Here is a 230,686-nt window from a genome sequence, read left to right as displayed (position 1 = left end):
TCTATATTATAAATATAATCCCCATTATCGCTAATATAATAGCTTCTATGGTTTGTGATAGATGTATCATTAATTGTTTGAGTGGCACTTACTATTATTGTATAAATACCATATCCATGGTAGATCTCATAATCTATGTTTAAGCTTGGTTTTTTAGACTCTTGTTTAATATTTTGAGCAGCACTCTCTAGGTTGTTAACTATTTCATTTGAATAATTTTCAACTTCATCATTGAATGTTTTTATTTTATTGTTTTTTGTTCTGGCATCTATTACTTTGGGTATTCTAATTTTATATTCAAAAAATTCGTTTTCTTCTTCTGCTAGAATTGATTGAATTATTATTTCATCTTTTTCGTTATAGAGTGTGTCAATTTCATTAAAGTTTATTTTCTTTGTTTTTTTTGTACACCCTATAAAAATCATTAGTAATGATGTTAAAATGAATAGTTTTTGAGCTGTTGACACTTTTATCATAAAGACATTTTTCTCCGTATATAAGTTTATTCTACTATTATTATAATTATTATATAATATTTATGATAATAATTGATGTGATTTGTTTTTCATTTTATTTTATTTGACCTCAATTATTTTTAGTTAAATCTATGTGGGAGTTCTGTGATGCTTGACTTGAAGTTTATAAGAGATAATTTAGAGCTTATTCAAAAAAATATTAAAGATAGAGGGCTTGAGTTAGATATCGATCTGTTAATTTCTCTTGATGATGAGCGCAAAAAACTTGTTACTAAGATAGGGGAGTTGAATGCTATAAGGAATGAAAATGCTAACGCTATGAAAGGAAAAATAGATGATTCCCGTAGGCATTCTTTCATAGAGACTGGAAAGGTTTTAAAGTCTGAAATTGCGATATTGGAAGAAAAATTGAGTCATATAACATCTAAACTGTTGATTGAGCACAAGCGGATTCCAAACATTTCTGCTCCTGATGTTCCTGTTGGTGAGGGTGAGGATGGAAATATTGTGTTAAAAGTGTCAGGAAGTATTCCAAATTTTGATTTTAAACCAAAGGATCATTTGGAAATTGGAATTGATTTGGATCTTTTTGATTTTGAAAGGGCACGTGAGGTTAGCGGTAATAAGTTTTATTATCTTAAAAATGAAGCTGTTTTTTTAGAGCTTGCACTTATTAATTTTGCTTTAAATAAACTTAAACCCAAGGGTTTTGATTTATTTATCACACCTGATATTGCAAGGGAATTTATAGTTGATGGAATTGGCTTTAATCCGCGTGGCACTGAAAGTAATATTTATAAAATTGAAGATACAGATAAATATCTTATTGGTACAGCTGAGATTACTCTTGGTGGATATTATTATAATACTATATTAGATCTTAAGTCTCCACTAAAGATGGCAGGACTTTCTCATTGTTTTCGTAAAGAGGCAGGAGCAGCTGGACAATTTTCTAAGGGCCTTTATAGGGTGCATCAATTTAGTAAAGTGGAAATGTTTTGTCTTTGTAAGAGTGAAGATTCTGATCGTATTCATAATGAGTTTTTGGCATTAGAAGAAGAAATTTTTACTGAACTTGAGATCCCGTATAGAGTCTTAAATGTTTGTTCTTTTGATCTTGGTGCATCAGCTTATAAGAAGTACGATATTGAAGCTTGGATGCCGGGTAGGGGAGATAAGGGCGAGTATGGAGAGGTTACTTCAACTTCAAACTGTACAGATTATCAGTCAAGGCGCCTTAAAATTAGATATAAGGATGATGGTCAGAGTAAGTTTGTACATATGATAAATGGTACAGCCTTAGCCTCAACAAGAACAATCATTGCTATACTTGAGAACTTTCAGGATGCAAGAGGCGGTGTACGAATACCTAAGAATTTGGTCAAATATACAGGTTTTGATTATATATCTCCTAAAAATTAGATTTTAAAGTATCTTCTCTTAAGTGTTCAATTGCGCTTAAGAGTATTTCATGATTTTTAAGATTTTTAGGAAAAGGTGCACTTAAGATTTGTCTAAATTTGCGAGCATTGTCTTTTGCAAATACTATTCTCATTATGTGTTTTAGTATGGTATTAATTGAAAGGTGTTCGTTATATTCTTTGATATATTCTACCATTTTTAATAATACTTCTTCTCTTGTTGGAATTTTTTCTTTTTCTTCTAAGAATTCTCTTGAAATTTTGGCAATGAAATAAGGATCTTTTGCCGCAGCTCTTCCAATCATAACAGAATCCACATAAGATAGATGTGTTTTTATGTGGTTACTACTGATAATTCCTCCATTTATTTCAATAAATATATTTTTATGATCTTGCTTCAATTGATATACAAGTTCATGTCTGAGTTTTGGAATATTTTGATTATCTTTAGGAGAATATCCATTTAGTATGGCTACTCTTGCATGAATGGTAAAATTTTTTATTTCATATTCTATAATTTTTTCTACAAATTGTTTGAGTTCTCTATAGTTTGTTTCATGATATTCTCTTTTATTATGTCTTATGCCTATTCTGTGTTTGATTGAGACAGGTTTATTTGTGTTTTTTTTCATGGCTTGCAGGATTTTGCCTACCTGAGTTGGAGTTTGCATTAAACATGCCCCATAGTTTGCATCTTGGACACGAGATGATGGGCAGCCAACGTTAAGATTATATTCATCAAAGTTAAATTTGTTTTCAAGGATTTCTATGGCTTTTGCGGCGTCGTTTTCACAGTCTGTTGCTATTTGAATTGCAATGGGTGAATCAGTGGGAGTTTGTTTTACAATTGTGTTTAACTTGCCCATAATAATTGATTTTGCAGAAATCATTGGGGTATATAGGGTAACTTTTTTTGATAATAATCTTATTATATATCTAAAGTGTTCGTCAGTAATTGCTACCATTGGTGCTATTGCGATTTTTCGGTTTATTAACATGGCATAATATGTTAAAATAAATTGTTTAATTTGACAATATATTTGTTTATGGGTTTATAAAAAATTAGGAGGTGAAAATTATGTTTGCAAAAAAGTTATTATTTTTATTGTCATCTTTAGTTTTTTTGATAGCCTCAGTTATCATGTCTATTGGTATAAAGAATATTGGGATAAAAAATGGAAATTACATTACTGTTAAGGGCTTAAGTGAAAAAGAGGTACTCTCAACTTCTTCAAGTTGGAATTTACGGTATGAATTAGGTGGAAATACTATAGATGAGATTAATAAGTTAAATAATGCAAATTTTTTGGCGATAAGAGATTTTTTTGTTAGCTATGGGTTTCATGAAGATGAGATAAGCATGAAAAATATGGATTTTCATATTGCAAACTATAGTGATGCTCTTTATAAGTACAATGCGTATATATCTTTAGGTATTTATACTAAAGATATTGATAAAATGGAGCAGGTAAGCAAAAATATTATTAAACTTTACAATAAAGGAGTCCTCTTTACTGGTAATGGTGGACCAAGTTATTATTTTGATAAAATCAATGATGTTAAACCTGCAATGTTAGCAGATTCTATTAAAAATGCCTTGGATGCGGCTTTAGAGTTCTCACGTAATTCTGGTGCTGTTTTAGGAAAAATTAAGACCGCAAATCAAGGATACTTTGAATTTCTTCCAGTTGATAGAAGTTCCGAAAATCATGAGCGTTATTCAAAAAAGATATTAAGGGTTGTTACTACAGTTTCTTATTATTTAGATTAAATTTGTTGCAAGGAATGGTGATGGAATTTTTGTGTTCTAATAAAGAGAGTGATTTAAAGGGAAGGTTTTTTGATTTTTTTTTAAAAAATATTAGTCGAGATGATTTTACTAGTATTGGAGTTTGTGGTGGTCGAAATATTATTTCTTTTCTCAATGTCTTTGATGAACAAAATTATCCTATTAAAAAATCTCATTTTTTTTTAGTAGATGAGCGTTGTGTTGATTTAAATAGCGAGTACAGTAATTTTAGGCTTTTAAGTGAAGGATTTTTCTCTAAAATGATGAAGAAAAATTTAATCTGTGGTTCTAATTTTCATCCATTTATTTACAGTGAGTTTGATGAAACATCGTCTATTTATAATTATAATGTTGAATTTAATTCTAGATTTACAAGATTGGATCTTAGCATTTTGTCTGTTGGTGAAGATGGGCATGTTGCTTCTCTTTTTCCTTCAAGGAAACTTTTATTTTCTGAGATGGAAGGATATCAATATGAGTATGATGCACCAAAGTTTCCAAGTAAGCGAATGAGCTTAACACCTAAGTCTTTACTTTTGTCTAAGGCTTCTGTGTTACTCTTTATTGGTCATGAAAAAAAGGGTGCTTTAGAAAATTTTTTAAGTTCAGAAATTTCTCTAAGAGAATGTCCAGCTAAAATTTTCAAGGATCATGCTCGTTTATTGGTTCTTACAAATATTGAGGGAGTCTATGCAGGATCCTAGGATTTCTAAATATCAGGATGCAAAAAATTGGGGAGTAAAAACCTTTAAAGAATCTGAAAAAAAAGAGTTACATAATGATTTGCCTGAAATACAAGGTTCTCTGCTTAAGTCATGGGTCAATCTGATTAAGAGGGGCAAAAGAGAGGATTTCAGCAATTCAAGTTCTCTTAGCAAAGGAGTTGGGAAGCCAGGATTTATTCGTAAAGAGAGTAAAGTATCAAAAATAGCAAAATATTTCTTAGCTATTGGTCTTGAAAAATCATCAAAAATTATGGCTGAACTTGATGATGCTGATATAATTGCAATTACTAGAGAAATTACAAAAATTAAGTACATTACCCCTGATGATAAAAAGCGGATTATTCAAGAATTTGAAGATTTAGTAAAAAGTGAGAGAAAATATTTAAAAATTGATGATAAATTTACTTATGAGTTATTAAATAAATCTTTAAGTAAGGCAAAAGCGAAAGAGATTTATATAAAAGTTACAGGAATTGATCCATTTTTGCCTTTTGATTACTTATCTGGTGTTGAGGATGAACAACTTTGGGCTTTAATTAAAGATGAAAATATTCAAACACTTTTGATAATATATAATTATTTAACCAAAGAACAGAAAAAATATGTTTTTTCTATGTTGGAAAAAGATATTAAGAAACAGTTTGTTAAGGAGCTTGCTAAGCCGAGACAATTAAATATGGATATGATTGAGATTATCTCTGATAGACTTAAGAGTAGATTTGCAATGCAGGGTAAACTTAAGACAGAAAAACTTGATGGTTCTAAGATACTTGTTGATATTTTGAGTTATATGGATTCTGAGGATGAAAAAAATCTTTTGAGTAATATTGATATGAAAGTTTTAAATCCTGTTAAAGATAATGAGATTAAAGAAAGAATATTTGATATTAATGTAATACTTAGAATTACAGATAATGATATGCATAATATTTTAAGAGAATTTACAGATAACGATATTGCAATTATTATTAAAGATAAAAGTGATGAAATTAGAGATAAAATTCTTTTCAATGTTTCAAGAAGACGTAAAACTCTTATTTTAGAAGAAGAGTCTTTTTTGAAAGAGGTAAAAAAGAGAGATATAAAAGCAATGACTACGTCCTTTGTTAATTATATTAAGGAGTTAACTTTAAAGGGTGAATTAATGATATATAGAAAAAATGAGGAGTTTATTTAGTGAAACTTGATGAACTACGTAAAAAGTATATAGAATTTTTTAAGAGTAAGGGACATTGTGAGATTGCAGGCAAGTCTTTAATTCCTGATAATGATTCTACAGTTCTTTTTAATACAGCTGGCATGCAACCGCTTGTACCTTATCTTCTTGGAGAAATACATCCATCTGGAGATATGTTAGTTGACGTTCAGAAATGTTTAAGAACAGGAGACATTGATGAGGTGGGAGATCTGAGTCATTTAACTTTTTTTGAAATGCTTGGAAATTGGTCCCTTGGAGCTTATTTTAAAGAACTTTCAGTAAAGTATAGTTTTGAGTTTTTAACTTCACCTGATTACTTAAATATTTCAAAAGATAGGCTTTATGTTAGTGTTTTTGAAGGTGATGAGAATATTCCACGGGATACAAAGACAGCTAGTGTTTGGGAAAGTCTTGGAATTCCTAAAGATAGGATATTTTATCTCTCAAGAGAGCATAATTTTTGGGGTCCTGTTGGAAATGTAGGGCCTTGTGGGCCGGATACTGAAATCTTTGTAGATACAGGCAAAGAGAAGTGTTCTAATGAATGTGATATTACATGTTCTTGTGGTAAGTATTTTGAGATTTGGAATAATGTTTTTATGCAATATAAAAGGGATGAGAATGGAAATTATGAAGAGTTGAATCGGAAATGTGTGGATACAGGAATGGGTATTGAGAGAACAATTACATTTTTGCAGGGAAAGTCTTCAGTTTATGACACGGATGCATTTAAACCGATAATTGATAAGATCGAAAAAATTTCTGGCAAAATTTATGGGCAGAATTTAGAGGATGATAAATCTATTCGAATAATTGCTGATCATATTAAGGCCAGTTGTTTTATTTTGGCTGATAATTTTGCAGTTCTTCCGTCTAATGTAGGACAGGGATATGTTTTAAGGAGAATCATTAGGAGAGCTATTAGATATGCAAAAAAACTTGGGATGGAATCTCATGTTTTAGCAGATCTTGTTGATCCTGTTGAAGAGATTTATAAATCTTTTTATAAAGAATTAACAGAAAATAAAGATTTTATTAAGGCTGAGTTAAATACAGAGGAAAAAAAATTTTTTAAAACTTTGCGTCATGGTGAACAAGAATTTATTAAATTAATTCAGCATTTATCATCGAAATTAATTCCTGGTGAGATTGCTTTTAAACTTTATGATACTTATGGTTTTCCTTATGAAATAACGGAAGAACTTGCAACTGAATATGGATTTAGTATAGATAAGACAGGTTTTGAAGAGCATTTTAGGAAGCATCGAAAGGTTTCTAAGAAAGGAGGTGATAAAGTCTTTAAAGGGGGACTTGCGGATTGTACATATGAGACTACCAAGCTACATACAGCTACTCATTTGCTTCATAAGGCACTTCAATTAGTCTTAGGTGATCATGTAAGGCAAAAAGGTAGTAATATTACTGCTGAGAGACTAAGGTTTGATTTTAGTCATCCTTATAAAATGACGGATGATGAGATAAAAAGAGTTGAAGATATGGTTAATTTACAGATAAAAAATAAATTATCTGTAAATCGAACTGTAATGAGTCTGGATGATGCTTTGGCTAAGGGTGCTATGGCTCTATTTGGTGAGAAATATGAAGAGATTGTCAGTGTGTATGAAATTGATGGTTTTTCAATTGAAGTTTGTGGTGGACCGCATGTTAAGAACACTAGTGAACTTGGGATTTTTAAGATACAAAAGGAACAGGCTTCATCATCAGGTGTAAGGAGAATAAAAGGCATTTTGATCGATTAATATTGGAGGATACTTTATGTTTAAACATTTAGGCGATTATTTATTAACTTTACATCCTATTTTTTTAGGATTTTTAGGTTCTACTTTTACTTGGTTTACTACAGCCTTTGGAGCGGCTGCTGTTTTTTGTTTCAGAAAAGTAAACAATAAAATAATGGATGCCATGCTTGGCTTTTCAGCAGGAATTATGATTGCTGCTAGTTTTTTTTCACTTATTAAACCAGCAATAGAAATGGCGGAAGAGCTTGGTTATATTGCATGGATGCCAGCAGTTTTTGGTTTTCTCTTAGGAGCATTTTTTATATATATTGTGGATGTATTTGTGCCAGATCTTGATAAACTAGCATTTATTGATGAAGATTTAACGAGACATGGTAAAAAGGATTTTTTGCTTTTTACGGCTGTTACGTTGCATAATTTTCCGGAAGGACTTGCTGTTGGTGTTGCTTTTGGAGCTTTAGCTTCTTCTCCTGACATTCATACTTTAGTTGGGGCTATGATTCTTACATTAGGAATTGGTATTCAAAATATGCCAGAAGGTGCAGCAATTTCTTTGCCTTTAAGACGAGGTAATGTTCCTTTATGGAAGTGTTTTAATTATGGTCAGATGTCAGGTTTGGTAGAAATTGTTGGAGGATTTTTAGGATCTTATGCAGTTTATACTTTTACTAGGATTCTACCCTTTGCTTTATCTTTTTCTGCAGGGGCAATGATTTATGTTTCAATTGAACAATTAATACCTGAAGCTAAGAGAAAAGATATTGACAATAAGATTCCAACCATATTTGGAGTTATTGGATTTGCTTTAATGATGTTCCTTGATGTGTCTTTGGGGTAATTAGCCAAACTTGCCAGTAATATATTCTTCTGTCTTAATATTTTTAGGATTGAAAAATAATTCATCTGTTTGGCTTTCTTCTTCAATGTAGCCATTTAGAAAGAATGCAGTTCGATCAGATATCCGTCCGGCTTGTTGCATATTATGAGTTACTATTATGATCGTGTAGCTTTCTTTTAAATTTATTATTAGCTCTTCAATTTTGCCTGTTGAGATTGGATCAAGAGCAGAAGTAGGCTCGTCCATTAATATTACATTTGGTTCGATTGCAAGAGTTCTTGCGATGCAAAGTCTTTGTTGTTGTCCCCCTGAAAGGCTTAAGGCATTTCTATTAAGTTTATCTTTTACTTCATTCCATAGTGCAGATTTTATTAGGGATTTTTCAACTATCTCATCAAGTTTTTTTTTATCTTTAATTCCATGAATTTTAGGTCCATAACTTATGTTGTCATAAACTGACATTAAAAATGGATTAGGAGTTTGAAAAACCATTCCAATTTTTCTCCTAAGTTCCAGTACATCAAAGTTGTTTGAGTAAATACTTTTACCTTCATACATAACTTTTCCTTCTATTTTAACGCCTTCCACAAGATCATTCATTCTGTTAAGTGTTCTAAGAAATGTTGATTTTCCACAACCTGATGGACCTATTAAGGCTGTGATGCTGTTTCTTAGTATTGATATGTTAATATTATTTAATGCTTTAAAATCTGTATAAAATAAGTTTAGATTTTCTGTTTTAATAATTGCTTTGTCTTGGCTCATTTACTTAATCCTATATAATTTATTGATTAGAAATTTTGATGTTAAATTTATTAAAAGTATCATTATTATAAGTATTGATGCTGTTGCAAAACCTTTGTCTAAATATCCTTCTTGAAATAATAATAGTAGATGTACAGTTAAACTTCTTGAAGGTTCATTTAGAGAACTTGCAAGTCCTAAATTTGTTCCCATTGTAAAAAGGAGTACAGCAGTTTCTCCAAGAGCACGTCCTATTGCAAGCACTATTCCTGTCAATATGCCTGGACTAGAAGCGGGCAGTAAAATTTTGATTATAGTTTCTGTTTTATTGGCACCTAAAGCAACTGAAGCATATTTGTATGATTTAGGAATTGATTTTAGTGCTTCCTCAGTTGTTTTAATAATCATTGGTAATATCATTAAAGAACTTGTTATTGCTCCTGAGAGTATTCCCATGCCAAAGATTGGAACAAAAAAGATAAGTCCAAAGAGTCCAAAAATGATAGCAGGGATGGATGATAAGATATCAACACTCATAGATACTGTTTTGTAAAATATTTTATTTGAAGTATATTCTGCAAGCATTATTCCCGTACCAATTCCTATTGAAATTGATATTATTGCTGTTAATAGTATGACGTAAAATGTGTTGAAGATTAAATAAGAAATACCCCCGTATTTTCCAGAATTTCTTGGAGTAGATAATATGAAATTTAAGTTTAAAGGCATGTCTTTTTTCATATAGTATAATTTGAGAAAAGGAGCATCACTTTTATAGAAAGAATGCCAAGGCACAACCGCAATTGTGCCTTCATGTTCTTCTACTGTTTTTATTGCATTTTGATCATAATCTGAGTATTTTATGATATTTAATTTAATATTTTTAGATATTAAGTTATTCCAGTTTGTCTTTTCTATGAGTAATTTTTTAATCTGATTAAGGCTTAGTATGTTAATAATTTCATTTTCACTTTTTTGTAGTGTTTTTTTGCCTACTAAAATAGACATGGATTTGATTTTCAGGGATTTAATTTCTGAAAATTTTTTAAAATCTAATTTTTCAAGTTCTTCTTTTGTTAAGTAACCAATAGCCCCTGTTGTTTTGTTGACAGTTTCTATTATCTTTTCATTTGATTCTACAAGCTTTATATACCTGTTATTAAATTTATTGTCTTTGGTAAAAGTTTGTAGTACGACTGTACTTGCAAGATTTGACTGTGAACTTGCAATTGGAACTATGTCAATACTTTGATCTGATATGCTTCCCCAATGTGAAATTTTATTATTGTATATATTGTAGATATCTTGCGTAGTAATTTCTTCCGCTTTTATGCTTTTATTAATAATAAATGCAATTTTGATTATTTTGTTTTTCAATGTGAATGGTAAAAAGTGTTTTGTTTCATCTAAAAATAATGTTTGTTTTTTGCTTGTAAAGAATAGTGAATTGTATACTATATACGATATTAGAAAGAATAATAGTGTTATTAAAAAATAAGCAATGAATCTGATTATGCAAAATGAAATTTTATTGAATAATTTATTTGTTTGAATTGTATTCACTTGATTTTTAGCCTTTTAGATGAAGATAAAATAAAGTGTTTAATTGAATTTATTATTATGACTAATAATAGCAAGACCAAAGCTGTAGAAAATAAGGCTTCTTTGTGTGTTCCAGATGCATATCCCATATCTATTGCAATGTTTACCGTTAATGTTCTAATAGGTGAGAATATATTTTGTATAAATAGAGGTGATCCCCCACCAACCATTAAAACCGCTATTGTCTCACCAATAGCTCTTCCAATTGCTAGTATTACTCCTGCTAAAATTCCTTTTCCAGCTGAAGGGATCATCACTTTATATATTGTTTGCCAGTCTGTTGCAGCTAGTGCAAGAGATGCTAGTTTATATGATTTTGGAACAGCTTTAAGTGATGTGTATGAGACACTAATTATTGTTGGGAGTATCATTATGCTTAGAACTATTACTGAGGTTATTAAATTATATCCTAAGTTATCTTCTCTGCTAAAAGTGTTCTTTATAAGGGTGGCTATAAATGTGCTTCCAAAAAATCCATATACTACGCTTGGGATTCCTGCTAAGAGTTCTATTATGGTTTGTAATGTCTTTTGGTAAATACCTTTGGTTTTCTCAGACAGGTAAATTGCAAAACCAAGTCCAATTGGTAGTGCAATTAGGACAGAAAAAAATGTTGTTAAGGCTGAGTTTATAATAAAAGATAAAATTCCGTACGATTTTTGTAATTTGTTAGTAGGATCCCAGTTTGTGCTGAATAGAAAATTAAAAATTTTAATTTTATTGTTAAGCAAGGGTGCTAGTCCATTTTTAATGATGAATAAGACTAGTAATAATATTGTCAAGGTACTAATTATTGCGGATGTAAAAATGAAACAGTTGAAAGCCAATCTAACAATATTTCTTTTTGTCTTTAAAGTTAATTTCATGCTTTAAAAGAGTTCCCCTATAGAAATCGAATTTTGTTAAATTTATATTTAACTTAAATTCTTAAGACAATTTTGTCATGGTTTTAGATATTTTCAGTTGTATGAACCTTTATGAACCCTTGTTCTTCAACAATATCTTGTCCATTTGGACTTAGCATAAAGTTAATAAAATCAAGTATGTTCTGATCCTCAGAAATACTGTTTGTGATCGCTATTAGCCTTCTCTTTATATTATATTTGTCCTTTGTTATTGTTTCTTTTGTAGGATATATGCTGTTTATTGAGAGTGTATGTAGACCTTTTTCTATTGCACCTCTTGCATATCCAAAACTAATGTAACCAATTGAGTGGGGTGTGAGACTTATTTTTTCAATTACTTCACCATTGGATTTGACCATAATACTATCTTGTCTGAATTGAGCTTCTTCAGGATTTTTTAATATCTTATCAAGAACCAGTTCTTTTATAGATGAATGAGAGCCTGATGATGAATCTCGATTTATGAAGTTAATTTTAGCATCATGTCCACCGACTTGTTGCCAGTTTCTAATATTTCCATTAAGTATTTTTACTAAATCTTCTTCTGTAATATTTGTGATTTTGACATCAGGACTTGTAATGAATATTAAAGCGTCATAAGCAATGATTGTGATTTTTGCTCCTTGAGCTATTTCTTCTTCAGTTGCGTCTCTTGAAGAAATTGCCATTTTATAAATACCATCAAATAATCCTTTAATGCCAACACTACTGCCTTGTGCATCATAAGTGACTTTAAGTTGATTATTTATTTTTTGATATCGTAGGATCATTTCATCCATAATAGAGGTTGTCGATGTAGATCCACCAATTGCAATGACATTTTCTTTGTCTTTGTTTGTACAATTGCTAAATAAAAAAGCTATTGAAATAGTAAAGAGCACTTTGATAGCCTGCATTAAATTAACTCCTTTTACAACTATATATAATATCATTAATCTTAGATAAGTCAATGAATAGTAAATATTTTGATTTTTTGATATAAGTTATTATATACATTAAGAATTTGAGGGTAGTAGATGGGTACAATTAAATCGGGAGATATTGAAAAAGGTACTTTTTTGCTTTTTAAAGGCATGCCACATATTGTTCTTGAGAGAGAGTTTTCAAAAATGGGTAGGGGAGGCTCTATTGTAAGATTGAAGCTTAAAAATCTTAAAAACAAGTCTGTTGTTAAGGAAACTTTAAAGGGTGCTGATACAGTAGAAGAAATTGAAGTGTTAGAAGTTGCTTCTCAGTATCTTTATAGAGAGAATGAAAATCTTATTTTTATGGATCTAGAAACTTATGATCAATTTGATGTGAACTTAAGAGAGATTTCAAACATTGAGGACAAGGTTATGTTTTTGCAAGAGGCTGGGATTTATTCTCTTGTTAAATGGGATAACGAAGTTATTGATCTTAGATTGCCCCCAAAGGTTGCATTTGAGGTTGTAGATGCTGAGATTGCTGTGAAAGGGGATACTGTAACTAATGCAATGAAGAATGTTACCCTTCATACGGGATTGGTGGTAAAAGCACCTCTTTTTATTAATGTTGGAGATAAAATTTTAGTTAATTCTGAAACTAAAGAGTATGCTGAGAGAGTTAAAGAGTAACATATTGTTATTATTTTTTATTTTTTTTTGTTCTTGTGAGATGAGCTATCCTGATATAAGGGAAGTTGATTATGTAATTAATTATTATTTCGCTAAAGATAAGTTCGATTATTTTATGACTTTTGATTTTGCCGTTAAAGTTTTAAATTCGAATGATGTGATCAAATTTTTTGTTGAAAACATAGATAGTAAGGAGTTTATTGAAGTAGCTAAGGATAAATATACTTCTTCTTTTATAAATTCTGTTCTTGGGAAAAATGTTCTTTATTGTAAAGATTTAAGGTTTAATCTTTTTGATAAGACTTTTGAAAATTTTATGGCACAAGTTCATCTTATTGATTCTGGAATGAGGGTATATAGTAGAGAGATTGTCATAAATTTAAGCTTGTCAGAAGAAGAATTGACTTTAATTCATTATTATATATATAACTCGAAAGATAAGCTTAAGTTAAATGAAATTAGTGGTAATAATTTATATTTAATTAAGACCCCTAAGGATGAAATTGATTTTTTCTATTCAATTGTTAAGATCGAAGATTTAATGAATATTCAGCTGGATGATGATAACTTGGATGTTTATTTAGGATTTTATTATGTGGGCAAGCATTCTAATTTATTTTTTAGATTAAACTAGTTTGGGCCTACCAGGACTTGAACCTGGGACCACCCGATTATGAGTCGGGTGCTCTAACCAACTGAGCTATAGGCCCCATATAAGTAAAGCCAAGCTAAAAAAGTTCTTAAAAGTGATTAAATACTTTTATGCCAATTAAAGCTTAGAAATACCTTAGACCATTATATTGATTTTTTATTGATTGTCAAGTTCGTTAATTTCATTTTGTATGATTTCTATTTTTGAATTTAATTCGTTTAATTTGACCTCAATTGATTCTTTATTTTTGATGAGTTGTTGCATTTTTGATTTCACTTTTACAATTTCATCTATTTTTATTGCTTTTATTAAATCTGCGTTCAATTTGGATATCTGTTGATTTAGATTTTTTATTGTTTCTAACAATGAATTAATTGTTCCGGTTTTATTTAATCCCTTTTCTGTCTTTGACATCTCAACAAATTCTTCGGCAATTTTTTTTAAAATTAATTCTCTATTTGTTTGAACAGCATTAATAGCACATTCTATTTTATTCTTACTATTAATGTTATCTTTTATACTTTTATGTTTTATTTCATTGTTTATTTTTACGATTTCTGTTTGAATTTCATTCATTAACCTATATTCTTCAACGATTGCTTTGCTTAAGTCTTTATTTTCTACAAATTCATCAATTAAATTTTCTAAATTGTCTGAAAATAAATGTTCTTTTAATATTTTTTTCTCGAATTCTTTTGACATTTTTTCTATGTTTATTTTATTTATGATGTCTTTTAGCATTAGTTTAATGTTTATGATAAGTCTTTTGAAGAAATTAATTTTTTCATTGAGTTTTATTATTTCTGTTGTTTTGTATTTATGTTTTTCAAGTGTTGATTTGATAAAATTCATTTTGTATTCTAAAATTGTTGAAAGATTATTTGGATATTTGTTTATTGTTATTTCAGTAATTTTTTTTAGTTTTTTTTCGTATGCTTTTAGGATATGTTTTTTGCTTTCTTTATAGTCTTTGATCTTTTTATATAATTCTTTTAGTTTACTCTCATTATCTTCTATTTTATTTAGGCTTGCTTTAAGCTGAGATATTTCTTTTTCAATTAATTTTAAAGATGTGTAAGATTTTAATTTTTTAAGCTCTATTACATTACTGTTTTTAAGAGCCTTTCCAAGTTCAACTAATTTTTTATCTCTTTGTGGGCTCAGTTCTTGAATTTTGGATTTAATATCTTTTATCATAAGCGGCTTCCATGTTCATTTTATTTTCTGTTAACACTTTTTTCAAGCTCAAATTTGGAAATTTTATGGTAAATTTTTCTTCCATGTGGGCAGTATTTTAGTTTGAGATTGAAAAATTCATTTATTAAAAATTGACTAAATTCAGAACTTATTGTATCATTGCATTTAACAGCTTGTCTACATGCAATCGTTGCATATAAATCAGTTTCCAGAGAATCAATTGTTTTACTTTTTCTTGTCTTAAAAAATTGGATGATAACATTTTCATATTTGTTGCAGATATTGGGAATTGATTCGAGTTGGTAGGTTTGTTCTTTTATTTTGGTAACTATAATATCTAATTTTTTATATTCTTCCAATTCACTTGCTAATATTTTATCTGTATCTTCACAGTCTACTTGAAATTCAATTGGTATTAAAAGTTTTTGGGTAATTTTTTCTGAATTTATTAAAGTTTGATATATGATTTTTTCATGAAGTGCATGCTGATCTATGAAGAAAACCTCATTATCTTTTTCTACTATTAAAAATTCTGAAAATAGTTGTCCCCTATATTTAAATTCATGTTTTGCTATTGGTTTTTGAAAATCATTTGCTATTGTAGAAGTTTCTAGGAGAATATTTTGGATGTAGCTTTTGAATGATGGTTTATCTTTTTGAATTGGGTTTTGACTTTCAAATTTTACCTTGTCTTCTATTATATTTGTTATTTTATTGTTTTGAGGTTTATCTAGAATCAATGATTCGTTTTGTATGATTTCATAAGTTTGAAAATCTGAATTTGTTGGATCATCTTCAGGGTGTAATAGATGAGCATCATTTGTTATTTGCCTTTTGATTATTATGTTATGGTAGTCTTGTAAAATCTCTTTTCGTTCTCTGTCAAAAAATTCGTTAATATTGCTTGAAACTTGCTTAGGAAGAAATGGTAAGTTAAAAAATCTTACTTCTTTTTTTTGAGGATGTATATTAAAATCGACGTATCTGGGATCTATTTCTAGAAATAAATAACATATTGGGAAATTTCTATTAGTGAGTATTCTGCTATGTCCATCGATTATTGCTTCAGATAGATTGTGCTCTTCAACAGGTCTCCTATTGAGGAATATTTTTATGTTTCGTCTGTCTTTTCTTGAAAAATTGGGAGGAGCAAAAAAGATTTTCATTTGTACATTTTCGTATTCTGTTTCTATTTTTCCAAATTTATTGTTTTCTATTATTTCTCCATATACACTCTGAACTCTATTTATTAGGCTTTCTTTAAAGTAAACTTTTCTTAGTTCATTATTTAGACTTAATTTAAAGTCAATACCAGGATGAGTAACAGCTTTTTCTTCAAAAACTTTTAAACACATTTTTGTTTCGATAGAGTCTTTTTTTAAGAATCTTTTTCTTGCTGGGAAATTGTGGAATAGATTTGTAACATCTACTATTGTTCCATTTATTGCGGATTGTTTTTTAAAATATTTTTCAGTTCCATTTTCAACTTCAATTTGGTAGCTGTCTTCTCCCGTAGTTGAACTTGTGATTGTGAGATTTGAACAGATTGCAATACTTGAGAGAGCTTCCCCTCTAAATCCTAGTGTTTGGATTTTTTCAAGGTCTTTCTCTTCATTTATTTTTGAAGTGGTATGGGGTAGGTAACATATCTTTAAATCTTCTTTGCTTATTCCGCTACCATTGTCTGTTATTAGTATTCTTCGAATCCCACCTTCTTCGAGAAAAACTTCAATTTTATCTGCTCCGGAATCTATTGAATTGTCAAGTAATTCTCTTAAAATTGAACAAGGTCTATCTATTGCTTCTCCTGCTGCTATTTTTTGTACTAGACTTCTATCTAAAAATTTTATTTTATTCATTTGCCTATAATTTTTATTATTGTTTTATTTTGTTTGTAATTGGGAAATTTGTTGATAACTTCTTTAAGTATTTTATCATTTCCATTATCATTATATTCTATTATGCCTAATGCATGTAGAGCTTCTGGGTTGTTTGGATTTATTTTAATGTATTCTTTTAATTTTTCCATAGCCCTTTTATTATCTTTAATAGCAATCAAGGCAGTTGCAAGATTGTATTTTGCTTCAAGACTTGAGTGAGCTTCTGCTTTTTGAAAAATTTCTATTGCTTTTTGATAGTTTCCTTGATTTTTATAAAGTATTCCAAGATTGTTTAGTGCTAATAAATGATTTTTATTGCTAATTTTCTCAAGGATTTCAATTGCTTTTGGTTCATTGCCTGACTTTTCATATGCTCTTGCTAGATTGATATGAGCCGTAATGTTTTCAGGATTTTTTAAAATTACACTATTGTAGAGTGGTATTGCTTCGTTATAATTTTCTTTAGTTAAATAAATAGATGCTTTTAAATATAAATACTCAGATTTTTCTGGATTTATGTCAAGGGCTTTATTGATGCTTATTAATGATTCATTAAGATTATCATTTTCAAATTTTGCTATTGCTAGATTATAAAACATAATATCGTTTTTTTCTTTTATCGAAGTACTTGCTTTGTCTAGATATTTTTCGCTGTTTTTAAAATCTCCGATATAGTTTGCAATAATTCCTGTTTTTAAAGCATAATGAGGATTTTTTGTAATCTCATAAGCTTTTTTGAAACTTAAAAAAGCATTTTGTTTGTCATTGTTTTGTTCTTCTGCTATTCCTTTTTTATAGTAGGCAGTATCATAATTTTGGTCGATTGTAATTGCCTTTTTGAAAGCTTCAATTGCTTGTTTTGGTTTATGTGACAATATTAAGCTTGTTCCTTTATTTGTATATGCTTTTTTGTGCTTTGGATTTAATGATATTGTTTTATCAAATGCTTTTATTGATTCTTCATATTTTTTAAGTTTAAATTTCATTATTCCGACTTTGTAGTGATCTTCTGCTTCGTTTGTAATATTTGCAATTTTTTCATAAATTGCTTCGGCTTTTTTGAAATCTTTTTGTTCTTCATTGATTGATGCTAGCATTTTAAGAGATTGTAAATCTATTGAGGTTTGACTAAGATGATTTGCATGTGTTTTAGGTTTTTCTTGCATTTTTATTTGATTATTTGTTAACTGATCTTTTGTGGGAAAATTTTTTTCTTTGGGTTTTTTTTGCTTTAAAAGCTCCTTTTTGAAAGGAGCTTTTTCTATGCTTATTGAATTTGGCTCTATATCTTGTTTTATTAATCTAATTAAGAGATTGGCTGCTTCTTGGGTTTGTAGTTTATCAATTAAGTCATTAATTTTATTGAATTTGTTACTCAATCCTTTTTTAATGAGTTCATTAAGTCTTTCTTTTGCAAGTGAGGGATTCCCGGTATTAATGTTATCTAATATTTCATAGAGTACTTTTTTTATTACATAACTATAAGGTCTCTCTATTTTTTCGATTATTTGATTTTTATGAGCATCTTTTGTGTTTGGGGTCTCTTTTTTAGTTTTTGGTTTGAGAGAGGGAGAAATTTCGATAACTTTGTCAATTTGTTTTGTTTTATTTTCCCTAGAGTCATCTGTATTCTTTTTTATAAGTTTATCTTCATTTTGTTCGTGTGTTTTGATGACTTGTTTTATAGTGTTGAACTGAGTGGTCTTGGTTTGATTTAATTCTTTGTTAAGATTTTCTTTTAGTTTTTTTAAGTTAAATAGATTTTTTTTATTCTCAATAGATTTATCGTTGTTTGGAGTTGATTCTTGTTGTTTTGCTATTTTATTTATGTTTTTTCTTAAGTTTTCAGGTATTGTGTTTTGATTAAATTCTAAAATGTCTTCGTTTTCAATTCCAGTATCATCTTTTCTATCAGCATAATTTTCTATTTTTGTAGTATCTTTTATATATCTATTGTTAAAAGCAATTTCAGAATTTTCATTGTTGATGGGTATTGATTGTTGTTTTCCTTGTATTTTATCTAATATTTGATTAGCCGTATCTCTTTGTAAATCTTTTGATTCAAAAGGACTGTTATTTGCAAGTTCGGAAAGAGTGTTCTCAAGCATTGCAATATCTGTATTTTGTGGATATTTATCTTTTAGCATTTTTGTTATTGAGTGTGCTTTTTTATAATTTCTATCCATAACGCTGTTTTTTACTTCATTCAGCATGATTGCTTGATTGTTTTTATTTAGGCGTTCTTTATATACGTAATAACCAAGTCCTCCAAATGAAGCAATAAGTAATATTATTAAAATTATTAGTGTGGGTAAATTTTTTCTTTTATTCATCTATGTTCAACTCCTCTTGCCAATTAATTTTGTCTAGTTCAATTAAAGAATCTGTTTTTAAATTATCTTCAAATTTGTCTTTTAACATTGTTTTTTTCTTTTCATGTTCTTGTGTGTTTTTGTTATCTTTTTTGCTCATATGTTTTTGTGTGTTCTCTTTATCTTTTTTGTTCATATGTTCTTGTGTGTTTTTGTTATCTTTTTTGCTCATATGCTCTTGTGTGTTTTTGTTATCTTTTTTGTTCATATGTTCTTGTGTGTTTTCTTTATCTTTTTTGTTCATATGCTCTTGTGTGTTTTTGTTATCTTTTTTGCTCATATGCTCTTGTGTGTTTTTGTTATCTTTTTTGTTCATATGTTCTTGTGTATTTTTGTTATCTTTTTTGCTCATATTTTCTTGTGTGTTTGTGTTATCTTTTTTGCTCATATGTTCTTGTGTGTTCTCTTTATCTTTTTTGTTCATATGTTCTTGTGTGTTTTCTTTATCTTTTTTGTTCATATGTTCTTGTGTTTTTGTGTTATCTTTTTTGCTCATATTTTCTTGTGTGTTCTCTTTATCTTTTTTGTTCATATTTTCTTGTGTGTTTTTGTTATCTTTTTTGCTCATATGTTCTTGTGTGTTCTCTTTATCTTTTTTGCTCATATGCTCTTGTGTGTTCTCTTTATCTTTTTTGTTCATGTGTTCTTGTGTGTTCTCTTTATCTTTTTTGCTCATGTGTTCTTGTGTGTTTTTGTTATCTTTTTTGCTCATATGTTCTTGTGTGTTCTCTTTATCTTTTTTGCTCATATGCTCTTGTGTGTTCTCTTTATCTTTTTTGTTCATGTGTTCTTGTGTTTTTGTGTTATCTTTTTTGCTCATATTTTCTTGTGTGTTCTCTTTATCTTTTTTGTTCATGTGTTCTTGTGTGTTCTCTTTATCTTTTTTGCTCATGTGTTCTTGTGTGTTTTTGTTATCTTTTTTGCTCATATTTTCTTGTGTGTTTTTGTTATCTTTTTTGTTCATATGTTCTTGTGTGTTCTCTTTATCTTTTTGGTGTTCTGTGGCAATGTATTCACTTCTATTTTTAAGACTTTTGTCAAGTTCTTCAAGAGCGGCTTTTTTATTTCTTAACAGAGCTATCATGTGGAGAATAGCATTTTTTTTTTCACTTTCATATCTTAATGTAATAAATTGTGAATAATCATGGATTGCCATAGTGTATGAATCCCATGCATTTTTGTAATTTTTTTCCTTAAAATTAATTTTTCCTTGTTCAACATAAGAATTTGCTCTATTAAGAAGTGCTTTGTCATAATTGGGCATATTTTTAACTGAATTGGAATAATATTTGATTGCTAGGTTATAATAACCCTCGCCTCGTTTAAACATTATGTTACCCAGTTCAAAATATAATTTATAATCAATGTCTCCTCCTATTGCAATTCCATCAAGCAGAGCCCCTTCTGCTTCTGTTAGTTGATTGTTTTCTCTATAGGCTATTGCTAGAAAGTAATAGCCGTTTTGTACTTTTGGGTATTTCTGAATGGCTTCACTTAGGATTTTTATTGCTTGTGAATAATTTTTATTTTTTATCTCTTCTTGTCCAATTCTAATTAATCTTTGAGAGTATGCCAAATTTGAATTAAGTAATAAAATAAGCAAGACAATCAGATTTTTAAGCAATAATAAACATTTATTCATATCTTTTATAAGTACTATTTTATTACTTTAAAGTAAATATTTCTATATTTCATAGTGTCTTAAAATCAAATTTATTTTATTCTTTAGTTAAAAATGTAACAAATTTCATTATTTCTTCTTTTTTTTCGGATGACATTGTTTGTTCTTCTTTTAATGCATTTGGTTTGGAATAACAAGTAATATAGCATATGGCAGGTAGTAATGTTTCAGTTTTAAATTCTTCTATTTTAAATAGCAGTTCTAGTTTAATATTTTTATGTAATATTTTAAACACCCTTGTTCTTAGGATTAATGATTTGACAAAAATGTATGATTTACGATAATTTAATCTGTAAGGACTTATTTCTTGCATTTTTATTATTTCTTGAGGTATTGAAATTTTATCTTTATCTAGGTGTATCATTATTTCTGATATGAATTCAAAATGTTTTTTGTCAATATTTGGATAAAAGGATAAAAAATATACAAATATTTGATTTTGAATTTCAAGGTTTTTGTTTTCAAAAAAGTTTTTTATATCTTTTGAGAATTTTGCCTTATCATTTTTATCTGCATAAATGTAAAATGCAATCCATCCGTATGTATCTATTTTTGTTGAGTTGTCTTTTATATAATTTATTACATTTTGTAAAAATATTCTTTTTATATTTTTATTTTGAAATATTTTTGAACTTTTGTATGGATTGAAATTCATTTTTTCAAAAGATACAAAAAATTCTTCTGCTTTAAATTTTGCTATGATGATATCTTTGATATTGGAACTTAGGTTGAGCAGTTTATGTGTTTCAAGATATTCAATTGCAAAGATGAAATCTTCCCATTCATTTGGTACTTTGTCTTTAAAAAACCATTCTAGGTATTGTTTTATTGCAGTTTTTTCAAGTGAAAATAAATAAGTTTTTAAAGTGTTTTGAAAATCGTTAGGAGTATATTTCATAAATTCACTAAAAAAGTAGTTAAAATTAGAATTTTTATTTGATCCTTTGTAAAAAATTTCATTAAGACTGAAAGTTTTAATTGTTTTTAGGTATTTTAGAATTTCATCATACTTTAGAGTTAAAACTTCATCTATTATGTATCTGTAATTTTTTGTTAAAATTTTGTTGAAAAGTGATTTGGATAAACATCCTACTGGCCAGTAGGTTAAGATGAGTAATTTTTTTAGTTTTATTACTCTACTTTGTTTTTTTCCTAAACTTGATTTAAATAATCTTTGAAATGATTGATTATATTTTAGTATGCGTTTAATTTTTTCCTTATTTCTATGTTTTACAGCTATTAATATATCTATTGTTGGTTCTAGATTTTCTATTTTCAAGTTACTAGAGAAATTTAATATTAATTGTTTATATAATTCTTTTTTTTCTTGTGTGTATTTGCTATTATTTTGTATTTCAATTATTTTTAAAAAGTTGGTGGAATGTAATTTATATGTTATCCCAGATCTTTTGCTGATAAGATTTGTTTCTTTTTTTATTTGTAATGAATTTTTTTCTCTAATTATTTCTAGTATCCAATTTTTTATTTTTTTGTCTTGTATTTTCTCATAATAATATTCTTCAAGTGTGATATTGATTTTGTTTTTTTTAAGTTCGTAATCTTGACTTATCTTTATAAGATTTTGAATTTCTTCTTCATTGAGCTTGTAGAGTTTTGATAAGATGCTATATCTTAAAATTTTTTCTTCTATGTTTATATTTATATATTTTTTTAATATGCTAAGAGAATTATAAAACTCTTGATATTTTGGTGCTATCTTCATTTAGTTCCTTAGTGAATCTTTAATGATTTGTAATAATTTATCATCACGTTTTGCAATTTTGATTATTGCTTCTAAATATCCCCCAATATCACCTATGTCAAGTCTTTCGCCTTCTATTTCTTTGTATAATACTTTGTTCTCAGACATGAGTTTTTTTAAGGCATAAATATGATGATATTCTCCTTTTTGGTGAATTTTAAATCCTTCTTCTAAAAATTTGAAAAATTCATGGGTATATAAGAATCTTCCAATAGATGCTTTATTGCTTGGTTCTTTGCCAACTTCTGGCTTTTCTACTATGTCTTTGACATGAATATTGTCTTTATTTAATTTTATTACTCCATATCTGTTAATGTCTTTAGGATTTTCAATAACAGATAATATGTTTTTTCCAGTTTTTTTATGCAATTCTATTAATTGTGTTGTTAAGGATGGTGATCCAACATGTAAATCGTCAGGGTATGCGACTATTACATTGTCAGTACCTATCCAGGGTTTTGCATGCAGTAGAGCGTGACCTGTGCCCATCATTTCATTTTGCCTTATAAAGCTAATATTAATATCTTTAAGTTTGATTTTTTCTAGCAAGTCTTTTTTACATTCTTTGGTAAATACAGTTTCGAGTTCAATTTCTCTATCAAAATAATTATCCAAAACACCCTTTCTTCTTGAAGTTATTATTAGTATTTCTTTGATTCCAGAACTAGTAAATTCTTCAATAATGTAATCAATTGATGGTTTGTTTAAAATTGGTAGCATTTCCTTTGGAATAGTTTTTGTTATGGGTAAGAACCTTGTTCCGTATCCCGCAGCTAAGATAATACCTTTCATGTTTTGTCTCTCTTAATTAAAATTATATCAAAATTTAAATTATAAATATTTAATTATTTTTGAAAATGATTTAAAATCTATTTTTATGCATGTAAGTGCAGGTAAGTATAAGGGATGGAAGGTTGCTTTTCCTAAAATAGGTGGTGTGCGTCCTGTGATGGCTATTGTTAGAGAAGCATTTTTTTCCATTTTTTTAAATCAGATTTTAGGATCGAATTTTCTTGATGTATTTGCAGGTACGGGAATAATGTCTCTTGAAGCTCTAAGTAGGGGAGCTAATCTTGCTCATCTTGTTGATTGTAATAAATTTTCTAAAAATGTTTTGATTAAGAATTTTGAAGTTGTGAGTGAACCTTACAAATTTTTTTTCAGGAAGGCTGAATTATTTCTTAAAAAGAGTGATCTTTTTTATGACTTTATTTATCTTGATCCGCCTTTTGGATATTCTTTTAAAGAGAATTTACTTAGAATAATATCAGAAAATGAAAGTTTAAATAAAGATGCAAAAATTATTATTCATTATCCTTCGAGAGAAAATTTGGACAACAATATTTTAAGACTCTCTAAATATGATTTTAGAAAGTATGGGGGGTCAAAACTTGATTTTTTTAAAGTTAAGTCTTATGTTTAAGCTTATTAATCTTGCATAGAAGTCAAAAGTTGAAATTCATCACTTTTAAGTTCTTCAATGTTGTGCCTTAATTCAAATTGATCTGTATTTTTGAATGGACTTGTCTTAATTTCTCCATTTTGTCCCTTTATGATGATTTCTCTAGATTCAAGGTTTAGTAGTATATCTCCAATTTTGTAAGATTTGTCCTTGTGTTTGATAATGGACATAATGGGCAAAATACCTATTGTATACTTCAAAACAACTGCTTTAAATAAAGGTTCATTGCAATCTTTTATATATACATCTACTATTGTTCCATGATCGAATGGTGCAAGGACTTTTAGAAAATTTTTTAGCATTTCTACGTCAAATTTTTTGTTTTTTAAGTATTCTTCTGGGTTATCTTTTGTCCAATAGTATTGTTCACTGTTTTCAGTTAAAAATTTAATAGCTTCTAAAGGATTCACAGGTTCTTTGATTATAATTGGATTAACCATTTCATCATAAGTATCTATTATGCAAAAAATTCTAATAAGTTCATGGGTAAATTTTTTTGTTGCTGTTTCTGCACGATTTTTGATGTTAAGATAGCTTTTTTGTCCATTTATTATCATCTTTGTAATGGCAGAAATATCTTCTCTCATTCTGAATAGATTTTTAGAGATATTAATACTTTTTTCTAAAATTTCTATTTTAGACATATATTTTTCTTTTGTGTCTTTGTTTTTAAGACTGATCTTTTCTCTTAATTTTTGTAATATTGTGATATGCATGAGTCCAATAGGGTGTAATAGTACTCCAAGTGCAGCTTGCAGTATAATGTCATTATCGTAGAAAAATTCTGTAAATTCTGTGTAGTGCGATTTGTCGATAAAGAATTTTGATGTTGAGCGTGGAGCATCTTTGGCAGCCCTTTCTTTATTTAATTGTGCAATGGTTGTTAAAAAATAGATCGTAGTATCAATTGCATGTATCAATATGGAGTCGCCTTCTGTTTTTACTTGTTCTCTGCAAAATTCATAATCTCTTCTGATTGAATGTAGATATAATTTTTTTATTGTTTTTGTATTATTAAGATTGTCTTTGTCTATGATTTTTTGGAAATCAAAATAATCATAGATTTTTAGTAATATCTTTTGAATAGATATTATTTTGTGTTTTGGTAAAATTTTAAAACTGCCCTCAATTATTTCCTTAAGGTAAATAGGATCGGGTTCTTTTTCCATTAGTGTATTTAAATTAATTAATGTTTTTCTTCCAGAAATTGTAAACATTTTATCTTTTTCTGAAAATGGTTTATATATGTCTTTTAATGCTTCTATTAGCTCTTCCTTTAAGGAATTTATTTCATTGTTTAGAATTTCTTCATTAATTGTATTTATTAGTTTGTCATGTGGAATATTTTCGTAATTATTGATTACTGGTATGTGTAAAACGTTACCTTTATTTAAAAATGTGATTATTTTTTCATTTACTCTTGTACTTAATTTGGCCATATTTCCAATATTTGAAAAAATTATATCCTTTTCTGTTAAATCTTCTACTTTTTTTATTTCTTTGAAAATCATTGAGAGCCCTCTTAAAAGCTTTAAGTATTGTTGTCTAATACAATTGAATGCACGAGTCAGGAATTTTATCCTATGCTTTATCAATTGAGATGCAGCTATACTTATTATATAATTTTATATAGCCTCTTAATAGCTGAGACCTAAAGTTTATTCTTACTTTTTTTAAGTGGGCTGCATTGTATAGACAAAATCTTTTAACTTATATTGCCACCGAGGAGAATCGAACTCCTGACACAAGGATTTTCAGTCCTCTGCTCTACCAACTGAGCTACAGCGGCTAAATTTTTTTGACATTGTAATTTTTTATTAACAGAAGTAATTTTTTCATAAACAAAGTTTTTTGTCAATAAAAAATTATTTGTAATTTTTTGAGTGAGTAATTTTTTTGTCAATTTTAGTTATTATAAAACATAGTAAATACTATTTTCAGTCTTTGGAACATTATAATGAAGTATATGATAAAGATAATTGTATATTTTTATGGTTATAATTATTGTCTTAACTTTTACAATGTTTTTACTAAAATTTGTTATTTGTGAAATTATCTTTACTTTTTAGTATTTGCTGAAATGGGGCACAATACAATTAAGTATTTGCCCCGCTTATAATTTATTTTTTATTATGCAAGTATCTAAAAAAATCCATATTTGTTGAGAATATTTTTCGTTTGTCTTTGAGTGTTGTTTTGTAACTCTCTAGTGCTTGCCAAAATTTGTAAAATTCAACGTTTTTGCCATAAGCATTTGCATAAATTTTTGCAGCCTCATGATCCCCTTCAGCTTTAATTTTAGCTGCTTCAGCTTTTGCCTCACTTAATAACTTTAGCTTTTCTTTCTCAATGCTACCAAGTATTTCTGTTTGCTCAGCAATTCCTGTACTTCTTTGTTCTTCTGCAATTTGTTGTCTTTCTGAAATCATTCTGTTATGTACAGAGTCAATTAAACTTGGATCATAACCAATTTTTCTAATAAGAACGTCGACAATTTCAATACCAATGTCTTTTGTGTTTTTGTTGGAAACCTCAATTATTTCATTTTCAATTATTTTTCGACCCTTTGTGATTTTGTAAGTTGTGTTATCTGTAATTTCTTGTGGTGTTAAAACTCCATCAGATAGACGTTGAATTGGATCATTTGAACTTCTGATGATTTCAAGCAAAGGATACTTGGCAATAACACCTCTGACCGCAGGTTCAATAGCTGCATTAATTATTGTAGAAGCTCTATTCATTGTTTTAATTGCTGTATAAAATTGATTAATGTCTACAATTTTCCACCTAGCAGTTGTATCTATCCAGATTAATTGTTTTTCTTCTCCTCCTGTTGGAATCCTTTGAGGTTCTCCATCCCATCTAAGTATGTTTTTGGGAAATATTTGTACATTTTCAATAAATGGGATTTTATATTTAAGTCCTGCTGTGTTTTCAGTTCTTTCAATTTTACCAAGTCTTGTGGTGATTGAGATTTCATTTTCTTTTAAAATATAGAGTGGTTGCATTATAGCTAACGATATTAATCCAAATATTAATGTAAAAGCTAAAATCTTAGCAATAGAGAATAAAAATTTTAGTATGTATTTCATTTTATTTAACCTCCTTAAATGGAAGGAAATTATTTAAGTTTTTGTCAATTATTTCAATATTGTCTTTACTCTCAAGGATTTCCTTCATTGCTTCGTTATAGATTCTCTCTCTTGTAATTTCTGGATCTTTGATGTATGCATTTAGTATTGCATTAAAAATGGCGGTCTCAGCTAATGCAGTATTTATTCTGTTTTCCTTATATCCCTTGGCTTCTTCTATCAGTTTAAGGGCTTCTCCTCTAATTTTTGGAATTATTTGATTAAATTTTTTTCTTCCCTCGTTAATGAATTTATTTTTATCCTGGATTGCGATATTAACATCTTCAAATGCCTCATAAACTTTTCCCTTTGGTGGCATAGCATTTCTGATTTGTACTTGAACAATATCAATTCCTAAATCATATGTTTTTATGATTTCATTCATAGAGGCTTTTACTCCTTCTGTAACACCAACTCTATTATCATTAATTATTTCAAAAATAGTATTGTCCCCAATTAATCTGTTCATTGATGATTTTGCAATGTCTGTTATGGTTTTTGCAGGATCTTCTACTTTAAACATAAAAGAATATGGGTCACTGATTTTATATTGTACTAACCATTCAACCTTAATTATATTTAAGTCACCAGTAATAATTATCCCGTCATCTTCGTTCAAGTTAGGACCTGTGTTATTATTTGTATTAAAACCAAATTTAACTTCTTGTACGATCTTTACTGGTACAATTAATTTTTCTTCAATTAATGGAATTTTTATATGTATGCCTGGTTCAAGTATTCTATTTAACTTGCCAAGACGAAGAACTATAGCTTCATCAGATGGTCCTACCACAAAAATATTTGCAATGGTTATTAGTAATATTATTACTAATACAATTAGAATTATCATATATTCATATGTTTTGTTGAAAAATTTTAAGATATCATTTAACATTTTGTCTCCTTTTTGTTATACATTTTTACTCCTTGTCAAGTTTTGTAAATGTTATTTTTTTTATTTTATGATTCTGGATTTCCTCTATTAAGTATTCTCCATGTTCTGTGCTAACCTGTTCTCCGCCCGTGGGTATTTTGTCAAGTAAATCCATTATATATCCTCCAATTGTGTTTATGTAATCTTTGTGTTGAATCTTTATTCCAACTGTTTCTTCAATCTCATCAAATGTGGTCTCGCCTGATATTAAGTAGATATTTTCATCTTTTTTAGTAATGAGTTGTTTTTGTTCTTCAAAATCATATTCATCAAATATTGCACCAAAGATTTTCTCTACTATGTCTTCTATTGTAAGTATTCCTGCAAATCCTCCATACTCGTCGATAACGATGGCCATTATTTTTTGTTTTTGTCTCATGATATCTAGTATATCTTTTATCCTTTTGTTTTGTTGTACAAAAACAGCAGGTTTGACAAATTTAATAATGTTTTGTTCAAGTTTTTTTTTACTTATTTCGATTAGGTCTTTAGTTATTAAAATTCCTATTATTTGTTCTCTATTTTGACCTTTGTATACAGGAATTCTGGAATATCCTTCTTTTTTAATTAGTTTGATCTTATCTTTTAATTGCGATGTGCTTGAGAGTGAGAATACTTCTGTTCGGTGTGTCATAACCTCAGAAGCCCTAACTTCTCCTATGTTTAACATTTTTTGCATGAATATTCTGTCATCATTTTCTAAAATTCCTAATTTTTCGGCCAAAAATAACATGTTTTTAATGCTATCTTTAGTCATTTTTTGACTTGCTTTTATTTTACATAGGCTTAGTAAAATTTTAACTATTCCATTAATTACATATATTGCTGGTGTGAATATGATTGTTAATATTTTGAGTAAGATTGAGGTTGATAAAACTATGCTCTCATTATTTAAAATTGCAATTTGTTTAGGAAATATTTCTGAGCATATAAGCACTATTATTGTTATGATTCCAGTTGATAAAGCAAGTGCATTGTTTCCATATTTGTCGAGGACAAATTTTGTTGTAAGAGCGCTTGCTGTTATGTTAGCAATATTATTCCCGATTAGAATTGTCGTTACAAGCTTTGATGGATTTTGGGCTAAATTGTATACTACTGTTCCTAATTTGCCTTTTTTCTTTATGTCTTGAAGTTGAATTAGGCTTAATGATGTGTAGGCTGTCTCTGATGCTGAAAAAATTGCTGATAGTATTATGAATATTAATATAATTGTTAATTCTAACATAAGTATTATTTTAATTTATCTTTAAAGCATTTTCTTTAGTTTTATTTGTCTTTGTAAAAAAAAATTGCATTGGCTTTTTACTTAAGGATTACAAGGCGCTGACCGGAATCGAACCGGCGAATCAAAGTTTTGCAGACTTCTCCCTTAGCCACTTGGGTACAGCGCCATTCTAAACATTAGTTAGTTTATTAAAAAATATTTAAATTGTAAACAGTATCTTTTATGATTGAATGATTGTGATTGAACTTTTTTAAGTATTTTCTTTATATGTTTTTCTATAAAAATAATTTTTATTTTTGTAATATTTATGAATATGAATAAAAAAATGCTTAATAATGTTTTATCTAAGTTAGATAAGAATTTTGTAAAGGAAATTAAAGGGTCTTGTGAAGTAGAAATCTTGGGACTTACATATGATTCAAGATGTGTTTTATCTCATTTTGTATTTTTTGCTCTTCCAGGACTTCATTTTGATGGTCAAGAATTTATCAATTCGGCAATTGAGCAGGGTAGTAATGTTATTGTTCATACTAATGATATTAATTTTTATGATCCCAATGTGACATATATTAAAATTGATTCTTGTAATATAAAAAAATTTATGTCAAATTTTGCTCATATTTTTTATAATGAGCCTTCAAAAAATCTTAAGATTATTGGCGTTACAGGAACTGATGGTAAAAGTTCTGTTTGTTTTTATATCTATACTCTATTAAAATCTATGGGTGTTAAAGTTGGTTTTATTTCAACGGTATTCTTTGAAGATGGAAGTGGAACGCTAGTTAAGAATCCTTATAGGCAGTCGACTCCAGAGTCAACAGAAATTCATTTAGTTCTTAGTAAAATGGTAGAAAACAATGTTGAATATGCTATTGTTGAATCGACTTCGCATGGCCTTGATATTAGAACATCAAGACTCATTGATATTGCGTACTTTGTTGCTGTTTTAACTAATGTTAGTCATGAACATCTTGAATTTCATGGTACTATGCAGCATTATTTAAATGCTAAGCTTAATCTTTTCTCTTCTGCAGATGCTAATGGTGGTTTTGGTATTATTAATATGGATGATAAAAATTTTTCTACCTTTTTAAATACTATTAATAGGGCTTATACGTATAGTTTAGAGAATAAAAATGCTGATTTTTTTGTAAGTAAGATTAATGAACAAATGGGTTTTACTGAATTTGAGTTTTATCATAAGAATGTTAAATATGATGCTAGAGTTAATTTGACTGGCAGTTTCAATGTCGAAAATGTTATGGCGGCTTTGATTGTTGTTAGTCAAGTTATGAACGTTGATGTTTCAGAACTTATTGATAAGCTTGTAAATATTGAGGGTCTTTTTGGACGAATGCAAGGTGTTGATTTTGGGCAGGATTTTTCTTTAATTATTGATTATGCGCATACACCCGGAGCTTTTCTTAAAATTTTTCCTATCTTTAAAAGACTTTCAAAAAATAGATTGATTTCTGTTTTTGGTTCTGCTGGAGAGAGAGATGTTCTTAAGAGAAAGTTGCAAGGAGAAATTGCAGATAGATATTCAGATATAATAATACTTTGCGATGAAGATCCAAGAGGTGAAGATAGTATGCAAATAATTAGAGATATTGCGGAAGGAATTTCAGGAAAAACTTTAAATAGAGATTTATTTTTCATTCCTGATCGAAAAAGTGCAATTGAAAAGGCAATAAATATTGCACATACTGACGATTTGGTGGTTACTCTTGGAAAGGGGCATGAAAACTCAATAATATATAAAGATCGAAGTATATTTTGGGATGAGCAAGCTGTTGTTAAAGATATAATTTCGAGAAATAGGAGTTGATTTGATGAAAAAAAATCTTATGTTAATATTTGGAGGAGTTTCTTTTGAGCATGAAATTTCTCTTAGATCTGCTTGTGGAATTTATTCAGCTCTTATGAAGCTTGATAAATATAATGTGTTTTCAAGTTTTATTGATAAAATTACTGGGGTTTGGTACCTATTAGATTCTGTTCCTGATGATCCTAAATTAATTAAAAAAGATAGTTCTGCTATTATTAGTTTAATTCCTGGTTATGGAATATTTGTAAATAATAAGGATCTTAAAATTGATGTTGTGTTTCCTATTGTTCATGGGAGAACAGGTGAGGATGGTGCTATTCAGGGATTTTTAAAAATTATGGATATTCCTTGTGTTGGTTCTGGAATTTTAGGAAGTGCTATTTCTATTAATAAGTATTTCTGTAAGCTTTTGCTTAAAAGTTTTAATATTCCTTTAGTACCCTTTATTGGGTTTAAAAAATATGATTATCTTTTAGATAAAGAGGGCATCAAAAAAGACATAAAGCAAAGTTTAGATTATCCTGTCATTGTTAAACCGGCTATGCTAGGTTCTTCAATTGGAATAAGTATTGCATATAATGAGACTCAGATTGAAAAATGTATTGAAGAAGCGTTTGCATATGATTTGACAGTTGTTATAGAGAAATTTATGAGGGCAAGGGAGATTGAATGTGCTGTTATTGGAAATGAGCAGATTAAAATATTTACTCCTGGTGAAATTGTTATACAGGATTTTGTATTTTATGACTATGATGCTAAATATTCCACTGCTCCTGGAAATTCGGTTGTCTTTAATATTCCTGCTCACCTTGATACCAAACATTTGTTAGACATTAAAGAATATGCATTTTTTACTTATAAATGTTTGGAGCTTAGGGGTATGGCAAGGATTGATTTTTTGATCGAAAAAGATACTGACTTAGTTTATATTAATGAAATAAATACAATTCCAGGATTTACAGATATTTCTATGTTTTCTAAGATGTGTGAACATGATGGTCTTGATTATGGATCTTTGGTTGATAAATTGATAGCTTTAGCTTTTCAAAGTTATGCAAAGAGAAAGGAGAGGATTGATTTTCACCGGCTGGAAAACTAATTTAGTTTCAAATTTTTTAAATTTTCAATTTCCTTGTCATTTTGAAGTTTAAAAAAGGGATTTTGATTGTATTTTGCAGATTTTGGAAGTATTCCAGAATATTTTATTGCGTATGAATAGTCTATATTAATGTTTTTAACTTCTTTTTTTGTTTTTTGATCATATATTTTTACGTAGTTTGTATTGATATCAGAGTAAGCAAAAATATCATATTGAATTTTTTCTTGAGATTTAACCGTAAAAGTTATATTTGTTGTATTTGATTTAATATTATTTATTGTAAATATTACATTGTTGGATGCTATTTTATATGGTGTATTGCTTTGATATATGATAAGCTCAGATGCATTTTTTAAAAATAGATTAATTTGTTTTGTAATCTTTTTTGTGGTAATCTTAATGTCATAGATAGTTCTCTCAGCTACATCTATTTTTTGAAAAAATAAATCTATTAAGTTTTCTTGTGTTTGAATTTCCTTTTCTGCGTATTTTTTATTTTTTTCTAAACTTAAATTAAAATCTTTTGTTGAAATTTGAATTGTATTTCTGTTGTCTTGTAGGTATTCTACTCTAATTTTGTTGGTTTTTTCTGGAAAGCTTATTATTTGATCTATTTTTATTGTTGAAATTTTTTCTATGTCATGTGATATTATGGTAATGGCGATTATTAGAAAAAGAATGATAGATTCAATCTTTTCAAATTTTGTAAATTCTTGTCTTATTGTCTCAGTTTTATGTTTTAAATGTTCTACGATGTTTGTAAGTATTGCTGAGAAAAGTGAAATTGATATGAAATAGCTTAGTGCAATCGGTCTTGTCGTCATTAAGGTTGTTTGTATTGACGTTATTAGCATGAGATTTGTTATCCAAATAAGCATTATTACTATCTTTTTTAGAATTTTTGTCTTGTTAGGAATGATTAATATTAGTATATTTTTTAAAATTATGATTAAAATAAATTCTATTTTGATATATAACATTATAATAAGTTCAATTATAGAGATTGATATTGCTAAATATTTAAGTTCTTTAAGGCTCAAATGTATTTTAAAGTTATATGTGAAATAAGATATAATATTGAAGTTAAATAATGTTAGAAAAAAATTTACTAGATATATTGGATTTATAATCTTATAGTCTATGAAATTTTCATATGCTGTTAACATTTTATTTGTGATTAGAGTAGAAATATATGTGCTTAGGAATAATATGAAAAATAGTTTTATGATTTTATGGTAATTTTCTTTTGTTTTTCTAAGTATGATACTAGTTTTTTTAAATTTTGTGATGAACACTAATATAATGAAATTGCAAATAGCATATATTATTATGATAAGTGTATTTTCATTTATTATCCATTTTTTAAATGGCATATTTATAATGATATAGTGTAGTTCATTTTCACTTTGATTATTTTTTTTAGCTTTGACTGTCTCTTCAATTGATTTGTAAATGTCACAAAGATTATTATTTTTTACATGTTTTAAGAGTGAGCATTCTTTATTGTTGCTTATTATTAAAATTGGAATTTCTTCTTTTAAATATAAATTGTATATTCCATTGATATGTTTGTCATTTATTTTTGATACGTTAAAGTTTACTTTATGATTTTCAAATGTTTTTATAAAATTTTCTAAAAAGCCTAAACTTGTTTTTGAATTTATTATGTTTGATTGATTTTTAAACTCTATTAAGTTGTTTTCTTTGTCTTCATTTAGCATTAAATATATTGTATTTATGTTTTTATCAAGTGCATTATTGTTTAATAACAATCTACTGCTTATTGTTGATATTTGTTTATGTGAGTCGTCTTCTATAAAATAAATGTTTAGGTTATTCTTTATCTCTTTGTTCTTGAAATTATTTATTAGTGTTATTACAATGGCAATTGCTAGGTTGTTTTTTAGATCATGTTGTGCTTCTATTGGGACAATGATATTATAATTAGTTTTTTCTGTGCCTTTTATTTTTACGTGAATTGTTTTTTGCGAGTATCCAATAAATCCAATTTCTTGGAGTGAGTGTTCTTTGTGTTGAATCTTATTTTCTAGAAAATATTTTTTTATGTAATCATAAGTATTTTCTATTCGTTTTATCTTTTCTAAAGATCTGTTTAGTTCATTAATTTTTGTGATATGTTTTCTTATTTGTTTGCCACATTGTTCTATTTCGTCTGCTTTTATTATTTTATGTGAAATTAATGTTTGTATTAGGATTAAGAGTAATGTCTTAATTATCATAATTTTTTATGTCTTCTTCTACTTGCATTATTTGGAGTACGTTAGGATTTTCTTTAAGTGAAGTAAAAATCATTGATACGTTTTTTGCATTTGATGAGATAATTATGTTAATTATTCCATGTCCATTTCCGCAGTCTTCTATTTTCTCACTAATAAGTCTTACGTCAAAAGTTGTAAAAAGATTATCTAAATAGTTAAAAAGGCCTTTTAAATTTTTTAAGAATATTATGATATGATATACTTTCCTTGTTGGTGTTGCTTCCCATTCTACTTCTACAAGATGACTTTTTTTCTGATGTGCAATTTCTCTACAATGTTCTTTGTGAACTACTATTGTATCTTTTTGTATTATCCCAATGATATCTTCACCTGTTAATGGATTACAGTCAGGGGCTATTGTAATACTTTTTATTTTGGATTTTGTTAAAGATTTAAACAAACTGAAGAGTCTTTTTTGTTCCTTATTTTCTCCAATAAGATATGCAATTATGTTATTATCTACAAATATTGTATTGTCATTTTTGTTAAGCCAAGATCTAATTTTTGAGCGTGCTTTTTTTGTTCTAACACTATTAAGCCAAATTACATCAGGTTTTGCCTCTGGAGAGGTAAATATTTCAACAATTTGTTCATTTTTCAATGGTTTGGTTAGTGAGCTAATTTTACCATTAATTTTTGCATAAAGTGCTTGATCCCCAATATCTGTATGTATTGTGTATGCGAAGTCAATTGAGTTTGAGCCAAATGGAAGTTCTACTATTTCTCCTTCTGGTGTATAGACATATATAAATGTGTTTAAGAGTTCTTTGTGTATGTCATGCATTGAGTATTGATTTTTGTTAACAGATTCTTGTTGCCATTTTTTGATTCGGTTGATAAATGATATATCATCAGCTTTTAATTCGACTTGTTCTTTGTAAAGCCAGTGAGCAGCAACACCATATTTGGCAATTTTATCCATTTCTTCTGTTCTAATTTGTATTTCTATCAATTGATTATCCTCAGGTATTCTGACAGTGGTATGTAGGGATTGATATTTGTTTTCTTTAGGGATTGCTATGTAATCTTTTAGTCTTCCAGGTATTGGTTTCCAAACTTTATGTACAATTTCTAGTATTTCGTAGCATTCTTTTTGTTGTTTACAAATTATTCTTATTCCCAGGGTATCAAAGATTTGAGAAATATTATTATTTCTTGTTTTCATTTTTCTAAATATTGAGTAAAAGTGTTTTGAACGTACTGTGATTGTGACATCGATGCCAATTTTTTTAAGTTCTTTCTCTATTATCAATTTTCCCTTATATAATTTTTTTTCCCTTTCTATTTTTGTTGCGGATAAAAAATTTTTGATTTCTTTATATTCTTTTGGATAAAGATATTTTAATGATAAATCTTCAAGATATATTTTAAGAGATGAAATACCTAGTCTTTCTGCAATTGGTACATAAGTGGCAAGACAATCTCTTGCAATCCTTTCTCTCCTGTTTTTAGGTAAGTGAGAAAGGGTTGCCATATTATGTAATTTATCTGCAAGCTTGATGATTATTATTCTAATATCATGAGTCATTGCAAAAAACATTTTTGAAATGGTATTTGCTTCTTTTATTGCTCTTGTTTTATTGTGTAGGTCGTGAATTTTGGTTACCCCATCAATTAGACTTAAAATTTCTTGATCAAATTCTTTGATTATTTCTTCCTTTTTGACACTTGTGTCTTCAAGAACATCGTGTAGTAGCCCAGCTATTATTGTTTTAAAGTCTAGTTGAAATTTTATAAGAAATAGTGAAACCATGATTGGATGGATGACATATGGCTCTTTACTTTCTCTATATTGTCCGTAGTGTAATTGTTCTGATATTTCAAGAGCTTTAAATATTAATTTTTTTTGAATATCATCTTGATAAATATTATTGACAGTCTTTCTGAAAATGTTTTTTAGTTTATCGATATCATTTATTTTAAGTAAGTATGCAATTTCATAAACTTGTATCATTCTTTATCCTTAAGACCAATGCTCTTTCTCTGCTTTCAATGTCATATATAGTTTTTAAATAGTCAAACCCTTCCTGGATTGCAAAATCTTTTAAAGATTTTGTTTGCCAAGGAGCCATTTCTATTATTAAAAGTCCATTTTTGGCAAGCTTATGTTTTGCCTGTCTTATTATTTTTTTTGGAATTTCAAGTCCGTCTTTTCCAAACCCTAAAAGAGCTATTCTTGGTTCTTTTATTAATTTTTCCTTTATTTTTAGTTCATCTTTATTTAAATAAGGAGGATTTGTGATTATTAGCTCAAACTCTTTATTTATGTATTTTAACAGATCTGAATATTGTATTTCTATATAATTTTCTAATTTTAGTTTTTGTGTGTTTTTTAATGATACTTTTAAGGCTTTATTTGAAATATCCGATAGTGTTACTTTGCACTTAAGATAATGTGCAATTGTTAAGCCAATGCATCCACTTCCGCAACATAAGTCTAAAATTTTATTTAAATTGTGCTTTTTAATTTGAATTAAAGCTTCTTCTACTAAACATTCTGTATCTTCTCTAGGAATTAGTACATGTTTGTTTATATAGAACTCAATACCCATAAATTCTTTTGTTTTAAGTATATAGTTTATGGGTGTTCCTGATCTTATTCTGTTTATTTGACACGATAATTTATGTTCTTCTTGTTTTGTTAAATTTTTATTTATATTTGCAAGAATTAATTCTTTTCGACTCTTTAAGATTTTTTCAAGTAGTAATAAAATCTCAAGAGTATTTAAATTATGTTGTTTTGACTTTTTTATTGCTTCGTTTATTGTCATTAAAATAAATTATATTGGGTTGTCTTTTAGTGCTTGTTCTTGTAATTTTAGGGCTAGTGTGTCGAGAAGAAGGTCAAGTTCTCCCTGCATAATTTCTTCTAGTTTATAAAGACTAATGTTTGCTCTGTGTTCTGTTACTCTATTTTGTGGAAAATTGTATGTTCTAATTCTTTCAGACCTATCACCTGAACCTACTTGTTGCTTTCTGTCATTTGAGCGTTGTTCTTGTTTTTTGAGGTCTTCAAATTTATAAAGCCTTGCTCTTAATATTTTCATAGCCTGATCTTTGTTTTTGTGCTGACTTCTTTCATTTTGACATTGTACCACAATTCCTGTAGGCAGATGTGTAATTCTAACGGCAGAGTCTGTTGTGTTTACATGTTGGCCCCCAGCACCAGAAGATCTGTAAACATCTATTCTTAAATCTTTTTCGTTGATTTCAATGTCGGTTTCTTCAACTTCAGGCAGTACAGCAACGGTTGCTGCTGAGGTTTGAAGTCTTCCATTGGATTCTGTTATAGGAACTCTTTGAACTCTATGCACCCCGCTTTCATGTTTTAATTTTTTAAATACCTCTTTACCTTTTATTTCAAAGCTTACTTCTTTAAATCCACCAAGTTCCGTTTCATTAAAGTTAATAAGCTCTGTTTTCCATTTTTTTTTCTCAGAATATTTTGTGTACATTTCGTAAAGATTATGTGCAAAAAGTGCAGCTTCTTCTCCCCCTGTTCCAGCTCTAATTTCAATAATTATATTTTTATTGTCATTTTCATCTTGGTGCAAGAGTAATATTTTGATTGTGTGTTCAATTTCATCTTTTTTGAGATTTAAATGAGTTAATTCTTGTTTTATTAATTCTTTCATTTCTAAATTTTCTTCTTCGGACAAAATTTTTTGATTCTCATCGATTTGGCTTATTATGTTTTCATATTCATCTTTTTTTTCTTTGATTTTTTCTAAATAGTTATATTCTTTTATTACTTTTGCATATTCTTTTTGGTTTTTAATTAAATTTGTATCTTGTAATTTTTCTTCAAGTATTTTTATTTTGCTTTCGATGGGACTTAATCTTTCTAAAAACATCTTAATTTTCTCCTAATAAAGTAGTATTATTTTATCCTACTTTTGAATTTTTTTGTTATAATTGGTCATGAATTTTATTTTATAGGCTTTATATACAATTTAAATAAATAAGTTTAAGTTTACGAATTTAAGTATATTTTTTTAATTTTTTATATAATATGTTTATTGAGATTGGATATTAAAGATTTATTAATATCTTGATATGTTTATATATAAATTATGACTTATATGTTTTTTTAAATAGCATATATGAAGTGAATGTTATGTCTTTAATAAACCAGTTAAGAAGGGGTATTTATGTTAGACAAGAAACTTTTAGGTGAGTTTGGGGATATCTCGCAAATTTCTGATAATGAGCTTCTTGATGTTACTGAAAAATCCAAAAGGGGATATCAGTTGATAAAGGAAGAGAGACTTCCTGAAGCAGAAGCATTGTTTAATGATATCTTACAAAAGGATTATGATAATAATTATGCTCTTGTTGGACTTGGAGACATTGAAAGGAAGAAGCGAAATTTTGATAAAGCTATAATTTATTATCAAAAATGCCTTGCTAAACATTCAAATAATAATTATGCACTTTTTGGATTGGGAGATTGTTATAGAAGTTTAGGTGATTATAAGAAGGCTACAGATGTATGGGAAGAATATTTGAAATATGATCCTGAAAATATTACGGTTCTTACAAGAGTTGCTTCTTCTTATAGGAAATTAAAAAATTTTCAAAAATCTAGGCAATCGTACTTAAGAGTATTAGAATTTGTACCTGATAATGATTATGCTCTTGTTGGTATTGGACATTTATATTATGACTTTAAGGAATATAAAGAAGCGTTGAAATATTGGCTTAGAATGTATGAAATAAATCAGGTTAAGATTGATGTTCGTGTTTTAACTTCAATTGGAAATTGTTATAGGAAATTAAAGGAATTTAGTAAGGGAATTTATTTTTTCAAAAGAGCTTTGGAAATTTCTCCGAATAATTTTTATGCTATTTTTGGACTTGCTGATTGCTATAGAGGAAGTAAAGAGTATCATGAAGCCTTAAAATATTGGCTTACAATAATAGATAAGGATCCAAAGAATAATCTGGTTTTAACAAGAGTAGGTGATACTTACCGATACTTGAAAGAGTATGAGAATTCACAGATTTATTATAAAAAAGCTCTTGATGTTGATTTTGACATGTTTGCTATACTTGGTCTTGCACTACTTCAAAAGGAGCAGGGGCAGTATGAAGAGGCATTGTCAGCTATTAAAAATCTGATAAAAACCAATCCTAAGAACTCAATATTGTATGTAAATGCTGCTGAATGTTATGAGGCATTAGGGCAAATTGAAAGTGCTGTAGATATTTTGTCAAGTTTCTTGCAACTTGGAATGAAGAATGTTACCATTATTGACTACATTAATAACCTTAAAAAAAAGATGGATGCATGAATCTTAATTTTGAAAGATCTATTTTTTTAAAAAAGTTAATAGATACCCACGTTCATTTTAATGAACTTAAGAAAAATTCTATTGATATTCATTATCTTATTAATGAATGTTTGAAAAATGGATTTTCTTATTTTCTTGATATTGGATTGCATCCTAGTGATTTTTATGAGAGAAAGCAACTTTTAGATACTTATCCTAATATTTCACTAACAGTTGGCATACATCCTTTAAATAAGGCTTTAAGAGATGATTTTGAATTGATTGAAAGTATTTTAGAAAATGAAAACGTTGTTGCTGTTGGTGAAATTGGACTTGATTACCTTAAGGGAGATAATAAAAGCGAGCAGATTGAAGCTTTAAATATTCAGTTAGATTTAGCTAGTAAATATAAGAAGCCCGTCATTTTGCATGTAAGAGAGGCTTATGATGATATTTACAATATTATTAAATCTTCCAATTTTATAAGTAGAGGCATATTGCATTGTTATTCAGGTAATTATGAGTATGCTAAAAAATTTATTGATTTTGGATTTAAGATATCTTTTGCAGGTAATTTAACTTTTAAAAATTCAGAGCCTTTAAGAGGAGTTTTAAAGAAATTAAATATTGAAGATATTTTAATTGAAACAGACAGTCCATTTTTAGCCCCAGTTCCTTTAAGGGGCAAGATTAATGCTCCATGTTTTTTAGGATATACATGTCTTGAGATTGCAAAAATTAAAAATTGTGATGTGGATAGCGTTATAATTGCGTTGTATGATAATTTTAAGGATTTATTTAATGATTTGATTTAACAATTATTTTCTCTCATTAATAATAGTATTTTTTGTTTGTCAATTATTGCTTATCAATTCAGTTAAATGTATGTTGATTTGTAATTAGATTTATATTGTTTTTTCATAGATGTTGAATTCGTATTGAAAATCTTTATTAATTTTTTTTGTTATTTCAATCAAATCGAGTTCATTCATACTGATTATGTATTTTGTGTTAATTTCTTTTAAATTTTTTTTATTACTTCCAATCAATATGAATTCTATTTTTTTAAAAAAGGATGATTCTGATAATTTTTTTAAAAAAACATGATTATTTCTCATTGAGAATAAGATCACTTTTGTTATTTTTGGAGTAATCAAATTTTTTAAATACAGAATATTTTTGTCATTTATTGTAGTAATGTTTATATTTTGTTCTTTTGCACTTTTTTCCAAGTGTTCTGAATCTGTTTGATTTAGTGTGTTGTCTTTCATTATTAATGAGGTTGTTAAATCTATTGAGGGGTCACTGAATATAAAATCTATCGCTTTTTTTAATGAAAATTTTACTTTGGATAGATAAAAAGTTTTTTTTTTAATTTTATTAATATTAAATATTTCATTATTTGATTTATGTGTTAAAAGTATCTTTTTTACATTATTTAGTTTGTCTTTAATAATTTCGATATCTTTTTCATTGATAAAGAGTGTTTTATCTTGTATGAATGGAGAATTTTTAATTTTGAAAAAATACTCTGTGGTGTCTGAAAAAATTATGATATAACTAAAATTTTTATCTGTGATTTTATTGTTTTTACAACTAAAACATAGAATTAAAATAATTGTAATAATAAAAGTCTTTATTGTATGTATCATTATTTTACAGTTCCAATGGCTTTCTTGTTTACGATTGTGATTCCTAGTAGTATTATTAATGTTATTAGAGCGTAAATTTGTGCATTAGTTAAAATTAATACTTTTAAAAATGTTATAATTGCTTCTAAGATCAAGATAGGAACAAAAATTAATTGATATCCATTTATATTTTGTGTTATATGAAGACGTATTCCTTTTTCGCATATAATTGCTGTGAATATTAGTTCTAATATATGTAAAAGCGGTATTTTAATATATTCATATGTGCCAAAAACTTTACTGTTTGTTATGATGAGTGCTAAATTTTTAGAGAGTATTAATCCAAATGCAAAATATATTAAAAATATTGGATTTTTTTTAAGCAATGAGTTTGGATTGAATGTAAAAAAAAATGTGAATATAAATAATGGAAAAACATAGTAATATATTTGTTCTTTAATAAATATTGAATATGCTAAACTGAATTTTGTTTGGTAATTTATGAGCAAGCTTTTATATAATATGAATTCTTCTATCAGATATAGTAAAGAAAAAATGGTCATTGCGAATAATATTGATGTTGCATGGATATAATTTTGTTTAATTAACTTTAATTGAGGATGGTTTATTATCATGTATATTTTAAAAACTAAAGGTAGGCTTATTAGTAAAAATATGTTCATAATAAGTAAATTTTACTTTTAAATGACTTATTAATCAATTAAATTTTTACTTTTTAGAAGTTTTCAAAATTCTTTTTATTATTGTGTTTAAGAGATATGTGTTCGAATTTACTTTTTAGAGAAGGTATATTAAAATTAGTTATTGATTAATGCTGTTTGAGGAGTGAGTATTTTTAAATGATAAATAGAAGTTCCGGTAAGGATAGGGATAGGTCAAGATCCGGTGATAAAGAATTGAGAATTAATCATAAGATTAAGGCCCGTGAGGTTAGGGTTATTTTTGATAATGGAACTCAATCTGTTTTGCCAATTGAAGATGCTATTAAATGTGCTAGGGATGCTGAGCTTGATTTGGTTGAGATTTCTCCAAATTCAGTGCCTCCTGTTTGCAAGATAATTGATTATGGGAAATATAAATTTCATCAGGAAAAGCGTCAAAAAGAGCAAAAAAGAAATCAAAAAATAATTAAGCTTAAAGAAGTTAGGATGCAGCCAAAGATAGATACTCATGATCTTGATTTTAAGTATAGAAATATTTTAGGATTTCTCAAAGAGGGTAATAAGGTAAAAGTTACTATAAGATTTAGAGGACGTGAACTCGCTCATACTCATTTGGGCTATGGAATTTTAGAGAGTATTCTTGAAAGGGTAGGTGAGTCTAATTATGTTTTAGAGTCTCCAGCTAAGATGGAGGGGAAAACAATGTTTTTAATTATTGCACCTAAATCTAAGAAGTAGTGATAAGGAGATGTAAATGTCAAAAATGAAAACATGTAAAAGTGCAAAAAAAAGATATGCTTTTACTTCAAAAGGTAAAATTAAATATAAGAAGCAAAATTTAAGACATATTTTGACAAAAAAGTCTTCAAAGAGAAGAAGGAAGTTGGGTAAGTCAGGTTTGGTTTCAAGTTTTGAGGTTAAGAGAATCAAAACCTTATTGCCTTATGCTTAAATATTGATTTAAGGAGATTATATGGCTAGAGTTAAGAACGGGATAGTTCACGTTGCAAGACGAAAGAAGATCTTAAAGAAAACTAAGGGTTTTTGGGGTACTAAGAAAAGTAATTATAAGAAAGCCAAAGATACTCTTCGTAAAGGCATGATGTATGCTACAAGAGATAGAAAGACTCGTAAGAGGGATTTTAGAAGTTTATGGATTGTAAGAATTTCTGCTGCTTTAACGGGTATGGGAATTAACTATTCAAAATTTTTTGAAAGTTTGAAAAAGTCTAATATTAAGCTTAATAGAAAAATCTTATCTAATTTAGCAATTGAGGATATTGAAACTTTTAAAAAAATTGTTTATGAAATAAAAAATTAAAAACTTCCTGGGAAGTTTAATTATAGGGATTAGAGTTATTTTTTGCGACATCTCACTAAATTTGGGGATTTAAGTATTTTTTTAACGGATAGTTGCATAGGCGGATTAAAAGTTAAAAATGAAAGTCCCATCTTTGAAAATAGCGCTAAATGAAAATATTCCTATGTTGGCTTCTCGGGATTTTATTTAAAGGAATACTATTTGTGAAATTTATTTCTCTTGATAATATCAGCAAGCAAGATAGTCATATATATTATAGGAGAGTATATTTTGCTGACGCTTTTTATGAATATAAGGGCTCTAGTGAGACTAAGCAAGTGAAGTTTACAATAGAAGTAACTCCTTTAGGTGAGAAACATATCACTATTGATTTTGTAGACCCTTTAAATTACCCTGTTCTTAGTTTAATGGTTGCAATCAAGAGGCATGTTATTGATCTTGATATAAAAGGTGAGCTTCCTTGACATTATCTTTTGAAACAGAAAAGGAAATGATAAACTTTTCTAAATCTTTTTTTAATCCCTTGCCTATTGGTAAGATATTTGGTCTTTGTGGTGATATGGGAACTGGGAAGACAACCTTTTTAAAAGGTTTGGCTTTAAATCTTGGCATTTCTTACTTTACAAGTCCAACTTATAATATTGTTAATTTTTATGAGTTTGTAGATTTTAAATTTTATCATATTGATTTGTATCGTTTAAATATTTTAGATGAGTTTCAACTTATTGGTGGAATGGAGCTTCTCTTAGATATGTCAGCTATAATAGCTATTGAGTGGCCAGAGATAATTATTGATGTTTTGCCAAAGAATAGATTAATGTTTTTAACATTTAAAATAAAAAATACTAGTAGGATTTTAGAATTTAGCGATGAATACCCTTGCAATTGAATATTCACATAAAACTTTATTGATTCATTTTGAAATTAATGGTGAGGTCTTCTCTATAATTAAGAGTAAAGATAATATTAATTATACTCTTAGTATTCCAAAATTATTTAATGATTTTGTATTAGAGTATGGTATTGATCTAAAGAAACTTGATTTACTTATTAATTCTTCTGGTCCTGGTTCTTTTACAGGTTTGAGAATTAGTTTAAGTTTTATTAAGGGGCTTTCTTTAGGTCTTTCAATTCCTTTTGTTAATGTACCTACTTTTGATGTTTTTGCGAAATTGGTTAATACAAGCGCAGATACGCTAACTTTAAGTTTTACAGCGGGTAAATATTTCCTTGGATGTTATAAGAATTCTAAATTCTGCGGGAAAATTTTTTGTTTTTCTGAATCAGAGTTATTTGAATATTTAGATAGTCTTGACTTAAAATTTGTTATTGTGGGTAATGGTATTGAATTTATTTATGAAAAACTAAAAAATAAGTTTGAGATTATCATTGATATGGATTCTTTTGGTTCAGTTTTGACAGAGCTTGGCAAGTTTAAGTATGTAGAAAACAGGCAGGGAGATGATATTTTGTCAGGACCTTTTTATGTAAGACTGAGTGATGCAGAAATTAAATCTTATTTACTAAGATAATCAAATAAATTTTTAATTTTATGTATATTATTCTTGTCTTGTAGGATTGATTTTTTGTTTTCTTCTTTGATGATGTCATAGATTTCAGATCTAAGTATTTTGATATTTGCAGGGGCTTTTATAGCTATTTTAACACTATCTTTTTTTATTTCTAATATTGAAATTTCAATGTTAGAGTCTATTTTTATGCTTTCGTTTGCTTTTCTTGATAATACTAGCATATTTATTCCTTAAAGACTCTATATCTAAGATAATGCTCTTCATTTGTAGATATGGCTTGTTTTCCAATTAATTTCTTTTTGTTTAATATGATTGGGGCTTTTAAATTAGCCGTTATTTCTTTATAGTTTTTTACATGCATGTTAATTATACATAGTATGACTTTTTCGTCTTCATTTTCTGTTTGGATATCTAACCAATCTTCTTCCTCTATATTTGGTAAATATTTTTCTAAAAAATTAAAGGGCGATGTTACTAAAAAATTTATTTCTCCGTTTATCGATTGCATTATAGAGAAAGGTTTGTGTTCAGAATCTTTGATGATAAATTCTTTAATCTCTTCAAATCCCAGTATCCCTTCAGGAAAGTTAAATTTTATACTAATTTCGTTTTTCATTTTATTTTAGAAAATCTAATAATGTTGTTTGCATGATCCTTGCGGAAACCCCTAAAGATACTTGATAAGCTAAACTTGTCATGTTAAGCTCCGTTATTGCTTTTGTGACATCAAGATCGGTATATTTAACCATATCATCTTTCATATCCATTATTTCTTTACTTATCCTTTCATAACTTCGATCAAGCCTATTTTCTTTAGTGCCAAGATCAGCTAATGTTGCAAAAATTTTATTTAAACTTGCATCAATTTCTGCTAAGCCTCTGCTTCCAATGATTTCTTCTCTATTTTCTTCTAGATTATCTCTTAACTCAATTAAGCTATCAAAAATTGTTCTATTTCTAACCTCAGTATTGTTTGCAATATTATAAGGAGGTTCTTTGGTCTCATTATTTTGGGTCAGAATACCTAGCTCTTTTAGTACCGTTGAACCTTCCTCTTCTGTGATCCATATTTGGTGAGGTATTGTTGTTTGTATGACCATTGAATTTAAAATACGATCAAGAGTAGCTTCAACAGGAGCAGATGATTCATTTATTTTGGCAATAATGTCGGCAGCGGTATCCCCTGCTGTTAATGCTATTTCAATGTTATCAATATAAATTTTTGTGTTTTCCTTGACAATAAATCCATTAACATTTTTTGATGATGTTATGTAATGATTGTGAGAAAAAAATATTTCGCTTCCAGGATAGTTAGTTGGGATATAAATTCCATTATATATTTCAGTTGTTTGTTCTGCTTGATTTCCATTGTAGTCTATTCTTACTATTTGAGTTTCTGCTTTGTCTTGAGTTAGTTTGTTTATCCTGTTTTCTCTAATTACTTTGAATGCTTCATTATCAATTTTAGTGCCTGCAAATATGCTGTATCCATCTGCTCCTTTTACATTTGCTATTGCAAGGACATCTTCAAGTATTGCATTTATTTCTTTTGCTATTATCTTTTTATCATCAGTTTTGTATGTACCGCTTGCACCTTGGACAGTTATTTCTTTTGCACGAGTTAGAATATTTGCAAGCGATTGTAAATACCCTTCCATATATCTTAATTTTCCTTTGGCGCTGTTGATATTTTTAACATAGGTATTAAGCTTAAATATATCACTGTCTAATCTTATTGCATGAGTGACACCTGTTGGATCATCTCGCAAATTCGTAATTCTTTTGCCACCTTGGTATAGGCTTCCTAAAAGTTTTGTTATTTTTACTTCTTTGTCTGTTGAAGATGTTTTTAAGTTATCATATGTCAAAGGATGACTTACTCTGTTTATCATATATTATACTCCCATTTTATTTATGATTGTATCTATTAATTCTGCAGAAACGGTGATGAATTTGCTTGCGGCAATAAATGATTGTTGAAATTCTATCATGTTTGCTAATTCTTCATCTTTATTTACACCAGATATTGATAGTCTTAAATCAGTTAAATTTTTAAGTATTTGTTCTTGACTATTTTTTGTAATTTCTGCTGTTTGTCCTTTGATTGCAATATTAGAAGCCGTGTTTGCGAAGTAGTCATTTAGTGTTGCATTCTTTCCAATCATGATTTGTGAGTTTACAAAAGATGCAATACGTAATGCTGCCTTATTATCTCCAATAGGAGCGTTGTTTGTTGGAGTTTTAATTCCCGATGCAATCTTTGATGGATCTTCTGCAATTTCTCTAGATACTTTAAGCCATGCAGCTGGATTTTTGAGAGGAGCTATTGAGTAGCTAACTGTATTTATTAGTTGGTTAGTAGTATTAACGTCTTGATAGTTATAAGCACCCTCAGTTCCCGATGCATTTAAAATGCCTGTGTAAGTTGTTAAAAATAGTCCAGAATCTTCAATATATCTAATTCTAAAAATAGCACTGTCGTTTTCTTCTTCTTTGATTGCCTTAATTTCAAATTTTCCTTCTGCATTAATTCTTGCAGTGACTTGTGAGTTGGAGTTATTTATTTTATTTATTACGTCTTGAACGGTATCTGTTGTATTGTAGGGTATTTCTATAAAATCATTTTTATTGATTGCTTGAAATTTGAGTATTCCTGAAAATCCTAGATTTTCTTCTGGAAAAATTTCATTTGTACTATTTATTTTAAATATATGAACAGAATCAAATTGACCATCTCCATTGCTGTCATATCGTCCACGCTCATCGGTTAGCTTGTATTCTTGGTCGAAGAAAATTCTTCCGTTTTTTTGATCAAGACCGTGTCCTGACACATGAACTTCATTTACAAGCTCTGTGATATTAATTGCCATGTTATCTATTTCATTAATTTCGTTTTTAATTTCGTTATCTCTTACATTAATAAGAGCCCCTAATTTTCCCGTATTAATATTAGCCGGTTCTCCATTATTCCATAAAACATTCCATTTAGTTCCTGTAGGGCCATTGGCTGCTTCCAATATAAATTCATTTGCAATTGCACCTTGAATGAGATGTTTCCCCTCTACATAAATTAAAAATTCATTAGGGTCTCGCTTATTTTCTATGGAGATACTAATTAAATTGCTTAGTTTATCAACTATTAAATCTCGTTCATCCATTAAATCATTTGGCTGATCTTTCATGGCGATTGCTTTTGCAATTTGCCTATTAAGATCACTGATATTCCTAAGGTAGTTATTTATCTCTTCAGTAGTGATTTTTACTTCATCATTTGCCATTGTGTATATTCGCTTAAGAGAATGAAATCTGTTGCTTACTACTTCTGCAAAAGATTGTCCGCGTTCTAGTATAATATTTCTTTCAGCTAGTCCTTGGGGCTGTTTTGATAAATCTTGCCAGCTATCCCAAAAATCATTTAATCTTTTTCTGATTGATTGTTCTTCTGGTTCATTATATACATTCTCAAGCAGAGAGATAAATTTGTCTTTTGAACTCCAATAGCCAAGTCGATGTGATTCTTCAGCTATTTTTATATCAAGCAAGTCGTCTCTTACTCGCTCTATAGATTGAACCATTATTCCTTGACCTAGTTGACCAACTTTGTTTGCTCTATTTAATTGAGGAGCATAAATTGGTATTTCAGTTTTCATTATAACTCTTTGTCTTGAATAACCGGGTTTTGACGTGTTAGTTAGATTATGTCCAATTGTGTTCATAGCATCTTTGTGTGCAAATAAACTTTTCTTCCCAATTTCTATTCCTGAAAATGTTGAATCCATTTAAAACTCCTTAAGTAGTTAAAGTTTTTTGTTTATTAAAACGGATGTTTCATTTAAGCTTCCGCTTTTTGGTCCATAAGGATTTTTATAAGTTATATTGTCTACACTTTCTTGAGCATCTTTAAATATTAGATCTAAAATACCAAGAGATGTTTCTGTGTAGCTTGATATTAAGTAATTTAAGTTTTGGATATTCAATATCCCTATTCTTAATCGATGAAAATAATTATATATCTCTTTTTTATAAACCAAACATAGTTTTTCTATAGCCATGTAAGTTGATTCAAATTTTTCAAGATCTGTAAAATTTTTCCAAAGTTCATCTCTCTTGTGCTCTATATCTTTAAATTTGTGAAGATAAATGTTTGTTTTGTTTATTGCTTCCTTAAACATCTTTTCGTTTTTTTCATCAAGATATCTTTTTATATTTAGGTACATATTATATATATCTTCTACTAAAAGAACTTCTTCTTGTAAAGTATTTTTCAGTTCGGTTTCTAATTTGGTTTTCATCTTTATGAAATAAATTATAAGTGAAATTCATAATATTTACAAATTTAGGTCATTTATCTTATGTATTGTATTTTTGAATTTTTTCTTTTATTTTTGGTCTTTGCCATTTATTCTATGTTATAATTTTTACAGTCTATGAGCAATCTTTTTCAAAGAGAGGATGATATTGTTGCACTTGCTACCCCTTTACTTAGTAGTGCTTTGTGTGTGATTCGTAGTAGTGGGATTTCTTCAATTGAAAAATTTTCCAAAATGTTTTCAGATCCTAAGCGACTGCTTGAGGCGTCTGGCCATACCATTCATTATGGATATTTAATAGATAAAGAAATTTGCGAAAAATTGGACGAAGTTGTTGTTTGTATTTATAGAGCCCCAAAGAGTTTTACAGGTCAAAATTCAATAGAGGTTATGGCCCATGGCTCCCCTATTGGTATAAAGAGAATTATAGGCTGTTTTTTGAAAGTGGGATTTAGAATGGCTGAGCCTGGTGAATTTACTCTTCGTGCTTTTTTGGCTGGAAAACTTGATCTTACTAAAGCAGAGGCAGTAAATGAGTTAATTTCTGCTAAAACTAATAAGACCCATTCTCTTGCTGTTAACAAACTTTCAGGTTCTTTGTTTGCTAAAATAGATTTGATCAAGAAAGATATTTTAAATTTTCTCTCAGCACTTAGTGTTCATCTTGATTATGAAACAAGTGAATATGAGGTTGCCATTCCTTTTGAGATTATTTCAAAAAGCAGAGATGAACTTAAGAGATTGGTTGATTCTTATAATACCGCAAGGAAATTGGATTATGGAATTGCATTGGTTTTGGCCGGTTCTGTTAATGTTGGCAAATCTTCTCTTTTTAATTTGTTACTAAAGGAAGATAGGGCTATAGTTTCCTCTTATGCTGGCACTACAAGAGATTACATTCAAGCAAGTTTTGAATTTGATGGTATTTTATTTAACGTTTTTGATACAGCAGGACTTAGGGAGACTACTGATTTTGTTGAACAGTTGGGTATTGTTAAAAGTAATTCTTTAATTAAGGAAGCATCTTTAGTTCTTTATGTTATTGATTTGAGTGCAAGATTAACAAATGACGATTTAAAATTTATTGATTCTTATAAGGGACATTCTAAAGTGATTTTTGTTTTAAATAAGATGGATTTAGAACCAAATAGACAAACAGTTGAATTTTTTAATTCAGGTAATATAAATTCATCAAATTTAGTAAAGATTAGTACTAAGACTTTATTTGGCATAGATTCTCTTTATGATAAGATAAGGTCATTGACATGCTTTGATTACATTGATATTGATGCTTATGATGTTATCGTATCATCAAGTCGCCAAGCAGAACTTTTAAAAAAAGCTTATACTTTAATTATTGAGTTGTTAAATAAGATAGAAAAAGATATAAGCTATGATATGTTGGCATTTGATGTTTATGAAGTTCTTAATTTTTTAGGCGAAATAACGGGTGAGGTTACTAGTGAAGATGTACTTAACAATATGTTTAAGAATTTTTGTTTAGGAAAATAGATATAGATATGGATTTCGATGCTATTGTAATTGGAGGTGGACATGCTGGTATTGAAGCATCCTTAGCTCTTTCAAGATTAAATTTTAAGACGCTTCTAATTACTCAAAATTTAGATACGATTGGTAAACTTTCTTGTAATCCTGCTATTGGTGGACTTGCTAAGGGAAATATGGTGCGTGAAATTGATGCTCTTGGAGGAGAGATGGGATGCCTTGTTGACTTTAGTATGATTCAATTTAGAATTTTAAATAAAAGTAGAGGGCCTGCTGTTCAGGCCCCACGTGCTCAGGCTGATAAATTAGTGTATCAGGTTAAGGCAAAAGAAACATTGGAAAGGCAAATCAATCTTGATCTTTTTCAAGATACCGTTAGTGACTTTTTGCTTAATTCTATGAGGAATAGAATCGAAGGTGTTGTTACAGAGAGGGGTAATAAATTTACATCTCGTGTTGTTGTTCTTACAACCGGAACTTTTCTTAGAGGTAAAATATTTATTGGTGAATATAGAGCTTGTATGGGGAGGATTTCTGAGCCTGCTGCTTATGGTCTTGAAAAAATTTTACTTGAACTTGGATTTGAGATGGGTAGACTTAAGACAGGTACTCCTGCTAGGGTTCATAGAAAGAGTATAAATTTTGCAAAAACAGAAATTCAATTTGGAGATTCTGATATCATTCCTTTTTCTTTTTCAAATACTAAGATAGATAAGGTTCAACTTTCTTGTTACATTACTTATACAAATAAAAAAACCCATGCAATAATTAGTGACAATATGCATCTCTCTCCGCTTTATTCCGGTGAAATTATTGGGAATGGTCCAAGATATTGTCCTTCAATTGAAGATAAGATAGTAAAATTCAAAGATAAAGATAAACATCAAATATTTATTGAACCTGAAGGCTTAAGTACTGAAGAGATGTATCTTAATGGTCTAAGTTCATCTTTACCCGAGGATGTTCAAAAAAGATTGATCAATAGTATTGATGGACTTGAAAATGCAGTTATTACAAGACCTGGATATGCTGTTGAGTATGATTATATTAATCCTATTGAATTATATGCGAGCCTTGAGACTAAAAGGGTTAAGGGACTTTTTGTTGCAGGACAAACTAATGGATCCTCAGGATATGAGGAAGCCGCGGCTCAAGGATTGATGGCAGGAATTAATGCAGCACTTAAGTTGCAGGGGAAAGATCCAATGATACTGCCAAGAACAAGTTCTTATATTGGGGTGCTTATTGATGATCTTGTTACTAAGGGTACTAAGGAACCTTATAGAATGTTTACCTCAAGGGCTGAACATAGGCTTAATTTAAGACATGATACTAGTGATAAGAGGTTGATTAAATGGGGATATGAAGTTGGGCTGGTTAGTGAGGAAAAATATTCTAGATATTTTTTCAAGGAGAAGCAAGTAGAAGAAATTAAGGAACTTTTGAGGCAGAGGCGTCTTAAGGAAAGGGAAGCTAGTACTTTACAGTTAAAGAAACATATTAGTAAAGATTTTTATCATATTATAAAAGATCCGTATATCAATTTAAGTGATCTTATTGATATAGATCCTAAGTTGAATGCTTCAAAAGTGATTCTTGAACAGGTTGAATTAGATATTAAGTATGAAGGCTACATTAATAGACAAAAAGATTTAATTAGGAAAATGAATAACCTTGAGCTTATTAAATTACCCCTTGATTTCGATTATGAAATTGATGGTTTGTCCAGAGAGGCTAGGGAAAAGTTTGTTAAAATTCAGCCAGCTAATCTTGCTCAGGCAAGTAGGATTTCTGGTGTTAGAAATACGGATATTCAAGTTTTACTTATATATTTTTCAAGTCCTAAAAATAAGGTAGTGCTTAATTTGGCTTTATGATGAATGATTTTGAACTTTCTTTGAAAAGTTTAGGAGTGTCTTTTACTTCAAAAAGCATTGATAAATTAAGATTTTATATAGAAAAAGTTTTGTTATTTGGTACTAGGTTTAACTTGGTGTCAAATAATGATCGAAATTTTGATGCAGTGCTTTTACATGTTCTAGATTCTGTAGCTGGATTACCTATTATCAAAGATAAGAATCCACGGCAAGTACTTGATGTAGGTAGTGGAGCTGGATTTCCAGGGATTGTTTTGGCTCTTTTTGATAACTTTAGAAAGTATATTCTTCTTGAACGTAGCAATAAGAAGGCTACTTTTTTAAGGATGATTAGTTTGGAACTTGGTTTAGATAATATTGAGGTATTAGAACGTGATGTTGATAAAGAGCAAAATAAATACGAATTTATTACAATCAGGGCTTTTAGGGATATAAGAGAATATGCAAGAATTTTGAAATTGATTTTAAAAGATGGAGGTTTGATTGTGGCTTATAAGGGTAAATTAAATAAGATTAAGTTTGAAGTTAGTCATATTGAAAGCTTGTTTAACAAAATAGAAATAAAATCATCAACAATGAATGATGGTAAAGAGAGAAATTTTCTTTTGCTTTATAAGTAGTGATTTTATTTTTTCGTTTTATCGTTTATATTTTATTTTTGATGAAAAATTTTAGTACGATAGGGGTGGTATGAAAAGTAGTTTTCAAATAGATTCTGAAGTAGAGAATGCATTAGGTTTAATAAATAAGTTTAGAAGAGAAGTCGCAAGTAGAATCCTTGGTCAAAGAGAAATGATAGATGCTATTTTGATGGGAATTTTGACTGAAGGACATGTTTTGCTTGAAGGTGTACCAGGACTTGCTAAAACATTGACGATTCAAACAGTTTCAGATGTTCTTGATCTTGGGTTTAAGAGAGTGCAATTTACCCCGGACCTTTTGCCTTCTGATCTTACAGGTAATATGGTATATAAGAGTACGACAGGGACTTTTAAGGTTAGAAAGGGGCCTGTATTTTCAAATATTATTTTAGCAGATGAAATTAATAGAGCACCTGCAAAGGTTCAATCAGCACTTCTTGAGGCAATGAGTGAGCGTCAAGTAACTCTTGGCGATGAGACACATAAGCTGCCCGATCCATTCTTTGTTCTTGCAACACAAAATCCAATTGAACAAGAGGGGACTTATAATTTGCCAGAAGCTCAACTTGATAGATTTTTGTTAAAAGTTAATGTGAAATATCCTTCTATTCAAGATGAAATTAAGCTTCTTAAAATATTCTCAGTTGATGGCGGACTTGAGAATATTAAAGTTGCAAAAATAATGAATGCTTATTCTTTAGCAGATCTTAAGCGTACAATTGGTAAGGTTAAGGTAGATGATAAGATAATGCTTTATATCGTTACTTTAATAGCAGCTTCTCGTGAAAATGATAAAAAAACTTATCCATTTACTAAATATATTGAATTTGGAGCATCTCCTAGGGCATCACTTAGTTTGCTCAAATGTGCTCGTGTGAATGCCCTGTATGAGGGGCGATTGTTTGTTCTTCCTGAAGATGTTAAGGCGGTAGCTTATAATGTGTTAAGACATAGAATTACTCCATCTTATGAGGCAGAGGTTGAGGAGATGAATACTGATGATATTATTAAGATACTTCTCTCAGCTGTGGCGCTTCCTTAAGGGTTTAAATTTCATATGCAATATGATAATGAATCAAATGCTAGCACTAAAAATAAGATAAAAGCTTTAAAATTTTTCTCCAGAAAAATGCTTTTGGAGCTTAATTTTGGTGGATATCGTTCTATTTTTAAGGGTCTTGGTCTTGAATTTCATGAGTTTAGACCTTATGAGGAGACGGATGATGCTAGATTGATTGATTGGAATGTTAGTTCGAAAACAGATAGTATCTTCTCTAAGGTTTTTAGAGAAGATAAGGGAATGAATCTTCATTTGCTTGTTGATAATTCTCTTTCAATGAGTCTGGGAAGCTTGACTAGTAAAAAAGAAATTCAAGATTTATTAGTTTCTATTTTTGCTCATATGGCATTTTTTAATAATGATAAGATAGGTATAACTTTTTTCTCAAGTGAAACGGATAAGTTTATTTCATCTCGAAAGGGGCATTCACATTTAGGACGAATTTTAAATGAGACAATAAATAGGCGGATTAAGAGGGGAAGTAATTTAACTTATGTATTTAAAAATACAGCTGAATATTATAAGAAAAGATCTTTAATTATCATTATTTCAGATTTTAAAGCCAGTGATTATTTTAAATCTTTAACTGTTCTTAGTAAACGTCATAATATTATTGCAATAAGGCTTACAGATTTTTTTGATGAAAATCTTCCTCAATATGGAGTTTTAACTTATGAAGATATTGAAACTTGTGAAGATTTTTTGACTTCTGGATTTAGTAAAACGATATTGAATAGTTATAAAAATTATTGGACATTAGATAAAATCAAATGGAGAAAAGAATGCATAAAAAGAGGTATTAATTTTATAGAAATTAGTACGAAAGATGATGTTTTTAGAAAGCTAAAAGCTCTTTTAAAAAAGGAGAATGATATTTGAAAAACATAATTGTCTTTATCATGTCTTTTTTGTCTTTTTATTTGTTTTCTTATGAGATAAAAAATGAGATATTTATTCCAACTCGTTATTATGTGGGAGATACTGTTGAGCTTAAATTTTCATTAATTCTTGGTGAAAATGAAAAATTTATCCCTGCTGAATTTGAGGAAATTAAAAATGAGTTCGTTGAGGTTAATTCACTTCTTTACAGGCCTGAGAGCGGCGAGGTAATAATATATTTTGTTTCGTTTTATGTCGGAAGCAATACTCTTCCGCGTATTTATGTTGGAGATATTATCAGCAATGATAAATCTTTTAAATTAATTCTCAATAATGTCAAAATAAATACTAGTAAGTTAATTGCAGATGATGATGTTCTTAAAATTCAAGATATAGAGGGAGTGCTTTTTCTTCCAGGAACAAGTACGTATCTTGTTATTTTTATTTTAGCCCTTGTAGTAGTTCCTTACTTTTTTATTAAATTTTTGAAGCTTGTCAAGCATTTATTAGTGTTTTTAATAATGAAGCATAATTTAAGAAAACCTTATAAAGTGTTTCAGAAACAAATGATTATTTTGTCTAATTATATTAAGAGTGACGAAGAACATGTTGTTTTTTATAATTTATTGAATTCATCTTTAAGGGTTTATTTATCTAAAAAAACAGGTTTTGATTTTAATGCAATTACTACGACGGAAATTTCTGAAATTTTGCAAAATTTTAACGTTCCTTATGAAATTCGTTCAACTTTTGTTAATATGCTTAGACTTTCTGATTTTAGTAAATTTAGTGGGATGAATTTATCAGGTGGAAATCTATCACTTGTTTTAGATGATTTAAGGGAAGCAGCTTTTAATTTTGAAGAATTTAATAGAGGTGATAATGTTAACATTTAATGAGCCTTTATATTTATTTTTACTTATAATTCTTCCATTCATAATTTATTTTGGCCATTTTTTTAAGCGTAGAGGAGGAAAAGTTAAATTTCCAATATCTATTTATGGAAACCTTGGTTCTATAAAATTAAGGGATTATGGATTGAATTTGTTATATTTTATAACTTATGCTTTCTTTTATTTAGCAATGACAGTTATGATCTTAACCTTAGCAGGTCCTTCTATTTCGAAGAAGAAAACGACTTATCTTAGTAGTGGAGCTGATATTGTTATTGTTTTGGATATATCTCCTAGCATGGGTGCTATTGAATTTTCATCTAAAAATAGACTTGAATTTGCAAAAGAATTGATTAAATATTTTGTTTATCAGAGAGAAAATGACAATATTGGATTGGTAGCTTTTGCTAAGGAAGCTTCTTTAATAGTTCCACTTACAATTGATAGAGATTTTTTTTCTAAAAAATTAGACGATATTTATATTATGGATCTTGGAAATGGTTCTGCTTTGGGACTTGGTATTTCCATTGCCCTTTCTCATTTAAAGCATTCGGAAGCGCCTAAGAGATCAGTGATTGTTTTAACAGATGGGGTAGTTAATTCAGATGAAGTTTATAAGGATCAGGTAATAAATCTTGCTCAAGGATTAAATGTGAAAATTTACTCTATTGGAATTGGTAGTAGTGAAGAGCTTAGTGTTGGTTTTAAATTGAGATCTGGCAGGTTTTATCAAGGGACTTTAAGAGAGATTTATGATCCCAGTATGCTTTTTGAGATTTCAGGTAAAACAGGAGGACTTTTTTATTCTGTAGGTGATGATTTTTCATTTAAACTTGCAATACAGGATTTTTCGAAAAAGGAAAATGTGGAGAGAAAGGTTAAAATCGCGGTTGATAATGATGATATTTACAATGAATTTTTATTGGTAATATTTTTCTTATTAATCCTTTACTTCATTTTGTCTAAGGTCTTTTTAAAAGAGGTGTTATGAGTATAGGCAATTATTATGCTTTTTACTTGTTTATAATTTTATTTTTAGTTCTTTTTTTATATATCTATAATTTTAGAAAAGCGCTTCCATTGTTTAAGACTTTAAGTCTTATGTATGTTAATAATGCTTACATTAAAAATTATTATATAAAAAAAATTCTTATGATGTTCTTTTTTGTATTGAGTCTGGGTTCTTTAATTGTTTCTATCTTGGATATTTCTTGGGGGCAAAAAGCTACTGAGGATAAAAGATCAAATTTAAGGATATCTTTTGTTGTTGATATTTCTCGTAGTATGTTAACCTTTGATGAAGAAAAATCGATTAACAGACTTGAGAGTGCTAAGAATTTTATTAGTTTGATTTTAAATAATTTTGAGAATGTTGAGTATTCGCTTACTATTTTTAAAGGTAAATCCTTGTTAGTGTTGCCATTTTCTAAGGATAAAGCTAGCTTGCATAAGATATTAAATTATATTGAGCCTAACTTAATAAGTTCTCCTGGTAGTTTTTTAGGTGAAGGAGTTTTTAGTGCCATACAGGGAATAAAAGATGATTCTTATTATAATTTTTTGATAATTTTAACAGATGGAGATGAATGGGGTGAGAATAATTATTATACTTTTCCTAAGTTGATTGATGCACTTAATGTTACAAGCTTTGTAGTTGGTATTGGAAGTGATAAGCCATCGCCTTTGATTGATAATAATTTAAGTGTTAAGGATAAAGATGGCAATGTAGTGAAAGCTGTGCTTGATGAGGATAATTTGTATCTTTTAACGTCTTCTCTTAAGGGTTCTTATTATAATTTATATTTAAAAGGTACTAATTATGTTATTAATGAGATAAGGAATGATATAATGAAAAAAAGTTCAAGTGATATTTTGCTTATTGGTATTCTAAGATATAAGCTTTTTTTAGCTATCTCTTTTTTATTTATAGTATTGTATCTATTTGTTAAGGTCATTAAATGGGACGAAACTTTTTAATTTGTTTTTTAATGAGTTTGATGTTTGCATCCTTTTTATCTTGTTCTAATATTAGAGCTATGTCTCTTATGGCCATTGGTAATTATGAATATATTAGAGGCGACTATCAGGGTGCAATTTCCACTTATTATGATCTTGTAGATGATAAGCAAGGTACGTCTTGGGGTTATTATAATCTTGGGATTGTATATTATTCTTTAGGAGAGTATGAAAGCTCTCTTCGGATGTTTTCTTATGCAAAAAGAGATAATGATTCCTTTTTGAATTTTAATATAAACTATAATGAGGGTATAATATACTATAATCAAGGACTTTACCGAAAAGCAGAGGTGGCATTTAAGGAAGCTTTAAGGATCAATCCTGCAAGTTATAATGCTAAATATAATCTTGAACTTGCAATAATTAAAAAAAGAAGTATTCCAGATGATTTAGATAGTTTAAGTGTTAAGAGAAGTCAAAATTTTATTGAGAACAATGAAAATTTTTTAAGGTATATTGAAAATCTTGAGAGGGTTTTATGGGTAACAAGGTCAGAAGAACAAACTGTGTTTTTACGAGAAGATTGGTGATATCTTTAGTTTTATTTTTTATAAATTTTGAAATTTACTCTTTATCTGGTACCGATTATTTAGTATCAACTAAGGTCCTTCAAGGATCTAAGGTTGTTCATGTGATTAGATTAAATTTATCCCAAGATATTGATGAGTCGTCATTAAAGTTTGAAATAAGTAAAGATATAAAAGATAACACCGAAATTGCTTCGATATCAAAGGTACCAGATGGAAATAATATTGTTACAGAAATAAAAATTGAATATGGTTTTGATAAATTGGGATTTGTTAAGATTCCTTCATTAAAAATTGTTTATCTTGGTGAAGTTTATTTAAGTTCAGAGTTTGAAGTGGTTGTTTTAAAAGAAGATGAGTCCCAGTTTTTTGGTTTGCCAGTTAGATTGTATTGGGATTTTGATAAAGAAGAAATTTATGAGTATCAGAGTATTGGGTTTGTTTTGCGTGTCAATTGGCTTGTGAATAACAATTTGAAGTCTATTGCCAGTTCTTTTAACGCTGTTAAAGATGCAATGATTGATAGAACCCCTATATTTGAAAATATTAAGTATAGGACTTTTAATAGTAAAGAAATATTGGATGTACCCCTTTATAACTTTATCTTAACCCCTCTTAGAGGCTCAAAAGGTATTGTTATTCCTAGTGTTTCTTTTAATATAGGTGAAAATGTTGCCCGTATGAGTCCTGGTATTTCTTTAAAAATAAAACCAATACCTGATGAGGTTAAGTCTTTAGCCGTTGGAACTTTTAAAATTGACTATGAATTTCCTAATTCAACTTTAATTAATCAAGATACTTTTACTGTTTTAATAAAAATTACAGGGCAAGGTAATCTTCCACATATTCGTTTTCCAGAAATTGAAACTTATAACTCTAAAGTTATTTATAATAAAAAAAATTATAATTTTGAACCCTCAAAAGATGGGTATAAGGGCAGTATATCTAAGATATATACTCTTAAACCAGATAATAAGGGTAATTTATTCTTAAATATTGGTGATTTTACTTATTTAAATCCTGATGATGGAAAGGTTTATAAACTTGATGGTAAACGACTAAAATATGAATATTATGGGGAATTTAAAAATAATAATGATTCTGGTCAAGAGTTATTGTCAGATTTTAGTTTGCTTTCATACCATGATATTTTAAAACATAGAAATAAAACTTTTTTATTCTTTGTTCCCGTTTATTACTTAATTTTGATACCAGGAATCTTATTTTCTTTAGCTGTTTTTATTAGATATAAAAAGTTCTTTATTGCATCAGGTTGTGGATTAGTTATTTTAATATTAACTCTTGCTGTTAGTCTTAATGCTATGAACGATGGTTCTTTGTCAGAAGATAATATAAATGATTTAATTGAAGATTATAAATCAAAAAATTATGATAATGCTCTTAATAGAGTTGATAATATTCTTAAAAAGAATCCAAGTTATTCAGGACTGTGGTTAAACAGAGCTCTCATTTTGAATAAAATGGATAGATATTTTGATGCAATTTATTCGGCTTATAAGGCATTTTTTACTTCACCAAGTAATGATACCTTTTACAAGGTGATTGATTTTATTGAGGCTAAGAATGGAGTTAATGAAAATATTCGAAACAATAGTTTTGTTTGGTCTAATATTTTTTTTATTATTAGTTTAATTTTAATAAATAGTTTAATAGTGATTATTTCTTATAAATTTTATGCAAAAAATTTAAAGAGAATTATTTTATTCTTGCTTTTATCTGTAACGTGTTTTACTTTATTTCAAACATATTACTTTTATGTTGACCAGCAGTCTGAGATTGGAATTATTAAAGGTGATCTAGTTTCTCTTTATAAAGTTCCTGATAATTTTTCAAGAAGCTGGCGATTCTTAAACGGGAATATAAGTGTTTATGTACTTAATAGAAAAGATGACTTTGTTCTTATTCAAACAAGTCATGGACTTCAGGGATGGATTTATAAAAACTTTATTGTATCTGTTAAAGATAGTTTAATATAAAGTAAGATCGATCTATTAATTGATTTAAATTATTTTGATATAAGTAGTTATTTTTCTCTATATACTATTCTCCCTTTTGTAAGATCATAAGGTGATAGCTCAACTTTCACTCTATCTCCAGGAACTATTTTTATAAAATGTTTTCTCATCTTTCCAGATAGATGAGCTAAAACTAAATGCCCATTTTTAAGTTCTACCCTAAACATTGTGTTAGGTAGAGATTCTTTAACAATACCTTCAGTTTCAATAGCTTCTTCTTTAGTGTTCAAAATGCCCCCTTGTTATTTATGTAACAGAATAAATTGTACACAATTAGGAATATCATTGCAATTATTTTTTATTAAAAATTAATGTACTAGTTTACATTATATGGGATTGTTTATATAATTACACGGAGTTTTTTAAAAATTGTAATTTATTATAGGGAGGTAATATCATGCAGAAAAGTAATTTTGAGCATGAATTTGTTGAAAAGATGCGAAATTTTCTTTTAGAATCAAAAAAAGAAATATTAAATTCTATAAGATCTGTTGAGGATAGTAAAAGAGAGATCATTAATAATGATATGCATTTAAAGGACATAATTGATATTGCATTTGACAATATGGATGGAAATAATCTTGAAGCTTTAAGTTCAGTTGAGAAAAAAAAACTGCATTTAATAAATCAGGCGCTTTATCGAATTTCCCAAAATACTTATGGTAATTGTTTGGCATGTGATAAGAGTATTACAAGAGAAAGACTTGTGGCTATTCCTTATGCATTTTTATGTATAAGTTGTCAGACTAAAAAAGAAAAAAAGGGCAAGCGATCAATTTAATATTTAATTGTTTAGAATTGTAATTTCTACTCTTCGATTTTTTGATGCTAAAGGAGATGAGTTTGCATACTTAGGTTTTTTGGCACCCCATCCTTTAAAAAATATTTGGTTTTTGTTCTTTACTTTCATTTTTAATAAATAGTTTCCAATTGAATGAGCTCTTTTTTCAGACAATTCTTGCATTTCTTGTTCTGTTCCAAACTTTGCTGTATGTCCTTCTATTAGAATATTGTTGTCTTTAAACTTTTCTAATAAATTGGCTATGTGTTTTAGTTTGTTGTATTCTTTTTTAATGATTTGGAAAGAATCAGGGTAAAATTCAATATCTAAGCTTAATTTGATACCATTTTCGTTTTTCTCTATGTTAATAGAGTCTATCTGTTTTGTGCTAATATATTCTTTAACTTCATGCTCTATTATGTTGTCATTTGGTAGTTCAATAGAGATTATTTTCCCAAATGAGTTTCCAGTCATTTTGATATTATTGTTATCATTTTGCATTTGAAATTCATATGTATCGTTATATTTATATATGTTTCCTAATTTTGAGTCGAAATAAATTATTTGGTTAACCTTTTGAGAGAATAATATGTTTTTTACGTTATATTTAGATTTATAATTTGAGAGAATTATGTCGTAGTATTTACCATCTATTTTTTCTTTGCCTTTGTACACATAATTTACATCAAATTTTGTAACAAAATCTTTTATTTCTTGTGAAATCTCAGATGCTTGAATATATTCTTCTGCTGGATATGTCCAAGTTTCATTTACTTTGATGGGTGTTTTTGGGAATCTTGGGATGCCTCTAACAGAAGGTCTTTTTTGAGCATTATTAATTTTATATTCGCCTTGTTTGTTTATGCTAAAATTTCCTTCAAATTCTTCTTTAAGTAAGTAAACGTCGCTCTCATTATCTCTTTTTAACACTCTAAAGTAAGATTTGATATCTGCAAAATTGTTTTTTACATCTTTTACTTCGCTTGAGACTTGGATATTAGTTTTGGTTTTTGAGTTAAATCTTCCGTTTAGGTAAATTTCTTGATTATCTGTAGTTTCTATTCTGAATTTAGCCCCTTTAGTGTATTTAAATTCTAATATTTCAGATGAAAATGCTAGAGTATTTGCTAAAAATAGTAATATAACAATTTTAATATTCATTTAACGAATTATATCATAATTGAGATTATGTTTTTTGAAAATATTTCATTAAATCTTTTGAATAATGCTTTGTGAGTTTTACATTTTAGTTATAATGATTGTATGTGAACGTTTGTTTTAAGATATTAATTAAATAGTCAATTGTTTTGAGGTATAAAAAATGAAAAGAAAAAGTGGAATTTTGCTAAATATTAGTTCTCTGCCATCTAAATACGGTATTGGTGATTTAGGAAGAGGGGCATATAAATTTATAGATTTTCTTGCCGATTCATCACAAGGTTATTGGCAGATATTGCCTTATTCGCCTCCTAGTTTTTTGGAGTTTCCTTATTCAAGTTATTCTGCATTTGCTGGTAATATCAATTATATTGATTTGAATGCTATTGATAGGTTTATTGATATAGACTTAGGCACTTTTGAATGCTTGGAAGATAGATATGTTGATTATGATAAGTTAAAAGCTAAGGAAGTTATTTTAAGAAATGCTGCTTTGAATTTTTTGCACAGGGCAACAATTGATGAGATTCATGCATTTGAAAAGTTTAAAAAATCAGCTGCTTATTGGCTTTTAGATTTTTCAAGTTTTGTTGCTTTTAAAGAGTACTATTCTAAATTTCAATCTTCACAGGCTTTTAATCTTTTATTTAGTAGAGAAATTTTAAAAAGGGATGCTAAGGCTTTAGCTAAGCTTAGAGAGACACTTGAGGTTGAGATCAATATTCAACAAGTTTTACAATATTTCTTTTTTTCACAATTTAAAGCTTTAAAAAAATATGCTAATAATGCTGGAATTAAAATAGTAAGTGATATTCCTATTTTTGTGTCTTATGATTCTGCTGATGTTTGGGCGCATCAAAAATATTTTAAATTAAGGTTTGATGCAAGTAAAGATAAGGTAACGGGTGTACCTCCTGATTGCTTGTTTAGCAAAAAATATCTTTGGGGTAATGCAGCTTATAATTGGAAAGCTTTAAGAAAAGATGATTATGTATGGTGGATTAATCGTATTGATTTTTTGCGTAAATATGTGGATATTGTTAGAATCGACTATTTTAGAGGATTTGTATCAACTTGGGAGGTTTCTGCAGAAGAATCTTTGTTATTTGGTGGACAATGGGTAAAATGTCCTGGGAAAGATTTTTTTAAACAGATTCTAAATGAGATTAATGACTTAGAAATTTGGGTTGAAGACCTTGTAAAAGATCGTGGAGATACATTTAGGTTAAGAGATTATTTTGGTTTTCCTGGAACTAAAATGATGCAATGTGCATTTGATTTTGATTCCGCAAATATATATCTTCCCCATAATTATATAAGAAATTGTGTTGTTTATACAGGTACTCATGAGAGTAATACTATTCGTGGATTTATTAACTCTGTTGATAATGAGCATAAAAAATATATTTTTGATTATTTCAATACTAGTGAAAATGCTATTGTTTGGGATATGATAAGGGGGGCGATGGCTAGTGTTGCAAATAGTGTAATAATTCCAATGAAAGATTATCTTGATTTGGTAGCTGATTTTAGTATGAATATATCTGATGCAATGCTTAACAATTTTAGAATATTAAGTGGTGATTTGAGTGACGATTTAAGCAAAAAGATAAGTGACATTACAAAACTTTATGGAAGAACTTAATAGGAACTTCAATAATTTGTTAAAATGATATTTGTTTTTTAATATTTATTTTTAAGTTTATTTTAAAAAAGGCTGGATGTTATTTATATGAAACTTAATACATGTATAATGCTTTTGTATATAATTTGCTTGTTGTTTTCTTATTTTTTCTTGTGTTTTCATTTGCATTCATTAGATGAGACCAAATATTTTAAGAATAGTGATTTATTTTTTATTAATAAAGGTGCTTTATATAAAAAACATAATGATGTGATATTTAAGGTTGAACCTAAGGGGCTAGAGACCAGATGGATATATCCGTTTGCAAGACCTGTGTCTAAGAGAATAACTTCTATTTATGAAGATTTTTATTCTTCAAATTCCCTTTTGACAACTAATGACTCTGTTTATGTTTCTCATAATTATTTTAAAAGTTTTATAAAATTAGTTGACAATGAGAAGTTTAATAAAAATTCTTACATTACATCAAGTGCATTATCTCGAGGAGAATATAAGCGTATTGCTGTTGGTACTTCTAATAGTGGAATTTATTTAAGTGTTAATGATAATTTGGATTTTAAGAGCCTAAATTCTTTAATTTCTAAGACATATCTGGGTGCTGGTTATTATGATATGGTTAGTGCAATAGAGTTTTCAAGAAACAATGCAAATGAGTTGTACTTTTCCTGTGGAATTTATGGGGATATTATTTTAATTAATACAACTCTAGGGGTTGTTAGGAAGTTGGACTTTCCTTTTAAAAAACAGATAGTGCGTATTATTGATTTATCGGATGCAAAAATAGAAAAACTTTTAGTTAGAACTTATGATAATCATTTTTATTCCTATGTTGATGGCAAATGGACTTTTGATGGTCAATTTTCTGTGTATGGAGAAAATTCTATTGAAAAATTAGAAAGAATGCATCTTGCTTCTAATAAGGGGTCAATTTATTTAACGGCTTACACTCTTCGAAGCAAAACAGCTATTGATGAGAGATTTGAGTTTATAAAAAGATTAGGCATGAATGCTGTTATTATTGACTTTAAAGATGATAGTGGTATTTTAACTTATGCAAGTAAATTAGCTTTGCCAAACAAGATAAAGGCTGTTAAGAATTTGATAGATGTTCCTTATATTTTAAATAAAGCAAGGGAACTTGGAATATATGTTATTGCACGAGTTGTTGTGTTTAAAGACGCTAAACTTTATTTTTATAATAATTATGAGTATGCTCTTTGGAATAAGAAGACCAATCAGCCTTGGGCAAACCTTGTAAAGGTTGAGCATGGTGATTCTTTTAAATTTGTTCAAAAGGAACATTGGGTAGATCTCTTCTTGCAAGGTACGTGGGATTATAATTTATCTATTGCAAAAGAAATTCAGTCTCTTGGAGTTGATGAGATTCAGTTTGATTATATTAGATTTCCAACAGATGGGCCTGTGTCTCTTATAACTTCAAGATTTAATAAATATAAGATGCGCGCGATTGATGCTCTTGAATCTTTTTTAATTATGGCTAGAAAAAATATTTCTATTCCTATTTCTATTGACATTTACGGAAATAATGGATGGTTTATTACAAATAGTATTGGTCAAAATATTTCTATGATTGCGGATTATGTTGATGTTATTTCTCCAATGTTCTATCCTTCTCATTATACTAATGATTTTTTAAAGAATGAGTTATACTATACTACGAGAGCTTATAAAATTTATAAGGAAGGAAGTAATAGAGCGGCTGTATTTTCTTCGGGTAAGGTTATAATTAGACCTTATGTTCAAGCTTTTTTGCTTGGTTCTGAACGCCGTGTGAGTAAAGAAGTTTATTTAAAATATTTTTTTCATCAATTAAGAGGCGTTAAGGAATCTTTAGGTAATGGCTTTAGTTTATGGAATGCATCTAATATTTACTATATGGTTAAGAGTGATTTAAGCGAATTTTTAAATTTTTCTTAATATGTTTGTGGGAGGAGATTTTTTGGCACATATTCATCTTTTTTGTGTAATATTTGGTATATTTTTGTTGTATCTTGGTGGGAATTATCTTTTAAATAGTTCTGTTAACATTGCTACTTATTTTCAAGTTCCTAATCTTTTAATCGGTGTTGTAATAGTATCCTTATCAACAAGTTCTCCAGAGCTTTTTACAAGTTTAATAGCATCTCTTAAGGGTAAAAATGAAATTATTGTTTCTAATATCATTGGGAGTAATATCATTAATATGTTGCTTGCACTTCCCTTAACAGGGGTTTTTTTAAGGATTAAAACTGATTTTAAGAGACTCAAATTTTCTTTTATAATTTTATTTTTATTAATGTTTCTTCTTTTATTGTTTTCTTTTGATTTTGGTACTTTGTCTTTTTTTAAGGTACCTTATCATAGAACCAGTTCATTGGTGATTTTAATTTTATTTTTATCATATCTATTTTTATTTTACAAAGAAGAGAAAAAATATAATTCTGTTCCAAAAAATTTAGAAAATTTTAATTGTAATTATGGGTTTAATTTTTTATTTTTAAATACTTTGCTCTTATTATTAAGTATATATTTTTTATATTTCGGTTCAAAGTTGTTAATAGATAGTTCAATATACATTGCACACAATGTTTTTAATATTAGTGAGAAAGTAATTGGAATTATTTTTGTAGCTTTTGGGACCAGCATCCCAGAGATCGTCGTTTCTCTTTTTGCAGTAATTAAAAAGGAGTCAGATATTGCCCTTGGTAATATCATTGGAAGTAATATATTTAATATTGGGTTTATTTTGTCTAGTAGTAGTTTTGTAAATCCAGTACTCATGAGTGATATTTATTTGGCTGATTTTAGTATCATGTTTGTTGTATCTTTAATGTTATTATTCATAGTGAGATTTAGAGGAGCTTTTAGCAGAGGACCCGCTATTCTATTTTTATGTTTGTATATTTTATATAATTCATTTTTATTTGGTGTTTTTTAATTCTATTGAATTTGTCAATATGTTATTATATGTTATTATTGTTTTGTATATGAGGAGCTTGGAAATATAAGATGAAAAAATTACCCGAAATTTTCTATCTCAATGATAAAGAAGTGGATATTTTGATTTCTCAAATAGGGATTTCTTCAGATACTCAAAAAATGATTTTAAGGATTATTTTGGAACATAAGCACAATATTATAGATTATGCTAATTTTATCGAAGATTATTCTGTTAAAATTCGTGCTCTTAAAGGAGAATTGGATTTTTTATTTCGCAAGCTTTATGAGGTTAAGAGAGGAATTATTATTAATCAGTCAACGTCCAATGGAGAAATGGTACCTTATAAAATAATAATAACAGATGAAAATAGTTATGATTTTTATTATTATGCTATCGAGGATTTGTTTTTAAAGCATTATGTGGGAATAGAACTCTTTAGTACTTTACTTACAATTAAGAATATAGATAAAAATTTATTGGTTTTCGAAAAAGAGTTTGTCATTCTTTCAAATTCAGACATTAATCTTAAATATTTTCAAGAAAATTCTTCATCAAAAAAGATATTTGTGTTGGATTCTTTAATAATTCCATCAGGAAAAGCCTTATATTTTATTGAATTTATGAAGAGAATTTTATTCGGGATTGCTTCTAACAGAATAGTTAAAGATGTTTTTATGAGAGCTAAAAATGTAAAGCTTAGTGAGTATGATCGAATGTTAGATGAGGGTATTAATGGTGTGGGAGTTGCTTATAATTTGCTTTTAGGAATTTTAGAAAATAAGGAAGAAATTTTAAATAAGAAAGGCGTTAATATTTCTAAACATTACTTTACTTTTTTAGAAGTATTGAATATTTATATTACTAATGAGAAAAACTTAGAAGAACTTAAAAATTTAGAAAGCATTAAGATTGATGAAACTTTGAAATCAATTGAAAAAACAATAGAGTTTAAACCGAGATTTATTAATATAGAAGAATTTAAAAATATTCTTCAAGAGCATGCTGAGGTATTATCTGATTCTGAATATTTTTTAAAGACGGCTAATGAATATTTTTTTGAGTCTAGCATTAAGGGTTCGTTACCTAAAATATTTAGTATTAAATCCGGAATGTATTTATATAAGCCATGTGCCTATTCTATGTTTTTAAAGGAATTCGATCAAATTTTAGTTGATATTAGGGATAAGTTGAGAAATGACTTTGTGAAAGTATTTAATAGTGGGAAGAATTCTTCTACTATTTTAACAGAAGAAGGTCTTGAAAAGACATTGATTGAATTTATTGCTAATTATGATATAAATGATTATTGTTTAAAAAATAAGGTCGCATTTCTTGATTTTATTGTTTCGCATTATAAACGAGTTTCTAAAACACAGAATATTCAGACGCATCTTAAGGATATAATCAAAACCGAAGCTGCTAAATATTTTAAAAATAGTAATACATTTTTACCACTTTATAAGATTTATAAAGTTGACCTATCTAATCTTTTAGATTCTGCTTATAGAGATTTGCCTTTGTTAAAGAGGCTTGTGTTATTCTTAACAGGGAGGCAGCAGAGTTATAAAGAGGCTTTATCTAGATTAAATTCTAAGATTGTGGTTAAAGATCATGCTGAGCTTTTTGATCCAAATGAAAGAGTGAAAAGACAACTGGACAAAAGACGAAAACAAAGGGAAGAGCTAAGAGAGCAAATTAGGAGTTCTTATGTTAGAAAAGGCAAAACCCCTAAGGAAGCAACCTTTAATAGGGCTTATACTAAAAGTGAACAAGATGAAGCTTGGTTGAAATTTGAAGATAAATTGAATAAAAAATAAATTTTAAAATAAATCTTTAGGTCTTCTTGCTGTATTTTTTGAGGTTTGACATTCAGCATAGTGTTTTATTTTACCATTTTCAAATTTAGACTTCATTATAATTTTTCCGCCCCACCTGCTTAACAACTCTTTAGAACCACTTCTTTGAGCATTTTTAGAAATTTTTGCCATTTTAAACTCCTAGTTAAACTAATTTATTGTATAATAAATTTATCAAAATAAGGTTGATTGATCAAGGAATGACTATGTTTTTGGTGATGTTTTTTGTGTCTTGTGTTCTTTTCTCAGAAGAAATTTATTATAGGTTTGCTGATTATGATGTTAATTATAGGATAATCGGGAAATATGAGATTAGTAAAGAAAATGCGGAAGAAGAGTGTGGGTATAAATTTACATATGATGATGGCAGGCTTGTATTTATTGATTATGTTGGCAAACTTAGTATTTTAATTCCTTCTTTTTTTGGTGCAAATCAGATCAAAATAGAATATTCTGATGATATAGAAAGGAGATTATTTTTAAATGGAGGTTTTGCTGCTAAGAATTTGAAAGATGTTTATGTTGAGCAAGTAGAATATTTTCCAAATGGCAGACCGAAGAGTATTTTTAATTATAATAAATCTAATGAGATTATAAGGGATAAGTATGGAATTGCTTATTATCATTTTATTTACAATGATGATAGTAGTTTTTATGTTTATAGGTTTAGTGAGGTTGGTTTTCAAATTAAAGATTTAAATAATGTTTATTATACTAAAATTATTTATGATGATTCTGATCGGAGGAAGACAGTTTTATATTACGATGATAACAATTATAACATTAAGGCTAAGAATGGAATATATGGTTTTAGGTTAACTTATGACAGTTCACATAATATTATAAGGGAAGAATATTTAGATCCGGTAGCTTCTTTGTATGCAAACCCTTTTTCTGTTGCAATAAAGACGTATCGTTATGATTTTGATGGCAAACTCATTGAAATTTTAAATTATGATATTAAAAATAATTTGACTCCCGATGAAAATAATGTGGCAATATATAGATATGAATATAATTTAAAAGAAAAGGACTATTTTTATAAAGAGTATAATTATGATGCTAACAATAATTTAACCGTTAGTCAGAATGGTTATGCTATGAGAAAAACCATTTTTTATATGCAAAATAATGAAAAAAGGGTAATAAATCATAGTAATAGAATAAATAAAAATTATAATAGTGATATTCCCGCTAGTTATGAGGAAAAATATGAGATAATGAATAACTTTAAGGGTATTGCAGTTTATAGTTATAAGTATGATAATAAGTTTTATTTAATTGAAAATCTTTTTTTTGATAAAAATTTTAATTTAATTAGTGATTCCAATGGGGTGATGATTTATAAGTATGCTTATAATGATGATGGCCTTCTTAAATCCCAAGAGCATTATGGAGATTTTGATAATCCTATAGATGATTTTGCAGGTGTTTTTAGATATAAATTTGCATATGATGTTAATGGCAATTTGATCTTGAAGAGTAATTATTCTAAGAGTGGGGTTTTGGTTGCAGATCGGAGTGCTATTTTTGAGTATGCTTATGAATATGATAAACAAAATAGACTTATTAGTCAGAAAAATTTTGGCAATCTAGGCCAGTTACAAGATGATGTTCACGGTGTTAGTGTGTATAAATATGAGTATAATAAATTTGGCAAGATTTCAAAAAAGACAAATCATGGTCCAGATTTAAGGCTAAGAGATGATATTGGTGGGATTTCGGTTTATAAATGGATTTATGATAGTAAAGGAAATTTAGTTGATTTTCAAAAGTTTGATTCTTTAGGGAATTTAATATAAATATTTTTTTTTCTCATGTTTTCCAATAGAGCAAAGTATTTCATATTTACTCATGCCAGATTCTTTGCTAAGTATATCTAAGCTTAATCTTTCAGAAGTAATTTCTACTTTTTCTCCTATGTTAATTTTTAGATCTTTAGGGATTTCTATTATTGAAATATTCATACATATTTTTCCTCTAATGAAGCATTTTTTATCTCTTATTATACAATAAAAATTGTTAGATGTATTTTGTGGAATTCCATCGAAGTATCCAACTGGTAAAAGTCCGATTTGCATATCTTCTTTTGCTGTGAATAGACCAGAGTATGATATTTGTTCATCCTTTTTTATCTTTTTAAGAAATATGATTTTTGAATATAAGCTTAGTACGGGTTTAAGTTGTAAATTATTGTTTAAGCTATTTGAATTTGGATGATATCCATATAAAATAAGTCCTGGTCGTACCATATTAAATTTTTCACTTATTGGATAGTTTGTTATGTGTTCTGAGTTAGAAGCATGAATGAATTTTGGTTTTATATTCTTGGTCTTAAGTTCGTTTATAAAATGAACAAATTTTTCGATTTGTGCTTGAGTAATTTTTCTATTTTCTGTTGTTGGTAAGTGTGTGCAAACTCCTTCAAATTCTACTAATTTTGAATTTTGAATTTGCATTGCTAGATTAAGAGCATTTTCTATTTTGATTCCATATCTATTCATTCCAACATCAACTTTTAAATGAACCTTGATTTTTTTATTTTGTTTTCTACATTCTTGTTCTATTAGTGATAAATATTGAGAGTCAGCAACAAAGGGTGTAATATCAAACTTAACTAGATTTTTTATTGCACTTTTATCTGTGTTGATGTAGAGTAATACATTTGCTCTTTTGTCTATTTTTTTAATCTTTAAGGCCTCATCTATCCAAAAAATACCAAAATAATTTATCCCTTTTTCTTTTAAAAATTTAAATGTCTGAATAAGTCCATGTCCGTATGCATCAGCTTTTAGTGTTGCTACTAATTCTCTTTTTTGAATATGATTTTTAATTGCGGTTAAGTTATATTCTAAATTTTTAAGATTTATTATGATTTCTTTATTTTTAATCATTTTTGTATATTATACTACATTTATATGTAGGTGAGTTTAACAGTAAAATTTTAGTTTTTTTATATTTATCTAAAATATCCTTTTGATTTATTTCATTGTCTTATTTTTTGGAATTGTAATTAAAATTGTATGTCAGAAGCTAATTTTAAAGAAAAGGTACTCTTGGTGCAAAAAAATGGATTATTCCAATAATTAATGCTAAGATTCCTATTACTTTTTTATTGCTTTCAATTAAAGATTTGAATTTTCCATATTCTTTATTATTTTGAAGGCTTGTAGGTATCTTTTGACTTAAGAAGAGAATGAAACCAATAAAAAATAAACTGATAGCAGGAAATAAATTTCCAATTATTGGCAAATCATAAGGTATGATTATTTCAAAGATGCTAGCTATTAAAAATGTTGTGCCAAAAATGCTTCTTACATTTTTGTTATTGTTAATTAAATTTATAAATTCTTCAAAGATGATTAAACATTTAAATCTTTCTCCCAGAATTGGGAATGCTAGTACTATCCCCCCCAAGATATTAAGTAAAACAGATATAAAATATATTTGCAACATCTATTATCCTCCAAGATCTAATCTTTTACTAAAATATGCCTTATCGCCTTTCTGATTTATTAGCACTATGTTTAATAAACCCTCTTTCCTGTATGCAACATTAGTATATAATGTATAGTTAATCTTGTCTATGTAAATCATATTATTTTCAATAAGTTTATTATCTAAGTATACTTCTATATTGGCTTTTCCTAAGTTTTTTATGTTTTGACTTTTAATATTGATTTTGATATATAGGTTTTCATTTTTTATTTTATGTTCTATTGTGATGGTAGGTCTGTATTTGCTTTCCAATTTTTGTAATTTGGGAATGAATACAATTTTGATAATAATTAGCATGATGACAAAGATTATTCCCAGAGTTAGATTTTTTTTTAGTCTTTGTTTATGATTATTTTGTATTTTACTTTTGCAATTCTTATTTCTCATAAATGTTGGCTTTTTAATTATCTCATAGTTTAAGTAAAGTATTTAAATTCCACCAATAGACACTGACTCCACTTTTTTCTCCATAAAGTATACTAAGTATTCCATCCTTAGATAGGCTTTCAGCAAGAAATTTAAGGTTCGGTGGTTCGATTAGGACCATTTGTTCTTTTATTTTGCCCTTATTGTCCAGTTTCCATATTAAAGTATTAGACAGGTTCCTCATGTTAGTGGATGCTATTATTTTATCTTTTTGAATTCCAATGATATTTATAAAACTTTCTTGTTGATCGTCTAATAAGTTTTGGGGTAGTGTAATTTTATTTTTTATTTCAAATTCCTTATTTTTGTTTAAGAGCATTGTATAAAAATATTGATTTTTGATCCTCACTCCAAGGTCGTTAATGTTTTCATTGGTTCTAATGTTTTCATAGTGAGTTGTCTTTACATAAATGATTTTTTTGTTTACTTCAAAAAATACTTTATCTATTGATATGTTATATTTTTTTTTCTCTTCTTCCGGTATTTGTAATATATTTGTATTAACATAAATTTTGTAGAGGGGTGAGAGCTCTTTATCATAGGAGTATATTATATATCCTTCATTAGATATAGTTATTATTGCTATGTTGTTTTTATCGTCAATATTGATATCGTAAACTTGTGGAAATAGTGTTCCATTCCGTCCTTCTTGTCCCAATACTTCTACAGATGAATCTTTATTTAAAATAAATATTCGTGTAGAGTATGCTATATTTTCTTTCTCATCAAATTTAGATTTCTTATTATTTAGCTTATCTGATACTACAATAAAGTCTTTTGATGGATAAATTGCCTTAATATTTTCAAAATCTACTTTTTTGATTTTAAGGTCAGAATTTGTTTTGAATATGTCATTTTGGTAAGTTTGAATTAATTTTCCATAAGAATTAAAAATCATGAGTTTATTTGCTTTTGCCTCTACAATGTATACAAGTCCATTGTATGTTTTGATATCAAAGCTTGAATTGGTAAATTTGTTTACAAGTGGTGTTATTTCTCCAGGTAACGTTCCAAATGGTATTTTAAATTGTTGTTCCCCAAGTTCGTTTAAAGTTTTGATATTACATGATATAATCATAAAAAGTAAATTTAAATGAATTTTATAAAACTTTTTCATGTTTTAGATGTTATTATTTTAAATGGTTGAAAGTCAATTATTTTAGGAGAATTGATACCTGATATGTTAAGAGCGATATTTGAAGCAACTATTGGTTCAAAAAGTAAAAGGGATCTAAAAAGTTATTTTCCTGTTTTGAGAACTATTAATAAGCTTGAGTCTTGGGCATTGTCTTTGTCAGATGAAGATTTTGCTATGGAAACAGAAAAATTTAGAGATGAACTTAAGGAAGGTAAAACTTTAGAAGATATTTTAGAGAGAGCCTTTGCACTTTCTCGAGAAGCTGCCAGAAGGCGACTTAAGGAGAGACCTTATGATGTTCAACTTATTGCTGGACTTGCGCTCCATCAGGGTAAAATAATAGAGATGAAAACGGGGGAAGGTAAGACTTTATCTTCAGTGCAAGCTGCTTACCTTAATAGTTTAACGGGTGATGGTGTTATTATCGTTACAGTTAATGATTATCTTGCGGAGCGTGATTCAAATTGGATGAAACCGGTTTTTGAGCTTTTAGGAGTTAGTGTTGGTGTTGTGTTGTCTAATATGGATTCTGCTAGACGGAAGGTAGAGTACGATAAAGATATTACTTATGTTACAAATAATGAGCTTGGATTTGATTATTTAAGAGATAACATGTGCTTTGATTTGTCTCAAAAATCTTTAAGAAATTTTAATTATTGTATTATCGATGAGATTGATTCTATTTTGATAGATGAGGCTAGAACCCCTTTAATCATTTCAGGTTCTACAGAAGGAGATACTAGTGCTTATCTTGAGGTCAATTCTCTTGTTTCGCTTTTAAAAGAATGCTCTAAAGATCCAAAAACTGGAGATTATCCTTTAGAAATCGATGAGCTTGATGGGGATTATACGATTGATGAAAAGGGTAAGAGAGTATCTTTTACGGCAAATGGTTTAAATAATCTCGAACAAATTTTGGTTTCAAAAGGCATAATTAAGGGATCTATGTATGTTGATTCTAATTTTAATTATGTTCATTATATGACTCAGGCATTAAAAGCCCATTTACTTTTTTTAAAGGACAGAGAATATATTGTTGGGGATTCTGGAGTTGAAATTGTTGATGAGTTTACAGGTCGTATTTTGAAAGGGCGCAGATATTCTGATGGATTGCATCAGGCTATTGAGGCTAAGGAAGGTGTTAAAGTTGCAAGTGAAAATAAAACTATGGCGACGATTACATTTCAAAATTTGTTTAGAATGTTTAAAAAAATTTCTGGCATGACTGGTACGGCTGATACAGAGGCAAAAGAATTTCATAGAATATATAATCTTGATGTTATAGTTGTTCCAACTAATAAATTGGTAGCAAGAATAGATGAGGATGATATTATTTATTACACTGAGGAATTTAAATTTAAAGCAATTACGGATGAAGTTTATGAGGCTTATAAGAAAGGACAACCTGTTCTTGTTGGGACAGTGTCTATTGAAAAATCTGAAATTCTCTCAAATATGTTTAAAAATAAAGGTATTAAACATGAAGTTTTAAATGCAAAAAATCATTTTCGTGAAGCGTTAATTATTGCTGAAGCAGGAGCAAAACATTCTGTTACAATTGCAACTAATATGGCTGGACGTGGTACTGACATTAAGCTTGGGGGTAATCTTGAGCATCGGGTTCGTAAAAAGTTTGGAACGGGCATGAGTCTTGAAGAGTTTCAGAAGGCTATGCAAAGTGAGAGAGAACAGTATCTTGAAGATTATGAAGAAGTAAAAGCTCTTGGTGGGCTTTATGTTATTGGTAGTGAACGCCATGAGTCAAGAAGAATAGATAATCAGCTTAGGGGACGAGGAGGGAGACAGGGAGATCCTGGTCGGTCAAGGTTTTATGTATCTCTTGAAGATGATCTGATGCGGCTTTTTGCGGGCGATAATTTGAGAGCTTTGATGGGAAAACTTGGAATGGCAACAGGTGAGCCTATTGCGCATTCTTTGTTAACGAAATCCTTAGTTAATGCACAAAAGCGTGTGGAAGATAGAAATTTTGAGATTAGAAAGCATCTCTTAGAGTACGATGATGTTATAACAAAGCATAGGGAGTTTATTTATTCTCAAAGAAATTTAATTCTTGTTGATAATAATATTAAGGAACGTGTTCTTCTCTCTTTAAGGGAATATCTTGATTTTTTATTTGATCAAGTTAAGGGAGAAGTAGTTACGAGTTCTGTACTAAATGAGATAAATTCAATTTTTGCTTATATGATGGAAAGTGTTGGTTCTATTGAAACCATGAATATTGTGGATTTGAAAAATAAGTTAATGGAAATTGCAAGGGCTAATTTAGATGCAAAGGAAGAATTAATTGGAGTTGAATTTTTTAATGAATTTTTAAAACATGAATATTTAAGGAATATTGACTCTAAGTTTCAAGATCATCTTGCAAATCTTGATTCTTTAAGAGAATCGGTTTATCTGAGATCTTATGCTAATAAAAATCCAATTACTGAGTATAAGGAAGAAGGTTTTGCGATTTTTAGTGAGCTTGTTAAAGATATTAAGGTTGAAACTTTAAGGCGAACTTTGCAGGTGAGAGTTGATGTTGATTCTAGTGGTTATAAAAATAAAAAGCCTAAAAATGTTCGTGCTACTCATAAGGAATTTTCGGGCATTGCTTCGGCAGACAAAGGTAATACAGTAGGAGTTCAAATAATTAGAAGTACTCCTAAAATTGGGAGGAATGAACCCTGTTATTGTGGCAGTGAAAAGAAATATAAAAATTGTCATGGAAAAAGCTAAAAAGGAGGATTTTATGTTTAAATTACCAGAACTTGGTTATGCTTATGATGTTTTAGAGCCATATATTGATGCTAAGACAATGGAAATTCATCATAGTAAACATCATAATGCATATACAGTAAATTTAAATTCTGTTCTTGAGAAGACAGAAATAAATTATTCTCAGGATATTGAAAGTATATTAAAAAATATTCAGCGATTTCCCAAAGAGTTCCAAGCAGCTATTAGGAATAATGCTGGTGGGTATTCTAATCATACTTTGTATTTTAGGATTTTGAGACCTGGTAACAAAGATAATATTTTAGAAAATTTTGAAGAGCATGTAAATGCTACTTTTGGCAGTCTTGATAATCTTAAGATGGCCTTAAGAGATTCAGCTATTAATGTTTTTGGAAGTGGTTGGGCTTGGCTAGTTCTTCATGCAAGTAAAGAATTGCAAATAATATCAAGACCAAATCAGGACAGTCCTTTGATGGAAGACTATAAACCTATTTTAGGTATTGATGTTTGGGAACATGCTTATTATCTTAAATATCAAAATAGAAGAGTTGAATATATTGATGCGTTCTTTAAGGTTTTAAATTGGGAAGAGGTTTCAAGAGTATATAATGAAATCGTAGAATAATGTTATTTTAAGCGTTTCGTAAACTAAGCTTAAAGAATTTATGTCTTGTGCTTAGTTTATGTTGTATTTACTATCTTTAGAAATTAATAATGTTATATGTCGTTATTAAAATTATCTCTTTCGATATCATTGAAATACTTTACTGTGCCGACTTTTAGTTCATATGTTGCAGCTTCGTCTGATACTATGATTGCGTTTTTATGTAACTGTAGAGCACTAATTGTCCACATATGATTTACTCCTTTTTCAATAGCATGTTTTAATGCTCTTGCTTTGTTATGTCCATTTACTATAATCATAATTTCTTTTGAATCCATAATCGTTCCTACTCCTACTGTTAAGGCACTTTTGGGAACTTTATTAATATCATTTTCAAAAAACCTTGAGTTTGCGATAATTGTGTCTTGAGTCAAAGTTTTAATTCTTGTTCTTGAGCTCAGTGATGATCCGGGTTCATTAAAGGCAATATGACCATCAGGTCCAATTCCTCCTACAAAAAGCATAATACCACCGTAAGATTTAATTTTGTTTTCATATTCTTCACATTCATTTATAAGATTAGTAGCATTACCATTTAACATGTGTATATTTTCTTTTTTGATATCTATATGTGAAAAAAAGTTGCTCCACATAAATGAGTGATAGCTTTCAGGATGATTTTTATCTAATTTTATGTATTCATCCATATTGAATGTGACTACATTTTCAAATGAAATTTTTCCAAGTTTATTCATTTCAATTAAATGTTTATACATTCCAATTGGTGAGCTACCCGTTGGAAGTCCTAAAATGAATGGTTTTTCTTTTGTTGGTGAAAACTTTTTTATTCTCATAGCTACATGATTAGCAGCCCATTTTGAAATGTCATTATAGTTAGATCTAATGATTAATCTCATTTGTTGCTCCTTATATTTATAAATGAATAAAATCAAAGTTTATTGAAAATGATTTTTGATTCTATCATTGTTAATTTTAAATCTAAGTCTTTGTCAAGGACATTTATATTTGCATCATAACCATGACATATTAATCCTTTTTTTTCAAGATTAATTATCCTTATTGGATTGTATGAACTTGCTTGAATGGCATCGCTTAAGCTATATCCAAATTCTACTAAATTTTTAATGCCTTGTATCATTGTGAGAGCCGATCCTGCAATTGTGTCGCTTTCTACAATATGAAATAATCCGTCATCGTTAAGGTATACTTCTTCTCCATTAGCTATTAATTTTCCAGATGGTTGTAGTGTTGGGGTTAATCCATCAGTTACAAGCACTAATTTGCTTATGTCTTTAAGTTTCCTAAGCATTAAAACAAGTTTTGGATGAATATGATGTCCATCAGCAATAATTTCACAAGATACATCCCCGTGGATTAAAGTTGCTCCTATTGCATTTGGATTTCTGTGATCAAGTTTTGACATTGCGTTGAAAAAGTGTGTTGTGTGAAGTATGCCTACTTGAAAGCCCTCAATCATATTTTCATATTTTGCATTAGTATGTCCTGCTTGAAGTGTGATGTTGTTTTCCATGCAAAACATTGCAAGCTCTCTCATGCCTTTAAGTTCAGGTGCAACGGTCATTGTTGCAATATTTGTTCTTTTTCTTCCGAACGAATCCGTAAAGGTACCCCCCGCAGCGTCTATAAATTTTTTCATAACTTCAATGCTTGGTTGTTGAAGATAGGAGGTAGGATGGGCGCCTTTTTTTTCAGGAGAGAAAAATGGTCCTTCAAGATGAAGTCCTAAAATTTTTGCACCCTTTTCTTTGCCTATTGCTGCGGTACATGCTTTGATTGTTTCAATCATTTCTTCAGTTGGACGTGGATATAGTGTTGGTAAAAATCCTACTACTCCATACTCTGCTAAATATTGTGACATTTTAATTATTGAGTTTGTTGAGCATTGGTCGGTTCCGTATCCGTGAAATCCATGTATGTGATTGTCATAAAGACCAGGTGTGATATAGTTTCCCTTAACATCAATCATTTCATAGTTTTGTAGATCAATTTTTTCAAGTCGATCAGCTGTTACGATATCAAAGATTTTACTGTCTTTAATAAGGACTGCTGAATTGTCTATTTTATCATTTCCTGTCAGAACAGATTTTGAATTGAATAAACAAAAATTTGGCATATTTACTCTCCTATAGACTTAAATTTTACTATAAGCAAATATCTTTTTTAAAGATGCTTGTTTTTTTTATTTGTCTTTTAATGGGAGCTCTGTTGTTAGTTTTGAAGTAAGATATGATTTTGTGTGTAAAAATTTATATTTTTTATGTTAAAATTTCTAATTAAGGGGTGTTGTAATGTCTTCTGGATTTTTTGTTCCAGGTGTGGATAATAAATATAATACTAAAGAAATCCGTGAATCGATGCTTAAACCTGATAAGGCCAAGATAGATTCATCTGTAAAAAAGCTTGAAAACTTAGAGCAAGAGAAACGAGCTTGGCAAATGATTAATAAAAAGATTTCTACTTTAAATTCACTTGCAAGGCAAATCACCTCTCTTAATAGTCCTTTTAATTACATGTCAGGTAATTCTAGTAATAATGATGTTCTCTCTTTATCCGCTCGTTATGGAGCTAAAAATGAAACTTATAAAATTGATGTTAATCAAATAGCAAGTTCCGATATTTTTTTATCTGCGAATTTTAAACAAAAGGAGATTAGTATTCCTTCAGGAGACTATATATTTTTAGTTGGTAATAAAGAGATTAAGATTAGGAATAATGGAGATATTGAGTCTCTTGTAAAGGATATTAATAATCGAGGCAAGGGGTTTTTATCTGCTAAAGTTGTGAGAAGTGATAGTGCTGGAAATAGTAGGTTGATTTTGCGGTCTTTAAAGGAAGGTGAAAACAATAAACTTGTCATGAAAGGTGAAGCTTTAAATCTTGCTAAACAGATAGGTATTTTAAGTGAGCTTACAACAAATTTTAGTCCTAATTTAACAGAAATTATTAATAGTCAACAAAGTAGTAGTAATAAAATTTTTCTTGATAAGGATGATATTGTATTAGAGCCTCTCTCAGAGATTTCAATAAGTATTCCAGAAAATATTGAGGTTAGTAGTAGAAGTAAAATTAAATTTGAAATTAAATATTATGATTCAGATGATAAAGGCATTTTAAACGAGATTGTTTTTAATCCTGGCGAGGCTACATTTGAGGATGCTAAGGTTGAGGGTGAAGATAGTATAATTAATCTTGAATCTGATCATAAACTTCCTTTGAAAGAGAGAAAGTATATTCAGATGAATATGATTAAAATTCATAGTGGTACAAATTCCTTGGAATTGCCCCCAATAAATGTTGCAAGTGATTTTGAAAAAGTCGAGGTTGAAATAGGTTCACTTTTGGATTTAAAAGAGATCAATATCGAAAATAAAGTTAATAATAAGGTTTTTGTTATTCGCAATATTGAGATCTTTGATCCAAAGAATAGAGATGGTTTCTTGCCAATAAATGCCAAGAGCTTTGCAGAAAATGCAAAGGTGAAGTTTGATGGAGTTGATGTTGAGCGTGATTCGAATACCGTTAATGATTTAATTCCTAATGTTACATTGAATTTAAAACAAGCATCAGATGATACTATCGTTGTTCGAGTTGAGCCTGATTATGAGGGAATTAAAAAACTTTTATTAGATTTTTTGGTAGCTTATAATCAGGTTCTTGCTGAAATTAATATTGTAAGTTCAAATGAGAGTAATTTGGAAGGTCAAAAATCAGATGTACTTGAAGAATGGTCCTATTTCAGTGATGAAGAGAGGGAAGAAGCTTATAAGAATTTGGGAATCCTTAGGACGGAGTTTGCATTGAAAAATCTTAGATCAAGATTAGAATTAATCATGTTTAATTCTTATAGGACTAATGATCCTAATTTTTCGATTATCAATCAAATAGGGGTGTTTACTAATTCTATGTCTTCATCAGGAGGGCTTTCTCGTTATTTAGGGCTTGACGAGAAAAAATTTAATGAGATAATACAAAGCAATATTAATTCAGTCAAGGAACTTTTTGCAGTTGATTTTAATGATGACCGCATTTATGATGATGGACTTGCTAAGATGCTGGGCGATTATTTATCTCCTTTGATAAGTTCTGGAGGATTTATTTATAATAAGATCAGAAATTATGATCTCAAAATTCCCAATCAGAAAAATGTGGTTGAAGATTATAAAAAGAAGTATGAGGAAAGAGAGCAAAAGGTTGAAGGAGAACTTAATACTTTGGATTTCACTGTGAAGCGTATGAAGGAGCAAGAGGAAATCCTTAAGTCTTTGAATCTTCAGAGGCAAAACAGATAACAAATTTAAATTAATATTGTATTTATTTTTTTCTTGTTTTTGTGATATCCTTTTAAAAAGACGAATGGATTTGTCTAAAATATCAAAAAATTATATTAATTTATCACGGAGGAAATGATATATGATCATAAATCATAATACGTCAGCTATAAATGCTTCAAGGAATAATAGCATTAATGCTGCTAATCTTAGCAAAACTCAAGAAAAACTTTCTAGTGGGCATAGAATTAATCGTGCATCTGATGATGCTGCTGGAATGGGTGTTGCAGGAAAGATTAATGCTCAAATTAGAGGATTATCTCAGGCTTCTAGAAATACTTCAAAGGCTATAAATTTTATTCAAACAACAGAAGGGAATTTAAATGAAGTAGAGAAAGTATTAGTAAGAATGAAAGAACTTGCTGTGCAGTCTGGTAATGGTACATATTCAGATGCAGACAGAGGTTCTATTCAAATTGAAATTGAGCAACTTACAGATGAAATCAACAGAATTGCTGATCAAGCTCAATACAACCAAATGCATATGTTGTCCAACAAGTCAGCTGCTCAAAATATAAAAACAGCTGAAGAGCTTGGAATGCAACCTGCAAAAATTAACACACCAGCATCATTAGCTGGATCACAAGCTTCATGGACATTAAGAGTACATGTGGGTGCAAATCAGGATGAAGCAATTGCTGTTAATATTTATGCAGCTAATGTTGCAAACCTTTTTGCAGGTGAAGGTGCGCAGGTTTCTCCAGCTCAGGAAGGTGCACAACAAGAGGGAGTTCAAGCTGCTCCAGCACCAGCAGCAGCTCCAGCTCAAGGTGGAGTTAATTCTCCAGTTAATGTTACAACTACTATTGATGCTAATATGTCACTTTCAAAGATAGAAAATGCTATTAGAATGGTAAGTGATCAAAGAGCAAATCTTGGTGCTTTCCAAAATAGACTTGAGTCTATTAAGGCTAGCACAGAATATGCTATTGAAAACTTAAAATCATCTTATGCTCAAATTCAAGATGCAACAATGACAGATGAAATTGTGGCATCTACAACTAACAGCATTTTGACACAATCCGCAATGGCTATGATTGCACAAGCAAATCAAGTGCCTCAGTATGTATTATCATTGCTTAGATAAATTTGATTTTTCAATAAGGGTCTCTTAAAAGACCCTTATTTTTATTTGTGTCAATCAAAATTCTGATATTTTAGTATAATTAATATTGATTTATATGGAATTATAATGTTTTTACATTAGGAGTTTGCTTTGTCTAAGGCTAGTGTTAAAGTCAGGAACCTTTATAAAACATTTTCTTATAATAAAAATAAAAAACAAATAGTTAAGGCTATAAAGAGTTATGAGAGTGGTAAAGATAGATCTGACATTTACAAAGAATCTTCTGTTTTTATTGCAAATGCAAATATCAGTCTTGATGTTTATGAGAATGAAATTTTAGTTATTATGGGTATGTCAGGTTGTGGTAAATCTACTTTTGTTAGATGTTTGAATGGTATACACAAAATCGATTCTGGGTCTATTTTGGTGGATAATATTGAAATGAATGATATTAATCAAAAAGCACTATCTGCTTTAAGAAAAGATAAATTTGCCATGGTTTTTCAGAATTTTGGGCTTTTTCCACATATGAATGTTTTAAGGAATGTGACTTATGGACTTGAAGTTAAGAATGTTCCTAAAAAAATTAGGATTCAAAGAGCTCTTGATATTTTAAAACTTGTGGGGCTTGAAGATTCTGAATATAAATATATAAATGAGCTTTCAGGTGGAATGAAACAGAGAGTAGGCATAGCACGAGCTTTAGTGGTTAACCCCGATATACTTTTAATGGATGAGGCTTTTTCAGCTCTTGATCCTTTAATTAGAGGAGAAATGCAATGTGAGCTTTTAAGGTTGGTAGACAAATTAAAAAAGACGGTTGTATTTATTACTCATGATTTGATTGAAGCTTTTAAATTGGGAAATAGAATTGCTTTTATGAAGGATGGTGAGATTGTTCAGGTGGGTAGACCCTTAGAAATATTAAGAGATCCCAAAACCGATTTTATAGCTAATTTTATTAAAAATCTTCCCGTTTTAAATATTTTAAAAATTAAGGATATTATTAAAATGGATTTTACTCTTAATGGTGATACTGATAAATGTAATGTTATTCTTGAAAAAGAGAATAATAATTTTAATTTGTATGATTTGTCTGTTAATAAAAAATGTAATAATCTTGTTTCTTTAAATTTAGGTTTGGATGATGAGATCAAAAGTGTTGTTAAGTATTTAAATAAGTTGGATTATTTGATTATAAAAGGTGAGCAAGATGATATTATTGGATACATTGATTTAGGGGAGATTGCTGGTTTATTGGCGAGATAGTTATGTATGAATAGAGATTTTATAGTTGCTAATATAGATAAGGCTTTTAATTTTTTAGTTGACAATTTTTCGGATTCTAACGGTATAGGGTTTGCGAAAATCGTAATTTTTTTTTATGACAATTTGAAAAAGTTGTTTCTTTTGATTAATCCTGTTTTTTTTATTATTCTAATTTGTGTTTTAAGCTTTTTATTTTTAAAGAAAAGATTAGCTCTTTTGATTATGTTAGGATTTTGCTTTATTTTATATTTTAATCTTTGGGAAGTTTCAATGGATACGATATCAATTATTTTCGTGTCTGTTTTCTTTTCGGTAATTTGGGGAATTTTAATAGGTATTTTAGGTGGATATTATTCAAAATTTTATGTATTTTTAAAACCATTGCTTGATTTAATGCAAGCAATGCCCCCGTTTATTTATTTAATACCAGCTATACCTTTTTTTGGTATGGGTACATCTTCAGCTATTTTTGCTACAATAATTTTTGCAATGCCCCCAGTCATTAGATATACAAGACTAGGGATTATTCAAGTTCCAGGGGAGGTCATTGAGGCCGCAAAGTCTTTTGGAAGTAGTAATATTCGTATTCTTTTTCAGATCCAGTTGCCATTGGCTCTGCAAAGCATAATAGAGGGAATTAATCAGTCAATAATGATGGCAATATCTATGATAGTAATTGCGGCAATGGTTGGTTCATCAGGGCTTGGTAGAAGTGTAATATATTCTGTTGAGAGATTACATTTTGGTGAAGGCTTAATATCTGGATTAGCTGTTGTGGTAATAGCTATTATTTTGGATAGAATTATGCAGGCTATTTTTATCAAGTTTAGTTACTTAAATACTGATAATTATGGGGTGAAAAAAGAAAATAAGTTTAAAAGATTTTTGGAAATGTATAATAAATAATGTTTTATTTTTATGTAGTAGTAGGAGAATTGATCTATGAAAGGTTTATTGATATCTGTTTTTATAAGTTTTATTTTAATTTTGTTTTCTTGTGATAAGAATGATAATTCTAAGGATAATGGCTTTAAAAGTGTAAGATCAGTCAAGATTGCATATGTTAATTGGATAGGAGAAACGGTTGCTACCAATATTATGAAAGTTGTTTTTGAGAAAATAGGATATAATGTGGAGATATTGCCTGTTACAACATCTATAATGTATCAGTATTTAGCATCGGGGCAGGTAGATGGTATGGTATCTGCATGGGTACCTACGGCCGATAAATTTTATTATGAAAAATTTAAAGATAAGTTTGTTGATCTTGGTGCTAATTATGAAGGAACATTACAAGGATTTGTGGTGCCAAGTTATGTTACAATTTCAAGCATTTCTGAACTTAAGGGTAGAGGAGCTGAATTTAAAAATAAAATGATAGGAATAGATGCTGGAGCGGGTACGCAGCTTTCTGTAGAAGAAACCCTCAAGCGTTATGGATTGGATAAAGAATATGAACTCATCTCTTCAAGTGAGAGCGTAATGCTTGCAAGTTTAGAATCTGCCATTAAAAAGCATGAGTGGATTTTAGTTCCTTTATGGAAGCCCCATTGGGCATTTACCAAATATAATATTAAATTTTTAGATGATCCTTTGTTGTCAATGGGAGGCCCTGAGAGTATTCATTCTCTTGTTAGAATTGGACTTGAGGATGCTGATCCCGATGCTTATTATTTGTTTGATAATTTTTATTGGGGTGATGATTTGTTGTTGCCTTTAATAGAGAAAAATTATAAGGAGCCTGGACATGAGTATGGGAATGCTGTTGAATTCGTTGATCTTCATAAAGAATATGTCAAAAATTGGGTTCCAGATAAATACAAAGATTTATTTAATTAATCTTGTTTTAAAAATTTTTAATGAATTTAATATTGGCTTTTCAGTTGGCAATGATTCACTCCCCCCTTTAAATAGAGCATTGCATCTAAGCAGTCTTAATGTAATTAAAATAAGAGCTGTTATGATGTTATATTTTTTGAGACATTCTAGTGCGTAATTTGAACAGCTAGGTTCATATATGCAGTGAAAACCAACGATTTTGGAAAGAGTGTTTTGATATATTTTGATTAATAAAATGAGTATCAAGTTGAATATTATAAAAAGTTTTTTAAAAATATGCATGAATGTAATAATATTACAATATGATACTATTATCATGTTATGTTAAAAATTATTATTATTAGTATTGTTAAATTTTCTTATATTAAGAAATAGATATTTTACTATATTTATTTATGGGAGTAAATATTAAGAGGTTAATATTAATTTTTATTTTATCTTTTTCTTCTTATGCAGAAGTTATTAAAATATCTGTTGAAGATGCTATTCGTATGGCTTTAGAGAATAGTTTGGAATCTAGAGATGCTGAGTATAGAGAAAAGATAAAAAAATTATATAAAGATAATTCTTGGAATCTTTTGATCCCAAATTTGGGGTTTTCTTCAAATTTTTCAAGGCAAAACTCTTTTATGCCTAATGTAGAAGGGAGGGGAGAGTGGAACTTGAATTTTGGTGTTGCTGCTGATCTTTCAGTATCCCCATCTATTGTTAATAACATTAGACTTACTGTTTTTAATTATGAGGCTGCTAAGATAGACAGAGAAAAAGTCATTAAAAATATTAGGTTAAATGTTCTTAAAATGTATAATGAACTTTTAGCTTTCAAAAGTATTTTAGAAGTATTGGAAAGTCAGTTTGAAAATAGCAAACTTAAATTTGAGCAAGTAAAAATTTCTTATCATAATGGGCTTATTTCTGAGATAGATTATCTTGATGCTAAGCTTAAGCATATTAAATTTCAGCCTAGTTTAGATGAACAAATTATTAAGTTTGAAGAAACAAAAGAAAGATTTAAATTATTATTAGGATTGGATGTCTTGCAAGATTTTGAGACTACAGGAGAATTATCAGATGAAATCTTAGACATTTCATTGTTTGATGAAGTCATAAATATTGACGGTTATTTAGAAGTGAGAGAATTAAATAATTTGACTAAAATTATGCAAACTACTCTTGAGAGTCTTTGGCTAGATGCCTTTTTGCCGAGGTTTTCGTTTTCAGTTTCTTATAATCCTGGAAGCATTTCTTTTAGTGATGGTTTAAGTGGTTCATTTAAACAAGGGTTGCATTTTTCTTTGGGATTAACTTATAGCTTTACCGAGGTTTTGCCATTTTCAAAAAGTTTTACAGAGATATGGGAACGAGATTATCGGTTAAAATTCTTAGAGAATCAAATTGAAAATAAGATTCGTGAATTTAAATCTAATATTATTCAAAAACGCAAAAGTGTAAGACTATATAAGTCGATTTTAGATAACTCCAAGATAAATTTGGAAATGTCTAAGAAGAATTATCAAGTAGCTTTTGATTCCTTTAATGTGGGTACTATAGATCTTATTAAATTAAATGACATTGAAGCTTCCTATAAGCAGAGTGATTTACAATTTATACAAGATAAGCTAAATTATGCCAATGCAATACTTGAATATAAAGATTTAATAAATAAGTTGGATTGATAAGGGTATTTTATGAATTCGATTTTTAATATGAGAGGTTGCTTTAAGTATTATTTGTTGCTTTTAGTTTTATTGTTTGTCCTTTCATGTAATGAGGGGACTGAAAGTGAAGTACAAGGAGATATTAATACCAATAATACTACCAGTGATTTTACTAATGAGCCTTATAGATTTCCAGTTGTTGCGATGAGAGTTCGACAGGGTGCTTTGAGTAATTATATTTCTTTAAATGGTGATGTAGATACCAAAGTTAAAGTTGAGGTATTTCCCAATATTACAGGTGAAATAGTGTCTCTTAATATGAAGCTTGGAGCTTATGTAAAAAAGGGACAAATTATCGCGACACTTGATCCTTCAAAACCAGGTTTTCTTTATTTAAAAAGTCCAGTAAGAGCCCCGATTTCTGGATATGTTTTAGCTATTAATTACAAAATTGGAGAAACAGTTGGGACTCAAACAAGTATTGCGTTAATAGGTAGAATGGATTTAATTCAGATTAAAACTTATGTTTCTGAGAAATATATTTTAGATATTAAAGTTGGCAATGATGCAATTATTGAGCTTGAATCTTATCCTAATGAAAAATTTAAAGCTAAGATTTCAGAAGTATCTCCTGTTTTAGATTTTAAAAGTCGTTCTGTTGCAATATATCTTGAACCTATAGGGGATAACGCAAGAAAAATGATTATTGGTATGTTTGCCAAGATTAAACTTATTACTAAGCATTTAGAAAATGTGATCAAAATTCCAAGCCATGCTTTTGTTGAAAGGGAAGGTAAACTTTGTGTATTTAGATTAAATCCAGATACAAAAACAGTTGAAAGGGTGTTTCCTGTAATAGATTTTGAAATAGATAATATTATGTCTATTCGGGATGGTATTAATGAGGGTGATTTAGTTGTGATTGAAGGTATTTCTTCTCTTTCTGATGGAGCTTATGTAGATATAGTGGATATTCGAGATGGGCTTGATGTTGAAGACAATGTTTGATTTTTGAGGTTAATTATGTTAGTAAAAAAAATTGTTGGTAAACCAATAACAATGTTAATATTGTTTTCATTATTGATGATGCTTAGTATTTATACTTTTTCAAGATTAAAGATAGATTTGCTCCCCAACATTGGAGACAGTTATATCACTATTTCTACTCAGTATTCAGGAAGTTCCGCAAAAGAAGTAGAAGAAAAAGTGACAAGTCTTTTAGAAGGTAATCTATCCTTAGTTAAGAACATAAAGACAATAACTAGTAGTTCTTTTAAGGGCCATAGCAGTATTAATCTTCAGTTTTATCATGGAACTAATTTAGACTTGGCTTTGAATGAAATAAGAGATGCGCTTGAGATTTCAAAAAGAATTTTACCAAAAGAAGCAAGCTTACCTAGGATTTATAGAGGAAGTTTAGGCTCTTCGCCAATAATATCGTTTGTTATGTATGCAGATAGACCGGTCTTAGAACTTAAAAGGTATGCAGATAATATTCTTAAGCCTAGGTTGGAGAGACTTAATGGGGTTGGACGTGTGCAAGTTATTGGAGGTGGAGGTAAGCATATTTTAATTGAAGTGTTGCAAAATAGGTTAGAGGCATATGGACTTACTTTATCAGAAATAGTACCGTTTATTTCTTCTCAAAATGTTGAATTTTCGGTTGGTAACATGTTAGATAATGATTTGGAATATCAAGTACAAGTATCTGGAAAATTTAATTCAATTAAGGATTTGGAAAACGTGGTTATTGCTTATAGAAAGCCAAGTATTTATTCTTTAGGTGATAATTCATTTGTTCAGGTCAGACTGAGAGATATTGCAAGTGTTAAGAGTGTTGCTCAAGATGTAGAGGATTATGCATATTATAATGATAAGCCTTCTATTGTGATATCTATACAAAAACAGAGCGATGCAAATTCTGTTTTTGTTTCAGATGCAGTAAATGCAGAGGTTGAAAAAATCAAGCTTGCACTTCCAAAAGATATATTTTTAGACATTTCTTATGATGATGCTGAACATATTAAAAAGGCTATTTCTTCTGTTGCTAATTCAGCTTATTCTGGAGCAGTGCTTGCATTATGTATTATTTTTTTCTTTTTAAGAAGCTTTAGAGCGACAATTATTATTGGTATTACAATACCATTAGCGATTGTTCTTACCTTTTGTTTAATGTATTTTGCAAATATTTCGCTAAATGTTATGAGTCTATCAGGTCTTGCTTTGAGTGTTGGTATGCTTGTAGATTGTTCTATTGTTGTAATAGAAAATATATATAAATATAGGCAGAAGGGTGCCAAGCTTATTTCATCTGCTATTCTTGGAACACAGGAAATGATATTGCCAATTATGACTGCAACCTTGACATCAATTTGTGTATTTGCTCCTATGCTTATTTTTAAGGCTGAGTTGGGTGTTATTGGTGATTTTGTTAGGGATTTTGCTTTTACTATTGTAATATCTTTAGTGGCTTCTTTGTTTGTTGCAGTTTTTTTAGTACCTGTGCTTTCAAGTTATTATGTTGGGCTTTATACTACTTCTCAAAAACCTATTAAAAATAAATTGATTAAAAGGATTGATGATTTTTTGTATGGTATTTATTTTGTTGGAGAGAGATTTTATGTTAAATTGCTAAACTATGTTTTAACTTGGAAATTAGCTTGTTCATTGATTATTCTCTTTATTTTTATTTTAAGTTTAGTTTTATTTCCTCTTTTAAATGTATCTTTTCTTCCCTATGAACGTTCTTCTTTAATTCGTTTTGATTTTAAATTTCCCCATAAGACAAGTTTGAAAATTGCGAAGTTTTATTCAGATAAAATTTTAGAGATTGTAAAAAATGAAATTAAGGTTTATAAGAGTATCGTTTCTGAAATAAATTCAAATGGTTTTATCTTTAACGTTACATTACCTTTAAAGGAGGAAGCCGATGGAGAATTCGTTGAGGATGAAGAGGATATTAGATATAGAGTTTATAAACGTGTTGAGAAACTTTATCCTGATTTTAATTCCAATGCTTCTTCACGAGGAGGTTTTTTTGGTGCTTCTCCTATTGAGATTAAAATTATTGCTTCGGATTTTGGGTATGCAAGAGAATATGGAGAATTTTTAGTTAGTCTTTTAAAGAAAAAATTTCCCAGTCTTGTCAATCCTAGACTTAATATACGAGAAGAGATGCAAATTGATATAGAAATAGATAGAGAAAAGGCCTATTTTTATGGAATTAATATGGAAACTCTCTCAAGAGAGATTAGGGCTAATATTGGTGGAATTTCAGCAGGAAATTACATTGAAGATGGAGTGAGTTATGATATTTTGCTTAGGCTTGATAGAGACAATATTGCTAGCTTTAAAGATTTAGATAAAATATCTATTTTAAGTGCATCTGGTGTGCAAGTGCCCTTTTCTTCAATTGTTAGGCTTAAAAAGACAAAAGGAATTGGTGAAATTTCTAGAGAAGATCAGTCTTTAGTAGTGAAGCTTACAGCAGGTATTGCTCCAGGTGAAAATTTAGCTTTAATTACAGCTAATGTAGTAGATTTTGTAACTAATAAGGTACCTCAGAGAGATGGAGTGTTGGTTAAGTTTGAAGGAGAATACAGTGAGTTTACAAGTAGTATGCAGCAATTTGGGGTGATAATGTTTATGGCTGTCTTGCTTGTGTTTGGAGTAATGGCAGCACAATTTGAATCTTTCTTAAAGCCATTTGTTATTCTCTTTACAATACCATTAACCTTAATAGGTGTTGTACCGTTTTATTTTATATCGGGAGAAAAGGTTTCTGTTTTTACTGCTATTGGCATGCTTATGCTTATTGGTGTTGTTGTTAATACGGGTATTGTATTGGTAGATTATATTAATTTGTTGCTTAAGAGGGGCTTTAATCTTAAAGATGCAGTGCTTGAGGCAGGTCGCTCCAGGTTTAGGCCAATTTTGATGTCTGCTTTAACATCAATAATAGGACTCTTTCCCCTTGCATTTTCAAGTTCAAGTGAAAGTAATCTTGTAAAGCCAATTGCTTTTACCTTTATTGGTGGAATGGTTGCTAGTACATTTCTGACTTTGCTTTTTATTCCTATGATTTTTGAAATTTTTTATAAACTTTCTATAAACGCTTTTATTTCTTTTAAGTCAAGGGGTCCTGTTGACAAAATTGATCTTCAGGGAGGAAGTAGGGGTTTTTCAGATAAAATATAAATGCAAATAGTATCGATATTTTTAAAAGTAATACTAGGGGAATGTTAAGATTGATGGTAGTTCGGATGATGTTTTTATTGATGAGGATTAAGATTGGGAGGGTATGTGTATAGAGCAGAAATAATTTCTAATCTGTCTTTAGAGCTTGATCTTCATGAGCATATGCATAGGATAGAAAAAGATTTAGGTGAATGTATATATTATTCTAAGATATATAATGTTCAAGGAAAAGGGAGAACGGGTGAGAAGCAAGGTAATGAAATTTGGCCTGAAGAAAATTTTATTCTTGTGGTTTATACTGATAATTTATTTATTATAGAAAAATTAAGAAATGCTGTTGAGATGTTAGATCAAGAGTATCCTACTGAAGGAATTAGATTTTTTGTTATAGGCAACTAAATCTTTATTGATTTTTGGTAATGCATGTTTTATTTTTATAAAACTTTTTATCTATTGACGAATTTAAGCTAATGAAAATTGGATTATGATTTTGTTATTGAAGGTGTTATAATTTATTTATAATAGTTGTTATTATGAGTGTGTAGTAGGTTCATATGTCAATAGTAAAAAACTTTTTTGAAATTGCTAAAAAACGTGGCAATGGAGTTGCACAAATATATAGAAGTAACAAAGATTATTTCAATGTTACTTATGAGGATTTAAAAAATAATGTGTTAAAATTTGCAGCATTTTTAAAAAAGATGGGTTTGGGATATCAGGATAAAGTGTTTATTTGTTCTGAGAATAGAATTGAATGGAGTGTTATAGATTTTGCGATTTTGGCTTTAGGTGCTGTAGACGTTCCAAAAGGAGCTGATGTTACTCTTTTTGAAGCCGAAGTAATTATTAATAATGTGCTTCCCAATATAATAATAGTGGAAAATTTAAATCTTCTTGATTCGGTTGTTCAGATTAACTTTAAAGTTGACCCTATAATTGTTATTATTGATGACTTAGATGAAAAGGATAAAATACAGTTTGGTAATTTTAAGATTTATACTTATAAAGAGTGCATTTCAATTGGAGATAAGTCAAGGCGAGATGAAGAGATTATTGAAATTTTAAGTAATATTAATCCTGATGATATGGCAACAATAATATATACTTCTGGTACTACAGGGAATCCTAAAGGAGTAATGCTTTCTCATGCTAATTTTCTTTATCAGGTGTCTAGTTTTAGTCGAATGATTAATACTAGTGAGGGACAAATATTTATGTGTATTTTGCCAATTTGGCATTCATTTCAAAGGTCATTTTCTTATAATATTTTTCTTAAAGGTATGACTTGTTTATTTTCAAGTATTGTTCCAAGAAACATGCTTGATGATATGAAAAATGTTAATCCTCATTATATTGCAGCTGTGCCTAGGCTTTGGATTGCAATAAAGCAAAATATCTTTAAAGAGGTTGCCAAGAAACCATTTTTTTCAAAATTGTTATTTAAGATTTTTGTTAAATCAGCATGTTTAAATGATATCTGCTATAGAATAATTTTAGGATTATATCCCGATAATGGATTTGATTTGTTATTTCCTATGAAAAAACTCTTAGGGATTTTGGGTCTGATTTTTTTCTTTCCTCTTAGAGTTTTGGGAGATTTAATTGTCTTTAAAAAGATAAAGAAAGTTTTAGGCAATAATTTTGTTGTTGGGATCACTGGTGGGGGTAGTATGTCTTTATCTGTTGTTAGGTTTTTTAACTCAATTGGAATTGAGCTTGCGAATGCTTATGGATTAACAGAAGCATCTCCTGGTGTTGCATCTAATGAACATGAAAAGATAATGATTGGTACTTGTGGTAGGATATTGCCTGAAACTGTTGCTGAGATTAGGGATGAGAATGGCAATAAGCTTAAGACACCAGGCAAGGGAATTTTATTTATTAAAGGTCCTCAAGTTATGATTGGATATTATCAAGATGAAGATGCTACAAGGCAGGTTATTGGATCTGATGGATTTTTGAATACTGGTGATATTGTTAAGTTATCAAAGGATAATGTTGTTCAGATCATAGGACGAGAAAAAGATACTATTGTTTTAAATAATGGAGAGAATATTGAGCCTGCTCCAATTGAAATTAAGCTTGAAGAATCTTTACTCATTGAAAAGGCTGTTGTTGTGGGTCAAGATCAAAAATTTCTAGGTGCATTGATTCTTCCTAATTTTGAAGAGATAAATAAATATTTAGAAAGCATGGGGCAAAAAATTCTTGATGCTCACAATAGGCGGCAGATTATTGCAAATAATATTGTTCTTAAAGCTATTAATGATGAGATAAAAAAGCTTATTAATAGAGCCAATGGATTTAAGCCTTTTGAGCAAATATTGAGATTTGTTCTTTTAGAAAAACCATTTGAAGTAGGTAAAGAAATGTCTATTAAGATGGATGTTAAGCGTAATTATATTTTAAGTTTTTATAAAAATGAGATAAAGAATTTATTTTCTTAAATTATTTTAAGATTATTTCAAGTTCGTCTATATGTTTTAATTTTGTGTTAGGTGGTTTAGATTGTTTGTATACAAAACCATTTCCTTTTATCTTGATTTTTATGTTTGTATAGTTTTTTAAGATTTTCATTAAATCTCTTTTTGAGATTCCTGTAAGGTTTGGCAGGGTTTCTGTTTTTTCATATTTTATTATAGGTTTTGGTATGCTAATTTTTGAAGAAATTTTAATTTCATTGTATTCATTTTTATTATTGCGATGTTCAATCAATTCTATTATTTCTTTTGCCATTGGTGCAGCAATTCTTGTTCCATATATTATTTTTTTAGGATATCTGTATACAATATATATAATGTATTGCGGATCTTCTGTAGGATATATTACTAGTATTGAAGACGTGTAATCTTCATCTGAATATTTACCTGTGTTTTTATCAATTACTTGTGAAGTTCCACTTTTTGCTGAAATGCTTAAGTTTTTCATCTTGAGTTTTGGGATTCCTCCTTTATTTACGACTTCTCTCATCATTTTTAGAACTTCTTTTGCTGTATGCTTAGATATTACTTTTTTAATTTCTTCTTTTTGAAATTCTTGAATTGTATTTTCCATTTCATTGCTTATTCTTTTTATGATTTTGGGTTTTAACATAATTCCTTCATTACTTAATGCACTAGCAGCCTGTAATATTTGAATGGCAGATACTCCTATTTCTTGTCCAAATCCAATTGTGGCTTTGCTTCGTCCGGACCATTTTGAGTGGTGGGTTAATAGACCTTTTGTTTCTCCGGGCAAGGGGAATCCTACTCTTTTTCCAAAACCAAAGTCTATTAGTTTATTATGGAAATATTCGTTACTTACTTTGTCTGTAATGTGTGCTATTCCTACATTTGATGAGTAAATTAGAATTCCACTGGGATCAATATAGCCATAAGGAGGATTTAGAGTTTTAATTGTAACTACTTCTCCCGATTTAAATTTTTTTTGGTATATACCGTTATCTAAGAATTTTTCATTTGATTTTAATAATCCACTGTCTAATAGAATGGCTACTGTAAAAATTTTATTAATACTTCCAGGTTCATAGGTTAGGGATGTGGCAAAATTGTTCCATATTTCTTTAGGATATTTTGCATAATAATTAGCATCATATTGTGGAAATTGAAGCATTGATAAAATTTCTCCATTCTTAGCATTCATTACTATGGCAATCATATTTTCAGGTTTGTTTTCTTTAAAGTGTTTTTGAGCTATTTGGTTTATGCTCTTTTGAAGATCTATGTCTATTGTCAAATATATGTTATTTGTACTTAATTTTTCATTTATAGATTTTTGTTTTGTGAGATCCTCATTCAATATGGTGTTTAGAGAAAGTTCAATGCCTGTAAGTCCAATATTATCAGTTCCTACAAATCCTGTAATATTGCTAGTTAATTCTTTAAATGGATAAATTCTTGTGTAGTCTGGATAAAGTATGATGTCTTTTAATCTTCCTTCTGACTGAATTCTTTTAATTAGTTCAGATTCTTCTCTTGTTATTTTTCTTTTTATATATATGAATCCTTTTTTTAAAGACAGTTTTTTTTTAAGTATTTGAGGATCAATTTTCAATATTGCACCAAGAGTTTCTGATGTATTTACAATATTTTTTATTTTGTTTGGATCCGTTCCGACCGAATGTGATTTTGAAGAGAAGGCTATGATTTTACCATTTCTATCATAGATGTTGCCTCTTCTTGAGATGTGGTTTATATTTTGAGAAAAATATTGTATGTCTTTTGAGGACATTAGCACAAAATATTTATAAATGGTTAACAGAGTTATTATTAGGAAAATTATGAGGATGATATTTAATCTTAAGCTGCTAGCAAATTTTTTATGCATTAAATATTTAGATGCTCCTTATATTATATTAAATATTTGACAGTTGATGATTTTAGTATTAGTGTTTGATTAATTTTTTTTCATATTTATAATATTATATTATGAAAAGATTAAATTTGAAATTAATAGAGGTTTAAATATAGTGGATGTTAGAACTTTAAAGGGGTTTAGAGATTACTTGCCAAAAGAAGCGTTAATTCGTACTCATATTATAAAACAAATATATAGTGTTCTTGTTTCGTATAATTTTGATTTAATAGATACTCCTATTCTTGAGTATTCTGAATTTCTTTTAAGAAAAAGCGGGGATGAGGTAGAAAAACAAACTTATCGGTTTAAAGATAACGGAGATAGAGATGTTTCTATGCGTTTTGATTTAACGGTTCCTTTTGCAAGATTTATGGCTTCTAATAGATCTAAGCTTAAATTCCCTTTCAGGAGATCTCAGATAGGCAAGGTATTTAGAGGTGAGAATACTCAGAGGGGTAGGTATAGAGAATTTATGCAATTTGATTTTGATATAGTAGGTGAGGATACTTTTCGTAGTGATGCTGAAATTTTATCTATTGTTTATTGTGGGCTTGAAGAGATTTTTTTAAATTTCATAGAAGGTATTAATAGAAAGTTTGTTATTCATTTTTCTCATATTGGTATATTGAATGCTTATATTGATAAGTTGGGATTAAAGGATAAAGCCACTTTTATTTTAAGGAATATAGATAAATTAGATAAAATGGGGATTGAAAGTGTTAGAGAAAATTTGCTTGTACAGATAAACGAAGAGCATGTTGATTTGATATTGGAGTTTATAAATTTAGAAGGGGCTTTTTGGGATAAACTGGAGACCTTAAAAGGTGTTTTAGAGAACAATGATGCTGTTAAGAGGATTGAGGATGTTTTTGTACATCTGAGTGCATTGGGAATTCAAGATGCTTTTAATTTTAATCTTAAGATAGTTCGTGGGCTTGATTATTATACCGGGATTGTATTTGAAGCTGAGATGATAGGTATTAATATGGGAAGTATTTGTAGTGGTGGAAGATATGATAATCTATTATCCTTATTTTCTAGCTCTTTGCAAAAAGTTTCAGGAGTTGGAGGATCTTTTGGTATAGATAGAATTCAAGATATAATTGAAATTGAGAAATTTAATTATATCAAGTTGTTTGTGGTTAAAGCCAGTTCTAGAGTATTAATTGTTAATATAGATGATAGTTTACAAGATTATTATTATAAACTTGCGGATAAATTTAGAAGGCATGATTATTCTAAGATAAATAATATTGCTTGTGAAGTGTATCCTAAGAGTAAAGAGGGTAAAAATATTAAGGTGCAAATAGAATATGCTCTTAATAAGGCTATAAGGTTTTTAATTTTTGTAGGCCAAGATGAATATAGAGAAGATAAGTTAAAAGTGAGAGACTTGACTAAAAAGGAAGAATTGTTACTGTCTTTTGATGAAGCTATAAAATTTATTAAGGGTAATGACAAATTTTTATGCACACCTTTTTAACTTAAAGGTATTTAAGCTTTAGTGTCTTTGATTCCTTATTAAGTACTAGTTCTTCTGTTTTTCTATCTTGCGTATCGTAATTGCATTTAGAGTTAATATGTTTGTGTTGTAGTCATAGTCTATTTGTCCTAGTATTTCAACGTAATCTTTAAAATTGATATCAATATCAAAAGTTGTTTTTGTTGTTATAATTCCTTCAAGAGCATTTTTATTATATCCTACATAAAAGTCAAAGTAAGTTATGTTGTCTTTCTTTTCAATATTGTTTGCAATTCCTTCCCATTTGACATATACATTTGAGTAAATTAATGGATTTTTTTTGATTTCTTTTAAAACTAAATAATCGTCGAATGTGATAAAATTAGGTCTTGAGATAAAACTTGCAAGATTTTTAGCTTTAAGTTTAATTGATTCTGAGGCATTTGAATTTAATATTTTATTTATTTCAATTCTTGCAAAATTATCTTTGCCTTGCTTTAGGTGAGTTTTTATTTTTTGAAATGAATTTTTGATTTCAGTTTCAGTGAGTATAAATACAAATTGTCCCTCATGGTTTTCAATCTTTTCTTTGTCATTTATTTTAATATCATCAATGTATGCCGCAATATTGTTAATAGCTTTTTTTTCTTTTATCTTAGAGTTACTTAATGACAGTTTAATTGTTTCTTTTGAATGTATGAGTAAGAATATTGCTATTAATAAGAATGCAAGGCTTGCTATTATTAGTAATATTCTTATTAATTTAGATAAATTTTGTCCCGTTTCTACTTTGATTTCTGGAAATAGCTTAGCATATATTTTGTTTTTATTCAGGAATAGTGCTCCTTGAATAGGATTTTTTCTAATGGTTTCTAGGGAAAATTCTGATCGTTGTATTTCTTGATTCTCTTCTATCATTTTAAGCCATATTTGTATAGCCTTGTCTTCTTTGCCTTGAGCTGCTAATAATATTGCAATTGATTGCTTAACATCTGGTTCTGTTGGATTTAAAGTGTAAGCTTTCTTTAGATATGTTTGAGCAGTTCCTAAATTTCCCATTCGAAGATAAGACATTCCTAAAATATAATGATAAAAATAGTAATTTTTATAAAGGAAAATTTCCTTTTCTAAAAGTTTTACTACGTCTGAATATTTTTGAGAGTTATAATAACTAATAGATTTATTAATAAGTTTATTAGGTTCCATTGCCATAAAGTTGAAGTTACCCTCATGATATTATTTTTTATGTTTTATATATAAATATTATCTTAAAAAAATAATAAATAGAATATTGTTTTTTGTTTTAAAAAGACCGGTTTGACTAAAAATTTATTAATGTTATAATTATATAAGCTCGTTTGGGATTTATACATATTTTAAAGTGGTAGGAATGTGTCATCAGAAAAAATCGCGGAATTAATCAAAGATATTTATTTAAGCTTCAGAAAAGGTGATTTTAAGACAGCTTTAATGAAATCAGAGGAAGCACATTCTCTTGATTTTGATAATATTGAGATTTTAACGGCTTTAAAAAGTTCTGTATATTGGAATGGTCAAGTCGAAAGTCTTGATCGTATAGATAAAGACTATGAGAAGGCTGAGTTTTTAATAAGAGAATGGAATAATTTTGCTAGAAGATATTTAAAAAAGATGAATTTTGATTTTATTCAAGGTCGTAACTCAATTAAGTATTTTGTATTTCAATTATGTTTGGAGATATATAAAAATATATATAAATTACAGCCAGAGAATTTAGATATTTTAATAAAGATTGCTAAGTCTTACAAGGGAATGGGTAATTATGAGAGAGCCATAACTGTTTTTTTGCAGATTTTAGGAGATACAAAAGATAATGCAGATGTAGTTGCTGAACTTGCTGATTCTTATGCCCTTATTGATGAAATTAAGGAGGCTAAGGTATTATTTAGAGAGGCTTTTTTTATTAATCCCCAAAAGATAGATATAGATGCGCTTGAATCTGAGATGATACTTAAATTAATAGAAGCTATTAAGAGTGATAGAAATATTTCTGATACTCTTGTTAAGGAGTGGATACCTGTTTATGGAGCACTAAATGGTGTTTTTAATATAAAAAGAGAATTAAGACCTATTGAACTTGGTCATTTAAAGCAGTCTGTTTATAGTTTGCGTAATGAGCTTAAGGAGAAGTCTTATAGATCAATAAATGAGAGCATATTACTTCCAAGGCTTATTAATAAATATTTTTGGCTTATTGATCATTATGTAAGGATAAAAGAAGATCGTGTTCGGATTGATGAAATTTTATCTTATATTAAGGAAATAGATATAGGAATATATCAGCAATATGTTAATTAGATTGGTTTTTAATAAAATTGATATTAGGAGAGTTGAATGTCTAATATTACTATAGAAAGATTAGATAATATCTTGCAGGAGGATAAATGGACAAGGATAGTTGTTAATAATTATTCTCTTGCCAAGATAAGGGAATTGGATGAATTAATAGATAGTATAATTTCTGAAAATTTAACAGAAGAAGCTTTAGATATTTGTGGTAAACATTTAAAGGATGTCAAAAAAAGTATTGCTGGTCTTTATATTTCAGGCATGCTTATATATAGTCGAAGACCGCTTAATGATATGAGTTTGCTTACAGTTGTAGACTTGTTTTCACAAAATTTGAAGTGGTCTCTTGTTGAACATATATGTCACAAGATGCTTTTAACTTCTGAAAATAAGCATGCACTCTATACGCTTGCAAAGATATATTCGCAAAATAATGAGAATGATAAACTTCCAGGTATTTGGATGCGCATTGTTGAAGCTGATGTTGATGATACTGTATGTGTAAGGCAACTTGCTACGCATTATGAGAATATTGATTTGCAGAAATCAATATATTTTTTTAGAAAGGCTATTTACCGTTTTATCGATAAAAAACAAATGTCAGGTATTAGAGAGGTATGGTCTAAATTGATCAGATATGTTTCTGATGATTTTGATTCTTTTCTTCTTATACTTCAGAAAGTTGAGAAAGAGCTCGGATTTAAAAAGGTTGTTGTTCTTTATGAAGATTTATATGAACATTATTCTGTAAGTGAAAATATTGATGAAACAATAGAAATTTTGAAGGGAATTTTGAAGCTTGACAATAAAAATCAAAAAGCGAGAGAAAATTTAGTTATCTTTTTAAGAGAAAAATATAAAGATGTTAAAAATATTGAAGAATATCTTGAAAAGTCTGATCTTGAAAATTTGGATAAAAATTTTATTGATGTTTATTCTGATTTTGAGAAATATTTATTTTTTGCTAAGGGTAATTTTGTATATCATCAAACCTGGTTTGTAGGAATAGTTAAGGATGTCAATGAACAAGGCATTGTAGTTGATTTTGTTTCTAAACGAAGACATTTTATTAGTTTTGATATGGCTATGTCTGCGCTATCTCCTCTTAAAAAAGAAGATATTCGGGTTTTAAAGGCGATTAAGCCAAAAGAAGAGCTTGTAGAGAATCTGAAGAGAGATGTTGAATGGGCCTTAAGGATAATTATTAAAAGCTATAAGTCAATTGATCTTAAAGGGATAAAAAGAGAACTTGTTCCAAGTTTGATGACTCAGAGTGCGTGGAATGCTTGGAGTGTAAAAGCTAAACAAATTCTAAAAGATAATCCCCATTTTGTTATGGCATCTGGAAAAGCCGATTGTTATATATATAATGAGCGAGCTTCTAATTTTAATGAAAAGATTTATGATAAATTTAAAGTAGAAAAGGATTTTTATAAAAGATATGAAATTTTTATGCACTATTGTACCGCTGGTGGTGTTGTAAAGGATTTACATGTTGAAGAAGAAATGCTTAATTACTTTTTGATTTATGTTAATAATTTTGCAAAGGTTGATCATTATGTTATAAGTTCTTATGTAATACTTAAGTCTTTAAAAAATTCTGAGAGGGGTGGTGCTTTTAAGATTAATATTGAAAAAGATATTAATTTGGATGTTCTCTTAAAGGAGTATTCCAAGAACATAGTTGATCTTTTTGATTCAATCTTGAATGCGGAGATTAAAAAGGAGTTGGTATCCTTAATCAAGGATGAATTAGTTGATTGGGTTGTTTATTATAAGCAGCTTTTTCCTTGTTATGTTAATAAAAAATTGATAGATTCTCTTTATAAAGAAGATATAAAAGAAACAGCACATCTTTTTAACTATATCATAAAAAATTATAAAGTCTATAAAGATGCTTATATTTGGCTTTTAAAGCATTATACTTCGTATTCACTTGATTTAGATTATTCTGATTCAGAGTTATTGATAAATTTGATCAAAATTTTAACAGATAGTGTTGTTAAGATTAATAATAAAAATAATTCTGTCGCTAACAAGAGAATTTATAAAATGGTAATGAATCTTTTAATTAAGGATAAATATCTTAGTATTGTTTTAAATAATGTCATGGATGAGGAGCTTGCCAAAAGAATATATATGACTTGTTTTTATATAAGAGATTTTCCCCCAAAGGATCTTTTACATATTAAAACTGCAATAAGAAGTGTGTTTATTGATCTTGAATTTGAAGATGAGAAAATGCAATCCTCAGGGGATAAAGTCGAGATAGGATTTTTAACTATTTTAAGTTCTCTTAGTAAGAAGCAAAAAGAATTGCAGTACTTAAAGGATGTAGAAATACCTGAAAATTCTAAAGAAATTGGCAAGGCCCGTGAACTTGGTGATTTGAAAGAAAATGCAGAATATCACTCTGCAAAGGAAAGACAACAGTTTTTAACAAAGAGATTAAATTCTCTTATGTCAGAAATAGATTTTGCAAAAGTTATTGATACTAAAGAACTTCAAAGCTCTGTTGTTGGGTTTGGAACAAAAGTTACTATGATTAATAAAGATACAAAAAGGGAAGAGTCTTATTTGATATTTGGACCTTGGGAGTCAAATCCTGATGAAGGTATTATATCGTATAAATCTCCTTTTGGAGAAAATTTATTAGATGCAAAAGAAGGTGATAATCTTGATTTTGTAATAAATGATACTCATTTTCAATACTATGTTAAAAAGATAGAACCTGCCAAAATTAATTAGAAGAGGTAAAATGTCAAAATTAAAAGATAAAATAGATGATTCTTTAAATGATAGATTAAATAGAGAAAAGGCCATTGAGCTTGCTAGAATTCAAATAGAGAAGGATTTTGGTAAAGGAAGTCTTATTAAGATGGGAGAGTCTCCTGTGGGTAAAGGCATAGAGAGCATATCAAGTGGTTCTATTTTGCTTGATGAGGCAATTGGTGTTGGAGGATATCCAAGGGGAAGAATAATAGAAATTTTTGGCCCTGAATCTTCTGGAAAAACCACTTTAACTCTTCAAGCAATTTCTGAAGTTCAAAAAAATGGTGGAATAGCAGCTTTTATTGATGCTGAACATGCTCTTGATCCTGTTTATGCAAAAGCTTTGGGTGTTAATATTGATGAACTTTGGCTTAGTCAACCTGATACTGGAGAACAAGCTCTTGAGATTGCTGAATATTTAATTAGAAGTGGTGGAGTTGATTTGATTGTTGTTGATTCTGTTGCCGCCTTAACCCCACAAGCAGAGATTGATGGAGAGATGGGCGATTGTCAAATTGGGCTTCAAGCAAGATTAATGAGCAAGGCTTTAAGAAAGATTACGGGTATACTTTCAAAGTCTAAGACTTGTATTATGTTTATCAATCAATTAAGAATGAAAATCGGTGTAATGTTTGGCAATCCGGAAACTACTACTGGAGGAAATGCTTTAAAATTTTATTCTTCTCTTCGTCTTGAAGTTAGGAAAATTGAACAGGTAACGGGGAGTTCTGCAGATGATGTTGTTGGGAATAAGGTAAGAGTTAAGGTTGTGAAAAATAAAGTAGCACCTCCTTTTCGTAAAATCGAGCTTGTGATTTATTTTGGGAAAGGTATTTCACGTGAAGCTAGTATATTAGATGCTTCGATTAAGTATAAGTTGATACAAAAAATAGGTTCTTGGTATTCTATAGGAGATGATAAATTAGGACAAGGTAGAGAAAGTGCTATTATTTATCTCATTAAAGAAAAAGAACTTACTAATGAACTTGAGATTAAACTTAGAAAGATAATTTTTGAAGGTCTAAGTCCAGATTCTATTGAAATTGGTCCGCCTAATGTTAAAAAAGATAAAGAATAGAATGACAAATTTAGATGATTATTTAATTGTTTGTAATGATTTTAAAGGGGGAATAGAAATTTTCTTTGATTATATAAGAAATAAAAGAGAAATTTTAAAGACTTTTAATTTAAATAAAATAATAGAAGATTTTTTAGTATTTTCTGAGAGTATTGAAATAGATGTTAAAGAGTTAATTAAGTTTTATTCTTTTTCGACCAGTTTGCTTTATTTAAAGACACAAATTCTTTATCCAGTAAAATTAAAAGATAAGAAGTTAGTTGAAAGGGAGATGGTTAAAAAATTAATAAATTTCAGTGAAAAATATGTAAAGTCCAAGTCCTCAACTCGAAATTTAAAAGATGAGAAGTGTTTAAATGTATCTAAATCTTCTTTTTTGAGAGAAAATAGTATTTTTTTTGAAAGTGTGGATAATGTTCAAAATTATATGGTAGGTATTAATAAGGTTAAGAGTAAAGTCAGTAGGATAAGTAAAAAGCAGGATGATATTTTACGTAATATTAAATTTAGATCTAATGTTATTTTAGGTATATATGACGCTAAAATTTTTGATAAAAAAACAAAAATTATTGCTCTTTTAACTAAGGAAGATAATTTTATTTTTGAATTTTTATTAAATTTTGATGATAAGTTTTACTTTTTTGAGAGATTTTGTTACTTTTTAATCGTTCTTGAATATAAAATGTCAAATATTATAGATTTAGTTTACTTAAATGATAAGTTGGTTTTAAGAAAGGGAAAAAGTATTGACGAATACAAACAGCAAAGGGCTTAGAGTTCATGTTTTTTTAGCAGAGAAAGGTGTGGGCTCTAGGAGGTTTTGTGAAGATCTTATAAGAAAGAATTCTGTTAGAATAAACAATACTCTTGCAAAACTTGGAGATAAGGTGTTCTTGGGTGATAGAGTGGAGTGTAGAAAACAGGTATTTGTTTTTAGGGATTGTAAAGTTGAAAGTAAGATTTATATAGCCCTTCATAAACCTAAAAATTATTTGTGTTCCAATTTTGATCCAGAGGGGAGACAGTTGGCAATATCTTTAGTTCAGCCTTTGTTTAAAGAACGTTTATTTTCAATTGGTAGACTTGATTTTAAAAGTTCTGGGCTTTTACTTTTTACTAATGATGGTCAGTTCGCAAATAATATTGTTCATCCAAGGAGTAAGGTTGAAAAAGAGTATATTGTTGAGTCAAAAAGGGCTGTTAATGAGAATTTGCTTATTAATTTTAAACATGGAATAAAGATAGGAAGGGAAATTTTTAAGTTAAAATCTTATGTAATGCTTGGCAATAATTCTGTTAAATTGGTTTTAACGGAAGGTAAAAATAGGGAGATTCGAAAAGTTTTTTTAAGTAAGAATATTTTTTTAAAGAAAATTCACAGAATTAGAATAGGTAATATTAAATTGGATGATTTAAAAGAAGGGCAAATTAAGGTTTTGTCTTTAGCTAAGATTAATAAATTCAAGACACAAATTTTGGGAGAATATTAAATGGTAATAGCAATTGATGGCCCGTCAGCTTCGGGGAAAAGCTCGATTGCGAAAGCATTGGGGATGAGATTAGGGTTTAAGTTTATTAGCTCTGGTTATTTTTATAGGATAATAACTTTGATTGCTCAAAGGTTTTCACTAAACGAATATGATTTGCTTAGTGAGAGTAAAATTTTGGAACTTGTATCACAAAATGATATCAAATTTAATGGTTTTGATTTTTTGCTTAATGGTACAAATGTTATAAGCCATATTTTAAATGAAAGAATAGATTTTCAAGTTTCTCTTTATTCTTCTTATATAGGTGTTAGAAATATTGTTAATAAAAAATTAAGAGAAATAGTTAAATTAAAGGATGATAATTATATAATAGAGGGTAGAGATATTACTACTGTAGTATTTCCAGAAGCTGAGGTCAAGATTTATCTTGATGCTTCTGTTAAAGTGCGAGCTTTAAGACGGTATAATCAAAGGAGTGATAATGTAACTTTAAATGAGTTAGAGCAAGCACTAGAGAGACGGGATGAGATTGATCAAAATAAAGAGTATGGTAAATTGAAATTGGATAAGGAAGTGTTTTATATTGATACAAGCTATAAATGCTTAGATGATGTATGTAATATTATCATAAAGACGTTTAATTTGAAAAAAAAAGTGATAGAGAGGTGAGAATGGAAAATCAAGAAGATTTACAAGAAAATTATCTAAAGGTTCTTGAAAAAGTAGAACTAGGTAGTAGTGTTTCTGGTGTTGTTATAAATGTCATGAAAGATTATGTGCTTGTAGATATTGGTTATAAATCTGAAGGTTTTATTAAAATCGATGAATTTGAAACCATTCCAAGTATTGGAGATAAGCTTGATGCAATAGTTACAAAAGTAGGGGGAGAATTAGGATTAGTTCTTAGTGTTGCAAAGCTTGATTCTCTAAATTTGCAAGATAAGATTGATGAGTATATTTCAAATAGAAAGGTGCTTAAAGGCAAGATTTTAGCTGAACTTTCAAGTGGCTATAAAGTTCAGATTAATGAGAATGTTATTGGATTTATGCCATCTTATTTGAGTTCTAAATTTAGAGATGAAAAATTAAAAAGAGGTTTAGTGGTTGAGTTTTATGTTGTTCAGGCAGATAAAACCGATGGTCTTAGGCTTATTCTTGATAGACGAACTTTGGAGCGAGAGAGAGAGCTTGTAAAGAAAAAAGAACTTGTTAGTTCTTATAATGAGGGGGATATAGTTGATGGTGTTGTTGAAAGAATTACAGATTATAGTGCTATTATAAAGGTTAAAAATCTTGTTTTAGGAGTATTGCATAAAAGGAATATTGCATTTAATCGTGTTGAGAATATTGAAGATTTTATTCGTGTTGGTGATAAATTAAGATTGAAAATCATTAAATTAAATGTAAATGCAGTAAAGATGGAGTTATCTCTTAAGGCTTTAAAGACAAATCCTTGGGATTCTGTTGAGGCTAAGTATAAGGTTGAGAGTATTGTAAAGGGCAAAGTTGTCAAAATATTACCTTTTGGGGCTGTAGTTGAACTTGATAGTGAGATATCAGGATTTATTCATATAAGTAATTTTTCTTGGGTAAGGGTTATAAAAAGTCCTCAGGAATTAGTTAAAGTTGGTCAAATCGTAGAAGTTAAGATTTTGGAGATAGACAAGGAAAATCAAAAAATATCTTTAGGTATTAAGCAAGTTAATGAAAATCCATGGAATAATTTGGCTCAAAGGTGTGCTGTTGGTAAAGTTGTTCAGGGTGTTGTTAAAAATATTACAAAGACGGGTGCTTTTGTGAGCATTGAAGAAGGTATAGACGCATATATTAGTAAATTTGATATTTCTTGGATTGACGAAGTTAATCCTGAGGAATACTTTAAATTAGGCAGTTCAATTAGTGGAAAAGTAATTGAACTTGATGCAAAGAAGCAAAATATTAAGTTGGGAATTAAACAGTTGGAAGAGAATCCTTGGGATGATTTTTCTAAGAGCTATAAGAAAGGTGATACTCTTGAAGTTGAAATTGTAGAGAAGAAGTCAAAGGGAGTTCAGGTAAGAGTTTATGGTAAAATAATGGGATTTATTAGTAAAATACAACTTGGAGATACAAAAGAGTCCAGTTTGGAGACTTTTGAAAATTTGAATATTGGAGACAAACTTAAAGTTATAATCACCAATATTGATTTTAAAAACAAATTAGTTTTGCTTTCTTATAGGGCGTATAAAGAGCAAAAATCAAGCGAAGAAATTTCTTCTTATTTGTTTAAGGAAGATGATGAAGAATCTTATAAACCCTTTGCAAATCTGTTAAAGAGGAATGCTGATGTTTAAAAATAAATTTTTTATAGGTATTTTTGCAGTTATTGTTTTTGTGGGAATTGTTGTTTATTTTTATAGTTCTATGGATGTAGATTATGTTAAGGCAGGAGGGGAAGTAGTAGAAAATCTTGAGAGAGATTTAAATCTGTATTTAAGAGCAAAAAATATTGAAGAGAAACTTGAATTAGAGTCTAAGATAGAGGAGTCTATAAATAAGAGAGACGATGTTGCTTATGAATTTCTTTCACGGTTTTATCTTGCCAGATCTACTTATTTTCAAAGTAAAGGTTTATACAAAGAAGCTCTTGAGGATTTAGATATTGTTATTGGTTCAAAATGGATTGAAAGAGAACTTGCCTATCTTAATAAAGCTGTGATTTATGAAAAAATGGGACAGGTGGATAATGCTTTAATCATATATGATAATTTGATTAAGCAGACTAAATTAGATTTTATTAAAATTAGAGCCCTGCTTGGTAAGGCAGTATTAATTGAAACTAGAGATAAAAAATTGGCTATTGATATATACTCAGAGATTGCTAATTTTTCTTATGAAAATAACTTATATGTTAATCTTGCCAAGAATAAGCTTTTGCAGCTTAGATGATTTAGTTTGTTTTTTTGTTTTAGTATGAAAAAATTTGATAATAATATTATATTATTAATTGTTTTTTTATTAGTAGTTAGTTGTGGTCTTGAGGATATTGTCATAGTCGATTCTCCTTTGGTTATTGATAGTAGAGCTTCCAGAGATACTCTTGCTTTTGCGTTGCCTTCTTGGTATTTTGGTAATAACCATAATTCTAGGGTTAGGGGTTTTGATATATATTATAAATTTTATCCAGAAGGATCAAATTACCATTTTAGGGGTTTTGCAGAAAGTGTTCAAAAAGATTTTAATGCTTTAAAGAGTGTTTTTAATAATGTTAATGAGTTTAATAGAAGGGGATTTTATAAAATTAATTTGGATGGTGATCGTTTTTCAGGGAAACCGACTTTGAAATTAGACAAAAGCTGGATTCAAGGAAATTTTCCTTTATATTTTGAACTTAATTTTGAAAATTTGAGAAAAAGTACCCCTGGTTCGGTTTTTATTAATATAAGAAAAGGTAATAGTTCTTCAGCCCCTCTTATTAGGAGTATCAAGACTGTATATAGATCTTATGTTGTTAATGATTTGTATAGGGAGTTTTCTGAAGCTTTGAAAAAATCTAAAGTTACGAACAGTACAAATAGGCCATTTGATCTTAAGCATATTAGCGATAGCTTTTTTACAAAAGATGTTTCTCCTAAATATAATTTAGTAATTTTTGTTATGGCAGTAGGTAATGCTATTGAAGATGATTTATATAGTGTTATTGTGAATTTAGGGAGTCTACATGGTTTTGAGTTGTCGAGTTAGTTAAAGGCCGAGACATGGTAACGTTTTTTTTTCATTTAATTTTAACTAATATTATTATTTCTTTTGTGGTAAGTTTTTTTGTTGTCTTTTTTGGTATATTGAGATTTGGGTTTTTGCTGGTTTATTTGATAAGTTTTTTAGGAAGTGTATTATTTTTATTTTTTATACCTCTTTTTTATTCCGATTATTATAATAGACAAGTGGATGTTTTATTTTATTTGTTCCCAGTTATTGGTTCAATAGTTTTGATATCTTTATTAGGATTTTCTGAGAGAAGTAAGAATGATTTATAAAGAAAATTTTGAGATTGCACTTGTATCAAATTCTTTTGCTAGGGCCGAGTTTTTAGAGGCTTTGAAAATTAAATTTTTATCCCTTAGTGTTGATATTGATGAAGGTTCAATAATGAAATCAGGTGAAATTGGTGTTACAAAGAGGATAGCGGTTCTTAAACTTACTAATGCTATTGAGAAGTATGGCAAGGATAAATGTTTAATTACTGTTGATACTTTGTTAAAGAATGATTCAATTTATGTTGGAAAACTAAGTGATGAAAAGGAAGCTTTTAGTAAGATAATGGGGTATAGTCATAAGCTTATTGAAGTTGAAACTAGTTTTTGTGTATTTATTCCAGGGAAAGAAAAAATAATTAAAGCCTGTGAGGTTTCATTTATTAAATTTAGGGAATTAACCCCAGATATTGTTTATCATTATATTGCACTTGGGCATTGGAAAGATAAAGCTGGAGGTATAAGTCTTAAAAATGGTGTTGCAGATATCTTGATTGAATATATTAATGGTAGTTATTCAAATATCATAGGCTTACCAATTGGTTTGTTTTATGATATTCTTATTAGAGAAAACGTAATTTCCACTATATAAGTAGTGAGTAAAAGCGAGGGATTTAGGAGGTCGTTTTGGCAGTTATTACTATGAAAAGTCTTTTAGAGGCCGGAGTTCATTTTGGACATCAGGTAAAAAGGCTTGATCCAAGAATGAAAAGGTTTATCTTTTCAGAGAGAAATGAAATCCATATTTTGGATTTGCAAAAAACTTTGCAAGGTATTAAAGATTCTTATGAACTTGTTCAAAGTGTTATAAAAAGTGGTAAAAAGGTCTTGTTTGTTGGTACTAAAAAGCAGGCAAGTGAGATAATTGAACAAGAGGCTAGAAGAAGTGATATGCCTTATGTTAATAATAGATGGCTTGGTGGAATGCTTTCAAACTTTAATACTATTAAAAAATCAGTTCAGAAATTAAAGAAATTAGAAAAAATGGAAATTGATGGAACTTTTGAGATGATTAGTAAAAAGGAAGTTTCTCAACTTAATCGTGAAAAGTTAAAATTATCTAAAAATTTGACAGGAATTAAAGATATGGAAGAGCTTCCTGGTGCCGTTTTCATTATTGATCCTAAAAGAGAACAAATAGTGATTAATGAGGCTAGAAAGCTTGGTATTCCTATAATTTCAGTTGTTGATACAAATTGTAATCCGGATGTGATTGACTGTCCAATTCCTGGAAATGATGATGCAATTCGTTCTGTTGCTTTATTTACTAAGATAATATCTGATGCTATTTTGGAGAGTGATAAAGAGGTTGGAATTCAGATAGTTGAAAATTTGAATGAAGAAGACTTAATGAGTGAAATTGCAGTTAAGGATGAAAAAAAAGAATTATAAAATTTAAGGAGAATAATATGAGTATTAGTCCTCAAGAGGTAAAAAAGCTTAGAGATGTAACTGGAGCTGGATTTGGTGATTGTAAGAAGGCATTAGATGCTGTTGGTGGTGATTTTGAATTGGCAAAGAAAAAACTTCGAGAAATGGGTATTGCATCTGCTGATAAGAGAAGTGGTAGGGATGCTAAGGAGGGACGAGTATTTTCTTATGTAAATAAAGAGAGAGTGGGTCTTTTACTTATTTCGTGTGAAACAGATTTTGTTGCTATGAATAGTGATTTTGTGACTTTTGGAAATTCTTTGATAAAACAATTGGTTGAGAGTGGTAAAGATTCTTTAGATAAGCAGCAAGAGCTTGAAATTAAAAATTTAGCAGCCACAATCAAGGAAAATATTCATGTAAGTAAGATTTATATTTCAAATATTGCATCTAATGAACTTGTAAAAAATTATCTTCATGGAGAGCAATCTAAGATAGGTGTTTTTATTAAATTAAAGGTAGATGATGTTTTAAAAATGGAAGATGAGAGTTTAAATAATCTTGCAATGGATTTAGCTTTACATGTAGCAGCTTTTGCTCCGCTTTATTTAAGCGTTGGTGATATTTGTTCTAATTATATTAAAGAGCAGGAAGAAATGTTTACAAAGCAGATGGAAGCTAGTGGAAAATCTGAAGCTGTAATTAAAGGGATAGTATCTGGGAAACTTAAAAAGCATTTGGGAGAAATTGCTCTCTTGGAACAAGGATTTGTAAAGGATGATAAACTTACCGTTAAAGAAAAGATTGAAGAGATTTCTAAATCAATTTTAACCAAGATAGAGATAGTAGATTTTAAATATTTAAGTGTTGGGTAATTATTTATGATCTTTTTAATTTTTAAGGAGGCTTGAATGGAGGAATATAAGGCTTTATTGGACGAGAAGATGAGTAAAGTTCTTTTATCTCTTGAGAGTGAATATAAATCTTTAAGAACGGGCAGGATAAATAGCTCTCTTTTTGATAAAGTATTAGTTGATTATTATGGAGAAAAGACCCCTTTAACTAGGGTTGCCAATGTTAGTATTCCCGAGGCAAGACTTATTGTAATTCAGCCTTGGGATAAAAGCTTATTATCTAAAATAGAACAGGCTATACTTAGTTCAGATCTTTCTATGAATCCTTCAAGTGATGGGGCAGTCCTTAGAATTAAAGTACCTGTATTGACTGTTGAGAGACGTAAAGAAATAGTAAAGCAGGCAAAAAAAATTGCGGAAGAATATAAGGTTGCGGCCAGAAATGTAAGGCAGGAATTAAATAGTAAGGCCAAGAAGCAAGAAAAAGATTCTCAGATTACTGAAGATGATTTGCGTCGGATTTTAGATGATATTCAAAGGGATACTAATTCTTATATCAAGAAAATAGATGAGATTTTTGATTTAAAAACAAAGGAAATAATGGAAGTTTAAATTTATGAATAATAATTCCCTTCCAATGCATGTTGGGATCATCATGGATGGAAATAGAAGATGGGCTTTAAAAAGAGGTCTGTCATTGTTTGAAGGACACAAAGAAGGCTTAAAGAGAGCTAAGGAGATAGTTAAATATTCTCTTAAATTAGGCATAAAATATTTATCTCTCTATGTTTTTTCTACAGAAAATTGGAATAGGACAAAATCTGAAATAAAACATTTGATGTTTGTGATTGCCGATTATTTAAGTTCTGAGTTTGAATTTTATAGTACAAATAATATAAAAATACTAGTATCAGGAGAGATTGAAGCTTTAAGTAAGGAAGTAAGAAAGTCAATCATTGATGCTATTGATTTTACAAAAAATTTTGATGGACTTGTGTTAAATTTGGCAATTAATTATGGTGGTCGAAATGAAATAGTTAGAGCTACTAAGAAAATTCTGGGAAGTGGTTTACAGTGTGAGACTTTAGATGAGATTGTATTTTCTAAATTTTTGGACAATCCTGAACTTTGTGATCTTGATCTTTTAATTCGTACTGGTGGAGACATGAGAATAAGTAATTTTCTTTTATGGAGAATTGCTTATTGTGAATTTGTTTTTTCAAGTGTTTTGTGGCCAGAGTATTCCGTTTCGCATTATGATAAAGACTTGGAATGTTTTAAAAATAGGAAGAGGAATTTTGGGAGATAAAAGTTTATTTAATCTTAGGTCTAAAAAATTAGCATTTGTTGCACGATTGGGGACATTTTTGTTTTTTGTTCCTTTAGTTTTGTTTTTAATATTTTTAGAGTTTAATAATTATTTATTTATTAATATTTTAATTTTTATGTTTAGTGGAGTTGCTGCAAAGGAAGTTAATGATTTGCTTAGGGTTAAATCTTCTTCCATTTCTAGTACTTTATCTTTCTTTTTAGGGATAGCTCCTCCAATTTTGACATATGTACATTGCAATGTTTTTGATTTGGGTATAAATATAATATTTTATTTGGTTATAACTTTAGTGTTTAGTAACTGGATTGTTAATTTGGTTTTCATTAAAGAAAATGAAATTGTTAATTTTTTATCACAGGCAACTTCGATAATTTTCATACTTATATATCCGGGTGTTTTGATGTCATTTGTTGTTGCTATTACTACTTTGCCAAGAGCACCTATTCTTTTGTTAATACTTTTCTCTATGGTTAGTGGTAATGATACTTTTGCTTATCTTGTTGGATATTTTTTTGGAAAAAATAGTTATAGACCTACAATTATTAGTCCCAATAAAACGATAATGGGATTTTTAGGTGGTATATTATTTTCTGTTATTGTTGCAATAGTTGTAGTATGTTTAGGTTTGATAAATTTAACTTATGGAGAAGCTATGATTTTTGGTGTCTTAATAGGATTTTTTACTATTATTGGTGATTTATTTGAATCTGGACTTAAACGTAGTGCAGGAGTTAAAGACTCTGGCAATATTATTCCTGGTAGAGGTGGTGCTCTTGATTCAATTGATTCATACCTTTTAACAGGTCCTATATTTTATTTATATTTGTCGTAATTTTTGGGAGTAATTGATGTATATTTTTCTTAGTATTTTGGCGTTTACCTTTATAATATTCATTCATGAATTAGGTCATTTATTCTTTGCAAAACTTTTTAAAGTTAAAGTTGAAGTTTTTTCTATAGGGATAGGCCCTAGTCTTTTTAAATTTAAAATAAAAGACACGGAGTATAGATTTTCTCCTATTTTTTTGGGGGGATATTGTAAGCTTAAAGGGGCTGAACATTTAGAAAATGAGCTTAGATTAAATAGACAGCTTGAAGCGGATAAAGATTCTATTTTTGGTATTTCTAATTTTAAGAAAATATTAATATATTTTGCAGGGCCTCTCTTTAATTTAATTTTTGCATTAATTGTTTTTATTGCAATAGAAATGATAGGTATTGTTTATCCTGATTATTTTAATAAAATAGTAGTTATTAATAATAGTGTTTTGAGTAAGTTTAGAGATGGGGATGTTATTTTAAGCGTTAATAATAGTGGTATAAGGTATTTTTCCGATTTAAATAAAGTTGTTCCTTTAAAAGATTCAAGAGTGACTTTCATAGTTTTAAGGGACAGTAAGACTATTAGTTTTGAAGATTATACAAGTTTCGATAAGCTTTTAAAGGAAATTGGTCCTTGGATAAATCTTATTATTTCTAAAGTTAAAACAAATTCTTCAGCTGAAGTTGCCGGTCTTAAACCTAATGATAAGATAATAAGCATTAATGATGTGATTTTAAATAATAATGTGGAGTTAAACAATTTGATTGAGAAGCTTGATTCTAATGTGGTGGATATTAAGTATGAGAGAAATGGAGAGATTTTAACTTCCAGGTTGGTGTTTCAAGATACTAATAAAAGTTTAGGAGTTTATTTATTGCCTGGTTTAGAGCGAGTGGTTAAGTCAGATAATTTAGGAATTGCTATTAAAAATTCTTTTAATAAAGTCTTAAATATTTTAGGTCATATTCTTTACTCCATTGTTGCATTATTCACTAATTTTAAGAATAATGCTAAAAATGTCACAGGGCCTGTTGGTATGATTAATATTTTTATTGATTCTTTTTCTGCTGGAATATTATCTTGGTTTAATACTATTGCTATTTTTAATTTACTTATTGCTGGTATGAATTTGTTTTTTGTTGTAATTCCAATGCTTGATGGAGGTCAAATTCTTATTAGTTTAATTGAAATCTTGCGTGGGAAACGATTTAGGGCAAAAGTTATTTATTATTTTTATATTTTTGGTATTTTGTTGATGTTAAGTCTTTTTATATTAGGGTTTTTTAACGATTTACGTAATCTTTAGTCAATTTATGCTGCTTGTTCAAGCAGATCCTATCTGATGTTTAATCAATAAGGGAGTACATATTTGAACATGAACCAAAAATGAGCAAAAGATGCAAATAGGATTAAAATATGAAAAAAGTCATGCATTCTCATATTTGCTATTGGATTAAGTTTTTTGCTTGCTGAGTAAATTATTCCTCCTAGTGTGTAGAGAATACCCCCAAGTGCTAGCCATAAGAATCCTTGTATAGGGAGAATGTTATAAATGAGTCTGATTCCGAATATGATGCTCCATCCCATAAGTATAAATATGCATCCGTTGAGCCATCCAGGACTGTTTACGTATATTGATTTAAAAATAATTCCAAGAATAGCAAATCCCCAAACGGTTATGAGGATTATTTTTCCATAAGCATTTGGCATGAGAATTAGACATGGTGGAGTGTATGTTCCTGCTATCAATATAAATATTGAAATATGATCAAATTTTCTAAAGAGTTGTTTTATTTTGCTTCCTTTTGTAAAAATGTGATAAAGAGTACTCATCGTATATAATAATGTCATTGATGAGCCATAGATAAGAAATAATACTGCATGGAGATACTTTTTTGAATGAGTTGATAGAGTAATGAGGATCGTTGTTCCTATTATTGATAAAATAATGCCAAATAAGTGAGATATTGAGCTAAACAATTCATTTTTAGGTATTGGCTCATTATATGATGTGTATTTTTTATTTTTTTCAAACATAAATTTACTCTTCTCTGTATGCTTTTTATTTTTAGAACATGCATTTGTTCTTATTTATTTTAGGTATATTAGTTCAAAAAAATACATAAATCAAGTGATCAAGAATAGTTTAGTATGAAACCGAAGGATAAATTGATGTTATTGCATAATTTTCTTCTTAAATTTTTCTATTAGTACCTCTCTTTTTGTAAAAAAGCTATATAATGCATATTGTCTTAAGTTTTTGAATGGAGAGGTCTAGAGTGATAAATTTTTTAAAAGTTTTTAGATTTGCTAATTTGCAAAAGTTTTCTAGTGCAGTAAGATTACCAATTTCTGTTGTGACAATTTTTTGTTTAATGCTTGGAATTGGATCTGCACTGTTAAATCCTTCTAATTTGTTTTACGTTGATAACTTTGTTGTTAAACTTGTTTTGGGACTTATTAAGAGTACCAGTAATATTATTATTTTGAATATTCCATTGCTTTTTGTTATAGGGATTACTGTTGGGGTCGCTAGAGCTCAAAAGGGTCCTGCTGCACTTTCAGGTCTTGTTGGATATTTGATTTTTAATATTACTGAAAATTATTTTCTTGATGTGTTTGCAAGACTTGTTGATCCTAATTTAATGTCTTCTGTTGGTCAAGTAAATATTTTGGGAATTCAAACTTTAAATACAGGTATTTTGGGGTCTTTATCAGTTGGACTATTAGTTGGATATTTGCACAATAAGTTTTATTGTATCGAGTTGCCTGGACCTTTAAACTTTTTTTCTGGTTTTCGTTTTGTTCCCATAGTAGTTTTTCCTTTTTGTATTTTATTGGGGATAATATTTGTTTTAATTTGGCCGTATTTTAATGAATTAATTACTTCTTTTGGATTTTTTATTGCTAAATTTAACTATCTTAATAGTTTCCTTTATGGGTTTTTAAATAGACTTCTCATTCCTTTGGGGCTTCATTCCATTCTTACATTTCCTTTTAATTTTACTTCGTTGGGAGGAACAGAAGTTATTGATGGTCAAGTTGTTGGTGGTATTCAGAATATATTTTATGCTCAATTAGCAGATCCATATCTTGTTAGGTTTTCCCCAAGTATTTCCAGGTTCAATAGTGGGTTTTATCTCTCTATTATGTTTGGACTTCCTGGGGCAGCATTGGGGGTTTATAGAGGAATCATTCATGATGATAAGAGTAAGATCGTGCCTTTGCTATTTTCAGGTGCTTTTGCAGCTTTTTTGACTGGAATTACGGAGCCTTTAGAATTTTTATTTGTTTTTACTGCACCTTTGCTTTATTTTATACATGCCATTTATACCGGGTTTGCGTTGTTGATTGCTAATGTACTTGATATTGCAGTTGGTGTTACTTTTTCTGCTGGATTTTTTGATTTTCTAATGTTTGGGGTGTTACAGGGACATGCCAAGACAAATTGGCTTTATTTATTACCATTAGGATTTGCATTTTTTGCTTTGTATTATTTTACTTTTAAATGGGTTTATAATTATTTTGATTTTCAGATTTTTGGTGTTGATGAGCCATTTTTTGCTGGTAGTGAAGGGGAAGTTGAAGGAATGGGAATTGCACATCTTATAGCTCAAGGTCTTGGAGGTCTTGACAATATTCAAGAGTTTAATGTTATTTCAACAAACTTAATGTTTGTAGTTTTCAGTCCTGAGCTTATATCAGAAGATTTTCTTAAAAAAACAGGTGCTTTAAATATTGTTACAATTGATAATACAATTAAAATTGATTATGGAACAAATGTTTATTATATAAAACAAGCGATTAAAAATTATTCTCCTGAAAGACTTTTTAAGGCCAGTGCTATTGTTGCATCTGATAATGTGAAACATGGTATTAAAGCATATATTGAAATGAAAGAAGATGATAAGCTTGAAAGACAAGGTTCGACAGGAAAAGTTTACAAACTTAATAAGGATGATGAGGATAATTAGAATTTATTTAGGTTAGAAGGTTACTTAAAATTATGAATTTGTGTTATATAAGTTGTTTTTTTACTTTGTTTTAAAGAGACTTTTTAAGAACTTAATATTTTTAGCTGGGTTGTTTATGGTATATAGAAGGTACCTTTTAATAGAATGGTTTAAAGATAGTGTGGTAGGATTTTAATTGTTCTGTGAGGAGTATTTTGAAAAGATTTTTTCTCAATATTGAAAAAAAATGAGTATTTTTATATACTACTTAAATAATCTGTTATAGTATTGAGATAACCTTTGCCATAAATTTAAAAGGTTTATGGTACGATTAAGACCATGAGGAGTTATAATGATAAAAAAGTATGAAGCTTGTTTTTTGTTTAAGAGTGAAGAACTTGAATATAAAGCCGCTTTAGAAGAGGTAAAAAAACAGTTAACAGTTTTTAATGCTAGTGATTTTGCTGAAAATTCTCTTGGAGAGAGGGCATTAGAATATCCTATTAGGAAGCAGTTGCGTGGTAGATATGAAATAATAGAATTTAAGATGGATAGTGAGAATTTGAAAGAGCTTGAAATTCAATTAAAACTTATTAAAAATTTGTTAAGGCATATGATCTTGGTTAAGATTAACAAAAAGGTTAGTGTTAAAAAAGTTAAGAGAAGAAATTTTAGAGAGTTCAAGGATAATAGAGATATTAAAGAAAAAGAATCATCAGAGTTTAATTCTAATGTTGATGTAAAAGTAGATTGAGGAGGTTGTAGATGGCCGATATTAATTCCTTAGTATTATCTGGTAGGCTTACTAGAGATTCTGAGCTTACTTATACTGAGGCAGGTATGGCTATTCTTAAATTTGGTTTAGCTAATAACAGAAGGGTAAAAAAAAATGACGAATGGATGGATTATGCTCAATTTTTTGATTGTACTCTCTTTGGCAAGAGGGCTGAGAGTCTTGCTTCTTTTCTTAAGAAAGGAAAACAAGTTGTGATTAGTGGTTCTTTAAGGTATGAGAGTTGGCAAGATAAAAACACTGGAGATAAGAAGAACAGATGCAGTGTTTTAGTAGATGATATTCAAATGTTTGGCTCACTTATTACTACTAAAGGTGCTAATGATGTTGGTTTTGAAAGTTATAAGAAGCCAGATTCGTTTACGGATATTGGTTTTGATGACGGTTTTAATGAAGATATACCTTTTTAGGAGTTTGAATTTATGTATAAAGATATAGATTCCCATCAGAGAGATTCAAGGACTGATGGACATCAAGATGGTTTTAAAAAAAACCCTAATTTTAGATTTTTTAAGAAAAAGACATGCAGATTTTGTGATATGGACAGAGTTCCTGATTATAAAGAATTTGATTTCCTTAAGAAGTTTGTTACAGAGCAAGGGAAAATATTACCTAGGAGAATTACAGGCACTTCTGCTAAGCATCAGAGGCGTCTTGCACTAGAGGTTAAAAAAGCTAGATATATGGCTTTACTTCCTTTTGTGAAGAAATATTAAGGAGAGATGATGAGAGTAATTTTGAAAGAAGATTTTATTAATCTTGGAAAAGAAGGTGATATTGTTGATGTAAAGGATGGTTTTGCTAGAAATTATTTATTACCAAAAGGTTTTGCTGTTTTTTCGGATAAGCATAATATTGATATTTTCAATCAAAAAAGGAGATCAATACTTAAGAGACAAGAAACAAGAAAAAAAGCAGCTCTTGAGCTTAAAGAAAAACTTGATAAGATCAATTTAGAATTCGTAATGCAGTCTAATGATAGTGGAAAATTGTTTCATAGTATTAATAGCTTAAATATTGCCGATGAGCTTTTAAAGCTTGGGTTTGAAATTGAGAGAAGAAAAATAGATATACATCATGGTACATTAAAAACTTTTGGAATTTATGATGTAACTATTAAGCTTTATGAGGGAATTAATTCTGTAATTAAAGTTGAGATAAAAAGGGAAGAGAAAAAACATTCTCTTAAAAAGTCTAAGAGTGTTGAAAAGGAAGTTTAAAGAAGAGGTATAGTTTGTGGCTTTTACTTCAGTAAGTACAGCCTCTACACTTCTTTTTAACGAAGGCGCAGAAAAGGCAGTTATTTCGAGTATATTTTATAATCCAGGAAAGGTGGAAGAGGCATTATTATATCTAAAACCGGATGATTTTTATAGTCAAAATCATGAGATGATTTTTAAAGCGATGATTTCTCTTTATGAAAAAAGAGAAAATATTGATCCAATAACTGTATTTGAGGAAGTATCTTCTTTAACACCTAAATCACAGCTTTTAAGTAATTTTAAAGCTTTAACAGGATTGCAGGATTATTTGAGTTTTCTCTCAGGGTATCTTCCAACTGATAAGACTATAAATGTTTATGCGAAAATTGTTAAAGAACATCGCATTAGAAGAGATATTTCTAAAATTTCTAGGGAACTGAATGATCTAGCTAATGATTCTACAAAAAAAGTTGAGCAATTTGTGGAAGAAGCACAAAGGCATATTCTTTCAATTGAATTAGATTGTTCTAGTAAAAATCTTAATCATGCAAAAATTATTGCTGAGAGAGTTCATGCTGAGATATATGAGAGAAGCATGAAAAAACGAGAAGTTAATTTTGGTATTCCAAGTGGTTTTAAGAAGGTTGATAGTCTTATTGGAGGTTTTAGAGAGAGTGATTTTATTATTATTGGTGCTCGTCCTAGTGTTGGTAAAACCGCCTTTGCACTTAATATTGCATCAAGTATTGCATTGAGAAATGATAAAAAGAGGAAAGTAGGTTTTTTTTCTCTTGAAATGACTTCTGATGCTTTGATTAAAAGAATAATAGCAGCCCAAGCTAATATTGATAGTTTTAAGATTCAAAATAGTATTTTGTCAGGTCATGAAATTAAGGCAATCAATGATGTTGTGAATGATATTAGTAATTCTGAATTTTATATTGAAGATACTGCTAATATTAGTTTGTTAACGCTTGCAACTCAGGCTAGAAAGCTTAAAAGATTTTCGGATATAGATATACTATTTGTTGATTATATTAGCCTTATTTCCCTCGAAGCTAGGAATGTTCCACGTCATGAGCAGGTAGCCTCAATTAGTAAAGCACTCAAAGAGCTTGCAAGAGAACTTAAGATTCCAATTGTTGCCCTTTCACAGCTTACAAGAGATACTGAGGGACGTGAACCCAGTCTTGCTAGTTTAAGAGAATCAGGTGCATTAGAGCAGGATGCAGATATTGTTATTTTACTTCATAGAGATAAGGACTTAAAAAGTGGCTCTGATGATGAGAGAGTGATTAGTGCTATCGATACTAAAATTATTGTTGCTAAACATAGAAATGGGCCTACAGGAAGAGCTGATATATTGTTTTTACCACATGTTGTTAAATTTGTGAATAAAGAACATGAAAATGATTATTAATGTTATTTGTTGATATTTATGAGGGTTTGAGTTTTTATCATCTTTGATTTTGGACAGGATATTATTTGTTGCATTCATATAACTTGACTAAGTTGATGTATTTAGATGTTTATTGTTATACCAATACCAAGATAATTAAAATTTAATTTATGTGTTTCTAAATTATAATTTGTTGTGTTATAAACAATTGGGTGATAATTAATTTTTGTAAATATTTTTGCATTATATTTTACTTTATTGTATTTAAGTGTTTCTATTAATATGCCAGGTTCAATTTCAAGTCCTGCTTGCAGTGTATCTTTTATTTTTAATGGTCTGTAAATTGCTTTTATATCTTTTTTATCTTTATTGTAAGATACGAATATTCCAGAACATATGTATAGTATAAATCGATTTTTTGTGAATAATTCATACATCAATCCGGATGAAAATCTATTTGTACGGCTATTGAATTCAGCTAAATTAATATCATAATTTGTTGCAATGGCAAAATAATATTTTAATGAGGGTATTATTATGTAATATATTAAATTTCTAGTTTGGAATGGGATCATAATGTCAAATCCAAAAGAAAAATTTTGGTTGAGGAGATATAAGTTATCTTCCAATGTATTGTCGTATTCTTCAGTAAAGATTATGCCAAATCCTCCTACGCTGAAAAATTTTTCCTTAGTTGAAAAATTGTTTAAATTAAGGTTATTTATTGTAAAAAAGTTTTTAGAATGAAGTCTGTATTGAATTCCAATGCCAGTTTCTGCTTCTTGTGTTTTTGAATATGTTTCTATGCTATTTATTTTACTTTGAGTTTGATAAAAAAGTTTAGTTTCAATCCCTATAGACTCATTTTTAAAGTCCATTGCAATGCTTGTTTTGAAAAAATAGTCTGCAAAATAAGATAAGTCTATATAATTTTCAAGATTAAAAAACTTCATGTAAGAATAATTGATTGCTGTACTTAAGAAACCTCTGTAATTGTAATTTTCATAATTTTTAGGAATTGGTCTTAATTGTCTTAGGGTAAAATGCACTGCTTGTTGTATTAAAGCTCCACCCCAGTTTCCATAGATTAGATTTTTAATACCAATACCAATATCAATATTTCCAAAGTATTGTGTTTTTGTTTTTATTGAGAATGGAAAATAATACATAAATCCAATTTCTAAAAGATCAACTCTTGTTCTTAATTGCTCAGGAGAGTCTTTGTTCCCTCTAAAAGTTAACATGTGTGCTTCTGCATTTATCATGAAATTATATTTTGATTCATGAATAAATATCAAAGAACCGCTTCTGAGATCATCAAAAAAATCACAAAGTGCAAATCCAAGGCCGTCATTTAGATTGTTAAAATGGTATTTATCAACCCTATCATTTTGATATTTGATTAAATGGTTATAAGCATAAGAATTAATTGCCAACATTATAATTATCATTTTGAGGTTAAGTTTTGCTAAATACATGCATAATTAATATAACATTTTTGTTCGAATATATCATTGTGTTTTTTTGTATTTAATAATTGATATTGATGATAATTTTTATCAAATCATTTATAATATCTTTTATATTCTGTTTTTTCAAATTGTGTTTTGTTATTATATAGTTGAAGATTAGTTTTTTTGTGTGGGGTTTTGTATGAGAAAAATAGCAATCATTGACGGACTTAGATCTCCGATTACTAAATTTGGGGGTGTCTTAAAGGGAATGAATATTGTTGATGTGTCCTCAGATATTGTTAAGGCTTTGCTTGCGAGAAATAATATTGATAAAGTGGATGAGGTTATTGTTGGAAATGTAATTTCTGCAGGGCTTGGTCAAAATATTGCCAGACAAATTGCTTTGAAGGCTGGTTTAGGTGAAATTATTCCTGCTTTTACTGTAAATAAAGTTTGTGGCTCGGGACTTAAGTCTTTAGAACTTGCGTTTAATTCTATAGCTCTTGGTAATAGTGAAATTATTTTAGCTGGTGGTGTAGAAGATTTGAGTAATGCGCCTTATCTTTTGCCAAGAGGTGTTAGATTTGATGGTTTAAAATTTGGCGACTTTAAAATAGAGGATTCAATATATAAAGATGCTTTAGTTGATACCCCAAGTAGTACTGTGATGGGACTTACAGCGGAAAATTTGGCTGAAATGTATGAAATTACAAGAGAAATGCAAGATCAGTTTGCATATAATTCTCATATGAAGGCAACAGCAGCAAGAGATAGTGGATATTTTAATGATGAAATATATCCTTTATCAGTTTTTGATAAAAAGACAAAACTTAAAAGTGTTATATGTAGTGATGAGGAGATACGTGATAGTTTAAGTTTAGAAAAACTGTCGTCTTTAAAACCTGTCTTTAAGGAGGGAGGTACTGTTACTGCCGGTAATTCTTCTAGTTTAGATGATGGAGCTTGTTTTTTAATATTGGCAAGTGAGGATTTTGTTTGCAAAATGGGATTACAACCTTTAGCTTATGTTGGTGGTTTTAAAAGTGTAGGTTTAAACCCTCTTCATATGGGATTTGGAGCTTTTCTTGCTATTAAAGAGATTATAGAGAAATTTAACTTAACTCCAAGTGAAATTGATTTTATTGAAACAAATGAAGCTTTTGCAGCACAATCTTTAAGTGTTTTGAAAGCTTTACGTCAAAAATATGATGTGAGAGATAGTATTATCAATGTTAATGGAGGGGCTATTGCCTTAGGACATCCGTTTTCAGTGAGTGGCTCTAGGATTTTGTTAACTCTTGCACGTCTTATTAAAATAAATAATAAATCAAAAGGAATTGCCTCTCTTTGTATTGGAGGTGGACAGGGTATAGCGGCTTTTTTATATAGATGAATGATATTCTTATTTTAAACTAGATTTAAATTTAATGTTTTGTTAAAATCTTATGCAGTGATTTAGTTCAATGATTGATATAAAGGTGATTTTTATGGGTAATGTTTTGTGTTTTCTGTTATTTTTTGTTGTAGGAATAACTTCTTTTGCTCAAAATACTCCTGTTGTAATTATTAATTTGCATAGTAACGAAATTATTACTAAGACAGAATTTGATTCTAAAGTAAATACATTGAAAAAGACGCAAGGTAGAGATTTAAGTAATGCTGAGAGGAAGCAAGTTTTGCAGATTTTAATAGCCGATGTCCTTTTTGGTCAAGAGGCTTTAAAGCAAGGGATTAAGGTTGAAGATGCGGAAGTTATGCAAACAATTAGAACTCAGTTTGGACTTTTAAATCTTACAGATGAGCAAATTAAACAAATGGTAGAAAGTCAGGGTACAAATTGGAATGAGCTTTTATCTTCAATGAAGAGGTCTCTTTCTGCACAAAAGTTAATTCTAAAGATGGCTCAGCCTAAATTTTCAGAAATAAAAATCCCAGGAGAAAAAGAAGTAGTTGAATATTATGAGGCTAATAAAACTAAGTTTGTTAATCCTGATATAGCAAGGATTAGTCATGTTTTCTTTTCTTCAAAAGATAAAAAGAGATCAGAGGTTCTTGCAAATGCAAAGGATATTGTAAATCAGATAAAATCGAAAAAGATTACTTTTGAGGAAGCTGTAAGAAAATATTCAAATGATGAGGGTTCTAAGGTTAAGAATGGTGATCTTGGATTCTTGGCAAGGGGTGATCAGAATGCACAAAATGTTCTTGGATTAGATTTTGTTAAAGAAGTATTTATGCTTAAGAAGGGAGACATTTCTCAGCCAATATCATCAAAAGAGGGTTTTCATATAGTTAAAGTTACTGAAATGTATTCTCAGAGATTTTTAGGTCTTCAAGATAAGATATCTCCTAATGTTGATATGACTGTAAAGGATGCCATAAAAAATAATATGGTTAATATTCATCAGCAGCAAATTGTTGCTAGAGTACAACAAGAGATTTATGATAAACTAAATAAGTCTGCTAGTATACAAATTTTGGATTCTAGTCTAAAATAAAAATAAGATATTATAATATTTGGTTATGGACTTGAGACACAAGGCTAGAGTATTAGCTTTTCAAAAAATTTACAGTATTGATATTAATTGTAAGGCAAAAGATAATATTTATGATATTTTTAATCTTGAAGATCATGGATTGGAGTTAGAAGAAAATTTAAAATTATTTTATTCTGTTTTGGTTAATGGTACTTATGATAATTTAGAATTTATTGACAAATTGATTAGTGATATTTCTCTTAATTGGCGTTTAGACCGTATGGATAAGGTTGATCTTGCCATATTGAGAATGAGTGTATATTCACTTAAGTTTCAAAATTTAGATGTTCCCAAGAGAGTCATAATAGATGAGGCTATTTTAATTGCCAAGAAGTATGGTAGTAAAAATTCTTATAAATTTGTTAATGGGATACTTGATGCTTTATTGAAAAATATGGAGAGCTCATTTGAAAGCAAATAAAGTGTTATTATTTTTTATTTTATTTTTAGTCCTTTTTATATCAATTTTTGTTTATTTGAGCTTGAATCCATACGTTTTATATATGTTAAAGGGCGAACTAGATTTTAATGAGATTCTTGTAGAAGTTGATGGTTATCTTTTAAATGAAAATTTAGAGAGTGCTGAGAATGCAATAAGATTTTATTCTTATTATGCTGATACTGAATACAAGTGGCTTTCTCTTATTAAAAGGGCAAAGCTTTATTCTGTTAAAATTAAACATTATTTATTGATGAGGGACATTTTGGACTTAAGTGTTAAAAGTTTGCCGGGAAATTTAAAGCTTAGGGCGCTTGAAGTATATTCAAAACTTAAGGTAGGAGCTGTTTTAGAGGCTTATGATATTGCAAAGCAGTATCTTTTAGGATATAAGGAATATAAGCATTTGTATGATGAGGCTTTTATTAAAAGTTTAATTTTAAGCTATGATGTAAAAGATATTAAAAGCTTTTTAATCAAAATGGAACGTGAAAGAGATGCTCTTGCTTTTGAGACTATAGGTTTAAATCTTCAGAATAATGCATTTTTAATTGATGCAATGCTTTTGTATATAGAGAAAAAGGATTTAGATTCTGCTAAGAGAATACTTTTGAAAATAAAGGAAGATAAGGATTTTTCCAAAGAGCTTGCCTATATTTCTTACGGTCTTGATAATTTGGATTTTACTATTGCAAATCTTAAGCTTAATAATAGTAATGAACCAAGTTTGATGTTTTTGCTAGCAGACGCCTATTTGAAGAAGGGTGATATTAACAATGCTAAGATTGAATATTTAAAACTTTATACCGATTTTCCTGATTATAGTATGATGGTATATCTTGGTCTGGCATTTATTGCTAAGAAGGAGAATGATTTAAAGCGTGCTATTGCTTATTTAAATAAGGCTAATGAAAATTTTAAAGAAAATGAAATGGTGAATTATTATTTGGCTAATATTTATTTTGAAGCCAATGATTATTTTAATGCAAATGAGATTGCAAAAAAGTATAGAGATAGTCCTTTATTTTTTAAACTTTACTTTGTGTTGAATTATGCAAATTTAAAGTATGAGGCTAAAAAGTCTTTTTTATGGCGTTTATTTTATAGATCAAATTATAGTACTGATATTGCTCAGCTTTTGGCTTGGAATTTGCTTCTTTATTCTGATCTAAAAGATTTAGATTTATTTTTTAAGATTTATGATTCTGTTGATGAAGTTCAAGATTGGTATTATTTCTATAAATTTTATTATTTTTTTCTTAAAAAGGACTTAAGTGTTGCGGAAAAGATAATTATTGAGAATCAGGTGGGCAAATATTTATATGGTTTTTATTATAATCTTGGGGTTTTAAAATTGTATCAAAAAAATTATAAAGAATCTGAAGAATATTTTAGTAAGACAGTTTCTCTTTTGCCTTTCACTCTTGATGATAAGAGTAAAATTACTTTAAGAGAACGTGAAGATGTGGCAAAAGTGTATTTAAAGCGTGGAATTAATTATCTTTATTTAGGTGAATTTGAAAAGGGACGAGAAGCTATTTTAACTTCTAATTTTTTTTATGAAACTAATGAAGGTAAACTTTATATGAATATGATAGAAATACTTAAAGAGAGGAATTAATTATTTGAAATTAAGATTAAAATCTAGAGCAGAGATTGAGAAAATTAGGGCATCTGCAAGACTTTTGGCCCAGACTTTTTTAGAAATTGAGAAAAATATTGTTCCTGGAATTAACACCAAGACGCTTGATTTGATTGCTAGTGATTTTATTACTAAGAATGGGGCTAAATCTGCTTTTAAGGGATATGCTGGATTTAAGGGAACTATTTGTGCTTCTATAAATGAAGAAGTTATTCATGGAATTCCTGGAACAAGAGAACTTAAAGATGGCGATGTTATTAGTATTGATTGTGGAGTTATTTTAGATGGGTTTTATAGTGATATGGCTAAGACTTTTAAGGTGGGTAAAGTAAGCCCTAGGGTCAATAAATTATTAGAAGTTACAGAGGCTGCTCTTTATAGAGGAATTGATGAAATGAAGGCTGGTAATCGAGTTTTAGATATCTCAAAAGCTATAGAAAATTATATTAAACCATTTGGTTTTGGAATTGTTAGGGATTATACAGGACATGGTGTTGGTTTTGCTTTGCATGAAGAACCAAGTGTTCCAAATTATTATGAGCCTTTTTTTAAAAATGTTAGAATTCAGGAAGGTATGGTTTTAGCAATTGAACCGATGGTAAATTTAGGGGGACATAAAGTTTCTGTTAAGAATGATGATTGGACAGTGTTTGCATCTGATTTTAGTTGTTCTGCTCATTTTGAACATACTGTTGCTGTTGTTGATGGTTTGCCTTTGATTTTGAGTAAGATTTGATAGATATTAATTAAGTGTTATTTAAAAGATTTGGTTTTATATTATGGAGGTGTATAAAATGAAGAAAAATTTTATTTCCGTATTTTTAGCAAGCTTTTTAGCTTTAACTATTGGATTTTTTGTTGGAATACATTATTTAGGATCTGATAAAAATACTATTGTTTTTGCACAGGAGAAAGGTGATGCTGGCGAGTCTCTTCAGGATTCTTTTAGAAAGGTATCTAAAAAGATTTTACCATCCACTGTGGAAATTTATGCTACTGGAATAGTTAAAACACGTGATCTTTTCCATTTATTCTTCTTTTTTGATATTCCAGGTTTGAACCTTGAAAAAAAGGCGCAATGGGGTGGTTCTGGAGTAATTATTGGAAGAGATTCTAAGAAAACAAATTTATTTTATGCTCTTACAAATAGTCATGTTGTAGATAATGCGATTGAATTTGAAGTTGGAACTTATGACAATAAAACTTATAAAGCAAAACTAGTAGGTAAGGATGATAAAAAAGATATTGCACTTGTTAGTTTTGAGGCTAATGATGCAGCTATTGAAATAGCTGAGCTTGGTGATAGTGATATGCTTGAGATAGGGGATTGGGTTATAGCTGTTGGGAGTCCCCATAACTTTAGTTTTTCAGTTACAGCAGGTATTATAAGTGGTCTTCATCGTTCAGTTAATCCTAATTTGAAAGCACGAAATTCATTTATTCAAACAGATGCAGCTATTAATCGTGGTAATTCTGGGGGACCCCTTGTAAATATTAAGGGAGAAGTTATTGGGATCAATACTTGGATATCGGCTTCTCCTTCTGGGGGTAATCTTGGACTTGGTTTTGCTGTTCCTATTAATAACGCTAAAAGTATTTTCGATGTTTTGATGAGTGGTAAGAAGAGTGAATCGGCTTGGATGGGAGTTGATTTGCATCGTTTAAGAAGTAAGGACCCAGAACTTCTTAAAAGCTTAGGTTATGAGGATAATTTTGAATCATTAGCAATTATTGCGGGTGTTTATGATGGTACATCTGCTTTTAGAGCAGGGCTTAAAGCAGGTGATGTAATTAGCAAGATCAATGATGTTTCAATGAATTTTTTCTACGATGTTAAGCAGTATATTAATGATTTTTATGCAAAAGAGAAGATTAAAGTTGAAATTTTAAGAGGAAAAGAGAAAAAGAATGTTGAAATAGAACTTGATGTTAAGCCCAAAATCAGTAATGAAAAGGAATATATCTCAGAGCTAAAATTGATGCCAGGTTTTACTGTTTATCCTTTAACTAAGGAGGTTAGAACTCAACTTGGTTTAAGAAATTGGACTAATGGAGTTGTGGTAGATAGTGTTGATCCAACTTTAGGTACAAATCCTAAAATTTCAACAGGAGATATCATTATGGTTGTTAATTCAAAAAGTATTAAAAGCTTAAGGGATTTTTATGATGCTGTTGAACATGGGAAGAATACTTATACTGTTTTAAGAGATGGTCAAACTTTTAAAGTCTCTTTTTAGTAATACACTTTATTTTTAGTTTAGGCTTAAAGAATGGATATCTTTAAGCCTATTTAGAGCTTAGAGTTGTTAATTTTGTCTTATTAAAAATTTCTCAATTTTAATAAGACAAAATCTATGTGATGAGGTTAGTGTTTTAAATGGAAGTGATTCTAACTAAGAATTTATGTTTAAATGTTTTAGGAAAAGATGTATTGTTTATATTAATGAGTTTTGTTTTTAATTATATATGAGTAATATGAATTGTTTTGTAATGTTGATCGCTTGCAAGAGTAGCAAATATATTGATTTTAATAAAAATGGTCAAATTTTAGATAAATCTTAATTTTTATGCGTTTTGGGGTGTTATATTAATGAAAAAATTTGTTTCTTATGAAGAGATAAGAATAAATGGTCTTAAGCTTGCTTATAAAATTTATAAAAATGGATTTATTCCTGATATTATGTATGTTTCTTTAAGAGGAGGGGCTTATCTTGGTAATATTATTAGTGAATTCTTTAAATTTATTAAGCTAGAAAAACCTCTTCTTTATGCTGCTGTTGTTGCAAGATCATATGATATTTCAAATAAGCAAAAAAAAATAATGATAGATGGATGGACTTATGATCCAAAATATTTAAGAGCAGGGGATAATGTTTTATTTGTTGATGATATTTTTGATACTGGCCGTACAATTATTCATTTGCGAGAAGAAGTTCTAAAGAGAGGAATAGATAGTCAAAATGTTAAAATTGCTGTTTATGATTATAAGGAGCGTGGATATGTGGATTATAAGCCCGATTATTATGTTAATAAATATTCAAGTGAAGATGAGTTAAACACTTGGATACATTACAGTAATCATGAATTAATAGGCTTATCAGAAGATGAATATAAGTTAAGTTTTTTAAATTTAGATGATGAACTGAATGATATTTTAAAATTTTTGTCGAGCAAACTTTAGTTTTGCTCGACTTTGATATATTCCAGTTCACTATACCCTATGACGTGTAATGCTTTTGTTATTTCTCCTAAATAATCTTCTAAGATTGGACCAATTAAAGCAAAATTATTTTCTATTTGTGTATTTATTTTATTTAGTGCTTTTATTTTTTTAAATCTATCTTTCGTATGAGTTGAATAAACTTTGATGTTATACCATATATTTTTCTTTGATTTGGATGTTTGTATGTTGTTTTTGTCTTGAGGATAATATATTTTGTTAGATTTTCTTATTTTTACGATATTGTTTATGGGTTTTTGTACGTCTTGCTTTTTATTAGTTTTATCAATTTGTAGATTTGTATCTTTTTTTTTTATAATGTTATGATGATAGTCTTCTTTTTTGTGTGGATAGTTTATTTTATTGGATTTGTTAATCCTGGGCTTTTCTTTACTGTATTGATAATTTGATTTTTTACCTGTAATTTCTTTTTCTACATTTGAAAATATTTTTAAATTATTTTCAAATTTTTCATTTGAAAATAACATCAATGCTGATAACGTTAATGTTATTTGACATAAAATTTTTATTTTCAATTGTTTCCTCCTAAAACTTTTTATTAGAAATAAAGAGTTTTAGGAGTCCTTGGAAATGGTATGACATCTCTAATATTGGCCATTCCTGTTATATATTGTATTAATCTCTCAAGTCCAAGTCCAAATCCAGAATGAGGAGTTGATCCAAATCTCCTTAAGTCTAAGTACCAATTAAGAGTTTCTATTTCTAAATTTAGCTCTTTTATTCTTTTATTCAACTTATCCAAATTATCTTCTCTTTCACTGCCCCCAATTATTTCTCCGATGCGTGGAACTAAAATATCCATTCCTTTAACAGTTTTGCCGTCTTCATTCATCTTCATGTAAAATGCTTTAAATTCTTTTGGATAATCAATAACTATGGCAGGTTTTTTGATAATTTCTTCTGTTAAATACCTTTCATGTTCTGTTTGTAAATCCATTCCCCAGTAAGGTTTTATTTCAAATGTTTTTGTTGCATTTTCAAGTTGTTTAATTGCTTGGGTATATGTAATAACTTCAAAGTTAGAGTTTATTACATCTTCAATTTTTTTGATTAAGCCTTTTTCAATGAAATTATCAAAAAATTCTATATCTTGATTACAATTATTTAAAGTCTCTTTTAAAATGTACTTAAGAAAATTTTCTGCTAAATTGATATTGTCTTCAAGTGTAAAGAATGCCATTTCAGGTTCAATCATCCAAAATTCTGAGGCATGGCGTGTTGTGTTAGAGTTTTCTGCTCTAAATGTCGGTCCAAATGTATATATTTTTGATAAAGCCATTGCATAAGCTTCGCCGTGCAGTTGTCCAGTTACTGTAAGGAATGCTTGTTTGCCAAAGAAATCATCTTTAAAGTCAACTTCTTTTCCGTTTGTGATGTTATTAAAATCTAAGGTAGATACACGAAATATTTCACCGGCCCCCTCGCCGTCATTTGATGTAATAATTGGGGTATGTATGTATAAAAATCCATTTTTTTGAAAATATTCATGAATTTTATAAGAAATTTGATTTCTAATTCTGGCCACAGCCCCAAATGTGTTAGTACGAATTCTTAAATGAGGGATTTCTCTTAAAAATTCAAAGGTGTGCCTTTTCTTTTGTAAAAGATATGTTTCTTGATCCGCTTCTCCAATTATATTAAAATTTGTTGTTTTGATTTCATAGGTTTGTCCTTTTGCTGGGCTTAAGATTAAAATTCCGGTTAATGATATACTGGCACCTGTTGTGAGCTTTTTTAATTCTTTTTTTTCAAATTGATGATCTTCTTCATTAATGATCGCTTGAATTCCTTTAATATTTGAGCCGTCATTAATTTCTACAAATGAGATTTTACCATTACTGCGTTTTGTACGAATCCATCCTTTCACTGTGATTATACTATCTAGTATAGGATTATTTAAAATTTCTTTGATGCTCTTATGCATATTTGCCCCTTCTATAATTTGGTATTAATAATAATTATAATTTAAACTATGATAAGTTTGAAAGTTTGTTAGGTTGTAAATATTATCAATTGTCATTGAAAGAGAATAAATTAATTTTTATACTTAGATTTAAGTAAGACTTATGAGCAATTTAAAGAATGTTATAGTTATTTTTGATTCGGGTGTTGGTGGACTTTCTTATTTTGAGTATATAAGCAAAAGGTTTGTTAAGAGAAATTATGTCTATGTTGCAGATAACAAAAACTTTCCTTATGGTGAGAAGAGTTCAGACTTTCTTTTAAAAGAGATTTTAGAACTAATTTTGAAATTGGAACAAATGTATAATGTTGCTGCAATTGTTATTGCTTGTAATACAGCTTCTATTAGTGTATATGACAAATTAAATTTTAGTTTTCCTGTAATATATACTTTGCCTTCAGTTTGTTTAGTAGAAGAGCTTGCATATAAAAGGGTTATTTTAGTTGCGACACATGCTACCATTAATAGTAAATTTATTCAAAGAGAAAAAGATTGTCATTGGGATTTAATTTTAAAACCCGCAAGTGAGCTTGTGAATTTTGTAGAATATGGAGATAGATTTAAGGAAGATGCACTTAAATATTTAAATTTCTTAAAATTAGAGGTTAAAGCTAGTAGGCGGGATATGGTTTTTTTAGGATGTACACATTATTTGCACATTAAAGATATGATTGAAAATTTTTTAGGAATTCCTGTTTATGAGAATCGTGAACTTGTGACTAATGAGCTTATTAAAGAATTAAAGAGCATTGAGAGTCGTGATGATTGTTTTACACGTTATTTTTATTTAACACAAGATGAAAATTTGTATTTCTATAAGAATTTTTGTAAAAAATATGGTTTGCATTTTAAAGGAATAATCAATTGAATGACCTTAGATTTGAGATTCTCTGGGGTGTGAATAATATTTATTCTATTGTTAATGTTAATACCAATGAAATTTATGAAGGAGTTATTAAGGGGAAAGTTTTAAATACCCAGGATAAAGAATATAGTCCTTTGGTTCCTGGCGATTTTGTTTGTGGAGATATTTATGATGAGGGCAAGGTATATATTAAAGAAAGACTTAAACGAAAAAGTGTTCTTTGGCGTTATAATAAAAAGGCTGCTCTTAGGCAAGTTATTGTTTCAAATATAGATAATGTTTTAATTGTTAGTTCTGCTAATCTTCCTGAGATTAAAAATTCATTTATTGATAGGGCATTAGTAGTTGCTGAGGAACAAGGGATTACTCCTATTATTTTGATAAATAAGATTGATGAGGGCATAAGCACTAAAGTTGATACTCTAATTAAAATTTATGAAAATTTAGGTTATAGGGTTATTAAAACCTCTGCTATCACTTTGCAGGGAATTGAAGAAATAAAGGAAATTATTAAGAATTCAAGAGCTTCTTTTGTCGGGCAGTCTGGTGTTGGAAAATCTTCACTTATAAATGAGGTGGATTTAAATGCAGCGCAGGCTATAAATGAAATATCTTATAAATATTCACGAGGTAGACATACTACAGTTTATGCTATGGCTTTTCATTCTGATAATGGAGTGGTAATTGATACTCCTGGAATAAAGGAATTTGGCATTGAAAGCTTAGAACCTCTTAAGCTTAGATATTATTTTAGAGAATTTAAAGATTTAAATGATTTTTGTAGATTTAATTCTTGTTTGCATGCAAATGAGCCAAATTGTTTTATAATGAATCAAATTGGATTTAGAATTTCAGAAGTTAGATACAATAGTTATCTAAAGATTATAAATGAGCTTAAGAGATATAAGAGTTATGCAAGAGAAATATTTGGAAAAAATTGATTTTTATCAAATATTATCTTCAGTTGCTTCTTACGTAGCTATTTCAGATACGCTTAACCTTTTAGGTGAGCAACAAATATTGAAAACCGAGGAAGAAATTAATCGAGTATGTTGTTTTGTTAAATTGATCAAAAATCTTATTGAAGTTTATGACGAATATCCAAATTCTTGTCTTGAGAGTATAAGTGATTCTATTATTTTACTTCTTAAAGAAAAATCAAGAATTTCTATTGAGGAGATTAAGAATATTATTTTTTTTCTAAGAGAAGTTTTAAGAATAATGCTTTTTTTAGATAGAAATGAATTTAAGATTCAAGATGAAGTTGAAATTTTAAAAGAATTATTATTTGTAGATCCAAGTTTAAAGCATTTATTAGAGACTTTATGTAAGTATATTGATCTTGATGAACTTAAAATCAAACGAGGTGTTGTCAAAAATTATGATGAGATTGATTTTGAAATTAGAAATTTAGATAAAAAAATTGAAAAACAGCTCAAGCAGATAATAAGCTTAAATTCGCAATATTTAACCTCTACGCTTATTTATTATAAATCAGGCAAATATACTATTGCACTTAAATCTAGTTTTAAAAATAAAATCAAGGGTAATATTATATCTATTTCATCATCTGGTGAAACATTTTATATTGAACCAAATGATATAGTGAGTGAGAATAACAGATTAGGGTTTTTAGGTTTTGAAAAAACGCGTATAGTTTTAAAAATTCTGCAAGAACTCTCAGATGAGATTCGCAGACATATTGTTCTTTTAAAATCTCTTTATAATAAATTTTTATATTATGATTCTCTAAAGGCCAGAGCAATTTATGGAATAAGAAATCAAGGAGTATTTCCTAGATTTGATAGTAATATTAATATTATCAATGCTCGTCATCCTTTAATACAGCATGCAAAATCTATAAATTTTTGTCCTTTAAACAATAAAGTTGTAGTTATTACAGGTCCTAATGCTGGTGGTAAAACGGCAACTTTGAAAACCGTTGCTCTTTTGAGCGCTATGTTCCAATTTGGAATTCCTGTTCCAGTTGATGAGTCTAGTACTTTTAAGATTTTTGATAATATTTTAGTTGATATTGGAGATGATCAATCAATTGCAAATTCACTCTCAACTTTTTCAAGTCATATGAATAATATTGCTTATATTTTAAAGTATGCAACAAGAGATAGCCTGTTAATATTTGATGAATTTTGTTCAGGTACTGATATTGAACAAGGACAAGCATTAGCTGTAGCTGTTCTTGAGCATTTAATTAATATTAATTCTTGTGTTATTATTTCAACTCATTACAATGCTCTTAAATATTTTGCATACACCCATGAATTTGTTGTTAATGCTTCTATGCAGATGGATTTAGACAAAATGGAACCTAATTATAATTTAATGTTTTCTGTTCCAGGTGAAAGCTTTGCTTTTAGTGTTGCAAGTAAGTCTTCTATTGATGCTAATATAGTACTTAGAGCGAAAGAGATTCATTCATCTAATAAGACGGGAGTTAATGAAATATTGGAAAGACTTACAAAAAAGGAGCAGGAAATTCATTTACTTGAAGAGGAATTAAAAGATAAGCTTAAGCTTATTGAACTTAAGGAAATCGAGATTAATAATATTCGGAATAATATTATTTTGAAAGAAAAAGATTTGGAAGAGAGATTGATAAATGAGCAGAAAGAATTTTTAAAAAATTCAAGGAAAATTTTAGAAAATTTAGTTAGAGAGATAAAAGAGGGCAGTGTTTGTACTACTAAAAATAAGGAATTTATATCTAATATTACGGATAATATAATTACCAAAACTACTAAAATTAGATTGCTTAATCAAGAGATTGCCACTAAGATTGAATTTAGAGTGGGTGATAAGGTTAGAGTTGCTGGGTCAAATGCTTCAGGAGAAATAATAGGTGTTACTAAAAAAGGGTTTATTGTAAATACTGGTGTTTTTAAGATTACGGTTTCATCTTCTAATTTAGAGAAAATATTGGATGATAAGAAGTCCAAAAATGATCGTGATAAAAATTTTAGTTTTTCTTTTGAGAATCAAGATGATGAATTGAGTCTAACTGTTGATATTAGGGGGATGAGAGTGGTTGAGGCTATAGACTTTTTAAACAGGAAAATAGATAATATGTTACTGAGAAATGTTTGTAAATTTGAGATTATTCATGGCAAAGGAGAAGGTCTTCTTATGGAAGGAGTACATGCATTCTTAAGAGATGTAAAATTTGTTAAAAAATATTATTTTGCTCATCCAAGTGATGGAGGAGTTGGAAAAACAATAGTAGAATTTTAAATGGGTATATCAAGGTTTGAGGAATTTGAGAATGCATTGTTTAAGATTTGTCTTGATGTTGATTGTGTTCTTGAAGATGAATTTGGTAATTCTTATAAAGTGCATCCAAGTAGGCTCTCTAGAGGGAAGGCAGCTAATGGACTTTTGGATGGGCTTTTTCGTGTTACTACTTCTTTTACCCTTGGATATGGTTCTAAATTTGGAAGAGGGTATTTAGTCATTATTGAAATAATAACTCTTGATATGGTTGATATAGAATTTAGTAACAGGGTTATAGAAAGGGGTATTAAGGTTTTTGGTGAAAAGCTTAAAGAAAGATTTCCAGGAAAAAAACTTTTTATAGTTCATGATATTAATGTTTATAAAATTATAGGAGATTTTTTTAGTGGTGTATAATTCTCAATAATTTGGCTTTTAATAATTGAAAATTTATTGTTATACTTTTTATTGAAAGATTTGTTTATTAAGTATTTTGAGTTATTTTTTTTGTATATTAAGGAGTTTTAGTGCAGTTTGAAGTTAAAGATCTGATAAATAAAATTAAAAAAGATGGACTTGAGGAAGCTGAAAAATTAGCAAACGAGATTATTCTTAATGCAAAGAGGGATGCTGAGGCTATTGTTTTAAAAGCTGAGAGTGATGCTAAGGACTTAAAAATGCAAGCTGAAGCGGAAGCTAATGAGTATAAAAGATATTCTCTTGAGGCATCTCGCCAAGCAGTCAGGGATTTGATTATTGGTACTGAAAAAAATATTAAATCTCTTTTTAAGACTGCTTTGAAGGATTCTGTCTCTAGAGTTTATGATGATAATTTTTTGAGGGACCTTATTATTAAGGTTGTAGATATTTGGAGTAAGAACGATAAGATAGATATAATGCTTAATGAATCTGATTTTTCTAATTTATTATCTGTTTTAAGAGCAAAGATAGGAAATAGGCTTGATGATGCAATTGAGATTAAACCTTTTAAAGGCATAAGTAAAGGTTTTACAATTCAACAAAGAGATGGAAATTTGTATTATGATTTTACATCAGAAACCGTTGCTGATATTCTTTTTGAATATTTAAATCCAAGGTTTAAAGAAGTTATAAAGTTGATTTAGGAGATGTAGTATGTTAAGTCCATATTACTATGTTATGTCATCATTACCTTATCTTGATTTAAAAATTGGTAAAGGGGGGAGTATATCAGGTTTTTTTGATAACATTGAGATTGCTTTAAGCAGGGAAGATTTTCTTTGTCTAAAGGATTTGTCAGAATCTAGATTTGCTAGGGGGAATTTGAAGGTAATTGATCAATTTCTTGAATTTGAAGAAATGATGAGATATACTTTGGCAACTATTAGAGCTGAGAAGTTAGGATTTTCAAGGGATGTGTATTTAGAATCTTCTTATTTTTCTAGTTATTATTTAGGAATTTTAAAACCTCTTTGTCTTAAGGAAAATCCTTTTGAGGTAGAATTGGGACTTGATATGTTAAAGTGGCAGTTTTTAACAGAACTTGAAGTGGGAAATGATTTTAACTTTGAAAAATTGGTAATTTATTTGTTAAAGTTAATGTTAGTTTCAAGAAGAAGTCTCTTTATAGAAGAGATAGGCGAGAAGAATTTTGATGATATTTGTCAAAAATTAAGTATGCAAATGAGTAAAAATTTTTAAAGGGAATTTGAATGGAAGCTAGAGGAAAAGTAGTGGGGGTTATTGGAAATTTGGTTACTATTGAGATAGTTGGTACAGTTTCCATGAATGAGATTGTTTTTATTAAAACCGGTGGACGCAGTTTAAAAGCTGAGATAATTCGTATTAGAGATGGGGAAGTTGATGCTCAAGTGTTTGAAATGACTAAGGGAATTGCCGTTGGAGATGATATTGAGTTTACGGATAAGCTTTTAACTGTTGAACTTGGTCCTGGTCTTTTAAGTCAGGTGTATGATGGTCTTCAAAATCCATTGTCAGAACTTGCTGCTCAATGTGGTTTTTTTTTGGAGAGAGGCTTGTACTTAAGTGCACTTGATAGGAGTAAGAAATGGAGTTTTAATGCAACTGCAAAGGTTGGGGATATTGTTGTTGCAGGAGATTATCTTGGATTCGTTGTTGAAGGTACAATTAAGCATAAAATTATGGTTCCATTTTATAGAAAAGATTCTTACAAAATTGTGGAGATCGTTAGTGATGGCAATTATACTGTAGATGATAAAATTGCTGTTATTGAAAATGATGCTGGGGGTAGGCATGTCATCACTATGTCATTTCATTGGCCTGTTAAAGTTCCAATTACCAGTTATAAAGATAGACTTATTCCTAGTGAGCCTATGGTAACTCAAACAAGAATAATAGATACATTCTTCCCGGTTGCAAAGGGTGGTACATTTTGTATTCCTGGGCCTTTTGGTGCTGGAAAAACAGTCCTTCAACAAGTTACAAGTCGTAATGCTGATGTTGATGTTGTAATTATTGCTGCTTGTGGTGAGCGGGCAGGTGAAGTAGTAGAAACCCTTAAAGAATTTCCTGAGCTTATAGATCCAAGAACAGGTAAATCATTAATGGATAGAACATGTATTATTTGTAATACCTCTTCTATGCCAGTTGCTGCTCGTGAAGCATCAGTGTATACAGCTATTACTATTGGTGAATATTATAGGCAAATGGGTCTTGATATACTTTTACTGGCAGATTCAACTTCAAGATGGGCTCAGGCTATGAGAGAGATGTCAGGGCGTCTTGAGGAAATACCAGGGGAAGAGGCATTTCCTGCTTATCTTGAATCTGTTATTGCATCGTTTTATGAAAGGGCAGGTATTGTTGTTTTAAATGATGGTAATGTTGGTTCTGTAACTGTGGGTGGTTCTGTAAGTCCTGCAGGAGGTAATTTTGAAGAACCAGTAACTCAGGCAACTTTAAAGGTTGTAGGAGCTTTTCATGGTCTTACAAGAGAGAGATCAGATGCTAGAAAATTTCCAGCCATTAATCCTCTTGAGTCGTGGAGTAAGTATAGAGGGGTTGTTGAATCTGAAAAGACAGGATATGCGAGGTCTTTTTTGGCAAAAGGGAATGAGATAAATCAGATGATGAAAGTTGTTGGTGAGGAAGGTATAAGTATTGGTGACTTTTTAGTTTATTTGAAATCTGAGCTTTTAGATGCATGTTATTTGCAACAAAATTCGTTCGATAGTGTTGATACTGCTGTAAGTCCTGAGCGTCAAAATTATATGTTTGATATACTTTACGATATTTTACAATCGGATTTTAAATTTGAGAATAAATTGGAAGCAAGAAGTTTTGTAAATGAACTAAGGCAAAATATTTTGGATATGAATCTTAATCCCTTTAAGGAAGAAAAGTTTAATAAATTAGAAAATACTTTAAAGGATTTAGTACGTTCTAAGAAGTTGGATTTTTGAGGTGCATAAATGAAGAGAGTATATAGCAAGATAGAATCTATTGTTGGAAATGTAATAACTGTGATGGCACAAAATGTTAAATATGGAGAACTTGCCATTGTTAGGTCAAAAGATTCAAGTTCGTTAGCAGAGGTTATTAAGTTGGATAGAGATAAAGTTTCTCTTCAGGTTTATAACGGAACTATAGGTATTTCAACTGCAGATGAAGTTAAGTTTTTAGGTCATCCAATGCAAGTGACATTTTCTGAGAATTTGCTTGGTAGAATTTTTGATGGAGCTGGTAATCCAAAAGATGGAGGACCGCGTCTTGAGGATGATTTGATTGAAATTGGCGGGCCATCAGCTAATCCTGCAAAGCGTATTGTTCCAAGGAACATGATCAGAACAGGAATTCCAATGATAGATGTTTTTAATACTCTTGTTGAGTCTCAAAAATTACCAATATTTTCTGTATCCGGTGAACCTTATAATGAACTTCTTATAAGAATAGCTCTTCAGGCGGAAGTTGATTTAATTATTCTTGGGGGAATGGGACTTAAGAATGATGATTATTTGACATTTAAAGATTATCTTGAAAAGGGTGGTGCTTTAAGTAGGACAATCTTTTTTGTAAATACAGCTAATGATCCTGTTGTTGAGTCTTTAACAGTCCCTGATATTTCTCTTGCTGTTGCCGAGAAATTTGCATTGCAAGGAAAAAAGGTTTTGGTACTTTTGACTGATATGACCAATTTTGCAGATGCTATGAAAGAAATTGCTATTACTATGGAGCAAGTTCCATCTAATAGAGGTTATCCTGGTGATTTATATTCTCAGCTTGCATCTAGATATGAGAAAGCTATTGATTTTGAAGGGGCAGGTTCAATTACTATACTTGCAGTTACTACAATGCCTGGAGATGATATTACTCATCCAGTTCCTGATAATACGGGTTATATTACTGAAGGGCAATATTATTTAAAGGGAGGCAGAATCGAACCTTTTGGTTCTCTTTCAAGACTTAAGCAAATGGTTAACGGGAAAACAAGAGATGATCATAGAACGATTATGGATGCAATGATTAAGCTTTATGCATCTTCAAAGGAATCTATAGAGAAAAAAGCTATGGGATTTAATATGACAGAGTGGGATGAGAAGCTTATTAAGTACAGTGGTATGTTTGAAAGTAAGCTGATGGACTTATCTGTTAATATTCCTTTGGAGGAGGCCTTAGATTTGGGGTGGGAAATTCTCTTTAGTTGTTTTGAACCTAAAGAAACTGGAATTAGAACAGAACTTGTAGAGAAATATTGGCCTCAAAAAAAGGATTAGCAATGCCTAAAGTTAAATTAACTAAGAATGAGCTTAAAAAACAAAAAGATAGCCTTAAAATGCTTGGTAGATATTTGCCTACCCTGCAGCTTAAGAAACAACAACTTTATTTAGAAATTAGAAAAGTTGAAGCTCTTAAAAGAGCTCGGAAGCTTGAGCAAGATAGGCTTAAGAGAGATATTAAATCTTGGATTGCTTTATTTGGTGAAAAATTTACTTTTCAAGATTGGATTCAAATTAAAAGGGTAGTAAGGAGTTTTGCAAATATTGCAGGCATCAATATTCCTGTATTTGACTTTGTTGAATATGAAGATATTAAACATGACCTTTTATTGACTCCTTATTGGGTAGATAGGGGAATAGAGGTTATTAAGAGTATGATTCAGATAAATGCAGAGCTTGAGGTTTTAGATGATCAGATTAGGTTATTGGAATCCGAACTTAATACTACTTCTCAAAGGGTAAATTTATTTGAAAAAGTTATGATACCTGCTGCAAAAATTAATATAAAAAAGATTAATATTTATCTTGGTGATCAGCAAACAGCAGCTGTTGTAAGAGGTAAAATGGCTAAAGCTAGCTTGATTAAAAATAGATAGGGATGCGTTTATGATTGTAAAAATGAGCAAAGTTTTGATTTTGACTTTATTGAAATATAAAAAAGAGTCACTCGAAATTTTAAGAGAATTGGGGGTTGTTCATATTAATTTTTGCAATAGAGTTTCAGAATCTTTAGAAAAAGTTATTGAGGAAAGGGGAATTTTGGTTCAGGCTTTATCTTTACTTGGGGATGATTCTGAAGTAAAACTTTTAAGCTCTTCAAATGAGAATTTTTTAGATGTTGCAAAGAGTATAATTAGTTTAGGTTCTGAAATTAAAGATTTAAGGGACATGCAGCAGTCATTACTTCATAAGAGAGATATTATATCTTTTTGGGGATATTTTTCTCTTGAACTAGTTAATAAATTGAGAGAAAGTAATATTTACGTACAATTTTTTAAGTCTGGGATTGCTGAATATAAAAAATTGTTGGCATGCTCTGAAACCAAAGTTGCTCTTATTAATAATTATAAAGGTACGGCCTATTTTGTAGCTATTAATTATTCTAAACAAACAATAGATACAGCTGAAGAATATGAGTTTGAGTTTGACCTTGATTTTATTGAGAATAAGTTAAGATTTGTTGATGAAATTTTAGATCAAAAGTTGACCCAATTATCGATTTTAAATAAATATAGGGATGTTTTAAGAGATGAAATAAAAGAGTATGATCAAATTGTTGAGTTTGAGCAAGTTATGGCTGACATGGATGTAGCGTGTGATAATTTTGTATATATTACAGGATTCGTTCCGGAAGATAAGCGGGAGGATCTTAAAAATCTTAAGGGTAAATTTGTGGTACAATTTGCAGAGCCGGATGATGATGTTGTTCCCACTTATATAAAGAGAAGGGGAATTGCTAAGCTTGCCAAGCCTATTTTTGATGTTTTAGATACAATTCCTGGCTATAAAGAGAGAGATGTTAGTTGTGTTTTTATGTTATTTTTCTTTATGTTTTTTGGAATGATAATTGGTGATGCGGCTTATGGAATAATATTCTTACTAGTAGGCATTTTTCTCAGTTTAGGCAATTTTATAAAAGGTAAGCCTTTAACATCTATTCATGCTTTAATATTTTATTTAAGTACATCAGCAATAATATATGGTTCGATGACTGGTACTTGGTTTGGCAGTAATCCTTTTATTCTTGAGTTATTTCCTATTTTAAAGTCTTTAAAGCTTGGGTATTTGACGGGTACGAATGGTATGCAGAATATTATGTTTATATGTTTTACAATAGGTGTTTTGCAAATATCATTAGCTCATATATGGAATTTTGTTCAAAAAGTGAAGGAAAAGCCACATATACATTCAATTGCTCAAATTGGTTGGCTTATTATAATGCCTGGGCTTTATTATCTTGTTCTCAATTTAATACTTGGCAAAGATAGGTTTCCTATGCATAGCATTATTCTTAATATGATATATGGTGGAGTAATACTTGTCTTTATTTTTGAGAAACAAGATGGTTCAAACTTCTTTATGTGCGTATTAAAGAGCTTTGGGGGAATAATAGAGCAATTTTTAGCTACTGTTTCAGGATTTGCAGACATAATATCTTATATTAGACTTTTTGCTGTTGGACTTGCTGGACTTGCAATTTCTGATAGTTTTAATAGTATGTCAGCAGCTTTATTAAAATCATCTAATATTGGTCTTATAATAAGTGGCATTATTGTGATGCTTTTTGGACATATTTTAAATATAACGTTATCTTTGTTATCTGTTGTTGTTCATGGGGTAAGACTTAATATGCTTGAATTTTCAAACCATTTGGGGCAAGAATGGAATGGGTATTCTTATAGGCCTTTTAGAAAAATTAAAAATTAAAGATTAGATAAGGAGAGAATTATGAATATAGGTTTAATAGGAGTTAATTCGGCTTTAGCAATAGCTGCAATAGGTTCAGCTTTGGGTATGGGAGCTGCCGGAAGTGCTGCTATTGGGGCATGGAAGAGATGTTATATGCAAGGTAAGCCAGCTCCTTTCTTATTAATTGTTTTTGTATCAGCACCTTTGACACAAATAATATATGGTTATATATTGATGAATACTTTAGCAGGGATAATGACACAGGCGGATCCTTGGTTATTGTTTGGAGCTGGTTTTGGTGGTGGTCTTGCAATTTCTATTTCTGCTTTTGCGCAGGGTAGGACGGCTGCAGGTGCTTGTGATGCTTTTGCTGAAACTGGCAAGGGATTTGCGACAAATCTTTTGGTTTTAGGTCTCATAGAATCTGTGGCTCTTTTTGTGATGGTATTCTTGATGATATTTAAATTTGTTTAAATATGAAGGATTATGCATTAAATTTTCTCGCAATTTGTGAGAAAATTTAATATATTTATAGATATGCTAAGACCTTTTTTGCTCCTTTTTATTTTCAGCTTTATCTTCAATTTAAATTCATCAGGTGTGAAAGAATTTCCGTATTGGATTTTACTTGAAAAGGGACGACAATTTATTTATTCTAAGGAAGGATTTATTAAATCTAATCTTACTAGTGCAATTAATTATTTGCAGGAAGCTTTGCTTAGAAAAGGAATATATCCAGAAGCTAATTATTATTTATCCATTGCTTATAGCATGATTGGCAATGTTGTGTTTGAAAAATTACATCTTCAAAAGGCTTTGGAAGATAAAGATTATTTATTAGATAAATCTTTTGAAAAAAATATACTTTTTTCTTTGGCAAAGATTGCTGAGATTGAAGATAATTATGTTGATATGATTGATTACTTGAATGAAATTTTAAGTAAATTCTCAAGTAGTGATGATTATTATAATTATCACTATGTCGTTCAAAAATATGAGAATACTACAGGTAGTACAGGTAATAAATTTAATATGTCGTTTTATTTACATTCTTATTTAAAACAGGTAAGGGGAACTTCTGGTTTAGATTTTACTTTTAATCTTTATAGATTTAATAAATATAATATTATCGATACCCATCAGTCATTATCAAAAGTATATTTAAAGATTGGTGCTTATGAACTTGCAATTACTCATGGACTTGTAGCTGCGATTGGTATTTTGACTAAAATGTATGACTGTGTTAGTTATTATGAACCGCTTTATGAATTTAAAAATTTAAGGTCTTTTGTTCAAAAAATAAATGAATATACTGATGTTAAAACTAGTTTTGAGTCTACAGATTTTTGGGAAATAGTGTATACCATTGCTTATGCTACTTATAGTTATGATGATCATAAACACACGTTAAGAGCTATAGATACTTGGAAGTTGATTGTTGATCTTGCTCCTAAATTTTCGCCTTATGTTTTAAAATCAAAAATTCATATCAGGAATTTTTTACTTAATAAAAGTGTGTATTAGTATAATATTCCTAAATATTTTATTTTAATTTAGGGGAGGTTTGAAAATTAGTTCTTATAAAAAAAATTTTTGTATTATTGCACATATTGATCATGGTAAATCAACTTTAGCGGATAGATTTATACAAAAAGCCAAAATAGTCTCAGATCGTGAATTTAAAAGTCAAATTCTTGATAGTATGGATATTGAAAGAGAACGGGGTATTACAATTAAGAGTCAAGCAGTTACTATTGATTATAAGTGTAGTGATGGCAATACTTATGAACTTAATTTTGTAGATACCCCAGGTCATGTTGATTTTTCTTATGAAGTTTCAAGAGCAATTTCATCTTGTGAGGGAGCACTTTTACTTGTTGATGCGAGTCAGGGAATAGAGGCTCAAACTGTTTCAAACTTTTATATGGCATTTGAACATAATCTTGAAATTATTCCTGTTATTAACAAAATAGATCTACCAAGTGCTAATATTGATTTTGTAAAAGAGCAAATAGAACATGATTTAGGATTAGATTCAAATATTGCTGTTCCCATATCGGCTAAGAATGGAATAGGAATTGATGAGTTGCTTGAGGCTATTTGTAAATATGTTCCATCTCCCAAAGGTAGTGTTAAGAGTTCATTAAAGGCTTTAATTTTTGATTCACATTATGATTCTTATCGTGGTGTTATTGTGCATTTTAGAATTTTTGAAGGACAAATCAAAACTGGCAACAAGATTAAATTGATGCATGCAGATAGGGAATATTTAGTGGAAGAGATTGGAATTTTTAGAATAATTCTTGAAAGAAAAGAGATTTTGGAAGCAGGTGATGTTGGTTATTTTATTGCGGGCATAAAGAATATATCAGATGTTAAGATAGGAGACACTGTAACTCTTGTTGATAATCCAGCAAGTGCGCCTCTTGAAGGGTTTAAGGAAGTTAAACCCGTTGTGTTTTCTTCTATTTATCCAGTTGATGCTAATCAGTATGATGATCTTTTAAAGGCAATGGATAGACTTAAATTAAATGATGCATCGCTTACTTTTGAAAAAGATGCCTCAGCTGCTCTTGGACATGGATTTAAATGTGGATTTTTGGGACTTTTACATTTAGAGGTAATTCAGGAAAGAATTGAACGTGAATTTGATCTTAATGTGATATTAACATCACCATCAGTGCGTTATAAAATTATTCCCAAAAAAGGGAATTCTTATTTTATTGAGAGTCCTGAACAATTTCCTGGAAATGAAAACATTGAAGTTTCTCTTGAGCCTTATATTAGAGCAAATATTATTGTTCCCACTGAATTTTTGGGGAATGTTATGAGTGTTTGTTTGCTTAAAAGAGGCGTGCAAGAAAATTTGATTTATCTTGATACAAAACGTGTTGAAGTTATTTATAAAATGCCACTTGCTGAGATACTTTTTGATTTTTACGATAAGGTTAAATCTGTAAGTCGTGGATACGCTTCTTTTGACTATGTACTATTAGGATATGAGGAAACAGATTTAGTTAAGTTGGATATTTTGGTTAATGGGGATAGAGTTGATGCATTGTCTCAGTTAGTCTTTAAGGATGGTGCGAGAGCAAAGGCTTTAAGTATTTGTAAAAAATTAAAAGATGAGATTGCAAGACAACAATTTAAAATAGCGATTCAAGGAGCTATTGGTTCAAACATTATTGCGCGTGAAACAATTTCACCTGTTAGGAAAGATGTTACTGCTAAATGTTATGGAGGCGATATTACTCGAAAAAGAAAGCTTTTAGAAAAGCAAAAGGAAGGGAAGAAGCGACTGAAGATGATAGGGAATATTGAGATACCACAAAGTGCATTTCTTGCTATTCTTAAATCAGATGATAATTAATTTTATGTTTAAACAGTTAAATTTTTAGTGCAGCGATATTCATTGTTGATGTTTGGTACAATTTAATAACCAAGTTATAAGATATTTCATTTTTATAAAATATTATTAAATTGTTTTAAAGTGTTATAAACTGTTATAAAATTATTTTATACCAATAAAATAATTTTATATGGAGATAGTTTATGCTTAAACGTAATAAGGTTGTTCTTGTTGGAGCTGGTGGTGTTGGCTCAAGCTTTGCTTATGCTTTGACAATAGATAACTCACTTGTTCATGAGCTTATAATTATTGATTTAGCTCAAGACAAAGCTAAGGGTGAAGTCATGGATTTAAACCATGGTCAGATGTTCTTAGAAAAAAATATTAAAATAGAATTTGGCAATTATGATGATTGTTCTGATGCTGATATTGTTGTAATTACTGCAGGTCTTAATCAAAAACCAGGTGAGACAAGACTTGACTTGGTTGGCAAAAATACTAAAATCTTTAAAGAAATTGTAACAAGTGTTGTTTCAAGTGGATTTAGTGGTATTTTTGTAATTGCAAGTAATCCTGTTGATATTATGACTTATGTAACAATGAAATATTCCAATTTTCCAACTCATAAGGTTATTGGTACAGGGACAACGCTTGATACTTCAAGACTTAGATATTTTTTAGCTGAGCGTTTTAATGTTAATACTCAAAATATACATTCATATATTATGGGTGAGCATGGAGATAGTTCTTTTGCTACTTGGGATGAGACTAAAATAGCTATGAAGTCTTTATCAGAATATCTTGCTGAAGGAAAAGTAAGTGATGCAGAACTTGATGAGATGCACAAGAATGTTGTTAATGCTGCTTATGAGGTAATTAAACTTAAAGGTGCAACTTATTATGCTATTGGACTTGGTATTAAAAAAATTGTTAATGCAATAATTAGTGACCAAAACCTTATTTTGCCGATATCTTCATATATTAATGGGCAGTATGGTAATTTTGTTAAGGATATTTATATTGGAGCACCTTCTGTTGTTTGTAAAGATGGTATAAAAGAGGTTCTTGATTTTACAATAAGTGATAGAGAGCTTGAAAAATTTAAAATTTCTGCTAGTCAATTGAAGAGTTATATTGATAAAATAGAGTTTTAATTTTGCCCCAATTGGGGCTTTTTTACTCTTCTAGTAATCTTTCTCCATGTTTTCTATGTTCAATAGCTTCTAGTAATGATTCCCTTGAAATATGGTTTTCTTCTTTTAAATCCGCAATTGTTCTTGCTAGTTTTAAGATTGAATGAGTTGCTCTTGATGATATATTGAGTTTATTTAATATATAAATCATTTCTTCTCTAAGTATTTTATCTAATTCACAGAATATAGCAATATGTTCTGGTTTAAGATCAGAATTCTTGTGAATATTTTCAATATTTGCGTATCTTTTACTTTGTATGTTCCTTGTTTTTATTATTTTCTGTCTGATTTCACACGAGCTTTCATTATCTTCTTGGAATAATTTTGCATTGTCTACTGGTTTAACTGGTACCCTAATATCAATTCTATCAAGCATTGCTGCTCCAAGTTTTTTCCAGTAGTTTGAAACCTCTTGTTGTGAACAAAAACATTCTGTATCATTTTTTCCAAGGTTGCCACAAGGACAGGGGTTTGTAGCAATCATTAACTGAAAATTTGCAGGATATTTAAATGATTTTGAACTTGCTCTTACTATTGAGATCATCTTATCTTCTATTGGTTCGCGAAGTGATTGTAGTATTGATTTTTGGAATTCCAAAGCCTCATCTAAGAATAAAATTCCATTATGAGCAAGTGATACTTCACCGGGAAGTGCATTGGAGCCTCCACCAATTATTCCTTCTTTACTTGCAGTTTGATGGGGTTGTCTAAATGGTCTTTGTCTTATGATTTTTGTATCTATTAATTTACCCGCGACTGACCAGATTCTGTTTGTTTCAATGATTTCTTTATTTGTAAGTGGAGGTAAGATTGACTGTACACATTTGATGCTGAGAGTTTTTCCACTTCCAGGAGGACCAAATAACATGATGTTATGACCTCCAGCGACTGCGATTTCGAGTGCTCTTTTTGTTCTATGTTGTCCTTTTATGTTTTTAAAATCGTATTCAAATTTTTCTTCATTGTATTCTGTTTTAAAGTTAATTGTGTGTTTTGCTGGAAATATATTGTTGTTAAGATTGCTTATTATTTCTAGGGCTTCTTTTAAAGTTTTTACTCCCCAGATGTTTAGATTTTCTATTAAAAGAGATTCTTCTAAATTGTCAAAAGGTATGATTATACATTTGATTCCTCTTTTCTTTGCAAGTGAAATGGCAGGCAATACTCCTTTAATTGCTCTTATTTGTCCGTCTAATTGTAATTCACCTAATATTAAAACTTCTAAGTTATTGTTTTGATTTTCTTTTATAGTTATAATGCTTGTTGCGATTGAAAGATCAATTGCTGTACCGATTTTTTTGATACCGGCTGGTGCTAGATTGATTAATATCCTGTCTTTTGGAAAAGTAAATTCTGAATTTTTGATAGCTGATTTTACCCTTTCTCTTGATTCTTTGATTTCACTTCCAGCTAGTCCAACAATGTCAATTCCTGATATTCCTTTTCTAATATCTACTTCAATTTCAATGAGTTCACCTTCATATCCTATTGATGAGTGAGAGTATATTTTCATATAATTCTCCTTAAATTAAAAGTTATTTAATGGTATTCAAGATCTCTTTTAGAGCTTTGTATGGTAGCATGAAGCAATCTTTTCTATTTGTATATAAGAAATTTTCAAAATTTTTAAGGCTTTTATCAATTTCTTCTAAATTTTCAAAATTTTTATTGATTGTTTTTGTTATGATTTCTAGTATTTCTTTTCTAGGTTTATTATCACATAGCTTAGTTAAGATATAAGCACTTGAGAGAAAAATTATGCATCCATATGCGTTGTATTTTAATCTAATTTTTTTGTTGCTTTCATTGATTTTAAAAGTTATTTGGTCACCGCACTTAGATTGATGATATACTGAACTTTGATTTTTATCTGTTTTAAAATAATACTTTTTTATTTTGCTAAATCGTATTAGTTCTTTTTTTGTTTCTTCTGAAAACATATTTCAATTTTAAGAGGTTTGCTTGATTAAATCAATAATATTTTTATATTGATTTAATTTAAGTTTTATGTAATGAGTAAAATTTGTACACATTATCTTTGATATTATTGAGTGTTGTAATCTTTATGTAATATGATTAATAGCTTTTGTGAGCTTTTTTAAAGATAAATTTAATAAAATGCTTTTATTGTGCTCTTTAAGCAGGATATGAAAGTATCAATTTCTTCTTTTGTATTGTATAAGTAAAAGCTTATTCTTAGTAGATGGTCTTTTTTGATATTTTCTGAAAAAAATGCAAGGTAAGCGCAAGTTTTCCCAGATCTAATTGCAATTCCCATTGTATCAAGATATGTCTCGATGTCGTGTGAGTGAATATCTTTTACTGTAAATGATATTATTGATTTTCGTTTGATATCTTTATTTAGAATGAATTCAACTTCATCAATTTCTTTTAATTTTGCAACACAATATTCAATCAGTGCTCTGTCATGTTCTTGAATAAATTCCATTGAGACGTTATTAATATATTCTATTGCTTTGCCAAGACCAATAATTCCTGCAATGTTTGGTGTACCCGATTCAAATTTATTTGGAGGTTCAAGGGTTTTGAAGTTAAGCTCTCCATTTTTCATGAAAATATCTTCTATGGTGTTACCTCCTAATTTGGAACTGTTGAGTTTATCTATAATTTTATCTGATATATATAAGACCCCAATGCCTGTTGGAGCAAGCATTTTGTGTCCTGAGAATACTAAAAAATCACAGTCTATTTTTTTTACATCTATATTCATATGTGGTGCCATTTGAGCTGCATCTATGAATAAAATAATTTTATTATCTCTAGCAAGCTTTCCAATTGTTTCTAAATCTTGTATAGTTCCTAGTATATTGTTTATGCTAGATATAGCAATAATTCTTGTTTTATTTGTAATTAAGTTTTTTATTTGTTCTGGTTGAATGATTCCCATTTCATTAAATTTTGCAAGTTTAATTTTTAATTTTAAAAATTTGGCAATATTTATCCAAGGAAGCAAATTACTATTGTGTTCGAGCGTTGTTGTAATGATTTCGTCATTTTTTTTTAAAAGTTTTGAAAAAAGTAATGAGTTTACTACTGTGTTTATTCCATCTGTAGTACCAGAATTAAATATTATGTTTTTACAAGATTCTGCATTGATAAAATTTTTGACAATTTTCCTTACTTTTGCTACTTTTAAGCTGGATTGTATTGCAAGTTCATGTCCGCTTCTGTACACATTTGCATTATAATTTGTGTAGTATTCAACTATAGATGAAATCACACTTTGTGGTTTTTGAGAAGTTGCGGCATTGTCAAAATAAATGATTTTTTTATCATTAATAGTTTTATTTAGAATAGGGAAGTCTTTCCTTAGGATTTTGACTGTTTCATTTGTGTCTTTTATAAGATTAAGATCCATTTGTTTAGTACTCTTTATTTTTATGTAAGAATTTTTATTTTAAAAATTATACCATTATTTTTTATTTTATTTTGACATATAAAATTTCTTATATTTTTTTGTTAAGTCAATTTGTGTTCTGATGTCTATATTTTATCATTATGTTTAATTTTAAGCTTTTATCTTTTAAAGATATGTTTATGTTATAATTCGTTTTATGAAAGAAATAATTTATAGATTTGAAAAAGCAGAGGATTATAAATTAGTACCTATTAATAATATTTATGGCAGTGTAACTAATACTGGAGAGATTTTTTGTGATCTTGTCTTTGAATCCACAGAAATTCCTGAAGAAATTGTTTATACTAAGACTAAAGAGGGTGTCTTGGAAGAGATTTCTGGAGAGTTTAAGGGTTCTAAAGAGAAGATAATTTTAATAAATTCTTTTGTTGGGATTTCTATTACAAAAGATACTGCTAAAAATATTGCTTATTGGCTCTTAAAAAAAGTTGATGAATTAGAAGATAATGAGTAAAACTTCTGAGGAAAGAATTAAGATTTATTTATCTAAGCTGTCTAAGTATAAAAATAAGATTTTAAAAGAAAACAGTATAAAAGATATTATTGAACGAGCAGATATCTCTGATGCTGATATTGAAAATATTGAAATGCGTTTTTCTAAGATATATGATAGAGCTCGGCGATTAGAGGAAATGGGAGAACTGAGCGATTCTTTAAGAGAACTTGAGACTATATATTTGTATTCTCTTCATAATAAATCTATTTTTGCTTCATTTTTTAATTTTTATAAGAGACTTATAAAAAGAATAGATAGTAAAAATTTAAATAAAAAATTGATACATGTAAGTTTACAGGCTCGAGAATTTGGAATAGTGAGTGGGATTAACTTAAAAGATTATGATGAAGCTGAGAGGTTAAAACATCGAGTATTAATATTATTGTTAAGTTTTGTATTAATAGCTATTATTGCATTTATTACATATACAATAATGCATTCCTTTATTGGTGGCTATGAAAAGCTTGATGAAGTAAAAGATGTGCATAGGACTACTTTTCAAGGGTTACCCTCAGTTACAAGGGCATCTGATTTAGTGGTTGAATCTGTTAATCTTGCTGCAGGTCCTTATGTTTTATATCATGTTGAAGTTGAAGATGCTAAGGTGTTAGTTTTTGAAGATGCACATGCTTATCAGCTAAAAGCAGGAGTTGTTTCAGCTAAAGATCCTATTAAAAGGATTTATTATGGTGTTACTGTTTATGATGATTTGGGAAGGCCTATTTTAAATAAGGTTTTTGAAAAGACAAGTGATTTTCCTAATAAATGGAGTAAAGGTGTGTATGCCCCAATTGATTTTATATACAGTATTTCTAAAGAGATTAATGGGCATCCTAAAAAAATGGTTCTTGATATACGTTTAGTTGAATTTTTTAGTGAAGTTGATAATTTGTCTAGTGTTAATTTAGAAACAAGTTCTTCAATATTAAATTTTAAATATCTTGGAAGTTATTTTAATGAATCTTTTGGAATTTATGAGGCTAATTCTTTAATAGAGGTTTACAATGATTCAAAGGATAATATTAAAGATTTGGAAATTGAAGTGACTTATGTTTCTAAGGATAGTCAGATTATTAGGTCGCTGCAACGAAAGTTAATTTCTGAATCCAATTCTTTTCTTAAGCCTTATTCTAGGCAAAGTTTTTCGTTAAAGACTATTTTCCCAAAAGAGATTTATCCAAATATTAAAGAAGAGTTGTCCTCTATTAAGATTGTGAATGTATTTGTAAGATAGTATTTTTATGTATAAAAATATTGATTTATCTATAGAATTTCTTTTTCTTTAAACTTTGAAATAATATTTAGAGGAATAAGCGTTGTTGTAATACTGATTAGTGTGTAAGATAAAAGAATAATTAAGCTAAATTTGTAACTTATTTTGATATTAAATTCAGAGATATAATAATCAGAGTTTAAAAGTTCTGTGTTATCAGTTCCAAATATTTTTAAAATTGTATTAATAATGATATCTATTATATTAATTAAATGTTCGATATTAATGGTTATATAATTTCCAATAATTATTCCTATTATACAAGATATTGAGCTTAGAACAAGTGCTATTAATATAAATATTAGTTTGAGACTTGAATTATTCATTCCAATTGATTTAAATATTGCAATTTTCTTTTTATTTTCAAGTATTAACATACAAAGGGATGAGGATATATTAATACTTGCAAATATTACAATAAATGCCATAATAAATATTAAGAGTTTTTTGCTGATATCTAAGTTTGTATATTTGTTTAAGTAAAGCTCATAAAATGTTTTTATTTTGTATTCTTGGAATTCTTTTTTAATGTTTTTCTTTAAATTATCAGTTTTTTCTTTTGTATTGGGTTTGATAGAAATTCCAATTATACTTTTCGAAAATTCTTCCGACATGATATTTGAATCTTGTAGTGAAATGAGAACTAAGTTTTTATCAATTTCTCTTAAACCTGTTTCAATGATTCCGGATATATTAAACTTTTTTGCTTTGGGGAATATCTTTTGATGCTTATTATTTGGTACTACTATATAAATAGATTCGTTGATGTTTAAATTAAGTCTATCTTTAATTTGTTTTGATATCAATATTTCATTTTTGTTGAAGCTTTTTTTGCCGTCTATTAATTTTATATGCTTATTTTCATCAATAAATTTGTTCTCTACTGCTCTTATTAATACACCTTGTTTTTTATTATTTCCGATTATTCCGTAGGTTCTTCTTTCAAAAAAATATCTTAGTTCATCATGTTGGTATTCTTTTTTTAATTTTTCTAGCTTAGATTTAAGATATGTATCTTTTTGAATTTCATTATATTCAATTTGTACGGAAAATCCTTCATTTTCAATGTATTTTTCTATTGTAGAATTCATTATATTGTTTGACATGTAGTAGACAATAATTAAAGGAATCATGACTAAACTTAAAGACATTCCAGAACCAATCAAGGCTTTTTTATTTTTTGAATTTATAAATATTATGTATGCTATTTTTGTGAGTTCTTTGATATTTGGACGCATCATATTCTCTTTAATGTTTTTTCTTTAAATTCATATTTAATATCTGCTTTGTTTGAAAATTCTGGATTGTGACTGACTAAAATTAGTGTTTTATGAAATGTTTTAGCTGTGTTTATTAATAAAGATTCTACCGTTTTTGCGGTGTTAATATCCAGATTACCAGTAGGTTCATCGCATAAGATTATATTCGGTTCATTTATTAAAGCCCTTGCAATTGCTGCTCTTTGTGCTTCTCCTCCTGAGAGCTCTGAAGGGTAGTGATCCCCTCTTTTATCTATTTCTAATATTTTCATTAAGCGTAGAGCTTTTCTATTTATTGTTTCTAAGTTATCTTTCCCCTCAATTATTTTAGGTAAAATAATATTTTCAAATACACTAAACTCATCAATTAAATTGTGATTTTGAAATACAAGACCTATTTTTTTGTTTTTATATAAACTTAGGGTTTTCTCATTTGCATCTTTTAAAGATATTCCGCATGAAATTATATCGCCTGAATCCATTTTATCAATTCCTGATATGATGTTAAAAAGTGTAGATTTTCCACATCCGCTTTTGCCTTGAATTGAAATAAAGTCACCATCTTTTACATTTAAATTTAAATTTTCTAATACTTTTATTTTTGTTTTGTTTTTAGTATATGTTTTATGTATTTCCGTTATACATATAATATTTTTCATTTATGAGGCTCCGTTTATTTTATCAACATATTTGATCTTTTTTGTTACCTTTAGACTTGAGCATATGGTAAACAAGCAAGCAAAAAATAGTGTGAACATTAAATCACTTAAAAATATTTTAGGTGTAATTGTATTTTTAACTATTTTTATTTCTATATTTTCTAGTTTTAATTTTAATATATAATTTATAGTATTAATCAGGCTATTTATTAAAATATCAATTACATTTAAAATTTCATTGATATTTGAAGATATTATAATGCCTGTAATTAATCCAATAATGCCCCCGAGTATGCAGATTATTACTGAATGAATTAAGAAAATTTTCCTGATTTTTTGCGATTTAAGCCCTAAAGATAAGATTATTGAAATTGATTTGCTTTTATTGATTATTATTCTTTTTTGTAAATAATATGTGTTAACGGCAATGACAAGAAATATGCTTGTTAAAATGATTAACATTGTATTCCTCTCTATTTTTAGTGCTTTATAGAATTCTTTATTATATTCGTTCCATGGTTTAAATTGGATATTGGGATTAATATTTTTTATTTTGTTTATTAAGCTTTTGCTAGGATATAAATTTTGTGTTTTGATTTGATATTTAATGTCTGAATCTTTTATAATTTGTTTTTTGTAAAAGTAATTAATGTTCATAAATATTGTGGATTCATTTATTTTGGCATAATTGCTCTTAAAAATGGCTTTTATTTTGAAGTATTTTATTTCGTTTTTTAATGTTTGTAAATTTTTTATTTCATCACTTAATATTAATCCTATTATGTCGCCTTCAAGTAGGCCTAAGTTGTATGAGAGTACATCTCCTATTATGATTTCATCATCGTTAAGTTGAAGCTCAGATTGTGTAAGGCCTGTTAGTAGGATAAAATTTTTATCTTCTATTATGTCTTTTGTGTCAAGTGCAATTATATTCAAGATACTTGGATAGTAATAGTTTTCGATTCCAATACCTTGTGTTTCATAGATTTTATTTATTTGAATTATTTCTTTAATCTCTTTAAGAGCATTAAGTTCTTGATCATTTAATTGGCTTTCAATTTTTAAATTACCGCTCTCTAAAGTAGATATGCTTGTGAAAAAGTCATTTTGAAAACCATTCATTATTGATATTGTGATAATGATAATGATTTGTCCAAGCACTATGCTTAAAATTATTACAATTGTGAGTGATAAGCTATTTTGTTCATCTAAAATCAATCTTTTCAATAAAAATTTATTTAATCCCATTTTTATCTCTCTTAATATCTTTTTATTTCTTCAATAATTTCGTCATTTTTATATCTTACTTTAAAGATAGGATTTCCATCGTAGTATATTTCTTGTTCGTATTCATGATCATTAAAATAGTCAGTTTTTAATAATATTAAGTTATTCTCATAAATTGTTTTTGACGTTAGTCTATTATCAGAATTATATTCATATTTTGTTTTAGTGTTATGTTCTTTTTTGTTTTCTTTTACAATTACATTTTCAACTATAACGTTTCCAGATTCATTATATTCAAAATCACTGATCTCTGTTATTTCATTGTTTTTGTATATTTCTTTTTTGATTAAGTTGGGACCTTTATATTTTGATATAATTTTTATGTTGCCTTCTTCTTTTTCTTCTGTATTGATTACTTCATTATCATCTAAATATTGATTTTTTTCTCTAGATTTGATTTTGTTATTGTCTAATATTATGCTTTCTAAATGTCTTTTTTGATCATCATATTGAATTACTTTTGTTTTGGATTTTTTTATGTCAAAGTATGTGGACTTGATCTCTCCATTGATTCCGTAATTCCAAACTTGAAAATCTGAACCTGTTATTTTTAAAAGCTTGCCATTAGAATCTTTCATGTAGTGTAGTGTTTTTGGCTTTTGATTTAAAATTTTGATTTCTTTATAAATTAAATCATTGTTTTTGTAAAAATAATTTACAGATTCAAGAATTATTCCTTTAGGACTATATTTTATTTCTTGTATTTTATTATTCAAATTATCATAAATTTCTTCTTTTGTTTTGATATCTTTTTCATTATAGAATGTTAGTTTTTTTTTATCATCTTTTATTGTTTTCTGTGTTTTATATTTTATCAGTTGTAGGTCTTTAAAGAGACTAAATTTTTCAATTTCATTAATTTTCATGTATTCAATGTAGAATCCTGTTTGTGGAATTTCATATATTTCTTGATACTTATTGAAAAATACGTCGGATATAAAGTAATTTTGCCCATATGTACTTGGTATTATAAATATTAAGAATAATATTACTATCTTTGTTGTCATAATAATTTATTCAAGTAGTCATCAGTGTTGAATTCTTTAATATGTTCTACTTGTTCTCCAAATGTAAAAAAGTATATTGGTTTCTTAAATAATTTTGAAATATTTATTATTCCACCTGCTCTAGATGATGAGTCAAATTTTGTGGCTATTATTCCATCAATTTCTATTGCTTTGTTAAATATTTCTGTTTGATTGTTTATATTCTTTCCAGCGATAGAGTCTATTACTAGTATCTTTTTATAGTTAACATCTGTTTTGATCATTTGCTTTTTGATTACATTATCCATTTTTTGGAGTTCTTTGATTAGATTTTCTTTGTTTTGAAGTCTTCCTGCTGTGTCAATTATTAATATATCATAATTTTTGGTCTTTGCACTTGAAATGCTGTCAAATATTACTGCTGCTGCGTCGCTTCCTTGATTTTGAGATATGACTTTAATTCCTATTTTTTCGCTCTGTATTTTAATTTGTTCAATTGCTGCTGCTCGGAATGTGTCTGCTGCAGCTATTAATACGTTTTTACCTTCATTTTTAAATTTATTTGCAAGCTTTATGATGCTTGAGGTCTTGCCAACTCCGTTTACCCCAATTATCAATAAGATGTTTAATCTTTTATTCTCTAGGTTGAGGGATTGTTGGTTTATGTAACTTTTAAGAAAGTCTTTTAGTTTTAAGAATGTTTCTTCTTCATCTTTGACCTTAAGTTTTTTTATATTTTCTATTATTTCAATTACTATATCATTTTTAATATCTGCTTCTAAGAGAATATCTTCTAATTTTTCAAATATTTGTGTTTTTTCTTTGTTCTTAAATAAATTTTTTATCTTGTCAAAAATACCCAAAATTCTCATTCTCCTATTTTTTATTGTTTACTAAGTAATTTTACAATAATTTATTCACCTCTGCTTGCTTCTTGAATATATTTTACCAGATGAATTATTAACGGTATAAAACTGCCAACAGAAAGTGTGATTCCTGTACCAAGTAAAAATGTTGTAATCATTTGTTCTGATTTTACGTTGTATAGATCTTGAGGTGTTATTTTACGTTTAATAATATTCTTTAAAGCGATATTATAAAGTTCTGATGATTCATTATATTTTGTTATGGCAAAGGCAGTACCTATTAAGCTTAATGTGAAGATTCCGAGGTTTATATAGAATTGATCTCTTTTGATGATAAGCTCGCTTTTATTGTCTTTTAACATTTCAATATTAATTTCTTTATCTTCTTTGCTTATCATTTTGAACATGTTTTTGTATCCTTTAGCTTGTAATAAAATAGATTCTATGCCCTCAGGTTCTTCAATTTCAATTGGAGTTTCTCCTATGAATATTCCTTTTTTAAATACTTTGGATGTTACATTACTTGTAATTGGTATTTTTCTATAATTTGCTTTTTGTAAGTTAATATTTAAGTTAATTGTATCTCCGCTTTTTACCTTTTGCTTTACTGTATGGGGTTTGTAAGTTGTGCTTATGATGTTAATGATAATTTCTTTGTTAGGGAGTTTAGAAATATCCCATATATCATTGTTATATATTCCTTTTGATACAAATTGTTCATTTATATATATTTTGGCATCTAAATTATTGATGACATTGATCTTAATCTTAATAAATTCTCTTCCTAATATTTCTTCAAAACTAAGCTCTGCTATTTTGTTTGCAATATCATCAACGGATGATGATAGGTGAAAAATTTCTTTTTTAACCTTGACTCCTTGAGGAGTGATATTGCTAATTTCAACTAGATAATATTTTTCTATCTTTTTAAGATGTATGTAATTGATAAAAAATAGTTCTTGGCTTATTAAAAATTCTGTGTTTAAATTTGATGGATGTATTTTTTCTTTATGTTTTATGTATTTTGTTTTCATTTTTTTTAAATTTATAAGGTACTCTTCAAATTCTTTTTGTTTAATTTTAATATTTTCAATGTCTTTTTTAAGCTCATTTATCTTGATTTCTATTTTATTTTCTTCTCTGGAACTTATTGCATTCTGTAGCTTTTTTTTGTCCATATCTTCTTTTAGTTTGCTGATCTCTTGTTCTTTATTTACTATATTTTGATTTATGTAAATGCGTCTGATGAAATCTTTATCATTGTTATTGACAATATGTTCATTGATTGTCTTATAAATTTTATCTAGTGTTTGCTCAATGCCTTCTTGAAGATTTTTATTTTCATCTTGTGTGTTGATGATATAAGAAAAGCCATACTCAATGTTACTTTGAGGATATGCTAGTTTTAATGTTAAGATTAAAAATAATATTATGATTAACTTAGATTTTTCCATTTAAGATATTCTTCTATAAAGTTATCAATGTTTCCATCCATAACAGAGATGATATTTGGATTTTCAAATTTTGTTCTGTGATCTTTTACTAAAGTATAGGGTTGAAAGATGTAAGACCTTATTTGATTGCCCCAAGATATATCTTTTTTTTCCTCTTGTTTAGATTTACTTTTTTGTTGCTCTAGTATTTTGTAGTGTTCATAAAGTTTTGATTTTAATACTCTCATTGCTAGATCTTTATTTCTATGTTGGCTTCTATCAGTTTGAGATTGAGTTACTATGCCCGTTTGAAGGTGAGTAATTCTAACAGCAGATGATGTTTTATTGACATGTTGCCCTCCTGCTCCCGAGGCTCTATATGTATCAACTCTAATATCTTCTGGTTTAATTGTTATTTCAATTTTATCATCAATTACAGGATCAATGAAAACAGATGCAAAAGATGTGTGTCTCTTTTTTGCAGCATCAAAAGGAGAAATTCTTACAAGACGATGTATTCCTACTTCACTTTTTAAAAATCCGTAAGCATATTCTCCTTTTATTTCAATTGTAACAGATTTAATGCCTCCCTCAGCTTCAAGTAAGTCTATGAGTTCTGTTTTGTATCCATGTCTCTCAGAATATCTTAGGTATATTCTATATAACATGCTAACCCAATCACAAGCTTCTGTGCCACCTGCTCCTGAGTGTATTGTCAAGAATGCATTATTTATATCAATATCTTCTTTAAAATAAGATAATGTTAGGAGATGCTTATACTGTTCTCTTAGTTTATTAATATCTTGATCGAGTAGCGCTGTGTCTTCTTCGCTTTCTGCAATTTCGCAGAGTTCTCTTAAGTCTTTGAGTTTACATATCAAGTCTTCCCAAGGTTCAATTTTGGCTTTTAAAATATTTTGATTTTTAAGAATCTCTTGTGCTTTTTTATTATCATTCCAGAAATTTTCATCATTTATTTGTTTTTCATATTCTTTAAGTTTTACCTTGATCTTATTGCTGTCAAAGCTTCCTCCAGACATTTTCAATTTGTTCCAAAAGTTCATTTATTTTTTCTCTCATTATAGACCCTCGATATTATTTATTAACATAATTATATTTGGAATTAAAGATAAAATGAACATTATAAAAAAATATATTGTTTCATTGGCTAATATTTTTGATGTTAATTTTTTTTCAAAACTTTTCTTTGTTAGGGTTATTAATATAAGGGCTATTAGGACGCTGAGTGAAGACAAAATGAGTATTTTGATGCCTTCTAAAAAGTTATGACTTTTATCTAAGGAAAAGAATGTTATTGCAATTAAACTGCTATTGGATAGCAGAAAGTCGTTAGAATATTTTGATTTGTTGTTGTAAACAATTAAGATATTGTTTAATGTTTTTAGTATTATCGTTAGTATGTAGATCAATGTTATATATATAATTGGTATTATAAATAATAAGTTATGTTCTGAGAATAATTTATAAAGGTAAAAAAGACTTGAATAAATTAATAAAGAAGTTATTATAACAATCAAATACTTTTTTGATAATGTCTTATTATCTTTGATTTTTATGTCTTCAATTCCGATAAAGTGTATTAGTAATAGATTATTTACTAGTAAATACATTATTAAACTATTTTTCATAATTTATATAATTTCTTCTCCATTGTCATTTTTATATTTTATTGTTTTTGCTTGATTTATGCTTAAATGATGCAATATTTTTTTTATCTGAAATGTTAAGCTATATCTTTTTATTAATGTTGAACTTATCTGTAGGATAAAAATGGATATTACAGCTGCTAAAGTTTCAAGTGGAATATAGCTTAATGTTATAAAATATACTAAAGATAATGTAATTCCATAAAGTATTTGTTCAAATTTAAAGGGAGGGGCTATTTGCAATTCTGTGCTCATTGTAAATACTAAAATCATTGGAATTGGTGACATTATTAGAGTTAGCATATCAAAACTTATATGACTGTAAAGACCAAGATTTTTGAGGATATAAGCAATTAGTAGTAGACTTATGTAAAAAGATAGTGGTATTAATTTATTGATGATAAATTTTCCAAGAATAAATGAGAAACCAATATAAATCAGAATGGGGGATAGATATTTTTCGTTTTGTAATCCTAACAAGTTTTCAATGTGAAATCTTGGTATCATTATATTTATATTAGACAATATATTGTCATTTATAAATTTTTCAATCATATCAATGTGCTTGTTTTCATACCTTTTAAATTCTTTTAGGCTTTCTAAATTTTGAATGTTTGAACTTTGCTGCATTATTTTATTCCAGGTAGGAATTATATCTTCTTGCTCTGAGAGTTTTTTAGAATATGTATGCTTAAAACTTGATGGAAAGTTTAGTAATAAAAACATAAACGATATTAATATGGGGTTTACAAGAAATTTGGAAAGCTTTGAGAAATAAAAAAATACTAAAAATGTAAAAAGTAATGATATTATTTTTAATATTATAGAGAAATTTAAAGGTAAGATTATATTGATAATTAATGAAGTATATATAAAGAACGAGAGATATTTATGTTTGGATTTTAGCATTATTGTAATGTATGAGCACAAGCTTATCATTGTTAATATTAAAGTATCAATTAAAAATTTTATGTTGTTTGTAAAAGAGAATATTAAACTAGGTATTAAGGCTAAGATAATAGTTAAATAGATATCTTTTAAGTTGTTCTCAGTGTATATTGGTTCATTGTTGAGGCTCAGATTTAAAATCTTTTCCTTTATTTCTTTTTTTACTTTGTTTATTTCATCTTCTGTTTCAGTTTCAGTATATTGCAGATATTGTAATTGTGTATTAGAAATGTTATTTTTGCCCTTAATCTTTGATAAAATAATCTCTTCCATATATCGTGGTGAAAAACTAGGTGTTTTTAAGAGTTTTATTTTACTCAATATTGATTCTTTTTTTAATATTGTAATGCTATATATATCCCTTGTTATAGGTATATTTAGATTGTTTATTTTTATCTTATTTGCGGGATTGTTTATAAATATGTCATATTTTTTTGTATCAATATCTTCATTTATTATTTGTTGGATAGATGTTCCAATTTTTACTTTGATTATTTTACTTTGTATTTTTTTGTTGCCGTTTATGGTTATAAACTTTTCTTTATATGGGGAGTTTGTTTTGAGCGTACTATATACATTATAAAGGTCTTCGACATTAGCTAAAAGTATGTTTTTATTTGGATTTATATTGTTTTTTATGCTCTCTTCATTGTATAAAAAGTGCATGATTACTTCATGATTTGAATATGGATATGAAGTATTGGGAATTAATTTGATCGTTAATCTTTTATCTTGAAAGATATTTAAGTGTTCAAGTTCTTTTTTTAAGTGATAGTTGCTAAGTACTATTAATATTTCTTTGAATTTAAATATTTTGTCGATTGTTTCAAAACCATAAATAATTTCATCTAATTTTTCTTTTATTAATATTTCTGAGATATTTGTGAATGGATCTTTACCATTTATTAAGAAAAGCATTTTATCTATTTTTTTGCATTTACTTACATATTGAAATAGTGAATGTTCATTAAACCAGGGAATTCCTAGTCGAATTAACTTTTCTAGTGTTTTTTCTCTTGATTCTTCCTCAACTGAGAGTTCTTGTTCGTTTTTGATTCTTCCGTGAAATCTTATTAATGCTGATTTTAATTGGTGTTCACCTGGAAGATTGGCTGTATATATTTTTTCTATTGTTCCAGATATTGGGGAATATGTGTATAGCTCTGCATTTTTATTTTTTGATAATATTTGTCCTTCTGTGATTCTTTGATTTTCAATGATATATATTGTGGATTTTGCATTTTCTGTTTCTAGTGGAATTAAGACACATTCAGGCATTTGAATTTCATCTATATTTACTTTATACTGTTTTTTTATTTTTAGCGTTTTTGAGTTAGACATCAAATATTTCCTCTAATATATTTTCTATAGCTTTTTTCACTCATATTTAAAAGAATTGTAAATCTTATTGCTTTAAATAGGAATAGCAATAAGAAAAATGGTAATGAGAGAGAGAACAAAATTGTAAAATTATCTTTATTGATTGCAATATTAGCGGGTGTTTCTTTATATATTAAGATTGGATTTCCATTATCTAAGAATAATTTTGGGAGTTCTTTATTAAGGTTTTTGGATATAAATTCTTTGTCTACTTTGTATACAGTTTTTTGGTTGATAGTTATTTTGTTGTTTTCTATTTCAAAATAGTCCTCTTTTACATGTGTGTTTACTTTGCCATATTGAGATGTGATTTTATATTTAAGCTCATTTTGGTAAAATATGTGATACATATAACCCACAATATTTGGAATTTCTTCATTGTGTCCCACCATTAAGTAAATGTTGTTGGGGTTTAAATAGTCAAAATAGTTCAATTTTTTACTGTAAAGATAATTAAAATTATTATAAGCATTAAGTATGTTTTGTGCATAAAAAAATGGCATTAATGATGCTATGAATAACATTATATGTATGAGGATTTTGAATTTTAGGATTTTTGTTTCTCGTTTTTGTTCTTTGATTTCAATTAAGGATAAAAATGTGTGTTTGAGGTTGCTTTCAGTTTTTATCCAAGTGAATATTAAAAAAATACAAAGTGTTGATATTGATACAAAAATAATCAGAAGTGCTTCGAGGTTGGTTGTGAGAAAATTAATGATAACAATAAAGTAAAATACTATAAATAAAAATAAAAATATTGGAATTTTAATTTTCTTAATTAATACTGTAAAGCTAATATCCCTTAGGTATATTTTATTGTAATTTTTATTAAAATTATCAATTAATGTAAATAATAGGTAAGAGAGTATAGTTAAAGGATAAAAATATAGTATTTCATCGCTAAATATGAATATAGTACATGAACTTATTAGAAAAAGGATTATAAAGGGTGCATATTTGATGTTTAATAGTAATAAAAGTATTATAATTGTTATGAATGTTATGCTTGAGAAATATTTAATTTTAGTTTTGTAGTTAAGTGAGTGCATTTCTGCTTCAATCTTTTGATCTTGCTTTAATTTTCTAAGATCGCTACTGGTGAATGCTGATTCGACATAGAGTATTTTTTTCTTTTCTATATTGAAGAGGTTAGGTAATTTTTTTAAAAATAGATCTTTTCGAAGATCATAGTCATTAAGGTGAATTAATTTATTTATTGTTATCTCTTTGAAATCGGGGAAGTCTAATATATTTACTTTTGTTGTGTATTCAGATATTGTTTTATATCCTAATGAGTTTATGTAGTCATTTGCGGTTTTTAAATCTTCTTCTCCTTTGAAATATATTGGTTTATAATCTCCAAATTTTGCCATATTGCAAGAAATTAGTAATAGTATTAACAGTATATTTAAAAATTTTGGTAGTTTCATTTTTTCCTTTATAATCTGTTATTTATATTATTCTGTTACATATTACCCATGCAGAAATTATGCCAATAAGTATTCCTGTAAATACTTCCTTTTTTTTGTGTCCCTTAACCACTTTGATTTTTAAAGGTTCAATTTTGATTTTCATTTTTAGTTGTTCTGACAAAGCGTTTAGATATTCTGCTTGAACCCCTGCCATGTATCTGACTCCAAATGAATCTCTTATTGTTATTAAAGCAAAAGCCAGAGCAATAATAAAGTTAGTATCTATTCCTTCTGTTATTAATATTGATGTGGCAAGAGCTGTTACTGTTGAAGAGTGACTGCTGGGCATTCCTCCTGTTTCTAAGAAAATGCTTTTTAAAAGGTATTTTGGATTTGTTTTGAATTTTTTTGTCTTCATTGCTTGAATAATATATTTAATCATTTGTGCAACAATGCCTGAAACAAAACAAGACAAGAAAAGGTCATTTGTGAATAACTCTTTTATCATGATTTGATTACTCCGTTTTATATTACGAATTGTCCATTTTGTATTATTGTATGTTCTTTTCTTGATTTGTCAATGCCAATAACGTTTATGTCATTACTACCAATCATAAAGTCTGTATGAATTAAAGAGACATTACAGCCATAATCTAATTTTTCAGCATCAGTCTTTAGTTCTTGTCCGTTGCTTAAGCAAGAGGGATATGCATTGCCCAGTGCAATGTGGCAACTTGCATTTTCATCGTATAGTATATTGCAAAACGTTAAACCACTTTGATATATTGGAGAGTTACAGTCTACTAATGCAACTTCTCCTATATATTGTGCTTGCATGTCAGTTTCCATATGTCTTTTTAATATGTTTCTTGATTGTTCATTGTCACATCCAAAGTTAATTACTTTTCCTTCTCTGAATTCTAGCCATATTCCGGTTATTAAGTTTCCAAGTACCGTTACTGGACGGGTTACATACATGATTCCATTTGTTTTTTTGTAATTGGGGGTTGTATAAACCTCTTCAGTAGGCATGTTTGCATTAAATTCAATGTTAGTTCCTCTTATTTTTTCACTTCCACCTGTCCAAATAGAACTTTCTAGAAGATATATTTCTAGATTTGTTTTCTGGTTTTTAAAAATTATTTTTTCTAATTTGAGTTTATTTAGGATTTTGCATCTTTGATGAAGTTTTTTCCCATGGTCTTCCCAAGCTTTTATTGGATCTTTTGAGTCAAGTAACATGATTTTTTTTTGAATTTTAAAAAATTCTTCTAATGTTTTTTGACTCTCAGGTTTATTTAAAACTTTTGCAGCCCATTTTGGACCTGGAGCACAAATTATGCACCATGCTAATTCGTTATTCATTATTGCACTTGAAACTTTTCTTGATGCTATATTTAGTGCTTTAAAGTATTTTGATATTTTTTTACTATCATTATCTTTCAATGTGTCTAAATTTTCTGTGTTATCAATTCGTATTTTTGCCCATTTTTCATTTATCATTTCTTCAAAAAATTTATGCTTGAAATCTGGAATAAACTCTAAGAGATCTTCTGGTGATGATTTTAATCTGGTTTTTAAAATGTCAGTGTCTTCAATATTTAATTCTACGTATTTTGCCCCATACTCATAAGCTTTTTGTGCTAGAATTTTTAAAAATTCATAATTTTCAATTGATCCTGTAATAAGTACGCATTGATTTTTTTGTAAGTTAATTCCTTTTAAGATAATGAGCTCTGCATATTTTATTAAGTCTGTTTTCATATTATGTCCTATGCTATACAGGTTCTTCTAAAATGTTGTCATTAATGTAATGTGCAACAGCTTCATTGTCATTAGTGCCTATTATTTCTAAATACGATAACATTTTCTTTAATCTATAATTTGCATTACCCATTAATAACCCTTTATTTACATTTTCTAGCATGTCAACATCATTAAACCCATCTCCGAATGCAATTGCTTCATTTAAATTAATATGAATGCTTTTAAGGACGTCTTTTAATGCACTTCCCTTTGAAACTCTGTTATTAACAATTTCAAGTGAGTGTGGTGTTGATAAATAAGCGTTTATTTCTTTTCTGTATTTTTCTAAAATTGTTGCTTCGTATTTTATTAATTGTGGTTCTTCATCATGCAGTAATAATATTTTTGCTATATTGTTAAAATTTTTAATTTCTCTAAAACTGTTGACTTCATGATATTTTATACTTATATCTTTTAGTTCATGTTCTATATATTTGTGTTTCCTTAACAATTCATGTTTTTCAAATATATTATTGATAGCATTTTTAGTTGTGTTATCAGCGTAAAGCTTTTCATCTATATCTTCAGATTTCTGTAAAAAATGGGGTATATCTTTGTATTTGTTCTCTCTGAGATTTAAAATCTCATTTACAATTTCAGAGGACAAATCATAACTACTTATTAATTGCCATTGATTATTATAGACTCTTGCTCCATTTAATGTTATAAAAAATGAAACATGTGAGTTTAGGTGTTCTGTAAGAGAAATTATTTCATTTTTACTTCTTCCTGTTGCAATAATAAACTTTTTGTTTTCTTTTGTTAGTTTTTTTATTACAATCTCACTAAAAGCCCCTATCTGGCTATTTGAGAGTAGAAGTGTGCCATCAAGATCAGAAATAACAGCCTTAATATCTTTCATACTTTTGTCCTTTGATTTTACTGTTGGATTTAATTATAACAAATAAAGAAATTTTTTAAAATTGAATTATTTGTTATAATTAAATAAAAGTTACTTTTTAAAGTCTAAGGAGCTTGCTTTTATGGAAATTAGTACAAAAATATTTTCTTTGAGAAATTTGATGATGAAGAGTGAAATCGATGCGTATTTAATAGCAAGTTATGATCCACATATGAGTGAATATTCTCATGTTAGATTTAATGTTCGTGAATTTATTACAGGATTTACAGGAAGTGCTGGGACAGTAATTGTTACAGAAACAGAGGCAGTGCTTTTTACAGATGGTAGGTATTTTTTACAAGCATCGAGTGAACTTAAAGGAACCGAGTTTAAATTGATGAAGCTTGGAGTTAAAGGGTATCCGGATATTTTTGGTTACATAAATGCAAATCTTAAGGGCTTAAGGCTTGGGATTTATTCTGAAGATGTTAATATAAAATTTTATAATGATTTGGTTCAAAATTGTAGATATACAGATATTGAGATCTTACATGAAGATTTAGTTTCTAAGATTTGGCAGGATAGACCCGGTTTAGAAAGCAATAAGATATTTGAATTGAGTGGAGCTCAAAAAATCGATAAAAGAACGGATAAGCTTGATAAAGTTAATGCAAAATTAGAAGAAAAGGCAATTGATTTTTGTATTATAAGCTCTTTGGATGAAATAGCTTGGCTTTTAAATTTAAGAGGTTTGGATGTTGAATCATCAGCTTTATTTTATGCTTTTTTGTTTATTGCTAGAAGTGAGAGATATAAGAATGTTCTTTTTGTTAATATTGATAAACTTGATTCTGAGTTAAGCGAGAGGTTTGAGGCCGAAGGTTTTGAGATTGAAGATTATAGTAATTTTTATTCGTTTTTAGCAGAGATTAATCATGAAGGAAAATTTTTTATACCAGTTGAAAGTAATGTTAAAATATTGGAATCTATTGGCAAACCAAATGCAATACTTGGAGAGAGTATTGTTAATGAACTTAAGGCAATAAAATCAGATTATGAGATTAGTAAGATGAAAGAGGCTCATATTATTGATGCTGTGAGTTTGATTAAATTTTTGTATAAATTTAAGAGTTTAAACAAAGATGAACTTTCTAAGTTAGATGAGGTTGATGTTGCAAATATGTTGTTAAATTTTAGGACAGCAAGAGATGAATTTTTTAGTTCCAGTTTTAATTCGATAGTTGGATTTAAAGAAAATGCGGCTTTGCCTCATTATCGACCCACAAAAGGAGCTAAAAATCTTGATGGTAATGGATTGCTTTTAATAGATTCTGGAGGTTCTTACCTTGAACTTGGTACAACAGACGTTACAAGAACTATTTTAATTGGAGAAGCATCTTGTAAAGAGAGGGAAGATTATACTTTAGTTCTTAAGTCTTTTATTGCTCTTGCGTCTTTAAAATTTCCATTTGGGACTTTAGGTTCTTCTCTTGATGGTATTGCTCGATTTCCTTTGCTAAAGCAAGGATTGAATTTTGCTCATGGAACGGGTCATGGGGTAGGCTTTTTTCTTAATGTTCACGAACTTCCTGTTTCTATTAGTCCTTTGTCTAGTTATTCTTTTAAAGGTTCTGAAATTGCTTCAATTGAGCCTGGGCTCTATCGAGATTCTGAATATGGAATTAGAACTGAAAATTTAGTTTTTGTGAAGCAAAGTTATTCAAATGAATTTGGGACTTTTTTGGAGTTTGAGAATCTGACTCTTGTACCTTTTGAAAAAGAATTAATAGTTACTGAAATGCTTTCAAAGGATGAATTAGACTATATTAATAGTTATCATGAATTTATATATTCTAGTTTGAAAGAATATCTTAGTGGTGATGAGCTGAAATTTTTAGAGATATTAACTAATAAGATATGAGATTTGTAAGCTTATTTGTAATATTTATTGTTTTTTGTTTTGTGCATTTATTTTCGCTGTCATCGGATATTATTTTTCACGATTCTTATAAGGATGCTATGGATGAGGCCCGAAGTTTACATAAAAATGTTTTAATATTGGTTGGAAAAGATATTAAAGGTAATTTGATAAGAGATTTTTTAAAGTCGTTTGAAGATGATAACCTTCTTAAAGCTATTGCTAAAAATAATGTTTTTTTAATTATTGATGTGAATAATGAAATTTTTGGTGAGATTAATTTAAAAAAAAGTCCCACTTTGTTTTTTGTTGATTCACAGAGTGAGCAAATTAAAGCCGCTTATGTTGGTTCTATTAGGGATACTGTTCAGTGTAATCAAGAGTTTTTAAATTATGCTTTGGGAGTTTCTAAATTAGATGATATTATTCATAAAAAGAATAACTATGAAATTAATACTCTTGATGACAAAGTTTTTTTTTATAAAACATTGGACGGTCATTGGAGATTAAGAATGAATGGTCAAGACAAAAAACTCCTTCCTTCAAAAATAGAGCTTAAGGAGTTTTTAGTATTTAAGGATGAAAATGAGGGTAAGCTTTATGCTTTTCCTAAGTCTAGGAAAGGTAGTATTTATTTCTCAGAAGCAGAAAATGAAGAATGGAAGCTTTTTGGACAAATAAAGTTATAGTTTGAATTTTTTTTGAGGGTTTTATGAAAATAGTTTGTTATCCTAATGATCTATTGCGAATAAAGACAAAGACGGTTTTAAATATTGATAATGAGCTTAGAAATACTGCTTTTAAAATGGTAAATTTGATGGATGCTAAGAATGGTGTTGGGCTGGCGGCATCTCAAGTAGGTCTTGATTTGTCTATTTTTGTGGTCAGAGAAAATGCAATGTCAAAACCTTTAATTTTTATTAATCCTTTGATAACGGAAACTTCTTTTGAACTGGTTCTTTATAAAGAAGGTTGTTTAAGTATTCCGGGAGTTTATTATGATCTCTTGAGGCCAAAATCTATTATAGTTGAAGCTTATGATGAAAATGGTGAGTTTTTTAAGATTGAAAGTTCAGGTTTGTTAGCCAGAATTGTTCAGCATGAAATGGATCATTTAAAAGGTGTGCTTTTTATTGATTATTATGAGGATAAACTTAGGAATAATTTGTTGAGGTCTTATATGAAAAAAAGGAGGTTTGTTAAAACTTGAGGATTTTTTTTGCAAGTTCTGATAGTATTGCTTTAGAGGTTTTAAGGAAAGTTTCAGATCATTATAATGTAGTTGGTGTGCTAACTGCTCCTGATAAACCTAGTGGTCGTGGTCTCTTTTTAAAAGTTAATGACATTAAAGTTGAGGCTATTAATAGGAATATTACTGTTTTAGATCCCGTTGTACTTAATTCTGATGTAATAGGAATGGTTAAGAAATTAAAACCCGATCTTATGTTAGTTTTCTCTTATGGAAAGATATTTAGGCAAGAATTTTTAGATATTTTCCCAATGGGTTGTATTAATGTTCATCCTTCTCTTTTACCAAAATATAGAGGTCCTTCCCCCATTCAAACCGCTATTTTAAATGGTGATACTATTGGAGGGATTACTGTTCAAAAAATGGCTTTAGAGATGGATAGTGGCAATATTTTAGCACAGAGTCAGTTTGAAATAAAGAGCTTTAATACAAGTGCTGATATCTTTAGATATGTTTCTTTAAATAGTTTTAATCTTGTTTTGGAAGCTTTAAGTAAACTAAACAAAGGACATATTGGCATTGTTCAAGATTCAAACCAGGCAACATATTGTTCTTTTTTTAATAAGCAACATAGAATGCTTAATTTTAATTTGAGTGCCTTTGAGATTAAGAATAAGATTAATGCTTGCAATCCTTGGCCACTTGCAAGAGCTAAGCTTGATAAAGATGAAATTATTTTTCATAGAGCTGACTTTATAAAGACTACTGATTATAGTGATCAGGCAATAGGAAAAATTGTTTCATTTGATCCTAGTAAAGGTATTTTGGTAAAGACAGAAGATGGAATTTTATTGTTATTAGAACTTCAAAGATCCGGGAGAAAGGTTGTAGATTATAAGTCTTTTTATAATGGAAATAGAGATTTAATAGGTAAAATTTTTTCTTAAATCTTAAGTATAAGGATATAAGGAGATGATATAGTATTGAGTGATAACAGACCACCACATAATAAAAATTTAAGTAGTAGTAATAATTTGTGTGAATATAATGAAAATTTCGATAGCAAAGTTCTCACTTTGCCCAAACATGTAGCTAAGGGTTTAATACTTACTATTTTTGGTTCTTTAATTATTTCGTGTGCAATATTTTTTATTTTTTTAAAAAGCAATGATATTGTTGTTGTTCCAAATCTTAGTGAACTTTATCTTGAAGATGCAATTACTGAGCTTCAAAATAAAGAACTTATTCCTTATGTTGAACTTAAATTTTCATCGACTTCTCTTGATAAGGGAAAGGTAATAGATCAAAATCCTAAGGCAGGTACTGTTTTAAGACTTGATAGTAAAGTTAAGATCTTTATTAGTAAAGGAGCTGTGATCAATAAAGTTGATAGTTTTATTGGAAAAAATATTGATGATGTGCTTATTAATTTAAAAGCCAATTCAATTAATAATAACAGGATGTTTTATCATTTGTTAAAACCCATTGAAATTGAGAGTACTCTTCCAAAGGGGACAATAATCCGCCAGGAACCATCTCCAGGCACGAAGATTTCAAGCTTAGTTGATCTTCAATTTTTAGTAAGCAAGGGGCAAGGAGACCCCCCTGTTAAATATGTAAAAAATTATATTGGTCTTTATTATAAAGATGCGATTATTTCTCTTTTAAATGATGAGATTGATTTTGATGTGAATTTGTCAAGTGGCAATGATTTTGGAAGTGTTATTTTTCAATCTTTATCCCCCGGTAGTAAGATTGAAAATTTAGATAAATTAACAATTACTATTAATGAACCAAGGAGTAATGATACAGGTGTTTTTGGGTTTTTGACTTATAAATTGGATATGTATCCATCTAGTGTGGATATAATGGTTAAGATCAAGGATCCTAATGGAAGTAGTTCTTTGCTTTATTCTTTTAGATCTAAGGGCGGACTTATTAAATTGCCTTATGAGGCATTAAAAGGTTCGATAATTGAACTTTATATTTATGATAGGCTTGTAAATCAAACAGTAGTAAACTGAGTTTATTTGCTTTATTTGTATTTTTTTTCACTTTTAAATTCACTTTAAAAGTGAATTTAAAAGTGAAATGTTTGATAATGTGCTTATTTATTTGATACATATTTAAGATGTTGAAAAATATTATTTACTATTCATTTTTGATGTGATAATAGCGGATGCTACGATTGTAGCCGTTTCTGTTCTTAAAATATTTGATGAAATGTTATAGGCATTAAAATTATATTCTTTGATTAAGTTTATTTCTTTTGTTATAAATCCTCTCTCTGGTCCAATGATAACAACTGTATTTTTTGTTTTTATATTTAAGTCAACTAATTTATTTTTGCTTTCTCTTTCAAGTAATATTTTTGTGGTATTAGATCCCTCATATTCTGTGTTCTTTAAAACTTCTCTTAGATTATTAAGAATGTTGACTTTTGGTATGTAGGTAATTCCACCTTGCATAGCACCTTCTATTAGATATTTTTCATATTCTCTTTCTTTAAAAAGTTTGGAACATGAATAAGATTTTTCGCTAAGTAAAGCATTAAAAAAAATCAGTTCAGATATTCCCATGCTTCCAAGATGTGTGATTATTCTTTTTGCTGCAATTGGTCGTACTAAACCAATTATTACTTTTAACTTTTTTAGTTTGTTTGACTTTGCTATTTTATGATTTTTTCTAAAAAAAAGTTTTACATCTTTTTGATATACGCATGAGTAAATGTGTTCTTCCCCAATAATACCAAACTTAAATGTTTCATTATTTTTAAGTTTTAATATCTCATTAATGTGTTTTACTCTTGAATCATTGAGTATTAATCCGTTTTTAAGTTCGTCTGGGTTTATTAATATTAAGTTCATTTCTATATCTAATCCTTTATTAATTATATTGTATTTATGTTATAATGAAAAATCGATTGATTTAGGAGAAAATATGGCAATTAGTTTAACTAAGCAGGAATTTATTGATAAGGTTTTTGATTATAAAAATAATAAAGAGTGGGATTTCAAGGGAAAAAAACCTGCAATAATTGATTTTTATGCTGATTGGTGTGGTCCATGTAAAATGCTTGCTCCGATTTATGATGAACTTTCAAAAGAATATGGAGATAGGATTGATTTTTATAAAGTCAATACTGATAAAGAACAGGAAATTTCTATGGCGCTTGGTGTTCAAAGTCTTCCTACTATTATTTTTGTTCCTGTTGGAGAAAAGCCAAGGGTTTCTGTTGGTTTTATTCAAAAAGATTCTTTTGAAGATGCAATTAAAGATTTGTTTAAAGTTTAGCATGTGTAAAGAATTTTAATAAAAAATTAAAATCTTGTCTGTTTATATAATATTTTTTTAAGTTATAATTATTCTAGGATATAGTGAATTGATAAAAGAAGAGTTAAACTTATGGGCAGAAGGTGTTGAGTTTAAACATTGGGATGCTTATTATAATTTTATTTTATCTGTTCTAGATTTTCTTTGTATTAAAGAATATGAACTTTCTGTTATCTTGTGTAATAATGAGTACATTCAAAAGTTAAATAGTCAATTTAGACAAAAATCCGAGCCTACTGATGTTCTCTCTTTTAATTATCTTGAAGAGAGTGGACAAATAGATCATAAAATACAAGGTGATCTTATAATATCTCTTGAGTATTTAGAGTTTAGTTCTTTGGAGTTTAATGTTGAACTGTACGATGAGCTTCAAAGGAATACTATACATGGTATTTTACATTTAATAGGATATACTCACAAAACAAATGACTTCCAAAATGAAGAGATGTTAATTATTCAGGAGAAAGTTTTAAGAGAAACCAGAAGGGTATTTTGATGTTCAAGTTTTTGAGTTTTAAAAATAAAAAAATAAGAGATGATGATTGTAAAAATATTGAGGAAAAGTCGAAATTTGAAACATCTTTGCTTAAGAATTTTAATTCTCTAAAGGAAACAATTGTTAAAGAAATTATGATTCCAAGAATAAGTGTGGTTTTTGTTGATTATTCTTGGAGTAAAGATGAAATTTTAAAAGTTGTGACATCTAGCAATCATTCAAGATTCCCCGTTTATAGGGAAACAATAGATGATATTATTGGGATAATTCATACGAAAGATATACTTTTACATATGTGGAAGAGAGATTTTTATGAAATAGATCTAAGAGATATTATGCGAAAGGTTATGTTTGTTCCTGAGAGTAAGAAGATTGATTCACTTTTAAAAGAGTTCCAGGAAAATCATGTTCATATTGCTATTGTAGTTGATGAATATGGGGGAGTTGCAGGTCTTGTCACTCTTGAAGATATTCTTGAAGAGATTGTAGGAGATATTCAAGATGAGTTTGATAATGAGCTTGATGAAATAGTACCTCTTGATGATGGGAGTTATCTTTGTACCGCTAGAGTTTTGATTGAAGATTTAAATGAAAAGCTTGGATTAAGTCTTCCAGATGGGGACTTTGATACTCTTGGGGGATTTGTTTATGATCTATTCGGAAGGATCCCTTTGAAAAATGAGAAAATAAAATATAATAATTTAACATTTACCATTAAAAATATGCATCAAAGAAACATTAAAGTAATAAAAATTTCCCAGAAGGAAGGTTTATGAATTTGAAGAGATTTTTGACAATGCTTTTAATTTTTAATTTAAATTTTGGGAGTTTAATAGGTGATACTACAACCGCAATCAAATATTATCAAAAGGCGCAAACATATTATCTTATGCAAAAGTATTATGATGCTATTGACGAACTTCTTGAGGCTGTAAAGATTAATCCTAATTATTATGAGGCATATAAGTTTATTGCAGAAATTTATTATCTATTGAAGATATATAATCAGGCTCAGTTTTTTATAGAGAAAGCCTATAAAATGTCAAATGGTGATACTAAATATAAGATTCTTTATGCGAATATATTGCTTAAAAATAATAGAACAGCACAGGCTAAGAAATTTTATTCAGAAGTTTTAGCAAAGCAAAAAAATAATATTGATGCTTTAGTGGGACTTGCTTCAATTTTTGAGGAAGAAGGATTGCTTATTGCAGCTGCTAATTATTATCTATCTATTCTTGAGTATAATCAGACAAATTATAATGCATTTGAGCGTCTTATGAGCATTTATGAAAAATTAAACATGAATGATAAGGCGCAGCATTTAATAAACAAAGTAAGGGGTAATTTTACTTCTTTGCCAGATTTTCATAAAAGGGTGGCAGAATTTTCTATTAAGACTAATAGTTTAGGAGTTGCTGAGAAATATGCTCAAAATTACTTAATGTTAGTAAGAACTACTTATAGAGATTTTGGACTTGTTGATGCTTACCGTTTACTTGCCCTTGTTTATTTATATCAGTCTAAGTATGAAGATGCAACCGATTTTCTTCAAAAGGCAATACTTGTTGATCAAAATTCTGATGAACTTTATTATTTGCTTGGTTATTCTTATTTGAAGCTTGAAAGAGTTGATAAAGCCGTTTTAAACTTTGAGAGAGCTAAGAGTATGAAAAAGGACTTGGAATTTTATGATATAGCTCTTGAGGAAAGTTTTTTTGTATCTAATTTTAGGAGTTCGTTTCAAAAAAATAATGGTACTAATATAGGAATTTCTAAAAGATATGAAAATGAGGGATTGAAGGCTTTTAAAAATTTAAACTTAGATAGAGCAGTATTTAATGTAAGGAATGCTATTGATATTTATCCTGATAATGATAGTGCTAGATTTTTACTTGCTAAAATTTATAAATTTATGAAATTAGATGTGATGGCTTATGAGGAACTCTATTATTTAATAGAGCATAGAAAGGTTACAGATACTAAAATTTTAGATTTTTATGATGTAGTTGCATTTGATATTAGAAGTTCTTTATTTTTTAAATATGGTTATAAGACCATTGGTGATTTAAATAGGCTTTATAATAATCAAACAGTTTATAGAGTAGGTATTTTTACTCAAAATGAGAACAAGGTTTTTGGTGCAAATGATTTAATTTTAAAATATGCTGAGAGAATACTTGATCGTAATTTAAATATAGAAGTAGTTAATTATAGATTCGATTATAATAAAGATAAAGATTATTTGGTAAGTAGTTTTTCTGAAGAATTTTCTTATGCAAGGAATAATAATCTTGATTTGTTTTTGATGTTCGATCTTGATGTAGATGTTTTTAAAAATTCGGCTAATTTAAGAGTAGATATTTTTTCAGGTAAGACGGGTGTTAAAGTTAAGACTTTTGACTATAATTCGGGAGGAGTTCTATATTTAAGTGATATTTTAAGTTCTTTTTCTAGAGATTTTAATGATTATTTACCTAAAAAGGGAGAGATCCTTCAGATTAAGAGAGATGATGTTCTTATTAATCTTGGACATGTGAATGATGTGAAAAAAGGTGATGTTTTTTTAGTTCTTAAAGAAGGGGCTTTAAAGTATAATAGTGATAGTTCTAGTTTTATGAGCTATAGTAAGTCAGATATTTTAGGTGAAATTTCTATTGAAGAGATTGGCGATTACATTTCCAGAGGGATTTTAAAAGCACCTACTCTTTTAAGAGATTATATTCAGGAAGGATATACAGTTTTTATAAAAAAATAGTTTGACACTTGTGGTTAATTAATTTATTATTTAATAATTCTAGTAGATAATACAAAATAGATGGAGGAGTTGTATGAAGCTAGCTATTAATGGCTTTGGGCGTATAGGTAGAAATGTTTTTAAAATTGCTTTTGAGAGAGGAATTGAAGTTATTGCAATAAATGACTTAACAGATCCTAAGACACTTGCTCATCTTTTAAAATATGATTCAACTTTTGGAATATATAATAAAAAAGTAGAGGCAAGAGATGGGGCAATTATAGTAGATGGAAAAGAAATAAAGATTATTGCTGAACGCGATCCAAAAAACCTTCCTTGGGGCAAACTTGGAGTTGATGTTGTAATTGAATCAACAGGTGTATTTTCATCAGCAACAAGTGATAGAGGTGGGTATCTTGATCATGTTGAGCATGCCGGTGCTAAAAAAGTAATTTTGACAGTACCTGCTAAGGATGAGATTAAGACAATTGTACTTGGTGTAAATGATCATGAGATTACTTCTGATTTGAAAGCTGTTTCTAATGCTTCATGCACAACAAACTGTCTTGCACCTCTTGCAAAAGTTTTGCATGAGACTTTTGGGATTGAACAAGGTCTTATGACTACTGTTCATGCTTATACAAATGATCAAAAAATCCTTGATTTGCCACATGCTGATCTTAGACGAGCACGAGCTGCGGCTCTTTCAATTATTCCTACTTCAACAGGTGCTGCTAAGGCTGTTGGACTTGTTTTACCTGAACTTAAGGGTAAACTTAATGGTACTTCTATGAGAGTTCCTGTTCCAACAGGTTCTATTGTCGACTTTACAGTTCAACTTAAGAAAAAAGATGTTACAAAAGAAGAGATTAATTCTGCGCTTAAGAAAGCATCAGAGTCTAGAGAACTTAGTGGTATTTTAGGATATACAGAAGATCCAATAGTATCTTCAGATATTAAGGGAAATTCTCATTCTTCAATAGTTGATGGTCTTGAAACAATGGTGTTATTAAATGGTTTTGTAAAAGTACTTTCATGGTATGACAATGAATTTGGGTATTCTACAAGAGTAGTTGACCTTGCACAAAAGTTAGTGAAATAAGAGCAAAATAGTCTTGAGGTAGTTATAAATGTCAATAAAAACGATAAAGGATTGTGACTTTGCAGGCAAACGTGCTTTAGTAAGATGTGATTTTAATGTTCCCTTGAAAGAAGGGAACATTACTGATGATACCAGGATTAGGGCTGCATTACCTACAATAGAGTATCTTAAGTCTCAAGGAGCCAGAGTGATTCTTATGAGTCATTTGGGTAGGCCAAAGGGAGAGAAAAATCTTAAATATTCTCTTATGCCTGTTGCTAAAAGGTTGTCGGAACTATTAGGACAAGATGTTAAGATGCTACCTGATTGCATCGGTGATGAAGTAGCAACTACTGTTTCTTGTATGAAAAATGGAGATATTGTTTTGCTTGAGAATTTAAGATTTTATAAGGAAGAAGAAGAAAATTGTGATGCTTTTGTAAGGAAATTATCTCAAAATGGTGATATTTTTGTAAATGATGCTTTTGGAACTGCTCATAGAGCACATGCTTCTACAGCAGGACTTGCAGCTTATTTACCAGCTGTTGGTGGATTTTTAATGGAAAAAGAAGATGAATTTTTGGGCAAAATTTTAAGAAATCCTGAGAGTCCATTTGTTGCAATAATTGGTGGTTCAAAAGTTTCTTCAAAAATTGCAGTACTGGAATCTCTTTTGCCAAAATCAAATGTAATGGTAATTGGTGGTGGAATGGCATATACTTTTTTAAAGGTAGAAGGGTATTCTATTGGACAGTCTCTTTTAGAGAATGAGTATATTGATGTGGCTTCATCTTTTTTGAAAAAGGCAAAAGAATTAGATGTAAAAGTTATTTTACCACTTGATCATGTTGTTGCAAGTGAATTTAGGGAAGATTCTATTCCTGAGTATGTTGATTCTGTTGATATCCCTAATGATAAGGTTGGGATGGATATTGGTGAGAAAACTTTGAGAAAAATTGAAGAAGTTCTTGTTAGTGCAAAGACTGTGATTTGGAATGGGCCTCTTGGGGTCTTTGAATTTAATTCTTTTTCTAAAGGTACAGCAAAGGTTGCAGAATATGTTGCAAGTTGTTCTGGAATTACGGTTGTTGGTGGAGGAGATTCAGTGGCTGCTGTGAATAAATTTAATTTATCTGAAAAGATAACCCATGTTTCAACAGGGGGTGGCGCTTCTCTTGAATATCTTGAGGGAAAAGTTTTACCAGGTATAAAAGTGTTGGAGAAGTAAAATGAGAAAGATATTTTTAGCGGGAAACTGGAAAATGCACTATACAAGTATGGAAGCCGCAGGTGTTGCTAAACAAATTGTAGACGGAGTTAAAAATATTAAGGATGATGTTGTGGTTATGATAACACCTCCATTTACATCTCTTTGTAAAGTTTGTGAAGTTACGAGAGGAAGTAATGTTCTTCTTGGTGCGCAAAATATGTCTTATGAGGATAGTGGAGCAAGAACAAGTGAAATTTCTCCTTCTATGCTTTTGGAATTTGGGGTCGATTACGTAATACTTGGGCACTCTGAATGTAGAACTTATCTTGGGGATACTGATGAAGTAGTAAATAAAAAAGTTCTTGCAGGACTTAAACATCCATTTAAATATTTGATTCTTTGTATTGGGGAAACTCTTGAGGAGAGAGAGAATAATAAAACTTTGGATGTTGTTTTAAATCAGATTAGAAAAGGATTGATTTCTGTGTCTGAATCTGATCTTAAACGAATAATTTTAGCTTATGAGCCTGTATGGGCAATTGGAACTGGAAAAACGGCAACAAAAGAAGAGGCCCAAGAAGTTCACAGAGCAATTAGGCATGAGGTTGAATTATTGTATTCAGTTTCAGCGGCAAATAACATTATTATTCAGTATGGTGGTTCTGTTAATATTGATAATGTGAAAGGCCTTATGGGTGAGAGTGATATTGATGGAGCATTGATTGGTGGTGCATCTTTAAAGGCCGATTCATTTTTGAATATAGTTAATAAGGTTGCCAAATAGAGGGGTTTATTTTGGAGTTATTTAGATTGTTAATTTTTGTCTTTTTTATTATTACTTCATTTATGATTGTTTTGTTAGTCTTATTTCAAGATGAACAAGGTGATAGTATTGGAGGCGTATTTGGAGGTGGTAGTTCTTCTATTTTTGGAGCAAAATCTTCAAATATTGCGATAAGAATTACAGCATTCTTTATTACGCTTTTCTTTATTTTTGTGATAGCATTGTCTTTTATTAATACCAGAAGAGTTGATAACAGTTTGTTAAAGGACGTTAAGACAAATGAAAAAAGTTCAACATTTTGGAATGATGATACAAATCAAAATGAAGAAAATGAAGATGTTGTTAATGAAGATACTTTAAAGAAAGAAAAATAATAAAATCTAAGTTAGAATGACTTGTCTGATAGGCTATTGAAATTAAATATTGGGCAAGTTAGTCTATTGAAAGTCTATTGAAATTTTATTGTGTTCTTTTAGATATTTTAAAGTTTGACTAAAATGATTTGAGCCTAAAAAACCGTTATGTGCAGAATAAGGGGATGGGTGGCTTGTTTCAAGAATTAAATGTTTTGATGCATCTATTAATTCTTTTTTTCCTCTTGCAAAATTACCCCATAACATAAACACAACATTATTTAGGTTTTTTGAAATAATTTTTATTACTTCGTTTGTAAAAATTTCCCAGCCAATGTCCTTGTGAGATGATGGACGTCCTTCTTCTACTGTTAATATTGAATTTAGTAAAAATACGCCTTGTGTTGCCCATCGTGTTAGATCTCCATTTGGAATAGTTTTAATTTTTAAACTTCTCTCTATTTCTTTAAAAATATTTTGTAGTGATGGGGGTATTTTGATATCTGAATTAACAGAAAAGGCTAAACCATTGGCTTGTCCTTTTCCATGATACGGATCTTGTCCAAGTATTACTATTTTTATATCTTTAAATGGCAAAGAATCAAATGCATTAAATATTAATTTTGGTGATGGAAATATTTTGTCCTTTTTAGTTTTATATTCGTTTTTTATGAAATTCACAAGTCTTTTGAAATAGCTTTTGCAAAATTCGCCTTTTAACATTTCTTTCCAAGATTCTTCTATCTTTACTTCCATTCTTATATTATATAAAAAATAAAATGTTTTTTAACATTTGAATTGGATTTTATTATTTTTTTATATAAAATTGTATTTTGTGAGTAATGAGATCTTGAAGAGAATAGAAATTTTGTCTGAATTTATCACGCAAAGAAGGCGAGAGAGAATAGATGAAGTGTTAAGTAATCGCACAAATTATTTGACACTTGTACTTGAAGATATTTTTCAGCCTCAAAATGCAAGTGCGACGATGCGTACGATTGAAATTTTGGGACTTAGTAATATTCATATTATTGAGACCAATAATACATATACTTTAAATCCAGGTGTTGTTCTTGGAGCTTCAAAATGGATAGATATAATTAAATATCAATGTGTTGAGTCTGCATTTGATAATCTGAAGGGTAATGGATATAAAATAGTAGCTACATCATTAGATAATGAGGCTATATTTCTTGATGATTTTCCAATTGATGATAAAATGGCAATATTTTTTGGGACAGAATTAACAGGACTTAGTAATACAGTCTTAGAAAATGCTGATTTGCATTTAAAAATTCCAATGTATGGGTTTACTCAAAGTTATAATCTTTCTGTAGCCGTTTCAATAGTCTTTTATTCATTGATTAGTCGTTTAAGAAAAAGTTCTATTAAATATTTGTTGAATGAAGATGAAAAATTGGTTTTAAAACTTGATTATTATAGAAAAATTGTAAAAAAGTATCAGACTATTGAAAAACTTAAGCTTTTCTAACTTTCAAAGCATTTAAAAAATAATAGATAAAAGTATCAATTATCATGATTGTGATAGTAAAAATCCATGAGCTTTCTACCATGTTGATATTATTGCCAGGATATAATTGTGCTATCACATGCATTGAGATGTTAGCTAATATATAAGCTATACATGCGGAACATAATCTTGACAAATTATGATTTATCAATTTATTGCTTATGTTGTTCTTTTGTAATATAGAATATATTTTTATGTTAACATAATTACATAAATATATAATGTATGTTCCAGTGAAAATTATTGCAGTATAGGAAGCATTGTTAAACAATACTTTTAAATGTATATTAGAAGTATCAAATTCATTTTGTTGAAAATATAATGTAAAATGAATCATTATTACAAAAGTTATATGTATAAACATGTTTAATGTTGTTGACTCTATTGCTAATTTATCATTGTATTTTTCTGTAATCAGGTTTAATGAGCAAAGAATTGAGAGAAATATTATTCCTGCTAGGCTTATTTGCTGTTCGAATATAAATACTTTTTTCAATATGATGAGATTTGAAAGTATTGTCATAATGATGTTAAAACAAAAAAGACCCGATTTTCCAAACAGATAGTATAATAATGTTAATTGTAGGTATACAAATACTAGTAAGGTCATCCATAAAATCATGTCCATCATATCATTAATTATAACATAGATTGATAGGCAATAGTTAAAGGGATATTGCTGTTATATTGAATTTTTTTTGTTTTGATATACACATTTTGCAATGTAAATGAAAGGAGTTCCTAGTATGCCTGCAAATCCTTTAATGAAATATGTGGAAATTACTATATCTAAATAAGCTTCTTTTGGGAATATATTAAAATATGTTGCAATACTTACAAAGATTATTGTGTCTATTAGCTCACTTACTAATGTTGAGCCGTTGCTTCTTATAAATAAGAATTTTGGGAATTTATCTTTAATAAATTGGTATAGGTATATGTCATTTAGTTGAGATATGATGTATGCGATAATTGATGCAACTAATAGAATTGGAATTGAAGAAAAAATGCTTTCTAGGCTTTTTAAATATATATCGGAACTACTTGTTGAAAAATAAAGTTGAATATTTGTGATGAATGCGAAAGCTATGAAGCTTATAAATCCAATATAAACTGCTTTTTTTGAAATTTTTCGACCATAAAATTCTGATAAAATATCTGTTGCAACATATGATGAAGCATAAATAATATTACCAAGTGTGGCATTAAATCCAAATATTGTGATTTGCTTTAAAACTTGAATATTTGCGATAATTACAGATGATGTTACCCATGCGAACAATCCCTTTTTTCCAAAAAGTTTGTATATAATAATTAGACTTGAATAAGTACAGATTAACATAATGAACCATAAAATTTCGTTATTCAAAAGGACTCCCTCATCATTTATTATTTTATTTTTTATTAATATATTGTTGAATATGTTAGGACTATTATAAGCTTTTAGATGTTGTTTTGCAAATTGGATTGTTTTGCCTTTTTAGGTGCATTTATGTTATACTTGTTTTTTAAAGTATGATCAGGGGATGTTTTGGATTTGACTAAAAACTTTAGTAGCATAAATTGCAAGCAGAGGGAATCTCTTAAAACTTCTTTAATAAATGCAAAAAATAATAACTTTACAAGTTCAAATCTTGTAATGGCTGCTTAAATTAGCAGAGAGTTCTGTTGGATTTTGCTTTGAGGTTCAGCTTATACTCTTTCAAGACATCAAAGCTTGCTTAAAAATATTTCAAGTTGATTTTTAGGGACTTTTAAACTTGAGAGTAATTTGGCGGTTTGCTAGTTTTCCCAAACCTTGTTACTTTTTTTTAAAACACTAGCTAAGCTTGTAGATATTTATGATATTATTTTTAGGACGCGGGTTCAATTCCCGCCATCTCCAATATTGTTATGCATTAGAATACACATTTATTTAAAGTATTATTTGAAAAGCGTCCTATCGGAATCGAACCGACATCATTAGCTTGGAAGGCTAAGGTAATTAACCATTATACGAAGGACGCATAAAGAACAGAGTTGATTTTATAAAAAAAATGTACTTTATGTCAATTGATTTTATTATTAATTTTAGCTAGTATTTTTTTTATTTAGTAAGTACAATTATGTTAACTTTTGTGTGGGTTAATATAATATAAAGACTTTTTGTGTGGAGGATTTAATGGGCGAGAGAGGGGAAGTATATTCTGATAAGTTGTTTACAAATTCTGATAGAACTTATTTTTTTAATGTCAAAGAAAATAGAAAGGGCGATTATTTTTTGAATATTGTAGAGAGTAAGAGAAATGTTAATGGAGATTTTGAGAGACATTCGGTTTTTGTTTATGAAGAAAATATTGAAGAATTTGAGTCAAATTTATTAAGAGCTATTTCTGTGGTTAAGAAAAAAATTTCTAAGAATTCGGTTACAAGAGGGGACTATCATAATGATTTTGATCGACACAGAGAAAGGAGTAAAAACGGCAATCTTAGTTTTGACAGAAATTATCGTTTTTCAGACAAATCCAGAGATGAGAATAATTAAAATTTTATTTAAATGAGTTGGAAGCTTCTTCTGTGAAGCCTTGAAATTCCATATTTTTTTATTGCATCTTTATGTTCCTTTGTTGGATATCCTTTGTTTTTTTTAAGTGCATATAGAGGATAAATTTTATCGTATTCATCCATCAATTTGTCTCTTTGTACTTTTGCAATGATTGATGCTGCTTTTATCTCATTAATTATAGAATCTCCTTTAATTATTGCTTGGATTTTTTTAGCTTTTATTTTTGGAATAAATTTTCCGTCCACAAGTACCAAATTGCATTCTATATTTAATTTTTCATATGCAATTTGCATTGCAAGGAGTGAAGCATGATGAATATTGATTTTATCAATAATTTCATTAGGTACTTCTGCAAATGCATAATATGAATTTTCGAGTATTAATGATGATAGGTATTCTCTTTTTGATTTGTTAAGTTTTTTTGAATCATCTAGTGCATTTAAAAATTTGGGATTTCCTTTAAAGATAACAGCTGCACTTAAAACAGGTCCAAAGATACAACCTCGTCCAACTTCATCAATTCCACAAATCATCACTATTGATTATAATATGAAATTGTTCTTAGTAAATTAATTTTATTTATAATTTAATTGGGAGTGGCTTTGTTTTTAGAAAAAATAGGACTTTTAGGTTTTAAATCTTTTGTTAAAATGCAGGAATTAAAATTAAATAGTAGTTTAAATTTTATTGTCGGGCCTAATGGTTGTGGAAAAAGTAATTTGTTAGATGCAATTCGTTTTTGTATAGGAGAAGATAATTTAAGTGTTTTAAGAGTTAAATATATAACAGATTTGATTTCTGATGTTAAGTCTGGAGAATCTAATTTTGCTGAAGTAACTCTTTTTTTTAATAATGAAGATTTATCTGTGAGTGATTTTAGAGATAGATTTTACATTAGAAGAAGGCTTTATAAAGATGGTACAAGTGAATATTTTTTGAATAATGATACTTTAAATCTTAAAAGTTATGAAAGTCTTATCAATAAGTTAAGGCTAAAGAATTCACCTTATATGTTTATTAATCAAGGTAAAATTGAAAAAATTTCTTCAAGTGGAAGTATTAATTTGAAATCTTTAATAGAAGAGGCGAGTGGAATAGATATGCTTAGAGTTGAAGAAGAACAGGCATATAAGAGATTGGAAAAGTCCAAAGAAAATTTGAATTCTCTTTGGACTTTAAGAGATGAGTTGAATGAAAAATATGAAAAGATCAAAAATGATTTTTTTCTTAAGGGTAAGTATCAAAAATTAAAGATGGATTTAGAGATATTGGAGAAGAATTTAAGATTAAAAAAACTCTTTAATATTAATTTTGAGTTAAATGAACTTAAGAGCAAATTGGATATTAAGGATATAGATAAGATTTTATCTTTAAATAGCTTTTCTATTGAAAGTGTTAAGGAAAAGTTAGAATTTTATTCTTTTAGAGAAAAGAATGTTATTAAGAACATTGAGGTAATTAAGAAAGAAATTGAAACTTTAAAATCCAAATTGCTTGAAATAGAGATCAAGATTCAAAAATTAGAACATGACAGAAAAGGAAAATTGAATTTGGCAGATATTTTTATGAGCAATAAAGTGCAAATTGAATCGGTAAAGGTTGGCATAAATGAAGAACTAGTGGATTTAAATAATTCACTTCAATCTAAGAAGAAAGATTTTTTTACTGTTACTGATGAAATAAATAGGTATACTAGAAGTTTTTTTGAACTTGTTGATTTAGTTTTATCAATTTCTAAGGAGAGTAACATAGAAGAATTTGAACTGCTAAAGAAAAATATTTTGAATTCTTTAAAATATTTTGAGGATACTTTAAGTATAAAATATATTAAAGAGATTAGGGAAAATTTACTTAAGTATATAGTCAAAGAAGATAAGCTTTTAAATTTATTAAAGGAAAAAATTGAACCTATCTTTGAGCAGAATGTTGATTTAAGGAAATTTTTGCTTGCAAAAAATAATTCTAAGACTAGTCTTGCAAAGGAAATCACTACTATTGAGGGGCTGGTGTCGAATAAAACGGCAAAATTAAACGAGATATTAGGAGAAATTGAATATACAGAGCTTTCTAGGCTTAAGAATGAAGATGAGATTAAATTGATAGATAGTAATTTAAGATTTTTATTTGAAACTAGGGATGAACTTAGAGAAAGACTTAATAATTTGAACTTAAAATTAGATGAACTAAGTTTGGAGAGAAGTGATATTAATGTTAATTTGGATAAATTTTTAAGTGAAGCTAAGGGTAGTGAATTAGTTGCTAGTAATGAGATTAATTCTTTAAATTTGTTAGATGCTTTTAAAAATTCATCTTATTATGAATATATGAAAAAACAGGCAGAATATGATATTTTATTTAATTCTAGTTTAGATATTGCAGATGAGATAAAAGATTTTAATCTTGTTAATAAGAATTTAGAAAAATTTGAATTTACAGAAGATATGGCTAAAATAGGTGCTTTACAAAAAGAAATTAATATGATTGAACATAATAATTATATTTTTTTTAATGTTGAGAGAGAATATAATGAGATAAAAGAAAAGGTTGAGAGAATAAGTTCACAAATAGATGATTTAAATTCGACTAAGGAATCTTTAAATAAGCTGAGAAAAAAAATAAAAAGGGAAATTGATAAAAGATTTAATGATGCTTTTAATGAAATTAATAATCATTTTGTTTATTTTTTTAATCGAATGTTTACGGGCAATGGGAGTCTTTTTTATGGTAAGGATTCAGGTGAGATAGAAATCAAAATAGACTTTAAGGATAAATTAGCAAAGGGAAATAAAATGCTTTCTGGGGGTGAACATTCTTTAATTAGCATAGCATTTTTATTTGCTTTGTATTATTATTCTCCTGCTTCATTTTGTGTTCTTGATGAAATAGATGCTTCTCTTGATTTTGAAAATAGTAATAAGCTATCAGTACTTTTAAAGGAACTTGGTCAGAGAGTGCAATTGTTTATAATAACTCATAATATGTATGTTGCTCAAGGAAGTAAAAATTTAATCGGTGTTACTAGTGATAATGGAGAAAGTGTAATATTTAATATATAATTTATTAAGTATATTAGGGAATTTATTATGAGAGAGAAAAAATTTCGTTTTCAAAAATATTTTTTAATTTTGATACTTTTATCGATTATTGTTTCTTTTTTTACTTATTTTTATTCATATAGAATGATTGAAAAGACTCGCAGTAATACAGAAGAACATTTAAATCAAAAATTAAAATTACTTAATATAGAAGATTTTTATTTTGATTTAAATTCTAGTCTAAATATGGATGATTTTTTCTTTCCCAAGCCTAATCTTCCTGATGGTAAGTTAGGAGATAGTGTAATGCATCATCAGTCAATTAGTGAAGAGCTTCTTAAGAGTCTTTGGGTGAAGTCAGATAATTTGTTTAATATTGATTTAGAGAAAGAAAATGAATCATTAGTTGATAAAATTTTGGAAAATTATAAGTGAGTAAAGAATGTTTTATTTATTTTAATTTTTTATTTTTTATTATTAATATTATACCTTCTTTAGCTTTTGAAAATCGATATAGTACTTATGAGCTTGATTTTAGTAGCGAGAAGCAAGAATTTTTGGTAAATACTAATTCAAAATTTAATTTTTTTTTTAAAGATTCTACTTGGATTTATATTAAAAATGTTAAAAATAATGCCTTCATTAGGCTTGTATCAGAATCCTATCAAAATGGAGCTATGTTTACTTTTCAAACTTCAAAGAATATTGGAATTATTATATTGACTTTTAAATATCAAAATGTGAAGGATTCTAGGGAGTTTACTAAAAATGTGATTTTGAAAATTGCTAAGAGGGAAGAATCTTCCAATTTGAATGAGATGAATCCCAAAGGTAATTTAAGTTTAGATAAGTTTATTAAAACTGATAAGAGTAATAATAATTTAAGCTTGAGAGACATTATGAAGAGAGCTTTAAATTTATCTTACATTAATGACTATAAAGGAGCAATTGCATTACTTAATAAATACGATTTTGATGATAATGAATATACTTTATTAAAAGCCGAGCTTTATTATAAGAGTGGAGATTATCTGAATTCTTACTTAAATTACTTGAGTTTAAGAGATGTATACTTTAATAAGATTTTTTTAAATCTAATTGATCTTGGAATTAAATTAAGTAAGGTGGAAAATGTATTAAGAGATGTTAGATTTTTAGTAGAAAATAATATTGATTTTAGTGAGAATACTTATCTTGATATTCTTGAATTTTTGTTAATGAATGGCGAATATGAATTTTTTTTGAATTTAAGCTTGCTATACTATCCAAAGTATTTAAATTCAAGGTTTCCAGATAGATATAATTATTTGTTGGGCAAACTATATGAGACTGAGAGCAAGTATAAAGATTTTATAAAGTCTCTTAGTTATTATAAGAGAGTTATTGATAGCTATCCTTTTAGCAGTTATTATGAGCTTTCTAAATTGAGATTTTTATTTTTAAAACGGTTTTTTTAGGAGAATTTGGTATGATTAGACGTAGACTTACTAAACAACTTGAAGTTATTAAAGATTATCTTTGGGATATGAAGGAGTGTGTTCTTAAGATCATAGAAAACTCGTTAATAGCTTTGGAATCTAGAGACAAAAATTTGGCTAAAAAGATTATCAATGAGGATGAGAAAATGATAGATGATTATCAATATGATATTGAGGATTTATGTGGACGAATCATTGCTACTGAACATCCTGTCGCTACTGAACTTAGAGAGATTTTGGCAATTATTAAAATAATCAGTTCTCTTGAGCGTATTGCGGATCATTCTACTAAAATTGTAAAGGTCGTACTTCTTTTAGAATCTAATGTAGGTGATTTTTCTTCGGTTGACATTTATCAAAAGCCTTTAAGGGAGATGGCAGATACAGCAAAAGATATGCTTGCAAATATTTTTGATGCGTATTTTGATGGAGATTTTGTTAAAATACTTAAAATAGTAAAGTATGATAACATTATAGATAAATTATTTTCAAAGCAAAAAACTATTGTAATTGATGCGATGAAAAATAATCCAGAGAATTTAGATTATCTTTTAAATATATTATTTTTAAATAGTTTTTTAGAAAGAGTAGGAGATCATGTTGCAACGATAGGTGAGTTACTTTATTTTGTTAAAGTGGGAGAAAAAGTAAATCTGACTTAAAGAAGTATGATTTAAGTTATGAATAAACAATTTTCACTTATTTTTATTCAGTTGATTTTTTTATATGTTGCTGGCATGATGTATTCTAAATTTTTACTGTCTCTAATTGCTTCTGAATGACCAATGAGCAAATAAGAGTCATCTTTTAAATGTTGAGTGAATTTTTCAGCAAGTTTGTTTCTAGTTTTTTCATCAAAATAAATCATTACATTTCTGCAAAAGATTAAATCAAATTTTTTCTTGAATGGAAAAATTGCATTCATTAGATTCAATTTTTTAAATTGAATCATTTTTTTTAGTATGTCTTTGACTTCGAATTTGTCATTTGTAATCTTATTTAAATATTTGATTTTTAGATGATTGGGAAGTGTCTTTACCCGATCTTCAGAATAAATTCCCATTTTAGCTTCGTTAAGAACAGTAATGGAAATATCTGTTGCTAATATTTTTGCTTTGCAGTGAATTTTGTTGTTGTTTATGTATTCATTTAATATCATTGCAATTGTGTATGGTTCTTCTCCACTTGAGCATCCAGCTGACCATATTCTAATTTCTTCTTCTCTTGATTGAGCCATTTGCTTAAGCATTTTGGGTAACAATTTTTTCTCAAGAAATTCAAAATGGTTAGGTTCTCTAAAAAAATAAGTGTGATTTGTTGATATTTTATCCACTAGTTCTATTAAAGATATTTGATTGTTTTGTTTTTCTAAGTAATTAATGTATTCTGTAAAATTGCTCAAATTTTTTGCTCTGATTGTTGATGATAATCGACTTTCAATTAGCAATTTTTTTTTATCGTTAAGATTAATACCGAAATTATTATAAATTATTTTGGTAAGCCTATTAAACTCTTCTTGATTTATTTTGATATTAAATTCATTATTCATACAAATTGTCTTTTATCATATTTTTTATTATTAAGTTGTAGGGATCTCTTAAATTCCCAAAAACATTTTACGTACATTTATGATACCAAATATGATACCAAAAATGCTTTTTGATATAAATATTTTAATTGAAATAATATGTTAATTATGCTATTTTAATATCTAAAATGTTATTTTATTTAAATTATAAAGGTTGTTTTTATGCGTAAGAGAGTAAATCAAGCAAAAGAAGTTATATCCAAAGTTGATTTTAATGATAAAAAAGTTGGAACATGGGGGCTTTTAGCACTTATCGTAATTGTGTTTGGATTTATTATTGCACCCTTAATGCCAGGTTTATTTGATACTACTGATTCATCTAGTTTAAAATTTGGATCTTATAAGGGACAACCAGTTTATTATGAAAAAGACAATAAATTTGCTCAATATGTTAAATCTTACTCAAATTTTTATTCTAAATTGAAAAAAAATAATAGTCTTGATATAGAGTATTTTATTTGGAACTTGGCTTTTATGAAGTATGTGGAAGATATTGCCTTTATTGATTTAGCAAAAACTAATAGTTTTTATGTTTCAAAAAATATTTTGAATAAGAATTTAATGAATTCTCCTGTGTATTTAGACTCTAGTGGTAATTTTAGTCCCAAGAGATACAATAAAGTTTCTGATTATCAGAAGTTTAAAATTCATAATGAAACAGTAGACAATTTACTCTCTTCAAACATACAGGTTTTGTTAAGCAGCAGCTTCATATTGCCAGACTCTCTTCTGAATGCTATTAAAAGTATGAATGAAATTAGACGCAATATTGTATATGTTTCACTCTCATACCAGGATTTTCCAAAAGATAAGGTGATCTCTTATGCTGATCAGAATCAAAAATTATTTAAGAGTTTAGATATTGTTTCTATTCGTTTTAAAAATTTAAGCGATGCTGGTGGTGCTTATGAAAAATTGTCTAAAGGTATGCCTTTTGAAGAAGTTGCTAAATTTTATTCCGAAGACGTTACTAATTTTAAAGGTATTGCATCTTCTAAGAAATATTATTTTGATTTGGATCTTGTCCTTGAGAAAAAGGAAGATCTTGCTGCAATTTTTTCTTTGAAGATGAATGAATTTACTAGTCCTATTAAATCTAAAAATGGAAATGGATATGATATATACAAAGCATTGAGCAATATTGGTGATTTTGATAAAAATTCAGAGCATGATATCAGTTCTGTTAGAAACTATATAGAAACTTATGAACCCAGTGTTATTGAGACTTTTCTTGAAAAAAAGCTTAATGATATTCTGACTGAAGTTAATTTTGATGGCCCGCAACAAGTTTTTAAAAAACATAATTTGGTATTGAAAAAAGATGTTGTTAATCTTGCGTATAATATGAATATTTATCCTAGTACTTTAAGGGAACTGTCAGTTTTCAGCAATAGTAAAGATTTTTATGATGTCATCTTTGATTTGAAAGAAGGTCAGTGGTCTAAGCCCTTTTTAGCAGATCAGCGAGTTTATTTATTTTCTTTCAGTTCAAGTGTTAATGATTCTGTTAATTCTGATAATTTAATTAAAGAAGATCGTATGCTTGATATCCTTTATCAGGCAAATAATAAGTTGGTGTTGGATTATATTTTGAATAAAAATAATTTTAAGGAAAATTTTAATGAAGCATTCTTTTCTTTACAGGATTTTAGTTGAAAGACCAGCAATTAGTATGTTTAGACATTTGAGTTGTTGTTGGTATAGATAAAAATCATGTGATATGTGTTTTAAAAAATGGATTATATTTCTTTTTGTAACTTTGTTCTCTTGTGTTAAAGGCAGTAAAGATTTTATTGTTTTTAATAAAGAGATGAAAAAAATTAGTGAAATAAGTTATTCTGATACAGGTTTAAGTGGGGATACTGGAGAAGATGTCTTTGGTTCTTTGATTGATCTTAAGGGTTACAAAATTTTGTCAGTTCATCAGGAAAATTTAAATTTAGATGTTTATTTTGAACAAGTGGTTTTAGCACAGAATTTTGCAGATCTTAAAACTTATTTATTTATTATTGGTTTTGATCCAAAGAGTCATGAAGCAGTCGTTCTTTTTAAAACCCAAGTAAATATTGATTCTAAAAATTCTTACAATATGTATCTTGAGGATATTACTGGTGATTATAATTTTGATATAGTAATCCAAGGTTTTTTAGATGAAGATTCTGTTTTGTATATCTTTCAAAGAGCAGTTGCTAATGATGTCGCCTCGTATAGACCTATATTTTTTGATAAGGTGAATGGAAGTATTATTATAAATAAATATGATAGATCCTCAGCTTATGATGATAAAAAGTCAAGGGAAAGTTATTCTATTTCTTTAGAAAGGTATGAGAAGCAGGGTGAGGATATGATAGTAAGTAAAATAGAAAAGTATGAGTATTCTCAATTGCAAGGTAAATATTATCCTTTATCTGCTAGTGAGAAAGTCAGGCGGATAGATAATGATGTATATCAAACTTTGAAAAATTTACCCAAAGAAGAAGTTTATAAATTTTTATATGGTGTTTGGTATGATAGTAATGCACATCAACGTTTAAGGAAATCAAATTTTGAGGATGCTTTATTTTTATCATTTAATAGGCATCTTAATGAAATTAGTATTTTTAAAAACAATGCTCAAGAAATTGCACATATTGAGTATATCTCAAGACCTGCTTATAATACTCTTAATATCAGTACCAAGTCTATTTTTTCAGATTTAATAGTATATAATTTTTGGATTAAAATTATTGATATTGATAATATTGAGATAAAAATTGATACTGGAACAGATGCTTATGATAAATATGGATTCTCAGGTGTTTTTAAACGATTTAATGATTCTGTTTTAGTTGAGGATGATAAGGATTCTTTGTTTATTCCAAATGGTAATTATGTGTGTAAGGATATCATTTATGATTTTTCTTATCCTAATCTTACTTATATTGTTGGAGATAATATTTATTATGGAATTTTTAATGTTTTTAGTCTAAATAATAATTTAGTGCTTGAATATGAAATTAGCATGGATGAAAATAAGATAAGTGAAGCTTTTATTATTGAGTATAGCGAGAGAATAGTTCAGAAACAAAAGTTTTCTACAATTCTCCTTAATCCTATTAAAATTTTAAAAGATGAAGTAAGTTTGGTGAAGGGGCAGAAATTGAAACTTGAAAGGATAGAAAAATTAGGTTAAATTTTATGAAAATATTAAGGAGTATTGTTACTTATATTAATTTTTTTTTCTTTGTTTTGGTTTTTACTGTCTTATTTCCAGTATTTTTAATTTTTAAGATTTTTAGATTTGAAAATTATTTTATAAAATTTAGTTTTATATTAGTTAGATTTGCTATTAAGATCAGTTTGTGGTTTGCTGGAATTAAAGTTATTGTTACAAAGGATGATGATTGTTCTTTGCCTGAGGATGGTGTAGTCATTATGGCAAATCATATTGCTTCAATGGATCCACTTTTTTTAATTTATGTTTTTATGAAACCTTTTGTGATAGTTGCTAAGAAATCCCTTTTAAAAATTCCGTTAATTAATTTTCTATTAATTTCTATGGGATCTATTTTTATAAATAGGAATAGTATAAAATCTTCTGCTATTACTCAAAGGAAAGCAGCTAAAGTTATTCAAGAAGGTGGAGCTATTGGAATTTTTCCTGAAGGGACTAGAAATCGAGGTGGTAGTACAAGAGATTTTAAAAGAGGTTCTGTTAATCTGGCTTTAAGAACAAATTCTTCAATTATTCCTGTGACTTTGTTTAATACACATAAGGTTTTTGTTAAAAATTTGATATTGAATTCAGGATTATCCATATATGTACATGTTCATTCTTTAATAGATGTTTCTAATTTGACAGATGATGATAAGGCTCAGCTTCATATTATTGTTAGAGATAAGATAATTAAAAAATTAGAAAAGATGAAAATTCAATATAATGTTGATAGGAATTTAAATGAATACAAATAGTTATGATGAGAGTAAGATTGTTACCTTATCTTCCCTTGAGCATATTAGGTTGCGGTCTGGAATGTATATTGGGAGATTGGGCGATGGTTCTAATATTGATGATGGTATTTACATTTTAGTTAAAGAGATTATTGATAATTCAATTGATGAATTTATTATGGGCCATGGCAAAGAAATTTTGATAAAAAAAGAAAATAATATCATTAGTGTAAGAGATTATGGTCGTGGGATTCCTCTTGGAAAAGTTGTAGAGAGTGTTTCTGTTATTAATACTGGTGCTAAGTATAATGATGATGTTTTCCAATTTTCTGTAGGACTTAATGGAGTTGGGACTAAAGCGGTTAATGCTTTAAGCTCAAACTTTTTAGTAAGGTCAATAAGGGACGGAAATTTCTTTGAAGCAATTTTTTCAAAAGGGAATTTAATTAATACTATAGAAGGTAAGTCGAATGAACAAAATGGCACTTATATTGAATTTTTAGCTGATACAGAGATTTTTGGTAAATATAAATATAGTGAAGATTTTTTACGGAGAAGATTCTTTCATTATGCTTGTTTAAATAAAGGTTTAAAAATTAATTATAATGATCAGATTTTTCAATCTGATAATGGACTTCTCGATTTTATAAATGCTGAGATTAAAGGTGAAGATTTACTTTATGATTTTGTTTATTATTCCAGTAAGACTTTAGAATTTGCCTTCTCTCATACAAATAATTATGGCGAGACATATTTTTCATTTGTGAATGGACAATATACTAGTGATGGAGGTACCCATCAGACAGGGTTTAGAGAAGGTTTTGCTAGAGCCATTAATGATTTTCTAAAAAAAACATATTCATCTACTGATATTAGAGAAGGACTTATAGCTACACTTTCAGTTAAGATAAAAGACCCAATATTTGAAAGTCAGACTAAAAATAAGCTTGGTAATATTGAAACTAGAAGCAGTGTTGCTAAAGAAGTACAAAGGATAATTTTGGAAATCCTTTATAAGGATAAGACCCTTGCAAAGGCAATTGAAAACAAAGTTGTTGATAATGAGCGTCTTAGAAAAGAATTAAGTAGTGTACGCAAAGAGGCAAAAGAGAGAGCAAAGAAAATATCTTTTAAAATTCCTAAACTTAAAGATTGTAAATTTCATTTTAATGAAAAGAGTATGCATTCTGATTCGACTATGATCTTCTTAACAGAAGGAGATTCTGCAACAGGGTCAATGGTGTCTTGTAGAGATGTATATACGCAGGCTATATTTTCTCTTCGTGGGAAGCCACAAAACATGTTTGAAAAAAATAAGTCTGAAATATATAAAAATGAAGAACTGTATAATATGATGGTGGCTCTTGGTATTGAAGAATCGATTGAAAATTTGAGATATAATAAAATAGTCATTGCTACAGATGCAGATTTTGATGGTTTTCATATTAGAAATTTGCTTTTAACATTTTTCTTGACTTATTTTGAAGATTTAGTTTTGAATGGACATATGTATATTTTAGAGACACCACTCTTTAGAGTAAGGAATAAAAGTTCCACTATTTACTGTTATTTTGAAGAAGAGAAGCAAAAAGCTGTTCGTGAACTTAAGAATCCTGAAGTTACAAGATTTAAAGGACTTGGAGAAATTTCTCCAAGTGAGTTTAGGAGTTTTATTGATGTTTCTAATATTAGACTTACAAAAGTAGATCTTGTCAATATTAAGGAAATAAAAGAGCACTTAGGGTTTTATATGGGACCAAATACTCCTGAGAGGCGAAACTTTATTATGGAGAATTTAATTTAATGGATATTAAAACATTACTTAAGGATAATTTTTTACAGTATTCATCTTACGTCATTAAAGATCGTGCAATTGCTAGTGTTATTGATGGATTTAAGCCTGTGCAGAGACGAATCATACATTCTCTTTTTGAGATGAATGATGGTAATTTTCATAAAGTTGCAAATGTTGTTGGAAATACAATGAAATATCATCCCCATGGCGATACTTCAATTTATGAAGCACTTGTTAATATGGCAAATAAGGATTTATTTATTGAAAAGCAAGGAAATTTTGGTAATCTTTTAACAGGAGATCCTGCTTCTGCATCGCGTTACATTGAATGTCGATTAACCCCTCTAGCATTTGAAGTGCTTTATAGCAAGGAAATAACCTCTTATGAACCTTCTTATGATGGTCGCAATGATGAACCTTTAATTTTTCCTGCTAAAATTCCTGTAATACTTGTTCAGGGAAGTGAAGGAATAGCTGTTGGCATGGCTGCTAAAATTCTTCCTCATAATTTTAATGAGATTTTAAGTGCTGTTAAAAGTGAGTTGCTTGGAGAGTCTTATGAGCTTTATCCTGATTTTCCAACTGGTGGAATAGTCGATGTTAATGAGTATGCTGATGGAAATGGAAAAGTTTTGGTTCGTGCAAGGATTGAACCTACAGATGATAATAAGGCCATTTTAATAAAAGAATTGCCATTTGGAGAGACTACTGAGAGTTTGATAGCTTCAATTGAGAGAGCTATTCGGAAAAATTATATTAAAGTCTCAAGTATTAACGATTTTACTACCGAAAATGTGGAGATTGAATTAACCCTTCCAAGAGGAGTTTATGCAAGTGAAGTTATTGAAAAATTGTATCATTATACAAATTGTCAAGTTTCTATTTCTGTTAATTTGCTTTTACTAAGTGATAGATATCCTGTTATCTATACTGTTACAGATATTATCAAGTTTCATGCTGAACATTTGCAAAAGATTTTAAAGATGGAACTTGAATTGGAGAGAAATAAAATACTTGAAAAAATATTTTCTAAGACTCTGGAACAAATGTTTATTGAAAAGAAGATTTATAAAATTCTTGAGACTATTTCTAAAGAATCTGATGTTGTTAATATTGTGTTGAGTGAAATTTTAAAATATAAAGATAGTTTTTTGTATAGAGATATTGTTTTAGATGATATTGAAAATTTACTTAAAATTCCTATTAGGAAGATCAGTATGTTTGATATTGATAAAAATAATAAAGATATTCGAAATTTAAGTAAAGAATTAAAAAGTGTAGAGAGTAATATTAAATCAATTAGAGGTTTCTCAATAAATTTTATTGATACTCTGCTTGAAAAATATTCCAAAGTTTATCGTAGAAAAACGGAAATATCCCTTATTAAGTCAAAAAATGTTAAAGAAATAGCTACTAAGAATATGAAGGTTTATTTGAACTTAAAGGCAGGTTTTGTTGGAACGAGTCTTATTGATGGTGAATTTATTGGTAATGCTAGCTATTATGATAAAATATTGATATTTAAGAAAAATTCTTATGTTTTAAAAAATATTGAAGATAAAACATTCATTGATAAGAATAATGTGAATGTTTTAGTGTATGATATCAATAATTCTAAAGATCAAGTATTTTCTATAATTTATCTAAATAAAGCTGATAATTTTTATTATGTTAAGAGGTTTAAGATAGATAAGTTTATCACAGACAAGATTTATGAATTTTTAAATGATGGAGATGAATTTATAGATTTTGCTTTGAATCCAGAATTTGTAGAATTTTCTACTAGTAAAGATATTGTTAGAATGATTAGCATTGATGATTTTATGATTAAATCACGTATTTCTGTGGGTAAGAGAATTTCAAGCAGTATTATTAAGAAGGTTAAGTTTAAATGATTCGTATTAAAATTAAAGATTGAACAATTTAGTTAATAAGTATATAATGAATATGTAATAAGTATGTAATGAAGTATATGATGCAATATATACTGCAAACATTGAGCAGTTTATATTTGGGAGGTATTTTATGAAAAAAATATTGATTTTAATGTTAGTTTTCTTTTGTGCTTTTGTTAGTTTTGCCCAAAATCATGATGAGCTTGTGGGTAGTGGTGGCAACGTAGAAAAAATGTTACTTTATGAAACTTATAAAAAAGATGCTGTAGTGCCTTGTTTATTGAATCTTTTTGTAGGTTTTGGGATAGGATCTTTAGTACAAGGCGATATTACTGGTGGATTACTGAGTTTAGGCTTTGATGTTGTGAGTATTGGTTTGTTGAGTTATGGTACATATTCTATAATTGAATCTCATTATGAAAAAAAGGAAAAGCCAACAGTACTTGCTTTATCTTTAGCGGCGGTAGGGGGAGCTACTCTAGTTTTAACACGAATTATTGAAGCTGTACTTCCTTTTACATATGCGTCTAGTTATAATAGAAAACTTCAAGAGAATTTAGGAATAACATTGGGGGGATTGCAACCAGAAGTTGATATGAATTTTAATGAAGATGCTAGGTTAATGCTTGAAGTCTCTTTCACTAAGAGGTATTAATTATAAAAATCAAAATAAAAATTGAGTAATTGTAATATATTAATTATAATTACTCAATTTGTGAGAATTTTGGTAATATTTGTTTTTCATTACCTGTCAAAAAAGTGTGTCATTTTTTTAATTTCTAATGCTTTGTTATTGTGTAGTTTTTAAGTAAGTAATTTTTATTTGCGCTTTAAGATTATTGTATGGCTTATAAATTGTATTTAATTCATTTATCTATATTGTTTGATCTCACGATTTAAATCTTTTTTTATGCTTTTTTGTTTTAACACTTCTCTTTTATCAAATAATTTTTTTCCTTTACATACCCCAAGTTCTACTTTTATTAATGAATTTTTCAGATAAATCGAGATAGGAACTAATGTGTATCCTTCTTTTTCTTTAAATTTTTTTAGTTTTTGTATTTCTTTTTTTGTTAAAAGAAGTTTTCTGCGTCTTATTTCTTCGTGATTGAAGATATTACCTTCTTTATATTTTGCTATATGTAAATTTTCAAGCCATACTTCATCTTTTTTAATGCTGGCAAAGCTATCATTAAATGAAAATTTTTTTAATTTAATGGATTTAACCTCAGTTCCTTTTAAGATGATTCCACAGTTTATTTTATCTTCAATGAAGTAATTGAACCTTGCTTTTTTGTTTTCAAGCAGTAATATACTCACACCTATTCCTTTTCAATAACTAGTCTAAATCCAATGTTTGGTGAACACCAATGTTTTAGGAATGAAGCCTGAGTTGAAGGTTTAAGTGTTGAGTTGTTATTGTAATTGTATGTTCTAATCTCAGTGATTAGTGAGTTAAAGTTTGAATGTGCATAGTATATATCGTTTTCGTCTTGAAATAATATGGAGTCATTGATGTTTGGGTTTTGCATTAAATTCCAAAAGCCAACTTTTTTAGATATTTCATTTGTATTTAAACTTTCTATAGCTTTTGGTACTTCTTTTTGATATACTTCCCATTCTTGAGATATAGGGAGTCTTGCTTTAAATCCTTTAGGTAAATTTGAAGAATACCATTTAGCATATTCTGTTGCTGCATGATAAGATATATGAGTAATATCTTCATTTGAAGGCATTTGTTTAAAGGTTTTAAGGTAACTTTCATCTACAAGTTCTTCTTTTATTAAATTGTCTTTGTTGTTTAATGTCCATTTTGGATTTTCATTTAAAAATTTTTGATATTCGGTTTTAGTTACATTTCTGTTCTGGATTAAAAATTCTTTTAATTTATATGTAGTCTTGAGTGTGAGATTTTGGGAATATAATTTGTAATTTTGGGTACTTTCAATATTTTGTGGGGCTATCTTTTTAAAATCCTTTAGATGTAAATTTATATTTTTAGTTTCAAAGTTTAATATTTTATTTTCATTTTTTAGTTTTTCTATTAGTGTTTTAAACCACGTTTCGTTGGATATTTGTTTTTGTTGTTCTTTATCTAAATTTTCAAAAAACCAAATTATTGTCCTATTTTCCAAATTGAAGTTTTGTTGTAGAGATTTCCATATTTCTTTGCTGTTATTATTGTTTATTGAATACATATCTTTATATGCTATGAGAAAGTCTTTAAACATTGTATTTGAATGTATATGTGGAATGGATGTTTTAAAGAATTTCTTTATATGTTCTGGACTGTTCGGTAAGTCGTTTACAATTAATGAGAATACGGGAATTAATTGTATATTGTCGTTATTATTTTTAATTTTTGTCATAACTGAGAGTTCTTTTTGTCTTTGTGCAATGATCTTATCAGGATTTTTTAGTCTTAAATCAATGTTGAATTGATAGCTTGTGAAAAATTTATTTTGTATATCAATTTTCTTTTCATAAGTCTCAAATCCAAGCCTTTGAATTTTTAAGGTTCCTTTAGTAGTATTTATGTATTTTTTTAGTGGAGTTCTTCCAATGTATTTTTCGTCTAAGTAAACATGTGCATTATTGACATTGGTTTTTATCTTTAAGTATGCTCCAGGATTGTTTAATTTGGTATTTATGATTAAACTAAATACTAATATTAAAGGTAGGATAATTATTGTAAAGAAAACGTAAATTTTTGGGGTTATTCCTAATATTGGCTTTAATTTTACTGTAAGTAATTCCTCATTAATATCAAGACGATCATTCTCTTTGAGCATATATGATGATTATAAAAAAGTATGAAAAGAAATTCAATATTGCATGTATTTTTGTTTATATTAGTTAAAGAAAAATAAATATAGTTATTTATGATTGATTTCAGATTTCGTTCTTTTTAATAAAGCTTTGTGATTATGAAGATATTGATAATTATTGATTTTATGTATAATTTATTTTTGAGGATAAGTGTATGTATTTAGAAAAATTAGATAAGTTTGCTAACTTTTTAGTGAAGATTATTGAAAAATATTTAACTTATAGGAAAAAAAGGAAGTATTTTTATAAACTTAAAGCTAAAAGACGAGGATTTATGCTTAACTTTTTACTTGAACTTTTGGGTGCTTCGATTTTTGTTTTGGGAATAAATCAATATTTTTTACAAGCATATAGAATTCCATCAGGATCAATGGAAAATACTCTTCAAATTGGAGATTTATTATTTGTGGATAAATTTTCTTATGGACCTGAACTTTTGCCAGGAGTATGTAAAATCAATGGGGTAAAAGAACCAAATGAAGCAGAGATTGTGATTTTTGAAAATGTAGAATATGAATCAAAAGGGCTTTTTTTTGATATTTTGCATAGATTACTTTATATGTTGTCTTTTAGCTTTGTTGATCTTGATAGGGATGAAAATGGAAATCCTAGTGTTAGATTCCTTGTTAAAAGAGCGTTATTTGCGGATGGTAAGCTTGTAAGATTTCGAAATGGGACAGTGTTTGTTAGGAAGGAAGGCGAAGAAAGTTTTATAGAAGAAAATTCTTATAAAGCCTCATTAGGATATAATTTTGGTATTAAGAAGGTTATAGAAGATGTGGACTATAAGGTTTATGATAATCTTGCTATGTTTATTGCATTAAATCAATTGAGTGTTGATTTAGAGAATATATCTGATTTTTCATTTTTTAATGTTAGGGAAGTTGATAGATTTGAAATTGAAAGATTGGAATATCGTTATTTAGTAGCTTTCATGCCATATGTTGATTATTATATGGAAAAGGCAATAATGAGGGATTATGGAATATATGTGCCTTATGGATATGTATTGCCTATTGGGGATAATAGAGATAATTCTTATGATGGTAGATTTTTTGGTGTTATAAATAAAAGTAAAATTCTTGGTAGAGCTTTTTTTATGTATTTCCCTTTTTCTAGAATAGGTTTGATTTAAATATGGCAGCATATTTAACTTTTGAACAAAGACTTTTAAGAAAAAAGAGAAGACAAAATTTTCTTAAAATTATTCTGTTGTTTTTGGTATTAAATTATTTTTTTACAAAATTTGTCTTACAAATTTTTATTTTTCAAGGTGATGAAATGTTGCCTTTAATAACAAAAAATGATAGTTTGATTTTTATTTCAAAATATATGCGATCTTTTTTTGTTCCTTTGAAAGTAAATGATGTTGTGCTTTATGAAGATTCAAATTTAAGGAGAAATTTTATTTTAAATTTTTTCAGGGATTTATTTTTTTTAAACAAAATTTTTAATACAAGAAGTTATAAAATTGCAAAAATAGTTGCTACTCAGGGAGATTTAGTTTATGTTAAGGGTTTTGATATCTTGGTTCATAGGAGAGATGATAATTCTTATTATTTGAATGGTAATTTTATGAGTGGTTATAGATTAAATGATTTTTTTAACTTTAATGAAGTAATTAGGTGTTTTGCTTTAAAGAAAAATGAATTTTTTCTCTTAAATGAGAATTTAAAAATTTTAAATGATTCTAGAGTATTTGGACCTGTTGAACAATCCCATATTTTGTCTTTCTTAGTATTAAGGATAATGGATTATAAATTTGTTAAATAAGATTTTTGTTGATGCTGATTCTTGTAATTTACAAGTAATAAAATTTTTACAAAATTTTGTGTCAAATAGAAATGTGAGGCTTATTTTGGTTGCAAACAGGCATTTAAATTTAGAGATGTCAAAAAATACTTCTGTTAAAATTGCAAGAGATGTTGATTCTTTGATTTTAGAATTGATTGATAAGAATAGTATGGTGGTTACCAGGGACATATTATTTGTTAAAAACTTATTGAATTTGCAAATTAAAGTTATGAATGATGAGGGACAAATTTTTGATACAAATAATATAAATTATTTGTATTTTAGATCTAAATTAAACATTAATTTAGGTATTAAAGTTAAAAAATATTTTCATGAAGAAACTAATAAAGTTCGGTATTCAAATTTTGCAATGAATTTTTATCGTTTATTCTTTAATTAGTTTTTTATTTTCAATTTTCCATAATCCTTTTCCTTGGGTTAGTATGTAAATTGTTTTATTTGATGTGGGTATAATATCATTAAGTCTTGTTTTACTTAGTTGTGAACCATTATAAGAACCCGGTAATACAGATTGTGAAGGTGGTTGTAGATCGAATGTATTTTTATCTCTTACAAGTTCTACAAATCCATTATTACTGCCGATAAGTATTATTCCATCCACTTCTCTTGCAAAGTATGCAATAAATTCTCCTATGCCATCTCGATTGAATATTGGATCTTGGTAATTATTTGTGCTTGAGTATATTTTGAATTTGTGATCTGATGTATCATGATTTCTTCCGGTAAATACCAAAGTTTCTTTGGATCCACGGATACTTGTTTCTATTATTGCCATTATTTCATTTGTTGATTTAACATTTATAACTCCGCCACCTTTTAGTTTCCAAATTTTTGCAGATTTTCCTGTAATAGACTGCTGGTCATTTGAAATTTGATAAAATTTATCATTGTTAGTTGTGCTGTTGGGAGTTTGATTATTTCCATTTGTATCTAGAATAGTTTGATTTCCATTTTCTCCTAATGCTAGGATGAAAGCAGAAGTAATACCACTTGTTCCTATAGATTTTAAGAATTTAATTGGGATTAGATTTTTTTGAAATAGAAGTTTCCAATTATTGCTTTCAAGAGAGTAGAGTTCTAGTTGTCCATTTTTATTTTGAACTAATAAATATGTTTTGCCTGATATATTTACAAGGTCAATTACAAATTCATAAGAATTGCTAAAATTTACTCTTTCAACATTTCCATTTGATTTTTTAAATAAATGCATGGCTGCAACATAAAGAGTATCATTGACTAATGAGATGCCACTTGGACTTGAAGTGTCTAGAATGTTATTATTACTATTGATTTTTTGTAACTTGCTGAGCTGAGAAAAGATAGATTCACTTGAACATGATAAAACTAACATTATTAATATTATTATCATGAATTTTTTGTAACCTTTTTTATCCATATTTACCTACAATTTATTGATATTCACTATTACTGAGAGTGATATTAGTAAAAAATGTCCGATTTTAGCCATATTCCCAAGTTCAAACATTGTCCACCATGCAGTTGTAATTCCTAAAGCCCATTGGTAGTTGAAATTCCATAAAATTCCAGAACCAATAGACATTACAGGCATTGCATCAAAAGTTCTTAAATTTGAGATATTATCACTTTTATCTCCATAGGAGCTTAAAGAAAATCCTATATTTGAAAATATGGGTATCTGAAAGATCTCCCCTATGTCAAAGACATAGGCTGTTAGGAATGTGATAGGCACTGTACTAAATGTCTTACCTATGCCCGAATCAGGATTTAATAGGTTAAATGAATGATTGATATCAAAATTAAACATGTATCTAAGCTCAAAACCTATAGCTAAGTTGCTTAGGATGTGATATTTATATTTAAGTGCCCCAATTCCTCCTGGGTACAGATTGGAAGAAAAGACTTTTGATAAACTATGGTAGAAAAGGGGAATACCTAAGCTTAAATCTACTTCTATAATAGAATTCCCGTTTCTATCAATTGAATATGCTTCAATCCTGTTCACATTTGCATGCAATAAAAATAGTAAGGTGAGACCAACTAAAAAATTCTTTTTCATTATTCTCCATATTTCAAAAATTCTTTATTTAAAAGTTATTATATTGAAAAATATGTTTTATTACAATTAATTTTTGTGTGAATCTGTTTTTATTTATACTTATAATACAAGTATAGTATAATATATAATGTTTTGATCTAAATTGGTGAGGGAGCTGAGTTGAACAATGTTTTTGATGGTAAACTTTTTGCAAATCAATATTATTTATTACTTAAAGAGTTTTTAATTCATCATGATTTAGTGGATAAAGTTTCTTTAAAAGTGATTTTGGCAAATGATAACCCTGCAAGTAAACTTTATGTTGCTGTTAAGGAAAGGGTATCTAGAGAAATTGGTATTAATTTTCATGTTATTAAGTTAGCTGGTAATTCAGAACAAGATAATATTTTGACGTTGATCGAGGCTGAAAATATAAATGAATATACTGATGGGATTATTGTTCAGTTGCCTCTTGCTAGTGAAATAGATGTAAATATGGTTTTAAACAGTATAATGAGTACTAAGGATGTAGATGGACTTTCTGCTATTAACTTGGGCAAGTTAATTTCGGGTGATAGGAAAGGATTTATTCCTTGTACAGCTTTTGCTGTTTTAAAAGTTTTATTTGATAAGGGAATAGAAATTTCTGGTAAGACTGTTGTTGTGATTGGAAGAAGTTCTCTTGTTGGGAGGCCTATTTCTATCTTGCTTTCTTCTAAACCCTATGATGCTACTGTAATTACTTGTCATAGTAAAAGTACTAATTTAGATGTATATGTAAGACAATCAGATATTATTATTTCTGCTGTTGGAAAACCTAAATTAATAAAAGCTAGTATGATTGATGGATATCCTTATGTTATTGATATTGGTATTTCTAGAGTAGAGATTGATGGTAATAGTGTTCTTATAGGGGATGTTGATTTTGAATCAGTTAAAGAAAAAGTTAAGTTTATTACTCCTGTAGTAGGTGGAATCGGCCCTGTTACGGTTCTTATGTTGATGTTTAATACAATTAAGGCACATTTAATTAGGTATAATAAGTTTGATATTTTAGAAAAGTTAGAAAAGTTGGTGGAGGTTTGAATGTCTGGTCATAGTAAGTGGTCAACTATAAAGAGAAAAAAAGGTGCTCTTGATGCTAAGAGAAATAAGATTTTTACTAAACTAATTCGTGAGATAAGCATTGCTGCCAAGATGGGAGGAGGTGATATTGAATCTAATTCTAGATTGCGACTTGCTGTTAATAAAGCCAGAGTTTCTAATATGCCTAAGGATAATATTGAAAAGGCAATAAAGAAGGGCAGTGGGGATGATAATATAGGCTCTGAATATTTTGAGCTTACTTATGAGGCTTATGCACCCCATGGTGTAGCTTTAATAATTAAGTGCTTAACTGATAATAAAAATAGAACGGCAAGTGAGGTGCGGAGTGTTCTCTCAAAGAGCGGTGGTTCTCTTGGTGCTCCAGGTTCTGTATCTTATATGTTTCACAAAAAAGGATTAATTTCTTATAGTTTAGATAAATATCCTGAAGATGAAATAATAGAGCTTGCATTAGAAGCTGGTGCAGAAGATATTTATAGTGAAGGGTCTCAGATAGAAGTGATAACAAGTGCTGAAAATTTTGAAGCTATTTCATCTTTTTTGAGAACTAAGTTTGAGGAAGATATAGCAGAGATTGCTCTTATTCCTGGAAACAAGCTTTCTTTAAATAAAGAACAGATGGATAAAGTCCTTGCTCTTATTGAAAAATTAGAAGATTTTGATGATGTTCAAGAAGTTGTGCATAATTTAGAAATTATTGATGAGATTAATTAGTTTATCATTGAATTTTTTCTGAAAGTTGATTATGAGAATATTAGGTATCGATCCTGGACTTGCAAATGTTGGATGGGGAATTTTAGATAGGAAAGGTAGTAAGTACATGTATGTTCAAGATGGAACTGTCATAACTCATCCTTTTATGTCTTTGAAAGATAGGTTAAAATTAATTTCTGATGAAATTATTCTTATTATTGATAATTTTAAACCTGATGTTGCAAGCATTGAGAATATTTATTTTGCTAAAAATAAAAAAACGGCTATAAGTGTGTCTGAAGCACGAGGGGCTATTATTTTAACTTTTGCTTTGAAAAATTTAGATTTTTATGAGTATACTCCAATACAGGTCAAGAATTCAATTTCTGGGTTTGGTAGAATTGAAAAAGTACAAGTAAAATATGTTATTCGTATTTTACTTGGGATGAAACCCGATTTTATTTTTACTAGTGATCATAGTAGTGATGCATTAGCGCTTGCAATTTGTCATGGTAATTATCATATTTTGTGAAATTTAATTAAGGAAATGAAAGGTATGGTAAATAATTTGGATATAAATAAGGTAAGCTTGATTTTTTATGTATTATAGTTTAAGTCTATGATCAATAAGATTTGTGGTAAAATTGTAGAGAAAAGAGAGTCTAGTATTGTCATTGTAGCACTTCCCTTTGAATTTGAGATTTTAGTTAGTTCTTTTTGTAATGCAGAATTAGGGTTGCAAGAAGATGTTGAAATATTAACTTATCTTCATCTTCGAGAGGATGAAATTAGACTTTTTGGTTTTTTAAATGTATCGGAAAGAGAAGTTTTTGAAAAACTTATTAGTGTTGATGGAATAGGTCCAAAAGCGGCTTTGAGGATATTATCTGGGATAAAATATAATGAATTTAGAGATGCAGTTGAAAGAGAAGATGTTAAGCTTATTTCTAATGTCAAGGGCATTGGAAATAAAATGGCAGGCAAAATCTTTTTAAAACTTAGGGGGAAACTTGTTAAAGTTAATGAGGCAAGTTCAGGTGTATTGAAATTTAAGGAGCTTGAACAATCAATTGTTAATATGGGTTTTGATAGAAAATTGGTTGCAGCTGCTATTAAGGAAATTATGCTTATTGATGAGTTTTTAATGTTGAGACAAGTTGATCAAGAACAATTTTTGTTTAGAGAAATTTTAAGAAAGCTTTCAGGTTAAATTTTGAATTTTTAGAGGCTTATAATGGGTGTTTATTAAAGAGAGGGTGATTAGATGGATTTTGGAGGGGGATCTAAGTTTTTAAGTTCTGACAAGAATTTTCTGTATGATAGAAATGAGAGTGAACTTAGGCCAAAATCCCTTAAAGATTTTGTAAGACAATCTCATATTAAAGAAAATTTAAATATTTTTATAAAGGCATCTAGAGATAGAAATGAAGCGCTTGATCATGTTTTTTTAAGTGGCCCCCCAGGGCTTGGGAAGACTACTCTGGCTAGTATTATTGCTTTTGAAATGAATACTACAATTAAGATGACTTCAGCTCCAGCTCTTGATAAGCCAAAAGATATTGTTGGTATTTTAACGACGCTTGATGATAAGAGTATTTTATTTATTGATGAGATACATAGGCTTAAACCCGTAATAGAAGAGATGCTTTATATTGCAATGGAAGATTATAAGATAGACTGGATAATTGGACAAGGTCCTGCTGCAAGGACTGTAAGAATGCCAATTCCTAAATTCACTTTAATTGGCGCTACTACAAAGCCTGGAAAAGTGGCGTCACCGCTTTATGCGAGATTTGGAATTGTATTTAGATTTGATCTTTATAATGAAGATGAACTTGTGAAGATAATACAGAGAAATTCGATTATTTTAAATGTTAAATTGGAGGATAAAGCTGCCTGGCTTCTTGCAAGAAGTTCAAGAGGAACGCCTCGTGTAGCAAATAGGCTTTTAAGACGGATGAGAGATTTTGCACAAGTTGGTGGTTATGGTTTGATTACAGAGAGTATTGTGAGTTCTGGACTTGAAATGTTAAAAATTGATCATAAAGGACTTGATGAACAAGATAGAAATATTTTAAGGAGTTTAATACTGAAATTTAAAGGTGGACCTGTTGGTGTTGAAACTTTAGCAATTTCTGTTGGCGAGACAGCAGATTCTCTTGAGGATTTTTACGAACCCTATCTTATTTTAAAGGGTCTAATTGAGAGGACTAGCAGAGGACGCAAGGCTACTGATTTTGCATATTTTCATCTAAATTTGAATAAAAATAATCATGATGACTTAAATACTGGAGAATATGGATACTAAAGAATTTTATTTTGATCTACCATGTAAGTTAATAGCACAGTATCCAAGTGAGAAAAGAGGCTTGTCAAGATTAATGGTGCTAGATTCTGGAAATCAGAAAATTTATCATAATGATTCAATAAACGATATTTTTAAGTACATTAATAGCAATACTTTTTTGGTGTTTAATGATTCAAGGGTTAGGAAATCGAGAATATATGCCAAGACGGAGCATGGAGGTAGTATTGAGTTTTTAATTCTAGATAGATTGGCAGGGGATGAATTTACATCTTTAATTTCTAAGGCTAAAAAACAGAATATTGGCAAAGTTTATATGTTTCCTCAAGGTTTATTGGCTCAAATAATTTCAAAGACAGATAATGAATTTATAATTAAATTTAATAAGTGTGTGAGTGAGTCTTACTTTGAACAGCATGGACTTATTCCTTTGCCACCTTATATTAAGAGAAACTATGATAGAGCGGATGAGGAGCGTTATCGAACGATTTATTCAAAATATATTGGTTCATCAGCATCAGCTACAGCGGGGTTACATTTTAGTGAGGAACTGTTTTCTAAATTGGATGAAAATAATATTGAATACGATTTTATTACACTTCATGTTGGGCTTGGTACTTTTCTTCCTGTAAGAACTAAGACAATAGAGGAACATAAAATGCATTTTGAAAGTTTTTCAATAAAAAATTCTGTAGCGCTTAGACTTGAGGAGTCAAAGGCTTTAGGTAAGAAGATTTTGGCTATTGGAACTACTACTCTTAGAGCATTAGAATCTGCTTATGATAAGCAAAAAGGTTTTGTAAGAGGTGAACAAAAAACTAATCTTTTTATTTACCCAGGAAAGGGGTATGAATTTAAATTTGTTGATATGCTTTTTACCAATTTTCATACACCAGAATCAACTCTTTTAATGTTAGTCTCTTCGTTTGGTGGTAAGGATTTTGTATTTAGTGCTTACAGGGAAGCTGTAAAAATGAATTATAAATTTTTCTCTTATGGTGATGCTACTTTATTTTTAAATCATATGTAGATATTCATGGTTAATTATTTTACTATTTATTTAATAATAATTAGATACATCTTGAAAGGAGAAGGTATATGGTATCAGTTTTTCAAAAAGAAAGATATAAATATATTCCAAAACTGCCGAAAATTTTGGAAAATGATTTTCAAAATATTAGTGTGGTTTTTGGTGAAAAAACAGAAGCCCTTGGAGATAGAGATGCTTTAAGAGAAATTTTTAAAAATACTTATGGGCTTCCAGTTGTAAATTTTACTCAAGGTTCTTCAAATGTGGATTTTACAAGGGTTTTAAATGTAGGAATAATTCTCTCTGGTGGTCCTGCTCCTGGAGGGCATAATGTTGTTGCTGGCATTTTTGATGCGATAAAAAAATCTAATCCGAATTCAAAAATTTTTGGGTTCAAAGGTGGACCTTCAGGTTTATTAGAGGATAAAAAAATTGAGATTACACAAGAGTTAATAGATTCTTATAGAAATACAGGAGGGTTTGATATTGTATCTTCTGGTCGAACTAAAATAGAGACTGATGCTCAGTATGAACAGGCTTTGTCAGTTATTCTTAAAAATAATCTTAATGCTCTTATTGTTATTGGTGGAGATGATTCAAATACCAATGCGGCTTTATTGGCAGAGTTTTTTAAGAAAAAACATCATGATATTCAAGTTATTGGTGTTCCAAAAACAATTGATGCTGATTTGAGGAATGCACATATTCAGATTTCATTTGGATTTGATTCTGCTACTAAGACTTATTCTGAAATGATAGGCAATTTATGTCGTGATGCTATGTCAACTAGGAAATATTGGCATTTTGTGAAGCTTATGGGAAGAAGTGCATCTCATGTTGCTCTTGAGTGTGCATTAAAGACACATCCTAATATCTGCATTATATCTGAAGAAATTTTAGCAAAGAAGAAAACTTTATCGGAGCTTGTAAGAGACATAACTTCTGTTGTAGTAAAACGTTCTTTAAAAGGATATGATTTTGGTGTTGTTATAGTTCCTGAAGGTGTTATTGAATTCATTCCCGAAGTTAAATCTTTAATGATTGAGTTGTGCAGTATATTTGATAGTAATGAAAGTGAATTTAAGGGATTAGATGTTGAGGATATACGAAAAATTTTTATCTCTAAGCTTAGTGGTTATATGAGAGAAGTGTATGTATCTTTGCCTTTATTTATTCAAATTGAACTTGTAAATTCTGTTTTAGAGAGAGATCCTCATGGTAACTTTAATGTATCAAGAGTTCCTACTGAGAAACTGTTTATGGAAATGGTTAATGTTAGATTAGAAGAGTTGAGAAAGCTTGGTGAATATAGTGGTAAATTTGTTCCTATTGATCATTTTTTTGGCTATGAGGGTAGAAGTGTTGCTCCTTCAAATTTTGATAGTGATTATTGTTATAGTTTGGGATATAATGCAGCAATACTTGTTTTAAATGGCTTAACAGGTTATATGTCTAGTGTTAAAAACTTAAATAAAAATGCTACTGAATGGCTTGCAGGTGGAGTGCCTTTAACAATGATGATGAATATGGAAGAGAGATATGGTGTTGCTAAACCCGTTATTAAGAAGGCCCTTGTTGATTTGAAAGGAGCACCTTTTAATGAGTTTGTGAAGAATCGTGAAGAATGGGCAGTGAATAATCTATATGTTTCCCCAGGACCTATTCAATATTTTGGTGTTTCTGAGCTTGTTGATGAAGTGACTTTAACATTGAAATTAGAATTGGAAAATTAAAGTATTGATGATTAGATTTTTGCTCTTGCTTTTTAATGTTTTTATTCTTTATTCAAATTCTTTGGATTATTTTAAATTTGAGTTGGAATATTTAAATTATAAATTTTCGCTGCGAGATAAAATTTCCTCCAGCGAAAATAATATTGATTTTGGTAGTGAATTTTTTGTGAGGCTTGAATCTAATGATGATTTTTTTTATAAAGATGTTCAAGAAAATAAAGATTTAAATATAGAAAAAACTATTAATTCTAATTGGGGTAAGAAATTATTTAGGTTTTCAGCAATAAGTGTTGGCACTTTTCCTATAGCGTTATTTGTAGGTTTGTATTGTTTTGATTTATCTTATTATTTTAATAATATGGATGGAAAAAATTTTCCATATCCTTTCTCAAGTGGTTTTGAGCTTTCAAAAGATGAAACTTTTAAAAAATTTATGATTTCAGCGTCAGCTGGGTTAGCAATATCTTTAATAATTGCCTTGATTGATTGTTTTAGTTATTAGATGAAAAAATTTCAAAAAGAGTTTATTGTAAGGAAAGATTCTCAAAGATTGGATATTTATTTGTCTGAAGATTTGTGTCTTTTTACTAGAAGCCAAATTAAGAAAAGAGAGGTAAAAGCTTTTAAATATCATGATGGTGTTTTTGTTGCAATAAAATTATCAAGACCCGTTTTTGTAGATGATAAAATATTAATAGAGTTTAATGAAGAAATTAATTTAAGGGAATATGTAAGACCTTTGAATTTGCCTATTAGTATTCTTTATGAAGATATAAATGTCATTGTTGTGGATAAACCCCAAGGTATTTTAAGTCATCCTGGTATATCTAACTTAGAGAATACTATTGTAAATTTTCTTTTATACCATATCTCGGGCTTAAGAGATAGTTTTCAGGAGGATAAACTTAGACCCGGAATTGTGCATCGGTTAGATAAAGAAACGTCTGGTGTGATGATTTGTGCTAAAAATTTGAAAACTTTAAATTTCTTATCTAGACAGTTTAAGGAAAGATTTGTTAAGAAAGTTTATATTGCAGTTGTTAAAGGCAATTTTAAAATTGATTCTGGTATTATTGAAACTTTTATAGATAGAGATAGACATGATAGAAAAAGATTTAGCGTGCATGAGAATAGGGGAAAGAGGGCATTAACTGAGTATAGAGTATTGGCTAGTATAGGTAATTATTCCTTGGTAGCTCTAAAGCCTAAAACAGGACGTACTCATCAATTAAGAGTTCATATGAAGCATTTAAATCATCCAATATTAGGAGATAGTATTTATGCTAGATTGGATAAAGAGTTTAAAGAAATGTCTTTGATGCTTCATGCTTTCAAACTTGAAATTAATATTAAAGAAGGTTCTTTGAAAAAATTTATTTCAGTATTTCCACAAAGATTCATTAATTTTTTATCGATATTTTACGATAAAGAGACGTTAAGTATACTTGTTAATGATTTTATTGTATTTTTAGATAAGTTTTAAGTTGTAGTATCGTATTTATTTGTAATTGGTGATTCAATAATTTTTTTTCCACCAGTTATTTCATTTGTGTTGAGTACTGTAATGAAGCAGTTAGGGTCAATTTTTTGAGAAATATATTTAATTCTGGACATACGCATTGTAGGAACTACTATAAAAACTATAGTTTTATCGTTTCCAGCCCAAGCACCTTTTCCCTCAAGTAGTGTAGCTGCTACTTTTAATTTATTGGTAAGCAAATAAGATATTTCTTTTCCTTTATCTGAGATAATAAGGATTGCTTTTTGATTACCAAATCCTGTACTTGTCTTATCCGTCATTATAGCTGTTACAAATGAAGCAATTAAAGTGTAAAGGGCAATTTCAATATTGAAAAAGGCTGCTGCAATTAGTAAAACTGCAAGGTTAAATAGGAAATTTGTAGTTCCAATGCTAATTGAATATTTTTCTTTAATTATCATGGAGACAATGTCTGTACCACCTGATGATCCCTTTGCTCTAAAGATTAGACCAAGTCCAAGACCTGATATGAGACCTGCTAAAATTGATACAAGTATCATATCGTTTATTTGCATTTTGTATTGTAAAAATTGTGAATAGTTGACTATGAGTGAGTATAAAGCCATTGCGATCCAGCTTTGAATTACAAATGTTATATTTAAGAACTTGATTCCAATAATGAATAATGGAATGTTTAATATGAATATTGTAAGTCCTAGATTAAAGTTTAAGAGGTAATGCATCATAAGTGCAATTCCTGCAATGCCACCACTTAAAAGTCCGTGTGGTATGTATAAAATGTTTGTGGATATTGCCATTAAGAGTGAACCAGTTGTTATTTGTAATGTGCTAATCAGTATTAATTTTGGATCTTTGAGGATATTCTTTAGCTGTTTTCTCAGTATTTTTAATATAATGAACTTAATTTTTTGTTTTATTCTAGTCCATTTATTCCTTTTTTTTTTCATTTTTTTGTTACTTACTCTTTAGCATAAAATCATTGATTTACTTGAATTTTATATTAATTTTACTAAAAAACAATTCAATTTTATTGCATTTATTTCTTTTTTTTTGATATTATTGTTTTATAAAAGATATGATTGTTAGTTATATAAAGCTTATATGTTTGATAGTTTTTCTCTTTTTTTATATTTGGTTCTTTATTGTTTTAAAGATGAAAAGAACTAATTTGGTTTTACTGGAAAAAATTAAAAATGGTGCAAAAATATTAGATATTAGATCCCCCAAAGAATATAGTAAATCTCATTATGCAAAATCAATCAATATTCCTTTTAAGGATTTGTTTGCTAAAAAAGATAAGTTAGGTAATGTTGAAACCCAAATAATAATTTATGGTAAAACTTTTAACAAGTCTATTGAAGCTAAGAAAATTTTAAAAGGATTAGGCTTTAATAATGTATTTGTTGCAGGAACTTTAAAAAACATGCCTAAATTGCCTAGTTCTAAAGAAGAGGTTAATGGTTAAAATTATCGGAATAACAGGTGGATCTGGGAGTGGGAAAACTACAGTTGTTAATAAAATTAGTGAAGTTATTCCTGAATTTGTTCTTATATCGCAAGATAATTATTATAAAAGTGTCGGTGATTATGAATATGAATTTTTAGATGTTAATTTTGATCATCCAGATGCTTTTGATAACAATTTGTTTTATAAGCACTTAAAGAAACTAAAAGAAAATAAGTTAATTCATATGCCTCTTTATGATTTTATTAATCATAAAAGAAAAGATGAAACCGTTGAAATAGTTCCAACTCCTGTTGTTATTGTTGAAGGTATTATGATTTTTGTTGAAGAGAGAGTACGCAATTTGATAGATTTAAAGATATATATTGATACGCCTAATGATATTAGGTTTATTAGGAGACTTGAACGAGATATGTCTAAGAGGGGGCGTACATTGGAATCCGTTATTGAACAGTATTTAAGTACTACTAGGGCAGGATATTATAGATTTATTGAACCTACTAAGGAATATGCTGACCTTATTATTCCTGAAGGAGGACATAATGATAAAGCCCTTTATGTTCTCTCATCTTTCTTAAGAACTCTTGGACAAGAAAGTTCAGTTTTTTTTTAAAGCAATGAAATTGGGTAATAATCTATTTCAATGTATGTATCTCTTGTTAATTTTATTTTTTCTTTTGTGTGACGTATTAGCTTTTCAAGTAAATTGAATGATTTTGATAAATATATTATATTATACCTATAGTATTTGGATATTTTTGACATGGGTGCTTTTGATGGGCCAAGATATTCGATCTTATCATTTAATAACTCTTTAGATATTTCAAAAAATTCTAAACATTTATGTCTAGCAGTTTCTTGTTTTTTGCTTCTAATTACTATTCTAATGATTTTTTTAAAAGGAGGATAATTTAATTCTTTTCGAATTTTTATTTCTTCTTTATAAAATTCTTCATATTTGCCCTCATATGCGTATTTTATAGGATAATAATCCGGATTTTTTGTTTGAATAATAATTGTGTTGTCACTTTGGAATCTTGCAGCTCTGCCTAGTACTTGTGAGATTATTGCAAAAATTCTTTCACTGCTTCTAAAATCAGGTAAACCCATTCCAATATCTGCATTAATGATACCTAGTGTTTTGATCTGTTTAAAATTAAAACCTTTTGCAATGATTTGTGTTCCAATTAAGATATCTAATTGTCCATTTTCAAATGCATTTATTGATTGAATAATTTCTTTTTTATTAAGATCGGAGTCTGTTCTTGCTATTCTTGCATTCGGCAAAAAATTTTTTAATTCTCTTTCAATAAATTGAATCCCATATGTTTTGTATATGATATCTTGTGAGTTGCAATTAGGACAATTATTTATTATGTTTGTTTTGTAATTACAGTAATGACAGATGAGTTTATTTTCACTTTTATGGTAAATTAAATTGAAAGAACAATGTGGACAGTAAATTATATGTCCACAAATCTTGCATTCAAGTGTTTTTGAATATCCTCTTTTATTGATAAATATTAGTGCTTGTCTTTTATCAATTAAACTTTTTTGTATACTGTAAAGCAATTCTGAAGATATTATTTGGCGTTCTTTTTTCATGTCTATTATTTTAAGTTCTTTGAATGTTCTTTCAAAAAATTTATTTTTTAAAACCATTTTTTTTATCTGATTATTTTCCATGGCAAGATATGCTTCAAGTGATGGTGTTGCACTTCCCATTACAAATTTGGCATTAAATGTGCTTTGTAGAAAAAATCCTATGTGTCTTGAATGAAATCTTGGGGTGTTTTCAGATTTATATGTGTATTCATGTTCTTCGTCCATTATTATTAACCCTAAATTCTTAAATGGCAACATTAATGCGCTCTTAACACCAATTATAATTAAATTTTCTCCATTCTTGACTTTATTCCATATTAAGGTTTTCGTTGAATTTGATACTTTTGAGTTATATTCATAGACTTTATTTGTGCTTAGATTTGATTTTATCCTTTTAATTATTTGATAGCCCAGAGAAATTTCGGGAATTAAGAAAATTATTTGTTTTTTTTGTTCCAAATAGTTTTCGCATAGTTTGATAAATATTTCTGTTTTTCCAGAGCCGGGGACACCAAATAAGTAAAATGTATTTTGTATGTTTGATTCAATAATTTCTTTATAAATACTATTTTGTTCTTCATTTAATTGAATGGGTAGTTTATAGCTTAAATTTTCATTGTCATTATTTTTGATTTCTTTATTTGAAGTTGAAATTTTAGGTAACCCACAAAATAGAGTTTCTCCAAATCCAGAAAATGTTTTTTGACTGATCCAGTGTGCAAGATTGATGTTATGTTCTATTATTATTGCATTCTTGTCAATGACTTTTATTATATCTTTTATTTCAAATGTGAAATTTTCCTTAAGTTCTTCCTTAGCATATCTTTTAATTATGATTCCAATTGTGTCTTTTCCATTAAAATTTGTTATTATTCTTATTCCTGTTTCTAATTTTAAGTTATATTTATAAAAAAAAAGTCTATTTACGGGAATATTAAACGCAATTTCATAGTAAAAATTGTGTTCTGAGTTTTTATCCATATTTTATTATACCTTTTATGATTTTTAAGTCTTGCCAGATTTCTTTTTTGATTTCTGGATTTGTTACTTGATTTGTAGGGAGATATGTAAATACTATTGGAATTCCTTTAAAGTTTAATTCAAATCCTCTCACAATTTGTATTCTTAAGTGTTGGTTTAAGAATAATGCTACTTCTTCACATGCAAGAATTGCTTTAGGTTGTTGGTTGTTAATCTCGAAGGTTAGAGTGTTAGGATTATCTATTATTTTGTAATTTAATATTTTAATACTTTCACACCATTTTTTTACTATTATTTTTGCATTTTGATTTAGATATTTTTTATCTATATATACTATTAATAAACCTTTTTTGTCATTTTTATTTATTTTGTATCCTGTTGATTTTATTAATCTATTATTTTCTTTTATATCTTTTTGTTCTGTGTGTTTTAAAATTTTTATGTTTCTGGCTTTGATTATTTGATTTTTAAGTTTCTCAAATTCTTCTTGTTTGCTATAAATATTTTCCGATATATTGTTTTTAAGTGTTCTGAGAAGTATCAATTTTTTAAGCAATTTGCTTTTATTCATAAAAAACCTTATCTAAAAATAAAGCTTTAGCGGGTGCTGTTTTTCTTGTAAGTTTTCTATTTTTTGAGTTTAAAATTTTTTTAAAAGTATCGACAGGTTCATTTTTTATCTCTATATCGATCATTACTCCTACTATTGATCTTACCATTTTCCATAAAAATGAAGAGCCTATTATTTCAAAGATTATAAATTTATTTTTTTTCTTAAATCTAGCATAATAAATTTCTTTCAATTTTGAGTTTGTTTGGTCTCTTATGCATGAGAAGGTAGTAAAATCGTGTATTCCAATTAGCATTTCGGCCATTTCATTTAGTCTATTAATATTTAGTTTTTTCTTTACATAATAAGCCCGATATCCTTCCCAAGGATAGTGGTTTTCATTGTTGAGTATGTAATAGCTATATTTTCTTCTCTTGGCATCAAATCTAGGTTGAAATTTATCTTCTACGTACTTTAATTTTATTATTCTAATATCGTCCTTTAATAGGGAATTTATTGCTGTTTTTAGATTTTTGAGCTTAATATTTATTTTTATATAAAAAGATATTATTTGTCCTCTTGCATGTACTCCTTTATCTGTTCTGCCTGCTGAATGAATTTTAATCTTTGTTTTACTTATTTTCTCTAATACCTTTTCAATTTCTCCTTGAATTGTTGGTTTTTTTGGTTGGATTTGAAATCCATAATATAGCGAACCGTCATATGTTATTTTTGCAAGTACTTTTTTCATTTATTTAAAAGTTTTTATTTCGTTTGAAATTTTAAAATAAACTTCTTTTATTTTATCTAAAAGTATTGAAGGCTTTTCTTTTGATGATTTTCCCATCCCGGTTATTTTAGATAGTAGAGTTTTTATGTCAACTAATTGATTGTATCTGTATTGTTTATCTTCTTTATTACCATAAAAATATTCTAGTAAACTTGATAGGTATAGAACACTGTCATATCCATAATTTTTATCTGTATCAGGACCAAATACTATTTCAGCGTTAATTGGTTCTGAATTATTTTGCTCTTTTTCGATTGTTAATTTATAAAGATATGCTGCTTTATGATAAAATATTTTTTGTAAATAGTTATAGTTTTGATTTGGATATTCTTTGTCTAGATCTTCAAAGATCCAGGCCGATCTTATTGCACATTTTGCTTGATTGAAAGTTGGATTATGAGTTTTGTCCAGATGTTCATAACACATTATGGCAAGGATATAACTAGCAGCTCCTTCTTGAAGTCTTCTTGGTTCATTAAAATTTAGGTTGTCTTCGAAAATTGATTTTATTTCTTTACGTTCATCAGTACGGATAATTAGAATTTGTTTTATGTTGTTGTTAATAAGTGCTATTGCATTGAACTCATTTGGGAAAGCAGCCAGATAACAATTGGGACATACTGTTATTGAATATATCCTGGGATAAATGTTGCCATATTTTTCATTTTTTATATACTCTCTCTTTAAATCAACTTTTAACTCCCCAGCTATTAATCTGCTACTTCCTGTTAATAGTTCTTCTTTCCTAAATTTGTGTTTGCATAAAGGACATTCAATTTCGTATTTTGTCAAATATGATATTTTTTTCATAAATTAATTCTCTACTATTACAAATGCAATAGCATACTCCCTTTCATGTGAAATTGTCAAGTATAATTTTAGATTCATTTGGTTAATCAGAGTTTTAATATCATTGTGTAATTGGAATATTATGTTACCTTTTGGTAAGCTTATAATTTCAATATCTTTAAGTGAATATTTTATTTTGATATTTATTAGTGGGCTTAGCGCTTTGATTAATGATTCCTTTGCTGAAAACTTACCAGCTAGACTTTCTAAAACCCCTTTTCCTTTCATTGCTGAATTTTCAATTTCTCTTTGTGTAAAAAATCTTTCTAATTTTTTTCTATTTTGTAAAAAACTATTAAATCTTGTAACTTTTATTATATCACATCCTATTGATTTCGTCATTTTATTGCTCTGTTGAGATTACTTCAATCTTTATTGTTTTGGGTTCATATTCATACACTTCTATGCCATGAGTGTTATTTTTAAGTATTATATCTGTGTTAATATTATAAATTCCAGGAGTTGCAATTTGACTTAAATCGAGATTAAGATTAATATTTTTGTTAGCTATATGCATTTTAATTATCTTTTCTGAGAGTCCGCTTCTTATCTTAATAAACATCTCATTTTCTGGGTCTAAGATTTTTTCTTTATTTTTTATTTCCAGTCCATTTTTTAGGTTATTGAAAATTAAATTGGGGTTTTTGATTGTTGTATGTATGTATTTTTTACCTAGTGTAATATTGACTATTACGTGATTTTTCTCAAGCGTTATTAGTGGGTTTGGAGAAATTACTTCCAGATGTTCTGAAATAAATACAGTATTTATATCGAATTCTTTTATTTTGGTTTTGATTGAGTTTATTGTCTTGATTACTTTTTCAGGGCCATGTATTTTTAATTTTTCAGGTACTATATTATATTTGGCAATGAAATATTCTCCTTTACCCTCTTTTTCAAGTAATTTAAATTTGGGTTCAACTTTGACTAATTTTGAGATTTTTTTATCAAGGTTTAGTGTAATTTTATTTTTTGAAAGCTTATATTCAACAATAGGTATGGGATTAAAGTTTTTGATCTTTATTGGCAGTTCATATTCCCCGGCTTCTTTTATGTTATTAGCTTCAACTAATAAGGTTATTCGGTCAAGGTCTAAATATTTTAAGTCTTTTTTATTGATTTTGACTGTAAGTAACATTTTATTAAAATCAGGTATTTTACCTAATGTAACTTCATCTTCTAATAAAATATTAAATTTTTTTTCTATTGTAATTGATTCTATACTATGAAAGTAAGATGTCGTGAACATAATAATGGCTATTAGGATAGAAATAGCTTTATTTTGCCAATCTTCAAATAATAATTTTATTATATTCATAAATTTTTTAGTTATAATCATTATTCATTCTATTAATGCAAGATTTAATTTTTTTTTGATTTCATTTAAGCTTAAATTATATTCTAATTTTCCGTTTTGTGTGAGTGAAATAGAACCAGTTTCTTCAGATGTTATTATTGTTATTGCATCTGAATTTTCAGAAATCCCAAGCCCTGCTCTGTGTCTTGTTCCAAAGGTTTTGCTGATAGATTCGACATTAGATAGTGGTAGGAAAGAACCAGCATAAACTATTTTGTTATTACTAATTATGACTGCTCCATCATGTAAAGGTGTTTCATAATCAAAAATTGATATTAGTATTTCATTAGATACAATGGAATCTAATCTTATGCCTTTATTTATTATTTGATCTAATTGTATTTTTTTTTCTATGCAGATTAAGCTACCAGATTTATTTTCTGATAGATGCTTAATTGTTTTTATTATCTCAACAATAGTTTTGGTAGTTTCTTCTTTGTTGTTTGCAAGTTTAAAAGATAAATTAAAATTTCCAATTTGCATAATTATTTTTTTTATTTCTTGATGAAATAGTATAAGCATTGCAATTGGCAATATGTTTGCTATGTAATTTAATAGCCAATTTATTGTGTATAAGTTGAAATAATAAGACACGATACCAATGGATGTAATGATGATCATTCCTTTGAGTAAATTTACAGAATAAGAATTAATAACATTTTTATAGATATAATAAACTAAAATGCTGATTAAACTTACATCTAATACTTTAGAGAAAATATCTTTTATTTGATTTATACTACTTATATCTATCATAATCATTTTTATTCAATATATTCATATATGTTAAAATAATACCATATATAAATATATTGAATATATTCATAGTTATATATATATATATATATTGTAATACAAGTTAATGTTAATTTAAATTTATTTTTTGTTTATGGGTAAAAAAGAAAAGATTATAGCTTTGATATTTGATTTTGATGACACTTTAATTTATGGTAATATGCAACAGGTACTTTTTGATGAGTATAATGTTAATGCTAGTTTATTTTGGGATGAAGTTGAAAATTTATCTATTACTTATAACAAAAATCATTGTAATATCATTGCTAATGAAATGATATATTTGTCACATTTTTTAACATATGTCAAGGAAGGTATTTTTAAAGGCTTAAATAATAAAATATTATTTGAATTGGGCTCAAAATTGAGATTTTTTGAAGGAGTTATTTCTTTGTTTAAAGAAATCGATGAAATAAATCGAAGTTTAAAGAAATCAGATACTGTGATAAATATTTATATTGTTTCAAGTGGTTTTAGACAGATGATTTTAGGCAGTAGTATTGCTCCTTATGTTACTAAGGTTTGGGCTTGTGAATTTATAGACACATACCTTATGCCTTTTTATCAGAATTTAGATAATAAGTTTTCAGAAAATGTTGTTTTAAGTAGCGTATGTTATTTCGTAGATCATACAATAAAAACCCGGGTAATTTTCGAGCTAAATAAGGGATCTTATGATAAAATTAATAAGAGGATTCCTAAAGGTAGAAGAGAGATTCCTTTTGAAAATATGTTTTATATTGCAGATGGTTTTAATGATATTCCAGCCTTTGAAATTTTGAATAACAGCTTAAATCATTATAAAAATACGTTGACGGTTTATCATGGAAATGATGAAAATGCTAAGAGGCTAGTTAAAGAGAAAAGAGTAGGGGATTTAGCCGAAGCTAATTATAGTAAGGGAACTAAGTTATATAATTGGATAATGGAAAAGATTCATTTAAATATATGAATTGATTTTAAATTTTGACAAATATTCGTGAGTGAGTATTGACTCTGTTTTTAAGTATTTTTCATAATGATTAAGATATATTGAAGGAGAAGTGAGATGTCTTTAGAGCTAAAACCAACTGATAGGTTAAAGTTTGTTAAATTACAGTCTGTGTTTTATGTTATAGCTTTGATTGTAATGTTAATTGCTATTTTAAAAATAGCACAAACAATATTTAAACCTTTAGCTATTGCGGTGGTTCTTGGGTTTTTGGTATATCCCATTTATACTTTTCTTAAAAAACTAAAGATCCCAAGAGTTTTAATAGTTTTTGTAATTTTTTTTGTTCTTTTTTCATTTTCTTATTTGGTTTTTAGTTTTGTTTATTATAGTGTTACTGTCTTAATTGATCAATTACCTTATTATCAGAAGCAGTTGATTTTTATTATGGTAGATATTCTTGAAAAATATAAGTTAGATAGTGCTATTATTAGCACTATAGATTTTTCTAAATATATTTATCCTTTTTTAACTCGGATCTCTAATGAGATTATTGGATTTGCAAGCAGTTTGGTTGTGTTATTTTTATTGTTGTATTTTTTACTATCAGAAATACACATTTTTGATATAAAAGTTAAAAATGCTTTTAAACAATCTGTTTCGAGTATATTTATTGAGGCTTTAAGTACAATAAATAGTCAGATTAGTAAGTATCTGGGAATAAAGCTCTTTGTTAGTTGTCTTACAGGTTTTTTAGTGTTTATAGGTTTAAAGTTATTTGGACAAGATTTTCCTCGTGTATGGGCTGTGCTTACATTTGTTTTTAATTTTATTCCAAGTATAGGTTCAATTTTAGCAGTTTTTTTTATTATGATAGCTGCTTTAGTACAGTTTTATCCTAATTTAAATTTAGTTTTTTATATATTTATATATAATACATTTGTTCAAATGTTGATTGGGAATATTCTTGAGCCTAAGATGCAAGGACATAGGCTTGATCTTTCTCCTTTTTTGCTGCTTTGTTTTCTTTTCTTTTGGGGATGGCTTTGGGGCATTGTGGGACTTTTAATAGCCTATCCTTTTACAGTGATTATAAAAGTAATAGTAGATAATATAGCGTGTTTAAAACCTTTTTCTGTGTTTTTAAGTGGTTCAAAGATCTTAAGTGTTGATAATAATAAGGAGAGTTAAGTTTGCAGAGAAAAGTTATGCTTACAGGAGATAGACCTACAGGTTCTCTTCATTTAGGGCATTATATCGGGTCTATTGTTAATAGATTAAAGTATCAGGAGGAATATGAGACTTATATTATTATAGCGGATTTGCATACTCTTACTACAAAACCAGATTTAAAAAGCATTAATGAAATATCTGTTAATGTTAGAGAAATGGTTTTGGATTATCTGGCTTGTGGGATTAATCCTGAAAAAGTTAATATCTATTTGCAATCAGCTATACCTGAGCTTTTAGAGTTAAATTTAATATTGTCAATGATTGTAATGGTTAATCGTTTGCAAAGGATTCCTAGTATAAAGGACATGAGTGTTGCTGCTGGACTATCTGAGGTTCCTTATGGACTTTTGGGTTATCCTGTTCTTATGAGTGCGGATATTTTGATGACAAAGGCTAATTTAGTTCCAGTTGGACGTGATAATGAGGCTCATATTGAGCTTACAAGAGAACTTGCTAGGAAATTTAATTATCTTTATGGAGATTTTTTTCCAATTCCTGAAGCTATCTTTACAGATTCTCAGGCCCTTGTGGGAATTTATGGCAAGGCTAAGATGAGTAAAAGTCTTGGTAATGCGATATTTTTAAGTGATGATGAAAAATCATTGCGTAAGAAAGTTATGTCTATGTTTACAGATCCGAAAAGAGTGAGAGCAGATATACCAGGAGAAGTTGATGGTAATCCTGTTTTTATTTATCATGATCTTTTTAATAGTAATGTTGATGAGCTTTATGAGTTTAAAACTAGGTATAGGAAGGGTACAATTGGAGATGTTGAAGTTAAAGAGAGGCTTTTTGAGGTTTTAAATCAATTTTTAATACCAATTAGAGAGAGAAGAAAATTTTTTGAAGCTAAAAAGGGTTATATTGATGAAATAATATTTGAAGGTACAAGTAAAACCAGAAAAGTTGCAATAGAAGTTATAAAAAATGCTAAAAATTTAATGGGTATATCAAGGACGTGGAATGGGGTGAGGAGAAATGTAGAGAAAATTTTAAAGAATAATTTAAGTATATAGGTTGTACCGAATAATTGACTATAATAAATCAAGTTGTTTGAGTTTTGTGTCATAATTCATGTATGTTAACATGTATGTTAATTAGATTAAAGAGTTAGCCGAGTGTATTAAATCTATATGAAAATCTAAGAGAGGATATAATAAATCATTATGTTCAGATATGACCTCACTTAATACTCTAAATATTGGTTCTGTTTTTGAGCCACGGAACCATAAACTAGCAATTATTTCATGTTTATTATTTTTAAATAAAACTTTAAGCCCCCCTGATGAGTCACCTGTTCTAGAGATGTTTTGTTTGATACCCTCATAATTTATAATTTCATAATTATGTATTGGTAATTTGTGTAATACGGTATTATTGTTGTTGTTGAATTCTTTGTCTAATAATTTTTCGTAGTTGGTTTTTAATATTTCTTGATTTTCTACTTTTATTTTAAGCATGGCTTTTTCTGATGATACTTCTACATTGCTATAAAAATTGATTGTCTTTAATATGTCTCCAAGAGTGTAGTGTTCATTATATGAATTATTAGATATTGAGCACCATATTTTGTAAAGATTTTTGATTTTAAGCAATTTTATGATGCTAAAGAGAGTTGTTAATGGATCTCTTACTTTTGAAGGGTATGTAATATTGCCCCCATTTGATCCTTCTCCTAAAATTTTTACTATTAATCCTTTATTCCGTAAAAGGTCAGCCATTTCTGTTAAGTTGGCTTCACCAACCTCCACTCTATAAACTTTTGTGTTAAATAGCGAGGCTATTTTTTCAATGTTTAGTGAGGTTGCATCATTAACTACGATAGCTAAATTGTCTTTAATTCCTGTATGGTAAAGATAGCTAAGCTCTGAGAGTACTGAGAGTGCAAATATTTTTTGTGGTGTAATGATACTTGCTTGTTCTTTTTTTAAAATTGCGACCAAATTGCCTCTGTCTCCATCACAATCAGGGACATATCCTAACTTGAAAGAATTGTCATTCTTAAATTTTTGTTCTAATATTTGTTTGCACATGTTTAAAGATGTCCCTTCAGGAGTCATTCCATGTTTAAAGATACCAATTTCTGTGTTATGAAATTCCAATTTTATTCCCAAAGATTCAATCATTTCTCTATCAATTGAGTTAATGCGAGAACTACCATTCATCTCACCTATGATTCCTATAGGTTCTTTTTTGATAGTTTTTTTTAGTATGTCAATATTTTTTTGATTATGTGTATCTGAATATATTATTTGCTGCATTAATGATTTATATGAGTTATAAGATTGTGTTTTATGTCTAGCCTGTGAAGTGATAATTGTTTCATATGTTTTTAAGTGCAGAGCATTGGTATTAAACTTTTGTAAGTTTGTTATTAGATTGTTTATTAAAGTTTCATTTTCAATGTTGGATCTGATCTGACATATTATTTTCTTTGTTTCATTTGAATTTAGCACGCCCCCATCATTTAATCCAATTTTAATGCCATTATATCCTGTAGGATTATGACTGGCAGAAATGTATATAAATCCTTTTGAATTTTGATTTTCTTTTGTATAAGCTAAGATTTCTGGTATTGGGAGTATTCCAAAAAATTTTACACTGTTATTGTTTAAAATTAAGGTCTTAATTATTATCTCTGAGATTATATTTCCAGTTGCTCTTGAATCTGATCCAACATTGATATATTTTTTTGGTTTATCTTTAAAATAATTTGATATTGTAAGGGTTATAAGAGCAACCAATATTTTGTCGTCATCATTGATTTCATATTCTATTGAATTTTCATTTTTTGATTTTGCAAATATCTTTCTAAATCCTGAATGAGAAAGTATCATTTCATTAATAGCGTTGCTTAGATTTGTCATATTTAGTATATACCTTTTTAGCATATTTTCCTCTTCATTAGTATATTTTAATTTAATATTTGCCTTTATTTGTAGTACTATGATTATAGTAACATATTCTATTATAATAAGCATTATTTAACGTGCTTCTTATAATATGTTAATTGTTGTTTACCTTGTCTTCAAATGAGGTTTTGGTGTGTATGAAGTAATTGATGAAATTTTTTCTAAAAAAATGCTTGATATGCTTAATATGCACAAACTTAAAACTTTAAGCATATCTGTTAAGAATTTTCCTGATGAGAGTCATGGCAGTATTTTAAGTCTTGCTAATAATTCTGTTAAATTAAAGTTTAAAAAGGAACTTGTTGAACATAATTTAAAAAAATATATTGATGATTTTACAAAGTTTTCGGTTTCATCAGAAAGTAATTTTTATGTTTTTACCGGTGATGATCTGGAAAGACTAGGATTATTGCTTTATCCTTATCTCTCATTTGGTATTTTAAATGGGGGTTCTGCGACTAGTTATTTTGATATACTGAAAAATAACGATTTTAATGAGGAATTGTATTCTTTATATGCAGATAAAATACTTGAAGCTAGGAGGTTGTTTGGGCATTTGCCAAAGGGAATAACACCTGCATATGTTAATAGAGATGGTAGTTATGGATTTTCATTTTTAGCATTAAAAATGCGACATCTTTTAATGCTTTCTAATAGATATTGTGAGCTTTATGGTAAGAGTATTAAGCCTTCGATTTTTCAGATGACAAGTTTTAAGACTTATAAACCAATTTCTAATTTTTTAGATAATATTTTTGATGATAATTTGATTAAAGATTTGAATTCTTGTGGTTTGCAAAGGGCAGATATTTTGACAGCGATTCAGCCTTTGGTTTATTGTTATAATAAATTAGATGATGGTCAATATGAATATTTTAGCTATTGTACTAATGGCAAGAGATCTTTTTTGGCTTTACCTGCTGGTCATGGTCAAAATTTTAAAGTTTTAAGAGATATTTATTTTAAACTTTATAATTCTGGAAAAAAATTTGTGTATATTGGTAATGTTGATAATATTGGTTTTACTGTTAATTTACAGACTCTTGCCATAATGGCTATAACTAATAGTTCTTCTGGCTTTGAATTTAGTGTTAAAACCCCACTAGATACAAAGGGTGGGGTTTTAGTCTTGGATGATGATAATCATTTAACATGTGTTGATATTGGTAGTGTTATTTCTAAAGAAGCTGTACTTAAAGCTGAATGTAGAGGTTCTAGGATTTTATTTAATTGTGCCACAGGTCTTTTTAATTTAGAATATTTGATAGAAAATATGGATAGAATAATATCAGATATGCCTATAAGAATTATTGAACAGGATAAAGAGTTTGGTAGATATACTGCAATTGAGCAAATAACTTGGGAAGTTATGAGAATAGTAGATAATCCATTAATTTTTGAGGTCAATAGAGAAGATAGGTTTCTGCCCGCGAAATTATTTGTTGATACGCTTATTATGAGTAATTACATGAATGATAAATTTTCGGGCAATATTTCTGATATTGCTAGATATTTAAATTATGCTCTTAATAATGCATTGAAGAATAAATATGATTTGGTATTTAGGCAAGGTAAGTGGGATGTTTAGATTTGTGTTGTTTGGCCTTTTATTGTCTAGTTTAGTTTTACTAGGCTCCATTCCTGATATAGATTATGATTATTTTGAAAATGATAAATTTGATCTTGTAGATATTGATAAATTTTTAGGAAGAGTTAATGTTAAGAACATTTTGAGGGAACGTTGTTTTTTTATTGGCATTAGGAATGTTGCTAATCCTAGTGCTGTGCAAGCACTAAGTAAAGAAGAACTTGGTAAAATAAGAGAGATAAATCCAGTAGGAATTATTTTATTTAGAGAAAATTTTAAGGATGCACAACAAACTAAAGAGTTGATTGAAGGGATAAAGAGATATCTTGGTTCTGACATATTGATTGCTGTTGATGAAGAAGGAGGACTAGTTAGTAGAGCTAGTGAGAATAAAAAATTGGGAGTTTATAATTTTCCTGCTATGGAATCTGTTGGAAAGACTGGAGATTCTCAGCTTGCATATAAGATTGGTGAAATTCTTGGGAAACAGCTTAGACGACTTGGTATCAATGTAAATATGGCACCTGTAGCAGATGCAAAATTTGTTCCAAATAGTCCCTTAGGTAGCAGAACTTTTGGGTATTCATCTTATAATATTGGTCTTATGGTAGAGGCATTTATTGATGGGATACAAAGGGAAGGTGTGTTTGCTGTGGTTAAACACTTTCCTGGACTTGGAGGCACAAAAGTAGATACCCATAAAGATTTGGCCTTATTACCTTATAGTAAAAATTTTTTAATGGTAAATAATTTTATACCATTTCTTTTTGGCAAGGAAGCAAAATTTATTATGCTTGGGCATGTACTTGTTCCTAAGATTTCCGGAGATGTAAGTAGTATGTCAAAAGATATTGTGGATATTATAAGACATAATCTGAATATCTTTAGTATTATCATGACAGATGCATATGATATGGGGGCAATTGTAAATAATTTTAGTTTGGGGCATGCGATTAGGAAATCATTAAATTCAGGTATTGATGTTGTGCTTATTCCAGAAGGGTTTAAGAAACTTAATGTAGAAGAATGAATATTCTTAGTTTTGTATAAAGGAAATGCTTATTAAAAATTACCATTATTGTTATAATTAGATAGGAAAGGTAATAGCTATATCGACTAAAAAATACTCACGTAGAGAAGAAGAAAATGTAGAGAGTATAGAGAATAAATTAGTAATTGGAATGTTAAGTTTAACAGAGACAAAAGGAAATGCAGGGAAAAGAAAAGCAGAAATATTGTTACCAGTAATAATGGAAGTTCTAAGAGCTATAGGTAATTGAGTACCTATTAAGATATTGATAATGAAAGAATATATGTGTATTTGATATTTCAATATATAAAGAGAAATAGATAAAGTAAAATAGACATTTGAGAATAAAGTTGGAACGTGGGGATAAAAGTGGATGGGGATGATATTGAAATCAATCCATTCATTGTAGGTCATGGTTATTCCAATGAAAGCGTAATATTTATAATGTTGATTATAAGGAGTTAAATTTATATAATTGTGTTGAATGATACCTATTTGTAGTGGTTTTATATTTTCATTATTAAATTTTTCACCCCATGCATGGGTATATATTATTAATAAGTGTAGTGATATAAGTATTAAATTTTTCATTGTGTGTGTAAGGAATTGTAACATGTTATTAAGGAATAAAGAACAGTTTGTATTTGTTTGGAAGGAGGTTTTATACTAATAACAATTAAACTAGTTTAATTGTTATTAGGAAAGGGCGAAT

Annotated in this window: 217 protein-coding genes, 4 tRNA genes and 1 other RNA gene (1 of these 222 cut by a window edge); 139 read left to right on the top strand and 83 right to left on the bottom strand. The window is 28.6% G+C overall.

The genetic code is table 11. The features are described 5' to 3' along the window. Positions 1–476, bottom strand: partial view of a hypothetical protein gene (locus BT0_RS01110; protein WP_011772181.1) — the 5' portion only. 241 nt of this gene lie to the left of the window's left edge; only the first 476 of its 717 coding nucleotides appear in the window; the start codon lies at positions 474–476; the stop codon falls past the left edge of the window. Between the two features lie 147 nt (positions 477–623). On the opposite strand from BT0_RS01110, the gene serS reads away from it, so the two are divergent. Next, positions 624–1,898, top strand: a complete 1,275-nt coding sequence (gene serS, locus BT0_RS01105; protein ID WP_041178430.1) for a serine--tRNA ligase — start codon at positions 624–626, stop codon at positions 1,896–1,898. Here serS and dusA read toward each other — a convergent pair. Continuing rightward, a complete protein-coding gene (dusA, locus tag BT0_RS01100) occupies positions 1,888–2,895 on the bottom strand; it encodes a tRNA dihydrouridine(20/20a) synthase DusA (protein WP_011772179.1) in 1,008 nt (335 codons plus the stop codon). The two genes, serS and dusA, sit on opposite strands and share 11 nt — an antisense overlap. Before the next feature lie 80 nt (positions 2,896–2,975). Here dusA and BT0_RS01095 point away from each other — a divergent pair, with 80 nt between their 5' ends. The 5 genes from BT0_RS01095 to BT0_RS01075 are packed head-to-tail and all read left to right on the top strand — an operon-like array spanning position 2,976 to position 8,207. Next, positions 2,976–3,668 (top strand): SIMPL domain-containing protein, encoded by a 693-nt coding sequence (locus BT0_RS01095; protein ID WP_041178429.1) that lies wholly within the window; start codon positions 2,976–2,978, stop codon positions 3,666–3,668. A gap of 20 nt (positions 3,669–3,688) precedes the next feature. Further along, the gene (locus BT0_RS01090; protein ID WP_041178563.1) at positions 3,689–4,390 is read left to right on the top strand and encodes a 6-phosphogluconolactonase; all 702 of its coding nucleotides are present in this window, start codon (positions 3,689–3,691) and stop codon (positions 4,388–4,390) included. Further along, complete coding sequence (locus BT0_RS01085; RefSeq protein ID WP_041178428.1) at positions 4,377–5,588, top strand: flagellar motor switch protein FliG; 1,212 nt, start codon at positions 4,377–4,379, stop codon at positions 5,586–5,588. Before BT0_RS01090 ends, BT0_RS01085 begins: the two co-directional genes overlap by 14 nt. Further along, entirely contained in the window at positions 5,588–7,369 is a 1,782-nt protein-coding gene (locus BT0_RS01080) for an alanine--tRNA ligase (RefSeq protein ID WP_011772175.1), read from the top strand. The genes BT0_RS01085 and BT0_RS01080 overlap by 1 nt, the downstream gene beginning before the upstream one ends. A 16-nt stretch (positions 7,370–7,385) precedes the next feature. Beyond that, positions 7,386–8,207, top strand: coding sequence for a ZIP family metal transporter (locus BT0_RS01075; RefSeq protein WP_011772174.1), 822 nt, complete (start codon positions 7,386–7,388; stop codon positions 8,205–8,207). Here BT0_RS01075 and pstB read toward each other — a convergent pair whose 3' ends face one another. The 4 genes from pstB to BT0_RS01055 form a co-directional block, all read right to left on the bottom strand. Continuing rightward, the gene (pstB, locus tag BT0_RS01070) at positions 8,208–8,972 is read right to left on the bottom strand and encodes a phosphate ABC transporter ATP-binding protein PstB (RefSeq protein WP_011772173.1); all 765 of its coding nucleotides are present in this window, start codon (positions 8,970–8,972) and stop codon (positions 8,208–8,210) included. Continuing rightward, complete coding sequence (pstA, locus tag BT0_RS01065) at positions 8,973–10,514, bottom strand: phosphate ABC transporter permease PstA (RefSeq protein ID WP_011772172.1); 1,542 nt, start codon at positions 10,512–10,514, stop codon at positions 8,973–8,975. Beyond that, positions 10,511–11,419, bottom strand: coding sequence for a phosphate ABC transporter permease subunit PstC (gene pstC / locus BT0_RS01060; RefSeq protein ID WP_011772171.1), 909 nt, complete (start codon positions 11,417–11,419; stop codon positions 10,511–10,513). Before pstC ends, pstA begins: the two co-directional genes overlap by 4 nt. A gap of 83 nt (positions 11,420–11,502) precedes the next feature. Then, entirely contained in the window at positions 11,503–12,354 is an 852-nt protein-coding gene (locus tag BT0_RS01055) for a substrate-binding domain-containing protein (protein ID WP_181005552.1), read from the bottom strand. A 120-nt stretch (positions 12,355–12,474) separates the two neighbouring features. On the opposite strand from BT0_RS01055, the gene efp reads away from it, so the two are divergent. Continuing rightward, complete coding sequence (gene efp / locus BT0_RS01050; RefSeq protein WP_011772169.1) at positions 12,475–13,053, top strand: elongation factor P; 579 nt, start codon at positions 12,475–12,477, stop codon at positions 13,051–13,053. After that, the gene (locus BT0_RS01045) at positions 13,031–13,687 is read left to right on the top strand and encodes a hypothetical protein (RefSeq protein ID WP_011772168.1); all 657 of its coding nucleotides are present in this window, start codon (positions 13,031–13,033) and stop codon (positions 13,685–13,687) included. Before efp ends, BT0_RS01045 begins: the two co-directional genes overlap by 23 nt. A 2-nt stretch (positions 13,688–13,689) precedes the next feature. On the opposite strand, the gene BT0_RS01040 is transcribed toward BT0_RS01045, so the two are convergent. From BT0_RS01040 to BT0_RS01010, 7 genes are all read right to left on the bottom strand, one after another. After that, a tRNA-Ile gene (locus tag BT0_RS01040) sits at positions 13,690–13,763 on the bottom strand. A gap of 98 nt (positions 13,764–13,861) precedes the next feature. Beyond that, positions 13,862–14,902 (bottom strand): hypothetical protein, encoded by a 1,041-nt coding sequence (locus BT0_RS01035; protein ID WP_011772167.1) that lies wholly within the window; start codon positions 14,900–14,902, stop codon positions 13,862–13,864. A gap of 20 nt (positions 14,903–14,922) precedes the next feature. Continuing rightward, a complete protein-coding gene (mutL, locus tag BT0_RS01030) occupies positions 14,923–16,761 on the bottom strand; it encodes a DNA mismatch repair endonuclease MutL (RefSeq protein ID WP_011772166.1) in 1,839 nt (612 codons plus the stop codon). After that, positions 16,758–19,115 (bottom strand): tetratricopeptide repeat protein, encoded by a 2,358-nt coding sequence (locus BT0_RS01025; RefSeq protein ID WP_011772165.1) that lies wholly within the window; start codon positions 19,113–19,115, stop codon positions 16,758–16,760. Before BT0_RS01025 ends, mutL begins: the two co-directional genes overlap by 4 nt. After that, positions 19,108–20,796 carry a tetratricopeptide repeat protein gene (locus BT0_RS06190; protein ID WP_011772164.1) on the bottom strand — a complete coding sequence of 563 codons (1,689 nt, stop codon included), beginning with the start codon at positions 20,794–20,796 and terminating at the stop codon, positions 19,108–19,110. The genes BT0_RS01025 and BT0_RS06190 overlap by 8 nt, the downstream gene beginning before the upstream one ends. A gap of 76 nt (positions 20,797–20,872) precedes the next feature. After that, positions 20,873–22,558 (bottom strand): BB_0208 family protein, encoded by a 1,686-nt coding sequence (locus BT0_RS01015; RefSeq protein ID WP_011772163.1) that lies wholly within the window; start codon positions 22,556–22,558, stop codon positions 20,873–20,875. Further along, on the bottom strand, positions 22,559–23,389 hold the full coding sequence (locus BT0_RS01010) for a UTP--glucose-1-phosphate uridylyltransferase (protein ID WP_011772162.1): 831 nt from the start codon (positions 23,387–23,389) through the stop codon (positions 22,559–22,561). It abuts the gene before it with no gap. A gap of 85 nt (positions 23,390–23,474) precedes the next feature. On the opposite strand from BT0_RS01010, the gene rsmD reads away from it, so the two are divergent. Continuing rightward, positions 23,475–24,020, top strand: coding sequence for a 16S rRNA (guanine(966)-N(2))-methyltransferase RsmD (gene rsmD / locus BT0_RS01005; RefSeq protein WP_011772161.1), 546 nt, complete (start codon positions 23,475–23,477; stop codon positions 24,018–24,020). 5 nt (positions 24,021–24,025) lie between these two features. Here rsmD and BT0_RS01000 read toward each other — a convergent pair whose 3' ends face one another. The 6 genes from BT0_RS01000 to BT0_RS00975 all read right to left on the bottom strand — a co-directional run bounded on the left by BT0_RS01000 (position 24,026) and on the right by BT0_RS00975 (position 29,518). Then, complete coding sequence (locus tag BT0_RS01000) at positions 24,026–25,570, bottom strand: hypothetical protein (RefSeq protein ID WP_041178426.1); 1,545 nt, start codon at positions 25,568–25,570, stop codon at positions 24,026–24,028. Between the two features lie 205 nt (positions 25,571–25,775). Then, positions 25,776–25,848 (bottom strand) — tRNA-Phe (locus tag BT0_RS00995). Positions 25,849–26,179: 331 nt separating this feature from the next. Continuing rightward, positions 26,180–27,151, bottom strand: coding sequence for a protease modulator HflC (gene hflC / locus BT0_RS00990; protein ID WP_011772159.1), 972 nt, complete (start codon positions 27,149–27,151; stop codon positions 26,180–26,182). Between the two features lies 1 nt (position 27,152). After that, on the bottom strand, positions 27,153–28,085 hold the full coding sequence (gene hflK / locus BT0_RS00985; protein ID WP_011772158.1) for an FtsH protease activity modulator HflK: 933 nt from the start codon (positions 28,083–28,085) through the stop codon (positions 27,153–27,155). 25 nt (positions 28,086–28,110) lie between these two features. Continuing rightward, a complete protein-coding gene (locus BT0_RS00980; RefSeq protein ID WP_011772157.1) occupies positions 28,111–29,352 on the bottom strand; it encodes a hemolysin family protein in 1,242 nt (413 codons plus the stop codon). A gap of 93 nt (positions 29,353–29,445) precedes the next feature. Beyond that, a tRNA-Cys gene (locus tag BT0_RS00975) sits at positions 29,446–29,518 on the bottom strand. Between the two features lie 147 nt (positions 29,519–29,665). On the opposite strand from BT0_RS00975, the gene BT0_RS00970 reads away from it, so the two are divergent. Together BT0_RS00970 and BT0_RS00965 are read left to right on the top strand one after the other, a co-directional pair. Then, positions 29,666–31,180, top strand: coding sequence for a UDP-N-acetylmuramoyl-L-alanyl-D-glutamate--2,6-diaminopimelate ligase (locus tag BT0_RS00970; protein WP_041178425.1), 1,515 nt, complete (start codon positions 29,666–29,668; stop codon positions 31,178–31,180). 4 nt (positions 31,181–31,184) lie between these two features. Then, positions 31,185–32,279, top strand: coding sequence for a D-alanine--D-alanine ligase (locus tag BT0_RS00965; RefSeq protein ID WP_041178424.1), 1,095 nt, complete (start codon positions 31,185–31,187; stop codon positions 32,277–32,279). On the opposite strand, the gene BT0_RS00960 is transcribed toward BT0_RS00965, so the two are convergent. Genes BT0_RS00960 through prfA form a run of 4 tightly spaced genes read right to left on the bottom strand, consistent with a single transcriptional unit; the run spans position 32,276 to position 38,412 of the window. Next, a complete protein-coding gene (locus tag BT0_RS00960; RefSeq protein WP_011772154.1) occupies positions 32,276–34,519 on the bottom strand; it encodes a hypothetical protein in 2,244 nt (747 codons plus the stop codon). The genes BT0_RS00965 and BT0_RS00960 overlap by 4 nt on opposite strands. Beyond that, on the bottom strand, positions 34,509–36,512 hold the full coding sequence (locus BT0_RS00955) for a RelA/SpoT family protein (protein WP_011772153.1): 2,004 nt from the start codon (positions 36,510–36,512) through the stop codon (positions 34,509–34,511). The genes BT0_RS00960 and BT0_RS00955 overlap by 11 nt, the downstream gene beginning before the upstream one ends. Continuing rightward, positions 36,496–37,329 (bottom strand): peptide chain release factor N(5)-glutamine methyltransferase, encoded by an 834-nt coding sequence (gene prmC, locus BT0_RS00950; RefSeq protein WP_011772152.1) that lies wholly within the window; start codon positions 37,327–37,329, stop codon positions 36,496–36,498. Before prmC ends, BT0_RS00955 begins: the two co-directional genes overlap by 17 nt. Positions 37,330–37,338: 9 nt before the next feature. Next, on the bottom strand, positions 37,339–38,412 hold the full coding sequence (gene prfA / locus BT0_RS00945) for a peptide chain release factor 1 (RefSeq protein ID WP_011772151.1): 1,074 nt from the start codon (positions 38,410–38,412) through the stop codon (positions 37,339–37,341). A 297-nt stretch (positions 38,413–38,709) separates the two neighbouring features. Here prfA and BT0_RS00940 point away from each other — a divergent pair, with 297 nt between their 5' ends. Then, positions 38,710–39,852, top strand: a complete 1,143-nt coding sequence (locus tag BT0_RS00940) for a tetratricopeptide repeat protein (protein ID WP_011772150.1) — start codon at positions 38,710–38,712, stop codon at positions 39,850–39,852. Beyond that, a complete protein-coding gene (locus BT0_RS00935; RefSeq protein ID WP_011772149.1) occupies positions 39,849–40,646 on the top strand; it encodes a TatD family hydrolase in 798 nt (265 codons plus the stop codon). The genes BT0_RS00940 and BT0_RS00935 overlap by 4 nt, the downstream gene beginning before the upstream one ends. Positions 40,647–40,736: 90 nt before the next feature. On the opposite strand, the gene BT0_RS00930 is transcribed toward BT0_RS00935, so the two are convergent. Both BT0_RS00930 and BT0_RS00925 read right to left on the bottom strand, forming a co-directional pair. Continuing rightward, positions 40,737–41,483: a hypothetical protein gene (locus BT0_RS00930; protein WP_011772148.1), complete on the bottom strand. Its 747-nt coding sequence runs from the start codon at positions 41,481–41,483 to the stop codon at positions 40,737–40,739. Then, a complete protein-coding gene (locus BT0_RS00925; protein WP_011772147.1) occupies positions 41,483–42,145 on the bottom strand; it encodes a hypothetical protein in 663 nt (220 codons plus the stop codon). The genes BT0_RS00930 and BT0_RS00925 overlap by 1 nt, the downstream gene beginning before the upstream one ends. A gap of 177 nt (positions 42,146–42,322) precedes the next feature. Between BT0_RS00925 and infC the strand changes: the two genes are divergently transcribed. The 6 genes from infC to tsaB all read left to right on the top strand — a co-directional run bounded on the left by infC (position 42,323) and on the right by tsaB (position 44,998). After that, positions 42,323–42,883, top strand: a complete 561-nt coding sequence (gene infC, locus BT0_RS00920) for a translation initiation factor IF-3 (RefSeq protein ID WP_011772146.1) — start codon at positions 42,323–42,325, stop codon at positions 42,881–42,883. A 16-nt stretch (positions 42,884–42,899) separates the two neighbouring features. Next, the gene (rpmI, locus tag BT0_RS00915) at positions 42,900–43,097 is read left to right on the top strand and encodes a 50S ribosomal protein L35 (protein ID WP_011772145.1); all 198 of its coding nucleotides are present in this window, start codon (positions 42,900–42,902) and stop codon (positions 43,095–43,097) included. A gap of 21 nt (positions 43,098–43,118) precedes the next feature. Further along, positions 43,119–43,466: a 50S ribosomal protein L20 gene (gene rplT, locus BT0_RS00910; protein WP_011772144.1), complete on the top strand. Its 348-nt coding sequence runs from the start codon at positions 43,119–43,121 to the stop codon at positions 43,464–43,466. A gap of 203 nt (positions 43,467–43,669) precedes the next feature. Continuing rightward, positions 43,670–43,930 (top strand): hypothetical protein, encoded by a 261-nt coding sequence (locus BT0_RS00905; protein WP_041178423.1) that lies wholly within the window; start codon positions 43,670–43,672, stop codon positions 43,928–43,930. After that, the gene (gene tsaE / locus BT0_RS00900; RefSeq protein WP_011772142.1) at positions 43,927–44,355 is read left to right on the top strand and encodes a tRNA (adenosine(37)-N6)-threonylcarbamoyltransferase complex ATPase subunit type 1 TsaE; all 429 of its coding nucleotides are present in this window, start codon (positions 43,927–43,929) and stop codon (positions 44,353–44,355) included. Before BT0_RS00905 ends, tsaE begins: the two co-directional genes overlap by 4 nt. Continuing rightward, complete coding sequence (tsaB, locus tag BT0_RS00895) at positions 44,336–44,998, top strand: tRNA (adenosine(37)-N6)-threonylcarbamoyltransferase complex dimerization subunit type 1 TsaB (RefSeq protein WP_011772141.1); 663 nt, start codon at positions 44,336–44,338, stop codon at positions 44,996–44,998. The genes tsaE and tsaB overlap by 20 nt, the downstream gene beginning before the upstream one ends. Here tsaB and csrA read toward each other — a convergent pair. The 5 genes from csrA to BT0_RS00870 are packed head-to-tail and all read right to left on the bottom strand — an operon-like array spanning position 44,983 to position 49,290. Next, the gene (csrA, locus tag BT0_RS00890; RefSeq protein WP_011772140.1) at positions 44,983–45,219 is read right to left on the bottom strand and encodes a carbon storage regulator CsrA; all 237 of its coding nucleotides are present in this window, start codon (positions 45,217–45,219) and stop codon (positions 44,983–44,985) included. The genes tsaB and csrA overlap by 16 nt on opposite strands. Before the next feature lie 2 nt (positions 45,220–45,221). Next, positions 45,222–45,614 (bottom strand): flagellar assembly protein FliW, encoded by a 393-nt coding sequence (gene fliW, locus BT0_RS00885; protein ID WP_011772139.1) that lies wholly within the window; start codon positions 45,612–45,614, stop codon positions 45,222–45,224. Between the two features lies 1 nt (position 45,615). Further along, the gene (locus tag BT0_RS00880; RefSeq protein WP_011772138.1) at positions 45,616–46,890 is read right to left on the bottom strand and encodes a flagellar hook-associated protein 3; all 1,275 of its coding nucleotides are present in this window, start codon (positions 46,888–46,890) and stop codon (positions 45,616–45,618) included. A 3-nt stretch (positions 46,891–46,893) separates the two neighbouring features. Continuing rightward, positions 46,894–48,777 (bottom strand): flagellar hook-associated protein FlgK, encoded by a 1,884-nt coding sequence (flgK, locus tag BT0_RS00875; protein WP_011772137.1) that lies wholly within the window; start codon positions 48,775–48,777, stop codon positions 46,894–46,896. An 18-nt stretch (positions 48,778–48,795) separates the two neighbouring features. Next, the gene (locus tag BT0_RS00870) at positions 48,796–49,290 is read right to left on the bottom strand and encodes a hypothetical protein (RefSeq protein WP_011772136.1); all 495 of its coding nucleotides are present in this window, start codon (positions 49,288–49,290) and stop codon (positions 48,796–48,798) included. A 135-nt stretch (positions 49,291–49,425) separates the two neighbouring features. On the opposite strand from BT0_RS00870, the gene mnmE reads away from it, so the two are divergent. The 10 genes from mnmE (at position 49,426) to BT0_RS00820 (ending at position 60,704) form a co-directional block, all read left to right on the top strand. After that, entirely contained in the window at positions 49,426–50,820 is a 1,395-nt protein-coding gene (gene mnmE / locus BT0_RS00865; RefSeq protein WP_011772135.1) for a tRNA uridine-5-carboxymethylaminomethyl(34) synthesis GTPase MnmE, read from the top strand. Positions 50,821–50,828: 8 nt separating this feature from the next. Then, a complete protein-coding gene (gene mnmG, locus BT0_RS00860) occupies positions 50,829–52,691 on the top strand; it encodes a tRNA uridine-5-carboxymethylaminomethyl(34) synthesis enzyme MnmG (protein ID WP_041178562.1) in 1,863 nt (620 codons plus the stop codon). Further along, on the top strand, positions 52,688–53,311 hold the full coding sequence (gene rsmG / locus BT0_RS00855; protein ID WP_011772133.1) for a 16S rRNA (guanine(527)-N(7))-methyltransferase RsmG: 624 nt from the start codon (positions 52,688–52,690) through the stop codon (positions 53,309–53,311). The genes mnmG and rsmG overlap by 4 nt, the downstream gene beginning before the upstream one ends. A gap of 70 nt (positions 53,312–53,381) precedes the next feature. Beyond that, a complete protein-coding gene (locus tag BT0_RS00850; protein ID WP_011772132.1) occupies positions 53,382–54,374 on the top strand; it encodes an AAA family ATPase in 993 nt (330 codons plus the stop codon). Between the two features lie 15 nt (positions 54,375–54,389). Continuing rightward, positions 54,390–55,271: a DUF58 domain-containing protein gene (locus BT0_RS00845; protein WP_011772131.1), complete on the top strand. Its 882-nt coding sequence runs from the start codon at positions 54,390–54,392 to the stop codon at positions 55,269–55,271. Beyond that, positions 55,268–56,167 carry a hypothetical protein gene (locus BT0_RS00840; RefSeq protein WP_011772130.1) on the top strand — a complete coding sequence of 300 codons (900 nt, stop codon included), beginning with the start codon at positions 55,268–55,270 and terminating at the stop codon, positions 56,165–56,167. The genes BT0_RS00845 and BT0_RS00840 overlap by 4 nt, the downstream gene beginning before the upstream one ends. Then, positions 56,154–57,155, top strand: coding sequence for a vWA domain-containing protein (locus BT0_RS00835; RefSeq protein ID WP_041178422.1), 1,002 nt, complete (start codon positions 56,154–56,156; stop codon positions 57,153–57,155). The genes BT0_RS00840 and BT0_RS00835 overlap by 14 nt, the downstream gene beginning before the upstream one ends. Continuing rightward, positions 57,152–58,141 (top strand): vWA domain-containing protein, encoded by a 990-nt coding sequence (locus tag BT0_RS00830; protein WP_011772128.1) that lies wholly within the window; start codon positions 57,152–57,154, stop codon positions 58,139–58,141. Before BT0_RS00835 ends, BT0_RS00830 begins: the two co-directional genes overlap by 4 nt. Further along, positions 58,123–58,710 carry a tetratricopeptide repeat protein gene (locus BT0_RS00825; protein WP_011772127.1) on the top strand — a complete coding sequence of 196 codons (588 nt, stop codon included), beginning with the start codon at positions 58,123–58,125 and terminating at the stop codon, positions 58,708–58,710. Before BT0_RS00830 ends, BT0_RS00825 begins: the two co-directional genes overlap by 19 nt. Then, complete coding sequence (locus tag BT0_RS00820; protein WP_011772126.1) at positions 58,659–60,704, top strand: BatD family protein; 2,046 nt, start codon at positions 58,659–58,661, stop codon at positions 60,702–60,704. Before BT0_RS00825 ends, BT0_RS00820 begins: the two co-directional genes overlap by 52 nt. Positions 60,705–60,751: 47 nt before the next feature. On the opposite strand, the gene infA is transcribed toward BT0_RS00820, so the two are convergent. Next, positions 60,752–60,973: a translation initiation factor IF-1 gene (infA, locus tag BT0_RS00815; protein WP_011772125.1), complete on the bottom strand. Its 222-nt coding sequence runs from the start codon at positions 60,971–60,973 to the stop codon at positions 60,752–60,754. A gap of 167 nt (positions 60,974–61,140) precedes the next feature. Between infA and BT0_RS00810 the strand changes: the two genes are divergently transcribed. Continuing rightward, positions 61,141–61,524: a TraR/DksA family transcriptional regulator gene (locus BT0_RS00810; RefSeq protein ID WP_011772124.1), complete on the top strand. Its 384-nt coding sequence runs from the start codon at positions 61,141–61,143 to the stop codon at positions 61,522–61,524. Positions 61,525–61,527: 3 nt separating this feature from the next. Here BT0_RS00810 and BT0_RS00805 read toward each other — a convergent pair whose 3' ends face one another. Beyond that, positions 61,528–62,685, bottom strand: coding sequence for an OmpA family protein (locus BT0_RS00805; protein ID WP_011772123.1), 1,158 nt, complete (start codon positions 62,683–62,685; stop codon positions 61,528–61,530). 160 nt (positions 62,686–62,845) lie between these two features. On the opposite strand from BT0_RS00805, the gene malQ reads away from it, so the two are divergent. From malQ to BT0_RS00785, 4 genes are all read left to right on the top strand, one after another. Beyond that, on the top strand, positions 62,846–64,327 hold the full coding sequence (gene malQ / locus BT0_RS00800) for a 4-alpha-glucanotransferase (RefSeq protein WP_011772122.1): 1,482 nt from the start codon (positions 62,846–62,848) through the stop codon (positions 64,325–64,327). Positions 64,328–64,414: 87 nt separating this feature from the next. Next, positions 64,415–66,265 carry a putative glycoside hydrolase gene (locus BT0_RS00795; protein ID WP_011772121.1) on the top strand — a complete coding sequence of 617 codons (1,851 nt, stop codon included), beginning with the start codon at positions 64,415–64,417 and terminating at the stop codon, positions 66,263–66,265. Position 66,266: 1 nt separating this feature from the next. Beyond that, complete coding sequence (locus BT0_RS00790) at positions 66,267–67,265, top strand: calcium/sodium antiporter (RefSeq protein ID WP_011772120.1); 999 nt, start codon at positions 66,267–66,269, stop codon at positions 67,263–67,265. 71 nt (positions 67,266–67,336) lie between these two features. Further along, positions 67,337–69,085, top strand: coding sequence for a hypothetical protein (locus BT0_RS00785; protein ID WP_011772119.1), 1,749 nt, complete (start codon positions 67,337–67,339; stop codon positions 69,083–69,085). Between the two features lie 3 nt (positions 69,086–69,088). On the opposite strand, the gene BT0_RS05900 is transcribed toward BT0_RS00785, so the two are convergent. Beyond that, positions 69,089–69,256 (bottom strand): hypothetical protein, encoded by a 168-nt coding sequence (locus BT0_RS05900; protein ID WP_011772118.1) that lies wholly within the window; start codon positions 69,254–69,256, stop codon positions 69,089–69,091. A gap of 74 nt (positions 69,257–69,330) precedes the next feature. Here BT0_RS05900 and BT0_RS00775 point away from each other — a divergent pair, with 74 nt between their 5' ends. Beyond that, positions 69,331–70,926 (top strand): membrane protein, encoded by a 1,596-nt coding sequence (locus BT0_RS00775; RefSeq protein ID WP_041178420.1) that lies wholly within the window; start codon positions 69,331–69,333, stop codon positions 70,924–70,926. Here the strand turns inward: BT0_RS00775 and alr are convergent. The 4 genes from alr to BT0_RS00755 all read right to left on the bottom strand — a co-directional run bounded on the left by alr (position 70,918) and on the right by BT0_RS00755 (position 74,165). Next, entirely contained in the window at positions 70,918–72,018 is a 1,101-nt protein-coding gene (alr, locus tag BT0_RS00770) for an alanine racemase (RefSeq protein WP_011772116.1), read from the bottom strand. The genes BT0_RS00775 and alr overlap by 9 nt on opposite strands. Positions 72,019–72,163: 145 nt before the next feature. Then, entirely contained in the window at positions 72,164–72,580 is a 417-nt protein-coding gene (locus tag BT0_RS00765; protein ID WP_011772115.1) for a hypothetical protein, read from the bottom strand. A 3-nt stretch (positions 72,581–72,583) separates the two neighbouring features. Further along, positions 72,584–72,919 (bottom strand): hypothetical protein, encoded by a 336-nt coding sequence (locus BT0_RS00760; protein ID WP_236842840.1) that lies wholly within the window; start codon positions 72,917–72,919, stop codon positions 72,584–72,586. Between the two features lie 112 nt (positions 72,920–73,031). Next, a complete protein-coding gene (locus tag BT0_RS00755; RefSeq protein ID WP_011772113.1) occupies positions 73,032–74,165 on the bottom strand; it encodes an LIC_12708 family protein in 1,134 nt (377 codons plus the stop codon). 63 nt (positions 74,166–74,228) lie between these two features. On the opposite strand from BT0_RS00755, the gene secA reads away from it, so the two are divergent. Together secA and BT0_RS00745 are read left to right on the top strand one after the other, a co-directional pair. Continuing rightward, positions 74,229–76,925, top strand: a complete 2,697-nt coding sequence (gene secA / locus BT0_RS00750; protein WP_041178419.1) for a preprotein translocase subunit SecA — start codon at positions 74,229–74,231, stop codon at positions 76,923–76,925. 13 nt (positions 76,926–76,938) lie between these two features. Continuing rightward, a complete protein-coding gene (locus BT0_RS00745; RefSeq protein WP_041178560.1) occupies positions 76,939–77,550 on the top strand; it encodes a superoxide dismutase in 612 nt (203 codons plus the stop codon). A gap of 92 nt (positions 77,551–77,642) precedes the next feature. Here BT0_RS00745 and nagB read toward each other — a convergent pair whose 3' ends face one another. Next, positions 77,643–78,446 carry a glucosamine-6-phosphate deaminase gene (nagB, locus tag BT0_RS00740; protein WP_041178418.1) on the bottom strand — a complete coding sequence of 268 codons (804 nt, stop codon included), beginning with the start codon at positions 78,444–78,446 and terminating at the stop codon, positions 77,643–77,645. A gap of 32 nt (positions 78,447–78,478) precedes the next feature. Beyond that, positions 78,479–79,684: an N-acetylglucosamine-6-phosphate deacetylase gene (gene nagA, locus BT0_RS00735; protein ID WP_011772109.1), complete on the bottom strand. Its 1,206-nt coding sequence runs from the start codon at positions 79,682–79,684 to the stop codon at positions 78,479–78,481. A 175-nt stretch (positions 79,685–79,859) separates the two neighbouring features. On the opposite strand from nagA, the gene fliD reads away from it, so the two are divergent. From fliD to BT0_RS00710, 5 genes are all read left to right on the top strand, one after another. After that, the gene (fliD, locus tag BT0_RS00730; protein WP_011772108.1) at positions 79,860–81,860 is read left to right on the top strand and encodes a flagellar filament capping protein FliD; all 2,001 of its coding nucleotides are present in this window, start codon (positions 79,860–79,862) and stop codon (positions 81,858–81,860) included. A 121-nt stretch (positions 81,861–81,981) separates the two neighbouring features. After that, positions 81,982–82,986 carry a flagellin gene (locus BT0_RS00725; protein ID WP_011772107.1) on the top strand — a complete coding sequence of 335 codons (1,005 nt, stop codon included), beginning with the start codon at positions 81,982–81,984 and terminating at the stop codon, positions 82,984–82,986. A 129-nt stretch (positions 82,987–83,115) separates the two neighbouring features. Then, positions 83,116–84,234 (top strand): ATP-binding cassette domain-containing protein, encoded by a 1,119-nt coding sequence (locus BT0_RS00720; RefSeq protein WP_011772106.1) that lies wholly within the window; start codon positions 83,116–83,118, stop codon positions 84,232–84,234. Between the two features lie 6 nt (positions 84,235–84,240). Beyond that, on the top strand, positions 84,241–85,140 hold the full coding sequence (locus tag BT0_RS00715) for an ABC transporter permease (protein WP_011772105.1): 900 nt from the start codon (positions 84,241–84,243) through the stop codon (positions 85,138–85,140). Between the two features lie 36 nt (positions 85,141–85,176). Beyond that, positions 85,177–86,073, top strand: coding sequence for a glycine betaine ABC transporter substrate-binding protein (locus tag BT0_RS00710; protein ID WP_011772104.1), 897 nt, complete (start codon positions 85,177–85,179; stop codon positions 86,071–86,073). On the opposite strand, the gene yidD is transcribed toward BT0_RS00710, so the two are convergent. Then, complete coding sequence (yidD, locus tag BT0_RS00705) at positions 86,062–86,355, bottom strand: membrane protein insertion efficiency factor YidD (RefSeq protein ID WP_011772103.1); 294 nt, start codon at positions 86,353–86,355, stop codon at positions 86,062–86,064. The genes BT0_RS00710 and yidD overlap by 12 nt on opposite strands. Before the next feature lie 113 nt (positions 86,356–86,468). Between yidD and BT0_RS00700 the strand changes: the two genes are divergently transcribed. From BT0_RS00700 to BT0_RS00680, 5 genes are all read left to right on the top strand, one after another. Then, positions 86,469–87,749, top strand: a complete 1,281-nt coding sequence (locus BT0_RS00700) for a TolC family protein (RefSeq protein ID WP_011772102.1) — start codon at positions 86,469–86,471, stop codon at positions 87,747–87,749. 12 nt (positions 87,750–87,761) lie between these two features. Beyond that, complete coding sequence (locus tag BT0_RS00695) at positions 87,762–88,739, top strand: efflux RND transporter periplasmic adaptor subunit (protein ID WP_011772101.1); 978 nt, start codon at positions 87,762–87,764, stop codon at positions 88,737–88,739. Between the two features lie 15 nt (positions 88,740–88,754). Further along, a complete protein-coding gene (locus tag BT0_RS00690) occupies positions 88,755–91,928 on the top strand; it encodes an efflux RND transporter permease subunit (RefSeq protein ID WP_041178417.1) in 3,174 nt (1,057 codons plus the stop codon). Positions 91,929–92,033: 105 nt separating this feature from the next. Beyond that, positions 92,034–92,327 (top strand): PG0541 family transporter-associated protein, encoded by a 294-nt coding sequence (locus BT0_RS00685; RefSeq protein ID WP_041178558.1) that lies wholly within the window; start codon positions 92,034–92,036, stop codon positions 92,325–92,327. 155 nt (positions 92,328–92,482) lie between these two features. Further along, complete coding sequence (locus BT0_RS00680) at positions 92,483–94,375, top strand: AMP-binding protein (RefSeq protein WP_011772098.1); 1,893 nt, start codon at positions 92,483–92,485, stop codon at positions 94,373–94,375. Between the two features lies 1 nt (position 94,376). On the opposite strand, the gene BT0_RS00675 is transcribed toward BT0_RS00680, so the two are convergent. Then, on the bottom strand, positions 94,377–96,254 hold the full coding sequence (locus BT0_RS00675) for a penicillin-binding protein (RefSeq protein ID WP_011772097.1): 1,878 nt from the start codon (positions 96,252–96,254) through the stop codon (positions 94,377–94,379). Positions 96,255–96,396: 142 nt separating this feature from the next. On the opposite strand from BT0_RS00675, the gene hisS reads away from it, so the two are divergent. Beyond that, positions 96,397–97,767, top strand: coding sequence for a histidine--tRNA ligase (gene hisS, locus BT0_RS00670; RefSeq protein WP_011772096.1), 1,371 nt, complete (start codon positions 96,397–96,399; stop codon positions 97,765–97,767). A 45-nt stretch (positions 97,768–97,812) separates the two neighbouring features. Here hisS and BT0_RS00665 read toward each other — a convergent pair whose 3' ends face one another. Further along, complete coding sequence (locus BT0_RS00665) at positions 97,813–98,952, bottom strand: tetratricopeptide repeat protein (RefSeq protein WP_041178557.1); 1,140 nt, start codon at positions 98,950–98,952, stop codon at positions 97,813–97,815. Between the two features lie 186 nt (positions 98,953–99,138). On the opposite strand from BT0_RS00665, the gene BT0_RS00660 reads away from it, so the two are divergent. Genes BT0_RS00660 through rseP form a run of 17 tightly spaced genes read left to right on the top strand, consistent with a single transcriptional unit; the run spans position 99,139 to position 115,111 of the window. Continuing rightward, positions 99,139–100,083 carry a tetratricopeptide repeat protein gene (locus BT0_RS00660; protein ID WP_011772094.1) on the top strand — a complete coding sequence of 315 codons (945 nt, stop codon included), beginning with the start codon at positions 99,139–99,141 and terminating at the stop codon, positions 100,081–100,083. 36 nt (positions 100,084–100,119) lie between these two features. Then, positions 100,120–102,822, top strand: a complete 2,703-nt coding sequence (gene greA, locus BT0_RS00655; RefSeq protein WP_011772093.1) for a transcription elongation factor GreA — start codon at positions 100,120–100,122, stop codon at positions 102,820–102,822. 10 nt (positions 102,823–102,832) lie between these two features. Beyond that, the gene (gene recA / locus BT0_RS00650) at positions 102,833–103,924 is read left to right on the top strand and encodes a recombinase RecA (RefSeq protein ID WP_011772092.1); all 1,092 of its coding nucleotides are present in this window, start codon (positions 102,833–102,835) and stop codon (positions 103,922–103,924) included. Next, on the top strand, positions 103,902–104,699 hold the full coding sequence (locus BT0_RS00645; RefSeq protein ID WP_236842839.1) for a hypothetical protein: 798 nt from the start codon (positions 103,902–103,904) through the stop codon (positions 104,697–104,699). Before recA ends, BT0_RS00645 begins: the two co-directional genes overlap by 23 nt. Then, positions 104,671–105,414 carry a pseudouridine synthase gene (locus BT0_RS00640; RefSeq protein ID WP_011772090.1) on the top strand — a complete coding sequence of 248 codons (744 nt, stop codon included), beginning with the start codon at positions 104,671–104,673 and terminating at the stop codon, positions 105,412–105,414. The genes BT0_RS00645 and BT0_RS00640 overlap by 29 nt, the downstream gene beginning before the upstream one ends. Continuing rightward, positions 105,415–106,083, top strand: coding sequence for a (d)CMP kinase (gene cmk / locus BT0_RS00635; RefSeq protein ID WP_011772089.1), 669 nt, complete (start codon positions 105,415–105,417; stop codon positions 106,081–106,083). A 2-nt stretch (positions 106,084–106,085) separates the two neighbouring features. Next, entirely contained in the window at positions 106,086–107,747 is a 1,662-nt protein-coding gene (locus BT0_RS00630) for a 30S ribosomal protein S1 (protein ID WP_041178416.1), read from the top strand. Next, positions 107,740–108,342 carry a hypothetical protein gene (locus tag BT0_RS00625; RefSeq protein WP_041178415.1) on the top strand — a complete coding sequence of 201 codons (603 nt, stop codon included), beginning with the start codon at positions 107,740–107,742 and terminating at the stop codon, positions 108,340–108,342. Before BT0_RS00630 ends, BT0_RS00625 begins: the two co-directional genes overlap by 8 nt. A 24-nt stretch (positions 108,343–108,366) precedes the next feature. Next, positions 108,367–109,137 carry a hypothetical protein gene (locus tag BT0_RS00620; RefSeq protein WP_181005551.1) on the top strand — a complete coding sequence of 257 codons (771 nt, stop codon included), beginning with the start codon at positions 108,367–108,369 and terminating at the stop codon, positions 109,135–109,137. Positions 109,138–109,151: 14 nt separating this feature from the next. Next, the gene (locus tag BT0_RS06145) at positions 109,152–109,430 is read left to right on the top strand and encodes a hypothetical protein (RefSeq protein WP_011772085.1); all 279 of its coding nucleotides are present in this window, start codon (positions 109,152–109,154) and stop codon (positions 109,428–109,430) included. Further along, positions 109,420–110,019, top strand: coding sequence for a Maf family protein (locus BT0_RS00610; RefSeq protein ID WP_011772084.1), 600 nt, complete (start codon positions 109,420–109,422; stop codon positions 110,017–110,019). The genes BT0_RS06145 and BT0_RS00610 overlap by 11 nt, the downstream gene beginning before the upstream one ends. A gap of 35 nt (positions 110,020–110,054) precedes the next feature. Continuing rightward, positions 110,055–110,819, top strand: a complete 765-nt coding sequence (rpsB, locus tag BT0_RS00605; RefSeq protein ID WP_011772083.1) for a 30S ribosomal protein S2 — start codon at positions 110,055–110,057, stop codon at positions 110,817–110,819. A gap of 17 nt (positions 110,820–110,836) precedes the next feature. Beyond that, positions 110,837–111,673, top strand: a complete 837-nt coding sequence (gene tsf, locus BT0_RS00600; RefSeq protein WP_011772082.1) for a translation elongation factor Ts — start codon at positions 110,837–110,839, stop codon at positions 111,671–111,673. A 36-nt stretch (positions 111,674–111,709) separates the two neighbouring features. Next, the gene (gene frr, locus BT0_RS00595; RefSeq protein ID WP_011772081.1) at positions 111,710–112,264 is read left to right on the top strand and encodes a ribosome recycling factor; all 555 of its coding nucleotides are present in this window, start codon (positions 111,710–111,712) and stop codon (positions 112,262–112,264) included. Between the two features lie 4 nt (positions 112,265–112,268). Further along, positions 112,269–112,961: a polyprenyl diphosphate synthase gene (gene uppS / locus BT0_RS00590; protein ID WP_011772080.1), complete on the top strand. Its 693-nt coding sequence runs from the start codon at positions 112,269–112,271 to the stop codon at positions 112,959–112,961. Continuing rightward, on the top strand, positions 112,909–113,814 hold the full coding sequence (locus BT0_RS00585; RefSeq protein ID WP_236842853.1) for a phosphatidate cytidylyltransferase: 906 nt from the start codon (positions 112,909–112,911) through the stop codon (positions 113,812–113,814). Before uppS ends, BT0_RS00585 begins: the two co-directional genes overlap by 53 nt. A 16-nt stretch (positions 113,815–113,830) precedes the next feature. After that, positions 113,831–115,111, top strand: a complete 1,281-nt coding sequence (gene rseP / locus BT0_RS00580; protein WP_041178414.1) for an RIP metalloprotease RseP — start codon at positions 113,831–113,833, stop codon at positions 115,109–115,111. Positions 115,112–115,155: 44 nt separating this feature from the next. On the opposite strand, the gene trhA is transcribed toward rseP, so the two are convergent. Continuing rightward, positions 115,156–115,842 carry a PAQR family membrane homeostasis protein TrhA gene (gene trhA, locus BT0_RS00575; RefSeq protein ID WP_011772077.1) on the bottom strand — a complete coding sequence of 229 codons (687 nt, stop codon included), beginning with the start codon at positions 115,840–115,842 and terminating at the stop codon, positions 115,156–115,158. Between the two features lie 242 nt (positions 115,843–116,084). Between trhA and BT0_RS00570 the strand changes: the two genes are divergently transcribed. From BT0_RS00570 to dnaB, 6 genes are all read left to right on the top strand, one after another. Next, a complete protein-coding gene (locus BT0_RS00570; RefSeq protein ID WP_041178413.1) occupies positions 116,085–117,779 on the top strand; it encodes a PTS transporter subunit EIIC in 1,695 nt (564 codons plus the stop codon). Positions 117,780–118,110: 331 nt separating this feature from the next. Continuing rightward, positions 118,111–118,512 carry a 30S ribosomal protein S6 gene (rpsF, locus tag BT0_RS00565; RefSeq protein ID WP_011772075.1) on the top strand — a complete coding sequence of 134 codons (402 nt, stop codon included), beginning with the start codon at positions 118,111–118,113 and terminating at the stop codon, positions 118,510–118,512. Between the two features lie 11 nt (positions 118,513–118,523). Continuing rightward, positions 118,524–118,961 carry a single-stranded DNA-binding protein gene (locus BT0_RS00560; protein ID WP_011772074.1) on the top strand — a complete coding sequence of 146 codons (438 nt, stop codon included), beginning with the start codon at positions 118,524–118,526 and terminating at the stop codon, positions 118,959–118,961. Positions 118,962–118,973: 12 nt separating this feature from the next. Beyond that, positions 118,974–119,267 (top strand): 30S ribosomal protein S18, encoded by a 294-nt coding sequence (gene rpsR / locus BT0_RS00555; protein ID WP_011772073.1) that lies wholly within the window; start codon positions 118,974–118,976, stop codon positions 119,265–119,267. 9 nt (positions 119,268–119,276) lie between these two features. Further along, complete coding sequence (gene rplI / locus BT0_RS00550; RefSeq protein WP_041178412.1) at positions 119,277–119,771, top strand: 50S ribosomal protein L9; 495 nt, start codon at positions 119,277–119,279, stop codon at positions 119,769–119,771. A gap of 16 nt (positions 119,772–119,787) precedes the next feature. Further along, positions 119,788–121,173, top strand: coding sequence for a replicative DNA helicase (gene dnaB / locus BT0_RS00545; RefSeq protein ID WP_011772071.1), 1,386 nt, complete (start codon positions 119,788–119,790; stop codon positions 121,171–121,173). A gap of 101 nt (positions 121,174–121,274) precedes the next feature. Here dnaB and BT0_RS00540 read toward each other — a convergent pair whose 3' ends face one another. Continuing rightward, positions 121,275–122,630: a hypothetical protein gene (locus tag BT0_RS00540; RefSeq protein ID WP_011772070.1), complete on the bottom strand. Its 1,356-nt coding sequence runs from the start codon at positions 122,628–122,630 to the stop codon at positions 121,275–121,277. 175 nt (positions 122,631–122,805) lie between these two features. Between BT0_RS00540 and BT0_RS00535 the strand changes: the two genes are divergently transcribed. The 7 genes from BT0_RS00535 (at position 122,806) to BT0_RS00505 (ending at position 130,405) form a co-directional block, all read left to right on the top strand. After that, positions 122,806–123,999: a thiolase family protein gene (locus tag BT0_RS00535; RefSeq protein ID WP_041178411.1), complete on the top strand. Its 1,194-nt coding sequence runs from the start codon at positions 122,806–122,808 to the stop codon at positions 123,997–123,999. 70 nt (positions 124,000–124,069) lie between these two features. Next, positions 124,070–125,104 carry a peptidylprolyl isomerase gene (locus tag BT0_RS00530; RefSeq protein WP_011772068.1) on the top strand — a complete coding sequence of 345 codons (1,035 nt, stop codon included), beginning with the start codon at positions 124,070–124,072 and terminating at the stop codon, positions 125,102–125,104. 25 nt (positions 125,105–125,129) lie between these two features. Then, positions 125,130–125,564 carry a transcription antitermination factor NusB gene (gene nusB / locus BT0_RS00525; RefSeq protein ID WP_041178409.1) on the top strand — a complete coding sequence of 145 codons (435 nt, stop codon included), beginning with the start codon at positions 125,130–125,132 and terminating at the stop codon, positions 125,562–125,564. Further along, positions 125,551–127,203, top strand: a complete 1,653-nt coding sequence (locus BT0_RS00520) for a tetratricopeptide repeat protein (protein ID WP_011772066.1) — start codon at positions 125,551–125,553, stop codon at positions 127,201–127,203. The genes nusB and BT0_RS00520 overlap by 14 nt, the downstream gene beginning before the upstream one ends. A gap of 4 nt (positions 127,204–127,207) precedes the next feature. Further along, positions 127,208–127,960, top strand: a complete 753-nt coding sequence (gene map, locus BT0_RS00515; protein WP_011772065.1) for a type I methionyl aminopeptidase — start codon at positions 127,208–127,210, stop codon at positions 127,958–127,960. A gap of 58 nt (positions 127,961–128,018) precedes the next feature. Further along, positions 128,019–129,461 (top strand): trypsin-like peptidase domain-containing protein, encoded by a 1,443-nt coding sequence (locus BT0_RS00510; RefSeq protein ID WP_041178408.1) that lies wholly within the window; start codon positions 128,019–128,021, stop codon positions 129,459–129,461. Positions 129,462–129,814: 353 nt separating this feature from the next. Beyond that, complete coding sequence (locus tag BT0_RS00505; RefSeq protein WP_011772063.1) at positions 129,815–130,405, top strand: phosphoribosyltransferase; 591 nt, start codon at positions 129,815–129,817, stop codon at positions 130,403–130,405. Here BT0_RS00505 and BT0_RS00500 read toward each other — a convergent pair. Then, positions 130,402–130,980: a hypothetical protein gene (locus tag BT0_RS00500; protein ID WP_011772062.1), complete on the bottom strand. Its 579-nt coding sequence runs from the start codon at positions 130,978–130,980 to the stop codon at positions 130,402–130,404. The two genes, BT0_RS00505 and BT0_RS00500, sit on opposite strands and share 4 nt — an antisense overlap. A 23-nt stretch (positions 130,981–131,003) precedes the next feature. Then, the gene (gene asnS / locus BT0_RS00495; RefSeq protein WP_011772061.1) at positions 131,004–132,389 is read right to left on the bottom strand and encodes an asparagine--tRNA ligase; all 1,386 of its coding nucleotides are present in this window, start codon (positions 132,387–132,389) and stop codon (positions 131,004–131,006) included. Positions 132,390–132,531: 142 nt separating this feature from the next. Here asnS and murI point away from each other — a divergent pair, with 142 nt between their 5' ends. The 14 genes from murI to BT0_RS00425 all read left to right on the top strand — a co-directional run bounded on the left by murI (position 132,532) and on the right by BT0_RS00425 (position 148,169). Continuing rightward, positions 132,532–133,296 carry a glutamate racemase gene (murI, locus tag BT0_RS00490; protein ID WP_011772060.1) on the top strand — a complete coding sequence of 255 codons (765 nt, stop codon included), beginning with the start codon at positions 132,532–132,534 and terminating at the stop codon, positions 133,294–133,296. Then, the gene (gene rsgA, locus BT0_RS00485) at positions 133,293–134,234 is read left to right on the top strand and encodes a ribosome small subunit-dependent GTPase A (protein ID WP_011772059.1); all 942 of its coding nucleotides are present in this window, start codon (positions 133,293–133,295) and stop codon (positions 134,232–134,234) included. The genes murI and rsgA overlap by 4 nt, the downstream gene beginning before the upstream one ends. Then, positions 134,206–136,542: an endonuclease MutS2 gene (locus BT0_RS00480; protein ID WP_041178407.1), complete on the top strand. Its 2,337-nt coding sequence runs from the start codon at positions 134,206–134,208 to the stop codon at positions 136,540–136,542. Before rsgA ends, BT0_RS00480 begins: the two co-directional genes overlap by 29 nt. Next, complete coding sequence (locus BT0_RS00475) at positions 136,543–136,938, top strand: hypothetical protein (protein WP_011772057.1); 396 nt, start codon at positions 136,543–136,545, stop codon at positions 136,936–136,938. It begins immediately after the preceding gene. Positions 136,939–137,048: 110 nt separating this feature from the next. Beyond that, entirely contained in the window at positions 137,049–137,645 is a 597-nt protein-coding gene (locus tag BT0_RS00470; RefSeq protein WP_011772056.1) for a V-type ATP synthase subunit E, read from the top strand. A gap of 10 nt (positions 137,646–137,655) precedes the next feature. Continuing rightward, positions 137,656–138,201: a DUF2764 family protein gene (locus BT0_RS00465; protein WP_011772055.1), complete on the top strand. Its 546-nt coding sequence runs from the start codon at positions 137,656–137,658 to the stop codon at positions 138,199–138,201. An 11-nt stretch (positions 138,202–138,212) separates the two neighbouring features. Further along, complete coding sequence (locus BT0_RS00460) at positions 138,213–139,943, top strand: V-type ATP synthase subunit A (protein WP_011772054.1); 1,731 nt, start codon at positions 138,213–138,215, stop codon at positions 139,941–139,943. Between the two features lie 9 nt (positions 139,944–139,952). After that, a complete protein-coding gene (locus BT0_RS00455) occupies positions 139,953–141,254 on the top strand; it encodes a V-type ATP synthase subunit B (RefSeq protein WP_011772053.1) in 1,302 nt (433 codons plus the stop codon). 2 nt (positions 141,255–141,256) lie between these two features. Beyond that, positions 141,257–141,853: a V-type ATP synthase subunit D gene (locus BT0_RS00450; RefSeq protein ID WP_041178553.1), complete on the top strand. Its 597-nt coding sequence runs from the start codon at positions 141,257–141,259 to the stop codon at positions 141,851–141,853. 10 nt (positions 141,854–141,863) lie between these two features. Beyond that, entirely contained in the window at positions 141,864–143,684 is a 1,821-nt protein-coding gene (locus BT0_RS00445; RefSeq protein WP_011772051.1) for a V-type ATP synthase subunit I, read from the top strand. Positions 143,685–143,705: 21 nt separating this feature from the next. Then, entirely contained in the window at positions 143,706–144,140 is a 435-nt protein-coding gene (locus tag BT0_RS00440; RefSeq protein WP_011772050.1) for an ATP synthase subunit K, read from the top strand. Between the two features lie 63 nt (positions 144,141–144,203). Beyond that, a complete protein-coding gene (locus BT0_RS00435) occupies positions 144,204–145,190 on the top strand; it encodes a hypothetical protein (RefSeq protein WP_049752284.1) in 987 nt (328 codons plus the stop codon). A 40-nt stretch (positions 145,191–145,230) separates the two neighbouring features. After that, positions 145,231–147,036, top strand: a complete 1,806-nt coding sequence (gene lepA / locus BT0_RS00430; RefSeq protein WP_011772048.1) for a translation elongation factor 4 — start codon at positions 145,231–145,233, stop codon at positions 147,034–147,036. Between the two features lie 182 nt (positions 147,037–147,218). Beyond that, a complete protein-coding gene (locus tag BT0_RS00425) occupies positions 147,219–148,169 on the top strand; it encodes an L-lactate dehydrogenase (RefSeq protein WP_011772047.1) in 951 nt (316 codons plus the stop codon). A gap of 22 nt (positions 148,170–148,191) precedes the next feature. On the opposite strand, the gene BT0_RS00420 is transcribed toward BT0_RS00425, so the two are convergent. The 3 genes from BT0_RS00420 to BT0_RS00410 all read right to left on the bottom strand — a co-directional run bounded on the left by BT0_RS00420 (position 148,192) and on the right by BT0_RS00410 (position 151,587). Beyond that, a complete protein-coding gene (locus BT0_RS00420) occupies positions 148,192–149,721 on the bottom strand; it encodes a YifB family Mg chelatase-like AAA ATPase (protein WP_011772046.1) in 1,530 nt (509 codons plus the stop codon). Positions 149,722–149,743: 22 nt separating this feature from the next. Continuing rightward, positions 149,744–150,148 (bottom strand): iron-sulfur cluster assembly scaffold protein, encoded by a 405-nt coding sequence (locus tag BT0_RS00415; protein ID WP_011772045.1) that lies wholly within the window; start codon positions 150,146–150,148, stop codon positions 149,744–149,746. Positions 150,149–150,318: 170 nt separating this feature from the next. Continuing rightward, entirely contained in the window at positions 150,319–151,587 is a 1,269-nt protein-coding gene (locus BT0_RS00410) for a cysteine desulfurase (RefSeq protein ID WP_011772044.1), read from the bottom strand. Positions 151,588–151,783: 196 nt separating this feature from the next. Between BT0_RS00410 and BT0_RS00405 the strand changes: the two genes are divergently transcribed. Then, entirely contained in the window at positions 151,784–152,101 is a 318-nt protein-coding gene (locus BT0_RS00405) for a hypothetical protein (RefSeq protein ID WP_011772043.1), read from the top strand. Further along, on the top strand, positions 152,094–153,377 hold the full coding sequence (locus BT0_RS00400; protein WP_011772042.1) for a hypothetical protein: 1,284 nt from the start codon (positions 152,094–152,096) through the stop codon (positions 153,375–153,377). Before BT0_RS00405 ends, BT0_RS00400 begins: the two co-directional genes overlap by 8 nt. A 29-nt stretch (positions 153,378–153,406) precedes the next feature. Here the strand turns inward: BT0_RS00400 and BT0_RS00395 are convergent, their stop codons facing one another. From BT0_RS00395 to BT0_RS00335, 13 genes are all read right to left on the bottom strand, one after another. Next, positions 153,407–154,657, bottom strand: coding sequence for an ABC transporter permease (locus tag BT0_RS00395; RefSeq protein ID WP_011772041.1), 1,251 nt, complete (start codon positions 154,655–154,657; stop codon positions 153,407–153,409). After that, complete coding sequence (locus BT0_RS00390; protein WP_011772040.1) at positions 154,654–155,334, bottom strand: ABC transporter ATP-binding protein; 681 nt, start codon at positions 155,332–155,334, stop codon at positions 154,654–154,656. Before BT0_RS00390 ends, BT0_RS00395 begins: the two co-directional genes overlap by 4 nt. After that, positions 155,335–156,582 carry an ABC transporter permease gene (locus tag BT0_RS00385; protein ID WP_011772039.1) on the bottom strand — a complete coding sequence of 416 codons (1,248 nt, stop codon included), beginning with the start codon at positions 156,580–156,582 and terminating at the stop codon, positions 155,335–155,337. 11 nt (positions 156,583–156,593) lie between these two features. Further along, the gene (locus BT0_RS00380) at positions 156,594–157,628 is read right to left on the bottom strand and encodes a hypothetical protein (protein WP_011772038.1); all 1,035 of its coding nucleotides are present in this window, start codon (positions 157,626–157,628) and stop codon (positions 156,594–156,596) included. Next, positions 157,625–158,470: a signal recognition particle-docking protein FtsY gene (ftsY, locus tag BT0_RS00375; protein ID WP_041178550.1), complete on the bottom strand. Its 846-nt coding sequence runs from the start codon at positions 158,468–158,470 to the stop codon at positions 157,625–157,627. The genes BT0_RS00380 and ftsY overlap by 4 nt, the downstream gene beginning before the upstream one ends. Before the next feature lie 50 nt (positions 158,471–158,520). Next, positions 158,521–159,927, bottom strand: coding sequence for a hypothetical protein (locus BT0_RS00370; protein ID WP_011772036.1), 1,407 nt, complete (start codon positions 159,925–159,927; stop codon positions 158,521–158,523). After that, positions 159,909–160,986, bottom strand: a protein-coding gene (gene prfB / locus BT0_RS00365; protein WP_181005550.1) for a peptide chain release factor 2 whose coding sequence is annotated in 2 segments (ribosomal slippage) — positions 159,909–160,932 and positions 160,931–160,986 — 1,080 coding nt in all. Because the reading frame shifts where the segments join, the coding sequence is not laid out codon by codon here. The genes BT0_RS00370 and prfB overlap by 19 nt, the downstream gene beginning before the upstream one ends. Continuing rightward, positions 160,986–161,555 (bottom strand): hypothetical protein, encoded by a 570-nt coding sequence (locus BT0_RS05920; protein ID WP_011772034.1) that lies wholly within the window; start codon positions 161,553–161,555, stop codon positions 160,986–160,988. The genes prfB and BT0_RS05920 overlap by 1 nt, the downstream gene beginning before the upstream one ends. 3 nt (positions 161,556–161,558) lie before the next feature. Continuing rightward, entirely contained in the window at positions 161,559–163,862 is a 2,304-nt protein-coding gene (locus tag BT0_RS00355) for an RnfABCDGE type electron transport complex subunit D (RefSeq protein ID WP_041178406.1), read from the bottom strand. Further along, complete coding sequence (locus BT0_RS00350) at positions 163,862–165,331, bottom strand: hypothetical protein (RefSeq protein ID WP_011772032.1); 1,470 nt, start codon at positions 165,329–165,331, stop codon at positions 163,862–163,864. Before BT0_RS00350 ends, BT0_RS00355 begins: the two co-directional genes overlap by 1 nt. A 22-nt stretch (positions 165,332–165,353) precedes the next feature. Then, positions 165,354–165,821, bottom strand: a complete 468-nt coding sequence (locus tag BT0_RS00345; RefSeq protein ID WP_011772031.1) for a divergent PAP2 family protein — start codon at positions 165,819–165,821, stop codon at positions 165,354–165,356. Between the two features lie 17 nt (positions 165,822–165,838). Continuing rightward, complete coding sequence (locus BT0_RS00340) at positions 165,839–167,077, bottom strand: aminopeptidase (RefSeq protein ID WP_011772030.1); 1,239 nt, start codon at positions 167,075–167,077, stop codon at positions 165,839–165,841. 13 nt (positions 167,078–167,090) lie between these two features. Continuing rightward, a complete protein-coding gene (locus tag BT0_RS00335; RefSeq protein ID WP_011772029.1) occupies positions 167,091–167,981 on the bottom strand; it encodes a Cof-type HAD-IIB family hydrolase in 891 nt (296 codons plus the stop codon). Positions 167,982–168,102: 121 nt separating this feature from the next. On the opposite strand from BT0_RS00335, the gene BT0_RS00330 reads away from it, so the two are divergent. The 5 genes from BT0_RS00330 to BT0_RS00310 are packed head-to-tail and all read left to right on the top strand — an operon-like array spanning position 168,103 to position 173,091. Next, entirely contained in the window at positions 168,103–169,881 is a 1,779-nt protein-coding gene (locus tag BT0_RS00330) for an aminopeptidase P family protein (protein WP_011772028.1), read from the top strand. Beyond that, complete coding sequence (locus tag BT0_RS00325; protein WP_011772027.1) at positions 169,878–170,567, top strand: hypothetical protein; 690 nt, start codon at positions 169,878–169,880, stop codon at positions 170,565–170,567. Before BT0_RS00330 ends, BT0_RS00325 begins: the two co-directional genes overlap by 4 nt. A 23-nt stretch (positions 170,568–170,590) precedes the next feature. Continuing rightward, positions 170,591–171,088 carry a peptide deformylase gene (def, locus tag BT0_RS00320; protein ID WP_011772026.1) on the top strand — a complete coding sequence of 166 codons (498 nt, stop codon included), beginning with the start codon at positions 170,591–170,593 and terminating at the stop codon, positions 171,086–171,088. Further along, positions 171,085–172,014: a methionyl-tRNA formyltransferase gene (fmt, locus tag BT0_RS00315; protein ID WP_011772025.1), complete on the top strand. Its 930-nt coding sequence runs from the start codon at positions 171,085–171,087 to the stop codon at positions 172,012–172,014. The genes def and fmt overlap by 4 nt, the downstream gene beginning before the upstream one ends. Positions 172,015–172,050: 36 nt before the next feature. Beyond that, positions 172,051–173,091: a PASTA domain-containing protein gene (locus tag BT0_RS00310; RefSeq protein WP_011772024.1), complete on the top strand. Its 1,041-nt coding sequence runs from the start codon at positions 172,051–172,053 to the stop codon at positions 173,089–173,091. A gap of 120 nt (positions 173,092–173,211) precedes the next feature. Here the strand turns inward: BT0_RS00310 and BT0_RS00305 are convergent, their stop codons facing one another. Next, on the bottom strand, positions 173,212–173,934 hold the full coding sequence (locus BT0_RS00305) for a 16S rRNA (uracil(1498)-N(3))-methyltransferase (RefSeq protein ID WP_011772023.1): 723 nt from the start codon (positions 173,932–173,934) through the stop codon (positions 173,212–173,214). A gap of 73 nt (positions 173,935–174,007) precedes the next feature. Here BT0_RS00305 and trxA point away from each other — a divergent pair, with 73 nt between their 5' ends. From trxA to secG, 8 genes are all read left to right on the top strand, one after another. Then, positions 174,008–174,361, top strand: coding sequence for a thioredoxin (trxA, locus tag BT0_RS00300; protein ID WP_011772022.1), 354 nt, complete (start codon positions 174,008–174,010; stop codon positions 174,359–174,361). A gap of 88 nt (positions 174,362–174,449) precedes the next feature. Next, positions 174,450–174,896, top strand: a complete 447-nt coding sequence (ybeY, locus tag BT0_RS00295) for an rRNA maturation RNase YbeY (protein ID WP_011772021.1) — start codon at positions 174,450–174,452, stop codon at positions 174,894–174,896. After that, a complete protein-coding gene (locus BT0_RS00290; protein WP_041178405.1) occupies positions 174,896–175,672 on the top strand; it encodes a hemolysin family protein in 777 nt (258 codons plus the stop codon). The genes ybeY and BT0_RS00290 overlap by 1 nt, the downstream gene beginning before the upstream one ends. Then, positions 175,669–177,654, top strand: a complete 1,986-nt coding sequence (locus BT0_RS00285) for a tetratricopeptide repeat protein (protein ID WP_011772019.1) — start codon at positions 175,669–175,671, stop codon at positions 177,652–177,654. Before BT0_RS00290 ends, BT0_RS00285 begins: the two co-directional genes overlap by 4 nt. A 73-nt stretch (positions 177,655–177,727) precedes the next feature. Then, positions 177,728–178,735, top strand: a complete 1,008-nt coding sequence (gene gap / locus BT0_RS00280) for a type I glyceraldehyde-3-phosphate dehydrogenase (RefSeq protein ID WP_011772018.1) — start codon at positions 177,728–177,730, stop codon at positions 178,733–178,735. A gap of 28 nt (positions 178,736–178,763) precedes the next feature. After that, entirely contained in the window at positions 178,764–179,942 is a 1,179-nt protein-coding gene (locus BT0_RS00275) for a phosphoglycerate kinase (RefSeq protein WP_011772017.1), read from the top strand. 1 nt (position 179,943) lies between these two features. Further along, positions 179,944–180,708, top strand: coding sequence for a triose-phosphate isomerase (tpiA, locus tag BT0_RS00270; RefSeq protein WP_011772016.1), 765 nt, complete (start codon positions 179,944–179,946; stop codon positions 180,706–180,708). Between the two features lie 11 nt (positions 180,709–180,719). Further along, the gene (secG, locus tag BT0_RS00265; protein ID WP_011772015.1) at positions 180,720–181,082 is read left to right on the top strand and encodes a preprotein translocase subunit SecG; all 363 of its coding nucleotides are present in this window, start codon (positions 180,720–180,722) and stop codon (positions 181,080–181,082) included. A 63-nt stretch (positions 181,083–181,145) separates the two neighbouring features. On the opposite strand, the gene ung is transcribed toward secG, so the two are convergent. Further along, on the bottom strand, positions 181,146–181,817 hold the full coding sequence (ung, locus tag BT0_RS00260; RefSeq protein ID WP_011772014.1) for a uracil-DNA glycosylase: 672 nt from the start codon (positions 181,815–181,817) through the stop codon (positions 181,146–181,148). Positions 181,818–181,896: 79 nt separating this feature from the next. Between ung and BT0_RS00255 the strand changes: the two genes are divergently transcribed. Then, positions 181,897–182,553 carry a TrmH family RNA methyltransferase gene (locus BT0_RS00255; RefSeq protein ID WP_041178548.1) on the top strand — a complete coding sequence of 219 codons (657 nt, stop codon included), beginning with the start codon at positions 181,897–181,899 and terminating at the stop codon, positions 182,551–182,553. Here the strand turns inward: BT0_RS00255 and BT0_RS00250 are convergent. Further along, entirely contained in the window at positions 182,540–183,115 is a 576-nt protein-coding gene (locus BT0_RS00250; protein WP_236842838.1) for a VUT family protein, read from the bottom strand. The two genes, BT0_RS00255 and BT0_RS00250, sit on opposite strands and share 14 nt — an antisense overlap. Positions 183,116–183,274: 159 nt before the next feature. After that, positions 183,275–183,961, bottom strand: a complete 687-nt coding sequence (locus tag BT0_RS00245) for a queuosine precursor transporter (RefSeq protein ID WP_011772011.1) — start codon at positions 183,959–183,961, stop codon at positions 183,275–183,277. A gap of 153 nt (positions 183,962–184,114) precedes the next feature. Between BT0_RS00245 and ssrA the strand changes: the two genes are divergently transcribed. Then, positions 184,115–184,480, top strand: a transfer-messenger RNA (tmRNA) gene (gene ssrA, locus BT0_RS00240). A 45-nt stretch (positions 184,481–184,525) separates the two neighbouring features. Here ssrA and BT0_RS00235 read toward each other — a convergent pair. After that, a tRNA-Gly gene (locus BT0_RS00235) sits at positions 184,526–184,598 on the bottom strand. A gap of 155 nt (positions 184,599–184,753) precedes the next feature. Here BT0_RS00235 and BT0_RS00230 point away from each other — a divergent pair. Beyond that, the gene (locus tag BT0_RS00230; protein WP_081422774.1) at positions 184,754–185,116 is read left to right on the top strand and encodes a DUF3276 family protein; all 363 of its coding nucleotides are present in this window, start codon (positions 184,754–184,756) and stop codon (positions 185,114–185,116) included. Between the two features lie 8 nt (positions 185,117–185,124). Here BT0_RS00230 and BT0_RS00225 read toward each other — a convergent pair whose 3' ends face one another. Next, entirely contained in the window at positions 185,125–185,670 is a 546-nt protein-coding gene (locus BT0_RS00225) for a ribonuclease HII (RefSeq protein ID WP_041178404.1), read from the bottom strand. Between the two features lie 69 nt (positions 185,671–185,739). Here BT0_RS00225 and BT0_RS00220 point away from each other — a divergent pair, with 69 nt between their 5' ends. Genes BT0_RS00220 through phoU form a run of 4 tightly spaced genes read left to right on the top strand, consistent with a single transcriptional unit; the run spans position 185,740 to position 190,312 of the window. After that, positions 185,740–188,193, top strand: a complete 2,454-nt coding sequence (locus BT0_RS00220) for an AAA family ATPase (RefSeq protein ID WP_181005549.1) — start codon at positions 185,740–185,742, stop codon at positions 188,191–188,193. Between the two features lie 27 nt (positions 188,194–188,220). After that, a complete protein-coding gene (locus tag BT0_RS00215) occupies positions 188,221–188,607 on the top strand; it encodes a hypothetical protein (RefSeq protein WP_011772007.1) in 387 nt (128 codons plus the stop codon). Further along, positions 188,604–189,629: a hypothetical protein gene (locus BT0_RS00210; protein WP_011772006.1), complete on the top strand. Its 1,026-nt coding sequence runs from the start codon at positions 188,604–188,606 to the stop codon at positions 189,627–189,629. Before BT0_RS00215 ends, BT0_RS00210 begins: the two co-directional genes overlap by 4 nt. Positions 189,630–189,640: 11 nt before the next feature. After that, the gene (gene phoU, locus BT0_RS00205) at positions 189,641–190,312 is read left to right on the top strand and encodes a phosphate signaling complex protein PhoU (RefSeq protein ID WP_011772005.1); all 672 of its coding nucleotides are present in this window, start codon (positions 189,641–189,643) and stop codon (positions 190,310–190,312) included. Between the two features lie 47 nt (positions 190,313–190,359). Here phoU and BT0_RS00200 read toward each other — a convergent pair whose 3' ends face one another. Beyond that, positions 190,360–191,199, bottom strand: coding sequence for a CheR family methyltransferase (locus BT0_RS00200; protein WP_011772004.1), 840 nt, complete (start codon positions 191,197–191,199; stop codon positions 190,360–190,362). Positions 191,200–191,400: 201 nt separating this feature from the next. Between BT0_RS00200 and BT0_RS00195 the strand changes: the two genes are divergently transcribed. From BT0_RS00195 to BT0_RS00170, 6 genes are all read left to right on the top strand, one after another. Next, positions 191,401–192,894 carry a foldase protein PrsA gene (locus BT0_RS00195; RefSeq protein ID WP_011772003.1) on the top strand — a complete coding sequence of 498 codons (1,494 nt, stop codon included), beginning with the start codon at positions 191,401–191,403 and terminating at the stop codon, positions 192,892–192,894. Positions 192,895–192,958: 64 nt separating this feature from the next. Further along, positions 192,959–194,410: a pallilysin-related adhesin gene (locus BT0_RS00190; RefSeq protein WP_011772002.1), complete on the top strand. Its 1,452-nt coding sequence runs from the start codon at positions 192,959–192,961 to the stop codon at positions 194,408–194,410. A 5-nt stretch (positions 194,411–194,415) separates the two neighbouring features. Next, positions 194,416–195,189 (top strand): lysophospholipid acyltransferase family protein, encoded by a 774-nt coding sequence (locus tag BT0_RS00185; RefSeq protein WP_011772001.1) that lies wholly within the window; start codon positions 194,416–194,418, stop codon positions 195,187–195,189. Continuing rightward, positions 195,176–196,972: a DNA topoisomerase IV subunit B gene (locus BT0_RS00180; protein WP_011772000.1), complete on the top strand. Its 1,797-nt coding sequence runs from the start codon at positions 195,176–195,178 to the stop codon at positions 196,970–196,972. The genes BT0_RS00185 and BT0_RS00180 overlap by 14 nt, the downstream gene beginning before the upstream one ends. Then, a complete protein-coding gene (locus BT0_RS00175) occupies positions 196,972–198,858 on the top strand; it encodes a DNA topoisomerase IV subunit A (RefSeq protein WP_011771999.1) in 1,887 nt (628 codons plus the stop codon). The genes BT0_RS00180 and BT0_RS00175 overlap by 1 nt, the downstream gene beginning before the upstream one ends. A 130-nt stretch (positions 198,859–198,988) precedes the next feature. Beyond that, entirely contained in the window at positions 198,989–199,513 is a 525-nt protein-coding gene (locus BT0_RS00170) for a P13 family porin (RefSeq protein ID WP_011771998.1), read from the top strand. Between the two features lie 215 nt (positions 199,514–199,728). Here BT0_RS00170 and smpB read toward each other — a convergent pair whose 3' ends face one another. Both smpB and BT0_RS00160 read right to left on the bottom strand, forming a co-directional pair. Beyond that, entirely contained in the window at positions 199,729–200,178 is a 450-nt protein-coding gene (gene smpB, locus BT0_RS00165) for an SsrA-binding protein SmpB (RefSeq protein WP_011771997.1), read from the bottom strand. A 2-nt stretch (positions 200,179–200,180) separates the two neighbouring features. Then, positions 200,181–201,650 carry an SUMF1/EgtB/PvdO family nonheme iron enzyme gene (locus tag BT0_RS00160; RefSeq protein WP_011771996.1) on the bottom strand — a complete coding sequence of 490 codons (1,470 nt, stop codon included), beginning with the start codon at positions 201,648–201,650 and terminating at the stop codon, positions 200,181–200,183. A 191-nt stretch (positions 201,651–201,841) separates the two neighbouring features. Between BT0_RS00160 and lepB (BT0_RS00155) the strand changes: the two genes are divergently transcribed. Genes lepB (BT0_RS00155) through BT0_RS00145 form a run of 3 tightly spaced genes read left to right on the top strand, consistent with a single transcriptional unit; the run spans position 201,842 to position 203,881 of the window. Further along, positions 201,842–202,822 (top strand): signal peptidase I, encoded by a 981-nt coding sequence (lepB, locus tag BT0_RS00155; RefSeq protein ID WP_011771995.1) that lies wholly within the window; start codon positions 201,842–201,844, stop codon positions 202,820–202,822. 2 nt (positions 202,823–202,824) lie between these two features. After that, complete coding sequence (gene lepB / locus BT0_RS00150; RefSeq protein WP_011771994.1) at positions 202,825–203,460, top strand: signal peptidase I; 636 nt, start codon at positions 202,825–202,827, stop codon at positions 203,458–203,460. Further along, entirely contained in the window at positions 203,450–203,881 is a 432-nt protein-coding gene (locus BT0_RS00145; RefSeq protein ID WP_011771993.1) for a DUF188 domain-containing protein, read from the top strand. The genes lepB (BT0_RS00150) and BT0_RS00145 overlap by 11 nt, the downstream gene beginning before the upstream one ends. Here BT0_RS00145 and bamB read toward each other — a convergent pair. Both bamB and BT0_RS00135 read right to left on the bottom strand, forming a co-directional pair. Further along, positions 203,867–204,898: an outer membrane protein assembly factor BamB gene (gene bamB, locus BT0_RS00140; protein ID WP_011771992.1), complete on the bottom strand. Its 1,032-nt coding sequence runs from the start codon at positions 204,896–204,898 to the stop codon at positions 203,867–203,869. The two genes, BT0_RS00145 and bamB, sit on opposite strands and share 15 nt — an antisense overlap. Positions 204,899–204,904: 6 nt before the next feature. Beyond that, positions 204,905–205,540, bottom strand: coding sequence for a BB0027 family outer member beta-barrel protein (locus BT0_RS00135; RefSeq protein WP_011771991.1), 636 nt, complete (start codon positions 205,538–205,540; stop codon positions 204,905–204,907). A gap of 159 nt (positions 205,541–205,699) precedes the next feature. Here BT0_RS00135 and BT0_RS00130 point away from each other — a divergent pair, with 159 nt between their 5' ends. The 9 genes from BT0_RS00130 (at position 205,700) to BT0_RS00090 (ending at position 213,870) form a co-directional block, all read left to right on the top strand. Further along, complete coding sequence (locus tag BT0_RS00130) at positions 205,700–206,605, top strand: bifunctional 5,10-methylenetetrahydrofolate dehydrogenase/5,10-methenyltetrahydrofolate cyclohydrolase (RefSeq protein ID WP_011771990.1); 906 nt, start codon at positions 205,700–205,702, stop codon at positions 206,603–206,605. Then, entirely contained in the window at positions 206,606–207,340 is a 735-nt protein-coding gene (locus tag BT0_RS00125) for a YebC/PmpR family DNA-binding transcriptional regulator (RefSeq protein ID WP_011771989.1), read from the top strand. Positions 207,341–207,371: 31 nt separating this feature from the next. Beyond that, a complete protein-coding gene (gene ruvC / locus BT0_RS00120) occupies positions 207,372–207,851 on the top strand; it encodes a crossover junction endodeoxyribonuclease RuvC (protein WP_041178403.1) in 480 nt (159 codons plus the stop codon). Positions 207,852–207,938: 87 nt separating this feature from the next. Then, positions 207,939–208,529, top strand: a complete 591-nt coding sequence (gene ruvA / locus BT0_RS00115) for a Holliday junction branch migration protein RuvA (protein WP_011771987.1) — start codon at positions 207,939–207,941, stop codon at positions 208,527–208,529. A gap of 54 nt (positions 208,530–208,583) precedes the next feature. After that, on the top strand, positions 208,584–209,627 hold the full coding sequence (ruvB, locus tag BT0_RS00110) for a Holliday junction branch migration DNA helicase RuvB (protein WP_011771986.1): 1,044 nt from the start codon (positions 208,584–208,586) through the stop codon (positions 209,625–209,627). After that, on the top strand, positions 209,617–210,654 hold the full coding sequence (gene queA, locus BT0_RS00105) for a tRNA preQ1(34) S-adenosylmethionine ribosyltransferase-isomerase QueA (protein ID WP_011771985.1): 1,038 nt from the start codon (positions 209,617–209,619) through the stop codon (positions 210,652–210,654). Before ruvB ends, queA begins: the two co-directional genes overlap by 11 nt. Before the next feature lie 68 nt (positions 210,655–210,722). Further along, complete coding sequence (locus BT0_RS00100) at positions 210,723–212,387, top strand: diphosphate--fructose-6-phosphate 1-phosphotransferase (protein ID WP_011771984.1); 1,665 nt, start codon at positions 210,723–210,725, stop codon at positions 212,385–212,387. A gap of 4 nt (positions 212,388–212,391) precedes the next feature. Next, positions 212,392–212,889 (top strand): hypothetical protein, encoded by a 498-nt coding sequence (locus tag BT0_RS00095; RefSeq protein WP_011771983.1) that lies wholly within the window; start codon positions 212,392–212,394, stop codon positions 212,887–212,889. Continuing rightward, positions 212,890–213,870 (top strand): RluA family pseudouridine synthase, encoded by a 981-nt coding sequence (locus tag BT0_RS00090; RefSeq protein WP_011771982.1) that lies wholly within the window; start codon positions 212,890–212,892, stop codon positions 213,868–213,870. On the opposite strand, the gene BT0_RS00085 is transcribed toward BT0_RS00090, so the two are convergent. Then, on the bottom strand, positions 213,867–214,835 hold the full coding sequence (locus BT0_RS00085) for a YitT family protein (protein ID WP_011771981.1): 969 nt from the start codon (positions 214,833–214,835) through the stop codon (positions 213,867–213,869). The genes BT0_RS00090 and BT0_RS00085 overlap by 4 nt on opposite strands. 128 nt (positions 214,836–214,963) lie before the next feature. Here BT0_RS00085 and BT0_RS00080 point away from each other — a divergent pair, with 128 nt between their 5' ends. Together BT0_RS00080 and udk are read left to right on the top strand one after the other, a co-directional pair. Continuing rightward, positions 214,964–215,353, top strand: coding sequence for a rhodanese-like domain-containing protein (locus tag BT0_RS00080; protein WP_011771980.1), 390 nt, complete (start codon positions 214,964–214,966; stop codon positions 215,351–215,353). Then, complete coding sequence (udk, locus tag BT0_RS00075) at positions 215,346–215,966, top strand: uridine kinase (protein WP_011771979.1); 621 nt, start codon at positions 215,346–215,348, stop codon at positions 215,964–215,966. The genes BT0_RS00080 and udk overlap by 8 nt, the downstream gene beginning before the upstream one ends. On the opposite strand, the gene priA is transcribed toward udk, so the two are convergent. From priA to cdaA, 7 genes are read right to left on the bottom strand one after another with little or no spacing between them, the layout of a single operon-like run. Further along, a complete protein-coding gene (gene priA, locus BT0_RS00070) occupies positions 215,963–217,939 on the bottom strand; it encodes a replication restart helicase PriA (protein ID WP_011771978.1) in 1,977 nt (658 codons plus the stop codon). The genes udk and priA overlap by 4 nt on opposite strands. Further along, entirely contained in the window at positions 217,932–218,510 is a 579-nt protein-coding gene (locus BT0_RS00065; protein WP_011771977.1) for a hypothetical protein, read from the bottom strand. Before BT0_RS00065 ends, priA begins: the two co-directional genes overlap by 8 nt. Beyond that, positions 218,503–219,240 (bottom strand): tRNA pseudouridine(38-40) synthase TruA, encoded by a 738-nt coding sequence (gene truA / locus BT0_RS00060; protein ID WP_011771976.1) that lies wholly within the window; start codon positions 219,238–219,240, stop codon positions 218,503–218,505. The genes BT0_RS00065 and truA overlap by 8 nt, the downstream gene beginning before the upstream one ends. Continuing rightward, complete coding sequence (locus tag BT0_RS00055) at positions 219,241–220,089, bottom strand: DUF2225 domain-containing protein (protein WP_011771975.1); 849 nt, start codon at positions 220,087–220,089, stop codon at positions 219,241–219,243. It abuts the gene before it with no gap. Between the two features lie 3 nt (positions 220,090–220,092). Beyond that, a complete protein-coding gene (gene acpS, locus BT0_RS00050; RefSeq protein WP_011771974.1) occupies positions 220,093–220,470 on the bottom strand; it encodes a holo-ACP synthase in 378 nt (125 codons plus the stop codon). Between the two features lies 1 nt (position 220,471). Beyond that, positions 220,472–221,467, bottom strand: coding sequence for a CdaR family protein (locus BT0_RS00045; RefSeq protein ID WP_011771973.1), 996 nt, complete (start codon positions 221,465–221,467; stop codon positions 220,472–220,474). 3 nt (positions 221,468–221,470) lie between these two features. Further along, positions 221,471–222,241, bottom strand: coding sequence for a diadenylate cyclase CdaA (gene cdaA / locus BT0_RS00040; RefSeq protein ID WP_041178546.1), 771 nt, complete (start codon positions 222,239–222,241; stop codon positions 221,471–221,473). Positions 222,242–222,374: 133 nt separating this feature from the next. Between cdaA and BT0_RS00035 the strand changes: the two genes are divergently transcribed. From BT0_RS00035 to trpS, 3 genes are all read left to right on the top strand, one after another. Continuing rightward, the gene (locus BT0_RS00035) at positions 222,375–223,232 is read left to right on the top strand and encodes a haloacid dehalogenase-like hydrolase (RefSeq protein ID WP_041178402.1); all 858 of its coding nucleotides are present in this window, start codon (positions 222,375–222,377) and stop codon (positions 223,230–223,232) included. 96 nt (positions 223,233–223,328) lie between these two features. Next, positions 223,329–224,402 (top strand): AI-2E family transporter, encoded by a 1,074-nt coding sequence (locus BT0_RS00030; RefSeq protein WP_011771970.1) that lies wholly within the window; start codon positions 223,329–223,331, stop codon positions 224,400–224,402. A 2-nt stretch (positions 224,403–224,404) separates the two neighbouring features. Then, the gene (gene trpS / locus BT0_RS00025; protein ID WP_011771969.1) at positions 224,405–225,460 is read left to right on the top strand and encodes a tryptophan--tRNA ligase; all 1,056 of its coding nucleotides are present in this window, start codon (positions 224,405–224,407) and stop codon (positions 225,458–225,460) included. A gap of 81 nt (positions 225,461–225,541) precedes the next feature. Here trpS and BT0_RS00020 read toward each other — a convergent pair whose 3' ends face one another. Further along, positions 225,542–227,335 carry a phosphoglucomutase gene (locus tag BT0_RS00020; RefSeq protein ID WP_041178545.1) on the bottom strand — a complete coding sequence of 598 codons (1,794 nt, stop codon included), beginning with the start codon at positions 227,333–227,335 and terminating at the stop codon, positions 225,542–225,544. Between the two features lie 154 nt (positions 227,336–227,489). Between BT0_RS00020 and BT0_RS00015 the strand changes: the two genes are divergently transcribed. Both BT0_RS00015 and BT0_RS00010 read left to right on the top strand, forming a co-directional pair. After that, positions 227,490–228,944, top strand: coding sequence for a UTP--glucose-1-phosphate uridylyltransferase (locus BT0_RS00015; protein ID WP_011771967.1), 1,455 nt, complete (start codon positions 227,490–227,492; stop codon positions 228,942–228,944). Continuing rightward, positions 228,907–229,974 (top strand): glycoside hydrolase family 3 N-terminal domain-containing protein, encoded by a 1,068-nt coding sequence (locus tag BT0_RS00010; protein WP_011771966.1) that lies wholly within the window; start codon positions 228,907–228,909, stop codon positions 229,972–229,974. The genes BT0_RS00015 and BT0_RS00010 overlap by 38 nt, the downstream gene beginning before the upstream one ends. A gap of 57 nt (positions 229,975–230,031) precedes the next feature. Here the strand turns inward: BT0_RS00010 and BT0_RS05910 are convergent, their stop codons facing one another. Further along, positions 230,032–230,388, bottom strand: coding sequence for a hypothetical protein (locus BT0_RS05910; RefSeq protein WP_236842836.1), 357 nt, complete (start codon positions 230,386–230,388; stop codon positions 230,032–230,034). Positions 230,389–230,686: the final 298 nt, after the last annotated feature.

Origin of the sequence: Borrelia turicatae 91E135 (genome assembly GCF_000012085.2) — a bacterium.
GTDB classification, from domain to species: domain Bacteria; phylum Spirochaetota; class Spirochaetia; order Borreliales; family Borreliaceae; genus Borrelia; species Borrelia turicatae.
The sequence above is the reverse complement of the archived record's forward strand: the minus strand, read 5'-3'. Positions and strand labels throughout refer to the sequence as shown.

Excerpts from the sequence above, each read along its gene's own strand:
- serS (WP_041178430.1), top strand. The coding sequence starts at position 624 with ATGCTTGACTTGAAGTTTATAAGAGATAATTTAGAGCTTATTCAAAAA.
- dusA (WP_011772179.1), bottom strand. The coding sequence starts at position 2,895 with ATGTTAATAAACCGAAAAATCGCAATAGCACCAATGGTAGCAATTACT.
- BT0_RS01095 (WP_041178429.1), top strand. The coding sequence starts at position 2,976 with ATGTTTGCAAAAAAGTTATTATTTTTATTGTCATCTTTAGTTTTTTTG.
- BT0_RS01090 (WP_041178563.1), top strand. The coding sequence starts at position 3,689 with ATGGAATTTTTGTGTTCTAATAAAGAGAGTGATTTAAAGGGAAGGTTT.
- BT0_RS01085 (WP_041178428.1), top strand. The coding sequence starts at position 4,377 with ATGCAGGATCCTAGGATTTCTAAATATCAGGATGCAAAAAATTGGGGA.
- BT0_RS01075 (WP_011772174.1), top strand. The coding sequence starts at position 7,386 with ATGTTTAAACATTTAGGCGATTATTTATTAACTTTACATCCTATTTTT.
- pstB (WP_011772173.1), bottom strand. The coding sequence starts at position 8,972 with ATGAGCCAAGACAAAGCAATTATTAAAACAGAAAATCTAAACTTATTT.
- pstC (WP_011772171.1), bottom strand. The coding sequence starts at position 11,419 with ATGAAATTAACTTTAAAGACAAAAAGAAATATTGTTAGATTGGCTTTC.
- BT0_RS01055 (WP_181005552.1), bottom strand. The coding sequence starts at position 12,354 with ATGCAGGCTATCAAAGTGCTCTTTACTATTTCAATAGCTTTTTTATTT.
- efp (WP_011772169.1), top strand. The coding sequence starts at position 12,475 with ATGGGTACAATTAAATCGGGAGATATTGAAAAAGGTACTTTTTTGCTT.
- BT0_RS01045 (WP_011772168.1), top strand. The coding sequence starts at position 13,031 with ATGCTGAGAGAGTTAAAGAGTAACATATTGTTATTATTTTTTATTTTT.
- BT0_RS01035 (WP_011772167.1), bottom strand. The coding sequence starts at position 14,902 with ATGATAAAAGATATTAAATCCAAAATTCAAGAACTGAGCCCACAAAGA.
- mutL (WP_011772166.1), bottom strand. The coding sequence starts at position 16,761 with ATGAATAAAATAAAATTTTTAGATAGAAGTCTAGTACAAAAAATAGCA.
- BT0_RS01025 (WP_011772165.1), bottom strand. The coding sequence starts at position 19,115 with ATGAATAAAAGAAAAAATTTACCCACACTAATAATTTTAATAATATTA.
- BT0_RS06190 (WP_011772164.1), bottom strand. The coding sequence starts at position 20,796 with ATGAATAAATGTTTATTATTGCTTAAAAATCTGATTGTCTTGCTTATT.
- BT0_RS01015 (WP_011772163.1), bottom strand. The coding sequence starts at position 22,558 with ATGAAGATAGCACCAAAATATCAAGAGTTTTATAATTCTCTTAGCATA.
- BT0_RS01010 (WP_011772162.1), bottom strand. The coding sequence starts at position 23,389 with ATGAAAGGTATTATCTTAGCTGCGGGATACGGAACAAGGTTCTTACCC.
- rsmD (WP_011772161.1), top strand. The coding sequence starts at position 23,475 with ATGCATGTAAGTGCAGGTAAGTATAAGGGATGGAAGGTTGCTTTTCCT.
- BT0_RS01000 (WP_041178426.1), bottom strand. The coding sequence starts at position 25,570 with ATGATTTTCAAAGAAATAAAAAAAGTAGAAGATTTAACAGAAAAGGAT.
- hflC (WP_011772159.1), bottom strand. The coding sequence starts at position 27,151 with ATGAAATACATACTAAAATTTTTATTCTCTATTGCTAAGATTTTAGCT.
- hflK (WP_011772158.1), bottom strand. The coding sequence starts at position 28,085 with ATGTTAAATGATATCTTAAAATTTTTCAACAAAACATATGAATATATG.
- BT0_RS00980 (WP_011772157.1), bottom strand. The coding sequence starts at position 29,352 with ATGTTAGAATTAACAATTATATTAATATTCATAATACTATCAGCAATT.
- BT0_RS00970 (WP_041178425.1), top strand. The coding sequence starts at position 29,666 with ATGAATAAAAAAATGCTTAATAATGTTTTATCTAAGTTAGATAAGAAT.
- BT0_RS00965 (WP_041178424.1), top strand. The coding sequence starts at position 31,185 with ATGAAAAAAAATCTTATGTTAATATTTGGAGGAGTTTCTTTTGAGCAT.
- BT0_RS00960 (WP_011772154.1), bottom strand. The coding sequence starts at position 34,519 with ATGATAATTAAGACATTACTCTTAATCCTAATACAAACATTAATTTCA.
- BT0_RS00955 (WP_011772153.1), bottom strand. The coding sequence starts at position 36,512 with ATGATACAAGTTTATGAAATTGCATACTTACTTAAAATAAATGATATC.
- prmC (WP_011772152.1), bottom strand. The coding sequence starts at position 37,329 with ATGACAATAAACGAAGCAATAAAAAAGTCAAAACAACATAATTTAAAT.
- prfA (WP_011772151.1), bottom strand. The coding sequence starts at position 38,412 with ATGTTTTTAGAAAGATTAAGTCCCATCGAAAGCAAAATAAAAATACTT.
- BT0_RS00940 (WP_011772150.1), top strand. The coding sequence starts at position 38,710 with ATGTTAGACAAGAAACTTTTAGGTGAGTTTGGGGATATCTCGCAAATT.
- BT0_RS00935 (WP_011772149.1), top strand. The coding sequence starts at position 39,849 with ATGAATCTTAATTTTGAAAGATCTATTTTTTTAAAAAAGTTAATAGAT.
- BT0_RS00930 (WP_011772148.1), bottom strand. The coding sequence starts at position 41,483 with ATGATACATACAATAAAGACTTTTATTATTACAATTATTTTAATTCTA.
- BT0_RS00925 (WP_011772147.1), bottom strand. The coding sequence starts at position 42,145 with ATGAACATATTTTTACTAATAAGCCTACCTTTAGTTTTTAAAATATAC.
- infC (WP_011772146.1), top strand. The coding sequence starts at position 42,323 with ATGATAAATAGAAGTTCCGGTAAGGATAGGGATAGGTCAAGATCCGGT.
- rpmI (WP_011772145.1), top strand. The coding sequence starts at position 42,900 with ATGTCAAAAATGAAAACATGTAAAAGTGCAAAAAAAAGATATGCTTTT.
- rplT (WP_011772144.1), top strand. The coding sequence starts at position 43,119 with ATGGCTAGAGTTAAGAACGGGATAGTTCACGTTGCAAGACGAAAGAAG.
- tsaB (WP_011772141.1), top strand. The coding sequence starts at position 44,336 with ATGAATACCCTTGCAATTGAATATTCACATAAAACTTTATTGATTCAT.
- csrA (WP_011772140.1), bottom strand. The coding sequence starts at position 45,219 with ATGCTAGTATTATCAAGAAAAGCAAACGAAAGCATAAAAATAGACTCT.
- fliW (WP_011772139.1), bottom strand. The coding sequence starts at position 45,614 with ATGAAAAACGAAATTAGTATAAAATTTAACTTTCCTGAAGGGATACTG.
- BT0_RS00880 (WP_011772138.1), bottom strand. The coding sequence starts at position 46,890 with ATGATAAACAGAGTAAGTCATCCTTTGACATATGATAACTTAAAAACA.
- flgK (WP_011772137.1), bottom strand. The coding sequence starts at position 48,777 with ATGGATTCAACATTTTCAGGAATAGAAATTGGGAAGAAAAGTTTATTT.
- BT0_RS00870 (WP_011772136.1), bottom strand. The coding sequence starts at position 49,290 with ATGAAAACCAAATTAGAAACCGAACTGAAAAATACTTTACAAGAAGAA.
- mnmE (WP_011772135.1), top strand. The coding sequence starts at position 49,426 with ATGAGCAATCTTTTTCAAAGAGAGGATGATATTGTTGCACTTGCTACC.
- mnmG (WP_041178562.1), top strand. The coding sequence starts at position 50,829 with ATGGATTTCGATGCTATTGTAATTGGAGGTGGACATGCTGGTATTGAA.
- rsmG (WP_011772133.1), top strand. The coding sequence starts at position 52,688 with ATGATGAATGATTTTGAACTTTCTTTGAAAAGTTTAGGAGTGTCTTTT.
- BT0_RS00850 (WP_011772132.1), top strand. The coding sequence starts at position 53,382 with ATGAAAAGTAGTTTTCAAATAGATTCTGAAGTAGAGAATGCATTAGGT.
- BT0_RS00845 (WP_011772131.1), top strand. The coding sequence starts at position 54,390 with ATGCAATATGATAATGAATCAAATGCTAGCACTAAAAATAAGATAAAA.
- BT0_RS00835 (WP_041178422.1), top strand. The coding sequence starts at position 56,154 with ATGTTAACATTTAATGAGCCTTTATATTTATTTTTACTTATAATTCTT.
- BT0_RS00830 (WP_011772128.1), top strand. The coding sequence starts at position 57,152 with ATGAGTATAGGCAATTATTATGCTTTTTACTTGTTTATAATTTTATTT.
- BT0_RS00825 (WP_011772127.1), top strand. The coding sequence starts at position 58,123 with ATGGGACGAAACTTTTTAATTTGTTTTTTAATGAGTTTGATGTTTGCA.
- BT0_RS00820 (WP_011772126.1), top strand. The coding sequence starts at position 58,659 with ATGGGTAACAAGGTCAGAAGAACAAACTGTGTTTTTACGAGAAGATTG.
- BT0_RS00810 (WP_011772124.1), top strand. The coding sequence starts at position 61,141 with ATGCAGAAAAGTAATTTTGAGCATGAATTTGTTGAAAAGATGCGAAAT.
- BT0_RS00805 (WP_011772123.1), bottom strand. The coding sequence starts at position 62,685 with ATGAATATTAAAATTGTTATATTACTATTTTTAGCAAATACTCTAGCA.
- malQ (WP_011772122.1), top strand. The coding sequence starts at position 62,846 with ATGAAAAGAAAAAGTGGAATTTTGCTAAATATTAGTTCTCTGCCATCT.
- BT0_RS00795 (WP_011772121.1), top strand. The coding sequence starts at position 64,415 with ATGAAACTTAATACATGTATAATGCTTTTGTATATAATTTGCTTGTTG.
- BT0_RS00790 (WP_011772120.1), top strand. The coding sequence starts at position 66,267 with ATGTTTGTGGGAGGAGATTTTTTGGCACATATTCATCTTTTTTGTGTA.
- BT0_RS00785 (WP_011772119.1), top strand. The coding sequence starts at position 67,337 with ATGAAAAAATTACCCGAAATTTTCTATCTCAATGATAAAGAAGTGGAT.
- BT0_RS05900 (WP_011772118.1), bottom strand. The coding sequence starts at position 69,256 with ATGGCAAAAATTTCTAAAAATGCTCAAAGAAGTGGTTCTAAAGAGTTG.
- BT0_RS00775 (WP_041178420.1), top strand. The coding sequence starts at position 69,331 with ATGTTTTTGGTGATGTTTTTTGTGTCTTGTGTTCTTTTCTCAGAAGAA.
- alr (WP_011772116.1), bottom strand. The coding sequence starts at position 72,018 with ATGATTAAAAATAAAGAAATCATAATAAATCTTAAAAATTTAGAATAT.
- BT0_RS00765 (WP_011772115.1), bottom strand. The coding sequence starts at position 72,580 with ATGTTGCAAATATATTTTATATCTGTTTTACTTAATATCTTGGGGGGG.
- BT0_RS00760 (WP_236842840.1), bottom strand. The coding sequence starts at position 72,919 with ATGCTAATTATTATCAAAATTGTATTCATTCCCAAATTACAAAAATTG.
- BT0_RS00755 (WP_011772113.1), bottom strand. The coding sequence starts at position 74,165 with ATGAAAAAGTTTTATAAAATTCATTTAAATTTACTTTTTATGATTATA.
- secA (WP_041178419.1), top strand. The coding sequence starts at position 74,229 with ATGTTAAGAGCGATATTTGAAGCAACTATTGGTTCAAAAAGTAAAAGG.
- BT0_RS00745 (WP_041178560.1), top strand. The coding sequence starts at position 76,939 with ATGTTTAAATTACCAGAACTTGGTTATGCTTATGATGTTTTAGAGCCA.
- nagB (WP_041178418.1), bottom strand. The coding sequence starts at position 78,446 with ATGAGATTAATCATTAGATCTAACTATAATGACATTTCAAAATGGGCT.
- nagA (WP_011772109.1), bottom strand. The coding sequence starts at position 79,684 with ATGCCAAATTTTTGTTTATTCAATTCAAAATCTGTTCTGACAGGAAAT.
- fliD (WP_011772108.1), top strand. The coding sequence starts at position 79,860 with ATGTCTTCTGGATTTTTTGTTCCAGGTGTGGATAATAAATATAATACT.
- BT0_RS00725 (WP_011772107.1), top strand. The coding sequence starts at position 81,982 with ATGATCATAAATCATAATACGTCAGCTATAAATGCTTCAAGGAATAAT.
- BT0_RS00715 (WP_011772105.1), top strand. The coding sequence starts at position 84,241 with ATGAATAGAGATTTTATAGTTGCTAATATAGATAAGGCTTTTAATTTT.
- BT0_RS00710 (WP_011772104.1), top strand. The coding sequence starts at position 85,177 with ATGAAAGGTTTATTGATATCTGTTTTTATAAGTTTTATTTTAATTTTG.
- yidD (WP_011772103.1), bottom strand. The coding sequence starts at position 86,355 with ATGCATATTTTTAAAAAACTTTTTATAATATTCAACTTGATACTCATT.
- BT0_RS00700 (WP_011772102.1), top strand. The coding sequence starts at position 86,469 with ATGGGAGTAAATATTAAGAGGTTAATATTAATTTTTATTTTATCTTTT.
- BT0_RS00695 (WP_011772101.1), top strand. The coding sequence starts at position 87,762 with ATGAATTCGATTTTTAATATGAGAGGTTGCTTTAAGTATTATTTGTTG.
- BT0_RS00690 (WP_041178417.1), top strand. The coding sequence starts at position 88,755 with ATGTTAGTAAAAAAAATTGTTGGTAAACCAATAACAATGTTAATATTG.
- BT0_RS00680 (WP_011772098.1), top strand. The coding sequence starts at position 92,483 with ATGTCAATAGTAAAAAACTTTTTTGAAATTGCTAAAAAACGTGGCAAT.
- BT0_RS00675 (WP_011772097.1), bottom strand. The coding sequence starts at position 96,254 with ATGCATAAAAAATTTGCTAGCAGCTTAAGATTAAATATCATCCTCATA.
- BT0_RS00665 (WP_041178557.1), bottom strand. The coding sequence starts at position 98,952 with ATGGAACCTAATAAACTTATTAATAAATCTATTAGTTATTATAACTCT.
- greA (WP_011772093.1), top strand. The coding sequence starts at position 100,120 with ATGTCTAATATTACTATAGAAAGATTAGATAATATCTTGCAGGAGGAT.
- recA (WP_011772092.1), top strand. The coding sequence starts at position 102,833 with ATGTCAAAATTAAAAGATAAAATAGATGATTCTTTAAATGATAGATTA.
- BT0_RS00645 (WP_236842839.1), top strand. The coding sequence starts at position 103,902 with ATGTTAAAAAAGATAAAGAATAGAATGACAAATTTAGATGATTATTTA.
- cmk (WP_011772089.1), top strand. The coding sequence starts at position 105,415 with ATGGTAATAGCAATTGATGGCCCGTCAGCTTCGGGGAAAAGCTCGATT.
- BT0_RS00630 (WP_041178416.1), top strand. The coding sequence starts at position 106,086 with ATGGAAAATCAAGAAGATTTACAAGAAAATTATCTAAAGGTTCTTGAA.
- BT0_RS00625 (WP_041178415.1), top strand. The coding sequence starts at position 107,740 with ATGTTTAAAAATAAATTTTTTATAGGTATTTTTGCAGTTATTGTTTTT.
- BT0_RS00620 (WP_181005551.1), top strand. The coding sequence starts at position 108,367 with ATGAAAAAATTTGATAATAATATTATATTATTAATTGTTTTTTTATTA.
- BT0_RS06145 (WP_011772085.1), top strand. The coding sequence starts at position 109,152 with ATGGTAACGTTTTTTTTTCATTTAATTTTAACTAATATTATTATTTCT.
- BT0_RS00610 (WP_011772084.1), top strand. The coding sequence starts at position 109,420 with ATGATTTATAAAGAAAATTTTGAGATTGCACTTGTATCAAATTCTTTT.
- tsf (WP_011772082.1), top strand. The coding sequence starts at position 110,837 with ATGAGTATTAGTCCTCAAGAGGTAAAAAAGCTTAGAGATGTAACTGGA.
- frr (WP_011772081.1), top strand. The coding sequence starts at position 111,710 with ATGGAGGAATATAAGGCTTTATTGGACGAGAAGATGAGTAAAGTTCTT.
- uppS (WP_011772080.1), top strand. The coding sequence starts at position 112,269 with ATGAATAATAATTCCCTTCCAATGCATGTTGGGATCATCATGGATGGA.
- BT0_RS00585 (WP_236842853.1), top strand. The coding sequence starts at position 112,909 with ATGATAAAGACTTGGAATGTTTTAAAAATAGGAAGAGGAATTTTGGGA.
- rseP (WP_041178414.1), top strand. The coding sequence starts at position 113,831 with ATGTATATTTTTCTTAGTATTTTGGCGTTTACCTTTATAATATTCATT.
- trhA (WP_011772077.1), bottom strand. The coding sequence starts at position 115,842 with ATGTTTGAAAAAAATAAAAAATACACATCATATAATGAGCCAATACCT.
- rpsF (WP_011772075.1), top strand. The coding sequence starts at position 118,111 with ATGATAAAAAAGTATGAAGCTTGTTTTTTGTTTAAGAGTGAAGAACTT.
- BT0_RS00560 (WP_011772074.1), top strand. The coding sequence starts at position 118,524 with ATGGCCGATATTAATTCCTTAGTATTATCTGGTAGGCTTACTAGAGAT.
- rpsR (WP_011772073.1), top strand. The coding sequence starts at position 118,974 with ATGTATAAAGATATAGATTCCCATCAGAGAGATTCAAGGACTGATGGA.
- rplI (WP_041178412.1), top strand. The coding sequence starts at position 119,277 with ATGAGAGTAATTTTGAAAGAAGATTTTATTAATCTTGGAAAAGAAGGT.
- BT0_RS00540 (WP_011772070.1), bottom strand. The coding sequence starts at position 122,630 with ATGTATTTAGCAAAACTTAACCTCAAAATGATAATTATAATGTTGGCA.
- BT0_RS00535 (WP_041178411.1), top strand. The coding sequence starts at position 122,806 with ATGAGAAAAATAGCAATCATTGACGGACTTAGATCTCCGATTACTAAA.
- BT0_RS00530 (WP_011772068.1), top strand. The coding sequence starts at position 124,070 with ATGATTGATATAAAGGTGATTTTTATGGGTAATGTTTTGTGTTTTCTG.
- nusB (WP_041178409.1), top strand. The coding sequence starts at position 125,130 with ATGGACTTGAGACACAAGGCTAGAGTATTAGCTTTTCAAAAAATTTAC.
- BT0_RS00510 (WP_041178408.1), top strand. The coding sequence starts at position 128,019 with ATGAAGAAAAATTTTATTTCCGTATTTTTAGCAAGCTTTTTAGCTTTA.
- BT0_RS00505 (WP_011772063.1), top strand. The coding sequence starts at position 129,815 with ATGAAAAAATTTGTTTCTTATGAAGAGATAAGAATAAATGGTCTTAAG.
- asnS (WP_011772061.1), bottom strand. The coding sequence starts at position 132,389 with ATGCATAAGAGCATCAAAGAAATTTTAAATAATCCTATACTAGATAGT.
- murI (WP_011772060.1), top strand. The coding sequence starts at position 132,532 with ATGAGCAATTTAAAGAATGTTATAGTTATTTTTGATTCGGGTGTTGGT.
- BT0_RS00480 (WP_041178407.1), top strand. The coding sequence starts at position 134,206 with ATGCAAGAGAAATATTTGGAAAAAATTGATTTTTATCAAATATTATCT.
- BT0_RS00475 (WP_011772057.1), top strand. The coding sequence starts at position 136,543 with ATGGGTATATCAAGGTTTGAGGAATTTGAGAATGCATTGTTTAAGATT.
- BT0_RS00465 (WP_011772055.1), top strand. The coding sequence starts at position 137,656 with ATGTTAAGTCCATATTACTATGTTATGTCATCATTACCTTATCTTGAT.
- BT0_RS00460 (WP_011772054.1), top strand. The coding sequence starts at position 138,213 with ATGGAAGCTAGAGGAAAAGTAGTGGGGGTTATTGGAAATTTGGTTACT.
- BT0_RS00455 (WP_011772053.1), top strand. The coding sequence starts at position 139,953 with ATGAAGAGAGTATATAGCAAGATAGAATCTATTGTTGGAAATGTAATA.
- BT0_RS00450 (WP_041178553.1), top strand. The coding sequence starts at position 141,257 with ATGCCTAAAGTTAAATTAACTAAGAATGAGCTTAAAAAACAAAAAGAT.
- BT0_RS00445 (WP_011772051.1), top strand. The coding sequence starts at position 141,864 with ATGATTGTAAAAATGAGCAAAGTTTTGATTTTGACTTTATTGAAATAT.
- BT0_RS00440 (WP_011772050.1), top strand. The coding sequence starts at position 143,706 with ATGAATATAGGTTTAATAGGAGTTAATTCGGCTTTAGCAATAGCTGCA.
- BT0_RS00435 (WP_049752284.1), top strand. The coding sequence starts at position 144,204 with ATGCTAAGACCTTTTTTGCTCCTTTTTATTTTCAGCTTTATCTTCAAT.
- BT0_RS00425 (WP_011772047.1), top strand. The coding sequence starts at position 147,219 with ATGCTTAAACGTAATAAGGTTGTTCTTGTTGGAGCTGGTGGTGTTGGC.
- BT0_RS00420 (WP_011772046.1), bottom strand. The coding sequence starts at position 149,721 with ATGAAAATATACTCTCACTCATCAATAGGATATGAAGGTGAACTCATT.
- BT0_RS00415 (WP_011772045.1), bottom strand. The coding sequence starts at position 150,148 with ATGTTTTCAGAAGAAACAAAAAAAGAACTAATACGATTTAGCAAAATA.
- BT0_RS00410 (WP_011772044.1), bottom strand. The coding sequence starts at position 151,587 with ATGGATCTTAATCTTATAAAAGACACAAATGAAACAGTCAAAATCCTA.
- BT0_RS00405 (WP_011772043.1), top strand. The coding sequence starts at position 151,784 with ATGAAAGAAATAATTTATAGATTTGAAAAAGCAGAGGATTATAAATTA.
- BT0_RS00400 (WP_011772042.1), top strand. The coding sequence starts at position 152,094 with ATGAGTAAAACTTCTGAGGAAAGAATTAAGATTTATTTATCTAAGCTG.
- BT0_RS00395 (WP_011772041.1), bottom strand. The coding sequence starts at position 154,657 with ATGATGCGTCCAAATATCAAAGAACTCACAAAAATAGCATACATAATA.
- BT0_RS00390 (WP_011772040.1), bottom strand. The coding sequence starts at position 155,334 with ATGAAAAATATTATATGTATAACGGAAATACATAAAACATATACTAAA.
- BT0_RS00385 (WP_011772039.1), bottom strand. The coding sequence starts at position 156,582 with ATGGGATTAAATAAATTTTTATTGAAAAGATTGATTTTAGATGAACAA.
- BT0_RS00380 (WP_011772038.1), bottom strand. The coding sequence starts at position 157,628 with ATGACAACAAAGATAGTAATATTATTCTTAATATTTATAATACCAAGT.
- BT0_RS00370 (WP_011772036.1), bottom strand. The coding sequence starts at position 159,927 with ATGGAAAAATCTAAGTTAATCATAATATTATTTTTAATCTTAACATTA.
- BT0_RS05920 (WP_011772034.1), bottom strand. The coding sequence starts at position 161,555 with ATGAAAAATAGTTTAATAATGTATTTACTAGTAAATAATCTATTACTA.
- BT0_RS00355 (WP_041178406.1), bottom strand. The coding sequence starts at position 163,862 with ATGTCTAACTCAAAAACGCTAAAAATAAAAAAACAGTATAAAGTAAAT.
- BT0_RS00350 (WP_011772032.1), bottom strand. The coding sequence starts at position 165,331 with ATGAAACTACCAAAATTTTTAAATATACTGTTAATACTATTACTAATT.
- BT0_RS00345 (WP_011772031.1), bottom strand. The coding sequence starts at position 165,821 with ATGATAAAAGAGTTATTCACAAATGACCTTTTCTTGTCTTGTTTTGTT.
- BT0_RS00340 (WP_011772030.1), bottom strand. The coding sequence starts at position 167,077 with ATGAAAACAGACTTAATAAAATATGCAGAGCTCATTATCTTAAAAGGA.
- BT0_RS00335 (WP_011772029.1), bottom strand. The coding sequence starts at position 167,981 with ATGAAAGATATTAAGGCTGTTATTTCTGATCTTGATGGCACACTTCTA.
- BT0_RS00330 (WP_011772028.1), top strand. The coding sequence starts at position 168,103 with ATGGAAATTAGTACAAAAATATTTTCTTTGAGAAATTTGATGATGAAG.
- BT0_RS00325 (WP_011772027.1), top strand. The coding sequence starts at position 169,878 with ATGAGATTTGTAAGCTTATTTGTAATATTTATTGTTTTTTGTTTTGTG.
- def (WP_011772026.1), top strand. The coding sequence starts at position 170,591 with ATGAAAATAGTTTGTTATCCTAATGATCTATTGCGAATAAAGACAAAG.
- BT0_RS00305 (WP_011772023.1), bottom strand. The coding sequence starts at position 173,934 with ATGAACTTAATATTAATAAACCCAGACGAACTTAAAAACGGATTAATA.
- trxA (WP_011772022.1), top strand. The coding sequence starts at position 174,008 with ATGGCAATTAGTTTAACTAAGCAGGAATTTATTGATAAGGTTTTTGAT.
- BT0_RS00290 (WP_041178405.1), top strand. The coding sequence starts at position 174,896 with ATGTTCAAGTTTTTGAGTTTTAAAAATAAAAAAATAAGAGATGATGAT.
- BT0_RS00285 (WP_011772019.1), top strand. The coding sequence starts at position 175,669 with ATGAATTTGAAGAGATTTTTGACAATGCTTTTAATTTTTAATTTAAAT.
- gap (WP_011772018.1), top strand. The coding sequence starts at position 177,728 with ATGAAGCTAGCTATTAATGGCTTTGGGCGTATAGGTAGAAATGTTTTT.
- BT0_RS00275 (WP_011772017.1), top strand. The coding sequence starts at position 178,764 with ATGTCAATAAAAACGATAAAGGATTGTGACTTTGCAGGCAAACGTGCT.
- tpiA (WP_011772016.1), top strand. The coding sequence starts at position 179,944 with ATGAGAAAGATATTTTTAGCGGGAAACTGGAAAATGCACTATACAAGT.
- ung (WP_011772014.1), bottom strand. The coding sequence starts at position 181,817 with ATGGAAGTAAAGATAGAAGAATCTTGGAAAGAAATGTTAAAAGGCGAA.
- BT0_RS00250 (WP_236842838.1), bottom strand. The coding sequence starts at position 183,115 with ATGACAATACTTTCAAATCTCATCATATTGAAAAAAGTATTTATATTC.
- BT0_RS00230 (WP_081422774.1), top strand. The coding sequence starts at position 184,754 with ATGGGCGAGAGAGGGGAAGTATATTCTGATAAGTTGTTTACAAATTCT.
- BT0_RS00225 (WP_041178404.1), bottom strand. The coding sequence starts at position 185,670 with ATGATTTGTGGAATTGATGAAGTTGGACGAGGTTGTATCTTTGGACCT.
- BT0_RS00215 (WP_011772007.1), top strand. The coding sequence starts at position 188,221 with ATGAGAGAGAAAAAATTTCGTTTTCAAAAATATTTTTTAATTTTGATA.
- phoU (WP_011772005.1), top strand. The coding sequence starts at position 189,641 with ATGATTAGACGTAGACTTACTAAACAACTTGAAGTTATTAAAGATTAT.
- BT0_RS00200 (WP_011772004.1), bottom strand. The coding sequence starts at position 191,199 with ATGAATAATGAATTTAATATCAAAATAAATCAAGAAGAGTTTAATAGG.
- BT0_RS00195 (WP_011772003.1), top strand. The coding sequence starts at position 191,401 with ATGCGTAAGAGAGTAAATCAAGCAAAAGAAGTTATATCCAAAGTTGAT.
- BT0_RS00190 (WP_011772002.1), top strand. The coding sequence starts at position 192,959 with ATGTGTTTTAAAAAATGGATTATATTTCTTTTTGTAACTTTGTTCTCT.
- BT0_RS00185 (WP_011772001.1), top strand. The coding sequence starts at position 194,416 with ATGAAAATATTAAGGAGTATTGTTACTTATATTAATTTTTTTTTCTTT.
- BT0_RS00180 (WP_011772000.1), top strand. The coding sequence starts at position 195,176 with ATGAATACAAATAGTTATGATGAGAGTAAGATTGTTACCTTATCTTCC.
- BT0_RS00175 (WP_011771999.1), top strand. The coding sequence starts at position 196,972 with ATGGATATTAAAACATTACTTAAGGATAATTTTTTACAGTATTCATCT.
- BT0_RS00170 (WP_011771998.1), top strand. The coding sequence starts at position 198,989 with ATGAAAAAAATATTGATTTTAATGTTAGTTTTCTTTTGTGCTTTTGTT.
- BT0_RS00160 (WP_011771996.1), bottom strand. The coding sequence starts at position 201,650 with ATGCTCAAAGAGAATGATCGTCTTGATATTAATGAGGAATTACTTACA.
- lepB (WP_011771995.1), top strand. The coding sequence starts at position 201,842 with ATGTATTTAGAAAAATTAGATAAGTTTGCTAACTTTTTAGTGAAGATT.
- lepB (WP_011771994.1), top strand. The coding sequence starts at position 202,825 with ATGGCAGCATATTTAACTTTTGAACAAAGACTTTTAAGAAAAAAGAGA.
- bamB (WP_011771992.1), bottom strand. The coding sequence starts at position 204,898 with ATGGATAAAAAAGGTTACAAAAAATTCATGATAATAATATTAATAATG.
- BT0_RS00135 (WP_011771991.1), bottom strand. The coding sequence starts at position 205,540 with ATGAAAAAGAATTTTTTAGTTGGTCTCACCTTACTATTTTTATTGCAT.
- BT0_RS00125 (WP_011771989.1), top strand. The coding sequence starts at position 206,606 with ATGTCTGGTCATAGTAAGTGGTCAACTATAAAGAGAAAAAAAGGTGCT.
- ruvC (WP_041178403.1), top strand. The coding sequence starts at position 207,372 with ATGAGAATATTAGGTATCGATCCTGGACTTGCAAATGTTGGATGGGGA.
- ruvA (WP_011771987.1), top strand. The coding sequence starts at position 207,939 with ATGATCAATAAGATTTGTGGTAAAATTGTAGAGAAAAGAGAGTCTAGT.
- ruvB (WP_011771986.1), top strand. The coding sequence starts at position 208,584 with ATGGATTTTGGAGGGGGATCTAAGTTTTTAAGTTCTGACAAGAATTTT.
- queA (WP_011771985.1), top strand. The coding sequence starts at position 209,617 with ATGGATACTAAAGAATTTTATTTTGATCTACCATGTAAGTTAATAGCA.
- BT0_RS00100 (WP_011771984.1), top strand. The coding sequence starts at position 210,723 with ATGGTATCAGTTTTTCAAAAAGAAAGATATAAATATATTCCAAAACTG.
- BT0_RS00090 (WP_011771982.1), top strand. The coding sequence starts at position 212,890 with ATGAAAAAATTTCAAAAAGAGTTTATTGTAAGGAAAGATTCTCAAAGA.
- BT0_RS00085 (WP_011771981.1), bottom strand. The coding sequence starts at position 214,835 with ATGAAAAAAAAAAGGAATAAATGGACTAGAATAAAACAAAAAATTAAG.
- BT0_RS00080 (WP_011771980.1), top strand. The coding sequence starts at position 214,964 with ATGATTGTTAGTTATATAAAGCTTATATGTTTGATAGTTTTTCTCTTT.
- udk (WP_011771979.1), top strand. The coding sequence starts at position 215,346 with ATGGTTAAAATTATCGGAATAACAGGTGGATCTGGGAGTGGGAAAACT.
- priA (WP_011771978.1), bottom strand. The coding sequence starts at position 217,939 with ATGGATAAAAACTCAGAACACAATTTTTACTATGAAATTGCGTTTAAT.
- BT0_RS00065 (WP_011771977.1), bottom strand. The coding sequence starts at position 218,510 with ATGAATAAAAGCAAATTGCTTAAAAAATTGATACTTCTCAGAACACTT.
- truA (WP_011771976.1), bottom strand. The coding sequence starts at position 219,240 with ATGAAAAAAGTACTTGCAAAAATAACATATGACGGTTCGCTATATTAT.
- BT0_RS00055 (WP_011771975.1), bottom strand. The coding sequence starts at position 220,089 with ATGAAAAAAATATCATATTTGACAAAATACGAAATTGAATGTCCTTTA.
- acpS (WP_011771974.1), bottom strand. The coding sequence starts at position 220,470 with ATGACGAAATCAATAGGATGTGATATAATAAAAGTTACAAGATTTAAT.
- BT0_RS00045 (WP_011771973.1), bottom strand. The coding sequence starts at position 221,467 with ATGATTATAACTAAAAAATTTATGAATATAATAAAATTATTATTTGAA.
- cdaA (WP_041178546.1), bottom strand. The coding sequence starts at position 222,241 with ATGATAGATATAAGTAGTATAAATCAAATAAAAGATATTTTCTCTAAA.
- BT0_RS00035 (WP_041178402.1), top strand. The coding sequence starts at position 222,375 with ATGGGTAAAAAAGAAAAGATTATAGCTTTGATATTTGATTTTGATGAC.
- BT0_RS00030 (WP_011771970.1), top strand. The coding sequence starts at position 223,329 with ATGTCTTTAGAGCTAAAACCAACTGATAGGTTAAAGTTTGTTAAATTA.
- BT0_RS00020 (WP_041178545.1), bottom strand. The coding sequence starts at position 227,335 with ATGCTAAAAAGGTATATACTAAATATGACAAATCTAAGCAACGCTATT.
- BT0_RS00010 (WP_011771966.1), top strand. The coding sequence starts at position 228,907 with ATGATTTGGTATTTAGGCAAGGTAAGTGGGATGTTTAGATTTGTGTTG.
- BT0_RS05910 (WP_236842836.1), bottom strand. The coding sequence starts at position 230,388 with ATGACCTACAATGAATGGATTGATTTCAATATCATCCCCATCCACTTT.